200 protein-coding genes, 1 tRNA gene and 1 pseudogene (2 of these 202 only partly in view) are annotated in these 227,517 nt (G+C 71.5%); 102 read left to right on the top strand and 100 right to left on the bottom strand.

All coding sequences use genetic code 11. The annotated features are described in order from the left end of the window. The 4 genes from ACIPY5_RS05165 to ACIPY5_RS05180 form a co-directional block, all read right to left on the bottom strand. On the bottom strand, positions 1-661 hold the 5' portion of the coding sequence (locus ACIPY5_RS05165) for an SGNH/GDSL hydrolase family protein (RefSeq protein WP_400967477.1). 194 nt of this gene lie to the left of the window's left edge; 661 of the gene's 855 nt are visible here — the first part of the coding sequence; its start codon is at positions 659-661; its stop codon lies off the left edge, out of view. A 78-nt stretch (positions 662-739) separates the two neighbouring features. After that, a complete protein-coding gene (locus ACIPY5_RS05170) occupies positions 740-2,008 on the bottom strand; it encodes a histidine--tRNA ligase (protein WP_400968476.1) in 1,269 nt (422 codons plus the stop codon). Between the two features lie 66 nt (positions 2,009-2,074). Further along, entirely contained in the window at positions 2,075-2,806 is a 732-nt protein-coding gene (locus ACIPY5_RS05175; protein ID WP_400967479.1) for a MazG family protein, read from the bottom strand. After that, the gene (locus ACIPY5_RS05180) at positions 2,796-4,004 is read right to left on the bottom strand and encodes a Na+/H+ antiporter NhaA (protein WP_400967482.1); all 1,209 of its coding nucleotides are present in this window, start codon (positions 4,002-4,004) and stop codon (positions 2,796-2,798) included. Before ACIPY5_RS05180 ends, ACIPY5_RS05175 begins: the two co-directional genes overlap by 11 nt. 288 nt (positions 4,005-4,292) lie before the next feature. Here ACIPY5_RS05180 and ACIPY5_RS05185 point away from each other — a divergent pair, with 288 nt between their 5' ends. Continuing rightward, positions 4,293-6,887 carry a phosphoenolpyruvate carboxylase gene (locus ACIPY5_RS05185; RefSeq protein ID WP_400968478.1) on the top strand — a complete coding sequence of 865 codons (2,595 nt, stop codon included), beginning with the start codon at positions 4,293-4,295 and terminating at the stop codon, positions 6,885-6,887. A 177-nt stretch (positions 6,888-7,064) separates the two neighbouring features. Further along, positions 7,065-8,402, top strand: coding sequence for an NADP-specific glutamate dehydrogenase (gdhA, locus tag ACIPY5_RS05190; protein WP_400968481.1), 1,338 nt, complete (start codon positions 7,065-7,067; stop codon positions 8,400-8,402). A gap of 63 nt (positions 8,403-8,465) precedes the next feature. On the opposite strand, the gene ACIPY5_RS05195 is transcribed toward gdhA, so the two are convergent. From ACIPY5_RS05195 to ACIPY5_RS05220, 6 genes are all read right to left on the bottom strand, one after another. Beyond that, positions 8,466-9,938: an APC family permease gene (locus ACIPY5_RS05195; RefSeq protein ID WP_400967485.1), complete on the bottom strand. Its 1,473-nt coding sequence runs from the start codon at positions 9,936-9,938 to the stop codon at positions 8,466-8,468. 206 nt (positions 9,939-10,144) lie between these two features. Next, positions 10,145-13,144 (bottom strand): aminotransferase, encoded by a 3,000-nt coding sequence (locus ACIPY5_RS05200; protein ID WP_400967488.1) that lies wholly within the window; start codon positions 13,142-13,144, stop codon positions 10,145-10,147. A 34-nt stretch (positions 13,145-13,178) separates the two neighbouring features. Then, entirely contained in the window at positions 13,179-13,775 is a 597-nt protein-coding gene (locus tag ACIPY5_RS05205; protein ID WP_400967491.1) for a gamma carbonic anhydrase family protein, read from the bottom strand. A 59-nt stretch (positions 13,776-13,834) separates the two neighbouring features. Then, entirely contained in the window at positions 13,835-14,395 is a 561-nt protein-coding gene (locus ACIPY5_RS05210; protein WP_309357088.1) for an NUDIX hydrolase, read from the bottom strand. Next, a complete protein-coding gene (mfd, locus tag ACIPY5_RS05215) occupies positions 14,392-17,979 on the bottom strand; it encodes a transcription-repair coupling factor (protein ID WP_400967495.1) in 3,588 nt (1,195 codons plus the stop codon). Before mfd ends, ACIPY5_RS05210 begins: the two co-directional genes overlap by 4 nt. Before the next feature lie 83 nt (positions 17,980-18,062). Continuing rightward, entirely contained in the window at positions 18,063-19,577 is a 1,515-nt protein-coding gene (locus ACIPY5_RS05220; protein WP_400967497.1) for a DUF222 domain-containing protein, read from the bottom strand. Positions 19,578-19,785: 208 nt separating this feature from the next. Here ACIPY5_RS05220 and ACIPY5_RS05225 point away from each other — a divergent pair, with 208 nt between their 5' ends. Next, positions 19,786-20,391: a hypothetical protein gene (locus tag ACIPY5_RS05225; RefSeq protein ID WP_400967500.1), complete on the top strand. Its 606-nt coding sequence runs from the start codon at positions 19,786-19,788 to the stop codon at positions 20,389-20,391. A gap of 60 nt (positions 20,392-20,451) precedes the next feature. On the opposite strand, the gene pth is transcribed toward ACIPY5_RS05225, so the two are convergent. Together pth and ACIPY5_RS05235 are read right to left on the bottom strand one after the other, a co-directional pair. Continuing rightward, positions 20,452-21,033: an aminoacyl-tRNA hydrolase gene (gene pth, locus ACIPY5_RS05230; protein WP_400967503.1), complete on the bottom strand. Its 582-nt coding sequence runs from the start codon at positions 21,031-21,033 to the stop codon at positions 20,452-20,454. A 104-nt stretch (positions 21,034-21,137) separates the two neighbouring features. Then, on the bottom strand, positions 21,138-21,758 hold the full coding sequence (locus ACIPY5_RS05235; RefSeq protein WP_400967506.1) for a 50S ribosomal protein L25/general stress protein Ctc: 621 nt from the start codon (positions 21,756-21,758) through the stop codon (positions 21,138-21,140). Positions 21,759-21,948: 190 nt separating this feature from the next. On the opposite strand from ACIPY5_RS05235, the gene ACIPY5_RS05240 reads away from it, so the two are divergent. Next, on the top strand, positions 21,949-22,074 hold the full coding sequence (locus ACIPY5_RS05240) for a hypothetical protein (RefSeq protein WP_258133241.1): 126 nt from the start codon (positions 21,949-21,951) through the stop codon (positions 22,072-22,074). Positions 22,075-22,174: 100 nt separating this feature from the next. Here the strand turns inward: ACIPY5_RS05240 and ACIPY5_RS05245 are convergent, their stop codons facing one another. The 5 genes from ACIPY5_RS05245 to ACIPY5_RS05265 form a co-directional block, all read right to left on the bottom strand. Then, the gene (locus ACIPY5_RS05245) at positions 22,175-22,882 is read right to left on the bottom strand and encodes an ABC transporter ATP-binding protein (protein WP_396652860.1); all 708 of its coding nucleotides are present in this window, start codon (positions 22,880-22,882) and stop codon (positions 22,175-22,177) included. After that, positions 22,875-23,720: an ABC transporter ATP-binding protein gene (locus ACIPY5_RS05250; RefSeq protein ID WP_396652861.1), complete on the bottom strand. Its 846-nt coding sequence runs from the start codon at positions 23,718-23,720 to the stop codon at positions 22,875-22,877. Before ACIPY5_RS05250 ends, ACIPY5_RS05245 begins: the two co-directional genes overlap by 8 nt. A 101-nt stretch (positions 23,721-23,821) precedes the next feature. Then, on the bottom strand, positions 23,822-25,027 hold the full coding sequence (locus ACIPY5_RS05255; RefSeq protein WP_309338024.1) for a branched-chain amino acid ABC transporter permease: 1,206 nt from the start codon (positions 25,025-25,027) through the stop codon (positions 23,822-23,824). Next, positions 25,024-26,040, bottom strand: coding sequence for a branched-chain amino acid ABC transporter permease (locus ACIPY5_RS05260; protein ID WP_309338026.1), 1,017 nt, complete (start codon positions 26,038-26,040; stop codon positions 25,024-25,026). Before ACIPY5_RS05260 ends, ACIPY5_RS05255 begins: the two co-directional genes overlap by 4 nt. A 101-nt stretch (positions 26,041-26,141) precedes the next feature. Further along, positions 26,142-27,362 (bottom strand): branched-chain amino acid ABC transporter substrate-binding protein, encoded by a 1,221-nt coding sequence (locus ACIPY5_RS05265; RefSeq protein WP_309338029.1) that lies wholly within the window; start codon positions 27,360-27,362, stop codon positions 26,142-26,144. Between the two features lie 393 nt (positions 27,363-27,755). On the opposite strand from ACIPY5_RS05265, the gene gndA reads away from it, so the two are divergent. Continuing rightward, on the top strand, positions 27,756-29,210 hold the full coding sequence (gene gndA, locus ACIPY5_RS05270) for an NADP-dependent phosphogluconate dehydrogenase (RefSeq protein WP_400967512.1): 1,455 nt from the start codon (positions 27,756-27,758) through the stop codon (positions 29,208-29,210). 77 nt (positions 29,211-29,287) lie between these two features. Here the strand turns inward: gndA and ACIPY5_RS05275 are convergent, their stop codons facing one another. The 3 genes from ACIPY5_RS05275 to ACIPY5_RS05285 all read right to left on the bottom strand — a co-directional run bounded on the left by ACIPY5_RS05275 (position 29,288) and on the right by ACIPY5_RS05285 (position 33,014). Continuing rightward, positions 29,288-29,983 (bottom strand): ABC transporter ATP-binding protein, encoded by a 696-nt coding sequence (locus tag ACIPY5_RS05275; protein ID WP_309337923.1) that lies wholly within the window; start codon positions 29,981-29,983, stop codon positions 29,288-29,290. 31 nt (positions 29,984-30,014) lie between these two features. Next, positions 30,015-31,565: an ABC transporter permease gene (locus ACIPY5_RS05280; protein ID WP_400967516.1), complete on the bottom strand. Its 1,551-nt coding sequence runs from the start codon at positions 31,563-31,565 to the stop codon at positions 30,015-30,017. A 174-nt stretch (positions 31,566-31,739) separates the two neighbouring features. Next, entirely contained in the window at positions 31,740-33,014 is a 1,275-nt protein-coding gene (locus tag ACIPY5_RS05285; protein WP_400967519.1) for an FAD-binding oxidoreductase, read from the bottom strand. Positions 33,015-33,091: 77 nt separating this feature from the next. Here ACIPY5_RS05285 and ACIPY5_RS05290 point away from each other — a divergent pair, with 77 nt between their 5' ends. Next, the gene (locus tag ACIPY5_RS05290; RefSeq protein WP_309341222.1) at positions 33,092-33,826 is read left to right on the top strand and encodes a response regulator transcription factor; all 735 of its coding nucleotides are present in this window, start codon (positions 33,092-33,094) and stop codon (positions 33,824-33,826) included. Positions 33,827-33,851: 25 nt separating this feature from the next. After that, a complete protein-coding gene (locus tag ACIPY5_RS05295; protein ID WP_400967522.1) occupies positions 33,852-35,513 on the top strand; it encodes a sensor histidine kinase in 1,662 nt (553 codons plus the stop codon). Between the two features lie 29 nt (positions 35,514-35,542). On the opposite strand, the gene ACIPY5_RS05300 is transcribed toward ACIPY5_RS05295, so the two are convergent. From ACIPY5_RS05300 to ACIPY5_RS05325, 6 genes are all read right to left on the bottom strand, one after another. Beyond that, a complete protein-coding gene (locus ACIPY5_RS05300; RefSeq protein ID WP_400967524.1) occupies positions 35,543-37,069 on the bottom strand; it encodes an FAD-dependent oxidoreductase in 1,527 nt (508 codons plus the stop codon). Further along, the gene (locus ACIPY5_RS05305) at positions 37,066-37,923 is read right to left on the bottom strand and encodes an FAD:protein FMN transferase (RefSeq protein WP_400967526.1); all 858 of its coding nucleotides are present in this window, start codon (positions 37,921-37,923) and stop codon (positions 37,066-37,068) included. Before ACIPY5_RS05305 ends, ACIPY5_RS05300 begins: the two co-directional genes overlap by 4 nt. A 25-nt stretch (positions 37,924-37,948) precedes the next feature. After that, positions 37,949-38,425: an FMN-binding protein gene (locus ACIPY5_RS05310; RefSeq protein ID WP_309341231.1), complete on the bottom strand. Its 477-nt coding sequence runs from the start codon at positions 38,423-38,425 to the stop codon at positions 37,949-37,951. Positions 38,426-38,578: 153 nt separating this feature from the next. Next, positions 38,579-39,616: a ribose-phosphate diphosphokinase gene (locus ACIPY5_RS05315; RefSeq protein ID WP_400967530.1), complete on the bottom strand. Its 1,038-nt coding sequence runs from the start codon at positions 39,614-39,616 to the stop codon at positions 38,579-38,581. A 9-nt stretch (positions 39,617-39,625) separates the two neighbouring features. Beyond that, the gene (gene glmU / locus ACIPY5_RS05320; protein WP_400967533.1) at positions 39,626-41,056 is read right to left on the bottom strand and encodes a bifunctional UDP-N-acetylglucosamine diphosphorylase/glucosamine-1-phosphate N-acetyltransferase GlmU; all 1,431 of its coding nucleotides are present in this window, start codon (positions 41,054-41,056) and stop codon (positions 39,626-39,628) included. A gap of 1 nt (position 41,057) precedes the next feature. Next, positions 41,058-41,129: transfer RNA gene (locus ACIPY5_RS05325), tRNA-Gln, on the bottom strand. A gap of 113 nt (positions 41,130-41,242) precedes the next feature. Here ACIPY5_RS05325 and ACIPY5_RS05330 point away from each other — a divergent pair. Together ACIPY5_RS05330 and ACIPY5_RS05335 are read left to right on the top strand one after the other, a co-directional pair. Then, positions 41,243-41,767 (top strand): GNAT family N-acetyltransferase, encoded by a 525-nt coding sequence (locus tag ACIPY5_RS05330; RefSeq protein WP_400967536.1) that lies wholly within the window; start codon positions 41,243-41,245, stop codon positions 41,765-41,767. After that, a complete protein-coding gene (locus ACIPY5_RS05335) occupies positions 41,764-42,273 on the top strand; it encodes a MarR family winged helix-turn-helix transcriptional regulator (RefSeq protein WP_400967539.1) in 510 nt (169 codons plus the stop codon). The genes ACIPY5_RS05330 and ACIPY5_RS05335 overlap by 4 nt, the downstream gene beginning before the upstream one ends. A 32-nt stretch (positions 42,274-42,305) precedes the next feature. Here ACIPY5_RS05335 and ACIPY5_RS05340 read toward each other — a convergent pair whose 3' ends face one another. Together ACIPY5_RS05340 and ACIPY5_RS05345 are read right to left on the bottom strand one after the other, a co-directional pair. Further along, entirely contained in the window at positions 42,306-43,250 is a 945-nt protein-coding gene (locus tag ACIPY5_RS05340; protein WP_400967542.1) for a zinc-binding dehydrogenase, read from the bottom strand. Between the two features lie 20 nt (positions 43,251-43,270). After that, complete coding sequence (locus ACIPY5_RS05345; RefSeq protein ID WP_400967545.1) at positions 43,271-44,224, bottom strand: aldo/keto reductase; 954 nt, start codon at positions 44,222-44,224, stop codon at positions 43,271-43,273. A gap of 138 nt (positions 44,225-44,362) precedes the next feature. Here ACIPY5_RS05345 and ACIPY5_RS05350 point away from each other — a divergent pair, with 138 nt between their 5' ends. Together ACIPY5_RS05350 and ACIPY5_RS05355 are read left to right on the top strand one after the other, a co-directional pair. After that, the gene (locus ACIPY5_RS05350; RefSeq protein WP_400967547.1) at positions 44,363-45,304 is read left to right on the top strand and encodes a pseudouridine synthase; all 942 of its coding nucleotides are present in this window, start codon (positions 44,363-44,365) and stop codon (positions 45,302-45,304) included. A 173-nt stretch (positions 45,305-45,477) separates the two neighbouring features. Further along, entirely contained in the window at positions 45,478-45,789 is a 312-nt protein-coding gene (locus ACIPY5_RS05355; RefSeq protein WP_309357559.1) for a thioredoxin family protein, read from the top strand. A gap of 168 nt (positions 45,790-45,957) precedes the next feature. Here ACIPY5_RS05355 and ACIPY5_RS05360 read toward each other — a convergent pair whose 3' ends face one another. The 5 genes from ACIPY5_RS05360 to ACIPY5_RS05380 all read right to left on the bottom strand — a co-directional run bounded on the left by ACIPY5_RS05360 (position 45,958) and on the right by ACIPY5_RS05380 (position 51,425). Continuing rightward, a complete protein-coding gene (locus ACIPY5_RS05360) occupies positions 45,958-46,617 on the bottom strand; it encodes a methionine ABC transporter permease (protein ID WP_309357003.1) in 660 nt (219 codons plus the stop codon). Next, positions 46,617-47,690 (bottom strand): methionine ABC transporter ATP-binding protein, encoded by a 1,074-nt coding sequence (locus ACIPY5_RS05365; protein ID WP_400967552.1) that lies wholly within the window; start codon positions 47,688-47,690, stop codon positions 46,617-46,619. The genes ACIPY5_RS05360 and ACIPY5_RS05365 overlap by 1 nt, the downstream gene beginning before the upstream one ends. A gap of 124 nt (positions 47,691-47,814) precedes the next feature. Then, positions 47,815-48,726, bottom strand: a complete 912-nt coding sequence (locus ACIPY5_RS05370; RefSeq protein ID WP_400967555.1) for a MetQ/NlpA family ABC transporter substrate-binding protein — start codon at positions 48,724-48,726, stop codon at positions 47,815-47,817. Positions 48,727-48,807: 81 nt separating this feature from the next. Further along, positions 48,808-49,482 carry a DedA family protein gene (locus tag ACIPY5_RS05375; RefSeq protein ID WP_400967558.1) on the bottom strand — a complete coding sequence of 225 codons (675 nt, stop codon included), beginning with the start codon at positions 49,480-49,482 and terminating at the stop codon, positions 48,808-48,810. A gap of 107 nt (positions 49,483-49,589) precedes the next feature. Next, entirely contained in the window at positions 49,590-51,425 is a 1,836-nt protein-coding gene (locus ACIPY5_RS05380) for a Na+/H+ antiporter (protein WP_400967561.1), read from the bottom strand. Positions 51,426-51,605: 180 nt separating this feature from the next. Here ACIPY5_RS05380 and ACIPY5_RS05385 point away from each other — a divergent pair, with 180 nt between their 5' ends. The 4 genes and pseudogenes from ACIPY5_RS05385 to ACIPY5_RS05400 all read left to right on the top strand — a co-directional run bounded on the left by ACIPY5_RS05385 (position 51,606) and on the right by ACIPY5_RS05400 (position 56,564). Further along, positions 51,606-53,843 carry an ATP-binding protein gene (locus ACIPY5_RS05385; protein WP_400967564.1) on the top strand — a complete coding sequence of 746 codons (2,238 nt, stop codon included), beginning with the start codon at positions 51,606-51,608 and terminating at the stop codon, positions 53,841-53,843. Positions 53,844-53,974: 131 nt separating this feature from the next. Beyond that, positions 53,975-54,661 (top strand): annotated as a pseudogene (locus ACIPY5_RS05390) (aldehyde dehydrogenase family protein); the annotation flags it as partial. 128 nt (positions 54,662-54,789) lie between these two features. Then, complete coding sequence (locus ACIPY5_RS05395; RefSeq protein ID WP_400968486.1) at positions 54,790-55,470, top strand: aldehyde dehydrogenase family protein; 681 nt, start codon at positions 54,790-54,792, stop codon at positions 55,468-55,470. Then, positions 55,467-56,564: an NAD(P)-dependent alcohol dehydrogenase gene (locus tag ACIPY5_RS05400; protein ID WP_400967567.1), complete on the top strand. Its 1,098-nt coding sequence runs from the start codon at positions 55,467-55,469 to the stop codon at positions 56,562-56,564. Before ACIPY5_RS05395 ends, ACIPY5_RS05400 begins: the two co-directional genes overlap by 4 nt. 30 nt (positions 56,565-56,594) lie before the next feature. On the opposite strand, the gene ACIPY5_RS05405 is transcribed toward ACIPY5_RS05400, so the two are convergent. The 3 genes from ACIPY5_RS05405 to ACIPY5_RS05415 form a co-directional block, all read right to left on the bottom strand. Continuing rightward, positions 56,595-57,530 (bottom strand): sugar kinase, encoded by a 936-nt coding sequence (locus ACIPY5_RS05405; RefSeq protein WP_400967570.1) that lies wholly within the window; start codon positions 57,528-57,530, stop codon positions 56,595-56,597. A gap of 116 nt (positions 57,531-57,646) precedes the next feature. Then, positions 57,647-59,464, bottom strand: coding sequence for an ABC-F family ATP-binding cassette domain-containing protein (locus ACIPY5_RS05410; protein WP_400967573.1), 1,818 nt, complete (start codon positions 59,462-59,464; stop codon positions 57,647-57,649). Positions 59,465-59,526: 62 nt separating this feature from the next. Beyond that, positions 59,527-60,294: a biotin--[acetyl-CoA-carboxylase] ligase gene (locus ACIPY5_RS05415; RefSeq protein WP_400967576.1), complete on the bottom strand. Its 768-nt coding sequence runs from the start codon at positions 60,292-60,294 to the stop codon at positions 59,527-59,529. 138 nt (positions 60,295-60,432) lie between these two features. On the opposite strand from ACIPY5_RS05415, the gene ACIPY5_RS05420 reads away from it, so the two are divergent. Together ACIPY5_RS05420 and ACIPY5_RS05425 are read left to right on the top strand one after the other, a co-directional pair. Beyond that, positions 60,433-62,022, top strand: coding sequence for an acyl-CoA carboxylase subunit beta (locus ACIPY5_RS05420; protein ID WP_396652918.1), 1,590 nt, complete (start codon positions 60,433-60,435; stop codon positions 62,020-62,022). After that, a complete protein-coding gene (locus ACIPY5_RS05425) occupies positions 62,019-62,240 on the top strand; it encodes an acyl-CoA carboxylase subunit epsilon (RefSeq protein WP_400967579.1) in 222 nt (73 codons plus the stop codon). Before ACIPY5_RS05420 ends, ACIPY5_RS05425 begins: the two co-directional genes overlap by 4 nt. A gap of 340 nt (positions 62,241-62,580) precedes the next feature. Here the strand turns inward: ACIPY5_RS05425 and ACIPY5_RS05430 are convergent, their stop codons facing one another. From ACIPY5_RS05430 to ACIPY5_RS05445, 4 genes are all read right to left on the bottom strand, one after another. After that, a complete protein-coding gene (locus ACIPY5_RS05430; protein ID WP_309357016.1) occupies positions 62,581-63,591 on the bottom strand; it encodes a hypothetical protein in 1,011 nt (336 codons plus the stop codon). Then, positions 63,588-64,814, bottom strand: coding sequence for a sensor histidine kinase (locus ACIPY5_RS05435; protein WP_400967583.1), 1,227 nt, complete (start codon positions 64,812-64,814; stop codon positions 63,588-63,590). The genes ACIPY5_RS05430 and ACIPY5_RS05435 overlap by 4 nt, the downstream gene beginning before the upstream one ends. A gap of 68 nt (positions 64,815-64,882) precedes the next feature. Continuing rightward, the gene (locus ACIPY5_RS05440) at positions 64,883-65,548 is read right to left on the bottom strand and encodes a response regulator transcription factor (protein ID WP_309338659.1); all 666 of its coding nucleotides are present in this window, start codon (positions 65,546-65,548) and stop codon (positions 64,883-64,885) included. 28 nt (positions 65,549-65,576) lie between these two features. Continuing rightward, entirely contained in the window at positions 65,577-66,851 is a 1,275-nt protein-coding gene (locus tag ACIPY5_RS05445; protein WP_400967587.1) for a class I SAM-dependent RNA methyltransferase, read from the bottom strand. Positions 66,852-66,929: 78 nt separating this feature from the next. Here ACIPY5_RS05445 and ACIPY5_RS05450 point away from each other — a divergent pair, with 78 nt between their 5' ends. Both ACIPY5_RS05450 and ACIPY5_RS05455 read left to right on the top strand, forming a co-directional pair. Continuing rightward, entirely contained in the window at positions 66,930-67,589 is a 660-nt protein-coding gene (locus ACIPY5_RS05450) for a Maf family protein (protein ID WP_400967590.1), read from the top strand. 105 nt (positions 67,590-67,694) lie between these two features. Then, positions 67,695-69,464, top strand: coding sequence for a biotin carboxylase N-terminal domain-containing protein (locus ACIPY5_RS05455; RefSeq protein ID WP_309338669.1), 1,770 nt, complete (start codon positions 67,695-67,697; stop codon positions 69,462-69,464). Between the two features lie 87 nt (positions 69,465-69,551). Here ACIPY5_RS05455 and ACIPY5_RS05460 read toward each other — a convergent pair whose 3' ends face one another. After that, positions 69,552-71,000: an NAD(P)H-quinone dehydrogenase gene (locus ACIPY5_RS05460; protein WP_309338672.1), complete on the bottom strand. Its 1,449-nt coding sequence runs from the start codon at positions 70,998-71,000 to the stop codon at positions 69,552-69,554. 175 nt (positions 71,001-71,175) lie between these two features. Here ACIPY5_RS05460 and ACIPY5_RS05465 point away from each other — a divergent pair, with 175 nt between their 5' ends. After that, positions 71,176-72,006: a purine-nucleoside phosphorylase gene (locus tag ACIPY5_RS05465; protein ID WP_309338675.1), complete on the top strand. Its 831-nt coding sequence runs from the start codon at positions 71,176-71,178 to the stop codon at positions 72,004-72,006. Then, on the top strand, positions 72,003-73,697 hold the full coding sequence (locus ACIPY5_RS05470) for a phospho-sugar mutase (RefSeq protein ID WP_400967595.1): 1,695 nt from the start codon (positions 72,003-72,005) through the stop codon (positions 73,695-73,697). The genes ACIPY5_RS05465 and ACIPY5_RS05470 overlap by 4 nt, the downstream gene beginning before the upstream one ends. A gap of 196 nt (positions 73,698-73,893) precedes the next feature. Here ACIPY5_RS05470 and ACIPY5_RS05475 read toward each other — a convergent pair whose 3' ends face one another. Continuing rightward, positions 73,894-74,850, bottom strand: a complete 957-nt coding sequence (locus tag ACIPY5_RS05475; protein ID WP_400967598.1) for a hypothetical protein — start codon at positions 74,848-74,850, stop codon at positions 73,894-73,896. Between the two features lie 248 nt (positions 74,851-75,098). Between ACIPY5_RS05475 and ACIPY5_RS05480 the strand changes: the two genes are divergently transcribed. The 4 genes from ACIPY5_RS05480 to ACIPY5_RS05495 all read left to right on the top strand — a co-directional run bounded on the left by ACIPY5_RS05480 (position 75,099) and on the right by ACIPY5_RS05495 (position 79,150). Further along, positions 75,099-75,686, top strand: a complete 588-nt coding sequence (locus ACIPY5_RS05480) for a GNAT family N-acetyltransferase (RefSeq protein WP_400967601.1) — start codon at positions 75,099-75,101, stop codon at positions 75,684-75,686. 175 nt (positions 75,687-75,861) lie between these two features. After that, complete coding sequence (locus ACIPY5_RS05485) at positions 75,862-77,250, top strand: flavin-containing monooxygenase (protein ID WP_400967604.1); 1,389 nt, start codon at positions 75,862-75,864, stop codon at positions 77,248-77,250. Beyond that, a complete protein-coding gene (locus ACIPY5_RS05490) occupies positions 77,247-78,200 on the top strand; it encodes a bile acid:sodium symporter family protein (RefSeq protein WP_400967608.1) in 954 nt (317 codons plus the stop codon). The genes ACIPY5_RS05485 and ACIPY5_RS05490 overlap by 4 nt, the downstream gene beginning before the upstream one ends. Further along, complete coding sequence (locus tag ACIPY5_RS05495; protein WP_400967611.1) at positions 78,197-79,150, top strand: SDR family oxidoreductase; 954 nt, start codon at positions 78,197-78,199, stop codon at positions 79,148-79,150. The genes ACIPY5_RS05490 and ACIPY5_RS05495 overlap by 4 nt, the downstream gene beginning before the upstream one ends. Positions 79,151-79,172: 22 nt before the next feature. On the opposite strand, the gene ACIPY5_RS05500 is transcribed toward ACIPY5_RS05495, so the two are convergent. From ACIPY5_RS05500 to ACIPY5_RS05555, 12 genes are all read right to left on the bottom strand, one after another. Continuing rightward, complete coding sequence (locus tag ACIPY5_RS05500; RefSeq protein WP_400967614.1) at positions 79,173-80,840, bottom strand: serine hydrolase; 1,668 nt, start codon at positions 80,838-80,840, stop codon at positions 79,173-79,175. A 103-nt stretch (positions 80,841-80,943) separates the two neighbouring features. After that, the gene (locus ACIPY5_RS05505) at positions 80,944-81,381 is read right to left on the bottom strand and encodes a VOC family protein (RefSeq protein WP_309341769.1); all 438 of its coding nucleotides are present in this window, start codon (positions 81,379-81,381) and stop codon (positions 80,944-80,946) included. Positions 81,382-81,421: 40 nt separating this feature from the next. Further along, on the bottom strand, positions 81,422-81,742 hold the full coding sequence (locus ACIPY5_RS05510; protein WP_309341771.1) for a multidrug efflux SMR transporter: 321 nt from the start codon (positions 81,740-81,742) through the stop codon (positions 81,422-81,424). Continuing rightward, positions 81,739-82,152, bottom strand: a complete 414-nt coding sequence (locus tag ACIPY5_RS05515) for an SMR family transporter (RefSeq protein ID WP_309341773.1) — start codon at positions 82,150-82,152, stop codon at positions 81,739-81,741. The genes ACIPY5_RS05510 and ACIPY5_RS05515 overlap by 4 nt, the downstream gene beginning before the upstream one ends. A 68-nt stretch (positions 82,153-82,220) precedes the next feature. Beyond that, the gene (locus tag ACIPY5_RS05520; RefSeq protein WP_309341775.1) at positions 82,221-83,336 is read right to left on the bottom strand and encodes an adenosine deaminase; all 1,116 of its coding nucleotides are present in this window, start codon (positions 83,334-83,336) and stop codon (positions 82,221-82,223) included. A gap of 98 nt (positions 83,337-83,434) precedes the next feature. Further along, positions 83,435-84,727 carry a thymidine phosphorylase gene (locus tag ACIPY5_RS05525; RefSeq protein WP_309341777.1) on the bottom strand — a complete coding sequence of 431 codons (1,293 nt, stop codon included), beginning with the start codon at positions 84,725-84,727 and terminating at the stop codon, positions 83,435-83,437. Beyond that, positions 84,724-85,119: a cytidine deaminase gene (locus tag ACIPY5_RS05530; protein ID WP_309341779.1), complete on the bottom strand. Its 396-nt coding sequence runs from the start codon at positions 85,117-85,119 to the stop codon at positions 84,724-84,726. The genes ACIPY5_RS05525 and ACIPY5_RS05530 overlap by 4 nt, the downstream gene beginning before the upstream one ends. 10 nt (positions 85,120-85,129) lie before the next feature. Further along, entirely contained in the window at positions 85,130-86,416 is a 1,287-nt protein-coding gene (locus ACIPY5_RS05535; RefSeq protein ID WP_309341781.1) for an ABC transporter permease, read from the bottom strand. Continuing rightward, positions 86,413-87,720 (bottom strand): ABC transporter permease, encoded by a 1,308-nt coding sequence (locus ACIPY5_RS05540; RefSeq protein ID WP_396652905.1) that lies wholly within the window; start codon positions 87,718-87,720, stop codon positions 86,413-86,415. Before ACIPY5_RS05540 ends, ACIPY5_RS05535 begins: the two co-directional genes overlap by 4 nt. Continuing rightward, positions 87,717-89,231 carry an ABC transporter ATP-binding protein gene (locus ACIPY5_RS05545; RefSeq protein ID WP_400967622.1) on the bottom strand — a complete coding sequence of 505 codons (1,515 nt, stop codon included), beginning with the start codon at positions 89,229-89,231 and terminating at the stop codon, positions 87,717-87,719. The genes ACIPY5_RS05540 and ACIPY5_RS05545 overlap by 4 nt, the downstream gene beginning before the upstream one ends. Positions 89,232-89,344: 113 nt before the next feature. Then, positions 89,345-90,460 carry a BMP family protein gene (locus tag ACIPY5_RS05550; protein WP_400967625.1) on the bottom strand — a complete coding sequence of 372 codons (1,116 nt, stop codon included), beginning with the start codon at positions 90,458-90,460 and terminating at the stop codon, positions 89,345-89,347. 212 nt (positions 90,461-90,672) lie between these two features. Then, positions 90,673-91,788 carry a mannose-1-phosphate guanylyltransferase gene (locus ACIPY5_RS05555; RefSeq protein WP_400967628.1) on the bottom strand — a complete coding sequence of 372 codons (1,116 nt, stop codon included), beginning with the start codon at positions 91,786-91,788 and terminating at the stop codon, positions 90,673-90,675. Positions 91,789-92,021: 233 nt separating this feature from the next. Between ACIPY5_RS05555 and sdhC the strand changes: the two genes are divergently transcribed. The 20 genes from sdhC to ACIPY5_RS05655 all read left to right on the top strand — a co-directional run bounded on the left by sdhC (position 92,022) and on the right by ACIPY5_RS05655 (position 111,088). Beyond that, complete coding sequence (gene sdhC / locus ACIPY5_RS05560; RefSeq protein ID WP_309341789.1) at positions 92,022-92,456, top strand: succinate dehydrogenase, cytochrome b556 subunit; 435 nt, start codon at positions 92,022-92,024, stop codon at positions 92,454-92,456. Beyond that, complete coding sequence (locus ACIPY5_RS05565; protein WP_309341791.1) at positions 92,456-92,911, top strand: succinate dehydrogenase hydrophobic membrane anchor subunit; 456 nt, start codon at positions 92,456-92,458, stop codon at positions 92,909-92,911. Before sdhC ends, ACIPY5_RS05565 begins: the two co-directional genes overlap by 1 nt. Positions 92,912-92,980: 69 nt before the next feature. Next, positions 92,981-94,807, top strand: coding sequence for a succinate dehydrogenase flavoprotein subunit (gene sdhA / locus ACIPY5_RS05570; protein ID WP_400967633.1), 1,827 nt, complete (start codon positions 92,981-92,983; stop codon positions 94,805-94,807). After that, positions 94,807-95,580 (top strand): succinate dehydrogenase iron-sulfur subunit, encoded by a 774-nt coding sequence (locus tag ACIPY5_RS05575; protein WP_309340723.1) that lies wholly within the window; start codon positions 94,807-94,809, stop codon positions 95,578-95,580. The genes sdhA and ACIPY5_RS05575 overlap by 1 nt, the downstream gene beginning before the upstream one ends. 108 nt (positions 95,581-95,688) lie before the next feature. Beyond that, the gene (locus ACIPY5_RS05580; protein WP_400967637.1) at positions 95,689-96,954 is read left to right on the top strand and encodes a YihY/virulence factor BrkB family protein; all 1,266 of its coding nucleotides are present in this window, start codon (positions 95,689-95,691) and stop codon (positions 96,952-96,954) included. 10 nt (positions 96,955-96,964) lie between these two features. After that, positions 96,965-97,858, top strand: coding sequence for an exodeoxyribonuclease III (locus ACIPY5_RS05585; RefSeq protein WP_400967640.1), 894 nt, complete (start codon positions 96,965-96,967; stop codon positions 97,856-97,858). Between the two features lie 58 nt (positions 97,859-97,916). Next, positions 97,917-98,927, top strand: a complete 1,011-nt coding sequence (gene trpS / locus ACIPY5_RS05590; protein WP_309340716.1) for a tryptophan--tRNA ligase — start codon at positions 97,917-97,919, stop codon at positions 98,925-98,927. 10 nt (positions 98,928-98,937) lie between these two features. After that, entirely contained in the window at positions 98,938-99,507 is a 570-nt protein-coding gene (locus ACIPY5_RS05595; RefSeq protein ID WP_400967644.1) for a GNAT family N-acetyltransferase, read from the top strand. A gap of 80 nt (positions 99,508-99,587) precedes the next feature. Then, complete coding sequence (locus tag ACIPY5_RS05600) at positions 99,588-100,463, top strand: Fpg/Nei family DNA glycosylase (RefSeq protein WP_400967647.1); 876 nt, start codon at positions 99,588-99,590, stop codon at positions 100,461-100,463. 285 nt (positions 100,464-100,748) lie between these two features. Continuing rightward, complete coding sequence (gene ribD, locus ACIPY5_RS05605) at positions 100,749-101,837, top strand: bifunctional diaminohydroxyphosphoribosylaminopyrimidine deaminase/5-amino-6-(5-phosphoribosylamino)uracil reductase RibD (protein WP_400967650.1); 1,089 nt, start codon at positions 100,749-100,751, stop codon at positions 101,835-101,837. Further along, positions 101,837-102,493, top strand: a complete 657-nt coding sequence (locus ACIPY5_RS05610) for a riboflavin synthase (protein ID WP_400967653.1) — start codon at positions 101,837-101,839, stop codon at positions 102,491-102,493. Before ribD ends, ACIPY5_RS05610 begins: the two co-directional genes overlap by 1 nt. Beyond that, complete coding sequence (gene ribA / locus ACIPY5_RS05615; RefSeq protein WP_400967656.1) at positions 102,490-103,779, top strand: GTP cyclohydrolase II; 1,290 nt, start codon at positions 102,490-102,492, stop codon at positions 103,777-103,779. The genes ACIPY5_RS05610 and ribA overlap by 4 nt, the downstream gene beginning before the upstream one ends. Beyond that, on the top strand, positions 103,776-104,249 hold the full coding sequence (gene ribH, locus ACIPY5_RS05620; protein WP_045251317.1) for a 6,7-dimethyl-8-ribityllumazine synthase: 474 nt from the start codon (positions 103,776-103,778) through the stop codon (positions 104,247-104,249). The genes ribA and ribH overlap by 4 nt, the downstream gene beginning before the upstream one ends. A 177-nt stretch (positions 104,250-104,426) precedes the next feature. Continuing rightward, positions 104,427-105,980: a DUF222 domain-containing protein gene (locus tag ACIPY5_RS05625; protein WP_400967661.1), complete on the top strand. Its 1,554-nt coding sequence runs from the start codon at positions 104,427-104,429 to the stop codon at positions 105,978-105,980. Positions 105,981-106,046: 66 nt separating this feature from the next. Then, positions 106,047-106,409: a Fe-S protein gene (locus ACIPY5_RS05630; RefSeq protein WP_400967664.1), complete on the top strand. Its 363-nt coding sequence runs from the start codon at positions 106,047-106,049 to the stop codon at positions 106,407-106,409. Between the two features lie 164 nt (positions 106,410-106,573). Beyond that, positions 106,574-107,593, top strand: a complete 1,020-nt coding sequence (locus ACIPY5_RS05635) for a hypothetical protein (RefSeq protein WP_400967667.1) — start codon at positions 106,574-106,576, stop codon at positions 107,591-107,593. Positions 107,594-107,605: 12 nt separating this feature from the next. After that, on the top strand, positions 107,606-108,172 hold the full coding sequence (locus ACIPY5_RS05640) for an RNA polymerase sigma factor (protein WP_400967670.1): 567 nt from the start codon (positions 107,606-107,608) through the stop codon (positions 108,170-108,172). After that, a complete protein-coding gene (locus ACIPY5_RS05645) occupies positions 108,159-109,211 on the top strand; it encodes a hypothetical protein (RefSeq protein WP_400967673.1) in 1,053 nt (350 codons plus the stop codon). Before ACIPY5_RS05640 ends, ACIPY5_RS05645 begins: the two co-directional genes overlap by 14 nt. A 144-nt stretch (positions 109,212-109,355) precedes the next feature. Continuing rightward, positions 109,356-110,816 (top strand): MFS transporter, encoded by a 1,461-nt coding sequence (locus ACIPY5_RS05650; protein ID WP_400967677.1) that lies wholly within the window; start codon positions 109,356-109,358, stop codon positions 110,814-110,816. A 68-nt stretch (positions 110,817-110,884) separates the two neighbouring features. Then, the gene (locus ACIPY5_RS05655) at positions 110,885-111,088 is read left to right on the top strand and encodes an AsnC family protein (RefSeq protein ID WP_309339635.1); all 204 of its coding nucleotides are present in this window, start codon (positions 110,885-110,887) and stop codon (positions 111,086-111,088) included. 75 nt (positions 111,089-111,163) lie between these two features. On the opposite strand, the gene ACIPY5_RS05660 is transcribed toward ACIPY5_RS05655, so the two are convergent. The 3 genes from ACIPY5_RS05660 to ACIPY5_RS05670 all read right to left on the bottom strand — a co-directional run bounded on the left by ACIPY5_RS05660 (position 111,164) and on the right by ACIPY5_RS05670 (position 115,233). Then, entirely contained in the window at positions 111,164-112,114 is a 951-nt protein-coding gene (locus ACIPY5_RS05660; protein ID WP_400967680.1) for a hypothetical protein, read from the bottom strand. Between the two features lie 45 nt (positions 112,115-112,159). Next, entirely contained in the window at positions 112,160-113,194 is a 1,035-nt protein-coding gene (locus ACIPY5_RS05665; protein ID WP_400967683.1) for a S66 peptidase family protein, read from the bottom strand. Positions 113,195-113,364: 170 nt separating this feature from the next. Then, positions 113,365-115,233: a phosphoenolpyruvate carboxykinase (GTP) gene (locus tag ACIPY5_RS05670; protein WP_400967686.1), complete on the bottom strand. Its 1,869-nt coding sequence runs from the start codon at positions 115,231-115,233 to the stop codon at positions 113,365-113,367. 109 nt (positions 115,234-115,342) lie between these two features. Here ACIPY5_RS05670 and ACIPY5_RS05675 point away from each other — a divergent pair, with 109 nt between their 5' ends. Together ACIPY5_RS05675 and ACIPY5_RS05680 are read left to right on the top strand one after the other, a co-directional pair. After that, on the top strand, positions 115,343-116,782 hold the full coding sequence (locus ACIPY5_RS05675) for a helix-turn-helix domain-containing protein (RefSeq protein ID WP_400967689.1): 1,440 nt from the start codon (positions 115,343-115,345) through the stop codon (positions 116,780-116,782). A gap of 46 nt (positions 116,783-116,828) precedes the next feature. After that, entirely contained in the window at positions 116,829-117,494 is a 666-nt protein-coding gene (locus tag ACIPY5_RS05680) for an SDR family oxidoreductase (protein WP_400967692.1), read from the top strand. A 28-nt stretch (positions 117,495-117,522) separates the two neighbouring features. Here the strand turns inward: ACIPY5_RS05680 and ACIPY5_RS05685 are convergent, their stop codons facing one another. Beyond that, positions 117,523-118,593, bottom strand: a complete 1,071-nt coding sequence (locus tag ACIPY5_RS05685; protein ID WP_400967695.1) for a winged helix DNA-binding domain-containing protein — start codon at positions 118,591-118,593, stop codon at positions 117,523-117,525. A gap of 152 nt (positions 118,594-118,745) precedes the next feature. Here ACIPY5_RS05685 and ACIPY5_RS05690 point away from each other — a divergent pair, with 152 nt between their 5' ends. The 3 genes from ACIPY5_RS05690 to ACIPY5_RS05700 are packed head-to-tail and all read left to right on the top strand — an operon-like array spanning position 118,746 to position 121,615. After that, on the top strand, positions 118,746-120,158 hold the full coding sequence (locus ACIPY5_RS05690; RefSeq protein ID WP_400967697.1) for a ferric reductase-like transmembrane domain-containing protein: 1,413 nt from the start codon (positions 118,746-118,748) through the stop codon (positions 120,156-120,158). Positions 120,159-120,191: 33 nt separating this feature from the next. Then, on the top strand, positions 120,192-120,776 hold the full coding sequence (locus ACIPY5_RS05695; protein WP_400967700.1) for an FMN-binding protein: 585 nt from the start codon (positions 120,192-120,194) through the stop codon (positions 120,774-120,776). Continuing rightward, positions 120,773-121,615 carry an FAD:protein FMN transferase gene (locus ACIPY5_RS05700; RefSeq protein ID WP_400967703.1) on the top strand — a complete coding sequence of 281 codons (843 nt, stop codon included), beginning with the start codon at positions 120,773-120,775 and terminating at the stop codon, positions 121,613-121,615. The genes ACIPY5_RS05695 and ACIPY5_RS05700 overlap by 4 nt, the downstream gene beginning before the upstream one ends. 66 nt (positions 121,616-121,681) lie before the next feature. Here the strand turns inward: ACIPY5_RS05700 and ACIPY5_RS05705 are convergent, their stop codons facing one another. From ACIPY5_RS05705 to ACIPY5_RS05715, 3 genes are all read right to left on the bottom strand, one after another. Beyond that, positions 121,682-122,692, bottom strand: coding sequence for a sensor histidine kinase (locus ACIPY5_RS05705; RefSeq protein ID WP_400967706.1), 1,011 nt, complete (start codon positions 122,690-122,692; stop codon positions 121,682-121,684). Then, positions 122,689-123,357: a response regulator transcription factor gene (locus ACIPY5_RS05710; protein WP_309342395.1), complete on the bottom strand. Its 669-nt coding sequence runs from the start codon at positions 123,355-123,357 to the stop codon at positions 122,689-122,691. Before ACIPY5_RS05710 ends, ACIPY5_RS05705 begins: the two co-directional genes overlap by 4 nt. 180 nt (positions 123,358-123,537) lie before the next feature. Further along, positions 123,538-124,989, bottom strand: a complete 1,452-nt coding sequence (locus ACIPY5_RS05715; protein ID WP_400967711.1) for a glyceraldehyde-3-phosphate dehydrogenase — start codon at positions 124,987-124,989, stop codon at positions 123,538-123,540. A 238-nt stretch (positions 124,990-125,227) separates the two neighbouring features. Between ACIPY5_RS05715 and ACIPY5_RS05720 the strand changes: the two genes are divergently transcribed. Then, positions 125,228-126,556: an amidohydrolase gene (locus tag ACIPY5_RS05720; protein WP_400967714.1), complete on the top strand. Its 1,329-nt coding sequence runs from the start codon at positions 125,228-125,230 to the stop codon at positions 126,554-126,556. 159 nt (positions 126,557-126,715) lie between these two features. Here the strand turns inward: ACIPY5_RS05720 and ACIPY5_RS05725 are convergent, their stop codons facing one another. The 7 genes from ACIPY5_RS05725 to ACIPY5_RS05755 form a co-directional block, all read right to left on the bottom strand. Beyond that, positions 126,716-127,699 carry a methyltransferase dimerization domain-containing protein gene (locus ACIPY5_RS05725; protein ID WP_400967717.1) on the bottom strand — a complete coding sequence of 328 codons (984 nt, stop codon included), beginning with the start codon at positions 127,697-127,699 and terminating at the stop codon, positions 126,716-126,718. 81 nt (positions 127,700-127,780) lie between these two features. Next, a complete protein-coding gene (locus ACIPY5_RS05730; RefSeq protein WP_400967720.1) occupies positions 127,781-128,506 on the bottom strand; it encodes an alpha/beta fold hydrolase in 726 nt (241 codons plus the stop codon). A gap of 46 nt (positions 128,507-128,552) precedes the next feature. Then, positions 128,553-129,140, bottom strand: coding sequence for a TetR/AcrR family transcriptional regulator (locus tag ACIPY5_RS05735; protein WP_309338569.1), 588 nt, complete (start codon positions 129,138-129,140; stop codon positions 128,553-128,555). A gap of 68 nt (positions 129,141-129,208) precedes the next feature. Beyond that, a complete protein-coding gene (locus ACIPY5_RS05740; protein WP_400967724.1) occupies positions 129,209-130,042 on the bottom strand; it encodes an ATP-binding cassette domain-containing protein in 834 nt (277 codons plus the stop codon). Beyond that, a complete protein-coding gene (locus tag ACIPY5_RS05745) occupies positions 130,039-131,853 on the bottom strand; it encodes a dipeptide/oligopeptide/nickel ABC transporter permease/ATP-binding protein (protein WP_400967727.1) in 1,815 nt (604 codons plus the stop codon). The genes ACIPY5_RS05740 and ACIPY5_RS05745 overlap by 4 nt, the downstream gene beginning before the upstream one ends. Next, positions 131,850-132,791 carry an ABC transporter permease gene (locus ACIPY5_RS05750; RefSeq protein ID WP_400967730.1) on the bottom strand — a complete coding sequence of 314 codons (942 nt, stop codon included), beginning with the start codon at positions 132,789-132,791 and terminating at the stop codon, positions 131,850-131,852. Before ACIPY5_RS05750 ends, ACIPY5_RS05745 begins: the two co-directional genes overlap by 4 nt. Positions 132,792-132,872: 81 nt before the next feature. Further along, positions 132,873-134,405, bottom strand: coding sequence for an ABC transporter substrate-binding protein (locus ACIPY5_RS05755; protein WP_309338583.1), 1,533 nt, complete (start codon positions 134,403-134,405; stop codon positions 132,873-132,875). A 331-nt stretch (positions 134,406-134,736) separates the two neighbouring features. Between ACIPY5_RS05755 and ACIPY5_RS05760 the strand changes: the two genes are divergently transcribed. After that, positions 134,737-136,188: a DUF222 domain-containing protein gene (locus ACIPY5_RS05760; protein WP_400967734.1), complete on the top strand. Its 1,452-nt coding sequence runs from the start codon at positions 134,737-134,739 to the stop codon at positions 136,186-136,188. Positions 136,189-136,202: 14 nt separating this feature from the next. On the opposite strand, the gene ACIPY5_RS05765 is transcribed toward ACIPY5_RS05760, so the two are convergent. Further along, positions 136,203-137,159: an aldo/keto reductase gene (locus ACIPY5_RS05765; RefSeq protein ID WP_400967737.1), complete on the bottom strand. Its 957-nt coding sequence runs from the start codon at positions 137,157-137,159 to the stop codon at positions 136,203-136,205. A gap of 88 nt (positions 137,160-137,247) precedes the next feature. On the opposite strand from ACIPY5_RS05765, the gene ACIPY5_RS05770 reads away from it, so the two are divergent. The 6 genes from ACIPY5_RS05770 to ACIPY5_RS05795 are packed head-to-tail and all read left to right on the top strand — an operon-like array spanning position 137,248 to position 143,341. Continuing rightward, positions 137,248-137,967, top strand: coding sequence for an SDR family NAD(P)-dependent oxidoreductase (locus ACIPY5_RS05770; RefSeq protein WP_400967740.1), 720 nt, complete (start codon positions 137,248-137,250; stop codon positions 137,965-137,967). A gap of 52 nt (positions 137,968-138,019) precedes the next feature. After that, positions 138,020-139,120, top strand: coding sequence for a zinc-binding dehydrogenase (locus tag ACIPY5_RS05775; RefSeq protein ID WP_400967743.1), 1,101 nt, complete (start codon positions 138,020-138,022; stop codon positions 139,118-139,120). Between the two features lie 8 nt (positions 139,121-139,128). Next, positions 139,129-140,103 carry an aldo/keto reductase gene (locus ACIPY5_RS05780; RefSeq protein ID WP_400967746.1) on the top strand — a complete coding sequence of 325 codons (975 nt, stop codon included), beginning with the start codon at positions 139,129-139,131 and terminating at the stop codon, positions 140,101-140,103. Between the two features lie 30 nt (positions 140,104-140,133). Further along, positions 140,134-141,138: an alpha/beta hydrolase gene (locus ACIPY5_RS05785; RefSeq protein WP_400967749.1), complete on the top strand. Its 1,005-nt coding sequence runs from the start codon at positions 140,134-140,136 to the stop codon at positions 141,136-141,138. Further along, a complete protein-coding gene (locus ACIPY5_RS05790) occupies positions 141,138-142,142 on the top strand; it encodes an alpha/beta hydrolase (protein WP_400967752.1) in 1,005 nt (334 codons plus the stop codon). Before ACIPY5_RS05785 ends, ACIPY5_RS05790 begins: the two co-directional genes overlap by 1 nt. Then, positions 142,139-143,341: a multidrug effflux MFS transporter gene (locus tag ACIPY5_RS05795; protein WP_400967755.1), complete on the top strand. Its 1,203-nt coding sequence runs from the start codon at positions 142,139-142,141 to the stop codon at positions 143,339-143,341. The genes ACIPY5_RS05790 and ACIPY5_RS05795 overlap by 4 nt, the downstream gene beginning before the upstream one ends. An 18-nt stretch (positions 143,342-143,359) precedes the next feature. Here ACIPY5_RS05795 and murQ read toward each other — a convergent pair whose 3' ends face one another. The 3 genes from murQ to ACIPY5_RS05810 all read right to left on the bottom strand — a co-directional run bounded on the left by murQ (position 143,360) and on the right by ACIPY5_RS05810 (position 145,912). Further along, on the bottom strand, positions 143,360-144,307 hold the full coding sequence (murQ, locus tag ACIPY5_RS05800; protein WP_400967758.1) for an N-acetylmuramic acid 6-phosphate etherase: 948 nt from the start codon (positions 144,305-144,307) through the stop codon (positions 143,360-143,362). A gap of 49 nt (positions 144,308-144,356) precedes the next feature. Further along, on the bottom strand, positions 144,357-145,250 hold the full coding sequence (locus ACIPY5_RS05805; protein WP_400967761.1) for an N-acetylglucosamine kinase: 894 nt from the start codon (positions 145,248-145,250) through the stop codon (positions 144,357-144,359). A 62-nt stretch (positions 145,251-145,312) separates the two neighbouring features. Next, positions 145,313-145,912, bottom strand: coding sequence for a hypothetical protein (locus ACIPY5_RS05810; RefSeq protein ID WP_400967764.1), 600 nt, complete (start codon positions 145,910-145,912; stop codon positions 145,313-145,315). 94 nt (positions 145,913-146,006) lie between these two features. Here ACIPY5_RS05810 and ACIPY5_RS05815 point away from each other — a divergent pair, with 94 nt between their 5' ends. Together ACIPY5_RS05815 and ACIPY5_RS05820 are read left to right on the top strand one after the other, a co-directional pair. Beyond that, positions 146,007-146,591, top strand: coding sequence for a TetR/AcrR family transcriptional regulator (locus ACIPY5_RS05815; protein WP_309340778.1), 585 nt, complete (start codon positions 146,007-146,009; stop codon positions 146,589-146,591). Positions 146,592-146,708: 117 nt separating this feature from the next. Further along, the gene (locus tag ACIPY5_RS05820) at positions 146,709-148,709 is read left to right on the top strand and encodes a primary-amine oxidase (RefSeq protein WP_309340781.1); all 2,001 of its coding nucleotides are present in this window, start codon (positions 146,709-146,711) and stop codon (positions 148,707-148,709) included. 71 nt (positions 148,710-148,780) lie between these two features. Here ACIPY5_RS05820 and ACIPY5_RS05825 read toward each other — a convergent pair whose 3' ends face one another. Next, positions 148,781-149,398: an FMN-binding negative transcriptional regulator gene (locus tag ACIPY5_RS05825; protein ID WP_400967769.1), complete on the bottom strand. Its 618-nt coding sequence runs from the start codon at positions 149,396-149,398 to the stop codon at positions 148,781-148,783. Beyond that, positions 149,398-150,318, bottom strand: a complete 921-nt coding sequence (locus ACIPY5_RS05830; RefSeq protein ID WP_400967772.1) for a DMT family transporter — start codon at positions 150,316-150,318, stop codon at positions 149,398-149,400. The genes ACIPY5_RS05825 and ACIPY5_RS05830 overlap by 1 nt, the downstream gene beginning before the upstream one ends. Here ACIPY5_RS05830 and ACIPY5_RS05835 point away from each other — a divergent pair. After that, a complete protein-coding gene (locus ACIPY5_RS05835; RefSeq protein WP_400967775.1) occupies positions 150,317-151,723 on the top strand; it encodes a PLP-dependent aminotransferase family protein in 1,407 nt (468 codons plus the stop codon). The genes ACIPY5_RS05830 and ACIPY5_RS05835 overlap by 2 nt on opposite strands. Positions 151,724-151,814: 91 nt before the next feature. On the opposite strand, the gene ACIPY5_RS05840 is transcribed toward ACIPY5_RS05835, so the two are convergent. After that, positions 151,815-152,744 carry a LysR family transcriptional regulator gene (locus ACIPY5_RS05840; RefSeq protein WP_400967778.1) on the bottom strand — a complete coding sequence of 310 codons (930 nt, stop codon included), beginning with the start codon at positions 152,742-152,744 and terminating at the stop codon, positions 151,815-151,817. A 77-nt stretch (positions 152,745-152,821) separates the two neighbouring features. Here ACIPY5_RS05840 and ACIPY5_RS05845 point away from each other — a divergent pair, with 77 nt between their 5' ends. Further along, on the top strand, positions 152,822-154,588 hold the full coding sequence (locus tag ACIPY5_RS05845; protein WP_400967781.1) for an L-aspartate oxidase: 1,767 nt from the start codon (positions 152,822-152,824) through the stop codon (positions 154,586-154,588). A 134-nt stretch (positions 154,589-154,722) separates the two neighbouring features. Continuing rightward, positions 154,723-155,679 carry a helix-turn-helix domain-containing protein gene (locus ACIPY5_RS05850; protein WP_309337155.1) on the top strand — a complete coding sequence of 319 codons (957 nt, stop codon included), beginning with the start codon at positions 154,723-154,725 and terminating at the stop codon, positions 155,677-155,679. Positions 155,680-155,783: 104 nt separating this feature from the next. Here ACIPY5_RS05850 and ACIPY5_RS05855 read toward each other — a convergent pair whose 3' ends face one another. Then, positions 155,784-156,347, bottom strand: a complete 564-nt coding sequence (locus ACIPY5_RS05855; protein WP_400967785.1) for a dihydrofolate reductase family protein — start codon at positions 156,345-156,347, stop codon at positions 155,784-155,786. A gap of 189 nt (positions 156,348-156,536) precedes the next feature. Between ACIPY5_RS05855 and ACIPY5_RS05860 the strand changes: the two genes are divergently transcribed. From ACIPY5_RS05860 to ACIPY5_RS05885, 6 genes are all read left to right on the top strand, one after another. Further along, positions 156,537-157,367, top strand: coding sequence for a MoaF C-terminal domain-containing protein (locus ACIPY5_RS05860; RefSeq protein ID WP_400967788.1), 831 nt, complete (start codon positions 156,537-156,539; stop codon positions 157,365-157,367). Between the two features lie 83 nt (positions 157,368-157,450). Next, a complete protein-coding gene (locus ACIPY5_RS05865; protein ID WP_309337161.1) occupies positions 157,451-157,840 on the top strand; it encodes a nuclear transport factor 2 family protein in 390 nt (129 codons plus the stop codon). Between the two features lie 122 nt (positions 157,841-157,962). Next, on the top strand, positions 157,963-159,135 hold the full coding sequence (locus ACIPY5_RS05870; RefSeq protein ID WP_309337163.1) for an ABC transporter substrate-binding protein: 1,173 nt from the start codon (positions 157,963-157,965) through the stop codon (positions 159,133-159,135). A gap of 84 nt (positions 159,136-159,219) precedes the next feature. Beyond that, the gene (locus ACIPY5_RS05875) at positions 159,220-160,080 is read left to right on the top strand and encodes a branched-chain amino acid ABC transporter permease (protein WP_309337165.1); all 861 of its coding nucleotides are present in this window, start codon (positions 159,220-159,222) and stop codon (positions 160,078-160,080) included. Continuing rightward, complete coding sequence (locus tag ACIPY5_RS05880; RefSeq protein WP_400967794.1) at positions 160,067-161,878, top strand: ATP-binding cassette domain-containing protein; 1,812 nt, start codon at positions 160,067-160,069, stop codon at positions 161,876-161,878. The genes ACIPY5_RS05875 and ACIPY5_RS05880 overlap by 14 nt, the downstream gene beginning before the upstream one ends. Continuing rightward, positions 161,875-162,567 (top strand): ABC transporter ATP-binding protein, encoded by a 693-nt coding sequence (locus ACIPY5_RS05885; protein WP_400967797.1) that lies wholly within the window; start codon positions 161,875-161,877, stop codon positions 162,565-162,567. The genes ACIPY5_RS05880 and ACIPY5_RS05885 overlap by 4 nt, the downstream gene beginning before the upstream one ends. 417 nt (positions 162,568-162,984) lie before the next feature. On the opposite strand, the gene ACIPY5_RS05890 is transcribed toward ACIPY5_RS05885, so the two are convergent. Beyond that, positions 162,985-163,497 (bottom strand): DUF3465 domain-containing protein, encoded by a 513-nt coding sequence (locus tag ACIPY5_RS05890; RefSeq protein WP_400967800.1) that lies wholly within the window; start codon positions 163,495-163,497, stop codon positions 162,985-162,987. A 68-nt stretch (positions 163,498-163,565) separates the two neighbouring features. On the opposite strand from ACIPY5_RS05890, the gene ACIPY5_RS05895 reads away from it, so the two are divergent. Beyond that, on the top strand, positions 163,566-164,348 hold the full coding sequence (locus ACIPY5_RS05895; RefSeq protein ID WP_400967803.1) for a potassium channel family protein: 783 nt from the start codon (positions 163,566-163,568) through the stop codon (positions 164,346-164,348). 24 nt (positions 164,349-164,372) lie between these two features. On the opposite strand, the gene ACIPY5_RS05900 is transcribed toward ACIPY5_RS05895, so the two are convergent. Then, positions 164,373-165,179: an SDR family oxidoreductase gene (locus tag ACIPY5_RS05900; protein WP_309339839.1), complete on the bottom strand. Its 807-nt coding sequence runs from the start codon at positions 165,177-165,179 to the stop codon at positions 164,373-164,375. A gap of 74 nt (positions 165,180-165,253) precedes the next feature. Beyond that, positions 165,254-166,000: an SDR family NAD(P)-dependent oxidoreductase gene (locus tag ACIPY5_RS05905; RefSeq protein ID WP_400967807.1), complete on the bottom strand. Its 747-nt coding sequence runs from the start codon at positions 165,998-166,000 to the stop codon at positions 165,254-165,256. A gap of 264 nt (positions 166,001-166,264) precedes the next feature. Here ACIPY5_RS05905 and ACIPY5_RS05910 point away from each other — a divergent pair, with 264 nt between their 5' ends. Genes ACIPY5_RS05910 through ACIPY5_RS05920 form a run of 3 tightly spaced genes read left to right on the top strand, consistent with a single transcriptional unit; the run spans position 166,265 to position 170,244 of the window. Continuing rightward, entirely contained in the window at positions 166,265-167,710 is a 1,446-nt protein-coding gene (locus ACIPY5_RS05910) for an APC family permease (RefSeq protein ID WP_400967810.1), read from the top strand. A gap of 40 nt (positions 167,711-167,750) precedes the next feature. Further along, complete coding sequence (locus ACIPY5_RS05915; protein ID WP_400967813.1) at positions 167,751-168,593, top strand: MoaF C-terminal domain-containing protein; 843 nt, start codon at positions 167,751-167,753, stop codon at positions 168,591-168,593. Between the two features lies 1 nt (position 168,594). Beyond that, positions 168,595-170,244 (top strand): amidohydrolase, encoded by a 1,650-nt coding sequence (locus ACIPY5_RS05920; RefSeq protein ID WP_400967817.1) that lies wholly within the window; start codon positions 168,595-168,597, stop codon positions 170,242-170,244. Between the two features lie 25 nt (positions 170,245-170,269). Here the strand turns inward: ACIPY5_RS05920 and ACIPY5_RS05925 are convergent, their stop codons facing one another. From ACIPY5_RS05925 to ACIPY5_RS05935, 3 genes are read right to left on the bottom strand one after another with little or no spacing between them, the layout of a single operon-like run. Beyond that, positions 170,270-170,911 (bottom strand): HAAS signaling domain-containing protein, encoded by a 642-nt coding sequence (locus ACIPY5_RS05925; RefSeq protein ID WP_400967820.1) that lies wholly within the window; start codon positions 170,909-170,911, stop codon positions 170,270-170,272. Next, the gene (locus tag ACIPY5_RS05930) at positions 170,908-171,270 is read right to left on the bottom strand and encodes a PadR family transcriptional regulator (RefSeq protein ID WP_400967823.1); all 363 of its coding nucleotides are present in this window, start codon (positions 171,268-171,270) and stop codon (positions 170,908-170,910) included. Before ACIPY5_RS05930 ends, ACIPY5_RS05925 begins: the two co-directional genes overlap by 4 nt. A 51-nt stretch (positions 171,271-171,321) precedes the next feature. Beyond that, positions 171,322-172,563 carry an FAD-dependent monooxygenase gene (locus tag ACIPY5_RS05935; protein ID WP_400967826.1) on the bottom strand — a complete coding sequence of 414 codons (1,242 nt, stop codon included), beginning with the start codon at positions 172,561-172,563 and terminating at the stop codon, positions 171,322-171,324. Between the two features lie 109 nt (positions 172,564-172,672). On the opposite strand from ACIPY5_RS05935, the gene ACIPY5_RS05940 reads away from it, so the two are divergent. From ACIPY5_RS05940 to ACIPY5_RS05955, 4 genes are all read left to right on the top strand, one after another. Continuing rightward, positions 172,673-173,254 (top strand): TetR/AcrR family transcriptional regulator, encoded by a 582-nt coding sequence (locus ACIPY5_RS05940; protein WP_400967829.1) that lies wholly within the window; start codon positions 172,673-172,675, stop codon positions 173,252-173,254. Positions 173,255-173,430: 176 nt separating this feature from the next. Next, the gene (locus ACIPY5_RS05945; protein WP_400967835.1) at positions 173,431-174,948 is read left to right on the top strand and encodes a fatty acid--CoA ligase family protein; all 1,518 of its coding nucleotides are present in this window, start codon (positions 173,431-173,433) and stop codon (positions 174,946-174,948) included. Further along, positions 174,945-176,225, top strand: coding sequence for a beta-ketoacyl-[acyl-carrier-protein] synthase family protein (locus ACIPY5_RS05950; protein WP_400967838.1), 1,281 nt, complete (start codon positions 174,945-174,947; stop codon positions 176,223-176,225). The genes ACIPY5_RS05945 and ACIPY5_RS05950 overlap by 4 nt, the downstream gene beginning before the upstream one ends. 166 nt (positions 176,226-176,391) lie before the next feature. Beyond that, complete coding sequence (locus ACIPY5_RS05955; RefSeq protein WP_400967841.1) at positions 176,392-177,564, top strand: acyl-CoA dehydrogenase family protein; 1,173 nt, start codon at positions 176,392-176,394, stop codon at positions 177,562-177,564. A 168-nt stretch (positions 177,565-177,732) separates the two neighbouring features. Here ACIPY5_RS05955 and ACIPY5_RS05960 read toward each other — a convergent pair whose 3' ends face one another. The 5 genes from ACIPY5_RS05960 to ACIPY5_RS05980 are packed head-to-tail and all read right to left on the bottom strand — an operon-like array spanning position 177,733 to position 183,447. Next, complete coding sequence (locus ACIPY5_RS05960) at positions 177,733-180,042, bottom strand: arylsulfatase (protein ID WP_400967843.1); 2,310 nt, start codon at positions 180,040-180,042, stop codon at positions 177,733-177,735. Further along, positions 180,043-180,825, bottom strand: coding sequence for an ABC transporter ATP-binding protein (locus ACIPY5_RS05965; protein ID WP_400967846.1), 783 nt, complete (start codon positions 180,823-180,825; stop codon positions 180,043-180,045). Then, the gene (locus ACIPY5_RS05970) at positions 180,822-181,658 is read right to left on the bottom strand and encodes an ABC transporter permease (RefSeq protein ID WP_400967849.1); all 837 of its coding nucleotides are present in this window, start codon (positions 181,656-181,658) and stop codon (positions 180,822-180,824) included. The genes ACIPY5_RS05965 and ACIPY5_RS05970 overlap by 4 nt, the downstream gene beginning before the upstream one ends. Then, entirely contained in the window at positions 181,655-182,446 is a 792-nt protein-coding gene (locus ACIPY5_RS05975) for an ABC transporter permease (RefSeq protein WP_400967852.1), read from the bottom strand. Before ACIPY5_RS05975 ends, ACIPY5_RS05970 begins: the two co-directional genes overlap by 4 nt. Next, positions 182,443-183,447 (bottom strand): ABC transporter substrate-binding protein, encoded by a 1,005-nt coding sequence (locus ACIPY5_RS05980; RefSeq protein WP_400967855.1) that lies wholly within the window; start codon positions 183,445-183,447, stop codon positions 182,443-182,445. The genes ACIPY5_RS05975 and ACIPY5_RS05980 overlap by 4 nt, the downstream gene beginning before the upstream one ends. A gap of 219 nt (positions 183,448-183,666) precedes the next feature. On the opposite strand from ACIPY5_RS05980, the gene ACIPY5_RS05985 reads away from it, so the two are divergent. Further along, positions 183,667-184,290 (top strand): TetR/AcrR family transcriptional regulator, encoded by a 624-nt coding sequence (locus ACIPY5_RS05985; protein WP_400967858.1) that lies wholly within the window; start codon positions 183,667-183,669, stop codon positions 184,288-184,290. Here ACIPY5_RS05985 and ACIPY5_RS05990 read toward each other — a convergent pair. The 3 genes from ACIPY5_RS05990 to ACIPY5_RS06000 all read right to left on the bottom strand — a co-directional run bounded on the left by ACIPY5_RS05990 (position 184,287) and on the right by ACIPY5_RS06000 (position 188,509). Next, entirely contained in the window at positions 184,287-185,789 is a 1,503-nt protein-coding gene (locus tag ACIPY5_RS05990; protein ID WP_400967861.1) for a GMC family oxidoreductase, read from the bottom strand. The genes ACIPY5_RS05985 and ACIPY5_RS05990 overlap by 4 nt on opposite strands. 3 nt (positions 185,790-185,792) lie before the next feature. After that, entirely contained in the window at positions 185,793-187,226 is a 1,434-nt protein-coding gene (locus ACIPY5_RS05995) for an aldehyde dehydrogenase family protein (protein ID WP_309339877.1), read from the bottom strand. A 137-nt stretch (positions 187,227-187,363) separates the two neighbouring features. Beyond that, on the bottom strand, positions 187,364-188,509 hold the full coding sequence (locus ACIPY5_RS06000) for a DUF998 domain-containing protein (protein ID WP_400968489.1): 1,146 nt from the start codon (positions 188,507-188,509) through the stop codon (positions 187,364-187,366). Positions 188,510-188,598: 89 nt separating this feature from the next. Here ACIPY5_RS06000 and ACIPY5_RS06005 point away from each other — a divergent pair, with 89 nt between their 5' ends. Then, positions 188,599-189,249 (top strand): HAD-IA family hydrolase, encoded by a 651-nt coding sequence (locus ACIPY5_RS06005; RefSeq protein WP_400967864.1) that lies wholly within the window; start codon positions 188,599-188,601, stop codon positions 189,247-189,249. A 42-nt stretch (positions 189,250-189,291) separates the two neighbouring features. Here ACIPY5_RS06005 and ptsP read toward each other — a convergent pair whose 3' ends face one another. From ptsP to dhaK, 3 genes are all read right to left on the bottom strand, one after another. Beyond that, entirely contained in the window at positions 189,292-191,769 is a 2,478-nt protein-coding gene (gene ptsP, locus ACIPY5_RS06010) for a phosphoenolpyruvate--protein phosphotransferase (protein WP_400967868.1), read from the bottom strand. A 7-nt stretch (positions 191,770-191,776) separates the two neighbouring features. Beyond that, positions 191,777-192,415: a dihydroxyacetone kinase subunit DhaL gene (gene dhaL / locus ACIPY5_RS06015; protein WP_400967871.1), complete on the bottom strand. Its 639-nt coding sequence runs from the start codon at positions 192,413-192,415 to the stop codon at positions 191,777-191,779. Positions 192,416-192,520: 105 nt separating this feature from the next. After that, a complete protein-coding gene (dhaK, locus tag ACIPY5_RS06020) occupies positions 192,521-193,516 on the bottom strand; it encodes a dihydroxyacetone kinase subunit DhaK (protein WP_400967874.1) in 996 nt (331 codons plus the stop codon). Positions 193,517-193,776: 260 nt separating this feature from the next. Between dhaK and ACIPY5_RS06025 the strand changes: the two genes are divergently transcribed. Continuing rightward, a complete protein-coding gene (locus tag ACIPY5_RS06025) occupies positions 193,777-194,544 on the top strand; it encodes an IclR family transcriptional regulator (RefSeq protein WP_400967878.1) in 768 nt (255 codons plus the stop codon). Between the two features lie 231 nt (positions 194,545-194,775). On the opposite strand, the gene ACIPY5_RS06030 is transcribed toward ACIPY5_RS06025, so the two are convergent. Then, positions 194,776-195,285 carry a phosphoribosyltransferase gene (locus ACIPY5_RS06030; RefSeq protein ID WP_105687665.1) on the bottom strand — a complete coding sequence of 170 codons (510 nt, stop codon included), beginning with the start codon at positions 195,283-195,285 and terminating at the stop codon, positions 194,776-194,778. Between the two features lie 210 nt (positions 195,286-195,495). On the opposite strand from ACIPY5_RS06030, the gene ACIPY5_RS06035 reads away from it, so the two are divergent. Beyond that, a complete protein-coding gene (locus ACIPY5_RS06035; protein WP_400967881.1) occupies positions 195,496-196,443 on the top strand; it encodes a hypothetical protein in 948 nt (315 codons plus the stop codon). A 44-nt stretch (positions 196,444-196,487) separates the two neighbouring features. Here ACIPY5_RS06035 and ACIPY5_RS06040 read toward each other — a convergent pair whose 3' ends face one another. Then, complete coding sequence (locus tag ACIPY5_RS06040; RefSeq protein WP_309342274.1) at positions 196,488-196,925, bottom strand: Lrp/AsnC family transcriptional regulator; 438 nt, start codon at positions 196,923-196,925, stop codon at positions 196,488-196,490. 151 nt (positions 196,926-197,076) lie between these two features. Between ACIPY5_RS06040 and pdhA the strand changes: the two genes are divergently transcribed. Genes pdhA through ACIPY5_RS06055 form a run of 3 tightly spaced genes read left to right on the top strand, consistent with a single transcriptional unit; the run spans position 197,077 to position 200,776 of the window. Beyond that, positions 197,077-198,219, top strand: a complete 1,143-nt coding sequence (gene pdhA, locus ACIPY5_RS06045; protein ID WP_400967886.1) for a pyruvate dehydrogenase (acetyl-transferring) E1 component subunit alpha — start codon at positions 197,077-197,079, stop codon at positions 198,217-198,219. After that, positions 198,216-199,274, top strand: coding sequence for an alpha-ketoacid dehydrogenase subunit beta (locus ACIPY5_RS06050; protein ID WP_400967889.1), 1,059 nt, complete (start codon positions 198,216-198,218; stop codon positions 199,272-199,274). The genes pdhA and ACIPY5_RS06050 overlap by 4 nt, the downstream gene beginning before the upstream one ends. Continuing rightward, positions 199,271-200,776 carry a dihydrolipoamide acetyltransferase family protein gene (locus ACIPY5_RS06055; protein WP_400967892.1) on the top strand — a complete coding sequence of 502 codons (1,506 nt, stop codon included), beginning with the start codon at positions 199,271-199,273 and terminating at the stop codon, positions 200,774-200,776. Before ACIPY5_RS06050 ends, ACIPY5_RS06055 begins: the two co-directional genes overlap by 4 nt. A gap of 376 nt (positions 200,777-201,152) precedes the next feature. Here ACIPY5_RS06055 and ACIPY5_RS06060 read toward each other — a convergent pair whose 3' ends face one another. Continuing rightward, positions 201,153-203,327 (bottom strand): DEAD/DEAH box helicase, encoded by a 2,175-nt coding sequence (locus ACIPY5_RS06060; RefSeq protein ID WP_400967895.1) that lies wholly within the window; start codon positions 203,325-203,327, stop codon positions 201,153-201,155. An 82-nt stretch (positions 203,328-203,409) separates the two neighbouring features. On the opposite strand from ACIPY5_RS06060, the gene ACIPY5_RS06065 reads away from it, so the two are divergent. From ACIPY5_RS06065 to ACIPY5_RS06080, 4 genes are all read left to right on the top strand, one after another. Continuing rightward, positions 203,410-203,829, top strand: a complete 420-nt coding sequence (locus ACIPY5_RS06065) for a pilus assembly protein CpaE (RefSeq protein WP_400967898.1) — start codon at positions 203,410-203,412, stop codon at positions 203,827-203,829. Positions 203,830-203,887: 58 nt separating this feature from the next. Continuing rightward, positions 203,888-205,411 carry an ATP-dependent DNA ligase gene (locus ACIPY5_RS06070; protein ID WP_400967901.1) on the top strand — a complete coding sequence of 508 codons (1,524 nt, stop codon included), beginning with the start codon at positions 203,888-203,890 and terminating at the stop codon, positions 205,409-205,411. A 201-nt stretch (positions 205,412-205,612) separates the two neighbouring features. Further along, entirely contained in the window at positions 205,613-207,259 is a 1,647-nt protein-coding gene (locus ACIPY5_RS06075; protein ID WP_400967904.1) for a thiamine pyrophosphate-binding protein, read from the top strand. Between the two features lie 53 nt (positions 207,260-207,312). Then, on the top strand, positions 207,313-208,173 hold the full coding sequence (locus ACIPY5_RS06080) for a PhzF family phenazine biosynthesis protein (RefSeq protein WP_400967906.1): 861 nt from the start codon (positions 207,313-207,315) through the stop codon (positions 208,171-208,173). Between the two features lie 155 nt (positions 208,174-208,328). On the opposite strand, the gene ACIPY5_RS06085 is transcribed toward ACIPY5_RS06080, so the two are convergent. Next, entirely contained in the window at positions 208,329-210,197 is a 1,869-nt protein-coding gene (locus ACIPY5_RS06085; protein ID WP_400967909.1) for an FAD-dependent monooxygenase, read from the bottom strand. A 179-nt stretch (positions 210,198-210,376) separates the two neighbouring features. Here ACIPY5_RS06085 and ACIPY5_RS06090 point away from each other — a divergent pair, with 179 nt between their 5' ends. Then, the gene (locus ACIPY5_RS06090; RefSeq protein WP_400967912.1) at positions 210,377-211,075 is read left to right on the top strand and encodes an IclR family transcriptional regulator; all 699 of its coding nucleotides are present in this window, start codon (positions 210,377-210,379) and stop codon (positions 211,073-211,075) included. Between the two features lie 10 nt (positions 211,076-211,085). Here ACIPY5_RS06090 and ACIPY5_RS06095 read toward each other — a convergent pair whose 3' ends face one another. After that, the gene (locus ACIPY5_RS06095; protein ID WP_400967915.1) at positions 211,086-212,267 is read right to left on the bottom strand and encodes an FAD-dependent monooxygenase; all 1,182 of its coding nucleotides are present in this window, start codon (positions 212,265-212,267) and stop codon (positions 211,086-211,088) included. 90 nt (positions 212,268-212,357) lie between these two features. Here ACIPY5_RS06095 and ACIPY5_RS06100 point away from each other — a divergent pair, with 90 nt between their 5' ends. Beyond that, complete coding sequence (locus tag ACIPY5_RS06100) at positions 212,358-213,068, top strand: TetR/AcrR family transcriptional regulator C-terminal domain-containing protein (RefSeq protein WP_400967918.1); 711 nt, start codon at positions 212,358-212,360, stop codon at positions 213,066-213,068. Between the two features lie 40 nt (positions 213,069-213,108). On the opposite strand, the gene ACIPY5_RS06105 is transcribed toward ACIPY5_RS06100, so the two are convergent. Continuing rightward, positions 213,109-214,488, bottom strand: a complete 1,380-nt coding sequence (locus ACIPY5_RS06105) for an MFS transporter (RefSeq protein WP_400967921.1) — start codon at positions 214,486-214,488, stop codon at positions 213,109-213,111. Positions 214,489-214,670: 182 nt separating this feature from the next. Between ACIPY5_RS06105 and ACIPY5_RS06110 the strand changes: the two genes are divergently transcribed. The 10 genes from ACIPY5_RS06110 (at position 214,671) to ACIPY5_RS06155 (ending at position 225,838) form a co-directional block, all read left to right on the top strand. Further along, the gene (locus ACIPY5_RS06110) at positions 214,671-216,179 is read left to right on the top strand and encodes a fumarylacetoacetate hydrolase family protein (protein ID WP_400967925.1); all 1,509 of its coding nucleotides are present in this window, start codon (positions 214,671-214,673) and stop codon (positions 216,177-216,179) included. Next, a complete protein-coding gene (locus ACIPY5_RS06115) occupies positions 216,179-216,844 on the top strand; it encodes a GntR family transcriptional regulator (RefSeq protein WP_309339226.1) in 666 nt (221 codons plus the stop codon). Before ACIPY5_RS06110 ends, ACIPY5_RS06115 begins: the two co-directional genes overlap by 1 nt. Positions 216,845-216,887: 43 nt before the next feature. Continuing rightward, complete coding sequence (hpaE, locus tag ACIPY5_RS06120; RefSeq protein WP_400967929.1) at positions 216,888-218,426, top strand: 5-carboxymethyl-2-hydroxymuconate semialdehyde dehydrogenase; 1,539 nt, start codon at positions 216,888-216,890, stop codon at positions 218,424-218,426. Between the two features lie 34 nt (positions 218,427-218,460). Next, on the top strand, positions 218,461-219,624 hold the full coding sequence (hpaD, locus tag ACIPY5_RS06125; RefSeq protein WP_309340547.1) for a 3,4-dihydroxyphenylacetate 2,3-dioxygenase: 1,164 nt from the start codon (positions 218,461-218,463) through the stop codon (positions 219,622-219,624). A gap of 173 nt (positions 219,625-219,797) precedes the next feature. Continuing rightward, complete coding sequence (locus ACIPY5_RS06130; protein WP_400967933.1) at positions 219,798-220,583, top strand: 2-keto-4-pentenoate hydratase; 786 nt, start codon at positions 219,798-219,800, stop codon at positions 220,581-220,583. Then, positions 220,568-221,371 carry an HpcH/HpaI aldolase/citrate lyase family protein gene (locus ACIPY5_RS06135; RefSeq protein WP_400967936.1) on the top strand — a complete coding sequence of 268 codons (804 nt, stop codon included), beginning with the start codon at positions 220,568-220,570 and terminating at the stop codon, positions 221,369-221,371. Before ACIPY5_RS06130 ends, ACIPY5_RS06135 begins: the two co-directional genes overlap by 16 nt. A gap of 123 nt (positions 221,372-221,494) precedes the next feature. Further along, positions 221,495-222,469 carry a hypothetical protein gene (locus ACIPY5_RS06140; RefSeq protein ID WP_400967939.1) on the top strand — a complete coding sequence of 325 codons (975 nt, stop codon included), beginning with the start codon at positions 221,495-221,497 and terminating at the stop codon, positions 222,467-222,469. A 121-nt stretch (positions 222,470-222,590) separates the two neighbouring features. After that, positions 222,591-223,841 carry an MFS transporter gene (locus tag ACIPY5_RS06145; protein ID WP_400967942.1) on the top strand — a complete coding sequence of 417 codons (1,251 nt, stop codon included), beginning with the start codon at positions 222,591-222,593 and terminating at the stop codon, positions 223,839-223,841. Between the two features lie 37 nt (positions 223,842-223,878). Beyond that, positions 223,879-224,610 (top strand): DUF6882 domain-containing protein, encoded by a 732-nt coding sequence (locus ACIPY5_RS06150; protein ID WP_400967945.1) that lies wholly within the window; start codon positions 223,879-223,881, stop codon positions 224,608-224,610. Positions 224,611-224,635: 25 nt separating this feature from the next. Beyond that, positions 224,636-225,838: a HupE/UreJ family protein gene (locus tag ACIPY5_RS06155; protein WP_400967948.1), complete on the top strand. Its 1,203-nt coding sequence runs from the start codon at positions 224,636-224,638 to the stop codon at positions 225,836-225,838. Positions 225,839-225,872: 34 nt separating this feature from the next. Here ACIPY5_RS06155 and ACIPY5_RS06160 read toward each other — a convergent pair whose 3' ends face one another. Next, positions 225,873-226,349: a DUF4188 domain-containing protein gene (locus tag ACIPY5_RS06160; RefSeq protein ID WP_400967951.1), complete on the bottom strand. Its 477-nt coding sequence runs from the start codon at positions 226,347-226,349 to the stop codon at positions 225,873-225,875. A gap of 66 nt (positions 226,350-226,415) precedes the next feature. Here ACIPY5_RS06160 and ACIPY5_RS06165 point away from each other — a divergent pair, with 66 nt between their 5' ends. Together ACIPY5_RS06165 and ACIPY5_RS06170 are read left to right on the top strand one after the other, a co-directional pair. Next, positions 226,416-227,003 (top strand): TetR/AcrR family transcriptional regulator, encoded by a 588-nt coding sequence (locus tag ACIPY5_RS06165; RefSeq protein ID WP_400967954.1) that lies wholly within the window; start codon positions 226,416-226,418, stop codon positions 227,001-227,003. Positions 227,004-227,065: 62 nt separating this feature from the next. Further along, positions 227,066-227,517: the beginning of an N-formylglutamate amidohydrolase gene (locus tag ACIPY5_RS06170; RefSeq protein ID WP_400967957.1), read on the top strand. Its footprint extends 637 nt past the window's final position; the window shows 452 of its 1,089 coding nt (coding positions 1-452); its start codon is at positions 227,066-227,068; its stop codon lies off the right edge, out of view.

The following is a 227,517-nucleotide window of genomic DNA, read 5'->3' on the forward strand; positions in this document are numbered from 1 at the left end:
CGGTGGCTCCGTGCTCGATCGCGGCCTGGGCCTGCGCCGCCGCCAGCCGCCGCGACATCCGCGAGGCGATCGAGCGCAGCGGCTGCGGTACCGCCCGCAGCGCTCCGAGGTCGGGACAGGTGCCGACCACGACACCGGCGCCGAGCGCGTGCAGCCAGCCGATCGCATCCTCCAGGTGCTGCACCGACAGGGAGACGGGGATCCGGTGGGTCACGTCGTTGCCGCCCACGACGATCACCGCGACGTGCGGCAGGTAGTCCGTCTCGAGCGATGCAAGCTGGGCGTCCAGATCCGGCGACTCGGATCCGACGATCGCGACGGTCCGCAGCCGCACCGGTCGTCGGGTCCGCCGGGCGACGCCCTTCGCGAGCCGTCCGCCCAGCGTGTCCTTGCGCCGCTCGGCACCGAGGCCGGCCGCGAGCGAGTCGCCGAGCAGGAGCAGTTCGATCGGCTCCCCGGCCAGGCGCCGCCGCCACACGCGGTCGGCGTCGATCGCGTCCTCCCCCAGCGGCTTGCCGATGCGGCGCCGGGCGATGCGCGCCTGACGCCGCAGCGCCAAAGGCACCGCGACGGCGGATCCGGCGATCGCGAGCCCGGCGGCTCCGAGAAGCCCGACCGGGACGCCTCGGGATCCGGCCCGACGGCGATCAGCAGCGTCCATACGCCGATCAGACCGCATCGACATGAACGGCGTATGACCGGCCGTGGACGTTTCGGCGCCGCGGTCGGGATCCGGAGCTCAGGAGAGAGGCTTGACCTCGAGCGCGTCGGAGGCGTCGCCCGCGCGCACGCCCGCGAACGCCGTGTAGCCGTCGGCCGCGGCGCGCTCGAGCAGCGCCTTGAGGTTCTTCGTGCGGCGCTCGAGGCGCACTCTGGCGCCGCCCGCGATGAGCGCGGCCTTGTGCGCGACGAGCTCGGAGACGGGCACGTCGCCGTCGTGCACGAGCACCACCGCCTGCCCCGCGGCGTCATCGGCGGACTCCAGCAGGTCCACGATCCGCTCGAAGCCGATCGAGAAGCCGACGGCCGGCACCTGCTGTCCGAGGAAGCGCCCGATCATGCCGTCGTAGCGTCCGCCGCCGCCGAGCGAGTACGCCACCGAAGGGTGCGCGAGCTCCATGATCGTGCCCGTGTAGTAGCCCATGCCGCGCACCAGGAACGGGTCGAACTGCAGCGGGATGGGGTCGATGCCCTCGGCGGCGGGGCGGGCCGCCGCGACGGCTTCGCCGAGACCGACGAGGTGCGCGACGAGGTCCTCGGGGGCGTTCTCGGGAAGCGCCTTGCGGATCTGCCGCTCGCCGTAGGGGTTGTACTCGAGGGTCTGCGGACGGCGCAGGAAGGCCGCGAAGGCGTCGACCGCGGCGGCCGTGGCCCCGCGCTCGCGCAGCTCGGCGACGATGCCGTCCGCGCCGATCTTGTCGAGCTTGTCGATCGTGATGAGCACCCCGGGCCGCTCGTCCTCGGCGAAGCCGAACGAGTCGAGCATCCAGTCCAGCGCGCGGCGGTCGTTCACGCGCACCGTGCCGCCGGTGAGACCGAGCGCGTCGATCGTGTCGAGCGAGGCGACGATGAGCTCGGCCTCGGCGCGCGCCGAGTCGTCGCCGATGATGTCGATGTCGCACTGCACGAACTGGCGGTAGCGGCCCTTCTGCGGGCGCTCGGCACGCCAGACCGGTCCGATCTGGATCGAGCGGAACACCCCGGGCAGCTGTCCGCGGTTGGTCGCGTAGAAGCGCGCGAGCGGGACGGTGAGGTCGTAGCGCAGGCCCAGGTCGCTGAGCGCGGCGGGATCCTCCGCAGCCTCGCGGATGCCGTCCGCGTCGAGCCCGCGGCGCAGGATGTTGAAGGACAGCTTCTCGTTGTCCCCGCCGATCCCCGCGTGCAGCCGGTCGTACTCCTCGACGACGGGCGTCTCGATCTCGTCGAAGCCGTGCGCGCGGTAGCGCTCGCGGATGACGGAGAGCACGCGCTCGCGACGCGCCTTGTCGGCGGGGAGGAAGTCGCGCATCCCGCGCGGAGGATTGACCGTTGCCACGGATCCATTCTTCCAGGTCCGTCGGGTGCTTCCCTCCCGTCAGGCCGGCTCTGATCCCTCCGCGGCCCGGACCTCGTCCTCGAGGATCCGGATGCGCTCGCGCAGCGCGCGCTCGGCGTCCCAGCCGTGGGTGCGCGCCGCGACGACGAGGGCGAGCAGCTGATCGCCGAGCTCCGCCTCGGTGAGCGGGACGGGCTCGGTGGCGGGCGCGGGGGTAGGACCGACGATCGCCGGCGGCGCCTCCTCGCCGGCCTCGACGGCCGGATCCTCCGAGACCTCGACGCCCGCCTTCGCGGCGCGGCCCAGGATCTTCTGCGCTCGGGCGAGCGCCGGCATGCCGGGCGGGATGCCGTCCAGCACGCTGCGCCGCTCGCGCTTCTCCGCCGCCTTCGCGGCGTTCCAGTGCACGAGCACCTCCTCGGGCGTGCGCGCGATCGCATCGCCGAACACGTGCGGGTGGCGCCGGGTCATCTTCTCGGTGAGCGTGCGCGCGACGTCGTCGATGTCGAACGGATCCTCCGGATCCTGCGCCGCGATCGCCGCGTGGAACAGCACCTGCCAGAGCAGATCGCCGAGCTCCTCACGCAGCTCTGCGCGGTCGTCCCGCTCGACGGCATCGATGAGCTCGGCCGATTCCTCGACGAGATAGGGCACGAGCTCGCGGTGCGTCATCGCCTGCGACCACACGCAGCGCTCCCGCACCTGGCGCATGACCTCCGCCGCGGCGCGGAGCGGATCCAACCCGGGATCCGGCTCCTGATCAGCGCTCATCCCCGTACGCCTCCTCCTCAGCCGACTCGTCGGCGGGCTCGTCGTCCTCCGCGTCACCGAGGGCGCGGTGCACCTTCGCCCGCCAGGAGACCAGCGCGGCCGCCACGATCAGGGCGATCACCGAACCGAGCAGGACCGCGAGGATCGCCTGATCCTTCACGGCCGCGTCCCCGGCGAACGCCAGGTTGGCCAGCAGCAGCGAGACCGTGAACCCGATGCCGCCCAGAGCGCCGGCCGCGAGTACGTCGGGGAACCGGATCGCCGGAGGCGCGCCCCGCGGACGGATCAGCTGCGCGAGGGCGCCGAACGCCCCGATGCCGATCAGCTTGCCGACCGGCAGCGCCACGAGGATCGCGAAGAACGCCGGCGACAGCTCGTCCAGCGGCACCTGCGGGATGACGACGAACGCCGCCACGAAGGCGAACAGCGGCAGCACCAGGCCGTTGACCCAGGGCTCCAGCGCATGACGGGTCGGATCCGCCGCCCTGGGTGCCATCACCAGGCCCAGCATCACGCCCGCGATCGTGGCGTGCACGCCGGAGGCGGCGAAAAGCCCCCAGGCGACGACGCCGACGATCACCATCAGCACGGCGACGACCGGGGTGGCGGGCCCGCGCAGACGTCGGCTGAGCACGGCGAAGACGATGACCGCGAGCACGCCGAGTCCGAGCAGCAGCAGGTTCAGCCCGTGCGCGAACAGCACGGCGATGAACACGATCCCGACGATGTCGTCGAGGATCGCGAGCGCCAGCAGGAAGGCGCGCACCGCCGAGGGCAGACCGCGCCCGAAGACGGCGAGCACGCCGAGCGCGAAGGCGATGTCGGTCGCGGTCGGGATCGGCCAGCCGGTGGCGCTCGGGTCGGATCCGGCGATCCAGAGGTAGAGGGCGATCGGCACGAGGATGCCGCCCGCAGCGGCGATCGCGGGCTGGATCGCGACGCGCACGCTGTTCAGCTCGCCGCGCGTGAGCTCGTACTGGAGTTCGAGCGCCACGACGAAGAAGAAGATCGCGAGCACGCCGTCCGACACCCAGTGCGAGACCGAGAGGTCGAGCGCCGTACCGGGGATCCCGAGGTGAGCGCCGAGGAGGCCTGCGATCGCATCGTGCGTGGGCAGGTTCGCGAGGAGCAGCCCCAGCCCCGCGGTCGCCAGCAGCAGGATCGCGGGGAATTGCGGTGATCTCAGTAGGCGACTCATCCGACTCATCCCCTCCACCGTATCGCGCCCCCTACTTCCGCGAGACTCCAACTGGGCGACGAGACTGCGGCTCAGGAGCGCAGTCTCGTCGCCCAGTTGGAGTCTCGCGGTCATGGGACGCGCGGGGGCCGGGGCCGGCCGGTCACGGGGCGGGCGGGAGCGGAGCGTCACGCGGTCGGCGGGCGCGCCGGGTCGGTTTACGCTCGAACCGTGACCCCCGACACAACCCATACCGAAGCCATCCGCATCGTCGGCCGGTTCGAGGCAGGGCGCGAGCTGCCCGAGGCGATGCGCGCGGACGTGCGCATGCTCGGCGCGCTGCTCGGCCAGGTCCTGCGCGAATCCGGCGGCGACGACCTGTTCGACGACGTCGAGCGCCTCCGCCAGGCCACGATCGAGGCCTACACCGACGAGTCGGCCGAGGCCTTCGACCGCGCGACCCGCATCGCCGAGGAGTTCTCGGTGCAGCGCGCCGACGAGGTGGCCAGGGCCTTCACCGCCTACTTCCACCTCGTGAACCTCGCCGAGGAGCACCAGCGCGTGCGCGTCCTCCGCGAGCGCGGCGACGACCCGACGTCCACCGACACGGTCGCCGGCGCCTTCGCGCAGCTGAGCGCCGAGGTCGGCGAGGACGAGGCCCGCCGGCGGCTGGGCGCGCTGCGGTTCCACCCCGTGTTCACGGCGCATCCGACCGAGGCCCGCCGCCGGGCGGTGTCCTCCAGCATCCGCCGCCTCGCCGAGCTGCTGAGCGCGCACGACGCCGCGGCCGAGGGCGGACCGGAGGCGCACCGCGCCCGCCGGCGCATGCTGGAGGAGGTCGACACCCTCTGGCGCACCGCACCGCTGCGCGCGCAGAAGCCCGCGCCGACCGACGAGGTGCGCACCGTCATGAGCGTCTTCGACGAGACGCTGTTCACGACCGTGCCGCACGTCTACCGCCGCATCGACGACGTCCTGCGCGGCGAGGAGTCCGGATCCTCCGCGCCGATCGTTCCCGCCTTCGTGCGCGTCGGCACCTGGGTCGGCGGAGACCGCGACGGCAACCCGTTCGTGACCGCCGCCGTCACCCGCGAGGCCGCGGCGATCGCCGCCGACCACGTGCTGCGCGGACTCGAGCGCGCCCTGGAGCGGATCGGACGCACGCTGACCCTCGACGCCGAGGGCACGCCGCCCTCCGCGGAGGCGACCGCGCTGTGGGACGCACTGCAGGCCGCCCACCCCGGCGTCGCCCACGAGGTCGCCACCCGCTCCCCCTCGGAGCCGCACCGGCGGATCCTGCTGCTGCTCGCGCACCGCGTCGGGGTCACCCGCCGTGGCGACGACGGCGGATACGCGGATCCGGAGCAGCTGCTCGAAGACCTCCGCACCGTGCAGTCGTCGCTCGAGGCCGCCGGCGCGCACCGGCACGCGTTCGGCGGGGTGCAGCACCTCATCTGGCAGGTGCAGACCTACGGCTTCCATCTCGCCGAGCTCGAAGTGCGCCAGCACTCGCAGGTGCACGCCCGCGCGCTCGCGGAGCTGGATGCGGCGGCGAGCGGATCCGGATCCCTCAGCGCCGAGACCGAGGAGGTGCTCGCGGTCTTCCGCACCGTCCGGGAGATCCAGCGCACCTACGGCCCGCGCGCGGCGGGACGCTACGTCGTCTCGTTCACGCAGTCCGCCCAGGACCTCGCCAACGTGCACCGCCTCGCGCAGCACGCGTGCGGCGAGGACGGCCCCGTGCTCGACGTCGTGCCGCTGTTCGAGACCTTCGCCGACCTGCAGGCCGCCCCGGGGATCCTCGCCGAGATCGTCACCCACCCGGCCTTCGCGGCGCGACTCGCCGCGACCGGTCGCCGCCTCGAGGTCATGCTCGGCTACTCGGACTCCTCGAAGGACGTCGGCCCCGTCGCCGCGAACCTCGCGCTCTATGAGGCGCAGGCCGAGATCGCGGCCTGGGCGCAGCGCGAGGACATCGAGCTCACCCTCTTCCACGGCCGCGGCGGCGCCCTCGGGCGCGGCGGCGGGCCGGCGAACTCGGCCATCCTCGCCCAGCCGCCGCACTCCGTCGACGGCCGGTTCAAACTCACCGAGCAGGGCGAGGTCATCTTCGCGCGCTACGGCGAACCCGCGATCGCGATGCGGCACATCGACCAGGTGACGGCGGCGACCCTGCTCGCCTCCTCCCCCGGGGTCGAGCAGCGCAACAGCGCCGCGGCCGAACGGTTCGCCGAGGTCGCCGCGACCATGGACCGCGCCTCCCGCGATCGTTTCTTCTCGCTCGTGAAGGCGGACGGCTTCGCCCCCTGGTTCGCGACCGTCACGCCGATGGAGGAGGTCGGGCTTCTCGCCCTCGGCTCCCGCCCCGCACGTCGCGGGCTCTCGGTCGAGTCCCTCGAGGACCTGCGGGCGATCCCGTGGGTGTTCGCGTGGACCCAGGCCAGGATCAACCTCGCCGGCTGGTTCGGCCTCGGCACCGCGCTCGAGGCGGTCGGCGATGAGGAGCTGCTGCGCACGGCGTACCGGGAGTGGCCGCTGCTGCGCACGATGGTCGACAACGTGGCGATGAGCCTCGCGAAGACGGATCCGCGCATCGCCCGCCGCTACCTCGGCCTCGGCGATCGCGACGACCTCGCCGGGCTCGTGCTCGAGGAGATGGAGCTCACCCGCTCCTGGGTGATCCGCCTCACCGGAGGCGAGCGCCTGCTGGAGAACAAGCCGATCCTGCAGCGCGCGGTCGCGATGCGGAGCCCCTACGTGGACGCGCTCTCGCTGCTCCAGCTGCGGGCGCTGCGCGGCCTCCGCGACGCCGACGAGTCCGCGCCGGCGCCGGATCCCGAGCTGCAGCGCCTGCTGCTGCTCTCCGTCAGCGGAGTGGCCGCCGGCCTGCAGAACACGGGCTGATCTGCCCTTCTCACCGACGCCGTCGCACGGCGCGGGGCGCGGCCGAGGTGCGGTTAGAGTGAGAACTCCGCCGCATCCGGCTCGTCGCGCCCGACACGATCGACAGCGCTCGCCCTTGTCACTTCGTCAGAAAGCATCCCCCGCGTGACTGAAACCACCCTTGTCGACTTCCATCCGCTGTCCGCGCTCGCCCAGCCCGTCTTCGACGGCGTCCGCGCCCTGAACCCGAACGAGCCCGAGTTCCACCAGGCCGTGCACGAGGTCCTGCACTCGATCGGCCCCGTGCTGGAGCGTCACCCCGAGTTCGTCGACGCGGGGGTGCTGGAGCGCCTCGTCGAGCCGGAGCGCCAGGTGATCTTCCGGGTGCCGTGGGTCGACGACAACGGCAAGCTGCAGGTCAACCGCGGCTACCGGGTGCAGTACTCCTCCGTGCTCGGCCCGTACAAGGGCGGCCTGCGCTTCCACCCCTCGGTGAACATCTCGATCATCAAGTTCCTCGGCTTCGAGCAGATCTTCAAGAACGCGCTCACCGGCCAGGGCATCGGCGGCGGCAAGGGCGGCTCGAACTTCGACCCGCACGGCCGCAGCGACGCCGAGATCATGCGCTTCTGCCAGTCGTTCATGAACGAGCTCTACCGCCACCTCGGCGAGCACACCGACGTCCCCGCGGGAGACATCGGCGTAGGCGGCCGCGAGATCGGCTACCTGTTCGGCCAGTACCGCAAGATCACCAACCGGCACGAGTCCGGCATGTTCACGGGCAAGGGCATCGGCTGGGGCGGTGCGCAGGTGCGCACGGAGGCCACCGGCTACGGCGCGGTGTTCTTCGCGGAGGAGATGCTCGCGGTGCACGGCGAGTCCCTCGACGGGAAGCGGGTGGGGGTCTCCGGATCCGGCAACGTCGCGATCTACGCGATCCAGAAGGCCGCGCAGCTGGGCGCGAAGGCCGTCACGGCCTCCGACTCGTCCGGCTACGTCGTCGACGACGCCGGCATCGACGTGGAGCTGCTGCGCCAGATCAAGGAGGTCGAGCGCGGCCGCATCGTCGAGTACGCGAAGCGCCGCCCCGGTGCCCGCTTCGTGGAGGGCGGATCCGTCTGGGAGGTGCCCGTGGACATCGCGGTGCCCTCCGCCACGCAGAACGAACTGGACGGCGCGAGCGCCGCCGCCCTGATCGCGAACGGCGTGCGTGCCGTCTCCGAGGGCGCCAACATGCCGAGCACCCCCGAGGCCGTCGTCGCCTTCCAGGACGCCGACGTGCTGTTCGCGCCGGGCAAGGCCGCGAACGCCGGCGGCGTGGCGACCTCCGCACTGGAGATGAGCCAGAACGCGGCGCGGCAGCGCTGGGGCTTCGATGACAGCGAGCAGAAGCTGCGCGACATCATGGCCGACATCCACCACGCCGCGTTCGACGCCGCGGAGCGCTACGGCGTTCCGGGCGACTACGTCGCGGGTGCGAACATCGCGGGCTTCGAGCGCGTCGCGCACGCGATGCTCGCGCAGGGCGTGATCTGAGCCGCACCGTCCGAACGACGAAGCGCCGGTCCCCTGCGGAACCGGCGCTTCGTCGTTCCGGGGCTACCGCGCCCCGGTCGGATCCAGCTCGTCGTCGAGGTCGTCGTCGAGCGGCTGCTGCGGTGACGGCACGGGGAGCTTGTTGAAGCCGGTGACCGTCTCGTTCTCGTCGAAGGAGGCGACCTTGCGACGGAAGCCGCGCGTCAGCACGAGCAGGTAGATCACACCGAGGACCGCCCAGACCGTTCCGCCGATGAGCGCGTCCTGATGCAGGTTGGCCCAGAGCAGGCCCGTGAGCAGCATGCCGATCGCCGGCATCACGATGTAGCGGAAGACGTCCCGCGGCGTGCGGCGCAGCCCCTTGCGCACCGCGAACCAGGCGATCACCGACACGTTCACGAAGGTGAACGCGATCAAGGCGCCGAAGTTGATCCAGGCCGCGATGAGCTCGAGGGAGAACGGGATCGCGAGCAGGCAGATCGCGCCGACGAGGACGATGTTGAAGGTCGGCGTGTGCGTGCGCGGGTTGATGTAGCCGAAGACCCGGCGGGGCAGCACGTTGTTGCGACCCATCACCAGCAGCATGCGCGAGACGGAGGCGTGCGAGGCGAGGCCCGAGGCGAGAGTGGCGCAGAAGCCGGCGGCGGTGAGGACCGCGCGCAGCACATCCCCGCCGACGAGATGGCCGATGATCGGCAGCGTCGAGTCCTCGACGTACTGCATGTCGCCGCCGGGGGCGAACTCGTTCCAGTCCGGGAACCGCAGCTGCGTGAAGTAGGCCGCGACGAGGAAGATCGCACCTCCCAGGATCACCGTGAGCAGGATCGCCCGGGGCATGATCTTCGGGCCCTTGGCCTCCTCGGCGTACATCGTGACCGCGTCGAAGCCGATGAACGAGAAGCACACGATCGTGGCCCCCATGAGCACCGCGCCCATGGTCACGCCGTCATGCAGGAAGGGGGCGATCGAGGCGACCGTGCCGGCGCCATGGCCCTGGGCGAGCTGCGCGATGACCATCACCACGAACACCGCCATCACGATGATCGAGAACACGAGCAGCACCATGTTCGCGTTCGAGGTGCCCCGCATGGTCAGGTAGATGATCGCCGTCACCAGCACGCAGTAGAGGACCACCCAGATCCAGCCGGGGATGTCGGGGAACAGCGCCTCGAGGTAACTGCGGATGATGAGGCAGTTCACCATCGGGAGCAGCACGTAGTCGATGAGCGACGTCCAGCCGACCATGAAGCCGAGGTTCGGGTGGATCGACTCGCGGACGTAGGTGTAGGCGGATCCCGCGCTCGGGATCGCGCTCGCGATCTTGCCGTAGCTGATCGCGGTGAACACCATCACGACGAGGGCGACCAGGTAGGCCGCAGGAACGACGTTCGCGGTGTCGCGTCCGACCATGCCGAAGGTGTCGAACACCACGGTCGGGGTCATGTATCCGAGCCCGAGGCCGACGATGGCCCACAGTCCGAGGTTCCGCTTGAGCGTGCCGCCACCCTGGGCGAGCGGCTTCGTCTTCATCGACATGCATCCTCCTTTGGATCTGCGGACGCCCGCCGGAGGCGTTCGGGTACCGGGCGGGCGTGCGCTGCGCAGCACTGCGCAATCGATTGGAGAACATTATGCCGGTGCAGAGGATCCATCGCGACCGCGGATTCTCACGAGGGAATCCGTACCGGATCCGGAATTCCGCGCTGGTTTTCGCAGCCGCGGCCACGACACGCGGCCGCGGCTCACCAGCCCTCGGTGAGCACCCGGTCCACCGCCGCGACGACCACGTCCGCGCTCCGGGCCGTGAGGCACAGCGGGGGCTTGATCTTCAGGACGTTGGAGCGCTCCGAAGTGGTCTGCACGATCACGCCCAGCTCGCGGAGGCGTTCGCAGATCGCGGCCGCCTCCGCCGCGGCGGGCTCCATGCTCTCCCGGTCGCGGACGAGCTCGACGCCCAGATACAGACCCTCGCCGTGCACGGGTCCGATCAGCGCATGGCGCGCGGCGAGCGCGCGGAAGCCCCCGGCGAGACGCGCCCCCACGATGCGGGCGTTCTCCTGCAGACCCTCCTCGGCCATCGCGTCGAGCACGGCGAGGCCCACCCGGCAGCTGAGCGGGTTGCCGCCCGCGGACGAGAAGAACTGCCCCTGCGCGGCGAGCGCGTCGGCCACGCGCTTCGAGGTGATCACCCCGCCGATCGGGTATCCGTTGCCCATCGGCTTGGCGATCGTGATGATGTCCGGCAGGACTCCAGACTGCTCGAAGCCCCAGAACGAGGATCCCATCCGCCCGAAGCCGACCTGCACCTCGTCGGCGATGCAGAGTCCGCCGGCGGCGCGCACCCGCGCATAGGCCTCGGCGAGGTATCCGTCCGGCAGCATCACGCCGCCGGCGTTGCCGAGCACCGATTCGCAGATGAACGCGGCGACCGGACGGTCCTCGGCGGAGAGACGGTCGAGGTCGGCGCCCAGGTCGGCCGCGTAGCGCGTTCCCGTCCCCTCGCCGCGGTAGGTGCCGCGGAAGCGGTTGGGCACGTCGGCCACGTGCACCCACTCCGGCCGGGTGGCCAGGGCGTCGGGGTTGTCGTAGGCGCTCGTGGTGACCGCATCGCTCGCCATGGTCCAGCCGTGATAGGCCTCGCGGAGCGAGACGACGGTCTTCCGCCCCGTCGCGGCCTGCGCGAGCCGGAGCGCGAGATCGACCGCCTCGGATCCGCTGTTCACGAGCAGCACCGTGTCCAGGGGCTCGCCGCGCCCGCCGGAGGGATCTTCGGGGAGCAGCGCGAGGAGACGTTCGCTGTACTCCGCGAGTTCCCGGTACAGGAACCGGGAGTTCGTGTTCAGGATCCGGATCTGCCTGTCGACCGCGTCGGCGACGCCCGGATGCCCGTGCCCGAGCCCCGTCACGTTGTTGACCATGTCGACGTACGCACGACCCGTGATGTCCACGAGGTGGTGCCGCCAGCCGCGTTCGATCTGCGGAGGGCGCTCGTAGTAGCGCTCCTGCGCGCTCGCGAAGATGCGCGATCGCCGCGTGAGCTCGTCGGCCGCCTCGTCGGACTGGCTCCTCGAGGGAAGGCCGAGGATCGCCGCGGGATCCGACGAGAGCCGTCGCCACGCCGGGACACGGTCGGGCTCCACGAGGGGTGCATCGTCCGCCGCGCCCGCGGGCGCCTCCGCACCCCCCGCGAGGACGGTGACGACGAGGGTGCGCCGTCCCGTGCTCTCCGGCACCTGCCCGATGAGTTCGCCCTGCGCCACCTCGCCGCCGTCCGGCCGCGACGGACGCACGCCGCGGATCTCGCACCGCCGGCCGTCCGCCGACACGATGCGGAGCGTGCCGTCCGCCCACGCGAGGATCGTGCCGGAGACCGGGGACGCGACCGCCGCGGCCGGCCCGGCGGGCAGGTGGATCGCCGTGCCGATCGGCCAGGTCGCGGCCGCGTGCGCCGTGTCGATCGTGGTGCGCGTGAGCCGGTACACGCCGTAGGGCATGACGGCGGCCATGGCACCCGTGACGAGGGCGGCGCGGATCAGCGCGTCCTCGGCATCGGCGGCGAGCCACGCGCCCGAGGCGAGCGCCTCGGACTCCGTGCCGGGATCCAGGACGACGACCTCGCCCGCGAGCTCGGGCAGGAGCGGCGCGAGCGGAGCGATGCCCTGCCCGTCGGAGGCCTGCGCGACGGAGGCCTGCGGCGCGGGGGCCTGCGCGGCGGAGGACGGGAAGCCGAGTGCCGCGAGCACCTGTTCGACCGCCTCGGCGAGCGGCACGGCGGTCGCGGCGTCGAAGATCGCCTGCTCCCCCGCGATCCGCTCTCTCGCGTACTCGTTGTCGCCGTCGATCTCCAGCTGCCGCCAGCCGCTGGCGACGAGCAGCGCCGCACGCAGCGCGATGAGCGGCCAGACCGCCCTGGCCTCGGCCTCGCTCAAGGGAGCCTCGGCGTGGAAGGCGGCGATCGTCTCGAGAACGCGCAGCGGGCGCTCCGGCTCATGGTGCAGCATCGACGACGCGCACACGGCGAGCTCGGCCACGCGCCAGCCCAGCGCGAGATCGCCGAGGTCGAGCACGGTGCGCGGGTGCAGCCGGGAGTCCGCGCCGCGCACGCCCATGACGTTGTCGTCGGTGAGGTCGCCGTGGATCGGCTGCACCGGGAGTTCGGCGGCGACACCCCCCAGGAGCCGCTCCGCCTCCGCGATCACGGGAGCCACCCGGTCGCGCAGCACCGGGTCCGCGATCGAGGGCAGCAGGTTCCTCGCCTCGTCGGCAGCCACGCGCATGTCCCACATCTGCGGACGGTCGAGTCCCGGGTGCTCCAGCGCGGCGAGCGCGTTCACGGAGGCGGCGGCGAGGGATCCGAACTCCCGCAGCACGACCGGCGCGAAATAGCCGGCGTCGACCATCGCCTCTCCTTCGGCGAACGCGCTGCGCCGCACCGCGAAGCCGCGCCAGCGCTGGGTGAGCGCGCCGTCGCCGCCGGGAAGCGCTGCCGGCACCGGCACGCCGGCGCTGCGGTAGGCGTCGAGCGCGGCGTGCTGGGCGTCCCTCGCGCTGTCCGGGAAGGCGGGGTTGTCGATCCGGAGCACGCTGCGGGCTCCGCCGGGCTCGGTCAGCAGGAAGTTGCGGTCCTGGTTGCTGCCCAGTTCGGAGGCGGTGACGGCGATGCCCCAGAGCTCCTGGGCGATGAGGACGGCGTCGGAGGCGGTGACATCGGGGCGCACGAGTCCCCCGGTCTGTTCTTGCACGGCGATTCCTTCGTTTCGAGAGGAGGGGATCGGGTCAGAGCGCGTGGTCGTCGACGTGGCGCGCGAGGGAGCGCGCGTAGCGCTCGGTGAGCTGGACCATGAGGTCGGGCGTCGAGCGGTCCACGCCGAAGACGTAGCCGGGGAAGTCCAGCTCGTGCTGCGCGGCCCAGATCTCCTCGTGCCGCTCGGGCGAGAGGATGCGCACGGGGTCGCCGACCGCGACCCAGCCGATCGGCACGACGGTCTCGGGCGGCAGGGTCGTGCGCAGATGCACGACGGCGTTGATGCGCACCTCGCTGCGCTCCCCGATCACGGCGCCGTTGAAGATCCGCGTGCCCGTGGCGAGGAAGACCTCCTCCGCGATCGTCGCGCCCGAGATGCTCGCCATCGGCCCCACCAGCACGTGGTCGCCGATGTGCACGGGGTTCGCCGCGGTGGCGCGGATGAGCGCGTTCTCCATCACGATGACGTGCTCGCCGAGCGTGATCGGTCCGCCCTCGGCCGTGATCACGGCGCCGTGCAGCACCTGGCAGTTCTCCCCGATGGTGACGTCGCCGGAGATCACGGCGGACGGCGCCACGACCGCGGTGTCGTGGATTCGGGGCCGAGCCCCGAGGTGCTCGTAGATCATGTGATGAGCGTAGCCGTCGCCGCCACCCGGGCGTCTCCGAATCGGCGACGCCGCAGCGCTCAGATCCCGACGGGCGGCAGCAGACCCTTCGCCGCGGCCATCGTGCGCGCCACGATCAGGGCCGGATCCAGGATCTCGCCCTCCGCGATGAGGCTGTCGAGTTCGGCGAGCGGCATGCGCACGCTCCGCACCTGCTCCGCCGGGTCGCCGGTCGCGGCATGCCCGCGCCGCACCGCCGTGGCGAGGAACAGGTGGGTCTTCCCGACGCTGCGTCCTGGGTTCATCGCGAAGACGTGCAGGGGCGTCAGCTCGTCGGCGACGAGCCCCAGCTCCTCCTCCAGCTCGCGCCGGGCGGCATCCGCCGGAGCCTCGCCTGACTCGCCGGCGCCACCGGGCAGGTCGAGGATCCAGCGATCGATCGGGTAGCGGTACTGCCGCGCCAGGACGACCTCGGCGCCGAGCACCACGAGCACGGCGACCGCGTAGGGCGCGCTGCGATCGACCTCGTAGACCGCGCGTGCGCCGCCGGGGAGCTCGACCTCGTCGGCGTCGATCCGCACGCGTCCGCGGTGCACCTCGCGCGTGGACACCCAGCGCCAGCGCGGCTCGTCGAGGCTCATCCTGCAGCACCCGTGGATGCGGAGGCGCCGACCGGCTCCGCCGGGGCGGGCTCGGGGAACAGCGCGGTCAGCAACTGCCCGGTCCACTCGACCGGGTCGACCCGGTCTGCACCGGGCATCGGCACGACGAGCGCCTCTCCTCCGCCGACGAGCTTGGCCTGGGGGTACAGGCGCTGCACGCGCACCTTCATCGAGTCCTCGAGACGAGCGGGAGCGACTCGGAGGTTCGACCCCATCGCCACCACGTCGGTGAGGCCCGCACGCGCGGCGCGGCGCCGCAGCCGGGCGATCGCGACGAGCCCCTCGACCTCGGCCGGCGGCGCGCCGTACCGGTCCGCAAGCTCCTCGACCACATGGTCGATCGCATCGTCCGCCGCGGTCGCCGTGGCCGCGCTGGACAGCTTCTGATAGGCCTCCAGTCGCAGCCGCTCGCTGTCGATGTACGAATCGGGGATCCGCGCGTCCACCGGCAGCTCCAGGCGCAGCTCGGCGCCGGTCTCGGTCTCCTCGCCGCGGAAGGTCGCGACGGCCTCACCGATCATGCGCAGGTACAGGTCGAAGCCGACGCCCGCGATGTGGCCGGCCTGCTCCGCGCCCAGCAGGTTGCCGGCGCCGCGGAGCTCGAGGTCCTTGAGCGCGACCTGCATGCCGGATCCGAGGTCGTTGTTCACCGCGATCGTCTGCAGTCGGTCGGCCGCGGTCTCGCTCAGCGGCTTCATGTCGTCGTACAGGAAGTACGCGTACGCGCGCTCCCGGCCGCGGCCCACGCGTCCGCGCAGCTGATGCAGCTGGCTCAGGCCGTAGCGGTCGGCGCGGTCGATGATGATCGTGTTGGCGTTCGAGATGTCCAGGCCTGTCTCGATGATGGTCGTCGAGACCAGCACGTCGAACTTGCGCTCCCAGAAGTCGTCGACGACCTGCTCCAGCTGGTGCTCGCCCATCTGGCCGTGCGCGACGGCGATCCGCGCCTCCGGCACGAGCTCGGCGAGCTCGCTCGCGATGCGCTGGATCGACTGCACGCGGTTGTGCACGTAGAAGACCTGGCCTTCGCGGAGGATCTCGCGCCGGATCGCCGCCGCGACCTGCTTGTCGCTCTTCGGTCCCACGAACGAGAGGATCGGATGCCTGTCTTCGGGCGGGGTCTGCAGCGTCGACATCTCGCGGATGCCGGTGACCGCCATCTCCAGCGTGCGCGGGATCGGGGTCGCGCTCATGGCGAGGATGTCGACGTTGGTCTTCATCTTCTTGAGCGCGTCCTTGTGCTCGACGCCGAAGCGCTGCTCCTCGTCGATGATCATGAGACCCAGATCCTTGAACATCACCTGGTCGGTGAGGATCCGGTGCGTTCCGATCACCATGTCGACGGATCCCTCCAGCAGGCCGTCGAGCGTGAGGCGCGCCTCCTTGTCGGTCTGGAAGCGCGAGAGCGGGCGCACCTTGACCGGGAAGCCCGCGAAGCGCTCGGTGAACGTCTCGAGGTGCTGCTTGACGAGCAGCGTCGTCGGCACGAGCATGGCGACCTGCTTGCCGTCCTGGATCGCCTTGAACGCGGCGCGCACCGCGACCTCGGTCTTGCCGAAGCCGACGTCGCCCGACAGCAGCCGGTCCATCGGGATGGGCCGCTCCATGTCGGCCTTGATCTCGTCGATGGTCTGCAGCTGGTCGGGGGTCTCCGCGAACGGGAACGCCTCCTCCAGCTCACGCTGCCAGGGCGTGTCCTTGCCGAACGAGTAGCCCTTGGCCGCCATCCGCGCCGAGTACAGCTTCACGAGCTCGACCGCGATGTCGCGCACGGCTTTGCGGGCCTTGCCCTTCGCGGCGGCCCAGTCGCTGCCGCCCATCTTGGACAACGTCGGCGCCTCGCCGCCGACGTACTTCGAGAGCAGGTCGAGCTGGTCGGTGGGCACGTAGAGCTTGTCGCCCGGGTAGCCGCGCTTGGACGGCGCGTACTCGAGCACGAGGTAGTCGCGGGTCGTCTTCACGGCGTTCCGCCCGCCCGAGGACACCTCGCGCTGGGTCATCTCGACGAAGCGCGCGATGCCGTGCGTCTGATGCACGACGAAGTCGCCTGCCTTGAGCTGCATCGGGTCGACGACGTTCTTGCGCCGCGAGGCGAGCTTCTTCACGACGCGGGTGTCGCCGCCGATCGTGCGTCCGTAGAACTCGTTCTCGGTCAGGACCGCGATCTTCGCGCTCGAGACCTGGAAGCCCGATTCGATCGCGCCCGTGACGAGCGTCGCGACGCCGGCGTCGGGGATGCCGGGCAGCCCGTCGACCACGCGGGCCGCGACCCCACGGTCGGCGAGCACGTCGCGGGCCCGATCGACGAGGCCGGGTCCCGAGGCGACCAGCACGACCCGCCACCCGTCGGCGACGCGGCCGGCGGTGAACTCGATCGCTCCGTCGACGTTGCCGTGGAAGGACGGGATGGGTGCGGCGCTCACGCCGTCGGCGCCCTGGTCGAACGCGGCATCGTCGGAGCCGGCGTCGAAGGCGCTGAGCCGCCACCACACACCGCCGCGGTCGTGCACGGCCGCGCACAGTTCTGCGACAGACAGGAAGTCGCCGGTCTGCAGGTCGATCGGCGCCGAGGCGCCGGCGGTCGCGGCGCTCCAGGCGGCGTCGAGGAACTCGCGGTTCGTCTCGCCGAGGCTCGCCGCGCGTGCTCCGGAGCGCTCCGGATCCACGAGTGCGACGGCGGCGTTCTCGGGGAGGTAGTCCGTCAGCGGCACCACGGGACCCGCGACGACGGGAAGGAGCGACTCCATGCCCTCGACGGGGATCCCCTCCGCCATCTTCTCGAGCATCCCTGCGATCCCGGGGAAGGCATCGATGAGCTGGGCGGCGCGCTCGCGGACCTCGGCCGTCAGCAGCAGCTCTCGGCTGGCCGGGAGCGAGACGCCGGTGGGAGCGACCGGCAGAGAGCGCTGATCCGCGACGGAGAAGAGGCGGATCTGATCGACCTCGTCGCCGAAGAACTCGACCCGGGAGGGGTGCTCCGCGGTGGGCGGGAACACGTCGAGGATGCCGCCGCGCACGGCGAACTCGCCGCGGCGGGAGACCATGTCGACCCGCGAGTAGGCGCGTTCGACGAGGGACGCCGCCACCGTGTCGAGGTCGTACCCGCGACCTCCGACCGTGAGCTCGAGCGGTTCGACGTCGCCGAGCCCCGCGGCGACGGGCTGCAGGGCTGCCCGCACCGAGGCGACGACGACGAGCGGCCGCTCCCCCGACCAGATCCGCATCCGGCGCAGCACCTCGAGGCGCCGCCCGACGGTGTCAGGGCTCGGGCTGAGCCGCTCGTGCGGGAGCGTCTCCCACGCGGGGAAGGACAGGATCTCGGCGTCGGGGCGGTAGGAGCCGAGCGCGGCGGCGAGCGACTCGGCCCGCCGTCCGGTCGGTGCGACCACGAGCAGCGCCGCGGGCTTCCCCGCCGCGGACCGACGCTCGAGGAGCCCCGCGAGCATGGGCGCGTCCATCCCGGCGCTCGCCAGCAGGTCGGCGTCGGTCTGCGCCCAGCTCAGGGCGTCCCTGAATCCGGACGCCTCCTCTTCCAGAGCGCGGATGATCCCCTGCACAGTCACCGGAAGAGTCTATGCGCCGCCGCCGACACGACGCCTGGGCGGAGTCGGAACGCGATGGCCCGCCCAGCCTTCCGCGCGGGTTGTCATCCGGGTGGTGCGAGGGCGTGGGCGGGGGTGCGGGCGGGTGGGGGTGTGCCGTGGTGGGTGCGGGGCCGGTGCCAGCCGCGGTGGGGGTCCCACCAGTGGGGGCCTCGGATCTCGGGCACCCCGTGACGCATGCGGACCTGCCAGCCGGACACATCGAGGGTGCGGTGGTGGTGCCAGCACAGCGCCACACCGTTACTCGTATGCGTACGCCCACCGCGGGCGTGCTCGTGGACGTGGTGGATCTCGCACCAGGTCGCGGGCACATGGCAGCCGGGGATCACGCACTCCCGGTCGCGGAGGACGATCGCACGACGCTGCACCGCCGTGAAGACGCGAGCGGTCGTCCCGATCGACACGATCTGGCCCCGCTCATCGAACAGCACCCGCTGGACCCCACCCGCACACGCCGTATGCCGGGCAACAGAGACCGGCACGTCCCACCCGGTGCCCTCCAGGCGTGCCCGCCCCGTCCCGGAGACATAGTCCTCCGCGGTCACCGAGACCACCAGGGTCGGGGCCGCACCGCCGAGGTCGGGGAACCCGCCGGATGCGGCGGCGACGGTCACGATCATCGCGAGCGCGTCGTGACGTTTCTGCGCCGGGGTGCGCTCGTCCACCGGATCCCCAAGACCATCGCAAACATCCTCACCGGCATCAGCGCCGTCGGTGTCGGCGGGGTCGGTGTCGGCGGGGTCGGTGTCGGTGGGGTCGGTGTCGGTGGGGTCGGCGGGGGTGAACCTGACCCCGTCGGTGGCGACCGGGGGCGCATCACGCGCGGCAGGGTTGCCGACCGCGTCGAACAAGCGCTGCAACTGCGCCGCCGTCTCCGGGAGCAACCCGCCACGGATCGGGACGACACCCTCACGAAGCGACCCGAACGTGACACCCCTGTTCCGTTCCCCCGCCCGATCCTCCGGCTCCGCCCCGTCCGGATCCAACCGCAACATCAACACCCTAGAGAAATCCGCCAACTCCCCCGTCGACGGGGCGGGCCCCGGACGGCCCTGCTCATCCGGCAGATCCTCCCCCCGCGCCGTACGCGCGAGCAACCCGTCCACCACCTCCCGCTCCTCCGCGGTGATCCGGTTCCCCGCCCGCTGCACCGGCCCGACCGCGGCCAGCAACCCCGCCACCGAGACCACCCCGTCCCGCAACACCTCCGCCATCGCCGGGAACGCCGCCGGACCCAACTCACCACTGGACAACATCACCTCCCGGTGCGTGACCCTAGCCGCACGCACAAACCCCCGCGCCGTGCCCACATCCGTCCGCAACGCCCGCCGCAACAACTCCGTCACATCCCGACACCCCGCTCCCGGCGACACCCGCTCCACCGCCAGCCGCCGATCCCGATCCGCGACCTCCCCGACCAACCCCGTCAGCACCGCATCCACCCGCCGCCGCACCGACCCCGCCGTGATCACCGCCGACACCAGCCCCGTCGCGTCCACCCCGTCGAACCCCGCACCCGCCTCCGCCGACGCGCACAACCCCGCCAGCAGGTCATCCACCTGCCGCAGAACCTCCGCCGGACTCGATCGCACACCCCCATCCAACCCGGCACCACCGACATCCGAACCCCCAGATCAGCCCCCGATTCCGAACCGTGCAGAACTCCCCAGAAACGCGGCCTGTGGAGGACGAAACAACCACCACCGCTGCGCGCGGCACACCGGCCAGCGCTGTCCGCGCGTCGGCCACCGACCCTAGGATGAACGCGTGACCGATCCGCAGCAGTCCAACCCCGTTCCGCCGCCCACCGCGCCGGGATATCCGGCGCCGCCGGTCGCTCCGCCCGCCTACCCGCAGCAGCCGGTCCCACCCGGGTACGCGCAGCAGCCGGTTACTCCCGCATACCAGGCACCACCCGGAGCCTTCTCCGGCCCCGCCGGCGGTTATGCCGCGCCGGTCGCCCCCACGGCCGCGCCTGCCGGCCGTCCGGGTCTCGGCCGCATGGCACTGCTGCTCGCCCTCCTCGCCACCGTGGTGCTCACGATCGTGGGCGCCGTGCTCGCCTGGCAGGTGGGCCACGGCATCGGCTCCTCGGCCGACCTCACGTCCCTCGAGAACAGGATCTCCTCCGAAGACCTGTCCATCCTCACCCCCGTGCGCGATCTCATCCTGTGGGTCGAGATCACGACCTGGACGGCGACCGCGCTGGGGATCTGGGCGCTCGTGCAGGGCATCGTCGCGATCGCCAAACGGCGCGGACGCGGACCCGGCATCGCCGCGGTCATCATCGCCGCGCTCGGACCGTTCGTGTACGGCCTCGTGGGTTACATCGTCTTCATCGTCGGTCTGGGCGTCGCGGCGACGCAGCGCTGACGCGCAGGGCATCGGTACCGGGCGTCCCCGAACGGTCCCTCGCCGCCGCTCGCACGCGGATCAGCGCGGAGCGTGATGCTTCTGCTGCGCCGCGAGCAGCCCGTCCTGCACCAGCAGCTCCACCGCGTCCGCCGCGTCGGAGATGAGGATCGGGAGGTTCGGACGCTCTGCCGCGCCGAAAGGAGCGAGCACCCAGTCCGCCGGATCCTGTCGTCCCGGAGGGCGGCCGATCCCCACTCGCACGCGCGGGAAGTCGGGCGTGGTCAGCACGCGCGCGACGTCGCGGATGCCGTTGTGCCCGCCGTGCCCGCCACCGACCTTGAGCTTGATCGTGTCGAAGGGGATGTCGAGCTCATCGTGCACGAGCACGATCCGCTCCGGATCCACCGAGTAGAACCGGGCGAGCGCGCCGACCGGGGCGCCCGAGACGTTCATGAAGCTGTTCGGCTTGGCGAGCACGAGCTTGTCGCCACCCGGGCGCACCCAGGTCTCCACGACCCTGGCCCCGCCCTTGTGCTCACGGAACGTCTCGCCGCGGCGGGCCGCGAGCTCGTCGACGACCATCTGCCCGACATTGTGCCGGGTCGCCGCGTACTTCGGCCCCGGGTTGCCGAGCCCCACCACCAGCCAGGTCTGCGCCATGGATCCATCCTCCAGGAATTCGCGCCCACCGGGTGAAGCTCCCTGGGACGACGAAGGGGGCGCGATCGGATCGCGCCCCCTTGATCAGAAGTTCGAACCGCGGATCACTCCGCGGCGGCCTCCTCGGACTGCGCGTCGGCGACGGCCTCATCGGCAGCGGCGATCTCGTCCTCGGCCGCGAGCGCGGCGGCGGGAACGGACACGGCGACGATGAGGGTCTCCGGGTCGGCGACCAGGGTGACGCCCTTGGGCAGCACGACGTCGGCGGCGGTGATGCGCGCGCCGTCCTCGAGGCCCTCGACCGAGACCTCGACGTGCTCGGGGATGTGGGTGGCCTCGGCCTCGACCGAGAGGTGCGTGGCGTCGAGGTTCGCGATGGTGCCCGCGAAGGACTCGCCGGTCAGCACGACGGGGAGCTCGATCGAGACCTTCTCACCCTTCTTCACGACGAGCAGGTCGATGTGCTCGATGATCTGGTGCACCGGGTCCTTCTGGACGTCCTTGACCAGGGTCAGCTCGGCGCGGCCGTCGATGTCGAGCTCGAGCAGCGCGTTGGCGCGGCGGATGAGCAGGCCGACCTGGTGGCCCGGCAGGGCGACGTGCACCGGGTCGGTGCCGTGGCCGTAGATGACGGCGGGGATCTGGCCGGCGGCGCGCAGACGGCGGGCGAAGCCCTTGCCGAAGCTGGTGCGGAGCTCCGCGACGACCTTGTTGTTCTCAGTCATGATGTTCTCCTTGTTCACACGCGGCACAGGGGCTGCGCGGTGGTCTGGGTGCGTCGTCTCGACATGACGGAAGGAGAGCCAGAGCTCGCCGCGTCGATCACGGATGTGCGCGCACGCGCGCCATCCCTCGCCGAGGACCCCACCATGCTACCCGAGATCGGCGCGCGGCACTGACGATAGGCTGTACGGCATGACCGATGGTGTATTCCTCTCCGAAGCGCTGGCCTGGCTGATCGGCCTGATGGCCGTGGGAGCGACGGTGCTCTGCTTCGGCGCGCTGTTCTCGCTCGGCCGCTCCGGCTACCGCAAGGACTGACGAACCTCACACGAAGAACCGCGCCGCCCCGAGGGACGACGCGGTTCTTCTCGTGTGAGCGCACCCTGCGGCACGCTCGGGCCGGCGGCGCCGGGGGCGTTCACCCCACGCCGAGGTAGGCCTCCTTCACCGCAGGATCGGCGAGCAGCTCCTTGCCCGTTCCGGTGCGCGTGATCGCCCCGGTCTCCAGCACGAACGCGCGGTGCGCCCTGGCGAGGGCCTGGTTCGCGTTCTGCTCCACGAGCAGCACGGTCGTTCCCTGCGCGTTGATCTCCGTGATGATCTTGAAGATCTGCCGGATGAACTGCGGAGCGAGCCCCATCGAGGGCTCGTCCAGCAGCAGCACGCGGGGTTGCGACATCAGCGCCCGGCCGATCGCGAGCATCTGCTGCTCGCCGCCGGACATCGTGCCGCCGAGCTGCTTCTTGCGCTCGTCGAGCCGCGGGAACAGCGAGAACACGCGCTCATAGGACTCCGCGACACCCGACTTGTTCTTCAGGCCGAAGGTGCCCATGTCGAGGTTCTCCAGCACCGTCATGCCGGGGAAGATGCCCCGACCCTCCGGCGACTGCGAGATGCCCTTGACCACACGCAGGTGCGCCTTCATCTTGGTGATGTCCTGGCCGTCGAAAGTGATGGATCCGCTCGACGGCTGGAGCAGCCCCGAGATCGTGCGCATCGTCGTCGTCTTGCCCGCACCGTTCGCGCCGATCAGCGTGACGATCTCGCCCTCGTCGACCGAGAAGGAGATGTCGTGGATCGCCTTGATCCTGCCGTAGTGGACCGCGACGTCCTTGAGTTCAAGCAGCGTCATCTTCGGGCACTCCCAGGTAGGCGGCGATCACGCGCGGATCGTCGCGGATGGCGGCGGGCAGGTCGTCGGCGATCTTGCGTCCGAACTCCAGCACCACGATGCGGTCGGTGACACCCATCACGAGCTTCATGTCGTGTTCGATGAGCAGCACCGTGTAGCCCTCGTCCCGGATGGACCGGATGAGGGCCATCAGGTCCTCCTTCTCGGCCGGGTTGAAGCCGGCGGCGGGCTCGTCCAGGCAGAGCAGTTTCGGATCCGTCGCGAGAGCACGCGCGATCTCGAGGCGCCGCTGGGATCCGTAGGACAGATCCCGCGAGCGCTTCTGCGCGTGCTGGGCGATGCCGACGAAGTCGAGCAGGGCCATCGCCCTGTCGACCGAGCTCCTCTCCTCGCGGATGTGCCGCGGCGAGCGGATCAGCGCGCCGGGCACCGAGGTGCGGTGCCGGGCATCGAGGCCCACCACCACGTTCTCGAGCGCCGTCATCTCGCCGAACAGCCGGATGTTCTGGAACGTGCGCGCCAGTCCCATCCGCGTGATCTGGTGCTGCTTGCGCCCCTTGACCGACGTCCCTTCCAGCAGCACGTCGCCGCTGGTCGGACGGTAGACGCCGGTCATCGCGTTGAAGCACGTCGTCTTGCCTGCGCCGTTCGGGCCGATGAGACCGAGGATCTCGCCGCGCCTGATGTCGAACGAGACGTCGTCGAGGGCCGTGAGGCCGCCGAACTTGATCGTGAGGTTCTTCACCTCGACGAGCTTCTCGCCGACGGCGACGTCGATCTCGCGCTCGGACTCCGCGCCCTCGACGAGCGGAGGGGCCTCGCCCGGCACGATGTCGGGTTCCGCGCCGTCCTCGGGCAGTGGCTCCGCGGCGGACGCCGCGTCGATCACGGGCTCCTCCGGGGTCGCGTCGGCCCTGTTGTCGTTCTCGTCGGTCACGACGCGCTCCCTTCCGTGCGGGGCGTGGGCGCTCCCGGCGGTTCCGCGCCTCTCGGCGTCTTCGGCGGCGCCACCCATTCGATCGCCTTGCGCGAATACGCCATGAGCCGCATCTTCGCCGGGATGAGGCCCTGCGAGCGGTAGATCATCAGGATCACCAGGGCGACGCCGAAGATCAGGTACTTGTAGTCGGCCACGGCGGTGAACCGCAGCGGGATGTACGCGACGATCGCGCCACCCAGGATCGCGCCGACCTTGTTGCCCGTGCCGCCGAGGACGACCGCCGCGAGGAACAGGATCGAGGTCTGCACATCGAACTTCTGGTTGTTGACGAAGCCGACCTGACCGGCGAACAGCGCTCCGGAGAGACCGCCCACGCTCGCGCCGATCGCGAACGCCCACACCTTGTACTTGAACGTCGGGACGCCCATGGTCTCCGCCGCATCCTCGTCCTCGCGGATCGCGATCCAGGCCCGACCGACGCGCGAGCGCTCCAGGTTGCCCGCGAGCAGCAGGATGATGATGAGGATCGTCACGGTCAGCCAGTACCACGGGGTGCCGTTCGAGTTCGCGAAGATCGGGATCCCGTTCGGTCCCTCCCCCGGCGGGCGACCGACGTTCTGGAAGCCGACCTGACCCTTCATGGCGGGGATGATGGTCGCCAGGATCCGGACGATCTCACCGAATCCGAGCGTCACGATCGCCAGGTAGTCGCCGCGCAGGCGCAACGTGGGCACGCCCAGCACGACGCCGAAGATCATCGCGATCACCATGGCCAGCGGAAGCGTCCACAGGTACGGGATCTTCAGGTACGGCGAGTCCGGACTCGTGAACATCGCGGCCGTGTAGGAGCCGACCGCGAAGAAGGCCACGTACCCGAGGTCGAGCAGGCCGGCATAGCCGACCACGACGTTCAGGCCGACCGCGACGAGCGCGTACACGGCCATCGCGAACAGCGCGAGGGGCCAGTCGTTGCCTGGTGCGGTGCTGAGCGGGAAGAAGTTCAGATAGGGCATCGCGTAGGCGATCGCGACGACGATCAGCATCCACGCCCACTGCGCGGGCCGGGACAGCTCGTTCCACCGCTCGCGCAGCCCTCGGAACGGTCCCCGGCGCACGGTCGCGATGGACTCGGTCTCGATCGCCTCGCGGGCCGTCTCTGCCGTGGGCAGCGGGCGGGGCCCGTCGGATGAGGTGCTCATGCCTTGCTCCTTCCGAGAGTGGTGCCCAGGATGCCGGTCGGGCGGACCAGCAGGACGAGGACGAGGATCACGAAGGCGACGACGTCGGCCCACTGCGCATCTCCGAGCAGGATCTGCCCGTAATTGCCGACGATGCCGAGCAGGATGCCGCCGAGCAGCGCGCCGCGGACGTTGCCGATGCCGCCGAGCACGGCCGCCGCGAACGCCTTGACGCCCAGGATGAAGCCGCCGTTGTAGATGACGCCGGAGGGCACCAGCATCACGTAGAACAGCGCGGCGGCTCCGGCCAGCAGACCGCCGATGATGAACGTGATGACGATGGTGCGCTCCTTCGAGACGCCCATCAGGGTCGCGGTGTCGGGATCCTGCGCCACGGCGCGGATCCCGCGTCCGGTCCGGCTGCGCCGGATGAACATGTCGGTGCCGATCATGAGCAGCAGGGCCGCGACGACGATGATGATCTGCTGGTTCGTGATGATCGTGCCGAACACGTCGAACACCGGCGTCGGGATGAACATCGTCACCGCCGGCTGGGCGTTCGCCCCGCCGATGAACGGCAGGAAGATCAGGTACTGGATCGCGAACGAGACGCCGATCGCGGTGATCAGGAACGCCAGTCGCGGCGCGTTCCGTTTGCGCAGGGGTCTGTAGGCGACCCGTTCGACGACGAACGCGGTGCCCGCGGAGAACACCATGCCGACCACGAGCGCGAGCAGCAGATCCATGATGATCGCCAGCGGCCCGATCGTCGGGGCGCTGGGGCCGAAGCCGAGCATCGTCAGGGTGATCACGACGCCGTAGGCGCCGACGATGAAGACTTCCGAGTGGGCGAAGTTGATCAGGCTCAGGACGCCGTAGACGAGGGTGTATCCGACGGCGATCAGGCCGTAGACGGCGCCGAAGGTGAGGCCGTCGAAGGTGGCGCTCCAGAAGTTCTGGAGCAGGGAGTTGATATCGAAATTGATCCAGGACGAGTCCATGTGCACCACGGACTGGGCGACGAGATCGAGCATTCAGTTTTCACTTCCACAGAGGGCGCGACATTGCGCCGGGAAAGAGCAGGGGCAGGGGATCCCGCGGCACGGAGAGCCTCCGTGCCGCGGGACCCTTTCGGTCACTGACCGATCGGACCGATGTAGGCGATCTTGCCGCTGTCGACCTTGTAGCCGTACACGGCGGGCGCCTGCAGCTCTCCCGTGGAGTCCCACTTGTAGTGCTTGCTGAGACCGTCCTTGTCGTAGTTCTTGACCCAGTCCTTGAGGTCGGCGCGGCTGACCTTGCCCGCGTCGATGCCGCTCAGCAGCACGGTGGCCGCGTCGTAGCCCTCGATGGAGTACGTGCCGGGCTCGGCGTTCGATGCCGCCTTGTACTGGCTCTCGAAGTCCTTCAGCAGCTCGCCCGGGATGCAGGGGCAGGTGAAGAAGGCGTTCTTCGACGCGTCGCCGGCCAGCTTGATGAACTGGTCGTCCTTCACGCCGTCGGGGCCGACGAAGGCGCCGGTGTAGCCCTTGGCGACCAGCTGCTGGTCGAAGGGGGCCGCCTCGGCGTAGTAGCCGGCGTAGTAGACGGCGTCGGGCTTCGCGTTCATGATCTTGGAGATCACGGCCGAGAAGTCCTTCTGGCCGGTGGTGACCTTGTCGCTGCCGGTCTTGGCGGAGCCGAGGGCCTCGCCCGTGGCGGTCGCCAGGCCGATGCCGTAGTCGGAGTCGTCCTGCACCAGGTAGACCTTCTTGGCCTTCAGGGTGTCGGTGACGAACTTCGCGGCGGCCGGGCCTTGCTGCGAGTCGTTGCCGAGGCCGCGGAAGAACGTGGTCCAGCCGTTCTTGGTCAGACCGGGGTTCGTGGCGGACGGGGTGATGTGCACCAGCCCCTGCTGCTCGAAGATGTTGCCCGTGGCCTTCGACTCGCCGGAGAATGGCAGGCCGACCACGCCGACGATGTCCGCCTCGCTGACGGCCTGGGTGACCGGGCCGGTCGCCTTGTTCGGGTCGCCCTCGGTGTCGAACTCCTTGAGCCCCACCTGGCAACCCGGGTTCGCCTTGTTGTGCTGGTCGATCGCGAGCTTCACGCCGTTGACGATGTTGATGCCGAGCTGGGCGTTCGGACCGGTCTCGGCGCCGATGTAGCCGAGGTTGAGGTTCGAGCACGTGGCCTTGCCGTCACCGGCGGGCAGGACCGCGTCCTTGGGCGTGTCGACCGACGTCACGGTCGGGACATCGATCTTGCTGCTGCTGCCGGTCGTCGACGACGAGCTCCCGGCCTGATTCGCGCAACCCGCGAGAAGCAGCAGTGCGGCTGCAGCTGCGACCCCCGCGGCGACTTTCTTTCGGATCATTTGTGATTGCCTTCCGATTCGGGTCATCGACCGCCCCTTGCGAACGTCGATGTCTTCAAGGTGTGGCGAGCGTACCTCCATGTACGCGTCCCGCGCACGACATTAGTCCGACGGCGTCCAGTTTTCGCCTGCTAACGCGGAACGGTTGCCCGGATCGTTACACGCTCCCGCCTGCGTCCGCCCCGAGGCGGGCCCTGGGCGGGGCCCGCCGCTTCATCCCCGGACGCGGGACGCCGCTGACGACACGCCGCAGACGACACGCCGCGGCGTCGATCCGGCCCCGCCCGATCCGTCGGCGCCCACGGTCGCGGAGGCGCCGACGCACCGCCCTGACCCCCGCCCCAACAGCGATACCCTGATTCCATCCCCCATCGGACACACGAGGAGATCACCGTGCCCACTGCCGCTGCCAACATCGGAGTCGTCGGACTCGCCGTCATGGGTTCGAATCTGGCCCGCAACCTCGCCAGCCGCGAGGGCAACACCGTGGCGATCTTCAACCGCAGTTACGAGAAGACGCAGGGCGTGCTGGACGCGCACCCCGAGGCCGGCTTCATCCCCGCCGCGACCTACCAGGAGTTCGCCGACGCGCTGCAGAAGCCGCGCACCGCGATCATCATGGTCAAGGCCGGCGCGGGCACCGACGCCGTGATCGACGAGCTCGTGAAGGTGTTCGAGCCCGGCGACATCATCGTCGACGGCGGCAACGCGTACTTCCCCGACACGATCCGCCGCGAGAAGGCTGTGCGCGAGACCGGCATCAACTTCGTCGGCGCGGGCATCTCCGGCGGTGAGGAGGGCGCGCTCACCGGACCCTCGATCATGCCGGGCGGATCCGACGAGTCCTGGGTGACGCTCGGCCCGATCCTGCGCTCCATCGCCGCGATCGCCGAGGGCGAGCCGTGCGTGACGCACGTCGGCCACGACGGCGCCGGCCACTTCGTGAAGATGGTGCACAACGGCATCGAGTACGCCGACATGCAGCTCATCGCCGAGGCCTACGACCTGATCCGCCGCGGCACGGGCAAGACCCCGGCCGAGATCGCCGAGATCTTCGCCGAGTGGAACAAGGGCGAGCTGGAGTCGTACCTCATCGAGATCACGGCCGAGGTGCTCCGTCAGGTCGACGCCGCCACCGGCGCGCCGCTCGTGGACGTCATCCTCGACCAGGCCGGCGCCAAGGGCACCGGCGCGTGGACCGTGCAGACCGCGCTGTCCCTCGGCGTCCCGGTCTCCGGCATCGCCGAGGCCACCTTCGCCCGCTCGCTGAGCTCGCACCCCGAGCAGCGCGCCGTCGCCGGCGCCCTCCCGGGGCCCGACGAGGCCTTCACCGTCCCCGCCGACCAGGTCGACGCCTTCATCGAGGACGTGCGCCTCGCGCTCTACGCCTCGAAGATCGTCGCCTACTCGCAGGGCTTCGACGAGATCCGCGCGGGTGCCGCCGAGTACGGCTGGAACATCGACCTCGGCGCGATCTCGAAGATCTGGCGCGGCGGCTGCATCATCCGCGCGCAGTTCCTGAACCGCATCGCCGACGCCTACGCCGAGACCCCGGATCTGCCGGTCCTGATGACCGCGCCGTACTTCGCCGAGGCGATCACCCGCGCCCAGTCCGCCTGGCGCCGCGTGGTCGTGGCCGCCGCGCAGGCCGGGATCCCCGCTCCTGCGTTCTCCTCGTCGCTGTCGTACTACGACGGGATCCGCGCCGACCGTCTCCCCGCCGCCCTCGTGCAGGGCCAGCGCGACTTCTTCGGCGCGCACACCTACAAGCGCATCGACAAGCCCGGCACTTTCCACACCCAGTGGTCCGGCGACCGCACCGAGATCGAGGCCGTCGACACCCACTGACGCCGCCCCACTTGCGAGTCGTCCCCGTCAGCGCACCCCCTGGTGTCCGCTGACGGGGACGACTCGCAGGTAGAGGGTCACACCTCGGCCAGGCGGCCGTTCTTGAGGCGCAGACGGCGGTGCGCGCGCTTCGCGACCGCCGAGTCGTGCGTGACGACGATGAGCGTCAGCCCCTCGGCGCAGAGCGACTCGAGCAGCACGAGGATCTCGTCGCGCATCTCCTCATCGAGGTTGCCGGTGGGCTCGTCGGCGAGCAGCACGCGCGGCTTCTTCACGATCGCCCGGGCGATCGCGACCCGCTGCTGCTGACCGCCGCTCAGCTCACCCGGCAGATGATCGCCGCGATCGGCGAGGCCCACGTGCGCGAGCGACTCGTCCACGCGGGTGCGGCGCTCCTCCGCCGGGATCTTCAGCGGCACGAGCGCCATCGCCACGTTCTCCCTCGCCGTGAGCGTGGGGATCAGGTTGAAGCCCTGGAACACGAACCCGATCTCCTCGGCGCGCAACCGCCCGAGCTCCCGGTTCGACGCCGTGGACAGCTCTGTGCCGCCCAGTGCGAGGGATCCGCCGGACGGGCGGTCCAGCGCGCCGAGCAGCTGCAGAAGCGTGGACTTCCCGCCGCCCGTGGGCCCCTGGATGGTCACGAACTCGCCCGCTCTGATCTCCGCGGTCGCGCCGGTCAGCGCCGTGACCGTGCGTCCTTTCGTCCGGTAGGTGCGCGTGACATCGGTCAGCCGGTACAGCGCCTGCGGCTCGGTCTCGATGATGCTCATGATCTGTCGTCTCTCCTGTTCGGGTTGCGGGTCAGGCGGCGGACCGCAGTGCTTCGGCGGGGCTCAGCCGGGCCGCCCGCCATCCGCCGATCGCGCCGGCGACGAGGCCGCCGAGGATCGCGAGGCCCACGGCCGCGATGAGGATCGTCACGCTCAGCGGGCCGTGCAGCACGACCGCCTGCGCGGATTCGCCGAGGCCGCGGAACGCGCCCCCGCCTCCCCCGCCCTGGAACGCTCCGCCCGCGCCTCCGGCACCGGCGCTTCCCGCGCCCCCGGCGCCTCCGCCGCGTGCGAAGCCGGAGGCCGACGCGCCGGAGATCGTGGGCTGGACGAGGTTCACGACGAGGATCCCGACGAGGCCGAGCGCGAGTCCTGCCGCTCCCCCGATGAGGCCCTGCACGAGCGACTCTCCGGCCACCTGCCGGACGATCCGTCCGTTCGACCAGCCGATCGCCTTGAGCGTGCCGAACTCCCTGGTGCGCCGGGCGACGCCGGAGAGCGTGAACAGCACGGCGAGGAGCACGGCGACCGCGAGCACGATGATGGACAGCCAGGTGCCGAGGCCCTCGATCATGCCAGCGGCGCTGGCGAGGGATCCGGAGACGGTGGAGGCGAGATCCGCCTGCGAGCTCACGGTCGCGGTCGGAAGGGCTTTGGCGAGCGCCGCCTGCACGGTGGCGATGTCGGACGCGGAGGCCGCCTTCACGTAGACCGTGGACACGACGTCGCCTGTTCCCGCGATCTTCTGCGCGGTGTCGAGAGGCAGGTACACGTTCGCCGCGGTGTCGGCGGAGTCGGACGACGAGGTCACGATCCCGACGATCTTGACCGTGGATCCGCCGACGTCGATCGTGCTGCCGACGCTCAGGCTCTTCGACGTGGCGTACGTGCTGTCCGCGAGGGCGACGAGCTGTCCGGCATCGTCGGCGGCGAGTGCGCGTCCCGAGGAGACCTTCACCGAGGACAGCGGTCCCACGGTCGTCCCCGCGGAGGGGTCGACGCCCAGCACCGAGAACGAGTTGAGGCCGAAGTTGCCGCCGCCGAATCGGGGGCGCTCACCCGTGCCCTGTCCTTCGCCCGTGCCGGACTGGCCCGTGCCGGACTGCCCCGTGCCGGACTGGCCCGTGCCGGACTGCCCCGTGCCGCCCTGCGTGCCCTGCTGCGCGATCTGCCCGTCGAACGTCAGGTTGGTCAGGCTCAGTGCGCCGGTGGCCGCGGCGACGTTCCCCGTGCCCGAGATCGTCTTGACCCCTGCCGCGTCGATCGTGCCGCGCGCCGGAGAGGCGCGCAGCACCGAGGTCTTCAGGGTCGTGCTGCCGTCGCTCGCCGCGGCGCCGCCGCCGGCTCCGAAGGCGAAGCGCTGCCCGGTGTCGCTGCCGCGCTGGGCCGGCGCGCCGGTCACGGTGAGGTCGGTGCCCACGCCGTAGACGCGTGCGAGCGCCTGCGTCTGCGCGTCGCGCACGCCCGCCGCCAGCGCGTTGACGACGATCACCAGGGCGATCGCTATCGCGAGGCCCACGGCGACGATCACCGTCTGCTTCTTCCGCCCGGCCAGTTCCCGGCGCAGATACGTCCCGTACATGCTTCTCCTTCGGTCACGCTCGTGATGGTGACGCTAGGAGCCGGTTCTGGGGCGCGATGATGGCGTTGCTATGCGCGCGCTAAGCACACCGTGACCCCATGGCCGTGCGGCGCGGGCCGGTCCAGCGCGGTGGGAGCGGGAGCGGGCCCGGTCCACTCCGCGCGAAGCCGGGGCTCAGCCCGCCGGCGGGATGTTGTGGTTTCCCGCGAACAGGTTCTGCGGATCCCACTGCGCCTTGAGAGCGCGCAGTCTCGCCCACGCTTCGGGCTCGGAGAACACTGCGGCATCGGGGTTCGACGCGGGATCGGCGAAGTTCGCATAGGCGGCGAGGCGCCCCTGCGCGATCGCGGCCAGTTCGGACCGCGCCTTCTCGCGCTCCGCGTCGTCGAGCAGGCCGGGGATGTCGAAGGCCACCGCCATCACGAACCACGAAGCAGCCCGCGCGGGGAACGCGCTCGCGTCTTGTGCGACATCGCCGTAGGCCCCGCCGAGCGAGCGCAGGAAAACCACCGCCGCCGCATGCGCGCGGCGGAAGGCCACCAGCCGGTCGATGAGCGCGTCGTCGAGCTCTGCGAACAGGCCGTTCACCGACAGCATCGGCGGGTTGGGCTCGTCGACGTCGTGCGGCATCGTGATCAGGGCATCCCCGTACGCCATGCGGACGGCCTCGCCCTGCACGCCGTCCACGGACATGATCGGCTGCAGCGCCGCGGCGAGCGCCGCCGGATCCGTCCCCGCCCAGGTCACCGCCAGCCGCGCGCCGGCCGGGGCGCTCGGATCCATCGGCGGCACGTCCATGTACGTCACGGTGAGCGCACGCGGCGCCGTCTCGAGCGTGTCCCGCACGGCGCGAAGGAGCTCCGCCTGGTCGCCGTCCACGGACAGCTCGCCCGCGAGGACGCCCTCGAGCGGCGCCGCCGCGAAGTCGAGCCGGGTGACGATGCCGAAGTTGCCTCCTCCGCCGCGGACCGCCCAGAACAGCTCCGCGTTCTCCGTGTCGGAGACCTCGAGCACACCGCCGTCCGCGGTCACGAGCTGCGCGCCGCGGAGCTGGTCGATCGCGAGGCCGCGGTCGCGCACCAGCAGGCCGATCCCTCCGCCGACGGTCAGTCCGCCCACGCCCACGCTCGCCGTGTCCCCCGCGCTGATGGCGATCCCGTGCGGTGCGAGCGCCACCGCGACCTCGCCCCACTGCGCGCCGGCGCCGACGCGCACGATCCGGCCATCGCCCGAGGGCTCCCCGACCTCGATCGAGGCCAGGTTCCGCAGATCGATCGTGAGGCCACCCGCCTCGGGCTTCCAGAAGCCGTGGCCCCCGCTGCGGACCGTCAGCACCCTGCGTTCGGCCGCGGCGCGCCGCACGGCGGCCGCGACCTCCCCGCTGTCCCGAGGGCGCAGGATCTCGGGCCCGAAGTCGGAGGGGACGGACGAAACGCCAGGAGTGCTCATGGCCGTGACGCTACCCGGCGGCACCGACATTCCAAACCTCATAGACCGTTCATAGGAAACTGAGGAGAATAGATCCCATGAACGATCACGCCACTGAGCTGCGTCGCCCCGATGGCACTCCCCTGCGGATCCTCGCGGTCGACGACGAGCCGATGCTCACCGACCTCCTCGCCATGGCACTGCGGATGGAGGGATGGGAGGTGCGCACCGCCGGATCAGGACTCGAAGCGCTGCAGGTCGCCCGCGACTTCGGCCCCGACGCCCTGGTCCTCGACGTCATGATGCCCGACCTGGACGGGCTCGGCGTCCTCAAGCGCCTGCGCGAGCAGGGCAACATGGTGCCCGTCGTGTTCCTCACCGCCAAGGACGCGGTGAGCGACCGGATCGCGGGCCTCACCGCCGGTGGCGACGACTACGTCACCAAGCCGTTCAGCCTGGAGGAGGTCGTCGCACGGCTGCGCGCCGTGATCCGCCGCTCCGGAGGCGCGACCACGGACGCCAGCGACTCGATCCTGCAGGTCGGCGACCTCACGCTCAACGAGGACAGCCACGAGGTGGTCCGCGCGGGCGACGAGGTCGAGCTGACCGCGACGGAGTTCGAGCTGCTCCGCTTCCTCATGCGCAACGAGCGCCGCGTGCTCTCCAAGGCGCAGATCCTGGACCGCGTGTGGAGCTACGACTTCGGCGGCCGATCGAGCGTCGTCGAGCTGTACATCTCGTACCTCCGCAAGAAGCTCGACGCCGGGCGCGAGGTGGCGTTGATCCACACCGTGCGCGGGGTCGGCTACATGATCAAGGCGCCCCAGCAGTAAGACGCCGCACGAGCACGAAGAAGGCATGACCTCGATGAATCCGTTCCGCACGCGCCCCCGGGGCCCGCTGTCCCTGCAGACACGGCTGATGGCGGCGGTGACCGGGTTCGTCTCGCTCATCCTCGTCGTGATCGCGATCGCGACCAGCGTCGTGCTCGGCAACGTGCTCAACGGGCGTCTGCAGGACGAGCTGACCGCCGCCGCGAAGGGCATCGTGCCCGTCGCCAACCAGCACGCGCTGTTCGGGCACGTCCCCGCCGCGACCGACCTCGTCGTCGGGCAGACCGGCGTGCAGAACGGCGTTCTGGTCATGGTGGTCCAGCCGTCCGGGAACGCGACGGGCACCTTCGTCAGCGGAGGCGTCGCGCAGCCGCTCTCCCCGCTGCAGATGCAGCAGGTCGTGGCCGCCCTGAGCGACAAGAAGGCGGAGGCGGAGCTCGCCGGCCTCGGCCCGTACCAGCTCGTGCACCAGAGCATCCAGCGCGCGGACTCGCCCCAGTTCCAGCTGATCACCGGGCTCCCCCGCGCCTCCACCGAGGCGCAGATCACGACGCTGTTCTCCATGATCGCGCTCACGACGATCGGCGGGCTCATCCTGCTGGCGCTGTCCACGGCGATCACCATCCGGGTCGCCCTGCGCCCGCTCCGCGAGGTCGCCGCGACCGCGAACAGGGTCGCCAACCAGCCGCTGGACCGCGGCGACGTCTCGATCACGGAGCGCGTGCCCGCCGCAGAGGCGGATCCGCGCACCGAGACCGGACTCGTCGGATCCGCGCTGAACACCCTGCTCGATCACGTCGACGCCTCGCTCGCGGTGCGTCAGCGCAACGAGGAGCGGATGCGGCAGTTCGTCGCCGACGCGAGCCACGAGCTGCGCACGCCGCTGTCCTCGATCCGCGGGTACTCCGAGCTGTCGCTGCGCGCTCTGTCTCGTTCCGATGCGCCAGAGGATCCCGCCACGGCCTCCGCGCACACCGCCCTGGAGCGCATCCAGGCGCAGTCGCTGCGGATGACCAGCCTGGTCGAGGATCTCCTGCTGCTCGCACGCCTCGAGGAGGGCAGGGAGCTCACGCTCTCCACCGTCGACCTGTCCCGCCTGGCGATCGAGGGCGTGGAGGACGCCCGCCCCACGGCGCCGGATCACGAGTGGGCGATCGACGTGCCGGAGGAGCCGGTCGAGCTCATCGGCGACACGGGACGGCTGCAGCAGGTCGTCACGAACCTGCTCGCGAACGCCCGCACGCACACACCGGCCGGCACCCGCATCGCGATCGAGGTGGCGGAAGAGGGATCCGAGGTCGTGCTCCGGGTCCGGGACGACGGACCCGGCATCGACCCCGCCGTGCGCGACGAGCTCTTCAGCCGTTTCGCGCGGGGCGACCGCTCACGCAACAGGGCGACCGGCGGCTCGGGCCTCGGTCTGTCGATCACGAAGGCGATCGTGGACGGTCACGGCGGCACGATCTCCGTGCAGAGCAGGCCAGGAGCGACCGCGTTCACGGTGCGCCTGCCGAAGGTGCCGCAGACGACGTCGTCCGCGGCGACCGACCACGGCGATGACGCCCCCCGACAGCATCACGCCGAGCACTCCGCGCCGCGGCGCAGGGACGAGGATGCGGCGCCCCGGGCCGAGAGCCGCGCGGACGCCGGCAGCCACCAGCTCGGCCGCACGCTCGGCGGGCGCTGAACCGTCCGCATTCTCGGACGGGTGCCGGTTCAGTAGCCCGCGAAAGCGTCCGTCGTCACGCGGCGCGCGCCGCGCAGTGCGGGGGCGAGCTCCGCGATGAGTCGCGGCGGGCCGGAGATCCAGGCGTGCCGCCGATCCAGATCCGGCACCAGCGCCTGCAGCAGCGCCGCGTCCAGCCGCGCACCGCCCGCCCATTCCGCACCGGAGGGCAGCTCCGCAGGGCGATCGGGGGCGACGACCACGATGCGGGCACCGGATCCGCCGAGCTCGCTCAGGTACGCGCACTCCTCCGCCGAGGAGGCCACGAGCACGAGCACCGCATCCGCCGCGTCGCGTGCGCCGAGCTGCGCCACGAAGGGCGTCACACCGATCCCCGCGGCGATGAGGAGCGCGGGCTGCTCACGGGCGGGCCGCACGAAGTCGCCCCACACCCCCGTCGCGGTGAGCACGTCGTCGGGCTGCACCGCGCCGAGGGCGCGCTTGTAGCTCGACCCGCGCTCGGCCTCGCGATAGGCGATGCGCACGAACGGCAGCTCTGCCGGCGAGGACAGGATGCTGAACTCGCGGCGGGTGCCCCGGCCGTCGGGGCGACGGTGCGGCACCTGCAGCTCGAGGTACTGCCCCGGTGCGAACCGGAACGGGCGCCGCGCCCGGAACGTCAGCTCGTGGACCGTCGGGGTCACCGCGCGACGGCGCACGAGCGAGAGCCGGATGCCCGCACGGGCGACCAGAGCGGCCGCGAGCAGGTTGCCGACGAGCAGCGCCCGCTCCTGGCCGAGCGTGATGATCCCGAGGCTGATCGGCCAGCCGGCGAGCGCCCCCACGACCACGGCGATGAGCAGCTGCTGCCATCGCCGCGACGGCATGGTCAGCGGCTCCGACAGCATGAAGGCGCCGAGGAAGAGCACCGGCGACTGCAGCAGCACCGCGGTGAGCAGGTCCCCCGGCTGCACGGCGAGGCCCGCCGCGGCAGACTGCACCGAGAACCGCACGATCGAGACGATCGCGTAGACGACCACGAACAGCAGGACCACGCGGATCCGCTCGGTGCGCCAGAGCACGACGAGGCCCAGCACGATCACGGGGATCGCCATCGCCGGAGTGCCGACCCACCAGGCCGAGAACCCGAGGCCGGTGATGGTGAGCACGGTCGCACCGACCGCGGCGGGATTGAGCAGGTGCCGTCCGCGCCACACCAGCGCGTACTTGGAGGCCGCCGCGACCACTCCCGCGAGCGCGATGCCGCCGATCTGGTCGGGGTTCGCGCCGGGCTGCACCACGAACAGCAGGATCAGCGCCGTGATGAGCGACGACTCGATGCGGCGCGGGACGCGCAGCAGGGCCTGGGCGACCGCGTCCGCGCCGAGCGTCGCAAGCACGAGGATCGCCAGGGTGGCGAGGATGTCGAGCGGCAGCACAGGGACGGCGCCGAAGGCGGACAGGATCATCGCGATCGCGGCGAGCGCGAGCAGGGCGTACAGCGTGAGCCGGTACATCGAGAGCCGTCCCAGCTCCGCGACCACGCGCTGACGCGCGCCGATCAGCGTCGCGATCATGCGAACACCTCCATCCGGTTCCCCGTCGACCACTCGACCACGCCGGCCGTGGTCATCCGCACCCATTCCACACCGAACCGCGCCGCGAACGCGGGACCGCCGTCGAAGAAGAGCGCCGTGGCGGCCGCATCCGCGACCATCGCCTCGGCGGCGATCGCCCAGGTCGCCGCGATCGTGCGCACCGGTTCCCCCGTCCGCGCATCGAGCACGTGGTGCAGTCCGCCGCGCTCCCCCGCCCATGCGCGGCGGTTCACCGCCGACCCGCAGAGCGCCGCGTCGGCGACCGTGGCGACGCCGATCGCCCGCGTGGCGTCGAAGGGGTGCTCGAGCCCGACCCTGATCGGGTCACCGCCCAGGCGCAGGTCGCCGCCGGCATCGACGAGGCGCTCGGCATGCCCCAGCGATCCCAGCAGGTCGTGCACCACGTCGACGAGACGGCCCTTCCCGATCGCGCCCACGTCGATGAGCGCGGGGGCGTGCAGGGCGAGCGCGCCGTCGTCCCAGGCCAGCTGCTCCGTCCAGTCGGCGGGTGCCGGGCGGGCGCCGCGATCGCGGAACGAGTACTCCGCGTCGTAGCCGCGCGCCGCGAGGCTGTCCCCGATGAGCGGCTGCACGGCGCCGGAGGTCGCGAGCGAGAGCTCGCGGTACAGGTCGAGCATCGCGACCGCATCCGGCGGCGCCGGCACCTCCTGCGGCTCCTCGGCGAGGGCGGCGACGAGCGAGTCGGCGCGGAACCGGGACCAGGTGTGGTCGAAGTCGTCGATCACGTCCCGCACCGCATCGCGTTCGCCCGCGGACAACGGGCCGTCCGTGCCGATTTCCCAGACGGTGCCGATCGCCTCGAACCGCCACACGTCCCTCGGCGGGCGGGGATCCACCCTAGCCCGCGGCTTCGGTGCGGATCGTGGCCAGCGCCTGGTTGAATCCCTTGCTGGTCAGCGAGGATCCCGAGACGCGGCTGACGGAGATCTCGTCGAGCTTCTTGCCGACCACCTGCGCGGAGATCCCGCCGATGAACTGCGACTGGTAGTGCTTGGTCTCCGCCGCCTGCGGATCGCCCGTGACCTCGACCTTCGTGACGGTGTCGTCGGAGAGCGTGATCGAGACGGAGATCTTCTCGACGGTCTCCGGCGTCTGGTACGAGCCGTCGGCGGAGTAGGTGCCGTCCTTGTAGGTCGACCCGGTCGCGGAGCCGGCGCCGGTCGCGGACGGCGAGGCGTCGGCGCTCGCCTGCGGCGCGGGGGTCGCGGTCGTGGTCTCGGCCGACGACGACTCGGCTGCGCATCCCGCGAGCAGGAGCGTTCCGGCGATGCCGACGAGGGCGGATCCTTGACGAACCGAGGGCGAGAGCTTCATGGTTCCAGCTTCCGCAACCCTCCTGTGCGTCACCTTTGAGATGACGCGGCGCGTCGTGAAGTCGGGATCCCGTGCCGGAGGAAAGATCGCGGAGACGCCGAGAGGCCAGCCGGCGGGACCGGTCGACCTCTCGGAACGTCAGGTGGACGGGCCTCAGGCGGCGCCGTCGAACATGCTCGTGACGGATCCGTCCTCGAACACCTGGCGGATCGCGGTCGCCAGCAGCGGCGCGATCGGCAGGATCCGAAGACCGGGGAACCGGCGCGCGGCCGACAGCGGGATGGTGTCGGTGACGACGACCTCGTCGATCGCGGAGTCCTGCAGGCGCTCGCTGGCCGGATCCGAGAAGATCGCGTGGGTCGCCGCGACGATCACCTTGCGGGCGCCGTTGGCCTTGAGCGCCTGGGCGGCCTTGACGATCGTGCCGCCGGTGTCGATCATGTCGTCGACGAGGAGGCAGGTGCGCCCGTCCACGGTGCCGACGATCTCGTGCACCGAGACCTGGTTGGCGACCTTCGGGTCGCGGCGCTTGTGGATGATCGCGAGCGGGGCGTCGAGGCTGTCCGACCAGGTGTCCGCGACGCGCACGCGGCCCATGTCGGGCGAGACGATCGTGAGCGTGGCGCGGTCCTCGGCCGTGAGCGTCTCCTCGAAGTGCTGCAGGAGGACCGGCTTGGCGAAGAGGTGGTCGACGGGGCCGTCGAAGAAGCCCTGGATCTGCGCGGCGTGCAGGTCGACGCTCATGACGCGGTCCGCGCCGGCGACCTTGAGCATGTCGGCGACGAGGCGCGCCGAGATCGGCTCGCGGCCGCGTCCCTTCTTGTCCTGGCGCGCGTAGGGGTAGTACGGGGCGACGACGGTGATGCGCTTGGCCGAGGCGCGCTTGGCCGCGTCGAGCATGATGAGCGTCTCCATGAGCCACTCGTTGATCGGCTCGCCGAACGACTGCACGATGAACAGGTCGCAGCCGCGGATCGAGACCTCGAAGCGCGCGTAGAGCTCGCCCGAGGCGAAGGTGCGGTGCTCGACCGGCGCGATCTCGGTGCCGAGCGCCGCGGCGACCGCCGCGGTCAGCTCCGGGTGCGACCGACCGCCCGCGACGACGAGCCGCTTCTTCGTCTTGGCGACGAGACCCGGTGCGATGTCGTTGTCGCGATCCAGCTCGACCGTCGTGTTCTTCTTGCGCCCCATCGGACCCGCCTATTCCGCCGATTCGGCACGCGCCGCAGCATCCGCCGCGGCCGTGCCTGCTCTGTTCTTCTCGACCCACCCCTCGACATTGCGCTGGGGTGCGACGCTCATCGCGAGGGCACCGGCGGGGACGTCCTTGCGGACGACGGCTCCGGCGCCGGTCTTCGCGCCGGCACCAAGCCTAACGGGCGCGACGAGCACCGTGTGCGAGCCGGTGTGCACCTCGTCCCCGATCTCGGTGCGGTGCTTGTTCACATCGTCGTAGTTCGCGGTGATCGTGCTTGCGCCGAGGTTCACACCGCGGCCCACGGTCGCGTCGCCCACGTAGGACAGGTGCGGAACCTTCGACCCCTCGCCGATCTGGGCGTTCTTGGTCTCGACGTAGGCGCCGATCTTGCCGTCGGCACCGAGCGTCGTGCCCGCGCGCAGGAACGAGAACGGGCCGACGGTCGCGCGCGCGCCGATCACGGCGAGCGTCGCCTCGGAGCGGCGCACCGTCGCATCCTCGCCGACCTCGGTGCTGACGAGCGTCGTGTCCGGGCCGATGATCGCGCCGCTCGCGACCGTACTCGCCCGCAGGACGTGCGTGTTCGGCAGGATCGTGACGTCGGGCGCGAGCGTCACGTCGTCGTCGATCCAGGTGGTCGCGGGATCCTGGATCGTCACGCCCTCGCGCTGCCAGCGGCGCACGATGCGGTCGTTGAGGGTGCGCGCGGCCTCGGCGAGCTGGACGCGGTCGTTGATGCCGAAGGTCGCGGCGGTGTCGGCCGCGATCGAGACGGCGACCTTCTCGTCCGCGGCGCGGAGCAGGCCGATGACCGTGGTCAGGTACATCTCGCCCTGCGCGTTGTCGGTCGTGACCTTCGCGAGCTCGGTGCGGAGCAGATCCGCGCGGAACACGTACACGCCGGCGTTGATCTCGCGCGTGGCCTTCTCGGCGTCGTCCGCGTCCTTCTGCTCGACGATGCGGGCGACGTCACCCGAGGCGTCGCGGATGATGCGGCCGTATCCGTTCGGGTCGTCGACGATCGCGCTCAGCACCGTCGCGGCGGCCGCGGCCGCGCGATGCCCGTCGATCAGGGACTGCAGCGTCTCGGCCTCGAGCAGCGGCACGTCTCCGGAGAGCACCAGCACGTCGCCGTGGAAGCCCTCGGGCAGCGCGTCCAGCGCCACCTGCACGGCGCGGCCGGTGCCGGGGACCTCGTCCTGATCGACGATGACCGCCTCGGGGTGCTCGGCGGCGAGCGCCGCGACCACCTGGTCGCGCTCGTGCCGCACCACGACCTCGACGGTCTCGGCGCCCAGCTGCGCGGCGGTCGCGAGCACGTGACCGACCAGGGTGCGTCCGCCGATCGGGTGCAGCACCTTCGGCAGGCGGGACTTCATGCGCGTGCCCTGACCTGCGGCCAGGACGACGATGGCGAGTGTGTTCTCCGTCATGCTCCGCCGCCAGGATTCGAACCTGGACCCCGCAGCTCCAAAGGCTGGGGTGCTGCCGTTACACCACGGCGGACCGCGCCCGCCCTGTGCGGCGGTCGCGCCTCAAGTCTGCCATGCGCAGCCCGTGTGATCGGGCCGGAACAGACGCGCAACCTCCCGGCAACACCGGCAGGGCAGGGTGGCGGCATGACGATCCTGATCGACCGCGTGTCCGCCTCGAGCCCCGAGCTGGAGGCCTTCCTCGCCGCGCATCTCCGGGACATGGAGCCGACCGCGCCACCGGAGAGCAGGCACGCCCTCGACCTGTCGCGGCTGCTCGCGCCGGACGTGCGGCTCTTCGCGGCGACCGCGGACGGCGAGCTCGCGGGGACGGGGGCGCTCGCCGCCCTGCAGCCCGGGCACGAGGAGCTGAAGTCGATGCGGACCGCGCCCGCGATGCGCGGCAGGGGCGTGGCATCCGCGCTCCTCGCCGCGCTCGTCGACGACGCCCGCCGCCGCGGCGTGCAGCGGATCTCCCTGGAGACCGGCGCCTCGGACTACTTCTGGCCCGCGCACCGGCTGTACGCCAAGGCCGGATTCGACGAGTGCGAGCCCTTCGGATCGTACGCCGAGGATCCGCACAGCCTGTTCCTCACCCTGCGGCTGGCGGACGGAGCCGCCGCGTCGCAGGGACGTCCGCACTCCGACCCGCCCGCGATAATGAACGGATGAGCATCGGAGCGGATCACGCGGGCGACGAGGTCGACCGGATCGTCGCGGCGTGGAACACGCAGCGACCGGACCTCGATTTCTCGCCCCTCGAGGTGCTCTCCCGCGTGGACCGGCTCTCCCGGCTGCTCGACCGTGCGCGCCGCGACGTGTTCCGCCGCAGCGACCTCGAGCCCTGGGAGTGGGACGTGCTGTCCGCCCTGCGCCGTGCGGGCGCTCCGTTCCAGCTCAGCCCGAAGCAGCTGCTGCAGCAGACCCTCGTCTCCAGCGGCACCATGACGAATCGCATCGACCGGCTCGTGGGGCGTCGGCTCGTGCGTCGGGAGGCGGATCCGGGCGACGGCAGGAGCGTGCTGGTGACCCTCACCGACGACGGCAGGGTGCGCGTCGACGCCGCGATCACGCGGCTCGTCGACGCCGAGGCGACGTTGCTCTCCGCGCTCTCGCGCAGCGATCGCGAGCGCCTCGCCGCGCTGCTGCGCAAGCTCAGCCTGAGCTTCGACGCCTGAGCGTCGAGGCCTGAGCCCGGTGGACCGCGTCGTCACGCGGGATCGACGAGGACGACGACCTTCCCGGTGACGCGACCCGTCTCGACGCGCTCCTGCGCGGCGGCGAGGTCGTCGAAGCCGTACTCGGAATCGAGGTGCACCGTGAGCCGCCCCGCCTCGGCGAGGGCGGCGACGCCGGCGAGCTGCGCGCCGTCGGCCGCCACGAGGATCCGCTGCACGGGATCAGTGCCCCAGCCGCGCAGCTCCTCCTCCTGGGCCGCGGAGAACCCGGTGATCGTGACCACCGCGGTCCCCTCCCCGACAGCACCGCGGGGCGGGAGCGTGTCGGAGACGGTGACGATGACGGCGTCCACGAGACCGATCGCGGCGAGCGCGTCGGCATCGCGGTAGTCGATCACCTCGTCCGCGCCCCAGCCCGCGACGAGAGCCTGCTTCGCCGGGCTTGCTGTCGCGATCACCTGCGCACCGCGTGCCGCGGCGAGCTGCACGGCGAGGTGCCCTACGCCGCCTGCGCCCCCGAGGACGAGGACGCGGGCGGAACCGTCCGCGCGGATGCCGGCGGCGTCCAACGCCTGCCATGCGGTCAGCGCGGCGAGCGGCGCCGCCCCGGCCTGCGCGGCGCTCCATGACTGCGGGGCCGCCGCGAGATCGGCGGCGGGGACGGCGACGAGCTCCGCGAGCGTGTGCGCCGCCGCGGGAAAGCGGGCGAGGGCGAACACGCGATCGCCCTGCGCCCACCCCGTGACCCCGTCGCCGACGTCGACGACGGTCCCCGCGACATCCCAGCCCGGACGATCCGAGTACCGGATCGCGCCGAAATCGTGGCCGGCGGCGCGGATCTTGACGTCCACGGGGTTGAGGCCGACCGCGGCGACCCGGATCAGGACCTCGCCCGGCGCCGCGGCAGGGGCGTCGACGTCGTCGAAGGAGACGACCGTCCCGGCTGCTCCGGCCGCGGTGTAGCGTGCTGCGCGCATGCTCGTCGTCGCGTCCGTCGTCAGACCTGCGCCGGAGTCCACGCCGAGACGCCGCTCAGGTGCGCGATCTCCTCGGCCGACAGCTCCAGGCGCCCGCCGGAGAGCAGATCGGGCACCTGGTCCGCGGTGCGGGCGCTCGCGATCGGGGCGACGACGGCCGGCTGCGCCCGCAGCCAGGCGAGCGCGGTCGCGGTGATCGAGGCGCCGTGCGCGTCGCCGACCTCCTCGAGGGCGTCGATGATGCGCAGCCCGTGCTCGGTCGCGTACTTCGCGGCCCCCGCGGCGCGCGGCGACGTCTGCCCCGTCGCGTCGGTCGAGCGGTACTTGCCGGTGAGGAACCCGCTCGCGAGGGCGTAGTACGGCACGAGTCCGAGCCCGAACTCGGTCGCGACGGGGACGATCGTCTCCTCGACCTCGTTGCGGTGCACCAGGTTGTAGTGCGGCTGGACGGCTACCGGCTGGGCGACGCCGGTGGACCGGGCGATCTCGATCCATTCCCGGATCCGCTCCGCGGAGTAGTTGGACACGGCGATGTTCCGCACCAGCCCGTCCGCGACGAGCTGCCCGAACGCCGCGACGGTCTCCTCGAGCGGGACCTCCGCGTCGTCGAAGTGCGCGTAGTAGAGGTCGATCGCGTCCACCCCGAGCCGGTCGAGCGACGCCTCCGCCGCGCGTCGCACGTTCGACGCAGACAGACCGCGGAACTGCGGGTGCTGGCTCACCTTCGTCGCGACCACGAGCCCCTGCGGGCGCCGCGAGGCGAGCCACTCGCCGATGATCGTCTCGCTCTCCCCGCCGCTGTTCCCCGGCACCCAGGCGCTGTACCCGTCCGCCGTGTCGATGAAGTCCCCGCCTCCCGCGACGAATGCGTCCAGCACCGCGAAGGAGGCGTCGCGATCGGCGGTCCAGCCGAACACGTTGCCGCCGAGCGCGAGCGGGAAGACGGACAGGTCACTGGATCCGATGCGAGTCATACCGGTGGCAACCCGCGGACCCCCGGCACTGTTCCCGTGCGACGACGAAGGCGGCGACGGACGACGCCGGCGTATCGTTGCGGCCGACCGCGCCGATCGTGGCGTCCCGCCGCCGGAACTAGGCTGGTTCGAATGGGCATGCCCTCTCCTCTTCCCGTGCGCGACGGCGTCGGTGCGACCCGTCTCCGCGTGCCCTCCGAGGGGCCGTGGCCGACGGTCGGGGCGTTCATGGCCGAGCGCTTCTTCCACCTCGATCCTGAGCGCCTGCTCGACCGCTTCGACCGCGGCGAGATCGTGGCGATCGACGGCGCCCCGCTCACCCGCGAGACGCCGCTCGGCGTGCACGACTTCGTCTGGTACTACCGGGAGCCGCCGGTCGAGAAGCAGATCCCGTTCGAGGTCGAGATCCTGCACCAGGACGCGGATCTCGTCGTCGTCGACAAGCCGCACTTCCTCCCGACGACCCCCGGCGGCAAGTACCTGCAGAACTCGGCCCTGGTGCGCCTGCGCAACGCGCTCGGCATCCCGGAGCTCACGCCCATCCACCGCCTCGACCGCGCGACGGCGGGACTGCTGATGTTCTCGGCGCGGCCGGTCACGCGGGGCGCGTACCAGCTGCTTTTCGAGAACCGCCGGGTCGAGAAGGTCTACGAGGCCGTCTCCCTGCGGCCCGAGGACTGGGATCCGCAGGCTCCGGCGCTCGGCGGATCCCCTCTCCCCCTCGTTCATCGCAACCACATCGAGAAGCTCCGCGGCCACGTCTGCGTGCGCGTGGATCCGGATCGCGAGCCGAACGCGGAGACGCTCGTCGAGCTCCTGGGCTTCGACGAGAGGGTGCTGCACACGCTGCTGCGGCCGCACTCCGGGCGCATGCACCAGCTGCGCGTGCATCTCGCGGAGCTCGGCGCCGGGATCCTGAACGACGCGTTCTACCCTGACCTCCTCCCGGAGCAGCCGGACGACTTCGCCCACCCGCTGCAGCTGCTCGCCCGCGAGCTGCGCTTCACGGATCCCCTCACCGGCGCCCCCCGCGAGTTCCGCACCCGCCGCACGCTGCAGGAGGCCCCGTCCGGGCAGTGACGGCCGCCCGACGGCCCGGCCCGGCCTCCCCCCTTCCGTTTTGGGGCGCACCCACTCCGTTTGGGGCGCACCGCGCCGGGAAATCCTTGTAGGCCGCGCCCCAAAACGACGGAACCCGCCCCGAAACCCGGCCGGCGCGCCCTCCCCCGCGCCCGCCGAGGGATGATCGTCCTATGCGGATCGAGATCCTGACCATCGACGGCTGCCCGAACGGGCCTGCCGCGGAGCGCGCCGTGCGCCGCGCGCTCTCCGAACTGGGACTCGACACGGAGCCAGCGGTCCGTGTGATCCGCACCTCCGCCGAGGCCGCCGAGACCGCTTTCGCGGGCTCGCCGACCGTCCTCGTCGACGGGGTCGATGCGGTGCCAGGATCCGTGCCGATCCAGGATCTCGCGTGCCGGGTGTACCGCACGCCGGACGGCCCGGCGGGTCACCCCACCGCGGAGATGCTCGTCCCGGTGCTGCGCGCCGCGCTCCGCCCCTGACCCCGCGCCCGCCCCACCTCGACCTCCCCCTCCGGTTCGGGGCGCGATCACGCATCTCGGGGCGCCTCACGCCGGCGATGCCGGGGATTGTGCGCCCCAAAACGACCGGATCCGCCCCAAACGCAGCCGGCTGGAACCGAACCTGCCGCCCGAACCTGCCGCGAGGCGTCAGCGCCGCATGATGCGGCGGGCGAGCCAGGTGCCGAAGGTCTGCACGAGGTGCACGAACACCACGATGAGGATGATCGCGGCCCACATCACGACGGGCTCGAACTGGCGGAAGCCGTAGACCTGGGCGAACGCACCGAGGCCGCCGCCGCCGACGAGTCCCGCCATCGCGGTCATGTCGATGAGCGCCACGACCACGAACGTGTACCCGAGGATCAGCGGCCCGAGCGCCTCGGGCATCGCGACCGTGAGGAGGATCCGCCAGGGGCCGGCGCCCATCGACCGCGCGGCCTCGATCACCCCGGGCGACACCGAGATGAGGTGCTGCTCGACGATGCGGCCGATCGCGAACGACGCGGCGACGCCGATCGCGAAGGCGCCCGCGTTGATGCCGATGCCCGTGCCGATCACGATCCGGGTGAACGGCTGCAGCACGGCGATGAAGATCACGAACGGGATCGGCCGGAAGAAGTTCACCAGGAACGAGATGAGGATGCTCACCGGACGGTTCGGCAGCAGACCACCGGGACGCGTGACGTACAGGCCGATGCCGATGATCGTGCCGATCACGCCCGCCATCGCGAGTGCGAACGTGGTCATGTACAGCGTCTCGAGCGCCGCCTGCCAGAAATCGGGGAGCAGTTCGATCAGGCGATCCATCAGCGCACCCCGCCTTCCGCGCCGGTCGTCCCCGCGGGGGCGTCGGATCCGATCTCGGTCACGGTCGCGTGCTCCCGGATCTTCCCGAGGGCGGCGGCGATCGCCGCGTCCGCACCGCGGATCGCGAGCGTGAGATGGCCGAACGCGCGACCGCGGATGTCGTTGATCCCGCCGTAGACGAGCTCGAACGCGAGACCGGCCTCGGCGAGATCCAGGAAAACCTGGGCCTGCGAGGAATCGCCGTCGCGGAACGAGAACGTGACGAGCCTGCCGTCGTGGCGCGCCCCCAGCGACGCCTGCTCCGCGGGAGTGGGGATCCCCTTGATGACGGTGCCGACGAAGCGCTGCGACGCCGGGTTCCGGGGGTTCGAGAAGACCTCGAACACCTCGCCCTGTTCGACGACGCGCCCGTTCTCCATCACCGCGACCCTGGTGGCGAGGGTCTGGATCACATCCATCTCGTGCGTGATCACGACGATCGTCACGCCCTGCTCCCGGTTCACCCGGGCGAGCAGCTCGAGGACCTCGTGCGTGGTCTGCGGGTCGAGGGCGCTCGTCGCCTCGTCCGCGAGCAGGATGGCGGGCCGGGTGGCCAGGGCGCGCGCGATGCCGACGCGCTGCTTCTGACCGCCGGACAACTGCTCGGGGTACGCCTTGGCCTTGTCGGAGAGCCCGACGAACGCGAGCAGCTCCGTCACCCGCGCCTCGATGTCGGCCTTCGCCCAGCCCGCGAGCGCGAGCGGGTAGGCGATGTTCGCCCTGACCGTCTTCGCGGAGAACAGGTTGAACTGCTGGAAGATCATCCCGATGCCGCTGCGCACCCGTCGCAGCTCGCGCTCGGTCAGCGTCGTGAGGTCGACCCCGTCCACGATCAGGCGCCCGCTCGTGGTCGGCTCCAGCGCGTTGATCAGCCGTACCAGGGTCGATTTCCCGGCGCCGGAGTATCCGATGATCCCGAAGACGTCGCCCTGGGCGATGTCGAGGGACACGTCGTCGACCGCGATCACGGGCGCGCCGTCCCGCACGGTCGGCGGATAGGTCTTGGTCACGCCCTGCAGGCTCACGATCGGCATGGGTTCTCCGGTTCGGTTCTGCGTCGCGGGGTTGTCGCGACGCGGAGCCGGGCGACGCTGTTCCGCATCGCCCGGCTCTGTCATGCGCGGCGGGGGTCGATCCCCCGTCGCAGGCCCGAGGGCCTCAGTTCTTGTGCGCCTTGACGTCGGACTCGACGGTGGCCTGCACCTTCTGCAGGTCGGCGGCGGAGAGGACCGTCGGGATCCCGATGTCGCCCGAGGCCTTCTTGAGGCCCGCCTGCACGGCCGGGTCCTTCTGGAAGATCTCGACGAGCTTCAGGTACGTGGGGTTGTCCTTGTCCTTCGCCCGCGCGGCGAAGATGTTCACGTAGGGCTGCGCGCTCGCGTCCTTCGCGTCGTCCTGCGTGAGGGCGTCGGCGAAGGTGAGTCCCGCGTCCTTGACGAAGTCGTTGTTGATGATCGCCGCGTCGACGTCCGGGAGCGAGGTCGGGATCAGCGCGGCCTCGAGCGGGGTGACCTTGACTTTGGAGGCCGCGGTGTCGACGTCGGCGACGTCGGAGAGGGCGGTGCCGCCCGACTTCAGCTTCACGAGGCCCGCCGACTGCAGCACCAGCAGGGCGCGCGCCTGGTTCGAGGCGTCGTCCGGGACCGCGACCGTGCCGCCGGACGGGATCTCCTTCACGCTCTTGTGCTTCTTCGAGTACAGGCCGAGGGGGTAGATCGCGGTGGATCCGATCGCCTGCAGGTCCTTGCCGGACTTCACGTTGTACTGCGCGAGGTAGACGATGTGCTGGAACTCGTTGAGGTCCAGCTCACCCTCGGCGAGCGCGGGGTTCGGCTGCTCGTAGGAGCCGAAGTCCACCAGCTCGACCGTGATGCCCTCCTTCTTGGCGGCCGCGACGAAGGCGGGCCACTGCGGGTCGCTCTTGCCGACGACGCCGACCTTGACGGTCTTGCCGGACTCGGAGGTCGGGTCGGATCCGGTGCCCGAGGCGGACGAGCAGCCGACGAGGGAGACGATGAGCGCGGCGGCCGCGGTGGCGGCGGCGAGCGCGGTGGTGAGCTTGCGGGACATGGCTGTGAGTTCCTCTCTTGGGGGACTCGACCACGCTACGAGGGGCTCGGAGCGCCCTCCGAATCGACCCGTCACACGGCGTCACAGCTCCGCGCTGACCCCCGTCGTCACGAGCTCCTGCTCGATCCCGGAGCCGGGAGCGGACAGCGCGGCGCGCCTCGCGCGACCGCGGCGGATCAGCCGGGATCCGAGATCGATCAGCACCCCGATCACGATCGACAGCACGACGCCGACCAGGGCGGCGAGCAGGGGCGAGTGCCCGAGCCAGGCCGAGGCGACCGACGCGATCACGGCGCTCAGCGCGACCCAGCCGACGGCCGCGACGAGCGAGAGCGGCAGGAAGCGGCGGTACGGCAGCCGGGTCGCGCCCGCGGTCATGTTGACCGCGACCCGCCCGACCGGGATGTACCGCGCGACGAGCAGGTACACGGCAGGGCGGGCGGCGAGGCGCTCCCCCGCCCAGGCGAATGCGGAGCTCACGCGAGGGCGGCGCATCCAGGCCCACCGCTCCGTGCCCACGCGACGGCCGATCGCGTACGCCGCGCTGTCGCCGGCCGCCGCGCCCACGCCGGCGGCGAGGAGGACCAGGATCGCGGTCGGTGTCGCCGCGGGCCCCGTCGCGAAGGCCAGTGCGAGGGCGCCGACGACCACCGTCTCGCTCGGCACCGGCGGGAAGAATCCGTCCAGGAAGCAGAACAGCAGGATCAGCAGCGGCGCCCACGGGGTGAGGAGGAAGGAGCTCAGGAGGTCGGCCATGTCCTCACGGTAGGTGGCGGCCGGATCCGGTCGCGTCCCTCCGCAGAGTGATCCTCGCCGCCCGTCGTACTACGGGAGTAGGACAGGCGGCGAGCAGCGCGGCGCCGTCAGTCGAACTCCTCGAGCCCCTGCAGGCGGAGCTGCTCGAGGTCGAGCCGCGCGGAGATCCGCCGCACGACGAGGTCGTCGACCGTCCCCGAGCGACGCAGCCCGAGCAGCACCTCCCGCTTGCGGTCCAGCAGCCCGAGCTTGAGGCGCGTGAACTCCTCGTGGCGCACGAGCGGAGAGCGCTGCAGGAGGTCGACGTCCTCCGAGGTCGCGATCATCTGCAGGGTCGCTCCCTCGATGAGCGTGCGGCGCGGGGCGGATCCGGCCGCCGCATCCTGTCCGCCGACGTCGATCGGCTCGCCGCCGATGCCGTCGGATCCGATGCCCGCGGAGGAGATGCCCTCGGATCCGGACACGTCCTCCTCCGGCTGGGTGCCCGCCGCGAGCGGGTCGGGCTGGCCGAGCATCTCGTCGAGCGCCTTGACCTCGGCGTCCACGAGGGCCTGCTCGCGGGCGAGGGTGCGCGCGTTGGTGTACTCGAGCATCTGGTAGCCCTCGAACCGCACACGGTCGCGCACGTCGTCGCTGACCTCGAACCGCACCGCGAGATCGTCGAGCGCGGAGAGCGCTGCCCCCGAGATCGTGCGCTCGGCGAGTTCGTACTCCTCGACCTCGCCCTGGTCGGCGGGGATCCGCGCCCAGCGCACGATCGCCGGGAGGAGCGTGCCCTGCACGAGCAGGCTCAGCAGGATGACGCCGGCCGTCACGAACACGATCTCGTCGCGGCCGTCCAGCGCTCCCCCGGCGACGGCGCCCGCGGGCACCGACAGCGCGATCGCGAGCGAGACGGCTCCGCGCATGCCCGCGAACGTGCTCAGCACCCGCGAGCGCGCTCGGACGCCGCGGGGCGGGCGAGGGCCGGTGCGCTGGTAGAACGGAACGCTGAGCAGCTGGAACAGGTAGCGCACCACCAGGAGCGCGACCCAGACGGCGAGCGTGACGAGCACGAGACGCCCGATCGCACTGGCCGAGATCTGGTGCACGACGTACTGCACCTCGAGTCCGATCAGCACGAACAGCGCGCCGTTGAGCAGGAACACCCCGAACGGCCAGGCGGACTCGGCCTGCCGTCGGGACTGCGCCGTGGTCACGGTGGGCGACACGTACGCGATGATCACGCCGGCGACCACGACCGCGAGGACGCCCGAGGCGGTGATGAGCTCGGCGAGCAGGAATGCCACGAACGGGACGAGGAGCAGGGTCGTGTTGATCACGATGGTCGAGGAGACCGCGCGCAGCAGCAGGAACGCGAGGGCCGCGACGGCGACACCCGCCGCGATCCCGCCCAGGTACGAGACGATCACCATCGAGGTGACGCTCAGCGGGTTGATGTGCCCGCCGATCGCGAGCGAGATCCCGATCGCGTAGAGCACGAGCGCCGTGCCGTCGTTGGTGAGGCTCTCGGCCTTGAGCTTCATGAACATGCGCCGCGGGAGCAGTCGCCCGAGGGCGGCGACCGCGGTCGCATCGGGCGGCGCGACGGCGGCGCCGAGGATCAGGGCGGTCTCCCACGGCAGCCCGAAGAGCAGCCCGATGCCGGCGACGGCGAAGGCGGAGACCACGACGAGCAGCGTGCTCATCGGCAGGATGTAGCGGAAGTCGCGGCGGATCGCCCGCAGCGAGGTGGTCAGGCTCTCCCAGAACAGCATGACCGGCAGGAACAGCAGCAGCACCGTCTCCGGCGGCAGCTGGATCTCGCGCAGTGCCGGCACGAATCCCAGCGCGAGGCCGATGATCACGAGCACGAGCGGGAGCGCGAGTCGGACCCGCGGTGCGAGCAGGGCGCCCGTGAGGATCGTGAGCCCCAGCAGGACGGTGACTTCGAGACCTTCCATGCGCGGTCTCCTCTCGTCTCGCATACGGACCGCGAGCGCCGTCCGCCCAGAGCACAGCATCGCGTAGGACCACGGTATTCCCGTGTGACGGTCCGCCGCCATCGATGTCCCCGGATCCACGGCGACGCGGGAGCGTCTTCCGGGACCCCGTGCAATAATCCCAGCCACGATGGGGACGGCATGATCAGGGAACCGCGCAGCGCGTTCGTGGGGCGAGGACGAGAGCTCAACGCTCTGTCCGCGCTGCTGCGCGACGCGCGCCTCGTCACGCTCACCGGCGTCGGCGGCGCCGGCAAGACGCGCCTGGCGATCCGGGCGGCGAACGCCTACGCGGACGCGACGGGAGACGCCGTCTGGTTCGTCCCGCTCGACGGCCTCCAGGATCCGCGGCGGCTTCCGGAGGCGGTGGCCCGTGCGCTCCCGCTGGGCGAGCAGTCCGCGCGCGATCCCCGCGACTTCGTCGTCGACGTGCTCGGCGAGACCCCTGGCCTGCTCGTGCTGGACAACTGCGAGCACCTCGTCGACGCCGTGGCCGCGATGGTCGACGAGCTGCTCGACGCGGTGCCAGGGCTGAGGATCGCGGCCACGAGCAGGCGGCGCCTGGAGCTGGACGGGGAGCAGGTCTTCGCGGTGCCGCCGCTTCAGGTCCAGGGCCCGCCGGGCGATGTCTCGGAGGCCGTCGCGCTGCTGACCGCGCGCGCCCGCGCGGCGGACTCCTCGTTCGCGCTGCGGCCCGAGGACGCCCCGATCGCCGAGGAGATCTGCCGCGCCCTCGACGGCCTCCCTCTCGCGATCGAGCTCGCGGCGAGCCGGCTGCGCACGCTCTCCCCCGCAGAGCTCGCCGCCCGCCTGTCGGCGCGCTTCACGCTGCTTCGCGGATCCTCGCGGTCCTCGGTCGCCCGTCAGCGCACGCTCCGCGCCGTCGTCGACTGGAGCCATGACCTCTGCTCGCCGCCGCAGCGCGCGCTGTGGGCCGCGGTGAGCACGTTCTCCGGCCCCTTCGACCTCGCCGCCGCCGCGGCGGTGGCGGGCGAACCGGAGGAGGCGACGCTCGATCTGCTCGACGAGCTCGTGGCGCAGTCCCTCGTGGAGGCGGATCGCGACGCCGGCAGGTTCCGCCTGCTGGAGACGATCCGCGGCTACGGACGCGAGCGCGCCGAGGAGTCCGGCGCGAGGCCGGTGCTCGTGCGGCGCCATCTCGCGCATTACGCCCGCGTGGCTGCGGAAGCGGAACGGCACTGGTACGGACCACGGCAGGCCGAGATCGTCGCAGGGCTGCGCGCGGATCGTGCAGAGCTGCAGGCCTCGCTGCGTGCGGCGGCGGCGCTCGACACCGCCGCCGCGCTCCGGCTGTTCGCCGACCTGCGCTACCACTGGGGCGTCGGGGGCTACCTGCGGGAAGGACGCGCCTGGGCGGCCCGGCTGCTCTCGGCGCCCGAAGCACCGCCCACGCTGCGGGTGCCGGCTCTGCTCACGGCGACCTGGCTGTGCCTGCTCCAGGGCGATCTCGCGGAGGCCCGGATCCGACTCGATGAGGCGGCCGCCCTGTCCGAGGCCCTGCCCGCCGTGGTCCTGTCGCGGACCGAGATCGAGCGCCATCGCTGGAACGGCACGCTCGCCCTGTTCTCCGGGGATCCGGTGCACGCGCGCGACGAGTTCACGCGCTCGATCCGTCTCGCGGTCGAGGCCGGACGTCCCGAGGAGTCGATGTTCGCCCGGTTCCAGCTGACGACCGCGATGAGCCACCTCGGCCTGCCGGACGCCGCGCTTCCCGCCGCGTCCGCGGAGCGCCAGGCGGCCGAGATCGGAGAGCGCTGGATGCGCTCGCTCGCCCTCTGGGCGCGAGCGCTGGCCTCGTTCACCGACGGAGCGCTCGACGACGCCGAGCGCATCGCGAAGGAGGCGCTGGCCGTCGACACCGGGATCGACGATCCGGCCGGCGACTGCCTGGTGCTGGAGCTGCTCGCCTGGATCGACGCCGCGCGCTCGCGCCCCGAGCGCGCGGCCCTGCTGCTGGGCGCCGCGCGGAGCCGGTGGCGGCGGATCGGATCCGGCATCGAGGTGCACGGCCCGCAGATGACGGCCCATCACGACCGCTGCGTCGAGATCCTGCGCGCACGACTCGGGCGTCGCGCCGCCGAGCGCCTCACCGCCCGCGGGGAGCATCTCTCGCCCGTGGAGGCGGCCTCCTTCGACGAGCACGACACGGCGCGGACGCCGGCCCTGAGCCACCGCGAGCGCGAGGTGGCCGCGGGCATCCACGCCGGGCTGAGCAACCGCGGGATCGCGGCGCATCTGGTGCTCTCGGTGCGCACCATCGACACTCACGTGCAGCGCATCTTCGCGAAACTCGGGGTCTCCTCCCGCGCGCAGATCGCGGCGTGGTACGAGGCGGACTCCGCCGGTTCGAATCGGTAATCCTACGGATACCGCTGTGCAGGACGCTCCCGCAGACTGACCCGGACGACGCCGCGGCCCTGCGCGCCGCCGCTCCGCGGCCGAGCAGGCGTCCCGTCGTCGAACCGGATCTCGACGAGGAGAGGACTGACATGACGATCGCAGAAGAGGCGCCCGCCGCCGCGCACACGGCCATCGCACCAGGACGGCTGTTCATCGGAGGGTCGTGGCGCGAGGCATCCGACGGCGGCCGGACGGACATCCTCGCCCCCGCGACCGGACGGAAGCTCACGGATGTCGCACGGGCCACGACGCAGGACGTGGACGACGCGGTCGCGGCCGCCCGCGCCGCGTTCGACTCCGGGGTGTGGTCGGGCCTCTCCAGCCGCGAGCGCGCCCGCATCCTGCAGCGCGCGCACGACCTGCTGCGGGAACGCACGGAGGAGCTCGCGCAGGCGGAGAGCGCGAACGCCGGCAAGCCGATCACGTTCGCGCGGATCGTCGACGTCAACAACGCCGCGGAGCTGTACGAGTACTACGCGGCGCTGGGGCATCACCTCGACGGCGAGGTCAGGGAGATCCCCGCCCGCGCACACGCCTACGTGAAGAAGGAGCCCTTCGGCGTCGTCGCGGCGATCACGCCCTTCAACTTCCCGCTGATCCTGTCCAGCTCCAAGATCGCGCCCGCCCTGCTCGCGGGCAACACGATCGTGCACAAGCCCGCGAGCGACACCCCGCTGAGCGCGCTGATCGTGGCCGAGGTGCTGCAGCAGGCGGGCGTGCCGGACGGGGTGTTCAACGTCGTCACCGGTCCCGGCTCGACGCTCGGCGACCACCTGGTCGGGCACCCCGGGGTCGACAAGGTCGCCTTCACCGGCTCGACCGAGGTCGGCGCCCGCGCGCCGCGCTCGCCGGGAGGTCCCTCACGCCGTTCACCGCCGAACTGGGCGGGAACGCCGCGAACATCCTGTTCGCGGATGCCGATCTGGACGCCGCGATCGGGACGGTCATCTCGGCCTTCGTCTTCAACAGCGGCCAGTTCTGCATGGCGGGACCACGCCTCCTGGTGGAGCGGCCGATCTACGAGGTCGTGCTCGGGATCCTGGCCGAGGCGGTGCCGCAGGTCCCGTTCGGGGACATCTCCGATCCGGCCACGGTGATCGGCCCCCTCGCGAGCCGCGGCCAGCTGGAGAAGGTCTCCGGCATCGTCGACCGCGCACGGGCCGCGGGCGCCCGCGTGGTCACCGGCGGCGAGCCCGTCGATCTCGGTGGCGGCTTCTACTACGCGCCCACCGTGCTCGCCGACCTCGACCCGTCGGCGGAGGCCGTCGTCGAGGAGATCTTCGGCCCGGTGCTCACGGTGCAGCCCTTCGACACCGAGGACGAGGCCATCGCGCTCGCCAACGGCACGAGGTACGGGCTGGCCAGCGGCATCCAGACCTCGGATCTCGCACGAGCGCACCGCGTGGCCGCCCGCCTGCAGGCGGGCATCACCTGGGTCAACGGCTGGGCCGTCCTCGACCCCGCGATCCCCTTCGGCGGCGTCAAGGCCTCGGGGTGGGGCCGCGAAGGCGGTCCGGAGGCGATGGCCTCGTATCAGCGAGCGCACTCGATCGTGATCGGCCTCGGCACGGAGGACGCGCGGTGACCGCCGGGCGCGCCGCCGTCCTGGACACGGGGGCGTTCACGGTGTCCGACGTCGACTACGGCGACCCCGGCCGGGACGAGGTGCTCGTGCGGCTCGTCGCGAGCGGGCTGTGCCACACGGATCTCGCGGTCGTGGCCGGAGGGATCCCGTTCCCGGCCCCCGGCGTCATCGGGCACGAGGGCGCCGGCGTCGTCGAACGCGTCGGGCACGGGGTGACCGAGGTCGCACCGGGCGACAAGGTCCTCCTCAGCTTCACCTCCTGCGGCGGCTGCGCCGCCTGCGCCGCGGATCACCCGGCGTACTGCGAGACCTGGCTCCCGCGGAACCTGCTCGGAGCGCTGCGCCAGGACGACGCCGGCACGATCACCCGCGACGGACGCCGGATCGCGGGGCACTTCTTCGGCCAGTCCTCCTTCGGCACCTTTGCCATCGCCGACCGGCGCTCGCTCGTGAAGGTCGCACCCGAGGCGGATCTCACCGCGCTCGCCCCGCTGGGCTGCGGGGTGCTCACCGGCTTCGGCTCGATGTGGAACGTGCTCGACCCCGGCCCGGCCGACGTGGTGGCCGTGTACGGGGCCGGCGCGGTGGGGCTATCCGGGGTGATCGCCGCGTCTCTGCGCGCACCCGCCCGGCTGATCGCGATCGACCTCGTCGCGGCGCGGCTGGAGCTCGCCCGGGAGCTCGGTGCGACCGACGTGATCGACGCGGGGACCGAGGACGTCGCCGCGCGCCTCGCGGAGATCACGGCGGGGCACGGCGTCGACCTGAGCTTCGACACGACGGGGAACCCCGGTGTGGCCAGGGGCGCGCTCGATGCCGCCGCGATCCGCGGCACGGTGCTCGTGTGCGGCGCGCCGCCGCCGGGCACCGAGATCGCGGTGGACATCCAGGGGATCCTCACCGGCAAGGTGCTGCGCGGCGTCACGATGGGCGATGCCCGGCCTCAGCAGCTGATCCCGCAGCTCGTCGCGCTGCACGCCGAGGGCCGGCTTCCGCTGGAGCGGCTGGAGCGGGCCTACGAGCTCGAGGAGATCGCGCAGGCCGCCGAGGACATGCATCTCGGCCGCACGGTCAAGCCCGTGATCGTGTTCTGAGGCGAGAGCCGCCGGGCGGCGGCCCCGGGATCAGCGCGCCACGTCGGCGAGGACAGGACCCGCGCCGCCCGGCGCCATGTCGGGGGCGCTGTCGCTCGTCGACTGGAGGACCAGGTGCGCGCGCTCATGCCCGCTCCGCAGGCACTCCTGCACGCTCCATCCGCGCAGGAGGCCGGCGAGGTAGCCGCCCGCGAAGGCATCGCCCGCGCCCACGGGCTCGACCACCTCGGTCGGGATCGCGGGCACGAAGCTCCGGCCGAGCGCGGAGAACTCGGTGGCGCCGACGTCGCCGTCCTTGACGATCAGCCGGGCAGGTTCCGGGAGGTGCGCGCGCACGTCCTCCGCGGTCTCGCACCCCCAGAGCGTCTCCGCCTCGTCGCGTCCCACGAACACGATGTCCGCCCGGTTCGCCAGCTCGCGCAGGACAGGCGCGGCCTCGGCGATCGGCCAGAGCGCCCGACGGTGGTTGACGTCGAAGCTGAGGAGCGTGCTGCTCGCGGCGACGCGCTCGAACACCGCGGCGATCATCGCGGCGCAGTCGTCCGAGAGCGCGGGGGTGATGCCCGAGACGTGCACGATGGCCGCCTCCTCGAGCGGGATCGACTCGATCGAGGTGGGTGTCATCCTCGAGGCGGCGGATCCGGCGCGGTAGTAGCTGATGCCGCGACCCGGATCCTTGAAGAAGACTCCGGTCGGCGCGGTCTCGTCGAACGAGACCCAGCGGGTGTCGATGCCCTGCGCCGCGATCTCGCGGTGCACCCGACGCCCGAGCACATCGTCGCCGAGCGCGCTCACCCAGGCGGCCGCGCCGCCGAGCGCCGCCACGTGGCCCGCGACGTTGGATTCGGCGCCGCCGACGCGGAGCCGGATGCTCTCCGCGTCGAGAAGGGACTCCGCCCTGCTCGGCGTCACCATCGCCATGGTCTCGCCGATCGCGATGAGCGCGGGAACGTCTGCAGATGCCATTCCGGCATTCTCCCTCATGGATCCCCACTGGCGCAACAAGCGTTGCACTACACGCAACGAAGTCGGTCGCGCGACGAGACAGCCCCTGTCGGGGTCGCGCGGCGGGTCCCCCGGGCTCAGCCCAGCTGATCGGTGAGCTCGAACCAGCGCAGTTCGAGCTCCTCCACCTCGGCCTCCCTGGCGGAGATCTCCTTCATCTTCTCGCCGAGGCCCGCGTAGTCGGATTGATCGTGGTCGGCGAGGGCGTGCTTGGCGCGATCGATCTGCTCGGCGAGCTTCTGCATGCGGCGCTCGAGGGCGGTCAGCTCCTTCTCCGCGGTGCGACGATCCGCGCCGCTCAGGGCCGGCTCGGCCGCCGGTGCCGGAGCGGATCCGGTCGCCGTCCCCTTCTGGTTGCTCTGCTCCAGCGCCCGCAGGCGCAGGTACTCGTCCACCCCGCCCGGCAGGTGGCGAAGACGCCGGTCCAGGATCGCGTACTGCTGATCGGTCACCCGCTCCAGGAAGTAGCGGTCGTGGCTCACGACCAGCAGCGTGCCGGGCCAGGAGTCGAGGAGATCCTCGATCGCGGCGAGCATGTCGGTGTCCATGTCGTTCGTGGGCTCGTCGAGGATCATCACGTTGGGCTGATCCAGCAGCACGAGCAGCAGCTGCAGCCGGCGCTGCTGGCCGCCCGAGAGGTCCTTCACGGGCGTGGAGAGCTGTGCCGAGGAGAACCCGAGCCGCTCCAGCAGCTGCCCCGGCGTCAGCTCGGCGGCCTTGGATCCGGTCCCGAACGTGTAGGTCGTGCGCAGCCGGCCGATCACGATGCGGACGGGCTCGTCCCACACGTCCTGCAGTTCGTCCAGGCGCTGGGTGAGCGTGCGAACCTGCACGGTCTTGCCGTGCTTGACCCGGCCGCTCGTGGGCTCCAGGGTGCCGGCGACGAGTCCGAGCAGGGTCGACTTCCCGGCGCCGTTGACGCCGAGGATGCCGGTGCGCTCCCCCGGCGCGATCCGCCACTCCACGTCGCGCAGCACCTCGCGTTCGGGCGCGGATCCGGTCGCGGGGAAGGTCACGCCCGCGTCGATGAGGTCGACCACGTCCTTGCCGAGCCGGGAGACAGCAAGCGACTGCAGGGCGATGCGGTCGCGGATCTCCGGCACATCGGAGATGAGCTCGTTCGCCGCTTCGATGCGGAACTTCGGCTTCGATGTGCGGGCGGGCGCGCCGCGGCGCAGCCAGGCGAGCTCCTTGCGTGCGAGATTCTGCCGCTTCGCCTCGCTCGCCGCGGCCATCCGGTCGCGTTCGACGCGCTGCAGGATGTAGGCCGCGTAGCCGCCCTCGAAGGGTTCCACGATCCGGTCGTGCACCTCCCAGGTCTCGGTGCACACCTCGTCCAGGAACCAGCGGTCGTGCGTCACCACCATGAGCGCGCCCTGGCTCGCCGGCCAGCGCCTCTTCAGGTGCTCCGCGAGCCAGCCGATCGCCTCCACGTCCAGGTGGTTGGTGGGCTCGTCGAGCGCCACGATGTCCCAGTCCCCCACGAGCAGCTTCGCGAGCGAGACGCGGCGGCGCTGACCGCCGGAGAGGTCGCTGACGGAGGCGTTCCAGTCCAGATCGCTCACGAGGCCGTCGATCACGTCGCGGACCTTCGGATCCCCCGCCCACTCGTGCTCCGGGGTGTCGCCGACGATCGCCCCGCCGACCGTGAGCGCGTCGTCGAGCACGTCGGCCTGGTCGAGCACCCCGATCGTGGTGCCGCCGCGCACGGTCACGCGCCCGGCATCGGGTTCGAGCCGGCCGGCGAGCATCGCGAGCAGGCTGGACTTGCCGTCGCCGTTGCGGCCGACGATCCCGATCCGGTCCCCCTCTTCGATGCCGAGGGTGACGGAGTCGAAGACGATCCGGGTGGGGAACTCGAGATGGAGGCCTTCGGCCCCGAGGAGATGTGCCATGTCGGATCCAGGGTAGTCCGGCGCGCCCCGGGAACCTGCCGCCTCGAAGGACGCCGGCCCGGTCAGGCCAGGCGCAGGTGCACGATGTCGCCGGCGGCGATGCGGTGCTCGGATCCCTCCGCGGACACGATCAGGCAGCCGTCCGCGCCGAGGCCCGTCGCCTCGCCGATCAGATCCGCGCCGCCGGGGAGCATCACCCGCACCGTACGGCCGAGCGTGACGCAGCGCGCCGCGACGGCGTCGCGCAGACCGCTCGCGACGGCGGAGCCGTGCTCCGAGAGCCCCTCGATCCACGCGTCCAGCCGCGCCAGGTAGCCGGCGACGAGCAGATCGAGATCCGCCTCCACGCCCTCGACCGCGAACGAGGTCGCGGTCTCGACCGGGAGCTGCCCTGCCGTCATCGCGGTGTTCACACCGGAGCCGACGATCACGACGTCGGATCCGGTGGCCTCCGCGAGGATGCCGCAGATCTTGCGGTCGCCCACCAGCACGTCATTCGGCCACTTCACGCCCACGGCGCGCTCGGGCAGCTGAGCGGCGATCGCATCGGCCATCGCGAGGCCCGCCGCGAGCGGGATCCAGCCGCGCTCGGCGACGGGGACCCGCGGAACGCGCAGCAGCACCGACAGGGCCAGCGCGGATCCGGCCGGCGTCGTCCACACGCGGTCGAGACGGCCCCGGCCTGCGACCTGGTCCTCGGTGAGGATCGCGGACAGGTGCGGCCAGCCGTCCTCGTCCCCGGCATGGGCGCGCAGATCCGCGTTCGTGGATCCGGTGGAGGCGACGATCTCGAGGCGCGCGGCGGCCGCCGTGCTGTGCGGGAAGCTCATCCGGTCACCCTATCCGCGGAGCCGGCCCGCGACCGCGCCGACGGCGACCACGATCGGAGGGTCCGCACAGAGGATCCCGCTCCGGTGTTGTGCCTCTCATCCAACGGACCCTCGGGCCCCGGCGCTAATGTGGAAACTGTGACGGACACGCCTGACCTCTACACGACCGCCGGCAAGATCGCCGACCTCCGCGCCCGCTACGACGAGGCCGTCGTCGCGGCCGAGGCGAAGGCCAAGGAGAAGCAGCACGCCAAGGGCAAGATGACCGCCCGCGAGCGCATCGAGCTGCTGGTGGATCCCGGCAGCTTCGTCGAGTTCGACGAGTACGTGCGGCACCGCACGACCGCGTTCGGCATGGACAAGAACCGGCCCTACGGCGACTCCGTCGTCACCGGCGTCGGCACGATCAACGGTCGCACCATCGCGGTCTACTCGCAGGACTTCACGACCTTCGGCGGCTCGCTCGGAGAGGTCTCCGGCGACAAGATCATCAAGATCATGGAGTTCGCGCTGCGCAGCGGCGTCCCCATCATCGGCATCCTCGACTCGGGCGGCGCCCGCATCCAGGAGGGCGTGCTCGCGCTCAGCAAGTACGGCGAGATCTTCCGCGCCAACACCCGCTCCTCCGGCGTGATCCCGCAGATCTCGATCATCATGGGCCCGGCCGCGGGCGGCGCCGTGTACGGCCCCGCACTGACCGACTTCGTGATCATGGTCGACAAGACCAGCCAGATGTTCGTCACCGGCCCCGATGTCATCAAGACCGTCACCGGCGAGGACGTCGGCATGGAGGAGCTCGGCGGCGCGTACACCCACAACACGCGCTCGGGCGTCGCGCACTACCTCGCCGAGGATGAGGACGACGCGATCGACTACGCGCGGACGCTCCTGGGCTTCCTGCCGGACAACAACATGGCGGAGCTGCCGTCGTACTCCAACGACTTCGAGTTCGAGACGACCGACGCGGATCGCACCCTCAACACGCTGATCCCGGACTCCGCGAACCAGCCTTACGACATCCACACCGTGATCGAGCGCGTCGTCGACGACGGCGAGTTCCTCGAGGTGCAGCCGCTGTTCGCCCCGAACATCGTGATCGGCTTCGGACGCGTCGAGGGCCGCTCGGTCGGCATCATCGCCAACCAGCCCTCGCAGATGGCGGGCACGCTCAACATCGAGGCGGGCGAGAAGGCCAGCCGCTTCGTGCGCTTCTGCGACGCCTTCTCCATCCCGATCGTCACCCTTGTCGACGTGCCCGGCTACCTGCCCGGCACCGACCAGGAGTGGACCGGCGTGATCCGCCGCGGCGCGAAGCTCATCTACGCCTACGCCGAGGCCACGGTGCCGCTGGTCACCGTGATCCTGCGCAAGGCCTACGGCGGCGCCTACATCGTCATGGGTTCCAAGCAGCTGGGCGCCGACGTGAACCTCGCCTGGCCGACCGCCGAGATCGCCGTCATGGGCGGCCAGGGCGCGGTCAACATCCTCTACCGCGGCGAGATCAAGCGTGCGGAGGAGGCCGGCGAGGACGTCGCCGCCGTCCGCACCCGCCTCGCCAACGAGTACACCTACAACGTGACCAGCCCGTTCCTGGCCGCAGAGCGCGGCGAGATCGACGGCGTCATCGAGCCGGCCAACACGCGCGTCTCGATCGCGAAGGCGCTGCGGGCGCTGCGCGGCAAGCGCGCAGAGCTGCCCCCGAAGAAGCACGGGAACATCCCGCTGTGAGCGCGGAAGACGAAGGGGCGGTCGAGATCCAGGTGCTGCGCGGCTCGGCCACCGAAGAGGAGCTCGCGGCGCTCATCGCCGTGCTCTCCGAGGCCTTCGTGGCCGAGGAGGCCGGTGCCGTGGCGGCCGAGAAGCCGGTCTCGGCCTGGGGCCGCACCCAGCGCGCCCTCCGGGCTCCGCTGCGACGGGACATCCCCTGGGGCCGCTTCTCCGGCTGACCGCGCTGCTGCGCAGGGCGCGGGGCTTCTGGGCCCTGCGACGGGATTTTCACCTCCGTCTGAATTTGTCCCCCAAAATACCTACAGACATCCCCCTTGCAACCCGGAAGACTCTTTCTTGCAACGCTTCGCGTTCGACCGGATCTCTGCCACAGGGTAGGTAGACGATCTCCGGTCTCTGCGGGCAGTTTTCGGGTAACTGTTCCGCACCTGGCGAGGGGCGGGCGGCTTCGCCGCCCCTCGCCCTTTCTTTTGCCCGCACGACGATCCGGACAGCCTCGGGCAGGCCGATCATCGGTGGCGAAGACGCGCGCTGGCCATTCCGGGGGCGTGCGAGAGATCACTCCTCGCGCGAGCGCGGGATCTCGTGCCACAGCTCGACGGAGTCCTCGTCGGAGGACTCCCCCGCCGCGGAGCGTCCGACGACCGTGACCGCGATCCTGGCGTCCCGGGGCGAGCGGATGATCAGCCGCGCCGAGGACGAGTCCGCGAGCACGTCCGCCAGCTCCTCGCGGATCCTGCCCTTGGTCTTCTCGTCGAGACCTTCCAGCCCGCCGTCGTCGAACACCGTCACGGCGGCGCCCCTCGCACGCGCCGTCTCGATCGCCGCACGGGCGCGCTCGTTGAGCAGCTCTCCGCCGCGGATCTCGTCGCGGAGCCGCCCCTCGGACAGATGCGCCTCCTGCCGCTCCTCCGCGGACAGGTCGCCCCGGGTCGCGATCACCCTGGCGAGGATCGGACCCGCGACCGCGAGCGCGTACTGGACGCGTTCGCGGCGCTCGCGCTGACGGACGATCTGGGTCGCCTGCCAGGCCGACGCCGCCTGCTGGATGCCGGCCAGGCGATCGGTGTCCCGCACCGCGCGTCGCCAGAAGGCGACCAGGAGCTGGGCGATCACCATCCACACCGTGGATCCGACGAGCCCGAGACCGAGCGCGTCGAGGAATCCGATCCACAGGGTCGACGCGATCGTGAGCAGGAGCAGAACCAGCCATCCGGCGAGAGGTCGGCGGCGCACGATGCAGACCACCCCGATCAGGCCCACGGAGCCGATGTACCAGGTGGCGTAGGGAGCGCGCAGTGCGCTCGGATCCAGGCCCAGATTGCTCAGCTGCGGGATCGCGACCGTGGACGCGAGCGCGACGCCGGCGGCCCAGCGGGGCATCTTCACCACGCGGGCGGCGCCGACGATGGCGATCACGGCGAACGACACGAGGTAGATCACGACCGCGAGGAGCACCAGCAGGGGGCGCGGCGGCGGCGAGGCCCACCACCACAGCGCCCGCGCGGAGAAGTAGCAGGCGAAGACGAGCGCGAGCCCGGTCGCGACGATGCGGACGGTGAGCCTCATGTCCGGGACCACCCGAGCGTGACGACCGTGCCGCGACGGTCGGAGTCGATCGTCGCGGTGCCGCCGACCGCCGCCATCCTGGCGAGGATGGAGGCGCGGATCCCGAGCCGGTCCGCACCCACCTGCGACGGGTCGAACCCGCCGCCGGTGTCGCTGACCTTGACGGTGAGTCCTGTGTCGCCGTGTCCTTCCACGACCACGGCGAGACCGCGCGCGGAGGCGTGCGCGACCGCGTTGCCGATCGCCTGCCGCGCGGCGAGGGCCATCGCGCGTGCGACGCGGTCGGGGACGGCGCCGTGGCCGAACTGCTCGACCTCCATCGTGAGCCCCATCTGCGTCACGGCGCGACGCAGATCCTCGGCGAGCAGCTCGACCTCGACCGGTTCGTCGCTGCCCTCCTGAGCCGGGGCCTCGGCGTTCGCCAGGCGGGTCAGGGCCTCCCGTGCCATGTCCATCGCAAGGGCGCGCTCCCGGTCGGTCCTCGCACGCTCGGCCGCGATCAGCGCGGCGAGCACGCTGTCGTGCATGAGGGCCGCCACGGCGACGCGCTCGTGCTCGACCGCCTCGGCGGAGGCGGCCTCGGTGTAGAGCGCGACCGCGCGTCCGCGAGCGTCGTCGACGCCGTTCGCGACCGAGCGGAACATCCAGCCGAGGGCGACCAGCACGAGCCCGAGGATCAGCGTGAAGGACACGTCGAAGGCCGTGACGATCCAGAAGTCCGGTCCGAAGTCGCCCTGGACGAGCCGGACGATGCCGTAGATGAAGGGACCGACGAGCGCCCAGGCGACCTGCACGCCGAGCGGGAAGGCGACGACCGCCGCGACGCCCGCCACGTTGACGAGGAAGAAGATCCACGGCTGCTCCGTCGGCACGACATCCTTGTGGGTCGCCACGAACGGCCACAGCAGGAGGTCCACGAGGTAGGCGACGAAGAAGATCCCCGCCGTGAGGCGCACTCCTCGGCCGAGCGTGCAGCACACGAGCATCGCGAGCCATGGCACGAACACGAGCGCCATCATCACGATGTGCGGGGTGTCGACGACGCGCATGGTGACGAGCGCGTTCACCAGCGCCTGGGTGCCGAGCGCGAGCGCGCCGACCCCGACGACGATCGCGATGATGCGCTCCATCCGCCGTCCGGCGAAGCGCTCCAGCTCCTGGCCGACCTCGCCGGGCGTGGGGATCTTCTCCCACGCCTCCCTGAGGCCCTGATCCGCCGACATCCGCTCAGCCCCTCGGCTGCGGCGGCGTCACGCGCGCCGCGACCCGTGCGCTGCCGCGTCCGCTCGGTTCAGGAGACACCCTGCGGATCCTCCTGCGCCGTCTCCACGATGCCGTCCTCCATCGCGCGCCGCAGCAGGTCGACCTTGGTGGGGGCGGGGCGCCCGACCTCGACGTACTTGACCCTGATCCGGGTGATGTTCTCCTTGGCCGTCGAGTAGGCGACGCCGAGCCGCTCCGCCACGACCTTGAGCGGCAGTCCGGTCGCGTAGAGGCGGAGCACCTCGCGCTCACGGGTGGACAGCTGGGCGTCCGCGAACGCCGTGTCGCCGTCGACCGCGTTCGCCCACTCCACATTGTTCAGTGCCTCGCCCCGCGCGACCGTGCGCACCGCGGCGATCACGTCGTCCAGCGGCGAGGACTTGCTGATGACGCCCGCGGCCCCTGCCGCGAGCGCCTCGCGCACGGACACCGGGCGGTCGGCCACGCTGTGGATGACCACGCTCGACCCGTCGACGACGAGCCGGGTGACGTTCTCCGTCACGGTGGTGCCGTCGCCCAGCGTGAGATCGAGCACCACGACGTCGGCCGGGGCGCTGCCCGCGCGGCTTCGGGCGTCGAGGTACTCGGCGACGCCGGCGCCCGCGAAGACGACGTCGAAGGACGCCCGCTCGAGCGCGGCGGCGAGTCCCAGACGAACGGACTCGTGGTCGTCGATCAGGGCTACGCTGCTCACTGTCTCACCCTATCCCGCCCGGCGCGGCTCACCGCGTGAGCAGAGCCACGGTCTCCAGGTGATGGGAGTGCGGGAACAGGTCGAACGCGCGCAGCGCCCGCGGCTCGAACCCCAGGCCGCGGAACGTGGCGAGATCCCGGGCGAGCGCGACCGGGTCGCAGGCCACGTAGGCGATCGCCGCCGGATCCAGCGCGGCGACGTCCTCGACGACCGCGCGTCCGGCGCCGGAGCGGGGCGGATCCAGGATCACGGCGCCGCCGGCGGCGCCCCAGGTCGCCGCATCGTCCGTGCGCAGGAACCGATCCACCCGCGCCGTGACCGCCTGCACGCCGAGATCGCGGAGGTTCGCGGCCGCGTGCCGGGTGGCGCGAGGCGAGGATTCGACCGTGGTGATCCGTCGCGCGCCGAGCCGCGCCAGAGTCGCCGAGAACAGGCCGACCCCGCCGTACAGGTCGAGGTGCGCGGCGTCCGGATCGACCCGCCCGTCGAGCAGCTCGGCGACGGCGCCGTCGAGGAGTCCCGCGGCAGCCGGGTGGATCTGCCAGAAGCCGTCGGCGTCCAGCGTGAAGGAGCGCTCGCCGACGCGTTCGACGATGGTCTCGGGAGCGGGCCGCCGCGGGCCGCGACGTCGCCTGGCTCCGCGCGCGACGCGCGCGGCCTCGGTGCGCAGCACGCGGCGCACCTCGCCGTCGGCGGGTTCGACGAGCTCGATCCGCCCCTCGGGGAGCCCGCGCAGCTCGCGCGCCGCCGCGTCGATCGCGGGACGGGCGAGCACGTGCTCGGCGACCGGCACCACGCGATGGCTCCGCGCCGCGAAGGGGCCGATCCCTCCCTGGCCGTCCACATGCAGGGTGACCCTCGTGCGCCAGTTCTCGTCGGTTCCGGTCCCCTCGACCTCGGGGGCGTCGATCCCTCCCCCGGCGAAGCGATCCAGGGCCTCCTGCAGCACCCGACGCTTGAGCACGCGCTGGTGATCGATGTCGATGTGCCCGAGGTCCGCACCTCCCGGCCGCTGCTCCGGCGCACGCGACACGTCGGCCTCCGGCCACACATGCGGGCGCCGATGCGGGGAGGCGTCGAGCACCTCGACGGTCTCGGCCCGCCAGAACGAGCGCGCGTCGGCACCGTCGGCCCCTGCGCCTGCCGGAGGGTCGGTCAGCCTCGCGCGCACGCGCTCACCGGGGATCGCATCCGAGACGAACACCACGCGCCCCTCATGCCGGGCGATGAAGACGCCGCCGTGCGCGATGGCGGTCACGTCGAGGTCGAGAAGAGCGCCCTCGGACGCGTGGGAATCGGTCACCCCTCGATCATCCCAGACCTCGGCGCCCGCCCGCCGCCGGTTCAGGATCCGCGGCCGCCGCACCGCTAGCGTTGACGCATGCGCGTGTGCCTCGCCTCGACCTCGCCCGCCCGGCTCGCCCTGCTCCGGCAGAGCGGCATCGAACCGCTGTGCCTGAGCCCCGATGTGGACGAGGACGCGGTCGCCGCGGCCGAGGCGGAGCGCCTCGGCCGACCTCTCGCTCCGGAGGAGGTCGTGCTGCTGCTCGGCCGCGCGAAGGCCGCCGACGTCGCCGCGCGGATGGCCGACACGCATCCGGAGTTCGACGGCATCGTGATCGGCGGCGACTCGATGTTCGAACTCGACGGCGAGGTGCACGGCAAGCCGCACACGCCGGAGCGCGCGCTCGCACGCTGGCATGCGATGCGCGGCCGCACCGGCGTGCTGCACTCCGGGCACAGCGTCATCCTGGTGCGCCCCGGCGCACCCGCCGAAGAGGCGCACGCGGTCGCCGAGGCCGCGGTGACGTTCGCCGCCGACATCGACGACGCCGAGCTCGAGCGCTACGTCGCCACCGGCGAACCGCTGCTCGTCGCGGGAGCCTTCACCGTGGACAGCCTGGGCGGCGCCTTCATCGAGCGCGTCGACGGCGATCCCTCCACGGTCGTCGGCATGTCGCTGTCCACCCTCCGGCACCTCGCCGGACGGCTGGGGATCCGCTGGACCGACCTGTGGAACGCGGTGCCGCACTCGTCCTGAGTCGACTCCCGAGGGACCGCTTCGTAGGATCCGGGACGTGATCCGCGCCGATTCTTGTGGAGAGTCGTCAAAAATATCGGCGGCGCTGTCGATAGGCTGACATTCATGCCTGACATCGCCAAGGTGCTCGTCGCCAACCGCGGCGAGATCGCCGTCCGCATCATCCGCGCCGCGCGCGACTCCGGTCTCTCCTCCGTCGCCGTCTACGCGGACCAGGACCGTGACGCCATGCACACGCGCCTGGCCGACGAGGCCTACGCCCTCGACGGATCCACGAGCGCCGACACCTACCTGCAGATCGACAAGATCCTGTCGGTGGCCCGCCGCGCCGGAGCCGACGCCGTGCACCCCGGCTACGGCTTCCTCGCCGAGAACGCCGCCTTCGCCCGTGCCGTGATCGGCGCCGGCATGGTCTGGATCGGCCCCTCCCCCGAGGCGATCGAGGCGCTGGGCGACAAGGTCACTGCGCGCCACGTGGCCGAGAAGGTGGGCGCGCCGCTCGCCCCCGGCACCCCCGGCCCGGTCGAGTCGGCCGCCGAGGTGGTCGCCTTCGCCGAGAAGGTCGGCCTGCCCATCGCGATCAAGGCCGCCTACGGCGGCGGCGGGCGCGGCCTCAAGGTCGCGCGCGAACTCGACGAGGTCGCCGAGCTGTTCGAGTCCGCGACCCGCGAGGCCGTCGCCGCCTTCGGCCGCGGCGAGTGCTTCGTGGAGAAGTACCTCGACAAGCCGCGCCACGTCGAGACCCAGTGCCTCGCGGACGCCGAGGGCAACGTCGTCGTCATCTCGACGCGCGACTGCTCGCTGCAGCGCCGCCACCAGAAGCTCGTCGAGGAGGCGCCTGCGCCGTTCCTCACGGATGAGCAGAACGCGCTGCTGTACTCGGCGTCCAAGGCCATCCTCAAGGAGGTCGGCTACGTCGGAGCCGGAACCTGCGAGTTCCTCATCGGCGCCGACGGCACGGTCTCCTTCCTCGAGGTGAACACCCGTCTCCAGGTCGAGCACCCGGTCTCCGAAGAGGTCACCGGGATCGACCTCGTCCGCGAGCAGTTCCGCATCGCGGCCGGCGGCACCATCGACTACGACGACCCCGCGCCGCAGGGCCACTCGATCGAGTTCCGCATCAACGGCGAGGACCCGGGCCGTGGCTTCCTGCCGCAGCCGGGCCCGATCCACGTCTTCAAGACCTTCGGCGGTCCCGGCCTGCGCCTGGACTCCGGCGTGACCGCCGGTGATGTCGTCTCCGGCGCCTTCGACTCCCTTCTCGCGAAGATCATCGTGACCGGCAAGGACCGTGCAGAGGCCCTGGAGCGCTCGCGTCGCGCCCTCGACGAGTTCGAGGTCTCCGGCCTGCCGACCGTGCTGCCGTTCCACCGCAAGGTCGTGAACGACCCCGCCTTCACCGCCGAGGACGGCCGTTTCGGCGTCTACACGCGCTGGATCGAGACCGAGTTCGTCAACGACATCCCCGCCTGGGACGGCGAGCTCGAGGCCGCGGCCGAGCCCAAGGGCCGGCACACGGTCGTCGTCGAGGTCGCCGGCAAGCGCCTCGAGGTCAGCCTGCCCGACCGCGTGGCCGCCTCCGTCGTCGGGACCGGCGGGCGTCCCGCCGCGGTGCCGCCGTCCCGGCGCAGCCACGCCAAGACCGTGAACGCGGGCGCGTCCGGCGATGCGGTGAAGTCGCCGATGCAGGCCACGGTGGTCAAGGTCGCCGTCGAGGAGGGCCAGCAGGTCGTCAAGGGCGATCTCGTGGTCGTCCTCGAGGCGATGAAGATGGAGCAGCCGCTGCAGGCGCACAAGGACGGCGTGATCGGCAACATCAACGCCGACGCCGGTGCGACCGTGTCGGCCGGCCACCAGCTCCTCACGATCAGCTGAACGGACCAGGAGGCCTCGCAGGCCGCTGGACCGCGATACGAAGAAGCGGCGCTCCCCGGAAGGGGGCGCCGCTTCTTCGCATCCGCGTCAGTTCGCGATGTAGACCTGGTGCATCGCCCGCGTGGCGTCGGTGATGCTGCTCGTGATCGACGGGTACGCGGCGAACACGCGCGACACCTGGTCGACGTTGAGGCGGCGCTCCACGGCGATCGCGAGCGGGTAGATCAGCTCCGACGCGCGCGGGGCGACGATCACGGCGCCGATCACCGTTCCGGATCCCTTGCGGGCGATGATCTTGACGAAGCCGTCGCGGATCCCCTGCATCTTGGCGCGCGGGTTCGCGGCGAGCGGCAGCTTGTAGGCGATGCCGTCGGCCACGCCGTCCTCGATGTCCTTCTCGGAGAAGCCGATCGTCGCGATCTCCGGGGCGGTGAAGATGTTGGCGGTGATCTTGAGCTTCTCCAGCGGGATCACGATGTCGCCGAGGGCGTGGAACACGGCGGTGCGGCCCTGCATCGAGGCCACCGAGGCCAGCGGGAAGAAGTTGGTGCAGTCGCCGACCGCGTAGATGTTGGAGACCGAGGTGCGCGCGACCCTGTTGACGCGGACGTGGCCCGACGCGGTCAGCTCGACGCCGACGTCCTCGAGGCCGATCCCGGCCGTGTTCGGGATGGATCCGACCGCCATCAGACAGTGGCTGCCCTCGACCGTGCGGCCGTCCGAGAGCGTCACGGTGACGCCGTCGGCCGTGCGCTCGACCTTGTCGGCCCGGGACTTGGACAGCACCTGCATGCCGCCGCGCTTGAAGACCTTCTCGAGCACGTGCGCGGCGTCCTGGTCCTCGCCGGGGAGCACCTGGTCGCGGCTGGAGATCAGGGTGACCTTCGCACCGAGGTTCATGTACGCCGAGGCGAATTCGGCACCGGTGACCCCGGATCCGACCACGATGAGGTGCTCGGGCAGCGTCTTCATGTCGTACAGCTGCGTCCAGGTGAGGATCCGCTCGCCGTCGGGCTTGGCGGAGTCCAGCTCGCGCGGGGAGGCGCCCACGGCGACGATGAGGGTGTCGGCCTCGACGCGGTCGAACTCGGTGCCGTCCACGGAGGTGGCGACGACGATCGCGTTCGGGCCGTCCAGGCGGCCGTGGCCGGAGAGGATCGTCACGCCCGCGTCGAGCAGCGTCGTCCGCATGTCCTCGGACTGCTGGCCCGCGAGCGCCATCAGGCGCTTGTTCACGGCGGCGAGGTTGATCGCGACCTGCGGCTTGAGCGGCTTGCCCTCGGCGCCCTTCGCGTAGAACTGCACGCCGAGGTCGCTGGCCTCGCTGATCGCGACCGCCGCGTCGGCCGTGGCGATCAGGCTCTTGGAGGGCACCACGTCGGTCAGCACCGCGGATCCGCCCACGCCGACCCTTTCGACGAGCGTCACCTCCGCCCCGAGCTGGGCTGCGGCGAGCGCCGCCTCGTAACCGCCGGGACCGCCACCGAGCACGGCGACACGCTGAGAGCGCTCGAACATCAAGGTCATGGGATCCATTCTTCCGTATCCGCCGCGCGGCCGGGATCAGCCGGCCCGCGGGCGGGAAAGCGTTCCCTCCCCGTTCGCCGCGCGTTCCGTCCCCACGGCACCATCGTGAGCGCGGGCGGATGCGCGTCCCGCTCTTCCGCGCCCTCCTCGCCCGCTCAGGGCGCGGGGCCGTATCCTCGATCTCATGGCTGACTGGAACCACCCCCTCGACGACCCGAGTGCCGACCCCTTCGCGATCGCCGCTGAGGCCGCCTCCGACATCCACCGGCTCACCGGTGTCGAGCGTCACGACATCGCCGTCACCCTCGGCTCCGGCTGGGGCAAGGCCGCGGAGCTCATCGGCGAGACCGTCGCGACCATCCCCGCCACCGAGGTGACCGGCTTCTCCAAGCCCGCGCTGGAGGGCCACGTCGGCACGCTCCGCAGCATCGTCACCCCCGGCGGGAAGAACGTGCTCGTGATCGGCGCGCGCACCCACTACTACGAGGGCCACGGCGTCCGCCGCGTCGTGCACAGCGTGCGCACCGCCGCTGCCACCGGAGCCAAGACCATGGTGCTCACCAACGGCGCCGGCGGGATCCGCGAGACCTGGAAGCCCGGGCAGCCGGTGCTGATCAGCGACCACCTCAACCTCACCGCGGACTCGCCGCTCGAGGGCGCGACCTTCATCGACCTCACCGACCTGTACAGCGCGCGCCTGCGCGACCTCGCCCGCACGATCGACCCGAGCCTCGACGAGGGCGTCTACACGCAGTTCCGCGGCCCGCACTACGAGACCCCGGCCGAGGTGCAGATGGCGAAGGCCATCGGCGGCCACATCGTCGGCATGTCGACCGCGCTCGAGGCGATCGCCGCCCGGCAGGCCGGCATGGAGATCCTCGGCTTCTCGCTCATCACGAACCTCGCCGCGGGGATCCAGAAGACCCCGCTCAGCCACGCCGAGGTGATCGAGGCGGGACGAGAGGCGGAGCCCGTCATCTCGGACCTGCTGGCCCGCGTGATCGGGGCGCTGTGAGCGCGCAGGAGGCGACGCTGCTCACGCAGGCGCGCGCCTGGCTGCGTCAGGATCCCGACCCCGAGACCCGCGACGAGCTCGCCGGTCTCATCACGAGCGCCGGATCCGGTGACGAGGCGGCCCTCGCCGACCTCGCCGACCGCTTCTCCACGCGTCTCGCCTTCGGCACCGCAGGCCTTCGCGGCGAGCTCGCCGCCGGGTCGAATCGGATGAACCGGGTGCTGGTGGCGCAGGCCGCCGCCGGCTTCGCCGCATACCTGTCGGAGAAGGCGCCGGAGGGCACGGCGCCGACCGTCGTCATCGGCTATGACGGTCGCAAGAACTCCCGCGTGTTCGCGAAGGACTCCGCCGAGATCTTCGCCGGTGCAGGGCTGCGGGCGATCCTGCTGCCTCGGCTGCTGCCGACCCCGGTGCTCGCGTTCGCCGTGCGCCACCTCGGCGCGGACGCCGGCGTGATGGTCACCGCGAGCCACAACCCGCCGAACGACAACGGCTACAAGGTCTATCTCGGCGGTGCGGATCAGGGCTCCCAGATCGTCTCGCCCGCCGACGCCGAGATCGCGGCGCACATCCAGCAGGTGGCCGACCGCGGCGACGCGCTGGGCATCCCGCGCTCCGAGGCCTACGAGACCGCCGGCGAGGACATCGTCGAGGCGTACGTCGCCGCGACCGCCGCCGTGGCACCGGCCCCGGTCGGCACCGCGGGGCTCCGCTGGGTCTACACCGCCATGCACGGGGTGGGCTGGGAGACCTTCTCCCGCATCATCGGCGAGGCGGGGTACCCGGCGCCGTGGACCGTGAGCGAGCAGCGCGACCCCGATCCCGCTTTCCGCACCGTCTCCTTCCCCAACCCCGAGGAGCCCGGCGCGATGGACCTCGCGTTCGCGAAGGCGCGCACGCTGGGCGCGGAGCTCGTGATCGCGAACGACCCCGACGCGGACCGGCTCGCCGTCGGCATCCCCGACGAGAGCGCCGAGGGCGGCTGGCGCCGGCTCACCGGCAACGAGGTGGGCCTGCTGCTCGGCTGGCGCGCCGCGCGTGCGGTGACCGCGGACGGCCCCGCAGCTCCCGGGACCTCCCTCGCGTGCTCTCTCGTGTCCTCCCCCGCGCTCGGCGCGGTCGCCGCGCGCTACGGGCTGGACTTCCACGAGACGCTCACCGGCTTCAAGTGGATCTCCCGTGCTCCGGGCATCGCGTTCGGCTTCGAGGAGGCCCTGGGCTACCTGGTGAACCCGGAGACGGTGCGCGACAAGGACGGCATCTCGGCCGCGGTCGCCCTGCTCGGCCTCGCCGCGGAGGCACGCGGTCGTGACGCGACGCTCGCCGACCTGCTCGACGAGGTCGCCGCCGAAGTGGGCCACTTCGCGAGCGGTCAGGTGTCGATCCGCGTCGATGACGTCGCCGTGATCGGCCGGATCATGGCCGCGCTGCGGCAGGATCCCCCCGCCGCCTTCGGCGAGACCGCGATCGCGTCGGTCGAGGATCTCCTCACGGCCGCCGAGGGAGCTCCCGCCGGCGACGTGCTGCGCTATCGTCTCGCCGACGGCTCCCGGGTGATCGTGCGCCCGAGCGGCACCGAGCCCAAGCTCAAGGTGTACCTCGACGCACGCGCCGACTCCGGCGAGGCGGCCCGCGCCGCCGTCGCCGCGCTCGACTCCTCGATCCGCGAACTGCTGGCCCGCCTCGGCTGACCCGGGTCCGCGGTTTCCCCCGGGCCCTGGGCTCTGGGCCCTGGTTTGGGGCGCGCTTCGACGTTTTGGGGCGCGTCCCACCGGGATCTCCGGTCAAGACGCGCCCCAAAACGGGTGATCGCGCCCCGAATCGGGCGATCACGTCCCCCGAAACCGGCCGACCGCGCCCCGGATCGGGCCGGCCACGTCCCCCGGATCAGGCCGGCCGGATGCCGAACGCGGCGAGACGCCGCCCGAGAAGGGGCGCCGTCTCGATGTGGCCCCAGCCCCACCGTGCGAAGCGGCGCTGCGTGGCGCCTCGGATCCAGTCCTCGCGTTGCTTCTCCTCGTCGAACACCTCTGCGCTGCTCCGGCCGGCGAGCATGTCCGCATCGGCATACTTGACCGCGCCGTCGAACTCGCCGAAGGCCATGACCGCGGGATCGTCGAGCGCGAAGTCCACGAAGTACGACCCGTGGGGCCCTGGTACTTCCGCCTGAAGCCGGATGCTCCGGAAGCCGAGCTCGACGAGCCGGATCCGGCTGATGCTCTCGCCCGGAAGCTGAGCGCGGCCATCGGCGAACGCCAGAACCCGGTCCGCACGCCGTCGCCCATGCGCGAAGCGCTGCGCGATACCGTGAGCGGCGTCTCGGACGCCCGCCGCCGCATCCTCGTCGTAGGTCGCCGGTCCCGCGACGCAGCGTGCCCGCAGCGCCGAGTCCGCCACCACCACGGCGCTCTCGAAGCCCGCCGTGCGCGCGACGTCCGCGACGGTGCGCTCGAGCGTCGTGCAACGCAGTCCGCGGATCTCGACGATCTCCTCCTCCGGCACGGATCCGCGATGCCGGATCGTCCCGACCGCGGATCCGGGACGCGCGTGCGACACGGTGAGATGCACGCGCGTCCGATCGGGGCGGAACAGCGGGAGCCCGTGCAGCGCGGCGGCGGTCTCGTGCGAGAACACGGCGTCATCCGAGATCAGCCCGAGCGCGTGCGCCCGGGCGATCACCCGTCCCTCGGGCGTCGCGGCGGCCCAGTCCTGCCGATGCGCGTAGACGCCGGGCCGGATCCGTTCGAGGTCCCGGCCGTCGTCCGCCACCCGGATGCCCGTCGCCGTGCGGCGTATGCGGCCGAGCTCTGCGGCGTGATGCACCGCGGGGATGAGGAGCGCCATCGCCCCATCCTGAGCCGCCGGTCCATCCCGCAGGCCATCGTGCCCGGAATACGTGGCGAACTCGTCGACGATGCGGCCTGTGGAGGGCGGCATTCGGGGCGTGCATCCCCCGTTTCGGGGCGCGTTCTCACGTTGTGGGGCGTGTCCCGCACGGAATTCGTGGCGTGGGACGCCCCAAAACGGCAAAGCCCGCCACCCAAAACCCGCCCCGTGCGGGAGGGGCACCGCGGCCCCGATACGCTCGGTGCATGGACTTCGCGGCACCCGTCACCCTCGAGAACGACTTCGTGCGGCTGGAGCCGCTGAGCCCCGATCACGCCGAAGACCTCGCCCTCGCCACGGCCGGGCTCGAGGACCGCTGGTACACCTCGGTGCCGTCGGCCGAGGGCGTCGCCGCAGAGATCGCGCGGCGCCGTGCGCTGCACGCCGAGGGCGCCATGAACCCGTTCGCGATCGTCGACCTCGCCACGGGGCGCGCGGTCGGGATGACGACGTTCTGCGACATCGCGCAGGCCTATCGCACGGTCGAGATCGGCTACACCTGGCTCTCGCCCGAGGTGCACGGCACGGCCGTGAACCCGTCGGCCAAGCGCCTGCTGCTGGGCCACGCCTTCGAGCAGTGCGATGCGATCAGGGTGCAGTTCTGCACCCACTTCCACAACCGGCAGTCGCGCGCCGCGATCGAGCGGCTCGGAGCGAAGCTGGACGGGATCCTGCGCAACCACCGCATCGGCGCCGACGGCGCCTTCCGCGACACCGTGGTGTACTCGATCCTCCCCCACGAGTGGCCCGCCGTCCGCAACGGCCTCGACGCGCGACTCGACAGGCGCCGCTGAGCCCCGCTCGCCCCGCTGAACCCGGCCTCGCCCCGGAAGCCGGCCTCGCCCCGGAAGCCGCTCCGCTCCGCCCCGGACCACGACGCCGAAACCGCACTCGCCTGCGCTCTCAGCGGAAGGATAGGATCGGGGCACTGCGCGCGGAGACCCCGAGCCGCGCACGGATGAGGAGAGCATGACGACGAAGTCATATGCCGTGATCGGCGCCGGCCCCTCCGGACTCGCGGTCATGCGCGCACTGCAGAAGGCGGGGATCGACGCCACCGGCTACGAGGCCTCGCACGACGTCGGCGGACTGTGGGACATCACCAACCCGCGCAGCACGATGTACTCCTCCGCGCACCTGATCTCCTCGCGCACGACGACCGAGTTCACCGAGTTCCCGATGGACAGCGACGTCGACTATCCGGGGCACCGCGTGCTCAAGCGCTACTTCGACGACTACGCGGACGAGTTCGGGCTGCGCGACCGCTTCCGCTTCGGCACGCGGGTGGATCGCCTGGAGCGGGACAACGGCGACGGCACCGGCACCGGCACCGGCACCGGCACCGGCACCGGCACCGGGTGGATCCTGCATGCCAGGGTCCAGGACGAGGACGGCGCGCACACAGCCCTCGTCGAACGCTACGACGGCGTGATCCTGGCCAACGGCACGCTCGCCGAACCGAACGTCCCGGCCTTCCCCGGAGAGTTCGCGGGCGAGATCATGCACACGAGCGCCTACAAGGATCCCGCACAGCTCGCGGGCCGTCGCGTGCTCATCATCGGCGCGGGCAACTCCGGCTGCGACATCGCGGTGGACGCCGTGCACCATGCCGAGAGCGTGGACCTGAGCGTGCGCCGCGGCTACTACTTCGTGCCGCGCTACCTGTTCGGCCGCCCGAGCGACACCCTCAACCAGGGCAGGCCGCTGCCCGCGCGGATCAAGCAGGCGATCGACTCCCGGGTGCTGCGCGCCTTCACCGGCGACCCGGTGCGCTTCGGCTTCCCCCGCCCCGACTACCGCATCTACGAGTCGCACCCGATCGTGAACACCCTCGTGCTGAATCACCTCGGCCAGGGCGATCTGCGGATCCGCGCCGACGTCGAGCGCTTCGACCACGACACGGTGCACTTCCGCGACGGCACGGCCGGCGACTACGACCTCGTCCTGCTCGCGACCGGCTACGCCCTGGACTACCCCTTCGTCGACCGCGAGCATCTGAACTGGACGGGCGCCTCGCCGCGGCTGTTCCTGAACGTGTTCCCGCCGTCGTTCAACGGCCTCTACATGATGGGCATGATCGAGGCCAGCGGGATCGGCTGGCAGGGCCGCTACGAGCAGGCCGAGCTGATCGCCGCCTACCTCGCCGCCGAGGACGCGGATCCGGCCCGTGCCGCGCGCTTCCGCGACAGGGTGACGACGCAGTCGTGGCCCGACCTCACCGGCGGGTACCGCTACCTCGGCCTCGCGCGCATGTCGTACTACGTCAACAAGGACGCCTACCGGCGCGCGGTGCGCACGGAGAAGGCGGCCCTGGCCGAGACCACGACTCCGGCCGGCTCGGGGCGACGGGGCGCATGAACGTCGACGACGTCGTGGTGCAGTTCGCACCGGGCACGCTGACGATCCTCAACGTCGTCCTCGGACTCATCATGCTCGGGATCGCGCTGGACACCGCGCCCAAGGACTTCCGGGTCGTGCTCACGCACCCCAAGCCCTTCGTCGTGGCGATCCTCGCGCAGCTGCTGGTGCTTCCGGCCGTCACCTTCGGCCTCACCATGATCCTGCCGGTGACGCCCTCGATGGCCCTCGGCATGATCCTCGTCGCGTGCTGCCCGCCCGGCAACATCTCCCAGGTGCTCACGCATCGCTCGGGCGGCAACACCGCCCTGTCCGTCTCCATGACGGCGGTCGGCAACCTCCTCTACATCGTCGCGATGCCGCTGAGCATCGCGTTCTGGGGATCCCTGCACCCCACCGCCCGGCATCTGCTGCACCGGGTCGCGGTGAACCCGTGGCAGATGCTGCTGGAGATCCTGCTGATCATCGGCGTGCCGTTCGCGCTCGGCCTGCTGCTGCGCGCCCGTCTGCCGCGCCTCGCGTCGCGCGTGCAGCCGTTCGTGCGGTGGTTCGGCCTGCTGGCCCTGGTCGGCTTCATCGTCGGAGCGCTCGCGGGCAACGGGGCGGTCTTCCTCGGCGTGATCGGATCCGTGCTGCTCGTGGTCGCGATCCACGATGCGGTCTCGCTCGCGATCGGCTACGGCACCGCCGTCCTGGGCGGGCTCGGCACCCGGGAGCGCAAGGCGATGACGTTCGAGGTCGGCATCCGCAACGCCGGCCTCGGCCTCGGCCTGGTGTTCACGTTCTTCGGCGGGCTCGGCGGCATGGCCGTCGTCGCCGGCTGGTGGGGCGTGTGGGACATCATCGCGGGGCTGTGTGTCGCTACGCTCTGGGGCATGCACACCACGCGCCGCACCGGTTCGCGCACCGGCGATGCCTCCCGCCGAGCCGTCAGGGCAGGAGATCGATGAGACGCGTCCTGGTCACCGGCGGCGCCGGCTTCCTCGGCAGCAGGGTCACCGGGCTGCTGTCCGATCATCCGGGCGTCGACGTCGTCCTCTCCGGCGATCTCCGCGAGTCCGAGGTGCCGGGGGTCGTCTCGGTGGAGGTGGACGTCACGGATCCGCGCGGACTGCCCGAGCTGCTGCGCCGGCATCGCGTCGACACGGTGGTGCATCTGGCCGCGATCGTGAATCCGGGCCGCGACGTGCAGGGCGAGTTCCGCGTCGACGTGCAGGGCTCGTCCAACGTGCTGGCGGCCTGCGTGGAAGCCGGCGTGCGCCGTCTCGTGGTCTCCAGCTCCGGCGCCGCCTACGGCTATCACGCCGACAATCCGGACTGGATCGACGAGACGGATCCGCTGCGCGGCAACGACGAGTTCCCGTACTCCCGGCACAAGCGCATGGTCGAGGAGATGCTCGCCGCCGCGCGCACCACGCATCCGGCGCTGGAGCAGGTGGTCTTCCGGATCGGCACGATCCTCGGTCCCACCGTGCGCAATCAGATCACGGCGCTGTGGGATGCGAAGCGGATCCTGCACATCGCCGGCTCCGACTCCCCCTTCGTGTTCGTGTGGGTGGACGACGTCGCCGCGGCGATGGTGCGCGCCGCGCTCGGCGAGGGCCCCGCAGGAATCTACAACGTGGCGGGCGACGGGGCGCTGACCGTGCCGCAGATCGCACGGCGGCTGCGCAAGCCGCTGCGGACGATCCCCGCGCCGCTGCTCGCGATCGCCCTCGCGATCGGCAGCGCGCTGCGCCTGTCCGAGCACGGCCCCGAGAAGATCCGCTTCCTGCGCTACCGGCCGGTCCTGCGCAACGACCGACTGAAGGAGGAGTTCGGCTATACGCCGCGGCTCACCTCCGCGGAGGCTTTCGAGGAGTACCTGCGCACGCACCCGGACGTCGCGGCGGCCGGCTGACCGTCACGACGCCGGGCACCCCTCAGCCGGTCTTCGTGAACACCCCGAGACCCGACGGCTGCGGAACCTGCGCGAACTTGTCGAAATACGCCAGCGTCACGCCGCGCACGGCGCCGCCCGCGCGATCGAAGGCGGCCGAGGAAAGGGACCCCGGAGGCGCCCCCTCCCCTGTCGGCGCGAACGACAGCGTGTCTCCGTCCCACGGATCGACCTCGAACGTGTAGGCGCCCGCGGGACCCATCGCCCCGTGCAGTTTGCCGCCGGAGGACGTGATCGTGAGAGTGCCGAGGTACGGGCTCGTGTAGGTGCCGACGTAGTCCGCGTCCGGCCCCTGGGGCTTGGCACCGGCCGGCGGCTTCTCGCCGGCCAGGTCGCCGACAGGAGCGTTGTAGTGCGCGAAGACGCCGCCGTAGGCCTTCACCCAGTCGCGGGTCTGCGCGCCGTAGAGCACATCGTCGAGGAACTCCTGGTTCACTGCCTCCGGCACGCCGATGGGCGCCCCGTTCGTGAGCACGACGATGCCCAGGTCGAGGTCCGGGACCATCGCCTCTGCCGTGGCCGTGCCGAGCTCGAACCCGCCGGAGTGGCTCAACACCACGCGTCCCCCGGCGCCCGATCCGACGTTGCTGCCGAAGCCGTAGTGCCCGGGCCGCTGGTCGAGCGCGCTGTTGCGGGAGCTCACGACCTGCGCGGAGAACGCCTGGGTGAGCGGCGCAGGGTCGATGAAGTCCTTGCCGGCGAGCTTGCCGTCGGCGAGCACCACCGCCATCCACTTGGCCACGTCCCCGGCCGTCGACGCCACGCCGCCGGCCGGCGCCTCCGCATCGGGGTCGCGATCGAACAGCGGCTGGAAGTCGTCCGCCCCGATCCGCGTGTGCTGCACCGCCCGGTCGCGCGTGGCGAGGAACTCGGCATGGGACGACGTGGTGGAGGTCATCCCGAGCGGGTCGAACAGCAGCTCCTTCGCCGTCTGCTCCCAGGTCTCGTGCCGCGAGGCGGCGACGGCCACGGCGCCGGTGGTGAGCCCGAAGTTCGAGTACTGGTACGTCGTGCGGAAGGGCGCAAGCGGGATCTGGTTCAGGTGCGCCAGGATGTAGTCGCGGTCGAAGCCGAGATCCTCGAGCTCGTCGCCGCCGCCGGTCGGGATGCCGGTGCGGTGCGCGAAGGCGTCGCCGATCGTCGCATTCGCCGTGACGTACGGATCGTTGAACGTCATCGACGGCATCAGGTCCTTGATCGGGGTGTCCCAGGTGATGCTCGGATCCTCGGTCATCGCCCGCGCGACGATCGTGGCCGAGATCGGCTTCGACATCGACGCGATCATGAACAGGGTGTTGACGTCGACCGGGGCTCCGGTGCGCTTGTCGCGCACCCCGAACGCCCCCTCGTACACGGTCTTCCCCTTCGAGACCACGGCGACCGTGGCACCGGGGACGCCGGTGCGCTTGAGCGCATCGGCGACGTGCGCCGGGAGCTTCTTCAGCGCGGCGGCGACGGCGGTCTCGCGATCGGTGTACAGCGGCATCACGTCCTGGCTCGGCGCCGCCCCGGACTGCACGTGCACCGGCTGTCCGCCCTGCGTCGGCGCCGAGCATCCGGCCACGGCGCCGACCATCAGCAGCGTCACCGAGGCGGCGATCAGCGGCGACCCCCGGCGCGCCCCACCGCCCCTCTTCCTTGCGGATCCCATCTCGCCCCTCTTCTCGCGGCTCCCCTCGGTGAGGCTAGCGAGCGCGGAACCCACGGGGCAAGATGTCATCGCGTGCCGAGACCGATTCGTTCCCCTCGGCCGGTCAGGTCCGCGGCAGTTCCTGGGCGAGCATCACCAGGATCCCGCTGGGACCGCGGAGGTAGGTGAGCCGGTAGACGTCCTGATAGTTCGCGACGCCCCGCAGCGGGAAGCAGCCGTGGCGGGCGGCGATCGCGAGGGACTCGTCGATGTCGTCGACCGCGAACGCGATCCGGTGCATGCCGATCTCGTTCGGGAGCGTCGGCGCCGTCTCGATCGCCTCGGGATGGATGTACTCGAACAGCTCGACGCGCCCGTGCCCGTCCGGCGTCTGCAGCACGGCGATCCTCGCGTGATTGCCGTCGAGTCCGACGGCGGTGTCCGTCCACTCCCCCGAGACCGTGTCACGCCCCAACACCGTGAGCCCGAGATCGGTGAAGAAGGCGATGGTCGCCTCGAGGTCCCGGACGGCGATGCCGACGTTGTCCATGCGGATGGCCATGCCCCGCACTCTACGCCTCGCGTCGTCGCAGGCTCCGGCGTCAGTGCGTGCCGGCCTCGACCAGGATCACGCCGCCGACGATCACGGCGAGCCCGATCGCCGTCATGACCGAGATGTGATCGCGGAACAGCACGCGTCCGAGCACGGCGGTCGCGGCGACGCCGAGCGCCGCCCAGACCGCGTACGCGATGCCGACCGGCATGCCCAGCGCCAGCACGGCCCCGAGCAGCACGTACGAGGCGAGGTAGCCGAGCACGATCGCCGGGATGTGGCGCCGGCGCCGGAACCCCTCGGACGCGCGCAGGCTCAACGTCGCCGTCACCTCGGACGCGATCGCGCCCAGCAGCAGCAACCAGGTCATGAGGCGCTCCCTGATCCGCCGCGGGCGTGCCGGGTGCCGAGCTCCGCGAGGAGGACGCCGGCGATGATCACGCCGAGGCCCACGAGGGAGAGCGGGCTCAGCGCCTCGGCGAACAGCGCGGCGGCCGCGAGCGCCGTGAGCGCCACGCCGATCGCCGACCAGATGCCGTAGGCGACGCCCACGGGCATCCCACGGGTGAGCACGATCCCGAGCAGCCAGAACGACCCGCCGTAGCCGAGCACGACCACGCAGAGCCACCACCAGGATCCGCCCGTCGACACCGCCCGCAGGCTCAGCGTCGCACTGACCTCCAGGACGATCGCGAGCAGCAGAGGCGGCCAGGCGCTCGCCGGTCGCGGGGCTGCGGCCTCCGCGTCCGGCACGCCGCCGACGGGGTCAGCCGAGGACATCGCCCGGCTGCGCGGCCGTTCTTCCCGGCACCGCGCCGAGGGCCGCGGCGCGCCCCGCAGCGGGGGTCTCACTCATCGAAGCCCTCGGCGATCAGCTCGACGAGCTCCTCACGCTCCTCGACCGGGAGGAAGGCACCGGCAGCCGCGTTGAACTGGAAGGACTCCAGGTCCTCCAGGTCGTATCCGAAGGCGTCCACGAGCAGCGCCATCTCGCGGGTGAGCGAGGTCGCGCTCATCGTGCGGTTGTCGACGTTCACGGTCACCGCGAAGCCGAGCTGGTAGAGCAGGTCGAACGGGTGGTCGCCGAGCTCGGTCCCCCAGGCGGCGATCGCGCCGGTCTGCAGGTTCGACGACGGCGAGAGCTCGAGCGGGATCTCCCGGTCGCGCACCCAGCGCGCCAGATCCCCGAAGCGGACCTGCACCTCCTCGCCGTCGCGGTTGACGATCTCCAGATCCTCGGCGATGCGCACGCCGTGACCGAGGCGCAGCGCGCGGCCGTCGACCAGCGCGGAGCGGATCGAGTCCGGTCCCGCGGCCTCGCCCGCGTGCACGGTCGTGGGGAACATCTGCCCTGCCAGGTACTCGAACGTCTCCCGGTAGCGCGAGGACGGGTAGCCCGCCTCAGGGCCCGCGGTGTCGAAGCCGACCACGCCCCGGTCCCGGTTGGCGACCGCGAGCTCGGCGATCTCGCGCACCCGGTCGGTCTGCCGCATCGCGGAGAGCAGCTGTCCCACCCGGATGCTCTTGCCGCGGCTCTCGGCGGCGTCCTCGGCCTCGTCGATGCCGTCCTGCACGGCGTCGACCGCCTGCTGCAGGCTGAGCCCGGTCGTGAGGTGCAGCTCGGGCGCCCAGCGCACCTCGCCGTAGACGACGCCGTCGCGCACCAGGTCTTCGACGAACTCCCGCGAGATGCGGCGCAGGTTCTCGGCGCTCTGCATGACCGAGAGCGACACGTCGAACGTCTTCAGGTAGTCGACCAGGGATCCGGCCGCCGCCTGGGTGCGGAACCACATCGCCAGTGCCGTGGGGTCGGTGTGCGGCAGCTCGATCCCCGCCGCGTCGGCGAGCTCGATGATCGTGGCGGGACGGACCCCGCCGTCGAGGTGATCGTGCAGCGAGACCTTGGGGAGGCTCCGGAGGGACAGGCCCTCGACCTCCAGGTCGCCGTTCGCGTCGATGGGCATGACAGATCCTTCCTCAGCGGTCGATCGATGGGAATCGTCAGGGATGTTCCGAGAGGAACCGGACAGGGCGCCGCGCGGACGCCGCGCCCGGAATCAGCCTAGGCCGTGATGCGCTCGCGCACGAGGGGCGCGCGCTCGATGTGCTCCGCGCCGATCTCCCACGCGCCCTCGACCGCGTCCAGGGCGCGGTCGAACCGCGCCGCATCGTCGGCGGACAGCGTGAACACCGGATCCCCCGCGCGCACGGCGTCGCCGGGCTTCACGTGCAGGTCGATGCCCGCCGCGAACACCACGGCGTCCTCGGCGCGGGCACGGCCCGCCCCCAGGCGCCAGGCGCCGATGCCGAACGGCAGCGCGTCCATGCGGGTCACGAATCCGTCCGAGGGGGCGGTCACGGTGTGCGTCTCGCGCGCGGTCGGCAGCGCCGCGTCGGGGTCGCCGTCCTGCGCGCGGATCATGGCCTTCCAGGAGTCCATCGCGCGCCCGTCGTCGAGCGCGCGCTCCACATCCGCATCGGGCTGGCCGCTGAGCGCCAGCATCTCGCGGGCGAGGGCCAGGGTGAGCTCGCGGACGTCGGCGGGGCCGCCGCCGGCGAGCACCTCGACCGATTCGCGCACCTCGTTGGCGTTGCCGATCGCGAGGCCCAGAGGGACGTTCATGTCGGTGAGCAGCGCGGTCGTGTGCACGCCCGAATCGGTGCCGAGCGCCACCATGGTGCGGGCGAGCTCGCGGGCGCGGTCGATGTCCTGCATGAAGGCGCCGGATCCGAACTTGACGTCCAGGACGAGCGCATCGGTGCCCTCGGCGATCTTCTTCGACATGATGCTCGAGGCGATCAGCGGGATCGCCTCGACCGTGCCGGTGACGTCGCGCAGTGCGTAGAGCTTCTTGTCGGCGGGGGCGAGGCCGGATCCTGCCGCGCAGATCACCGCGCCGACGTCTCCCTGCAGCTGCGCGAACATCTCCTCGTTGCTGAGCGCGGCCCGCCAGCCGGGGATCGCCTCGAGCTTGTCCAGGGTGCCGCCGGTGTGGCCGAGGCCGCGCCCGCTCAGCTGCGGGACCGCCACGCCGAAGCAGGCGACGAGCGGTGCGAGCGGCAGCGTGATCTTGTCCCCGACGCCGCCGGTGGAGTGCTTGTCGACGGTCTTCTTGCCGAGCGCGGCGAAGCTCATCCGCTCCCCCGATGCGATCATCGCGTCGGTGAGCACGCGGATCTCGTCGCGCTCCATGCCGCGCTGGAACACGGCCATCGCGAACGACGCCATCTGCGGGTCCGTGACGTAGCCGCGCGTGTAGGCGTCGACCATCCAGCGCAGCGCGGGCTCGGGCACGGTCCCGCCGTCGCGCTTGGCGCGGATCACGTCGACGGCATCAAAAGGCTCAACACTCAACGGACGTTCTCCAGATCTCTCGGCCCGAACGCGTCGGGCAGCACTTCGTCGATGGTCCTGATGCCGGACACGGTCTCGAGCAGCATCCCCGGTGCGGAGTGCTCGTACAGCAACTGCCGGCAGCGGCCGCAGGGCATGATCGTCTCGCCCTCGCCGTTCACGCAGAGGAACGCGACGAGACGCCCGCCTCCCGACATGAACAGGTCTCCGACCATCGCGCACTCGGCGCACAGCGTCACGCCGTAGGACGCGTTCTCAACGTTGCAGCCGGACACGATCCGGCCGTCGTCCACGAGCGCCGCCGCTCCCACGCGGTAGTGCGAGTACGGCGCGTAGGCCTTCTGCTGAGCCTCGTCGGCGACCCGGCGCAGCTCGTCCCAGTCGATGTCCATGAACGTCCCCCTAGGACTTGATGTACGGCTTGCCGTCGGCCGCCGGCGCCTTGATCTGGCCGACGAAGCCGACCACGGCGAGGATCGTCACGACGTACGGCAGCATCAGCATGAACTCGCCGGGGATCGGCGTGCGCAGCACCGTGAGCAGGTTCTGCAGGTTGGTCGCGAAGCCGAACAGCAGGGCCGCGAGGGCTGCGCGCACCGGATCCCACCGGCCGAAGATCACCGCGGCCAGCGCGATGAAGCCGAGGCCCGCGGTCATGTCCTTGGTGAACTGCGGCACCGAGACGAGCGTGAAGTACGCGCCGCCGATGCCGGCGATCGCGCCCGCGAGCTGGAGGTTCCAGAACCGCGTCGGGTTGACCTTGATGCCGACCGTGTCGGCGGCGTGGGGGTGCTCGCCGACCGCGCGCACACGCAGGCCCCAGCGGGTGCGGTACATCGCCCAGGCGACGAGCGCCACGACGACGTACATCAGGTAGACGAGGAAGGTCTGGTTGAACAGCGCGGGGCCGATCACCGGGATGTCGCCGAGGATCGGGATCTTGATGAGCGAGAACCGGGTGGGGCTGTTGAGCGCCTGCGCGTTCGGGGCGAGCACGCCCTGGTACAGGAAGCCGGTCAGGCCCGAGGCGAAGACGTTCAGCACGACGCCGACGATCACCTGGTCGACCAGGTACTTGATCGCGAACGCGCCCAGGACGAGCGAGATCAGGATGCCGCCGAACATCGCGCCGATGAGGCCCACGAACGGGTTGTGCGTGAGGGATCCGAGGATCGCGGCGGTGAAGGCGCCGAGCAGGAACTGGCCCTCGATCGCGACGTTCACGACGCCCGCGCGCTCGCCGATCACGCCGGCGAGGGCGCCGAACACGAGCGGCACCGCGAGCGAGATGGATCCGCCGAGCAGGCCGGTCAGCGTGATCGCGCCTCCCGCGCCGGCACCGGCCCAGGTGAGGAACGCCGTCATCGCCAGCAGGGCGTACACGATCGGCAGCCATAGCGCGATCTTGCGGTACTGCAGCGCCGCGACGAGCGTGAGCACGCCGAGCACGAGCGCGAGCGCCCACGCGATCCACAGCAGCGGGCCCGCGGGCACCGGGATGTCGCCCAGGTGGATCGCCGCGCTCGCCTCGGAGAGGCGGAACGTCGTGGTCCCGTAGCGGGGCGCGAAGAGGAACAGCAGGCCCAGGAGCGCGGCGATCGCGAGCAGCGTGATCGGCGTCTTCAGGGAGCGGACCTTGACGACGGTCGGCGCGTCGAGGACGGGCGCCGAGGTGAGGGAGGTGCTCATGCGGCCGCCGCCTTCGTGTCGGAGGAATCGGAGTTCTTCAGGGCGCGGCGCGCGATCCGGGCCTTGGAGCGCTGCGAGCGCTCGGAGTCGTCCTTGGGCAGGAAGAAGATCGTGCGGATCAGCGGAGGCGCCGCGATGAACAGCACGATGAGCGACTGCACGACGAGCACGATGTCGACCGGGATCGACTGCAGCGCCTGCATCGGGAACGACCCGGCCTTGAGCGCGCCGAACAGCAGCCCCGCCCAGAAGGTGCCCCAGGCGCGGCTGCGACCGAGCAGCGCGACCGTGATGGCGGTGAAGCCGATGCCGGCGTCGATGCCGCCGTCGAAGCCGCCCGTGATCGTGCTCTGGATCTGGAACATGCCCGCCAGGCCCGCGAGACCGCCGGAGAAGAGCATCGCGTAGATGTAGACCCGAGGCACGCTGATTCCCGCGGCCCGCGCGGCGCTGGGGTTCTCCCCCACGGCACGCATCCGGAAGCCGAGGCTCGAGCGCTCGACGAGCCACCACACGAACAGGGTCGCGACGATGACGATCGGGAAGCCCCAGTCGATCAGGTCGAGTCCGGGGAGCTTGGGCAGCACCGCGCTCGCCGGCGTCGGCCGCGAGATCGGCTGGATCTGACCCGGCCGCTGCAGCAGCTGCGGCACCTGCACCATCCACGTCACGAGATAGAACGCGATGTAGTTGAGCATGATCGTGAGGATGACCTCGTGGGCGCCCGTGCGCGCCTTGAGCAGTCCCACGAGCCCGCCCCAGAGCGCACCCGCGACGATGCCGACGATGAGGGTCAGCGGGATCTGGATGAGCGCCGGCAGGTTCAGCTGGAAGGTGACCAGGGCCGCCGCCGCGCAGGCGATGAGCATCTGGCCGCGCGCGCCGATGTTGAACAGGCCCACCCGGAACGCGACCGCGATGCCGAGCCCGGCCGCGATGAGCGGCGCCGCGAAGGCGATCGTGCTGCCCAGCGGCTTGACCGCGGACCAGAAGTCGGTGGCGCCGAAGTCGATCACGGATCCGTTGAACAGCGCCGCGTAGGCGCCGGCGACGACCGTCCACGCCGCGCCCAGGGTGTCTCCCGGCCGCGCGAAGAAGTAGCCGGACGCGGCCTGCACGTCGGGGCTGGTGACGGCGATCAGTACGCCGCCGACGACGAGGGCGAGCACGATGGCGAGCACGGTGGTGACCGCGCTGCCGCGCAGGATCTCGCGCAGCAGGCGGTTCGAGACCGGGATCTCCTGGATGTTGCGGGTCATCGGCGGCTCCGGCGCCGGAGCCTGAGGTTCGGTCGCGGTGCTCATGCGGCTGCCTCCGTCGGGTTCTCGCCGGCCATCATCAGGCCGAGCACATCGCGCGGGGTGTCTCCGGGGACGATCCCGACCACGCGTCCGCGATACATGACCGCGATGCGGTCGGCGAGGGCGGTGACCTCGTCCAGTTCGGTCGACACCACGATCACCGGGATGCCGGCGTCGCGCGTGGCGACGATGCGCTTGTGGATGAACTCGATGGATCCGACGTCCACGCCGCGGGTCGGCTGCGAGGCCAGCAGCAGCTTGAGGTCGCGGTTGAGCTCGCGCGCGATCACGACCTTCTGCTGGTTCCCGCCGGAGAGGGAGCCGGCCGCCTGGCCGGGACCCTGGGTGCGGATGTCGAACTCTGAGATCCGCGCCTTCGCGAAGTCGTCGAGCACGCCGCGCAGGATCGTCCCGAAGCGGCTGAACGCCGGGTCGTCGGAGCGGTCGAGGATGAGGTTCTCGGCGACCGAGAAGCCGCCGACCAGACCGTCCTCGTTGCGGTCCTCCGGCACGAATCCGACTCCGGCGTCGAGCACCTGGTGCACGTTGCGGCCGACCAGCTCGACGCCGTTCAGCGAGATGGAGCCCGTCATGCGCGAGCCGAGTCCGATGATCGCCTCGGCGAGCTCCGTCTGCCCGTTGCCCTGCACGCCCGCGATCGCGAGCACCTCGCCCGGGCGCACGTCGAAGGTCACGTCGTCGACGACCACGACGCCGTCGGGCGCGATCACGCGCAGGTCCTTCACGCGCAGGCCGCCCTCGCCGATCTTCGGCGGGTCCTTGTGCACCGTGAGCTCGACCGCGCGTCCCACCATCATGGACGCCAGCTCGGTGTTGGAGGACTTGGGGTCGGCCTCGCCGACCACCTTGCCCAGCCGGATCACCGTGATCTTGTCGGCGATGGCGCGCACCTCGCGCAGCTTGTGCGTGATGAACACGATCGCCGTGCCCTCATCGCGCAGCTGCTTCATGATCTCCATGAGCTCGTCGGTCTCCTGCGGCGTGAGCACGGCGGTCGGCTCGTCGAAGACCAGCACCTTCGCGTCGCGGCTCAGCGCCTTGATGATCTCCACGCGCTGCTGCACGCCGACGGGGAGGTCGCCGACGATCGCGTCGGGGTCGACCTCGAAGCCGAAGCGGGCGGCGACCTGGCGCACGTGCTCACGGGCGGCGGCGATGTCCAGCACGCCGAGCGCCTTGGACTGCTCGTGACCGAGCATCACGTTCTCGGCGACGGTGAACACCGGGATGAGCATGAAGTGCTGGTGCACCATGCCGATGCCCGCCGCCATGGCGTCGCCGGGGCCGCGGAAGTGCTGCGGCACGCCGTCCAGCAGGATCTCGCCCTCGTCGGCCTGGTACAGGCCGTAGAGGACGTTCATCAGGGTCGACTTGCCGGCCCCGTTCTCGCCCAGCAGGGCGTGGATCTCGCCGCCTTCGACGACCACGTCGATGTGATCGTTGGCGACCAGGGATCCGAAGCGTTTGGTGATGCCGCGGAGCTCGAGCTTCATAGTGGTGACCCTATCCGGGAAGACGTGTCTCAAGAAGAGCGCGGGACGTCCGGCCCGCCGATCGAGCCGTCAGGCTGCGATGGCGGACCGGAACGTCCCGCGTCGAAGGTGGATTACTTCGGGGAGCTGGGCGAGGTGACCTTGATGTCGCCCTTGATGATCTTGTCCTGCAGCGCCTTCAGCTCGTCCGTCAGGCCCTTCGGGAGCTTGCTCTCGAAGGAGTGGAAGGACGACAGGCCCACGCCGTTGTTCGCCAGGGTGCCGACGTACGCCGTCGGGTCGAAGGAGCCCTTCGCCGTCTCGGTGACCGTGCTGTACACCGCGTCGTCGATCCGCTTCATGATCGAGACCAGGATCTGGTCGGCGACCGACGGGTCGGCCACGGCGAGGTCGGAGTCGACGCCGAGCATGACCGTCTTCTTGCCGCTGTCCTTGATCGCCGCGCTGGCGGAGAGGTAGATCGGGCCGCCGACCGGGAGGATCGGGTCGACGCCCTGGTCCAGCACCGAGTTCGCGGTCTGCTTGGCGACGTCGTTCGCCTGGAAGGCGCCGGTGAAGGAGCCGTCCTGCTTGTCCTTGTCCCAGCCGACGACGGCGACGTTGGCGCCCTTGTCCTCGTTGTACTTCTTGACGCCGTCGACGTAGCCGTCCATGAAGATCGTCACCGGCGGGATCTTCATGCCGCCGAAGGTGCCGACCTTGTTCGCGCCGGACTGCGCCGACCAGGCCGCCGCGGCGTAGCCGCCGAGGTAGGCCGCCTGAGCGGTGTCGAACAGCAGCGGCTTGATGTTCGGCGCCGCCGGCTTTCCGGTGTTCTTGGGGTCGGCCATCGAGTCGATGATGCCGAAGTTCAGCTTCGGGTTGGCGATGGCCGCGTCGGCGATCGCCTGGTCCAGCTTGAAGCCGACGCCGATGATCAGGGTGCACTTGCCCGCGATGAGGGAGTCGATGTTCGGCTTGTAGTCGCCGTCCGCCTTGGACTCGACCGTGATCGGCTTGACGCCGAGGTCCTTGCCGGCCTTCTCGATGCCGTTCTTCGCCGACTCGTTGAAGGACTTGTCGTTGAACCCGCCGCTGTCGGAGACGAGGCAGGGCTTGAAGTTGGCGTCGGCGGGCTTCGCCGCGCTCGAGCTCGCCGGGGCAGGAGCGGAGCCGCAACCTGCGAGGGCGACGATGACACCGGCCGCGACGGTCGCGCCGATCAGCTTCTTGGTGAGGGAGATGGTCACTCGGGCCTCCAGAACACGAGCCCGCGGCCATCGCGGGACACTTGAAAGTTACCGACTATGACGGGGATCGGGCATCCTCGTCCGTGTCGCTGGAGTCAATGGTTACAAACATGAGATCACATGCGCTCGTCCATGCTCATATGAGCAGGACACCCGAACCATCCCTGCTTTCGTGCAGAGTCATGCGCATCTGCTGATGAACCGCCGACGCGTCAGAGCACGTCGCCGCGGCCCGTGAGTTTGAGCGACTCGACCACACCCTTCACCCGCTGCGCGTGCTCGATGGTCGTCACGAGCAACGCGTCCGGCGTATCCACCACCACGATGTCCTGCACGCCGACGAGGCTGATCACCCGTGACGTCTGGCTGACCAGGATCCCGCTCGCCGCATCCGAGAGCACACGCGCAGACGGGCCGAGAACCGCGAGATCGTTCTTGCGCCCGTTCAGGATGAGCTTCGTGAGCGAGGCGAAGTCCCCCACGTCGTCCCAGTCGAAATGGCCGGGGACGACAGCCAGCCGTCCGCGTTCGGCCGCAGGTTCGGCGACCGCGTAGTCGATCGCGATCTTCGGCAGCGCCGGCCAGATCCTGTCCACCGCGGGCCCACGGCGCTCACGGTCATCCCACGCCTCTGCGAGCTCGGTCAGCCCCGCGTACAGGGCCGGTTGATGCAGTTCGATCTCCGCCAGCAGTGCATCAGCTCTCGCGATGAACATTCCGGCGTTCCAGAGGTAGCTGCGGTCGGCGACGTACGTCCGCGCGGTCGCGAGGTCCGGCTTCTCCACGAACCGCTCGACGAGCGCCGCCTCTCTCGCCCCTTCGACCACGAGCTCCGCACCCTGCTTGATGTACCCGAAGCCCACGGCGGGCTCGGTCGGAGTGATTCCGATCGTGACGATGTACCCCTTCCGGGCGACCTCGACCGCATCGCGCACGGCGAACTCGAACACCCGGGTGCCACGGATGACGTGGTCGGCGCTGAACGAGCCGATGATCACATCGGGGTCGCGACGATGCAGGATCGCCGCGGCGAGCCCGATCGCGGCAGCCGATTCCCGCGGCTCGGACTCCAGGAACACGTTGCTGTCGAGAATGCCGGGCAGCTGCGCCTCGACCGCTGCGCGATGGGCGCGTCCCGTGACGACCGCGATCCGGTCGGGGCCGGTCAGCGGCTCGAGACGGTCCCAGGTGTCACGAAGCAGCGACTGGCCCGATCCTGTCAGGTCATGCAGGAACTTCGGCGCATCCGCGCGCGACAGTGGCCACAGACGGCTCCCGATGCCTCCTGCGGGGATGACGGCGTAGAAGTCAGAGATCGGCTCGCGCATGAGCAACAGCGTATCGAGCGACGCTGCCAGGCCCTTCCGACACCACCGGAAGCGCGACCGAGACGATCGAGCGATCACGACCCGCACGATCGCAATCGTGCATGGTTCCGATCGCAGAACCGCATCGTGCTAAGGGTCGCCTTCGTCGCTCCCAGCCAGCTGACAGGAATAGGATGAGGGGGATCGGACGCCTGCGCGCCGCGATCCTTCGCTATCGATCAGGGAGGACGACTGTGTCCGCAAGCACTCGCTTGACACCTTCGATTGCGGAAACCACGTCCAAGACGCCGCGCGGCACCCTCTACCGGGGTCGCGAAGGCATGTGGTCGTGGGTTCTGCATCGCATCACCGGAATCGCCATCTTCTTCTTCCTCCTGGTGCACGTGCTCGACACGTCGCTCATCCGGGTCTCGCCGGAGGCATACGACGCCGTCCTCGGCACCTACAAGAACCCGGTCATGGGACTGGGCGAGACGGTGCTCGTCGCCGCGATCGTGTTCCACGCGCTGAACGGCCTGCGGATCATCCTGGTCGACGTGTGGTCCAAGGGCGCCCAGTACCAGCGGCAGATGTTCTGGATCGTCATCGGCCTCTGGCTGGTGCTGATGGCCGGCTTCGCGCCGCGCCACCTGATCAACGTGTTCTCGCACGTGGGAGGCGGAAGCTGATGGCCGCGGACGTCTTCACCACGCAGCACATGGCGGCTCCGCGCCGCAACAAGGGCTTCAACATCGAGAAGTGGGGCTGGATCTACATGCGCGTGTCGGGCGTCGTGCTCGTCGTGCTGATCTTCGGCCACCTGTTCGTCAACCTCATGCTCGGCGAGGGCATCCACGCCCTGGACTTCGCGTTCGTCGCCGGCAAGTACGCCACGCCGTTCTGGCAGTGGTGGGACGTGCTGATGCTGTGGCTGGCGCTCATCCACGGCGCCAACGGCATGCGCACGGTCGTCAACGACTACGTCGGCCACGCGGGCGTCCGCAAGACGCTCCTGGTGGTGCTCGGCCTGGCCGCCGCGCTGCTCATCGTGCTCGGCACCCTCGTCGTGTTCACCTTCGACCCCTGCAACGGCGTGTTCGAGAGCGGCGCCATGTGGGACACCTGCAAGGCGCTGGGCAAGTAGCCCGGCGATCAGCGACGAGACAGGCTCCCCCGCGGCAGCGGCGACAAGCTCAGAGAATAGGCAGAACCAGTGACCACTGAGACCCAGGATTCCGTCGTCAAGAACGGCGTGCACCACCATCAGTTCGACATCGTGATCGTCGGAGCCGGCGGCGCCGGCATGCGCGCGGCGATCGAGGCCGGCCCCGGCGCGAAGACCGCGGTGATCTCGAAGCTCTACCCCACGCGCTCCCACACGGGCGCGGCGCAGGGCGGCATGGCCGCGGCGCTCGCGAACGTCGAGGAGGACAGCTGGGAGTGGCACACCTTCGACACCGTCAAGGGCGGCGACTACCTCGTCGACCAGGACGCGGCGGAGATCCTCGCCAAGGAGGCCATCGACGCGGTCATCGACCTCGAGAACATGGGCCTTCCGTTCAACCGCACGCCCGAGGGCAAGATCGACCAGCGCCGCTTCGGCGGGCACACGGCCGAGCACGGCAAGACGCCCGTCCGCCGTGCGTGCTACGCGGCGGACCGCACCGGCCACATGATCCTGCAGACGCTGTTCCAGAACTGCGTCAAGCTCGGCATCAACTTCTTCAACGAGTTCTACGTGCTCGACCTCATCACGGTGAAGGACGAGGCCGGCAAGACCGGCATCGCCGGCGTCGTCGCCTACGACCTCTCCACCGGCGAGCTGCACGTCTTCCACGCCAAGGCCGTGATCTTCGCGACCGGCGGCTTCGGCAAGATCTTCAAGACCACCTCGAACGCGCACACCCTCACCGGAGACGGCGTCGGCATCGTGTGGCGCAAGGGCCTCCCGCTCGAGGACCTGGAGTTCTTCCAGTTCCACCCGACCGGCCTGGCCGGACTCGGGATCCTGCTCACGGAGGGCGCCCGCGGTGAGGGCGCGATCCTGCGCAACGCCTCGGGCGAGCGCTTCATGGAGCGCTACGCCCCCACGATCAAGGACCTCGCACCGCGTGACATCGTCGCCCGCTGCATGGTGCAGGAGGTCGCGGAGGGTCGCGGAGCCGGTCCGCACAAGGACTACGTGCTGCTGGACTGCACGCACCTCGGCGCCGAGGTCCTGGAGACCAAGCTCCCGGACATCACGGAGTTCGCGCGCACCTACCTCGGCGTCGACCCCGTCGTCGAGCCGGTCCCCGTGATGCCGACCGCGCACTACGCGATGGGCGGCATCCCGACCAACAACAGCGGAGAGGTGCTCGCCGACAACGACACGATCGTCCCCGGCCTGTACGCCGCGGGCGAGTGCGCCTGCGTCTCGGTGCACGGCGCCAACCGCCTCGGCACGAACTCGCTCCTGGACATCAACGTGTTCGGCAAGCGCAGCGGTCGCAACGCCGTCGAGTACGTCAAGACCGCCGAGTTCCTGCCCCTCCCCGAGGCGCCGGAGGCCGCGGTCAAGGAGATGCTCGAGGGGCTGCGCAACAACGCGGGCACCGAGCGCATCGCCGTGCTGCGCAAGAAGCTGCAGGAGGAGATGGACAAGGGCGCGCAGGTGTTCCGCACGCACGAGTCCCTCCAGCACGTGCTGGGCGTGATCGCCGAGCTCCGCGAGCGCTACAAGAACGTGCACGTCGACGACAAGGGCCACCGGTTCAACACCGACCTGCTCGAGGCCGTCGAGCTGGGCTTCCTCCTCGACATCGCCGAAGTCGTCGTCTACGCGGCGCAGAACCGCGAGGAGAGCCGCGGCGGCCACATGCGCGACGACTTCCCGAAGCGCGACGACGAGAACTACATGCAGCACACGATGGCGTACCTGACCGGCGACCCGCACTCGTCGACGCCGAGCGATCACATCCGGCTCGACTGGAAGCCGGTCGTGTTCACGAAGAACGAGCAGGGCGAGTTGAACTACCCGCCGATGGAGAGGAAGTACTGATGTCCGCCGCCGTCGTTGAGGAAGTCGTCTCCGAGGCCGTCGTCGAGGACTCGGGCGTGCAGTCCTTCCTCGTCACGTTCAACATCCGCCGCTTCGACCCCGAGGTCGACAGCGAGCCGCACTGGGTCGACTACGACGTGGAGCTGTACTCGACCGACCGCGTGCTCGACGCGTTGCACAAGATCAAGTGGGAGGTCGACGGGTCCCTCACCTTCCGCCGCTCCTGCGCGCACGGCATCTGCGGCTCCGACGCGATGCGGATCAACGGCCGCAACCGCCTCGCCTGCAAGACGCTGATCAAGGACCTGGACATCTCCAAGCCGATCTACGTCGAGGCGATCAAGGGTCTGCCGCTCGAGAAGGATCTCGTCGTCGACATGGATCCGTTCTTCGCCGCATACCGCGAGGTGAAGCCGTTCCTGCTCGCCACCAGTGAGCCGGAGAAGGGCAAGGAGCGCGTGCAGTCGATCGCCGACCGCGCGATCTTCGACGACACCACCAAGTGCATCCTGTGCGCCGCGTGCACCTCGTCCTGCCCTGTGTTCTGGACCGACGGGCAGTACTTCGGCCCCGCCGCGATCGTGAACGCGCACCGCTTCATCTTCGACTCGCGCGACGACGCGGCCGACGTGCGCCTCGACATCCTCAACGACAAGGAGGGCGTCTGGCGCTGCCGCACGACCTTCAACTGCACCGAGGCGTGCCCCCGCGGCATCGAGGTCACCAAGGCGATCGCCGAGGTCAAGCAGGCGGTCCTGCGCGGCCGTCCGTAACAGGATCCCTTCCGCGTCTCCGAGAGGCGCCACCCCATGCGGGTGGCGCCTCTCGGAGTCTCCCCCGCCGTCGACGGGGAGCCCCGGAGCACTCGCTAGGGTGAGAGCGTGGTGGATTCGGAGCCGGAGCTGCGTGCGCGCTTCGAGGCGCCCATCGAGCGGGCCGCGGCGATCACCCGCCGCACCATGCGGGCCTTCCCGATCCGGGTGTGGCGGCGCTTCCTGCAGCGCAACGGTTTCCTGCTCTCCGCCGGGATGAGCTACCAGGGCCTGTTCGCGGTGTTCGGCATGCTCTATCTCGCCTTCGCCTCCGTCGGGCTCTGGCTCGGGGGCAGCGATCAGGCCATCCGCATCATCACGAGGATCGCGAACAGCTACATCCCGGGGATCGTGAGCGAGACCGGCCTCGTCCATCCCGACGACGTCCAGGGGATCGCGGCCGACTCCTCGACGCTGTTCAGCATCACGGGCGTGATCGCGGCGGCCGTGGTCGCCTGGACGGGCATCACGGCGGTCACCTTCACCCGGCGGGCGGTGCGCGACATCTTCGGGCTCCCCTACGACAACCGCAGCTTCGTGCTGCTGAAGGTCCGCGACGGGCTCGCCGGCGCGGCCTTCGGCCTGGCGCTGCTGGTCGGATCCGTCCTCGGCTTCGTCGGAGTCTGGGCCCTGCGGCAGGTGCTCGACCTCTTCGGCTGGCACCTCGGCACGACGGCGTTCGACGCGGTGACGCGGCTGGGCTCCGTCGTCGTCATGTTCGCGATCGACTCGGCCGCGATCGCGCTGCTCGTGCGGTTCCTCACCGGCACGAGGCTGGCCTGGGGCACGATCCTGCCGGGATCGATGCTGGGCGGCGGCGCCGTCGTGGTCCTGCAGCTCGGTGCGAGCCTCCTGCTCGCCCACACCCCCAGCAACCCCCTGCTCGCCACGTTCGCCGTGATCGTGGCGATGCTGCTGTGGTGCCGGTGGGTGGCGGTCGTGATCCTGGTCGCCGCGGCCTGGATCGCACTGAGCGCAGAAGACAGGGATCAGCCGCTGCAGGAGGTCGACGAGGACGCCGCGCACCGCGCGGAGCTCGCCGCGCTCGTGCTGGCCGCCGAGGTCCGGCTGCGCCGTGCGGAGAAGGAGCACGAGAGCGCGCCGTGGTGGCGCCGGCGCGCGACGGCCCGCGCGGTGCGCGAGGCCCGTGAGGAGTGGGGCGACGCGCTCGCGGACGAGGCGGCCGCCGCCCCCGCAGAGGACGAGGAGGGCCTGCTCGGCCTGCTGCTCGAGGGTCCGCGGCGGGAGTCGTCGCGCACCGCAGGGGCGCGCGCGGAGCGTGGCCGCCGGGACGGGGATCCGCGCCGGAACGACGATGTCGGAGGCCCTCGTTAGGCTGGGAGCCATGCCCCACCTGCGTATCGCCACGGTCAACGTCAACGGGATCCGCGCCGCGGTCCGCAACGGAATGCACGGCTGGCTCGACGACGCCGGCGTCGACGTGCTCACGCTCCAGGAGGTGCGCGCGCAGGACGAGCACCTCGAGGCCGCCTTCCCCGGCTGGTCGATCCTGCACGACGAGGCGACGGCCAAGGGTCGCGCCGGCGTCGCGGTGCTGAGCCGCGAGCCCGCCCTCGCCTCCCGCACGACGCTCGGGCCCGACGATTTCGACTCTAAGGGCCGCTGGCTCGAAGCCGACTTCTCCCTCGGCGGAGCCCCGCTCACGGTCGTCAGCGCCTACGTGCACAGCGGCGAGGCCGACACACCGAAGCAGGACGAGAAGTGGAAGTTCCTCGACGCGATGACCACGCGCATGGGCGAGCTCGGCGACGACGGCGCCCTCGCCCTCGTCACGGGCGACCTCAACGTGGGGCACCGGCCCCTCGACATCCTGAACTGGAAGGGCAACGTCAAGAAGTCCGGCTATCTGGCCCGTGAGCGGGCCTACTTCGACCGCTTCCTCGGCGCCGCCGGCGAGCCCGTCGTGGGCCAGGAGGGCATCGGCCGGGGCATGGTCGGACAGCTCAGCGACACCCGCCCCTATGCGGCGGAGGGCGACGGCAAGGGGCTGGGCTGGGTCGACGTGGGACGCGCCGCGGCCGGCGAGGTCGCGGGTCCGTACACCTGGTGGACCATGCGCGGCCAGGCCTTCGACAACGACTCCGGCTGGCGCATCGACTACCACCTCGCCACGGCACCGCTCGCCGCCCGCGCGACGAACTACCGCGTCGCCCGCGCGGCGACCTACGCGGAGCGCTGGAGCGATCACACCCCGGTGATCGTCGACTACACGATCTGACCATCGCGTCCCGCCTGAGGCGGTCGGGCGGCGGATCCGCTCCCCATAGGATTGATCCGTGACGAAACCCCGCCTCTATTCAGGAATGCAGCCCTCCGCCGACTCCCTCCAGGCCGGCAACTACATCGGGGCGCTGCTGCAGTGGCGGGACCTGCAGACCTCCTACGACGCGTTCTTCTCCGTCGTCGACCTGCACGCGATCACCGTGCCGCAGGATCCCGCCGAGCTGCGCGAGAAGACCCGCCGCACCGCCGCGCAGTACATCGCGGCGGGCATCGAGCCCTCCCAGTCGACGCTGTACGTGCAGTCGCACGTGCGCGCGCACGCGGAGCTCGCCTGGATCCTCAGCACCATCACGGGCTTCGGCGAGGCCGGCCGGATGACGCAGTTCAAGGACAAGTCGTCGCGCTTCGGCGCGGACGCGACCTCGGTGGGCCTCTTCACCTACCCCGTGCTGATGGCCGCCGACATCCTGCTCTACCAGACCGACGTGGTGCCGGTGGGCGATGACCAGAAGCAGCACGTCGAGCTCACGCGCGATCTCGCGGAGCGGTTCAACTCCCGCTTCGGCGAGACGTTCGTCGTGCCGATCCCGGTGATCCAGAAGGACACCGCGCGGATCTACGATCTGCAGAACCCCACGTCGAAGATGTCCAAGTCGGCCGAGACCGACGCGGGCGTGCTGTGGCTGCTGGACGACCCGGCGAAGTCGGCGAAGAAGATCATGCGCGCCGTGACGGACAACGAGGGATCCGTCCGCTACGACCGCGAGAACAAGCCCGGCGTCTCGAACCTGCTCACGATCTACGCGGCGCTCACGGGCCGCCAGATCCCCTCCATCGAGGACGAGTACGCGGGTCGCGGCTACGGCGACTTCAAGAAGGGTCTCGCCGAGGTGGTCGTGAACGAGTTCGGCCCCGTGCGCGACCGCGCGAACGAGCTGCTCGCCGACCCCGCGGAGCTGGACCGCATCCTCGCGGCCAACGCCGCCCGTGCCGACGAGGTCGCCGACAGGACCCTCGCCGCGGTGTACGACAAGGTGGGCCTGCTCCGCCGCATCGCGCTCTGAGGCGCCCCGCATGCAGCCCGCGTCTCTCCGCACGGAGCGGCTGGTCCTCCGTCCGCCGACGCCGACGGACGCGGACGCGATCACCGCGGCGTGCCAGGATCCGGAGATCCCCCGCTGGACCACGGTTCCCAGCCCCTACGCGCGCGAGGACGCCGAGGACTTCATCCGGCTCACCGGCGAGTGGTGGGAGGACGGATCCGAGACCGTCTGGGCCGTGTTGGCGGACGACGTCCTCGTGGGCTCGATCGGGCTGCATCACATCGCCGACCACCGGACCGGCGGCGACGCCGAGCTCGGGTACTGGATCGCGGCGCCGGCCCGCGGTCACGGCTACCTCACCGAGGCGGCGCGCGCCGTGATCGACTGGGGCTTCGCGGAGCTCGGCCTCGCCCGCATCACCTGGCGCGCCGTGGTCGGCAACATCCCGTCCGCACGCAGTGCGCGGGCCCTCGGCTTCCGATACGAGGGCATGCACCGGCAGTTCCTGACCAGTCCTCGAGGCCGTGACGACGGCTGGATCGCGGGGCTCCTCCGCACGGACGACCGCGGGCCGGTCGCCTGGCCGATCGACCTCGGCTGAGGCGTCCTCCCCGACCTCATCACCGGCGGGCGGCCGGAGGGATCCGCCCCGATGTCGCATGCGGGTGGCAGGATGAACCCATGCCGGAGATGCCTGAGGTGCAGGGGCTGGTCGACTTCCTCGCGGACCGCGCGGTCGGACTCACCATCACGCGTGCCTCCGTGTCGGCGATCGCCGCGCTCAAGACCTTCGATCCTCCGGTGACGGCGCTCGGGGGCGCGCGCATCGAGGGCGCCGCACGGCACGGCAAGTTCCTGGACCTGACGCTGAACAGCGATGCCGAACCGCATCTGCACCTCGTGTTCCACCTGGCCAAGGCCGGGTGGCTGCGCTGGTACGACGCGCTGCCCACCACGCTGATCCGCCCCGGGAAGTCGCCGATCGCGCTGCGGATCGCGTTCGACGACGGCAGCGGCTTCGACCTCACCGAGGCGGGTACGAAGAAGTCCCTCGCCGTCTACGTCGTCCGGGATCCGGCCGACGTGCCCGGCATCGCGCGGCTGGGCCCGGATCCCCTGGATCCGTCGTTCTCGCGCGACGTGTTCGCGGCGCTGCTCGACGGGAGGCGCACCCAGATCAAGGGACTGCTGCGCGATCAGGCCGTGATCGGCGGCATCGGCAACGCGTACTCGGACGAGATCCTGCACGCCGCCCGGATGTCCCCCTACGCTCCCGCCGGGGGCCTCGGCGACGCCGACGTGACGCGGCTCTACGACGCGATGCAGTCGACGCTGCGCGACGCCGTGGCCGAGGCGAGCGGCAAGCCGCCGGCCGACCTCAAGGACGCGAAGCGCCGCGGCATGCAGGTGCACGCCCGCCGCGGCGAGGCATGCCCGGTGTGCGGCGACACAGTGCGCAGCGTGTTCTTCGCCGACCGGTCGCTGGAGTACTGCCCGACCTGCCAGACCGGCGGCAAGGTGCTCGCCGACCGCCGGCTGTCCCGGCTGCTGAAGTGACTCCGCGCGCGACATGAGGCGTCACAGAACCATCCACCGGAATGAAACCGGCACCGGCGCGTTGACTAAGCTGAGAGCAACACAACGTGCTCCGGGGTCGGTGAGAATCCGAACCGGCGGTGACAGTCCGCGAACCGAGGATCCGACAGGGATCCGAGGCCGATCCGGTGGAATTCCGGGACCGACGGTGATGCGAGCGAAGGCTTGCGAGTCCGGATGAGAGGAAGCACGCACGATCGACGTGCGCCCGACCCCGGTGGATCCGACCAGGATGAGGAAGGCGACATGACGGCGACAGCGGTGGAGCGGGCGGCGATGACGCATGCGCTCGAGATCGCGCGCCGGGGCCCCCGCGGGCTCAACCCGCAGGTCGGCGCCGTGATCCTCTCCCCCTCGGGCGATCTGCTCGCCGAGGGCTGGCACCGCGGTGCGGGCACCTCGCACGCGGAGGTCGACGCGCTCTCGAAGCTCGCGCCGGAGCATCTCCAGGGCGCGACCGCCGTCGTGACGCTCGAGCCGTGCAACCACACCGGGCGCACGGGCCCTTGCGCGCAGGCGCTCATCGACGCCGGCGTCCGCCGCGTGATCTATGCGCTGGACGATCCGGGAGCCGTCTCCGGCGGAGGCGCCGAGCGGATGCGCGCCGCAGGCCTCGACGTGGTCGCGGGCGAGCAGGCCGAGGCCGCGCGCGCCCTGATCGGCGACTGGCTGACGGTGCAGCGGCTCGGCCGCCCGCACGTGACCGTGAAATGGGCGCAGAGCCTGGACGGGCGTGCCGCCGCGGCCGACGGATCCAGTCAGTGGATCACCGGGCCCGCCGCCCGCACGGACGTGCACCTCCGGCGCGCCGAGGGCGACGCGATCGTGGTCGGCACGGGAACCGTGCTGGCCGACGACCCCGCCCTCACGGCCCGGGACGGCGACGCGCTGCTCCCCCGCCAGCCGGTCCCCGTGGTGATCGGCGCCAGGGAGACCCCCGCCGACGCCGCGGTGCGCCGGCACCCGCACGAGCCGCTGTTCTACACGGGCCACGACCTCGCCGCCGTCCTCGCGGACCTCCGGGATCGCGGGATCCAGCGCGTGTTCGTGGAAGGCGGCCCGACCCTTGCCAGCGCATTCCTCGCGGCGGGGCTCGCCGACGAGGTGCTCGCGTATCTCGCGCCCGTGCTGCTCGGGGGGCCGAAGCTCGCCCTCACCGACATCGGCGTGCCCTCGATCGGCGAGGCACGGCGCCTCGTCGTCGACGAGTGGCTGCCGCTCGGCGCGGACCTGCTCGTGGTCGCGCGCCCGCTGGACGCCGACGGCACGACCTTGGCCGGCGCCGCGCCGGCGCCCGCAGACCTGAACACCTCCCGGAACGAAGGAGCAGCCTGATGTTCACCGGAATCATCGAGGAGATCGGCGAGATCACCGCGATCGCGCACGCCGGCGACGGCTGGCGCCTGACCGTGCGCGCCCCGAAAGCGGCGTCCGACGCCGTGCACGGCGAGTCCATCGCCGTGAGCGGGGTATGCCTCACCGTCGTCGGATCCACCTCCGACACCTTCGACACCGACGTCATGAAGCAGACTCTCGACGTGGCGGCGATCGGCGGCGCGACCGTCGGCACGCGAGTGAACATCGAGAAGGCGATGCCGGTCGGCGCGCGCCTCGGCGGCCACATCGTCCAGGGCCACGTCGACGGGGTCGGCGAGGTGCTCGAGGTGCGCCCCGGAGCGCAGTGGAGCGTGCTGCGCATCTCCCTGCCGCACGATCTCGCCCCGCTCGTCGTGGACAAGGGATCCATCTCCGTCGACGGCACCTCGCTCACGGTCAGCGCCGTCAGCGAGCCGTCCGCGCCGACCGCCTGGTTCGAGGTGTCCCTGATCCCGGAGACCCTCTCTGCCACCACGCTCGGATCCCGGTCGGTCGGCGACCGCGTGAACCTCGAGACCGACATCCTCGCCCGGCACGTCGAGCGGCTGCTCGCGTTCCGCGCCGCAGACGCAGGCGCCGACAGCGCCGCCACACCGGAAGGAGGCTCGCGATGAGCCTTTCCACCATCGAAGAGGCGCTGGAGTCGCTCCGCGCCGGCCGCCCCGTGCTCGTCGCGGACGACGAGAACCGCGAGAACGAGGGCGACGTCATCCTGTCGGCCGAGCTCGCGACGCCCGAGTGGATCGCGTGGACCGTGCGCTGGACCTCCGGGTACCTGTGCGCGCCCATGCCCGCCGACATCGCCGACGCCCTGAACCTGCCGCCGATGGTCGAGGCCAATGAGGACGCCCGCAGCACCGCGTACACGATCAGTGTCGACGCCGCCTCGGGAGTCACCACGGGCATCAGCGCGGCCGACCGCGCCCGCACGCTGAACGTGCTCGCGGACGCCTCGTCCACCCCGACCGACCTCATCCGCCCCGGGCACGTGCTGCCCCTGCGCGCGGTCGACGGCGGCGTGCGCCAGCGCGGCGGTCACACCGAGGCGGCCGTCGAGCTCATGCGCCTGGCGGGCCTGCGCCCGGTGGGCGCGATCGCCGAGGTCGTCGCCGAGGACGGCAGCATGATGCGCCTGCCCGGCCTCATGGAGCTCGGCGAACGCGACGGGATCCCTGTGATCACGATCGAGCAGCTCATCGCCCACCTCAACGAGACGGACCCGCGGGACGAGGCCGACTGCGTCGCGAACAACACCCGACGCCGGGTGAGCCTGCGCGCGGACGCCACGGTGCCCACCACGCACGGCGGGTTCCGCTTCCTCGCCTACAAGGACCGCATCACCGGCACCGACCACATCGCGGTCGTGTCCGGCGAGCCGACCGAGACCGCGCTGGTGCGGGTGCACTCCGAGTGCCTGACCGGCGAGGCGTTCGGATCCCTCAAGTGCGAGTGCGGTCCGCAGCTCGAAGCGGCCCTCGACGCGATCGAGCAGGACGGCGGCATCGTCATCTACATGCGCGGCCACGAGGGTCGCGGCATCGGCCTCATCAACAAGCTGCGCGCCTACGCGCTGCAGGAGGAGGGGCTCGACACCGTCGACGCCAACCTCGCGCTCGGCCTGCCCGCCGACGCCCGCGACTACGCCGCCGCCGCGGGGATCCTCACCGATCTCGGCGTGAAGAAGGTGCGCCTGCTCACGAACAACACCGACAAGGTGGCGCAGCTGCGCGACCTCGGCCTGGACGTGATCGAGCAGGTCCCGCTGATCGTGGGCGTCGGCCCCAACAACCACCAGTACCTCGAGACCAAGCGCGACCGCATGGGCCACATCATCGGCGAGTCCGAACTCGCCGCGGCCCTGGCGGCGAACGGCGCGGAGAACGGAAGAGACGACGCATGAGCGGCGCAGGAGCACCCACCACCGGCGGATTCGACGCGAGCGGCCTGAACGTCGTGATCGTCGCCGGCACCTGGCACGAGACGATCACGAACGGCCTCATCGCGGGCGCGCAGCGCGTGCTCGAGGAGACCGGCGCGAACCACCGCCTGGTGCGGGTCCCGGGCTCGTTCGAGCTCGCCGTGGCCGCCCAGGCCGCCTTCGCCGGCGGTGCGGATGCGGTGGTCGCGCTCGGCGTGATCATCCGCGGCGGCACCCCGCACTTCGAGTACGTCTCGGCCGCCACCACGGACGGCCTCACCCGGGTCTCGCTCGACGCGGGCAAGCCCGTCGGCTTCGGCGTGCTGACGCTGGACGACGAGCAGCAGGGTCTCGACCGTGCGGGCCTCGAGGGCTCCAAGGAGGACAAGGGCGCCGAGGCGGCCGACGCCGCCCTGCGCACCGCCCAGGTCATCCGCTCCCTGCGAGGCTGAGTCCTGCCCCGGCCCCGGGCACGGGCTGCCCCAGGCGCGGACCTTCTATCTCCGAGTCGTCCCCGTCAGCGCACGCTATGGCGTCCGCTGACGGGGACGACTCTGTTTGGATGAGTTTGCCTCGCTGATCTGGGGAAACTCGGGTCCAATGTCGGTGGTCCAGGGTTTACTGGAGGCATGGCAGACCTGAGCGGCGCGGTGAGGGATCCGGGGGCAGAACCCACGGATCCGAGTGTCGTGCTGACCGCTCTCGTCACCGGGTTGGAAGCGACCGAGGCCGCGATCATCCGGCTGCACGCGTTGCGGGAGGCGCAGCTCGCTGTGGCACAAGACGTCGCCGCAGCGATCGCGGCGTCCGAACGGTCCGGATCGACGCCGGGCGCTGCGGCCGAGCTCGCCGCCCGCTCCGTCGCCGCCCAGATCGCCGGGGTGCTGCACATGTCGGATCGGGTGGTGCAGGCCCGGATGGCGCGGGCGGCGGATCTGATGGCTCGGTTCCCCGCGACGATGCAGGCGTTCACAGATGCGCGGATCAATGCCGCGCATGTGCGGGTGATCCAGGACGCCGGTGCGCGTCTCGATGAGACGGTGCGGGCCGAGTTCGAGCAGATCGCGGTGGAGGCGTGTGCCGGGGAGACTCCGCATCGTGCGAAGCGGATCGTGGAGCGGGTCGCGGAGCGGTTGGCTCCGCGGAGTCTGACGGACCGGCACCGGGACGCGCAGGAGGACCGGAGGGTGTGGCGGGAGGACCTCGGTGACGGGCAGAAGGCCCTCGGCCTGATCCACTCCGCCGCGATCGTGGACGGGATCTACGACCGGCTCACCCAGCAGGCGCGCGCGGTCACGGTCGCGAACACGCAGGCCGCGAAGGATGCGGCCGGTGGGGTCGACCCGGATCCGGGTGGGCTCGGCGACCCCGACGATGACCGGACCATGGATCAGCTGCGCGCGGACCTCTGCGCCGACACCCTGCTCACCGGGGCGGCGTCCGGGCACGACACCACGGCCGGGCTGCTGTCCGCGATCCAGGCGCGGGTGGAGGTCACCGTTCCCGTGCTCACCCTCCTCGCACCTGATGCCACCGATGCGGCCGACGCCGGCACCTCGGACACCAGCGACACCAGCGACGCAGCGGACGCAGCCGACACCGCGGGCGCTGCCGGCACTGACGGCGACGCAGCCGATGGTGCCGGTGGACGCGCGGCGCGGGTCGGATCCGCTTCCCCGGGATCCGCTTCCCGGTTCGGTATCCGCACCGAGCAGCCCGGAGAACTCGCCGGCGGACAGCCCATCGACACCGACACCGCCCGCACCCTCGCCGGGAACGCGACCGCCTGGGAACGGGTCCTCACCCACCCCATCACCGGGGCGATCCTCGCCGTCGACCACTACCGACCCAACACCGACCTCCGCCGCCTCCTCCACGCCCGAGACTCCCGATGCCGGTTCCCGACCTGCGGACTCCCACCCCACACCCAAGACCTCGACCACACCATCGACGCCGCCCACGGCGGGTCCACGGAGGAGGGCAATCTCGGCGGGCTCTGCCGACGCCACCACGTCCTGAAGCATCAAACGGCGTGGACGGTGAAACAGCACGGCGCCGGGGTCCTGGAATGGACCAGTCCTGTCGGGCGCTCCTACATCGACCGGCCACCCCCGCCCGTGACGTTCACGATCGAGGATCCGGATTCACCGCCCAGAGCCGAAACCGCGCCGGCGCCGTTCTGACCGAGCGCCACGCAGCTGAGGTGCGCCTACCTGGCGCCGCCTTCGGTCCGGGCATAGCCTGAGGCCATGGAGACCCTCCGCGCCATCGTCGTGTTCATCCACCTGCTCGGCTTCGCCACTCTGTTCGGCGCCTGGCTCGCTCAGGCCTTCGGGGGCAAGCGCGAGTTCACGCAGCTGATGAACATCGGCCTCGCGATCGCCGGCCTTGCGGGCCTCGCCCTCGCCGCGCCGTGGGGTATCACCTGGACCCCCGGCATGAGCTTCTACATCAAGATCACCGTGAAGCTCGTGGTGCTGGTGATCATCGGCGCGCTGATCGGAATGGGCATGGCCCGCCAGAAGCGCGGCGAGAAGGTGCCCGCCGGCATGTTCTGGAGCGTCGGCGCCCTCACCCTGCTGAACGCGGGCCTCGGCTACTTCTGGCACTGAGCGCACGCCGCTCGACGAACTCTCATGGGACGCGGGATCCGATCTTTCGGATCCCGCGTCTTCGTGTCCGAAGAGTCATCCCGGAACTCCGATGTCAGGATCCGGCGCGACGCGCAACCTTTGAGGGTGAGAGCCGCGACAGGCTCCGGAAGAGAGGTCACCGCATGAAGCGCACCCGCACGGCCGCCGTCCTCGCCGTTACGATCCTGGCCGCGCCGCTCGCCGGCTGCTCGACGCCGTCCGCGGTCCCTTCCGGGACGATGAGCACCTCGGAAACGACGTCCGCGTCGGAGACGATGCCCGATCTGCCCGAGAAGGACATCGCGCATTGGGTGATGCCGATGGATCAGTTCACGGTGCCGGCCCTGGATCATCTCTCGAACTATGCGTCGAATCGGCAGATGGAGACGTGCATGACCGGGGAGGGCTTCACTTGGCCGATCCCGATCGAACCCACCGACGACGCGAGCTATCTCACCTACCCGAAGAACCCATCGTCATTCCCGGCGCTGACAGTGGAGATCGCGAAGCAGTTCGGATACCGAGCGAACTACATACCCGGCGTCTGGCTGCCGGATGGCCGCCAGACCTTCACGAAACTGAATCGCATCGCCGCGTCATCGCCCGGATTCGAGCCGGTGTTCCAGGCGTGCCTCGACGCAAGTCGAAAGATCTTCGATGACACGAAGGTCGTGGACATCTACAACACCCAGAACATGTGGCACAACGAGGCGACGAAGGATATGTTCGACGATCCTGCGGCGCAGAAGGCCGGTGCCGCCTGGAAGCAGTGCCTCGCCGACGCGGGCTATGACGTCGACATCTCCGCGCCGAGCACGGAGAACGGGGCGATGCCGACGCAGAAGCTCGGCGAGGAGATCGGCCTGTACATGCCCCGGCCGACGACACCGCCGAGGGCGGACGGCGGTACCTACGGCGATACCGAGGCAGACCCGGACGCGGAACGACCGGCACCGACATCCGCCGAGATCGGCCTCGCCGTCGCCGATGCCACGTGCCGCGACTCGAGTGGTTGGACGAAGGCGATCTACGACGCGCTCTGGAACGCCGATCTCCTGATCATCCGGAACCACGGCGATCAACTGAAGCGGATGAAGACCGAGCTCGACGCGATGTCTGTCCAAGCGCGGCGGATCATCGCCGAGAACCCGCCGCTGCACTGACGGGAATCCACGATGGATGAACGCCGTGTCGCCTTCGAGGCACTCTTCGCCGAACACCACACCGCCGTGCTGCGGTACATCGAGCGCCGCGTCGATGACCGCGAGCACGCGAGGGAGCTCACCATGGACTGCTTCGAGATCGCCTGGCGGCGCTTCGACCCCGCGCAGCCGTACCGCCGCCCCTGGCTGCTGCAGACAGCACGCAACCTCGTCGGCGACGCGTATCGCAAGCGCGATCGCGAGCGGGAGGGCCTGCGGGACCTCGCGTCGGCAACCCGGCCCGCCGACGACCTCGCGCACGTCGAGCTGCGCCACGCGCTCTCGCTGCTCCGCCCTGCCGACCGCGAGGTGCTCGAACTGCACTACTGGGACGGTCTGAGCGCCGAGGAGATCGCCGAAGTCGTGGGCTGCCGCACCGCGGCGGCCTGGAAGCGGCTGAGCCGCGCACGCGCAGAACTGCGGTCGATGCTGCAGGAGCCCGCCGGCTCACCGACCGACGGCGATGACGTGCCGAACGGCACGAGGAGACCATCCGCATCGACACCCGGGAAAGGGGTGATGACGTATGCCATTGACTGATGAGCTGTTCGAGACGCTGATCCGCGAGGCCGATCCTGCGCGGACGCCGATCGACATCGAGCCGACCGCCGCCGACTGGGCCCGCCTGCACCGCATGCTGGATGAAGCCGCCGATCCGTCCCGGGTACGGGCGAAGCGCACGCGGCTGATCGGTGACCGCGTTGCGTCGCTTCGGCGTCGCGTCCGCGCATCACGCCCGCTCCGGATCGCGTTGCGCTCCGCCTGGGCCGCCCCGGCGCTCGCCGCCGTCGTCGCGATCGGACTCGCGATCGGCCCGATCACCGCAGTGCCCGCCTATGCCGTCACTCCGCCGGCACTCGTCGCGCAACCGATCGCACAGAGCGCCGACGAGGTGCTCGCAGAATCGATCACCATGCTGCAGAAAGCTCCGGCCCGTGCCGCGACCCGCGACGCCCTGGTCGTGCGCTGGGCATTGCGCGACGACGGCAAAGCGGATCCGGTGATCGTGCCGGAGTGGCAGGAATGGGTGTGGGACGCGGACGGCACCGGCCACCTCGAGTCGCGCACAGGCGCACCCTACTCGGTGACGAAGGACGGCACCATCGTCCCGCCCGCCGGCGAGGCTCCGAAGGAGGGCACGGCGCTGCCCGGCACCGGGCACCACAGCTCGAACCTCTACTTCGCCGAGCCGCCGGCGGACGCGTCCGGACTGCGGTCGTACATCGAGGATCGGGTCGGATTGAGCGGGAACGTGGACGCGCTCGGGATCTGGGGTGTGGTGAGCTCGATTCGCGACAGTTGGGCACTCAGCCCCGCGCAGCAGGCCGCGGCACTGCAGCTGCTCCGCGATGCGGGCGGCGTGAGCGTGCTCGGCACGGTCACCGATCGTCTCGGCCGCTCCGGCATAGCGCTGAAAGTCACCTCGTCGAAGCGACCGCAGTTCACCGCGACCGTGGTGCTGGACGCGGGGACCCGCGAGATCATCGCCGCCGACACGATCTATCAGGGCGGATCCACGATGAAGCTGAACGTCGCCCCCGGCTCGGTCATCGAGTACAAGGCCTGGCTGTCGCGCTGAGGCGCGCGCGGTCGCGGCGTCGCACTCCGCCACGGCCGCGTGTCCGCCTGTGGATCGGCTGAACGTCGGGCGTAGACTCCCCCGTGCTCGTCGCACGGCTGGGGACCCGGCGAGCGCAGATCGACGCACCGACCGGAGGACCGCATGAGCACCGACACCGTGACCGCACCCGCAAATCCCAGATCCCGGGTGATCCTCGCCAGCCTCATCGGCACCACGATCGAGTTCTACGACTTCTATGTCTACGCGACCGCCGCGGTGCTGGTCTTCCCGATCCTGTTCTTCCCCACCGGCAACGACACCACCGCGCTGCTCGCCTCGTTCGGCGTCTTCGGCGCGGCGATGATCGCTCGCCCGATCGGCGCCATGGTCTTCGGGCACTTCGGAGACCGCTACGGACGCAAGGCCACGCTCGTCGCCTCCCTGCTCACGATGGGCATCGCGACCTTCCTGATCGGCCTGCTGCCCACCTTCCAGCAGATCAACTGGTGGGCGGCGCTGCTGCTGCTGATCCTGCGACTGGCCCAGGGCTTCGCCCTCGGCGGGGAATGGTCGGGCGCGGCCCTCGTCGCGACCGAGAACGCCCCGGAGGGCAAGCGCGCCTGGTATGGATCCTTCCCGCAGCTGGGCGCCCCGCTGGGCTTCATCATCGCGAACGGCCTGTTCCTCATCATCAACGCGCTGCTGCCGCACGCGTCCGATCCGTCGCTCAAATCGGAGGCGTTCCTCAGCTGGGGCTGGCGCGTGCCGTTCCTGTTCTCCGCGGTGATGGTGATCATCGGCCTCTGGGTGCGCCTCAAGCTCGTCGAGTCGGAGACCTTCAAGCGCGCAGAGGACAAGGGCACGATCCGCAAGCTGCCCCTCGCGACCGTGTTCCGTCACCATTGGAAGCACCTGATCCTCGGCACCTTCGTGATGCTCGCGACCTACGTGCTGTTCTACCTGATGACGAACTTCACGCTCTCGTTCGGCACCAAGCCGGCATCGGTCGAGGTCGCGGCCGCCGCCGCGCAGAAGGCCGCAGAGGCCAAGGGCGCCGCCTTCGATCAGGCCGCGTTCGCCGCGCAGTTCTACCCGGGCCAAGGCTTCGGCTACACCGACTTCGTGGTCATGCAGATCATCGGCGTGGTGTTCTTCGGCGTCTTCACGCTCGTATCCGGACCGTGGGCGGATCGGATCGGGCGCCGCAAGCTCCTCATCTGGACCACGGTCGCGATCATCCTGTTCGGCTTCACCTTCCCGCTGTTCCTCGGGCAGCACGCCGGCGAGCCGTTCGCGGTCGTGCTGACCCAGTCGTTCCTGATCCTCGGCTTCCTCCTCATGGGCATCACGTTCGGACCGATGGGCGCGCTGCTCCCCGAGCTGTTCCCGACCAACGTCCGATACACGGGATCCGCCGTCGCGTACAACGTGTCGTCGATCCTCGGCGCCGCCGTTGCCCCGCTCATCGCGGTGTGGCTGTGGCAGACGGCGGGCGGATCCTCCTGGCTCGTCGGCCTCTACCTGTCGGCGATGGCCGTGCTCACCCTCATCGCGCTGATCCTCATCCCGGAGACCAAGGACCATGCCTACGAGGACGACCTCGGCGTGTCCGCCGGGAGCTGAATCGGATCCGTCAACATCGATTGACAAGCCTCCTCGTGTCAACAAGCATTGACACGAGGAGGTTCTTCATGATCAAGACGGCACAGGCGACGGATCCCCACGGCGAGCCGCTCGCCGAACTGCACCGGCTGGTCGCGGCGCGACGCGACATCGCCCGCGCAGAGGAGGTGCAGGTGCGCCGCGCCCGCGCGAACGGCTACTCCTGGCAGGCGATCGCGAGCGCGCTCGGCACCACCCGACAGGCGGCGCATCGGCGGTTCGGACGGCACTGAACGCCGCGAGGCGTCAGCCGAACGGGCCGGGCATCAGCCGCCGGCCGCATCGGCTCAGCCGCCGCCCGCATCGGCTCAGCCGCCGGCCGCATCCGCCCAGCGCAGCACCCGCAGGGCGCGCAACGTGACCCAGCGGCTGGGGAAGCCCTCGCGCTCGCCGTCCATCTCGAACGGCGTCGGCCCCTCGTGCGTGTTCTCCAGACGCCACGCCCCGTCGGGACCCTGCTTCGCCCGCAGAAGTTCGATCGCCTCGGCGCAGCGCGGATCGCCCGCGGGCCGTGCTCGACGCAGATAGTCCAGGCCGCGCAGGACGTCGTAGAACCAGCGCACCGGGTAGGACGTCATCGTGAAGCGCGGGTCGATGACCTCCCCCGTGCGGCGTCGTCGGAACAGCCGGCGATCGAGAAGGTACTCCTCCGCGGCGAGCCGCACCGCCCGCGCCTCCTCTGTGCCGCCGGTCGCCTGCTCCCAATCGAGCAGGCCTTCGAGAACGCAGATCGTGGAGTGCAGGGACGAGGTCGTGGCCCCGTACTCGGCCCAGCAGTTCCATCCGCCGTCGTCGAGCCGGGTGTCGAGCAGGGTCTTGACGACCGCGTCCCCCGGCTCGCCGACATAGGCGGCGATCGACAGCGCCACGCCGTTGATGCAGGGTTCGATCTCGCCGTCGAAGTAGGGCGGGGAACCAGGCTGATCCCACCGCACGCCGTCGCGCACGCGCGCGATCGCCTGCCGCATGCGCTCGTCCGCCGGATCGACCCCGAAGTCGACGAGCTGCTGCAGGCTGAAGTGCGTGGCGGTCCAGGCGTCGTACATCGGGCGGCTCTCATCGACCCATCCCGGCCGGTACACCCCGCCGTCCCACATGCCGTCCTCCGCCTGCAGCGCGAGCAACCGGGCACCCCACCCCTCGGAGGCGACACGGGCGCGCTCCGCGGCGACGTCCTCCGCAGAGGCGTCCGTCAGATCCCTCAGAACCTGCCAGCGGATCGCAGGATCCCCGTCCATCAGGTACTCGATGACGTCCATGCCGCGACGCTACCCCTCGACCCCGACACGCGCACAGGGTGCGCGCTACGAGAAGTCCGCGTGCACGCGCCGGGCGGCGCCGTCGAGCGTCAGCGTGCCGCCGTAGGGCAGGATCCACTGCGGTCTCGTGTGCCCGAACGGCACCCCGACGCAGACCACGGCTCCGGGGTTGTACCGCGCGAAGGCCGCGAGCACGGCGTCCCGCTGCGCCGCACGAGCCGCAGCGCGCTCCGGCACGGCGGGGACGAACTCGCGCGTGCTCACCGGAGGGCGAGCCACGACGACCCCCGCCACCCTGCCGAGCAACCCCCGCTCCCCGTAGGCGTGCAGCTGCTCGGCGACCGCCGCGGCCGGAGTCAGCCGTTCGCTGGTCTCCAGCAGCAGGATCGCGCCGTCGAGCTGCTCCGGACGCGGGAACCGGTCGGCGAGGGCGAGCTGCGCGAGCACCTCCACGCAGCCGCCCCAGCTCGGCCCCGACACCGTCCCGGCGGGACCGCCCCAGACCCACGGCTCGGTGGGCTCGCGGTCGCCGTGCTCGTCCAGCGCCGCCGGATCCTGCCATCGCCGCCCGAAGTCCTCGGACTCCCCCGGCTCCGTGACCTCGATGACACCGCCGTCGAGCAGCGCAGCCCGCAGCGATCGCGCATGGACGTCATCGACGGCCGGCCCTGCGCCGAGGTGCACCTGCGTGGACCCGCCGTAGAAGCCCGCGATGCCGTGCCGCTGCAGCCAGTTCAGGATGTTCGTGTTGTCGCTGTAACCGAGGAACGGCTTCGGATCGGCCTGTGCGAGCGCAGGATCGAGGTGCGGGGTGACCAGGATCTGGTCGTCGCCGCCGATGGTCGCGAGGATCGCCCGGATCGAAGGATCGGCGAAGGCGTCGTTCACGTCAGCCGCGCGTGCTTCGGCGCTCGCGCCGAGCTGCCGCGTCGTCGGGTACTCGACGGGCACGAGTCCGGTGAGCCCGGTCAGCCGGCGCATCGCCTGCTCATGGATCGCCGCCGAGACCGCGGGCGCGGCGAAGGCCGGCGAGAGCACGGCGACGCGGTCGCCGGGGCGGGCCTTGGGCGGATGCAGCATGCGTCCCACCCTAGGTCGCCCGCGGGGGGGGTCGCCGGCGCAGGAGGCCGCCCGCGCAGAAAGCCGCGGCGACAGGATGCCGGGGGCCACTCAGCCTTTTCGCCCCTGACATCCCGCCGCCGCGGGTCCTGGTGGATCCGGGCGCTCTCGCGAGCGGCCCGGATCACGTCTTATGCGCTCGCCAGGCGGTAGCGCAGCGAGGCGAGCTCGGTGGTGAGAGCCGCGGGGAGGCGGTCGCCGAAGGTCGCGAAGAACTCCTCGGTCGAGTCCGCCTCGCGGGACCACGACGCGGCGTCGACGCGGAACAGCTCGGCGAGATCCTCGTCGGTCACGTCCGCGCCCTCGAGGTTGAGGTCCTCGATCTTCGGCAGGCGCCCGATCGGGCTGTCGACCGCTCCGACCTCGCCCTCGATGCGACGGATGATCCAGTCGATCACGCGGGCGTTGTCGCCGAAGCCCGGCCACAGGAACCGGCCGTCGGAACCGCGGCGGAACCAGTTCACCTGGAAGATACGCGGCGCCTTGTCGAAGCGGACCGCGCGGCCCATCTTGAGCCAGTGCGCGAAGTAGTCGCCCATGTTGTAGCCGCAGAACGGCAGCATCGCGAAGGGGTCGCGGCGCAGCTCGCCGAGCGTGCCCTCGGCCGCGGCCGTGCGCTCGGACGAGATGGTCGCGCCGAGGAAGACGCCGTGGCTCCAGTCCGTCGCCTCGACGACGAGCGGCACGTTGGTGGCGCGACGGCCGCCGAAGAGGATCACGTCGAGGGGCACGCCCTCCGGGTCCTCCCAGTCCTCCGCGATCTGCGGGCACTGCGCCGCCGACACGGTGAAGCGCGAGTTCGGGTGCGCGGCGGGACGACCGGACTCCGGGGTCCACGCGTTGCCCTCCCAGTCGATGAGGTTCGCGGGGGCCTCGTCGGTCAGCCCCTCCCACCACACGTCGCCGTCGGGGCGCAGCGCCACGTTCGTGAAGATCGTGTTGCCCCAGAGGGTCTCGACCGCGGTGACGTTGGTCGACTCGCCGGTGCCCGGAGCGACGCCGAAGAAGCCGGCCTCCGGATTGATCGCCCGCATGCGGCCATCGGCCCCAGGGCGGATCCACGTGATGTCGTCGCCGAGCGTCTCGACCTTCCAGCCGGGGATCGTCGGGCGGAGCATCGCGAGGTTGGTCTTGCCGCAGGCCGACGGGAACGCCGCGGCCACGTGGTAGGCCTTGCCCTGCGGCGAGACGACGCGGATGAGCAGCATGTGCTCGGCCATCCAGCCCTCGTCGCGGGCGAGCACCGAGGCGATGCGCAGCGCGAAGCACTTCTTCGCGAGGATCGCGTTGCCGCCGTAGCCGGAGCCGAACGAGTAGACCTCGAGCGTGTCGGGGAAGTGCACGATCCACTTCTCGTCGTTGCACGGCCAGGTGGTGTCCGCCTCGCCCTCGGCGAGCGGAGCGCCGACGGAGTGCACGGTGCGCACCCACGGGGTGCCCTCCGCGATCTGGCGGACGACGGCGGTGCCGACGCGGGTCATGATGCCGATCGATGCGACCGCGTAGGCGCTGTCGGTGATCTGCACGCCGATCTGCGAGATCGGTCCGCCGACCGGACCCATCGAGAACGGCACGACGTACATGGTGCGCCCGCGCATCGAGCCCTCGAAGATCTCGTTCATCTTCGCGTGCATCTCGGCGGGGTCCGCCCAGTTGTTGGTGGGGCCGGCATCGATCTCCTTCTCGGAGGCGATGAAGGTGCGACCCTCCGTGCGAGCGACGTCGCTCGGGTGCGAGCGGGCCAGGTAGGAGCCGGGACGCCACTCGGGGTTGAGCTTGATGAGCTTGCCCTCGTCGACGAGCTCGTGCAGCAGTGCGTCGTTCTCGGCGGCGGATCCGTCGATCCAGTGCACGCGGTCGGGCTGGGTCAGGGCGCGGATCTCCTCGACCCAGGCGCTGAGCGCGGCGAAGGCCGGCGTGTCGTACTCGGGAGCCGCACCGTACTCGCGCACGGGTGCGAGGTGGTTGGTCCGCGGGGTGGACGTCTCGGCGATGGCCATGTCTGCTCCTTAAATCCTGGGGCGTTGTGACCATTCTGCGCGAGTAATCGGCACTCTTCGGGCCGATCACGGCTTCAAGAACCTGAAATCTTTCGCTAGGATCAAAAGCATGGCTTCAGGACTCGAGCTCACCACCCTCGGACATCGCATCCGTCACCACCGCACGCGCAGCGGCATGACGCTGGACGTGCTGGGTGCCGCCGTCGGCGTCGCCGGATCGCAGCTCAGCCTCATCGAGAACGGCAAGCGCGAACCGAAGCTCTCCCTGCTGCAGGCGATCGCGAACGCGACGGGCACCGAGGTGAGCGACCTCATCTCCGGCGAGCCGCCGAACCGGCGCGCCGCGCTGGAGATCGAGCTCGACCGCGCGCAGTCCAGCTCCGTGTTCCGCCAGCTCGGCATCGCACCGGTGCGGGTCAACAAGGGCATGCCCGACGAGACGATCGAGTCGATCCTCGGCCTGCACCGGGAGCTGCACCGCCGCGAGCGCGAGGCGATCGCCACCCCGGAGGAGGCACGGCGCGCCAACACCGAGCTGCGACTCAAGATGCGCGCCCTCGACAACCACCTGCCCGAGATCGAGGCGCTCGCCGAGAAGCAGCTCAAGGCGGCGGGCCACTCCTCGGGCGCCCTCACCCACCGCACCGTGAGCATCATGGCGGAGCAGCTCGGGTTCGAGCTGCTCTACGTCGATGACCTGCCGCACTCCACGCGCTCCGTCACGGATCTCGAGCACGGGCGGATCTACCTGCCTCCGGCGTCGATCCCCGGCGGGCACGGCCTGCGCTCGATGGCGCTGCAGGCGATGGCGCACCGGCTGCTCGGCCACACGCCGCCCACCGACTACGCCGACTTCCTGCAGCAGCGGCTCGAGATCAACTACTTCGCGGCCTGCTGCCTGATCCCCGAGACGGCCGGCGTCGCCTTCCTGCAGCAGGCGAAGAAGGACCGCAACCTCGCGGTGGAGGACTTCCGCGATGCGTTCGGCGTGACCCACGAGGCCGCCGGCATGCGGATGACCAACCTCATGACGACGCATCTGGACATGCGGCTGCACTTCCTGCGCGTGGACGAGTCGGGCGCGCTCACCCGCGTGTACGAGAACGACGACCTGCCGCTGCCGACCGATGTCACCGGTTCCGTCGAGGGCCTGACGGTCTGCCGCAAGTTCTCGGCGCGGGCGGCCTTCAGCCAGCGCAACCGCACCACGGAGCACTACCAGTACACGGACACCCCGTCCGGCACGTTCTGGTGCTCGACGCAGACGGGATCCACCGACGGCGGCGGCTTCTCGATCACGGTCGGCGTGCCGTTCGACGACGCCCGCTGGTGGCGCGGCCGGGAGACCACGGACCGCGCGCAGTCGACCTGCCCGGACGAGGCGTGCTGCCGGCGCCCCCCGGCCGGCATCGCGGAGCGCTGGAGCAGCAAGGCGTGGCCGAGCGCCCGCGTGCACACGCACATGTTCTCGCCGCTCCCCCGCGGCGCGTTCCCCGGTGTCGACGACAACGAGGTGTACTCCTTCCTCGACCGGCACGCGGCCCAGTAGCGGTGCGCCGGGAGCGGCGGCGCGGATCCTCCGCTAGCGTCGGAGCATGCCCCTCGCTCTCGTCACCGGCGCCGCGCGCGCCGACAGCATCGCGGCGGGGATCGTGCCGCGCCTCCGCTCGAGCGGCTGGACCGTCGTCACGAGCGACCTGCACGATGCGGACGTTCCCGCGGATCTGTCGACCGCGGACGGCCCCGGGGCCCTGATCGCCGAAGTCGTGCGAGAGCATGGGACGATCTCCGCACTGGTGCTGAGCCACGCCTACGACGTCGAATCGGGGATCCTGGACACGACCGCGGAGAGCTTCGATCGGCACGTCGCGGTCAACGCGCGCGCCACGCTCCTGCTGATCGCGGCGTTCGCGCGCCAGGCCGCCCCCGAGGGCGAGGCGATCGTCGCCCTCACGAGCGACCACGTGACCAGGAATCTGCCCTACGGGGCGTCCAAGGGCGCACTCGACCGCATCGTGATCTCCGCGGCCCGCGAGCTCGGCCCCCGCGGGATCTCCGCGAACGTGCTGAACCCGGGCCCGATCGACACCGGCTGGATGGACGAGGGCGTCCGCGAGCACCTCGCGGGCCTGACGCCGCAGGGACGCCTCGGCCGCCCTGCCGACGTCGCGGCGCTGGTCGACTTCCTGGTGTCCGCCGAGGGGCGCTGGGTGTCCGGGCAGCTGCTCAAGTCCGACGGCGCCTTCTCCGCCGAGTTCTGAGGCCGCGGCCCGGGGGTCGGGGCGACCCTCAGTGCGTCGACACGAAGTCGGCGTAGCGGCGCAGCGCCGACGTCACGGCGGCGTGATCCGGGGACGGCTCCCCGCCGAAGAGCTCGGGGATCGGCTCGTCGCGATGCCGGCCGACCGCCGCCGAGTGCGTCCAGGCGCCGGCGATCCGGCCCGCCGCGAGCAGACTCGCGCGCACCATGCCGTTCTTGCCGGGACCGATCAGCGCCGCGCTCTCCGCACTGGCCACCGCCGAGCGATCGGCGTAGGAGATGTAGTACTCGTCGAACATGGGCAGCGCGAGCGTCGCGGCGTCGTCCGCCCCGGCGGCGCGGCGCGGACGCACCGTGCCGACGAACACGCCCTCGCCCTTCTCCGTCACCCTCGCCCGCCCCCGTTCGACGGCCTCGCGCGCCACGGTGATCGGCAGACCGGACCACCACGCGAAGTCGTCCACCGTGACGGGCCCGTGCCCGTCGACGTAGCGGACGAACAGCTCGGCCAGCGGATCCGCGGGCGGCACCCCGTCGGGGAGCCACTCCTCGCCGAGCATGAACAGCTGCTCGCGCGACACCGCGTCGTCCCGGTGCACGACCGGCCCCTGTACGAGGATGCCGCGCACGTTGAGCGCGTAGATGAGGTGCACCCCGCGCTGACCCGCCGGATCGATGCCGAGCTCGATGAGGTCGTCGAAGAGCTGCGCCCTGGTGCGCCCGCCATCGGCCAGCCGCTCGCGGAACGCGGACTCGACCCGGCGGACGAGGGCGTCGTCGATGCCGAGCTGGCGCTGGCGGCTCGCGTCCTGACGGAGCTGCCGATCGCCGGTCACGGAGAGCACCCACCGCACGTCTTCGGCCGGGATCACATGCAGGGTTCCTCGCATCGTGTGCGTGCGCACGAGCTCGCCGCGATCGAAAGCCGCGTCCACCGCGGCGAGCGTCGGAGCTCCGGACGAGCGGATGCCGAGCGCCCAGCGCCCGGCGAGGAACTCCTGCCCCTGCACGGCGAGCATGTGCCGGGCGGCGGCGACAGGGGTGCGAGCGGGGGCGGTGAGCCGGTGCGAGCGGAGCCGGTCGCTCAGGAGTGCCGTCATGGGTCCATCATGCCGCGCGGCCCGGACATCGCCCCGGGTTCCCGGCGCGTGAGCGGGGGCGGATCCGATCGGATCCGATGAGTTCCCTATGACGATGCTCAAGACGCCCGATTCTTGGGCTTCTCTGTCAAGCCGCCGCGGACGATGGTGCCATGGCAACGCTCACCCCTCTCGCACCCACCGGGCCCCTCGTGGCGACCCGTGGGCGACGGCTGCGCCCGATGCTCTGGCGTCTGGCGGCGGTGACGCTGATCTGGGCGACGAGCCTGTTCGTGCTCGCGCTCTGGGTGAGCGGCGCCGGCGTGCAATCGCTGCTCGCCTTCGACGGCGACACGCTCACGACGCTCGGCCGGCTGACCGGCCTCGTCTCGGCGAATCTGCTCCTGTATCAAGTGCTGCTCATGGCCAGGGTGCCGGTGTTCGAGCGCGGCTTCGGGCGGGACGGCATCACGCGGCTGCACCGGCTCGTGGGCTTCTGGTCGTTCTGGCTGCTCCTCGCGCACCTCGTGCTCATCACGATCGGCTACGCGATCACCGCGCACGCGAACGTGCTCGTGCAGGCGTGGGACTTCGTCTGGGACTACCCCGGCATGCTCCTCGCGACCGCAGGGACCGCTCTGCTGATCCTCGTCGTCGTGACGTCGATCCGCCGCACGCGCCGCCGGCTGCGGTACGAGTCCTGGCACCTCCTGCACCTGTACGGCTACCTCGGCGTGGGCCTCGCGATCCCGCACATGCTGTGGACCGGCGCGGACTTCACCGCCTCGGCCGGCGCGACCTTCTACTGGTGGGCGCTGTGGGCCGTGACGGCCGCGTGCGTGCTGTGGTTCCGCGTCGCCCTGCCGCTCCTGCGCAGCGCGCGCCACGGCCTGCGCGTGGTCGCGGTCGACCCGGACGGCCGGGACGGCATCTCCGTCCGCGTCGCGGGCCGCGACGTGCATCGCCTCGGCGCCAGGGCGGGACAGTTCTTCATCTGGCGGTTCCTGGACGGGCCAGGGTGGACGCGAGGGCACCCGTTCTCGCTCGCCGCGGATCCGTCCGGGGACGAGCTCGTGATCTCGGCCCGCCGCATCGGCGACGGCACCGACCGTCTCGCCGAGCTGCGCCCCGGCACGAGGGTCATGGTCGAGGGCCCGTACGGACACATGACCGGCGAGCGCCGCAGCGGATCCCGCCTGCTCATGCTCGGCGCCGGCGCGGGCGTCGCGCCCCTCGTGGCGCTGCTCGAGTCCGAGCCCTACGCGCCCGGCGAGGCGATCCTCGTGACGCGCGACCACTCCGCCGCGCACGGACTGCGCCGCGCGGAGATCGACCGGCTCGCCCTGTCCCGCGGGCTCGTGCACTACACGCTGCACGGCCGCCGCGCCGACGCCGGCACGACCTGGGTGCCCGCGACCCACGCCGGGTGGGACGGCGCGCAGCTGCTGCAGCGCATCGCCGGGGACCTGTCCCGGTACGACGTGTACCTGTGCGGGCCGATCCCCTGGATGCAGAGCATCCGCCGGGATCTGCGCACCGCCGGCGTCCCCGCAGAACGCATCCACAGCGAGGCCTTCGCCGTCTGAGCGGCGGGCGTCGGAACCGAGAGCGAGAGAATCATGAAGAAGATCGTCTACGCCGTCCTCGCCACCGTGACCGGGCTGGTCCTGCTGTTCAGCTACCGCACCTCGCTCGAGGTCGTCGCGCCGGCCGCGAGTGGTACGACGGGAACCACGGGGACCGCCGGCACGACCAAGAGCGCGTCCGGATCCTCGTCCGGGTCGAGTTCGGGCAGCACGTCCTCCGGGACGACGGCGGGCTCGTCGGGATCCGGCACGTCCTCGTCCTCCTCGGCATCCGGCACCTCGTCGGGATCCGGAGCCTCCTCGGGATCCAGCGGCGCGACCACGACCTCCTCCGGCCTCAAGGACGGCTCCTTCACGGGCCAGGCCGTCGACACCCAGTACGGCGCGGTGCAGGTCGCGATCACCGTGTCGGGCGGGCGGATCACCGACGTCTCGGTGCCGCAGTACCCGAACACCGAGCGCCGCGACGAGCAGATCAACGCGCAGGCCATCCCGATCCTGGTCTCGGAGACCACGAACGCCCAGTCCGCGCAGATCGACATGGTCTCGGGCGCCACCTTCACCTCGGACGGGTACACCCGGTCGCTGCAGAGCGCGATCGACCAGGCGAAGGCATGAGCGCCGCCCTCCCCGCCCGGGGCGCGCCGCACCGGCACGTCCGCACCGCGGCGCTCATGGGCACGGTCGCGAGCGCGCACGTGCTCACGACGACCGCCTCCCCCGACCCGGCCGTCATCGCGCGGATCGCCGACGCACAGGCCGCGGCACTCGGCGAGCTGCACGAGCTGGACGCGCTGTTCTCCCCGTTCCGCACGGATTCGCAGATCTCCCGGCTGCGCGACGGCGCGCTGCACCCCGAGGATGCGGATCCGCGGATCCTGGAGGTCTGCGAGGCGTGCGTGCGGCTCGCGGCGGAGAGCGACAGGCGGTTCGACGCGAACCGGAACGGATGGTTCGATCCGACCGGCTATGTCAAGGGCTGGGCGGTCGAGCGCGCGACCTCCCACCACCTCGCGCCCCTGCTCGCCGAGGACGAGGTGATCGCCGTCGGCCTCTCCGCGGGCGGTGACATGCAGCTGCGCACCGCGCCGGGAGCCGACTGGACCTGGAACATCGGGATCGCGGATCCGCTCCGCCCCGGCGCGCTGCGCGCGAGGGTGCCGCTGCGCGACGGGGCCGTCGCGACCTCGGGTCCCGCCGAGCGCGGCGCGCACATCGTGGACCCGCGCACCGGGAGCGCCGTGCGCGAAGCGCCGACCGCGACCGTGATCGCCGAGCGGCTGAGCGACGCGGACGCCTGGGCGACGATCGCCGTCGTCGCCGGTTTCGACGACCTCACCTGGCTGCGCGCGGCGCCCGACTGCTCCGGCATGCTGATCGCGTCCGACGGCCGGGTCCGGCGATGGGTGCACGGCGTCGAGGTCGCCGGCGCCGACGAGCTCGCGCTCCTCGGCTGAGCGCCCCGCGCCGGAGGGGCTTTCCGCCGAGTGCCCTCCGCCGAGCGCCCCTCCGCCGAGCGCCCCTCAACCGAGTGCGGAGGGAAGGCGCAGCAGGAACGTGGTGCCCGCCTCCGACGTGCTCTCGATGCCGACCGATCCGCCGTAGCGGGTGGCCACATCGCGCACCAGCGCGAGGCCCAGCCCGAAGCCGCGCCGCCGCCCGGTCTCGGGGCCACGGGCGAAGCGCGTGAAGATCCGCTCCCGGTCCTCGACGCGGACGCCGGGACCCCGGTCGACGACGCGGAACTCCGCGAGACCGCGGACCGCGACGCCGCCCCCGCCGACCACGATCGCGACGGGCGTGCCCCGGGGCGCGTGCTGCACGGCGTTGTCGAGCAGCGCCGTGCACAGCCGGGTCAGCGTCACCTCGGGCACCGCGACCCGGATGCCGGGGACCGCGTCCGCGCGCAGCTCGACCCCCGCGCTCTCCGCGATCGGCCGGATCAGCTCGACCGCGGACCGCACCGCGGCCGCGGCGTCCGTCGCCGCCGCAGGGACCGGGCCCTGATCCGCCTGCGCCGCGAGGAGCAGCTCGGTGAGGATGTCGTCCATGGCCGCCGTGTCGCCCCGCAGTCGATCGAGGGCGTCGTCGATGCCCTCCCCGCGGGCGACGCGGCGCTGCAGGATCTGCACCCGGCTCGACAGTGCGGTGAGCGGCGTGCGCAGCTCATGGCTCGCGTCGGCCACGAAGTCCCGCTGCGCCTGCAGCGCCACCTCGAGCGGTGCGACCGCCCGCCGGGCCATGAGCCACGCGATGACGCCGAGCAGCGCGACGCCGATCACGCCCAGCACGATGACCCAGGGCACCACCCGGTCCACGTCGACGACGATGTGGTCGGGGTTGTCCACCGGGAGGCCGCCCGGTCCGGGTCCGGCCGTGCCCCTGTCGTCGCCCTGCGGGCGGGAGGTCGCGAGGATCACGGCGATGAGGATGCCGACCCCCGCGGCGATCACGACCGCGGAGGCGACGCCCGTCCACAGGCCGATCTGCCGGGCCGTGCGCCGCACCCGATCGCGGTCCGCGGATCCGCTCATGTCGGATCCCCCGCGCGGTAGCCGCGACCGCGCACGGTGTCGATCATCTCGGGCGTGGTCTTGCGCCGGATGTAGTGCACGTAGGTGTCGACGGTGCCGACCCCGTCCGCCGAGGAGAACACCCCGCGCAGGATCTCCTCGCGGCTGAACACGCGGTCCGGGCTCGCGGACAGGAACTCGAGGAACGCCGCCTCCGTCGCGGTCAGCGACACGCGCCCGCCGCTCGGCGCATGCAGCACCCAGGAGTCCGGGATGAAGGTCCACTCCCCGATCGCCCTGCGCCGGCCCTCGGCCTGGAAGCCGCGGCGCAGCGCCCGCAGTCGCGCGAGCAGCTCGTCGAAGTCGAAGGGCTTCGTGAGGTAGTCGTTCGCGCCCGCGTCCAGTCCCTCGACCCGGTCCGGCACCGCGCCGAGCGCGGTCAGCATGAGCACCGGCGTCGTGATCCGGGCCGTGCGCACCGCCTCGACCAGGCTCGCCCCGTCCAGCCCGGGCAGCCGCCGGTCCACGAGCATCACGTCGTAGCGCTCGTCGAGCGCACGGCGCAGCGCGACCGCGCCGTCCGTCTCATGGTCGACGGCGTAGGTCTCGCCGAGCACCTCGAGGGTCATCTCGGCGATGTCGGCGTCGTCCTCCACGTAGAGCAGCCGCGGCCTGGCGTCGGTCATGCGGGCCTCCTGTCCTCAGGATTGCACCACACCCGCTCCAAGACGAGGCCCAGGAAAGCCCCGTTTTGGGGCGCCCTCTACGCGTTTGGGGCGCGCCCCGCCGGGAGAAGCCGGCGGGACGCGCCCCAAAACGTGAAGATGGGCCCCGAAACGAACCGGGGCGGGTCCGAGGCGGAGCGCTCAGGCGTGCAGCGTGACCTCGCGGCGCACCGGCAGCACGACGGGGTGCGAGCCGGCCATGACCTCGAGCACGCGGATGACCTGGCTCGAGTAGCCGAACTCGTTGTCGTACCAGACGTAGAGGATGACGTCGGTGCCGTTCGCGATCGTCGCGAGGCCGTCGACGATCCCGGCCCGGTGCGAGCCCACGAAGTCGGTCGAGACCACCTCGGGCGACTCGACGTAATCGATCTGCTGGCGCAGCTTGGAGTGCAGCGAGACCCGGCGCAGGTAGTCGTTGATCTCGGCCTTCTCGGCCGGACGCTCCAGGGTCAGGTGCAGCACGGCGAGCGACACGTCGGGGGTGGGGACGCGGATCGCGGATCCGGTCAGCTTGCCGGCGAGCTCGGGCAGCGCCCGGGCGACGGCCTTCGCGGCGCCGGTCTCGGTGATGACCATGTTCAGCACCGCCGAGCGCCCGCGGCGGTCGCCCTTGTGGAAGTTGTCGATCAGGTTCTGGTCGTTCGTGAAGGAGTGCACCGTCTCGACGTGGCCGCGGACGATGCCGTAGGCCTCGTCGACGGCCTTGAGCACCGGGGTGATCGCGTTCGTCGTGCAGGATGCGGCGGACAGGATCCGGTCGCCGTCCTCGATCGTGCCGTGGTTGATGCCGTGCACGATGTTCTTGAGGTCGCCCTTGCCCGGCGCGGTGAGCAGCACGCGCGCGACCCCGGTGGACTCGAGATGGCGGCTGAGGCCGGCCTCGTCGCGCCAGCGGCCGGTGTTGTCGACGACGATCGCGTCGCGGATGCCGTAGGCGGTGTAGTCGATCGTGCCGGGATCGTCCGAGTAGATGACCTGGATCCTGGTGCCGTTCGCGATGAGCTGCGAGTTCTCCTCGTCGACGTCGACGGAGCCCTCGAAACGGCCGTGCACCGAGTCGCGCAGCAGCAGGGAGGCGCGCTTGACGAGGTCGTTCTCGGCGCCCTTGCGCACCACGATGGCGCGCAGCCGCAGGCCGCTGCCGCCGCCCGTGTGCGCGATGAGGATACGGGCCAGCAGGCGCCCGATGCGGCCGAAGCCGTACAGCACGACGTCGGTGGGCTCGGCGGGAGCCGACGCGCTCAGCGCCGGGGCGAGTTCGGTGCGCAGGCGCTCCACGATCTCGGCGGCGTCGCCGTGCGCGTGCTCGACGAGGCGCCCGATGTCGAGCGACGCGGCGGAGGGGGCGAGTTCGCGCAGCGCCTCGAGGACGGCGAGGGTGTCCTCCAGCGGGAGCTCGTCGTGGCCGAGGCCGGCGACGCGCTCGTGCACCTCGAGGATCTCGGTGGTCGACAGGCCGAGCAGGCGGTGCCCGTGCAGCGACGTGACCACGTCACGATCGCGGTTCAGCCCGCCGATCAGCGGGATCATCCGCTCGGCGAGTTCTTCTCTGGCCTTCCAGTCGTCGCGGCGCGCGGCGAAGTCGTTCATCAGCGTCCTTGCATGCACATGCGCCACGGGATCGATGGCGCGGGATCGGGTGGGGGCGGATCCGCCCTCATCCAGGGTAGGCGCGCGGCTCGGGCTCGCCCGACCGATCCGGGCGGCAAGAATCGGGCTTCTTTGCGCCTCGCACAAGGCAGGCACGCACCTCTCGGCGCAGCGCCTGCACACCGCCGCGGATTCGCTTCCTCGAAGGGGCGATCTATTCGTCTACACTGGTGGAATAATGAACCAGACACCGCTCGGCGACGACGCCGATCTCCTCCTGCACGGCGGACGGATCCACACCCTCGACGCGCAGGGGACGACGACCGGCGCTCTCGCCGTCCGATCCGGCCGCATCCTCGCCCTCGGGGCCGATGCGCTCCGGATGCACGCGACCGAGACGGTCGACCTCGACGGGCGCACCGCGATCCCCGGCGTCAACGACGCGCACCTGCACGCGGCCTGGCTGGGGGCGCGCTGGCCGCACCTGTTCTTCTCGGCCACGCCCCCGTCCGAGCAGCCGACGGGCGCGCTCGTCCGCACCGCCGACGAGCGTCGCGCCGCGCTGCGGAACGCCTGGACCCTGCTCGCCGAACTCGGCATCACGAGCTACACCGAGCCGGGCATCGGTCCGGGCGAGGATGCCGGCGAGACCGGCTGCTTCGGCACCGCGATGATGGACGCCTACCTCGCCCTGCACCGCGAGAAGGCGCAGACGGCACGCGTGACGCTCCTGCGCCTGTTCGGCACGCTGGACGGATCCGCGGAGCTCGATGACTTCGAACGCGGCATCCGCACCCCGGTCCCTGCCACGGATCCGCACTGGCTGGCGGTGACCGGGGTGAAGATCTTCGCGGACGGGATCCCCCCGATGACGACCTCCTGGGTGAGCGAGCCCTACCCCGACGGCTCCTCGGGAGAGCTGCTGCCACAGAGCGCGGACGGGGCGCTGCACGCCTACCGGCGCATGATCGCGATCGCACTCGAGCGCGGCGAGCAGATCGCGGTGCACGCGACCGGCGACCGGTCGATCGAGGAGTTCCTGCGCGTCCTCGAGGAGCACCCCGGATCCCTCGGCACGGCGCCGCACTACGTCGTGCACGCCGACCTCGCGAGCCCCGCGCAGATCGAGCGGATGCGCGCGATCGGTGCCGGCTTCGCGGTGCAGCCGCTCATCGCCGAGCACACCAGGGACTGGGCCGGTCTGCAGCTCGGACCCGAGCGCACCGCCGCCGCCTGGCCGCTCGGCGAGATGCTCGCCTCCGGAGTGCTCACCACGATCACGAGCGACGCCCCGATCGCCACGCCGGACTGGCGCATCGGACTGGACGCGTCGCTCGCCCTCCTCGGCCGCGACGACGCCGGCACCCGCGAGCAGCTGCTTCGCCGGGTGACGATCGATCCGGCCCGCCAGGACGGCGCCGCCGCGTGGAAGGGCTCGCTCGAGATCGGCAAGGTCGCGGACATCACCGTGCTGGACGAGGATCCCGCCGAACCCGGCCGTCCGTTCGCCGGCATCGGTATCGCCCGCACGATCGTCGACGGCCGGACGGTGTTCGCGCGGGGGTGAGCGCGGGGGTGAGCTGGCCCTGGGCCGGATCCCCGCACGCGCGAAAGGGGCGGGCGACGTGTCCGCTCGTCGCCCGCCCCTGGATCCGGTCACGTCCGCGAGAACCGGATCCGATGCGTCACGGTCGACCTCGGAGAGGGGCCGACCGCGACGCCGTCCTCACACCGCCGTGGCGATGAGCACCCGGGGGCTCGCCGGGAGCGCGACCTTCTCGCGCACCTCCCACCCCGCGTCGGCCAGCCAGCCGCGCACCTGCGCCTCGGGATAGACGACCGTGCCGTCGATCACGAGGTACTCCCCCGCGTGCAGCGCGTCGATCCCGCGCTGCGAGGCGTCGTCGTCGAGGAAGAAGTCGAGCACCGTGAGCGTCGCGCCGGGTACCGCCGCGGCCCGGAGGTTGCGGAAGATCTGCGCGTTCTCCTCCGCCGAGAAGCGGTGGATCACATGGTTCGCGAGCACTGCGTCGTAGGCGCCCTGCGGCTGAGCGGTCGCGGTGTCGCCGGTCTCGACCGTCGCGCGGTCGGCGACGCCCGCCGCCTCGACCGCTTCCGCCACGCCGCCCTCGAACCCGGGCGCGTACAGGAACGTGGTGCGCAGACCGGTGTTGCGCTTCATCGCCTCCAGGGCGAATCCGGCGGACAGCCCGCCGAAGTCGAGAACGTCGGTGGCCGCGGAGAGGTCGACGAGGCGGCCGAACTCCTGCGCGTGCAGGGCGTTGTAGGTCATGACGCCCGCCATGAACGTGCCCCAGCGCGCGTCGTCCATCTGCAGATCGCCCGGCTCGGTCGTGTCGACCGTGCGCCCGAACTGCAGCCAGTGCGGGTAGCTGATCTCGCCGAGGAACGTGAGGAACGGCGCCAGGTCGAGCGCCGATCCCTCCCCCGCCAGATAGGCGGCGGCGTCGGGCTCGAGCGCATAGCGGCCGTCCGCGCGCGCAAGGAGGCCCTTGCCCGCCATGGCATCGGCGAGGATCTGCGCGATGCGCTCGCTCACGCCCGTGCGCTCCGCGATCGCGGGGACGGTGTCGGCGCCCGCGGCGATCGCGGAGAACAGGCCGATCCTGCTCGCCTCGAACAGCTGCTTCGAGGCCATGTAGCCGGTCGCGATGTCCAGGATGCGCGCGGCGTCGGGGGTCGTCGTCATGAGTGTGCCTTTCGTGGGTGGTAAGTCTACGTTTGTAGGAAGAAAAAGACAGGAGTGGACCGTCGGACTCGGGACCCGGGCTCAGTCCTCGGTGAGGAAGTCCGCGACGGCGGCGCGGAACTCCGGCGCGTGCAGCGCGGCCAGGTGGTCGCCGGGCACCCGCACGACGCGGGAGTCCGGCACGGCGGCGGCGAGCGCATCGATGCCCTGCGCCATCGGATCCTCCACCCCGCCGAGCAGCAGCACGGGCTGCGACGGCGCACCGGCGGCCGGATCGAACGGTCCCGACGCGAGGCCCTCGATGAGATCGAGCAGCGCCTCCGGACGGTTGCCGGGCAGCGTCGTCATGCCCAGGATCATGCCCGTGATCGGATCCTCCGGCGAAGGTCCTCCGGCGAGCGCGGCACGCGCCGCAGGCAGGTCGACCAGCGCGAACGGCTCCATCGGGCTGAGCCCGCCGAGCGCCACGCGGCGCACGGCCACTCCGGGATGGCCGGCGAGCGCCCAGGCCAGACGCGCGCCCAGGGAGTAGCCGACGACGTCGATCTCCTCCCCCGGGAGGACGTCGGCGACGGCCCGTGCGAGCAGGTCGACGATCCCCGCCGTCGCGAGCACTCCCGGTGCGGCGCTGTCGCCGTGCGCGGGCAGATCCACGCGCAGGACGGGGCGGTCCGTGAGTACGGGATCCCACTCGGCGGCCGGCCAGTCGAGCCGGGCGCGCGAGGCGAGGCCGTGCAGGAGCAGGACCGGACGGCCGGTCCCCTCCCTGTGGCTGACGGACAGGGCGATCTCGGGTGCGCCGGTCATCGGGCGCCCTCCTCTCGATGAAGCGTGGAGGCTGCCCGGGGTCCGGTCAGCGCAGCCGCGCGAGGAACTGGTCGATGTAGGCCTGGTAGTCGGGGATGCGGTCGCCCTCCGGATACATGAGGTTGATCACGGTGGCGCCCACGGCCGAGGAGATGTACTCGTTCGCGAGCGGGGCGAAGTCCTGATCGCGGATCGCGCCCTCGTCGCGGGCCGCCTCCATCCGCTCCACGAGCGACGCGCGCCAGGAGCGCAGATGGCTGCGGTACAGCTCCGCCAGCTGCTCGTTCGACATCGCGTACTCCCAGAGGGCGAGGAGCACCCGGCCCGCCGCGATCTGCTCCGGGTCGCGCGGGACCGTCGCCTCGAGGAATCCGCGCAGCGCGGCCTCGGCGGTCTCCGGGGCCGATCCGGCCTCCTGCACGCCCTCCGACATCTGCGCGAGGATCGTCTCGAACGTCGCCGCGACGATGCTCTCCTTGCCCGGGAAGTAGTGCTTCAGGGCGCCGTTCGCGAAGCCCGCCTCCGCAGCGATGCTGCGCATGGTCGCCGCTTCGAACCCGCCCTTGAGGATGATCCCCTTGGCGACCTCGACGATCTCCCGACGACGCTGATCGTGATCGATGATCTTCGGCATGGGTTCCTTCCGACGTGGCGTCCGGCGACGGCGCGCACCGGGGCGCGGCCGTGCGGAATCGCTGCCTGCTACCGTACCGGGGCATCCGCGGCCTCGCGCAGCGCCAGCCATTCGGCACGGCGCGTCCTCTGCTTCACGGGGTCGGCGACCGGAGAGGCCAGGCGCAGGCGCTCGGCGTAGGGGTGCCGCGGCGACCGCGTGATCTGCTCGCCCGCTCCGGTCTCGACGATCTCGCCGCGGTACATCACGGCGACCCGGTGGCACACCCGGCGGACGACGCCCAGGTCGTGCGAGACGAACAGGTAGGACACGCCCGTGTCGCGCTGCAGCTCGATGAAGAGGTCGAGGATCGTCGCCTGCGTGGTGAGGTCGAGCGCGCTGACGGGCTCGTCGCACACGATCAGGCGCGGCCGCCGCACGAGCGCCCTCGCGATCGCGACGCGCTGGCGCTGCCCGCCGGAGAACTCGCTCGGGTAGCGGTCCATCGCGGTCTCCGGAAGACGCACCCGGTCGAGCATCTCCCGCACGCGCTCCTGGGCCTCGGCGCCGCCCAGTCCGCTCGTCAGGAGCGGCTCGGACAGGATCTCGCCGATCGTCATCGCGGGGTTCAGGGATCCGTACGGATCCTGGAACACGACCTGCACGTCGTCGGCCAGCGCACGGCGTCCGGCCCGGCCGAGCGCGGTGATGTCCTTCCCGTCGAAGCGGATGCTGCCGCCGGTCACGGGCGCGAGGCCGAGGATGGCCTTGCCGAGCGTGGACTTGCCGGATCCGGACTCACCCACCAGGCCCATGCACTCCCCCGGCGCGACGTCGATCGAGACGCCGTGCAGGGCGCGGAACGCCTTGCGGCCGTGGCCGTACTCGACGACCAGATCCTGCACCTCGAGCAGCGCGGTCATGCGCGCACCTCCGTCGTGTCCGTCGTGCTCGTCGTGCTCGCGGCATCGGCGTCGAGCTCCGCCCGCCCCGCGGCATCGTCGAGCGATGCGGCGATGAGCTCGCGGGTATAGGGCTGCTGCGGGTGCGCGAACAGCGGATCCACGTCGCCCTGCTCGACGATCTCCCCGCCGCGCATCACGATCACGCGATCGCAGATGTCGGCGACGACGCCGAAGTTGTGCGTGACGATGAGCAGCGCCATGCCGTACTCCTGCTGCAGCTCGCGCAGCAGTTCGAGCACCTCGGCTTGCACCGTCACGTCGAGCGCGGTCGTGGGCTCGTCCGCCACGAGGATCGAGGGACGGCCGGAGATCGCGCCGGCGATGAGCACGCGCTGCGCCATGCCGCCGGAGACCTGGTGCGGATAGCTGCGCAGGACCCGGTCCGGATCCGCGAGTCCCACGCGCAGGAGCACCTCGCGTGCGCGGGCCTTCGCATCGGCGGCGCTCATCCCGTGCACGCGGCGCAGCGGCTCCACGAGCTGGTGGCCGATCGTGTACGACGGGTCGAGGTTGCTCATCGGCTCCTGCGGCACATAGCCCAGCTCGCGCCCGAGCAGCGCCTGGCGCTGCTTCGGCGTCGCGGTCGTGACGTCCTGTCCGGCGATGCGGATCGCGTCTGCGGTGCTCGCGCCGCTGGCGGGCAGCAGATCGAGCACCGAGAACACGGTCTGCGACTTGCCGGATCCGGACTCGCCCACGATGCCGACGACCTCGCCGGGGGCGACGTCGAGCGTCACGCCGTGCACGACCTCGACGACGCCGTTCGGGGTGGCGTGACTGACCCGCAGATTCTCCACACGCAGCGCCGAGCCCTCCGCGGTGTGCCGGACGGTTCCGGTCGCGGGCGCCGTCTCGTCGGCCGCGGCCGCTGAGGCACCGCGCCGGCGGCGCAGCCGCGGAGTGCGCACCTGGGCGAGCTCGGCGAGCGTCGAGCCCATGATCGCGAGGACGGCGATCGTGAGGCCGAGCGCGACCGAGGGCCAGAGCAGCATGAGCGGGTACGTGAGCATGAGGCGGAAGCCCTCGAGCATCATCGCGCCCCAGCTGGGCACGTTCGAGTCGCCGATCCCGAGGAACTGCAGGCCCGCCTGCATGCCCATCGCCATGCCCGCCGTGAGCGCGGTCTGGATGATGACGGGCGGGTAGACGGCCTTGACCACGTGCCGGGAGATGATCCGCGCGTCGGAGAGGCCCGAGACCCGCGCCGCGTCGATGTACGGCTCCTCGCGCACGGTGAGCGTCTGCGACCGGGCGATGCGGAAGTAGCCGGGGACCATGAAGACGCCGACCGTGACCATGAGCAGCTCGAAGTTGTTGCGGCTGCCGGCGGCGACGACCAGCAGGATGATCATGCCGGGGATCGACTGCAGCGCATCGCTCACCCACATCGCGACCCGGTCGAACGCACCGCGGAAGTAGCCCGCGGCGACGCCCGTGGGGACGCCGATCACGACGGCGGTGACGATCGTGATGAGCGCGCCCCAGATCGTGATGCGGGTGCCGTAGATGAGACGGCTGAGGATGTCGCGGCCGGTCGAGTCGGCGCCGAGCAGGTGCGCGGCGGAGGGCGGCGCCTTGGCGGCGGCCAGGTCGACGAAGTTCGGATCCATCGGCGCGAGCAGCGGCGCGAACACGCCCACGAGCACGATGAGGACGAAGATCGCGAGCGGGATGAAGCCGCCCGGGTGTCGGAGGAACCGGCGGAACAGGCCGGAGCGGCGGCGCTGCCTGGCGCGATCGAACGCGACGCGGATGTCGGTGGTGGTCATGCGACGCGCACCTTCGGGTTGATCCAGCCGAGCACGAGGTCGAGCAGGAGGTTGATGATCACGACGAAGACGATCGACACCACCGTGATGCCGAGGAGCATCGGGATGTCGCCGTTCTGCGAGGACTGGTTGGTCAGCTGCCCGATGCCGGGGAGGCTGAAGATCTGCTCCACCACGATCGCGCCGCTGAGCAGTCCGACGAACATGAGGGCGATCACGGTGAGCGCCGCGGGCGAGGCGTTGCGCAGGATGTGCAGGTTGACCCGGGTCGCGGACAGCCCGCGGCTGCGGAGCGTGCGCACCCAGTCCTGCCGGCTCTGCGCGATCACGGCGTTGCGCAGCTGCTCCGACACCGCGACCACGCCGCCGAGCGCGAGCGAGATCGCGGGAAGCGTGAGCGAGCGGATCCACCCGTCGAAGGACTGCGACGGCTGCACGTAGCCGACCGCGGGGAACCACTTCAGCTGCACCGCGAACCACATCACGAGCACGAGGCTGACCCAGAAGCCGGGGAGGGCGAAGAGGACGACCGAGAGGCCCTTGAGGATCCGGTCGAACCACGTGCCCGGCCGCAGGCCCGTGATCATGCCGAAGGCGATGCCGAGCACGGCGGTGATGAGCGTCGCGAAGGTGACGACGGAGAGGGTGACCGGGACCTTGATCGCGAGCTGGGCGCCCACGGGCTGGAAGTTCCGCCACGAGGTGCCGAAGTCCCCCGTGAGGAGGTGCGAGAACCAGTCCCAGAACTGGACCAGCAGCGGACGGTCGATGCCGATCTTCGTCGCGAGCGCCGCCTGCTGGGCGGGGCTCGCCGTGGTGCCGAGGAGGGCGGCGGTCGGATCCTTGATCGCGAGGTGGGCGAGGAAGAACGTCGCGATCGAGACGACCACGAGCAGCACGATGCCGGACAGCAGCCGCTTCGCGGTGAACAGGAGCATGGGAGCCTCTCGGGAGGGCGGGCGGTGGAGGACCGGTCGTCGAGCGCGTGGCGGTCGCTCGACGACCGGTCCGGAGGGGCGTCAGCCCTTGGTGATGTAGCGCAGGGTCGGGAACATCATGCCGACGATCGGCTGCACCTTGATGCCCTGGACGCTGTAGAAGGTGTTCTTCGCCTGGTACCAGACGGACCACCAGGCCTGATCGACGAGGGCCTTGTTGAGCTCCTTGATCGCGGCGGTCTGGTCGGCGCCCTTGGACTCCTGGACCTTCTTCACGAGCGGCGCGAGGACCGTGTTGCTCGCGTAGTCGGGGTTCGGGTTGAACCACTGCTTGCTCGTGACCTGGCGCTGCACGGTCGCGACGTCGTTGCCGTCCATCGCGAGGAACGAGATGAACATCGGGTAGTTCGGCGCGTTCGTCTGGTAGTCGGGCATCTGCATGTTGTCCCAGGTGACCTTGACGCCGATCGCCGTCAGCGCCTGCTCGGCGGAGGGCTTCCACATCTCGAACACGGGCGACATCGGCATCGAGATGCTGAAGCCGTCGGCGTAGCCGGCCTTGGCCAGCAGGTCCTTCGCCTTGGCGACGTCGTACGCGTAGGTCTTGTTGAGCGACGGGTCGTTGACGTCGCCGCCGTCGGGGAAGACCTGGTTGGTCGCGACGCCTGCGCCGTTGCCGACGGCCTTGAGGACCGCGGCGCCGTCGAAGGCGTAGTTCAGCGCCTGGCGCACCTCGACGCTGCCGAGCGGCTTGCTCTTCGCCCCGGTGTGGTCGGTGATCACGAGGCCGGCCCAGCCGGACACCCGATCGGCGGTGTTCCAGCCCTGCTGGTCGGCCTGGGACTGGTTGGCGACGTCGCCGTACTCGAGGTTGATCTGGCCGCTGAGCATCGCGTTGTGCCGTGCCGTGGCGTCCTGGATCGGGAAGATCGCGAGGTTCGAGAAGGCGTAGGTCTTGGCGTCCCAGTGGTCCTTCACCTTGGTGAAGTGGTACTCGCTGCCCGCGACGCTCTTGGTGCTGTCCAGCACGTACGGGCCGGATCCGATCGGATCCTTGCCGAGCGTGCCGGCCGCGATCGCCTTGGGCGACATGATGTAGCTGCGGCCGAGGCCCATCAGGTACAGGATCGTGTCGTCGCGCTGGGTCAGCGTGACCTCGACCGTGTGGTCGTCCTTCGCGGTGATCGCGGAGACGTTCGTGTACGCCTCACCCGAGCGCGCACCCGCCTTGAGGTACTCGAGGCTCTTCACGACGGCGTCCGCGTCGACCTTCGACCCGTCCGAGAACTTCCCGTCGGTGCGGAGGTCGAAGTCGATGGTCTTGTCATCGCCGGACACGGTCCACTTGGTGGCGAACGACGGGACCGGCTTGCCGTCCTTGTCGAGGGCGACCAGGGTGTCGTAGACGGCGGAGAGGTACGGCCCGTCGAAGCCGATGTCGGCCAGGGACGGATCCCAGGACGTGACGTCCAGGAAGTTGCCGATGTTGAGGTCGTCCGGCGCGTTCGCGGCGGCGCCGTCGCTCGCCTGCGTGGCGCCTGCGCCGCCGGAGCAGCTGGTGAGGGCGAGGACCGCGGCCACAGCCGCGGCGATCGCGAGGGGCACTCGTTTCATGGTTCCTTCTCTCGGTGCGGGTTTGGGGAAGAAGGTTCGAAGAGCCTTCGGCCGCGCTCTCGAGGGAGCCTCACCGACGTCACTTCGATGTGTCGTGCGTTTAGTCTACATGCGTGGAAAAAGAGCGCAAGCCCTGTTTCTCGACGAGGCCGGCCACAGGACCCTCCGGACTTGCCATGGAGCGCGCAGGGCCTGTCTCGTCGCGCACAGCTGCTGCTTCGCGGCCGTCGTTCGTCCTCCACAGTCTGGTGTTGCGTGGGGTTGTCCCCGGTTTGGGAATTCTGGGTTGATCTGGGGTTCGAATGTCGGTGGTGGCGAGGAGGATGGGGGTATGAGGACGTTGGATGCGATCGCGGCGCTGATCCCGACCCTGGCCGGGCGGATCGGTTCGGGTGCGGGCGCGTCCGACGTGCAAGTGGTGATCGAGGGGCTGGACGATGCCGGGGCGGTGGCGGTGCTCCGTGAGGCGGGTGAGGTCGGCCGGCTGGTGGAGCAGGTGCAGGTGCTCTGCGCCGGGGTGATCGCCCGCCGCTCCACCCGGGACGCAGGGCATTCCGGGTTGGCGCAGGCGCGCGGACACCGGTCCGCGACCTCCCTGGTGCAGGAACTCGGCGGGATGACGAAGGGCGAAGCGGCGCGGCAAGTGCGGGTCGGGGAAGCACTCCTCGAAGACGAGGGAGACTCAGACGGTGCGAGCGCGAGTGCGCCGGAGGCGGGCACGCAGGGTGAGCCCGCGACCACGGAGTGGCGGGAGGTGTTGAGGGACGGGTTGCGGTCCGGGGTGGTGACGTCGGCGCAGTTCGACGCGATCCGCCGCGGACTGGGCGACCCACCCGACGACGCCGGCGATGCGTGGGCGCACGCCGCCGCACAACTCATCGACGAAGCAGGGCGGCGGACCGTGGAAGAACTCGCCGCCGCCGCACGCACGATCCGGGATCTCCTCGACCCCGACGGGGCGGAGGCGAGGTTCCTGGCCCGGTTTGAGAAGCGGGCGTTCCGGACCTGGTTCGACCAGGACGGACAGCGTCGGGCATCGATCGCGTTCGATGACGAAGGCGGCGCGTTCCTGGACACGATCTTCAACGCCGCGTTGCGGCCCCGTCGGGGCGGGCCCCGGTTCGTCGGCCCCGAGGAGAAGGCGTCCGCGGCGGAGTTGTCGGCGGATCCGCGCACCAACGACCAGCTGTCCTACGACCTGCTCCTCGATCTCGTTCGTGCCGGGGCGCTCGCCGACCCGACCGCCGTGTTCGGCACCCGGCAGGCCGGCATCCGGCTCGTGCAGCAGGTCGCGGTGGACGGTTCGCTGGCACCGGTCGCGGTCACCGAAGACGGACTCACCGCCCTCCCCGCCACGATCGCGGAACGGCACATCTGCGAAACCGGAACCATCCCCGTCACGGTCGACGCCTGCGGGAACCCCCTCGATGTGGGCCGCGAATCACGGCTCTTCACGCCGACGCAGCGCATCGCCCTCGCGATCCGGGACGGCGGATGCCGGTGGACGGGGTGCGACCGACCCGCGTCCTACTGCGAAGCCCACCACATCGACCATTGGACCCGAGACCACGGACACACGAACATCGACCGTGGCATCCTGCTCTGCCGGTTCCACCACATGCAACTCCACCACGCAGGCTGGCACATCACCCGCGACCGGAAACACGACTTCGTCCTCCACCATCCCGACGGACAACAATCCGTGCTGCACCCGCGACTCCCGCTCCGCTACGCCTGGGGCGACATCGACCCACCACCCAAACGATTCCGACCCGCCGTCTGAGGGCGCGCCACAGCTCACCACGACCCGTCGTCGTTGACGGCGGCGTCGGCCTGCAGCCCGGCAAGAGCCTCGCGCACCTCCGCGCCGTGCTCCGCGACCAGCGCGAGCGCCGCGTGGTTCTGTTCCAACTGCTCGATCCGCGACGCCCCGAACAGCACGTTCGCCGCGGCGGGATGCGTGAGGCAGAAGGCGATCCCGAGCGCGGCCGGCGTCACGCCGAAGCCTTCGGCGATGCGGGCGACCTCGGGATAGAGCGCGAGGATCCGCTCGCGGATGCCGCCGACATCGGCGCCGATCTTCCGCTGCGGCGCGAGGCCGGTCGCGAGGATGCCGCCCTCGAACACGTCGGACGCCTGCAGGGTGAGCGTGCCGTCGGCGAAGAGCGGCCCGTACGACCTCCCCTCGGCCATCGCCCGACGCGCGATGCCGTACTTGAGCTGCGCGAAGGACGGCCCGACGAGACCGCCCGCCGCCGCGGCATCCTGCGCAGCCCTCGTGTGGCCGATCCGCCAGTTGTTGATCCCCCACCCGTCGACGAGGCCTTCGGCGATGAGCTCGTTCACGTCGGCGACGAGGCGGACGACGTCGGGCTCGGCCAGGTAGTCGCCCACCACGAGGGTGTCGAAGCGCTCCAGGCCGGCACGCTCGAGGCTCTCCGTCAGCTGCGCGCGGAAGGACTGGTTCGGCCAGTCCCACAGCCAGAGCTTGCCGCACAGCACGATCTCGTCCCGCGCGACCCCGCTCGCCCGCAGCGCCTCACCGAACAGGATGTCGGTCCGGGAGTTCTCCGCGTGCGGACCCATGTTGTAGTACGCGACGTCGAAGAACCCGGCATCGAGCTCGACGGCACGGCGGATCATCGTCACGGCGTCGTCGGGATCCATCCGGTCCCAGGTGTTCCACGACCCCAGGGCGAGCGGCGGGACGGCGATCGGGCCGAGGGATCTGCGAGGGTTCGTCGGCGCTGACATGGGTGCTCCTTGGGGTGAGATCGAATCGGGTTGCTTTTTTCTATGCTTGTAGAATATAACGGAGATGCCCCGTCAGAGAGGACGTGAGATGACCATCTCCCCCCGCCGCATTCTCGTCACCGGAGGAGCCTCCGGGCTCGGCCGCGGCATCGCCGCCGCCTTCCGCACCGCCGGGGACGAGGTGATCATCGGCGACGTCAACGCCGAGGCCGCAACCGCCGTGGCGGCCGAACTCGGAGCCACGGCCATCGCACTCGACATCTCCGATCCCGACTCCGTCTCGGCCGCCGGCTCCGCACTCGGCCGCATCGACGTGCTGGTGAACAACGCCGGCGTCGTGCTCGGCGGCGGCACCCAGCAGCAGGTGCCGCTCGAGGTCTTCGACACGGCCGTGGCCGTGAACATCCGCGGCACGTTCCTCATGCTCCGCGAGTTCGCACCCCGCCTGCCCGACGGAGGCGCGATCGTGAACACGTCCTCGATCGGCGGACGCCAGCCCACGCCCGGCATGGGTCACTACGAGATGACCAAGGCCGCCGTCGACGCGATGACCCGCACCGCGGCGATCGAGCTCGCGGGTCGCCGCATCCGCGTGAACGCGGTCGCCCCCGGCCCGATCCTCACCCCGCTCACGGCGGGCTTCGCCACCGACCCGCAGGCGCGCGCCGCATGGGAGGCCCGGATCCCGCTCGGCACGATCGCCGAGGTCGAGCAGGTCGCCCCTCTCGTCGTGTTCCTCGCGAGCGACGCCGCGAGCCACATCACCGGCGTCTCCGTGCCCGTCGACGGCGGCCAGCTGCTCGTCTGACCCATCGACACGCTCAGGGACCGATCACCCATCCGATCCGGAAAGGATCCGCATGACCCTCCCCACCGCCACCCGCGCGGCCGTGCTGACCGAGCACGGCGCACCGCTCACCCTGCAGGACCTGCCCCTCCCCGCAGAGGTCGCCCCCGGCGCCGCCCTCGTGCGGATCGCGTGCTCGACGCTGTGCGGCACCGACATCGAGATCTGGGAAGGACGGATGACCTTCCCCGGCATGCTGCCGATGGTGCTCGGCCACGAGATGGTCGGCGAGATCGTCGCCCTCGGCGAGGGCACCGTGGACGCGCTCGGCCGCCCGCTCGCGGTCGGCGACCGGATCGGCTGGTCCGAGTCGACGTGCGGCGAATGCTACGGCTGCGTCGTGCTGCGCGAGCCCGTGCACTGCTCCCGCCGCGGCTACGGCTTCCTGCAGCGCTCCGACGTGCCGCCCTACGCGACCGCAGGTCTGTCCGAGTACGCCTACGTCACCCCCGGCGCGGCCAAGCTGCTGCTGCCTGACGCGGTCAAGGACACCTGGGCCTCGATGGCCGGCTGCGCCGCGAAGACCGTGCTGCGGGCGTTCGAGCGCGGCGGGCGGATCCGGCCCGGCTCCACGGTCGTCGTGCAGGGCGCGGGCGCGCTCGGCATCTTCGCGACCGCCGTGGCGAAGATCTCGGGCGCAGGGCGCGTGATCACGGTCGGCGCCCCCGCGGCCCGGCTCGAGCTCGCGGCGCGCTTCGGCGCCGACGCCGTGGTGGACTTCCGCGAAGGTCCCGTCGTCGCGCAGATCATGGAGCTCACGGACGGTCGCGGCGCGGACCACGTGTTCGACTTCGCCGGCGCCCCGAGCGTCGGGCCGGACGCCGTCGGGATGGCCGCGCAGCGCGGCACCGTCGTGATCGTCGGATCCACCGGACCGGTCGGCGACGCCTTCCCGGTGAGCGCCCTCATGGGCAAGGAGCTGACCATGGTCGGCTCGCTCAACGGCGACATCGCCGACTACGCCCGCTCGATCGACTTCTTCCAGGCCTTCGCCGGCCGCTTCCCGTGGGACGACCTGTTCAGCGCCCCGGTCGGGCTCGCCCAGGCCTCGGCGAAGATCGCGAACATGCACCAGCTCGATGAGGTCAAGGCCGTCATCGACCCCCGACTGTGAGGACCGCCATGACGAGGACCAGCACGACCACCGCACTTCCCCAGCGCGAGATCGGCACGAGCGGCATCCCCGCGTCGCTGTTCTCGCTCGGGTCCTGGCACACCTACGACCGCATGGACTTCGGCGACGCCACGGCCATGCTCCGCGAGGCCGTGGACCGGGGCGTGAACCTCTTCGACGTCGGCGTCTACACCGGTCCCGGCATGCCCCCGGCCTTCACCGACGTCATCTTCAGCGCCATGGTGCGCGCCGCGGGACTGCGGCGCGACGAGTGGCTGCTGTCCTCGAAGCTGTGGCTCGAGGCGTTCGGCGCCGACGGCTTCCGCCCGCAGCTGGGGAACGCGCTGTTCCGGGTCGGCGTCGAGCACGCGGATCTCGTGATCCTCGGAGATCTGCGCCGGGACGACCTGGAGCTGCGCGACCTCGTGCTCGATCTCGCCGACCTCGCGGACCGCGGGCTCATCCGCGCCTGGGGCGTGAACAACTGGTCGGCGACCTCGATCCAGACGCTCATCGACCTCGCCGCGGCCGAGGGCGTCCCCGGCCCGCAGATCGCGCAGCTGAAGTACAGCGTCTCGCGCCGGTCCATCCCCGACGGCGCACCTTTCGCGCGCCTGTGGGAGCAGGGCCTGACGCTGCAGGCCTCGGATTGCCTGGAGGGCGGCGTGCTCGCCGGAAAAGTGAACGGCGACCGGCAGATCGGCCGGGATCCGGGCGACATCCGGCAGCGCATCATCGACGACGTGCCGGCGTTCACGGCTCTCGCCGAGTCGCTCCGGGTCGCCCCGGCACAGCTCGGGATCGCGTTCACGCTCACCCACCCCGCCCTGACCACGACGCTGTTCGGCGCGTCGAGCATCGCCCAGCTGCGCGCGAACCTCGACGCGGCGGCGCTCGTCGACCGGATCGGCGCCGCGGAGCTCCGCCGGCTCGTCGAGCCGTTCTGGGCCGATCGCGACGCGGTCGATCCCGAAGGCCCCTGACCCGTCCCCCGAAGAGAAGGAATTCATCGCATGACCGTCACCGCCGCCGGCCGCCCGACCGTCGCCCCCGTCCCCTTCGATCCCGAGGTGCAGCTCGTCCTCGACGCGATCGCACAGAACCCGCAGCCCGCCCTCACCCGGGAGACGCTCCCCCGCGAGGGCACCGACACGATGTTCCCCGACAACGACACCGTGATCGCCGGAAGGGCGATCGAGTGGGAGGACCGGATCATCCCCGGCCCCGCCGGCGCGCCGGACATCGAGGTCACGATCTTCCGGCCGCGCGCGTCCGCCGACGGGACCACGGGTCAGCGCCGTGCCGCATACCTGAACATCCACGGCGGCGGGCAGATCGTCGGCCATCGCAGCTGGGAGACCGGACGCGTGGTCGACATCGTGGCGGAGCACGGCGTGGTCGCCGTCAACGTCGAGTACCGGCTCGCACCGGAGCATCCCTCCCCCGCGGGGCTCGAGGACTGCTACGCGGCACTGCTCTGGCTACACGCGCACGCCGCGGATCTCGGCGTGGATCCCGACCGGATCATCGTCGGCGGAGGCAGCGCGGGCGGCTGCCTCGCCGCCGGCGTGGCCCTCCTCGCCCGGGACCGGCGCGGACCCGACCTCGCGGGCCAGCTGCTGCTCTGCCCCATGCTCGACAACACCAACACGACCGTGTCGAGCCTGCAGTACGACGGGATCGGCACCTGGCAGCGCGAGGCGAACCTGCTCGCCTGGTCGTGCCTGCTCGGCGACGAGCTCGCGTACAGCGCCGAGGCCTCCGGCTACGCCGCGCCCGCGCACGCCGCCGACGTCTCCGGCCTCGCCCCGGCGTTCATCGAGGTCGGGGAGGCGGAGATGTTCCGCGACGAGGACACCCAGTACGCGCTGCGGATCTGGGCCACCGGCGGTCAGGCCGAGCTGCACGTCTGGGGCGGCGGAGCGCACGGCTTCGACATGTACATGCCCGAAGCCGAGATCTCGCGGGCGGCGCTCGCCGCGCGGGCGAGCTGGCTGCGCCGCATCTGGGGCGCCTGATGACCGGTGTCCCCGCGACCGGATCCGTCGTCGTCCCCGTCCCCTACGACCCGGAGCTCGTCGACGGCCTCGCGGCGTTCCTCGACCTGGTCGAGATCATCCCGCTGCGCGCCGACACGATCCTGCAGAACCGCGCCCACTTCGCGACGATCATCCCGCCCATGGCGGTGCAGGCGGAGGGCAGGGCCGTGACCTGGGAGGACCGCACGATCCCCGGCCCCGCCGGCGCCCCGGACGTCGAGGTCACGATCGTGCGCCCCGCCGTCCTGACCGCGGATCCCGCTCCCGCCGTGCTCTCGATCCACGGCGGCGGCATGGTGCTCGGCACGCGCTTCTTCGGCACGCCGGAGCTCATCGACCTCGCCGAGCGGCACGGCGTCGTGGGGGTCGCCATGGAGTACCGCCTCGCACCGGAGCACCCCGGTCCCGCGCAGGCGGAGGACTGCTATGCGGCGCTCCTGTGGATGGCCGCGCACGCCGACGAGCTCGGCATCGACCCGGAGCGGATCCTCGCATCGGGGCAGAGCGCCGGTGGCGGGCTCTCCGCGGCGGTGGCGCTGCTGGCGCGCGACCGGAACGGCCCGCGCCTGGCCGGACAGCTGCTCGGCTGCCCCATGCTCGACGACCGCAACGAGACCGTGTCGGCCCGCCAGTACGACGGCATCGGCGCCTGGGACCGCAACAACAACGACACCGCGTGGACCGCGATCGCGGGCGCCGACCGGTTCACCGACCGGGTCTCGCCCTACACCGCTCCGGCCAGGGCGACCGATCTCTCCGGACTCCCCCCGGCGTACATCGAGGTGGGGGCGGCCGAGACGTTCCGCGACGAGGCCGTCGAGTTCGCCTCCCGCATCTGGGCGACAGGCGGCCAGGCAGAGCTGCATGTCTGGGGCGGCGGCTATCACGGCTTCCACGGGTTCTCCCCCGACGCCGTGGTCTCCGTGGCCGCGAACGCGGCACGGGAGAGCTGGCTACGCCGCGTGCTGCGTCTCGGCGGATGAGCGGCGTGATCGCCCGCCCGCGCATGGGCACGCTGCGCGCGATGCTCGTGCTCGGGCTGCTGGAGGCGTTCGGCCCGCTCTCGATGGACCTCTACCTGCCGCAGCTGCCGCAGCTCGCGACGGCGCTCGGCACGAGCGACGCGCTCGCACAGACCACGATGTCGGCGTGCATGGTGGGCCTCGGACTCGGCCAGCTCGCCGCAGGGCCGCTGAGCGACCGCTTCGGCCGGCGCCGGCCGCTGATCGTCGGCGTCTCCGCGTTCGCCGTGCTGTCGCTCGTGTGCGCGCTCGCCCCGGGGATCGAGGTGCTGCTGATCGCCCGTTTCCTGCAGGGCCTGGCCGGATCCGCCGGCATCGTGATCTGCCTCGCCGTCGCGCGGGATCAGTTCGCGGGCGCGGACCTCAGCCGCATGCTGTCGCTGCTGTTCCTCGTCTCCGGCGCCGCCCCCGTCGTCGCGCCCGTCGTGGGCGGCCAGCTCGCACGGATCATGGACTGGCGCGGCATCTTCGGCGTGCTCGCCGGCATCGGCGTCGCGCTGGTGCTGGTCGTGATCTTCGCGCTGCCCGAGACGCTGGAGCCCGCGGACCGGCACGCGGGCGGCATCCGCGCGCTGGGCGCGCACGCGGGCGCCGTCCTGCGGGATCGCCTCTTCGTCGCGGTGCTCTGCGCGGGAGCCGGCGGCGGCGTGGCGTTCTTCACCTACCTGTCGCTCACGTCCTTCGTGCTGCAGGACGAGTTCGGGCTGGATCCGCAGGGGTTCAGCCTCGCCTTCGCGCTCGGCGCGCTCGCCAACATCGCCGGCAGCCAGGCGAGCCGGCTGGTGGTGCGCCGCGTCGGCCCGCTGCGCGTCTACCTGCTGGGGATCACGGCGACGGCGATCGCGACCGCCGTGCTCGCAGCGCTCGTGCTCCTCGGGGCGGGTGTGTGGGGCGTCGCCGGCGCGCTCGTCGGATTCATGCTGTGCGCCGGGCTGGGCGGGCCGAACTCGTCGACGCTCGCGCTCGCCCACCACGGCGCCCGCGCCGGCACGGCGTCGGCGCTGCTGGGCATGTCGACGTTCCTGGTGGGCCCGCTGCTGTCTCCGATCGCCGTCGGCATCGGTGGTGCGAACGCGGTGACGATGGGCGTCACGATGGCCGCCGCAGCCCTGGTCGCCGCCCTGGTCGCCTGGTTCGCCGTGCGCCCCGCAGCCCGCTAGCCGACGGGCCGGCGGGCGTCAGCCCAGGGCGGCGATCGCGTCGCGGAGGACGCCGCCGGACGCCGCGAGAGCCGGGGCCGCGACCTCGGCGGAGGCGCCGGAGAAGAGCATCAGCAAGGCGAGCTTGACGGATCCGCCGGCCTCGGCGAGCGCGCGCACCGCGTCGTCCTGCGCCGCACCGCTGAGCTGGATGAGGGTGCGCACCGAACGGGCCCGCAGCTTCTCGTTCGTGGCCTGCAGGTCGACCATGACGCCGCGGTAGGTCTTGCCGAGGCGGATCATCGAGAGCGTGGAGAGCATGTTCACGACGAGCTTCTGGGCTGTGCCCGCCTTGAGCCGGGTGGATCCGGTCACGAACTCGGGACCCACGACGACCTCGATCGGCACCTCGGCGGCGGCGCCGATCGCGGACCCCGCATTGGCGGCGATCGCGACGGTGAGCGCGCCGACCTCCCGCGCGTACGCGAGCCCGCCCAGCACATAGGGCGTGCGCCCCGAGGCGGAGATCCCGACCACGGTGTCGTTCGCGCCCAGCCCGAGGCCGCGCAGGGACTCGGCGGCCGCGCGATCGTCGTCCTCCGCGTTCTCCACGGCGTCGCGGATCGCGACCTCGCCGCCGGCGATGAGTCCGACGACCATGCCGGGATCCGTGCCGAACGTCGGCGGGCACTCGGAGGCGTCCAGCACTCCGACCCGTCCCGCGGTCCCCGCGCCGATGTAGATGAGCCGCCCGCCGCGGCGGAACCGCTCGGTGATGCCGTCCACGGCCTCGGCGATCCGCTCGGCCTGCGCCGCGATCGCCTCGGGGACGCGACGGTCCTCGGCGTTCATCGCCCGCACCAGATCGAGCGTCGGCAGCAGGTCGAGATCGCCCCGCGAGGTGTCCGCCTGCTCGGTCGAGAGGTGCGAGAGCTCGCCGATCAGCGCCGCCAGGCGGGCGTCGTCCGCGGGAGTCTCGTTCGGCACGGTCTCATTCGGCGCAGTCTCATTCGGCGCGGTCTCATTCGGCGCAGTCTCATTCGGCACGGTGCACGAACCTTTCGTGGAGAGGGGCGCGGCCCTCGGCGATCATGGCGGCGCCGTCCAGCGCATCGCCGCGGGCGGGGACCGCTTCCAGTCCCCTGGTCTCGAGCGCGGACGAGACCGCGGCGCGGAACCCGTCGTGCGCGGTGAGCCCGCCGTGCAGCGCGACCACGGAGGAGCCTCCGGATGCGGCGAGCGCGGTCTCCGCGAGCAGGCGGGCCGCCTCGTCGCGGATCGCGACGGCGGCCCCGTCGCCCTGGTCGGCGCCGTCGAGGACGGCGGGGGCGAAGGTCGCGAGCAGGCGGGCGGGCGCGGCCGCGCCGCCGACCCAGGTGATCGGGGATTCGTCGTCGCCGATGAGGAGCGCGAGCACGTCGGTCAGCACGGTCGCGGGACCGAGGCCGTCCCTGGCGCGGAGCACCGCGCGCACGCCCTCCCGGCCGATCCAGGATCCGCTGCCGAGGTCGCCGAGATCCGGCCCCCAGCCGTCCACGCTGCGGTGCTCGTCCGCCCCGACGCCGAGCGCCACGGCGCCGGTGCCCGCGATGAGGAGGACTCCGGCCTCGCCGCGGAGGGCGCCCGCATGCGCGGTGACCACGTCGGAGGTGACCGCGGCGGGCGAGCGGGTCGCGTCGGCGAGCGCGCGGGCGAGCGCCGCAGCCTCGGCGGTGGCGTACATCGCGCCGGCCGCGCCGACTCCGATCCGCTCCGGACGGGCATCGGCGAGCAGCGGCACGATCGAGTCCAGGGCGAGGGCCACGCCCTCCCGGGCCGCGAGCCCGGGCGCTCCCCCGCCCTCGCGGCGCACGGGTGCGCCGTCGATCACGAGACGGACGCGGCACAGCGACTTGCCGAGGTCGATCGCGGCCGTGCCGGAGAAGGTCATGCACCAAAATGTACGGGATCCGAACGATAGGGAAAAGCTCGCCCGGCGCGCCCCCGGCGCCCTCAGGGGATCAGCACCATGGCGGCCATGACGATCAGCGAGATCGCCATCGAGACCCCCTCCGCCTCGAGAAGGATCCGCGCGCGGAGAGCCCCGCGTCGGAGCACGGCCGCACCGGCGCCGCCCGCGGGGGCGGCCTCGACGCGATGCCGCACGCGCGCGACGAGCATGAGGCCCAGCAGCACCACGACGCCGGACGCCGCCGCGACCGACATCGGCACGAGTGCGCCGTGCCCCGAGTGCCCGAATCCGGAGGTCACCGGCGCGGGCGCGCCGGAACGAGCTCCGAGCATCGCAAGGGCGCACACCGCCATGACCACGCAGCCGAGCGCGCGGTGGAAGCAGGCGTCCGCGTGCGCGCGGCCGCGCGTGCCGACGACCCCGAGCATCGCCGAGGCGATCCCGGCGACCGCGACCAGCAGCAGGATCCGGGCGTCGCCGTCGCCGGCGCACAGCGCGACCATCCCGAGCGCCATCACGACCGCGCTCTGCCGCGCCTGCCAGGGCACCGCACGCGGCACCACTCCCCCGGCCACCAGGCAGCAGACAGCGGCTGTGATCGCGGATCCGATCATCAGCAGCAACGCCGCCGCATGAAGCATGCGAACAGTGTTCTTGATCGCTCGCTCAAAAACAATACCCCCGGGAGGCATCGGATCCGCGGCGCGCGGGCCGGGTCTGCGCCAGGATGGAGGCATGCCCAGAGTCGTCGATCACGACGCGCGTCGGCGCGACATCGCCGCGGCGCTCCTCGCCGTCGCCGCGCGCGACGGCCACGACGGCATCAGCTCCCGCGCCGTGGCGCGCGAGCTGGGCGTCGCCGTCGGATCCCTCTGGCACTACTTCGACGGTTTCGACGACGTGATCCGCGCCGCGGCGGCCGAGGTCACGCGCCGCACCGAGGACCGGATCCGCGCCGCGACCGAGGGGCTGCGCGGACTCGCCCGCCTCGAGGCGATCATGCGCGAGGTGCTTCCGGTGGACGCGACGACCCGCACCGAGGCGCACGTCGTGGTGGGCTTCTGGGGCAGGCTCGCCTCGATCACCCCGACGGCGGACGCGTCGGCGCCGACCATCCCGCTGTGGCGCACGGAGACCTCCGAGGCGCTGGAGGAGGCGGTCGCCGCGGGCGAGCTGCGGCCGGAGACCCCGCTCGACGACGTGCTCGCACTCCTCCGCGCGATCACCTACGGACAGCAGATCGTCGAGGTCGCCGAGCCGGCCGATCCCGCGGCTCACCTACGCGTGTTCGCCGCAATCGTGGATCCCTGGCGGGCCTGAGCGCACCCCGCGGTCATCGCGCTGCCACGACACCCATTGCGCCCGCGCCCCGCGCGGCATATCATCGACGCAACCCGTTTCTTGAGCGATTGCTCAACTAAACCGCAGAGGTCGACGATGCCCCACCACGCTCCGCAGCCGATCACGCTCGACGCCATCCCGACGCCGCATCCGCTGGATCCGCTCACCGGGCCGGAGATCGCGGCCGCCCGCGCGATCCTCGCCGCGGCGGGACTTCTCGGCGACACCGTGCGCGTGCCGATGCTGCTGCCGGACGAGCCGACGCGGGCCGAGCTCGCCGCCTGGGCTCCCGGCGCGCCGATCGACCGCCGCATCGACGCCACCCTGCTCGACACCGCGACCGGCGTCGCGACCGAGGTCGTGGTCTCGATCACCCGCGGCGAGGTGCTGCGCGCCGAGCGCGTGCCGAACGACGCCCCGCCGTACGGCCAGCCCCAGTACCTCTTCGAGGAGTACGAGCGCGCCGAGTCGATCGCCAAGGCCTCGCCCGAGTGGCGTGCCGCGATGGAGCGCCGCGGGCTCGCCGAGCACATCGACCTCGCCTTCTGCGGGCCGCTCGCCCCCGGCTACACCGGCCGCGCCGACGAGGTCGGGCGACGCGTGATCCGCTCGCTCACGTTCCTCCGCTACGACGAGCTCGACTCGCCCTGGGCGCACCCGGTCGAGGGCCTCATCGTGCACATCGACCTCACGGCGAACAGCGTGATCCGCGTCGAGGACGTCGGCGACGTCCCCGTGCCCGCCGGCCACGGCAACTACTACCCCGAGGTGCAGGGAGAGGCGCGCACGTCCCTCAAGCCGATCGAGATCGTGCAGCCCGAGGGGCCGAGCTTCGCGGTGACCGGATCCCTCGTCGAGTGGGAGAACTGGTCGATGCGGGTGAGCTTCAACGCCCGCGAGGGCCTGGTGCTGCACGACGTGACCTTCGACGGGCGGCCGGTGCTGAACCGCGCGAGCGTGCCGGAGATGGTGGTCCCCTACGGCGACACCGCGCCGGGCCGCTTCTGGATCAGCTACTTCGACGCCGGCGAGTACCTGCTCGGCAAGAACGCGAACCACCTCGAGCTCGGCTGCGACTGCCTGGGCGTCATCCGCTACCTGGACGGCTTCGTCGCCGACGACCAGGGCCACCCGGTGCGGATCCCGAACGTGATCTGCATGCACGAGGAGGACACGGGGATCCTCTGGAAGCACACGAACCTCGAGGGCCGCTCCGACGTGCGCCGCGCCCGCCGCTTCGTCGTCTCGTACTTCTCCACGATCGGCAACTACGACTACGGCTTCTACTGGAACTTCGGCCTGGACGGGACGATCGAGGTGATCGCGAAGGCCACGGGCATCGTGTTCGTCGGCGCCGGAGAGCCGGGCGTCCCGCAGCGTCACGCGACCGAGCTCGCCCCCGGCGTGTTCGCGCCCGTGCACCAGCACCTGTTCTGCGCGCGGCTCGACGTCGCGGTCGACGGATCCGACAACCGTCTCGTCGAGGTCGACGCGGCGCGCGTGCCGATGGGACCGGAGAACCCGTTCGGCAACGCGTTCAGCTGGACGGAGACCGCGCTCGGCTCCGAGTCCGCCGCCCAGCGCGAGGCCGACACCTCGGTCGCGCGGGTCTGGGAGGTGCAGAGCGCCTCGCACACGAACGCCGTGGGACGGGCGACCGCGTATCAGCTCGTGCCGCAGCCGACCGCGCTGCTCATGGCGGATCCGGCCTCCTCCGTCGCCGCGCGCGCCGCCTTCGCGACCAAGCACCTGTGGGCCACCGCGCACCGCGAGGGGGAGCTCTGGCCCGCCGGCCGCTACCCGAACGCGCACCAGGGCGGATCGGGGCTGCCCGAGTACTCCGCGGGCGACGCGCCCCTGGACGGCCCGGACGGGGCCGACCTCGTGCTCTGGCACACGTTCGGGCTCACGCACTTCCCGCGCCCCGAGGACTGGCCGATCATGCCGGTCGACACCGCGGGCTTCGCGTTCCGCCCCTACGGCTTCCTCGACCAGAACCCCGGCATGGACGTGCCGGAGTCGTCGCAGGCGCACGCCGTGGCCGGATCCGGATCCGCCTGCTGCGGCGGCGGCGACGCCTGCACCTGCGGTCACTGACCGCCCCACCTTCGAGTCGTCCCCGCCAGCGGACCCCCTGGGCTCCGCCGGCGGGGACGACTCGGTGGTTTTCACCCCTTCCCGGGGCGAGGCCGTCGCATCTCGGCCGCGAGGGCGGGGTTGCGCTGCTCCAGGTGCGCGGCGATCGACGCGCGCACCTCGGGGGACTTGTTCTGGCTGAGCTTGGCGCGCGCCTCGAACCGCTCGACGCGCAGACGCAGGCCGACCGTGCCCCGGGCGATCCGGCGCGTGCCCTCCTCGTCCTCCGACAGGCTGCGGCCGTGCGGATGGTGCTGCTCGAAGTGGTCGGTGAGCCGCGCGAGCATCGCGTAGTTCTCCTCCTCCGAGAGGATCTCCGGCGTGCCGTAGAGGTGCGCGGTGACGTGGTTCCAGGTCGGCACCAGATCGCCCGGCGCGTACCAGCTCGGGGAGACGTAGTCGTGGGGGCCCTGCACGATCACGAGCACCTCGTGCGCGCCGAGCTCGTGCAGCTGCTCATCCGGTCGACCGAAGTGGCTGACGATGACGATGCCGTCCTCCGGGTCCGTGGTCTCGTCCAGGATCACCGGGTAGTGCGAGGCGACGAGCCCGGTCGCGACGGGCGACACGAACGTCGCCCACGGGTGCGCGCGGATCAGCCGCACGACCTCGACGGGATCGGTCATCAGGTAGCGGGGCGTGTGCCGCATCAGGCGTCCTTCCGAAGCCGGGTGCGCACGGCGAGCGCGGCGCACAGGATGACGGCGAGGCCGCCGAGGATCGTCGCCGCGCCGAGCTGCTCGTGCAGCAGGATCCCGGCCCAGAGGATGCTCAGCACGGGCTGCACGAGCTGGATCTGGCTCACCTGCGCCATCGGCCCGATCGCGAGGCCCCGGTACCAGGCGAAGAAGCCGAGGAACATGCTGACCACGGCGAGATACGCGAAGGCGAGCCACTGCACCGGCGTGGCCTGCGGCGGCTCCCCCGCGAGGGCGACCGAGGCGAGCACGATCATGACCGGCGCCGACAGCACGAGCGCCCAGGACACGGTCTGCCACGCGCCGAGCTCCCGCGCGAGCAGCCCGCCCTCGGCGTAGCCGACCGCCGCCGCGAGCACGGCCCCGAACAGCAGCAGATCGGACGGATGGAGCCCGCCGAGCCCGCCGTTCTGCAGTGCCGCGAAGCCGATCGCGACGACGGCCCCCAGCGCCGCGAAGAACCAGAAGGACCGCGAGGGACGCTCCCTCGTGCGCAGCACCGCGGCCACCGCGGTCGCGGCGGGGAGCAGTCCGATCACGACGGCGCCGTGGCTCGCCGGCGCCGTGGTGAGCGCGAAGGACGTGAGCAGCGGGAATCCCGCCACGACGCCGCCGGCGACGACCGCCAGCCGGAGCCACTGCCGCATCGTCGGCGGCTTCTGGCGCGTGAGCGCGAGCGCGAGCCCTGCGAGAACCGCGGCCACGACGGCCCGGCCGGACCCGATGAACAGCGGCGAGAGCCCGCCGACGGCGACGCGCGTGAACGGGACCGTGAAGGAGAACGCCACGACGCCGAGAAGGCCCCAGCCGAGTCCGGAGCGGACGGATAGCACTGGCCGCGAAGTTCGAGTAACGCTACTCTGTTCTGTCATGAGTCAGGATAGCAGTGAGCGGATCGTCACGGCGCTGCGTGACTGGATCGCGCACGCCGCCCCGGGGGCGCGCCTGCCCTCGAACCGCGCGCTCATGGCGCAGCACGGGGCGAGTCCGGTGACCGTGCAGAAGGCGATGCGCCGACTCTCCGCGCTCGGCCTGATCGAGTCCCGCCCCGGTGCCGGCACCTTCACGCGTGCCGTGCGCACGGCACGGCCGGCGGACTACGCGTGGCAGACCGCGGCCCTCGGCACCCCGCCGTCGCGGATGCCGGCGCTGTCCGCCACGCAGCGGTCCGCGGCGCTCGACGCGATCGCGCTGCACTCCGGCTACCCGGCACCGGAGCTGCTCCCCGAGCGGCTGGTGCGGCAGGCGCTCACCCGCGCCGCGCGGCTGGATGCGGCCGTGCTGCGCTCACCGGCGGCGGGATCCCCCGAGCTGCAGGCCTGGTTCGCGGGCGAGCTGGCCTCCGCCGCCCCGGTCGGCGTCACTCCGGCGTCGGCCCGCGACGCGCTCATCATCTCGGGCAGCCAGAGCGGGCTCAGTTCGATCTTCCGCGCCGTGGTAGGCGTCGGTCAGCCGCTCCTGATCGAATCGCCCACCTACTGGGGTGCGATCCTCGCCGCCGCGCAGGCGGGTGTCGAGCTCGTCCCCGTCCCCGCCGATGCGGACGGCCCGGATCCGGAGGCGGTCGAACGCGCCTTCGCCGAGACCGGCGCCCGCGGCTTCTACGCGCAGCCGTCGTTCGCGAATCCGACCGGCGCCGTGTGGCCGGAGGCGACGCGGACCGCCGTGCTCGAGATCGTGCGGCGACGGGGCGCGTTCCTCATCGAGGACGATTGGGCGCACGATCTCGCGATCGACGCGGATCCTCGGCCGATCGCCGCCCAGGACGACGACGGACATGTCATCTACCTCCGTTCGCTGACCAAGAGCGTGTCCCCCGCCCTGCGGGTCGCGGCCGTCATCGCCCGCGGTCCCGCACGCGACCGGATCCTGGCCGACCGCGCGGCGGAATCGATGTACGTCAGCGGACTTCTGCAGGCCGCGGCGCTCGACGTCGTCACGCAGCCCGCCTGGCGCACCCACCTGCGGGGCGTGCGGGACCAGTTGCGTGCGCGCCGGGATCTGCTGCTCGACGCGCTCCGGGAGCACGCACCGGCCGCGATCGTCGAGACGGTGCCGCGCGGGGGCCTCAATCTGTGGGTGCGCCTGCCCGAGGGAAGCGACGCGGAGCTCGTCGTGCGCGAGTGCGCCGCGCGCGGGGTGATCCTCGCGCCCGGTTCCGAATGGTTCCCTGCGGAGCCCTCGGGTGCCTTCGTCCGCCTCAACTACTCGGGCGAGAACCCGGAGCGCTTCCCGGAGGCCGTGCGCATCCTCGGCGCCACCCTCTCCGGCCCCTGATCCCCCTCCTACCTTCGCGTCGTCCCCACCAGCGCACCCGATGGCCTCCGCCGGCGGGGACGACCCGGAAGTGGAGAGCGCGGGGCGCGGGTCACACCGCCTTGGCGACGAAGTCCCCGGAGTCGACGAGGGCGTCGGCGGTGGCGATGATCGTGTCGCGGAGCGCCGCGGCCGCCCTGGTCGGCGCCATGTCGGCCCGATGCGCCAGGCTCACGGTGCGCGTGAGCTTGGGCGATGCCAGGGGCACGGCGCGCAGTCCAGGACGGTCGAGCGCGACCATCGCGGGAACCACGGCGACGCCCACCCCGCGCTCCACGAACCGCAGCACGGTGTCCATCTCCGGTCCCTCCACGACGACCTCCGCGTCGAGCCCCGCCCCGGCGAACGCCGCATCCGTCGCCGCACGCAGCTCGTAGCTGCGCGGGAACGCGATGAGCGGCAGGTCCGCGACCGCCGCGAGCGCGATGGCCCGACCGTGGCTCACGGGAGACTGGGCGGCCGAGGAGATCACCACGAGGTCCTCCTCGAGCAGCGGGGTGCGGCTGAGGCTCACGGGCGACGCCGCCGCCGCATCCGAGGATGCGAGCAGTGCGAGATCCAGCACCCCCTCGGCGAGCGCGGCGACGAGGCCCCGCGAGCCGCGCTCGGTGATCTCCAGCTCGATCCCGGGATGCGCGGCCCGGAATGCGCCGACGACCTCGGGAACGATGCTCGCGCACAGCGACGGCGGGGCGCCGAGACGCACCCGCCCGCGGCGCAGGCCTGCGATCTCGGCCATCTCCCGCCGCACGGACGCGGCATCCGCGAGCATGCGGCGCGCGTACGGCAGCAGCACCTCGCCCGCCGCGGTGAGCGAGATGTGCCCGCGTGCGCGATGGAAGAGCTCGGATCCGAGCTCCCGCTCGAGCGTCGAGATCTGCCGGCTCAGCGAGGGCTGCGCGAGATGCAGTTCCTCGGCGGCCCGGGTGAAGTTGCCCAGGCGGGCGATCTCGACGAATCCGCGGAGCTGCTCGAGGTTCATGACCATAGCCTAGACGCATTCACTCTAGCCGGATTATGCATTGGAGTAATCACCGGCGGATTCCTAGCGTGGAACCCATGACTGAGAACACCACCCGCGAGCGCCTCATCTCCACGACCGTGCTCGTGATCGGCACCGGCGGATCCGGCCTGCGCGCGGCCATCGAGGTCGCAGAGCAGGGCGTCGACGTGCTGGCCGTCGGCAAACGCCCGCGCCACGACGCGCACACCTCCCTCGCGGCCGGCGGCATCAACGCCGCCCTCGGCACGATGGACCCGCAGGACAGCTGGCAGCAGCACGCGGCCGACACGATCAAGGAGAGCTACTTCCTCGCCGACCCGCGCACGGTCGAGATCGTCACCCGCGGCGCGGAGGAGGGCATCCGCGACCTCGAGCGCTACGGCATGGGCTTCGCCCGCGAGGACGACGGCCGCATCTCGCAGCGCTTCTTCGGCGCGCACACCTTCCGCCGCACCGCCTTCGCCGGCGACTACACGGGCCTGGAGATCCAGCGCGCGCTCGTCGACCGCGCGGAGCAGCTCGAGATCCCGATCCTCGACACCGTCTACATCACCCGCCTGCTGGTCGACGACGTCCCGGCCCCCGACGGCGGCACGGTCCCCCGGATCTTCGGCGCCTACGGCTTCGACCTCGTGGACGGCACCCGGTACCTCATCCACGCCGACGCCGTGATCCTCGCCGCGGGCGGCCACAACCGCATCTGGCGGCGCACCTCGTCCCGCCGCGACGAGAACACCGGCGACTCCTTCCGCCTCGCCGTCGAGGCGGGCGGGCGGATCCGCGACCCCGAACTCGTGCAGTTCCACCCCTCCGGCATCATCGAGCCGGAGAGCGAAGCGGGCACGCTGGTGTCCGAGGCCGCTCGCGGGGAGGGCGGGATCCTGCGCAACGCGCTCGGCGAGCGGTTCATGCAGAAGTACGACCCGGAGCGGATGGAGCTGTCCACCCGCGACCGCGTGGCGCTGGCGGCGTACACCGAGATCGCCGAGGGCCGCGGCACCCCGAACGGCGGCGTCTGGCTGGACGTCTCGCACCTGCCCCGCGAGACGATCATGACCCGCCTCCCCCGCGTCTATCAGACCCTGCTCGAGCTGCAGATGCTCGACATCACGAAGGATCCGATCGAGATCGCGCCGACCGCGCACTACTCGATGGGCGGCGTCTGGGTGCGCCCGGAGGACCACCGCACCGACGTGGACGGCCTGTACGCGATCGGCGAGGCCTCCTCTGGTCTGCACGGCGCGAACCGGCTGGGCGGCAACTCGCTCATCGAACTGCTCGTCTTCGGGCGGATCACGGGTCGCGCCGCGGTCGCGCACGCCTACGGGCTCGACGCGCAGCACCGCTCGACCGAGGCCGTCCGCCGGGCCAGGGCCGAGATCGACGACCTGCTGGCCGCCGACGGCCCGGAGAACGTGCGTGCGCTGCAGCGCGCGATCCGCGACACCATGACCGCGCACGCGGGCGTGGTCCGCGACGAGGACGGCCTGCGCGCAGGGCTCGCCGAGCTCGACGCGATCGAGGAACGGATGACGCGGATCGGGATCCATCCCGACATCGCGGGCTTCCAGGACCTCGCGCACGCCTTCGACCTGCGCTCCTCCGCCCTCGCCGCGCGCGCGACGGTCGAGGCGGCGCTCGAGCGCCGGGAGACCCGAGGCTGCCACAACCGCAGCGACTACCCCGAGATGGATCCGGCATTGCAGGTCAACCTCGTCTGGTCGCCGTCCACGGGCGTCGTGCGCGAGGAGATCCCGTCGATCCCGGCCGAGATCGACGCGCTGATCCGCGAGGTCGACACCGCGGGCAAGCTCGTCGAATAGCACGCGACGGCGCACCGTCCGCGGGCCGGGCGGCGGGGATCTCCCCCGCCGCCCGGCCCGCGGTGGTAGAGTGCCTCAACGGATCGTATACAAAGTCGTCGATCCACCCCTGCATCTTCCCGAGGTGATCAGCCGTGGCAGCCATTCCCGTCGCTCCCGCAGAGTCCGTCTCGACGCTCGTCGCGCGCAACATCAGCGAGTTCCGCTCCGCCGTGTCCGACTCCTTCGTGCCTCTGCAGGTCAGCGGCGAGGGCGCCGAGCCGTTCCGAGGCCTGATCCGCGGCGCCTCCGTCGACGAGGTGCACGTGACCGACCTGCGCGCGTCGCGCCACGTGGTCGAGCGCACGCCGGAGCTCATCGCGCGCGGCGACCGGTCGTACTTCAAGGTGAGCCTGATGCTCGCCGGCACGGGACTGCTCATCCAGGACGACCGGGAGGCCGTGCTCACCCCCGGCGATCTCGCCGTCTACGACACCGACCGCCCGTACTCGCTCGTGTTCGACGAGGACTTCCGCACCATGGTCGTCATGTTCCCGAAACACCTGCTGAGCCTGCCTCCGGAGATGGTCGGCCAGCTCACCGCCGTGCGGATCTCGGGTCAGGAGGGACTGGGCGGCATGGTCGTGCCGTACCTGCGCCAGCTCGCCACGAACCTCGATCAGCTCGCCGGTGCCACCGGCGCGCGTCTCGCGCACAGCGCGCTCGACCTCGTCTCGACGGTGTTCACGCGCGAGCTCGGCCTCGATGAGGCGGCGGCCGATCCGCACCGCGCGCTCATGCAGCGGATCCGCGGCCACATCGACCGCAACCTGGCCTCGACCGATCTCGGCCCCACGTCGATCGCGGCCGCGCACTTCATCTCCACGCGGCACCTGCACGGCCTGTTCCAGGAGCAGGGCACGACAGTGTCGACCTGGATCCGCACCCGCCGGCTCGAGCAGTGCCGTCGCGATCTGCTGGATCCGATCCTCGCCGACCGCCCGGTCGCCGCGATCGCCGCGCGCTGGGGCTTCGTCGACGCCGCGCACTTCAGCCGCGCGTTCAAGACCGCCTACGGCGTCTCCCCGAGCGAGTACCGCGCCACGCACTGAGTGCACCCGCGCTGCCCACTGCTCTACCCGCGAGACTCCATCTCCGCGACGAGACTGCGCTCCTGAACCGCAGTCTCGTCGCCCAGTTGGAGTCTCGCGGATCGTCAGGCCGGCACGTAGCGCAGTTCGAGGACGCCGCTGGGGTAGGGCGTGCTCTGCACGAGCCGCAGCCGCACCGGCGCATCCTGCTCCGGGAACAGGGCCGTGCCCGTCCCGGCCGCCGCGGGCAGCACCCAGAGGCGGTACTCGTCGACGACGCCGGCGGCGATCAGGGCGCGCTGGAACGAGTCCCCCGCGATCGCGAAGAGGTCCTTGCCCGGCTCGGCCTTGAGCCGCGCGATCTCCTCCGCGAGGTCGCCCGCGGCGATGCTCGCCTCGCCCCACTCGTCGACCGCATCGAGGGTGCGCGAGAAGACCACCTTCGGGATCGCGTTCATCGGAGCGGCGGAGGGATGCTCTGCCGCCGGCCAGAACCCCTTCATCGCGTCATAGGACGCCCGGCCCATGAGGAAGGCGCCCGCCTCCCACAGTTGCCGGACGTACTCCTCCTCCTGCGCCACGTCGTCGATCGACTCCATCACCCCGCGCATGCCGTTCGCCGCATCGACGCTCCTGCCGTCGATCGACACGTAGTAGCTCAGGATCAGCTTCCGCCTGCTCTCGGTCATGAGAGCAGTCTGATCCGATTACTTGTTTTTTACAAGTAGAACTTCGAAGGTTCCGGCCTTGCCCCTGGGGGCACGCCGGTTGACTCTCGGCGCGGGATCGGATCCGGATCGTTGAGGCCGTTCCGGCGCCGGAACAGCATGGTTCCACGCCCCGCAGTCCGGCGGGGTCAGGGTCGAAGGAGTCCCAGAGTGTCCGATGATGTGACGATTGCCGATCCGCCCTCCGCGCCCGAGGACGGGTTCGACGAATGGCGCACCTATGACGAGTTCGCCGCCGGGATCGACACCTACCGCCTGCCGAACATCGACCTCGGCGGCACCACGCTGAACCTCTCGCTGGACGGCGGAGAGACGCTCTCCCTCGAGTTCAGCGCCTCGACCGGCCCCGAGGCCGCACAGGTGACCTGGTCGGGTCTCGGCGCCTCCGGCACGGATCCCTACGACGCGGTCGCGGTGCGCGACGACGTCGTCTTCGTGAACCTGCCGCTCGCCTCGCGTGAGCGCGAAGCGCTCACCGTCGTCTACTCCACGACCACGCACCGCGCCACCGTGGTCCGCTCGCGCATCGCCGCGGAGGCCGTCGAAGGCACCCCGCAGGTCGGCCAGGAGTTCTGGTCCGCCACGACCGGCGCCGGCGCACCCACGGGCGAGGTTCCAGGGCCCAGCCGCGACCTCATCGGCAAGCGCAACATCTACCGGTACAGCCCGCATCACCTGTACGAGCACGTCTACGTCTCCAGCCAGCGCTACGCCTGGCAGTGCCTCGAGGGCGTGCAGCGCGGGCACGGCGACATGGACCTCTCGACGGTGTGGAAATTCGCCGACGGCCTCTACCTGTTCTGCTTCCGCGAGTTCCGGATCGCGGTCGCGAGCGTCTGGCTGCACGACCTCGGCTACCAGTTGATGACGACCGGGATCTTCCTCGGCCTGAACGGCGAGGGCGCCTCGGAGCACTCCCGCGGCGGCGGCCACATCTACCCGCTCGGCGCGGTCGCCTACCCCGACGCCCAGCCCGTCTGACCTCTGCCGACCACCATGAGCCGCGTCCCGCACGGCGGCCTCGCGGTATCCGTCGACCCTGCGACCCCCGAGGAGCACCCGTCATGACCAATGCCGACATCATCCGAGCCCACTACGACGCGAGCGACCGCGGCGACGTCGACGGCATGCTCGCGCCGCTCCGCCACGACGTGCGCTGGACCGAGGCGGCGGGCTTCCCGTACGCCGGCACCTACGTGGGTCCCGACGCCGTGGTGGAGAACGTGTTCTCCCGCCTCCAGGACGACTGGGACGACTACACCCTCGCCGTGGACGAGGTCGTCGACGGCGGCGACACCGTGATCGGGATCGGCACCTATTCCGGGACCTACAAGCGCACGGGGCGGTTCTTCGCCGCCCGCGTCGCGCACGTCTGGCGGCTCGAGGGCGGAGAAGTCGTGGCGTTCGAGCAGTTCACCGACACGGAGATGGTCTCCCGCGCGACCCGCGACTGACCGCCGCACCGCGACCGCCCGCCGCCACCGACACCACAGACCTGCACGACACCAGACCTGCACCGCACCAGACCTGCACCACACCGCGGGGTCCGCCCCGCACCCGAGAAGACAGGAATCACATGAACAAGCGCATCACCGCCGCAGCAGCGCTGCTCGCCGCGGGCATGCTGGCCCTGGCCGGCTGCTCCGGCGACGGCGGCTCCGGATCCGGCTCCTCCGATCCGATCGTCGTCGGATCCGTCAACACCATCTCCGGGCCCGCCACGTTCCCCGAGGCGTCCCAGGCGGCCAAGGCCGTGTTCGACAAGTTCAACGCCGACGGCGGCCTGAACGGACGCAAGATCGACTACAAGGCGCTCGACGACAAGGGCGACCCCGCCACCGCGACCGCGAACGCTCGCGAGATCGTCGGATCCGACAACGCCGTCGCGATGATCGGCTCCGCGAGCCTCATCGAATGCGACCTGAACAAGAAGTACTACGAGCAGGAGGGCATCCTCTCGATCCCGGGCATCGGCGTCGACACGGGCTGCTTCGACAGCAAGGCCATCTCTCCGGCCAACGTCGGCCCGTACAACGACATGACGCTGACGCTGCTGTACGGATCCGAGCAGCTCAAGCTCGACAACATCTGCGTGCTGCTGGAGATCGCCGGATCCACCCGCCCGACCTACCAGGCCGCGATCGACAAGTGGACCCAGATCACCGGCAAGAAGCCGCTCTACGTCGACGACACGGTGCCCTACGGCGCGAGCGACTACACGCCCTACATCGTCAAGGCCAAGCAGGCGGGCTGCAAGGCCCTCGCGATCAACCCGGTCGAGCCCGACGCGATCGGCCAGGTCAAGGCCGCCAACGCGCAGGGCTGGAACGACGTGACCTGGCTGTACCTGACGAGCGTCTACAGCGAGAACTTCGCGAAGGCGATCGACAACGCCGGAGCCGGCATCTACGTCCCCGCCGAGTTCTACCCGTTCACCGAGGAGAACGACGTCAACAAGGACTGGCGCGACCTGATGACGAAGAACAACATCCCGCTGACCTCGTTCAGCCAGGGCGGATACCTCGCCGCGACGTACTTCATCGAGGCGCTGAAGTCCGTCAAGGGCGACATCACCCGGGAATCCGTGTCCGCGGCGATCAAGAGCATGCCCGCCGTGCAGAACAAGATGATCGGCGACCCGTACAAGTTCGGGACCATCCCCACCGCGGGCTGGCCCATCGAGCTCAAGAGCGGCACGCACGCCTGGCAGAAGATCGCGGACGACTGGTACCGGATCCCCAAGAAGTAGGACCGGCCCCTCCGGGGGCGTCGAGCGAGGGTGCCGCGGCGTCCTCGCTCGACGGCCCCGGGCCGAGACGAAGGAAGAAGCACCATGCTCGAAGGAGCCCTGGCGGGGCTCGCGGCCGGCGGCCTGTACGCCGTGCTCGGGGTCTGCCTCACCCTCATGGCCCGGCTGGTCCGGGTCGTCAACTTCGCCCAGGCGGCGACCGGCATGTTCGGCGGGTTCTGCGCCGTGTGGCTCGTCACCAAGGCGGGCATGCCGGTGTGGATCGGATCCGTCCTCGGCGTCCTGATCGGCGGGGTACTGGCCGCCGCGATCGGCTGGATCGCCGCGACCTGGCTCTCCGAGGCGTCCACGACGACGCGCTCGGCGATGACGGTCGGCCCCCTGCTCCTGCTGATCTCGCTCTCGTTCATCCTGTTCGGCAACAAGCCGCAGCCGTTCACCCCGATCATCGCGGGCCCCGCGTTCGCGATCGGCGGCGTGGTGATCAGCCAGGTCACGGTGTGGACGGTGGGCATGGCGATCGTCGTCGCCGTCGGGGTGCACTTCCTGCTCACCCGCACCCGGATCGGCACCCAGCTGCGCGCGCTCTCCGAGCGCCCGACCACGGCCGAGCTGCTCGGGATCCGCTCCCGCCCGCTCTCGATCGCCGTGTGGTTCGCGACCGGCGTGATCAGCGCGATCGCGATCGTGATCGTCGCCCCCTCGCAGTCGAACGACGCGACGAGCCTGTCGCTGCTCATCATCCCCGCCGCGGCCGCGGCGCTGCTCGGCGGCTTCAAGCGCCTCGACCTCACGGTCGTCGGCGGCCTCGTGCTGGGCGTGCTCGGCGGTCTCGTCGCGCAGATCAACGAGATCTCACTCGTGCGCAACTTCCTCCCGTTCCTGTTCATCGTGGTCCTGCTGCTGTGGACCCAGCGCAAGGAGGTGTGGGATGCCGCACGCTGAGCCGCTCTCGCCCGCCCGTCCGTCCGTCCCGCTCCTGCAGAGGCCGGTGGTCCGCACCGTCTGGCCGTTCGTCGTCGGAGCGCTCGCGATCCTCGTCGGCCTCCTGCTCTCCAACGCCCTTCCGGGCTACTTCGTCTACCTCGCGATCAGCGCGGTCATCGCGGCGATCGCGATCATGGGCCTGGGCGTCGTGACCGGATCCGCCGGCATGATCGCCCTGTGCCAGCTCACGTTCGCGGCGATCGGCGCCTGGATCGTGGCCCTCATGAACATCTGGCACGCACCGGGCGGCTTCATCGTCTGGCTCGTCCTCGGTGCGCTCGTCGCCGGCGTCGCCGGAGTGCTGGTCGGCCTGCCCGCCCTGCGCCTGCGCGGTGTGAACCTCGCCGTGGTCACCCTGGGCTTCGCCGCCGCGGCCGACGTCACGCTCGTGCAGATCCAGTTCCCCGGATCCGCGGAGGCCATCTCGATCGACCGGCCCGCGATGTTCTCGAACGACAAGATGTTCTTCTTCCTGTCGATCATCGTGCTCGTCGTGTGCGCGCTGATCGTGTTCTTCCTGCAGCGCAGCCGCTGGGGGGCGAGCTGGAAGGCCGTCGCGTTCTCCGAGCGCGGCACCGCCGCCGCGGGGCAGAGCGTGCAGGCCGCCAAACTCACCGCATTCGCCGTGTCGGCCGCGCTCGGCGGCGTGGCGGGAGGCCTGCTCGCCGGCCAGGTGCAGCTGCCGTTCGCGGCGAGCTTCACGCCCCTGCAATCGCTCGCGCTCTACGTGCTGGCGATCATGAGCGGCGCGCACCTCATCGACATGGCGGTGTTCGGCGGCATCCTCTGGGTGCTCGTGCCGGAACTGCTCAAGCGCTGGCACATCCCGCAGGACTGGGGCTTCGTGATCTTCGGCGTCCTGGGCGTGCAGGCGCTCACGAGCGGGACGAGCCTCGGCCAGGGGATCCGCAACCTGCTCTGGAAGCGTCAGGATCGGCGGACCGCGAACGCCGCCCTCTCCGCCCTGCCGCCGGATGCGGCCGAGGACGTCGAGGAGATCCGCACGACCACCACGGCCACGATGGATCCGGCGCTGCTGAGCGGCGAGCCGGTGCTGACCGTCGAACATCTGACGGTCGAGTTCGGCGCACTGAAGGCGCTCGACGACGTGTCCTTCTCCGTGCCGGAGGCGTCGATCATGGGCCTCATCGGACCGAACGGCGCCGGCAAGTCGACCTTCGTCGACGCGATCAGCGGCTTCCTGCCCAAGCCCGGCGGACGCGTGCTGCTGGGCGGCCGCGACCTCGCCGGCCTCTCCCCCACGCGCCGCGCCCGGCGGGGTCTGCGCCGCACGTTCCAGCAGGACCGGGTGCCGCCGCTGCTCACCGTGGGCGGGTACGTGCGCTTCGTCGCGCGACGCCGGCTGTCCGCGGCGGACATCGAGGAGACGCTCGCGTTCTTCGGCTGCCCGCCCGCGCGGGCGCGGCTGTCGAGCGTCGACGTCGGCACCCGCCGCCTGGTCGAGGTGGCCGCCGCCGTGCTCGCCGGGCCGCGCCTGCTGATCCTCGACGAGCCCGCGGCCGGGCTCTCGCACGACGAGCACCTCGCGCTCGCCGCCCGGCTGCGCGAGCTGCCGCAGCGCTACGGCGTCGCGCTCATCATCATCGAGCACGACCTGGATCTGGTGCGCTCGGTGTGCCCGATGCTCACCGTGCTGAACTTCGGGCAGGTGCTCGCGACGGGTCCGCAGGACGAGGTGCTCGCGAACCCCGACGTCGTCAAGGCCTACATGGGAGAGACGGAGCTGCTGTCATGAGCGAACTGGTGCTGGACGGCGTCACCGTCAGCCGCGGCGCGGGGCCGGTGATCTCCGACGTCTCGCTCACCGTGCGCGGCGGCGAGGTGCTCGCCCTGGTCGGCCCCAACGGCGCGGGCAAGACCAGCCTCATCGAGTCGATCTCGGGCGTCGTCGGTCACTCGGCCGGCACGCTCTCGCTCGACGGGGAGCGCATCGACCGGCTCTCCCGGGTGACGCGTGCGCGCAGGGGCATCGTGCACATCGAGCAGGGCAGGGCGGTGTTCCCGTCGCTCACGGTGCGCGAGAACCTGTCGCTCACGGCGCGCACGCCCGCCGAGCTCGAGGCGGCGCTCGCGCCGTTCCCCGAGCTGGAGAAGCGGATCGACTCCGCGACCGCGCTGCTCTCGGGCGGCGAGCAGCAGATGGTGGTGCTCGCGCGCGCCTTCGCGGCGAAGCCGAAGATCCTGCTCATCGACGAGATGTCGCTCGGCCTCGCGCCCGTCGTGTTCATGAGGCTCGTGCCGATCGTGCAGTCGATCGCGGAGTCCGGCGTCGGCGTGCTGCTCGTGGAGCAGTTCACGCAGCTCGCGCTCGGCATCGCCCGTGAGGCCGTGGTCGTCGCCGGCGGTCGCGTGTCGTTCCAGGGCACCGCGGAGGACCTGCACGCGGATCCCCAGCTCCTCCACCGCGCCTACCTCGGCGGCTAGCCCTCGCAGCTCATCCGCCTCCCCCACCTTCGGGTCGTCCCCGTCAGCGCACGCTATGGAGTCCGCTGACGGGGACGACTCGAGTTCGAGGGGATGCTCTCCGGGGGCGGGGGCACCGGCGGCGCGGGGACCCCGGGGGGGGGCGCGGGGACCCGGGGGTAGTGCCGAGCGCACCGGACGCTGCCGAGCGCACGGCGGGTTGGCGCGGCGAAACCGTGTCCCCGACAGGATGCGGTGCGTTCGGTGAGCAACGCCGGCGGACGACCGCGTCCGCGTTCGAGACCGTCCCCCACTTCCGGGTCGTCCCCGTCAGCGCACGCCAGAGGGTCCGCTGACGGGGACGACTCGAAGGTGGAGCGGCGCCGGGGCGAGGGCGCGCGCGAGCGAGGGCGCGCGCGAGCGGGCGGGCGAGCGCGGTCAGGAGAAGGTGCGGCCGTTCCAGGCGAGCCAGCCGGCCTCGTGGCGGCCGGAGGGGTCGTGGTGCGTCCAGTGCACCGTCCCGCCCTTCTCGCTCCACTCGTAGTCGCCGCGGAAGTCGACCCGGTCTCCCGTCGAAAGCCCGTCCAGGCGCGGAGCGATGTCGATGTTGTGCGCCACGAGGATCGAGATCCCCGCGGGAGTCGTGAGGATGAACTTCTGGTGCCGCGAACCCTCGTCGTCGTCCGGCAGGATCCGGGACACGACACCCGTGCCCTGCACCTCCACCCCACTGCGCCGCTCCTCGAAGAGGGCGCGCACAGGGTCGCCGGCGGATCCCGACCCGGCTCCGCCCCCAGATCCGGCCGCCCCCGATCCGGCGGTCGCGGACGGCGACGTGACCACCGCCGCGGGGAGGCCGCCGGGGATCCCTCCCCGGCCGATCACGAGCACCGCGAGCGCCACGAGGGCGACCACGACGACGACCGTCGTCCACCGCACCCTCCGAGTCACGGCGCCCAGCCTAGACCGAGGGGCCGCCGCGGGTCCCGCCTGCGCCCGCCCGGGCGTACGATGCGCGCATGACGTTGGAGCGCTGGCGGCGGATCGCCGAGTGGCCGCTCATCGTCGCGTCCGTGCTGTTCCTCATCACCTACTCGATCCAGGTGATCCTGGATCCGAGAGGAAGCATCGGCGCCCTGCTCGAAGACCTGCTCTGGGTGTCCTGGGGAACCTTCCTCATCGACTACATCGTGAGCCTCGTGATCGCGCCAAGGCGCTGGCACTGGTTCCTCACGCACCTGTTCAACCTCGCGACCGTCGTGCTGCCGATGCTCCGCCCGCTGCGGGTGCTGCGCGTGGTCACCCTGCTCGCGGTGCTGCAGCGCACCGCCGGCCGGGCCGTGCGCGGCCAGATCGTCATCTACGTGACAGGCGCCACCCTGCTCGTCGTCTACGTCGCCTCCCTGGCCGTGCTCGACGCCGAGCGCGCCGGCGGCGGCAGCATCGTCACGTTCCCCGACGCGATCTGGTGGGCGTTCACGACCATCACGACGGTCGGCTACGGCGACCTCGTGCCCATCACGCTCGAGGGCCGGGTGATCGCCGTGGGGCTCATGCTCAGCGGCATCGGCCTGCTCGGCGTCGTTTCGGCGACCTTCGCCTCGTGGATCGTCGAGCAGGTCTCGGCAGAGAACACCAGCCGCCAGGCGGCCACCGTCGCGCACGTCGACGCCCTCCGCGCCGAGATCGCCGAGCTGCGCACGGTGCTCGCCCGGATGGATCCGGCTCTGCGGGCCGCCGATGCGCAGACGCCTCCCGCCGCAGAGCCGGACGGCCCCGACCCGCTCAGCACGAAGGGCTGACGACGGAACGGGGCCGGTGCGCCCCTACATCCCGGCGTGCTCGAAGGCGGTCGTGGGCAGGTCGACGATGTGCGCGCCGCCGTCGACGACGAGCACGGATCCGGTCATGTACGACGACTCGGCGGACCCCAGGAAGCGCACCACGGCCGCGATCTCGGCGGGCTGGGCCGGACGGTGCAGCGGCACGTCCGCGGTGACCGTCGCGTACGCCTCCTCGCGCGAGGCGAGCCCGGCGTGCTCCGCGAACTCGTCCATCTCCTCATCCGCCATCGGCGTCTGCACCCAGCCGGGGCACACCGCGTTCACGCGCACGCCGTGCTTGCCGTAGTCGCGCGCGAGCGTGCGGGTGAGGCCGATCAGCGCGTGCTTGCCGACCGTGTAGCCCGCGACCGAGGGACCGGCGAAGAGCCCGGCGAGCGAGGAGATCACGACGATCTGCCCCTTCGCCTCGATGAGCGCCGGCAGCGCCTCGCGCGCCATCACGAACGCCGTGGTGAGGTTCGCGCGGATCGCGCCCTCCCATCCGGCGTCGTCCGTCTCCCCCACCGGGGCGAAGCCGTGCCCGCCCGCGTTGGCGACGAGCACGTCGATGCGGCCGAACGTCGCGAGCACCTCGGCGACCGCCCGCTTCGCGTCCTCGGTCGAGGCGGCATCGGCGATCACGGGGTGCGCGCCGACCGCGCGCTCGACCTCGCGCAGCGGCGCCTCGCGGCGGCCGACGACGACGACGTGCGCGCCCTCTGCCGCGTAGCGGGCGGCGATCGCGGCGCCGATGCCGGTGCCGCCGCCGGTGATGACGACGACGCGTCCGGTGGATCCGTTGGTGGTCATGGGGTCTCCTGTCGTGGAAGGCGGGGGAGGTCGAAAAGCAGGGGGTCGGGGAAGAACAGGGGGTCGAAGAAGGGCTAGGCGGGGAAGCCCGAGCGGGCGCTGTAGCCGAAGTCGCTGAGGATCCCGGATCCGTTCACCGCACGGGCGAGCGGGGAGGCCAGGTAGACGACGTGCGCGGCGATCTCCTCCGCGGTCTGCACGGGGAAGGCCGGGGCGGCGAACGCCTCGTCGCCGAGGTCGCCCCGGCTCATCGGGGTGTCCACGATCGAGGGAGACACGGTCGTGACGCGCACGTCGTCGCCCGCGAGGTCGACGCTGAGGGCGCGTCCGAACTGGACGAGAGCGGCCTTCGACGCGCAGTACGGGGCCATCCCGGCCGACGCGACGAACGCGGAGTCGCTCGCGACCAGCACGACCGAGGCCCCCGGCGCCGCGCGCAGTGCGGGCAGCGCCGCGCGCAGCACGAGGAACGCCCCCGTCACGTTCACGGCGAAGACCGCCTGCCATTCGGCGAGCGAGGTCTCCTCGATCCCGGATCCGACCGGACCCGAGATCCCCGCGCAGCACACGACCGTGTGCAGCCCTCCGAGCGCGGCCACGGCATCGGCGACGGCCGCAGCGACCGCGGACTCGTCCGTGACATCGGCGACGACCGGGACGGATCCGGGGCAGGACGCGGCGGTCTCCGCGAGCCCCGCCGCGGAGCGATCCAGCAGCGCGACCCGCACGCCCTCGGCCGCGAACGCCTGCGCGACGGCCCGGCCGATCCCTCCGGCGGCACCGGTGACCAGGGCGGTCCTGCCCTGCAGCTGCAGCTCCATCGCCGCTCCCTCCGAGTGAAGAGCCGGCCTGAGCGACCGGCTCCGTCCCGCCATCCTGCTCCGCCGAGGAAGCGGGATCGAAGGGACGCGCGACGGCTGTGCACGCTGACACCATCGTCCTTCACTCATGGGCAAGCCGCCCGCACCGCGGACGGGCAGACTCGGCAGAGTCCGACAACGCCCGTCTTCCACGCAGCACAACGTCCGCGCTGCGAGGCCCGCCCTGGCCGGAAGAACGCGCCGTCACCGAGCGAAGGAGCCGACGTGACCGCTGAACCCACCCAACAGACCCACACCGCACTGCGTCAGGGAGCCCTCGGCGTCGCCGGGATCGTCTTCCTCGTGCTGGCCGCCGTCGCTCCGCTCACCGGAATCGTCGTCGTCGCCTCGCTCGTCATCGCGTTCGGCAACGGCGGCGGCGCCCCGGTGTCGTTCTTCCTGGTGGCGGTGATCCTGCTGCTCTTCGCCGTCGGCTACGCGCAGATGTCGAAGCAGCTCGTGAACGCGGGAGGCTTCTACGCCTTCGTCGTGAAGGGCCTCGGCCGCACCGGCGGGCTCATCGCCGGCCTCATCGCGACCCTCGGCTACAACTTCTTCGTCGTCGGCACGATCGGCACGAGCGGCTTCTTCATGCAGACGATCATCGCCCAGCTCACCGGCCTCGACATCCACTGGCTGGTGTGGGGGCTGCTCTCGATCGCCGTGTGCTTCGTGCTCGCGCGCATCGGCGTGGACTTCTCCTCCAAGGTGCTCGGCGTCTGCCTCGTGCTCGAGGTGAGCATGCTCGTCGTCTTCGACATCTCGGTGCTCATCCGCACCGGCTACAGCTTCGAGGCGTTCAGCCCCGAGGCCGTGTTCTCCGGATCCCTTCCGATCGGCCTGCTGCTCGCGGCGACCGGCTTCCTCGGCTTCGAGGCGACCGCGCTGTTCAGCGAGGAGGCCAAGCAGCCGCTGCGCACCATCCCGCGCGCCACGTACACGGCCATCACCGCGATCGGCGTCATCCTCGGCGTCACCACCTGGGCCGTCGTGAGCGCGATCGGCGTCGCGAAGGCGCAGAAGACCGCGGTCGACCACCTCGCGAACGGCGACCTCATCTTCTCCATCGCGCAGACCTACCTCGGCGGCCCGCTCACCACGGTCATGGAGATCCTGCTGCTCGTGAGCCTCTTCGCAGCGATGCTCGCCTTCCACAACTCCGCGACGCGCTACCTGTACGCGCTCGGCCGCGCCCGGATCCTCCCGCACGCCTTCGCCCGCACCCGCGCCGGTGGCGCCCCGCAGATCGCCGGCATCGTGCAGGCCGGATTCGCCGCGGTCGTCGCGGTGATCTTCTTCCTCGCCGGCGCCAACCCGATCACCCAGATCGTGCCCGCGATGCTCGGCTTCGGCACCCTCAGCGTGCTCATCCTGCAGGGCCTCGCCGCGCTGTCGATCGTCGTCTACTTCCGCCGCCGCAACGACGGCCGCTGGTGGAGCACCTTCATCGCGCCCGGCATCGGCTTCCTCGGCATCGCCGCGATCGCGATCCTCGCGATGTTCAACTTCAACATCGTGGCCGGATCCGAGGAGCTCTGGATCAACCTGCTGCCGCTGCTGCTCGTGCTCGCGGTGATCGGCGGGATCTTCTATGCGCAGTACCTCAAGCGCTCGAAGCCCGCCGTGTACGACGGCCTCGCCGCCGACCTCGAGCAGTTCAGCACGCGCTGATCGCCGCCTCCCTGCCCCGAACCACCCACCAAGGAGCATCATGACCACCATGAACCCCGCCGACACGTCGACCTGGCTTCCGCTGGACGGCCTCGCCCCCGGATTCGACGCGAACAAGGCGCCGCACACCACGGCCCTGTCCGGGCGTGAGATCGACCTCACCGCGCCCAACGGCACCCGCATCGCGCACCGCTTCGCCGACGACCAGGTCACCTGGACGTACTCCCCCGGCGAGGGCGACCCCACCGCACCGGCCAGCGACACCGACGCCTACGAGGCGTTCGAGGTCGACGAGGATCTGTTCTTCGTGCAGTTCCACCACGACTACCTGCCGAACGAGGCCGTCTCGCTCGTCGTCGACCTGCGCGCGGGCCGCGTGCTGTCGATCATCAGCGAGATCCTGCCCGCCGACGAGAAGGGCCGCACCCGGGTGCAGCACCACTTCGGCACGGCGACGATCGACGGCGCCACCGTCTCCGGCGCAGAGCCGCACCCGACGACGGCGCTGATCGGCCGCCGTGTGGAGTGGGTCTACAGCACGGAGCACGCCTACGAGCACGTGTACCTCTCCGAGCGCTGGTACAGCTGGCAGTGCCTGGCCGGACCCGAGCGCGGCCTCGCGGACACCGACGAGAACAGCGTGTGGGAGATCCGTCCCGGCATCTACGTGTTCGCCTGGCGCGAGAAGGTCATCCCGTGCGCCTCGGTCACGATCGCGGATCACCGCGACGTCACCAAGATCCGCTCGCACGGCGTGCTGTTCGGGCTGGACGAGAGCGGCGAGGTGCCCACGCACTTCACGTTCGGCGCCTGGGGCCGCCTCATCTCGGTGACGCAGCACGCCCCCGAGCTCGAGCCGGCGCACTTCGGAACCGGAGCCTGACATGACGACCGCCCCCGCCGAGCTCATCGTCCTCGCCGACGTCATCCGCACCGTGGATCCCGCGCGCCCCGCCGCTGAGGCGTTCGCGGTACGCGACGGCCGCATCGCCGCGATCGGCACGCGCGCCGAGGTCGAGGCGCTGCACGGACCCGGCACCCGGGTCCTCGAGCTCGGCGGGGCCGCGGTCTACCCCGGCTTCGCCGATGTGCACAACCATCACGCGATGGCAGGACGCACGGACCTGTTCGAGCTGGCGCTGCCGTCCGCGCTCGCCCTCGAGGAGATCCTCGACCGCGTGCGCGACAAGGCCGCCACGCTGCCGGAGGACGCCTGGATCATCGGCGGCCCCGTGGCGAGCACGATGCTGCCGACCCTCGCGAACACGGCCTCCCGCCGCCTCCTGGACGAGGCCTCCGGAGGGCGTCCCGTGATGCTCGTCGAGGACTCCCGCCACAACCGCTGGGCGAACTCGCGTGCGCTGGAGCTCGCCGGGATCCGTTCGGACTCGATCCCCGAGGGCGGCGTCACGATCCTGGACGACGAGGACGGCACCCCCACCGGCGTCCTGCTCGAAGCCGCAGGCATCCCGGTGCAGGAGGCCTACGACCGCTCGGGCGGCCTGACCTCGGCGCAGCACAGGGCCGCCTCGGCGCACGGCGTGCGCCTCGCGAACAGCTACGGCATCACCTCCTTCCAGGACGCGGGCGTCTCCACCGACATCCTCGGCGCCCTCCGGGACCTCGACGCGGACGGCGAGCTCGACGCCTGGGTGGTGTCGTCCCTCCTCATCAACGACGAGATCTTCGGATTCGACCCGATCGGATCCCCGCTCATCGCGCGCGGCGAGGAGTTCCGCACCGCGCACCACCGGCCCGACTTCGTGAAGATCTTCCTCGACGGAGTGCCGCCCGCACGCACCGCCTCGTTCCTGGAGCCGTACGTCGCCGACGCCGCGCACGGCGCGCACTTCCACGGCGAGACCATCATGACCTTCGACGAGCTTTACGGCTGGCTGCGTCAGGTCGCCGAGCGCGGCCTCGGCGCCAAGGTGCACTGCACGGGCGACGGATCCGCGCGCCTCGTGCTCGATGTCGCGGAGCGGCTGCGCGCCGAGGGCTTCACGACGCCTGTTCAGATCGCGCACGGGCAGTTCCTCGCCGAGGAGGACATCCCGCGCCTCGCCGCGCTCGACGTCGTCGCCGACATCTCGCCCTTCATCTGGTTCCCCGGGATCATCCCGCAGATGCTCGCCGAGGTGCTCGGAGAGCGGGCCGAGCACTCCCAGCCGAACCGCTCCCTCATCGACGCCGGAGCGCTCGTCGCAGGCGGATCCGACTGGCCGGTGAGCGAGTCGCCGAACCCGCTCGAGGGCATCCAGGGTCTGGTCACGAGGGCGGATCCGCTGCGCCGGGCGCCCGGGACCCTCTGGCCCGAGCAGGCGATCACGGCCGAGGAGGCGCTGCAGGTGTTCACCCGCAATGCCGCGGTCGCGATGGGGCTCGCGGCGGAGACCGGATCCCTCGAGGTCGGCAAGTCAGCCGACTTCGTCGTCCTGGACCGCGACGCGATCGGCGGTCCCGCCGAGGCGATCATCGACGCCCGTGTGCTGTCGACCTGGTTCGCGGGGCGCGAGGTCTACACGGCGGGCTGAGACCCGATGCGCCGCGGGGTCGGGCTCAGCGCAGCGGCGCGTCCCTGCCGCGCAGGCGCCAGAGCAGCCAGAACGTGCTAGCTGGAATGAGGATCATCAGGACGAACGCCACGTTCGCCAGGTCGTAGGCGGCAGGCAGCAGTGGATTGCGGGAATCAGAGGGCGACCAGACCGAGAGCCCGCGCAGCAGTGCGCTGAGGAAGAACATCAGCACCCACGCGACGAACGGCAACAGGACCGCCACCGCCTTCTCCCACCGCCGCCAGAAGCGGCTCGACGTGACGAGCGCCACGCCGATGACCCACCCGCCGATCGGGAACACGAAGCTCCCGAAGCCGAGCACGAGCGCGCCGACGATCGCGAACCACTTCGTGTCGACGATCGCGGGCTTCGCCCCGAACGTCGGCAGCGACGCCGGCGCGGGAGCCACCACGACGACCGGGGCGGGCGGCGCTGATGCGGACTCCTCTCTGGCGGCCTCCGCGATCCGCACCGGATCCCCGAGCTGCGCGATCCGCTCGCGCACCTCCGCCGCGCCGAGGCCGTCGAGCTCCTCCGCGATGCCGCTGCGCAGCTCGTTCGCGACGCGCCAGGGCAGCTCCGCGATGGCTGCGTCGAGCCGGCTCAGGTAGTCCTCGCGCAGGTTCTGCGCCTCGGTCCCGGTCATGCTTCCCCCTCTGCGGTCGTCCTCGCCATCGGCGGGACGTCGGCGATCAGACCCGCCACGCTGCGCGCGAACGGCGTCCACGACGCCCGGAACTGCGCGAGCTGCTGCACCCCGCGATCCGTGAGCTCGTAGTAGCGACGCACCGGACCCGCCGCCGACGGGCGCTCGAACGTCCGCACCCAGCCGCTCTGCCGCAGCCGTGACAGCAGCGGATAGAGCGTGCCGATGCTCGCGATGAGGCCCTCCGCGATCAGTCGTTCGGACAGCTCCCAGCCGTACATCGGGCCGCGCGCGAGCAGCCCGAGCACGCAGTACTCGACCACGCCCTTGCGCATCTGCGCGCCGACGTCCGGTGTCATGTCTCACAAGCTAGCTTGCACGACAAGAGAGGTCAAACTCCCCGCATCGGCTCACCGCGCGACGCGCGGGGCCGTGGGATCCGGAAGCGGCAGCTCGTCCGTCGCGTTCGCCGCGAAGCCGCGCGCGATCAGCGGCAGGAACGGCTTCGACAGCATCACGCGGGTCGTGAGCCGGCCCAGCGCCGCGCCCGCACGCGTCGTGGGGACCGCGCGCTCGAGGCTGCCGAACGGGATCTTCTTCCCGTCGGCGATGAACGGCTCGATCCGCCGTGCGTACCGGGCCAGCGCCGCGGCCATGTCCTCAGCGCGCGCCTCCACGAGCTCTCCGGCGAGCACGGAGGCGCCCACGAGCGCCATCGCCGTGCCCATGCCGCTGAGCGGCGTCCCGCAGTACCCGGCGTCGCCCACGAGCGCCACGCGACCGTTCGCGACGTCCGGCACGTCGATGCGCGCGAGCTCGTCGAAGTAGAAGTCCTCCGCCCCGCCCATCGCGGCGAGCACCGCGGGCGCCTGCCAGCCGGCGCCGGAGAGGATCCGTCGGATCAGCGCCTCCTGCGCAGCCCGATCCCCGCGCAGCGAGGCGTCGTGATCCGTGCGCAGCGTGAGCATCGCCTTGGACGTCGCCGGATCCCGGTCCGGACGGATCCCGAGCATCGCGCCCGGCACGATCCGCATCGAGAACCAGCCGTCCTCGATGCCGGCGGGCGTGGGCATCGTGAAGAACGCCGCATAGCCGCCGAGCCGCGTGGCGAACCGCTCCTCCGGGCCGAAGGCCAGGCGCCGGGTGGCGGAGTGCACTCCGTCCGCGCCGAGGGCCGCGTCGAAACGCCCCGAGGCGCCGGAGGCGAAGCGCGCCTCGACGCCGGTCTCGTCCTGCGCGAGCGCCTCGAGCCGGTCGCCGTAGCGCAGCGAGAGCAGCCCCGGAGCTGCCACGGAAGCCTCCTCGAGAGCGTCGAGGAGCACCTGATTCAGATCCCCGCGGGCGATCTCCACATCCGCGACCGCGCCGCGGCCGTCGAAGAGCTCGACCGGCATGCGCCCGTAGGAGCGCCCTCGGCCGTCGACGTAGACCATCCCCCTCTCGTGCAGCTGGTGGGCGCTGATCCCGGGCATGAGGCCCATGCGCTCTGCCGCCTCGCGGCTCGCTCCGCGCAGGTCGACCGCCTGGCCGCCGGGACGCGGCCCGGGCGCGCGCTCGACGACCGTGGTGCGGATTCCGCCGCGGACGAGCTGCAGGGCCGTGGCGATCCCGGCGATGCCGCCGCCGGAGATGAGGACATGGGGTGCGGACATGGCGTTCTCCTCGATGCGAGTGATTCAGACGTTTGTCTAAGACGTATGTCTACACGAACCTGAGACGGCTGTCTAGTACAAGCGTCTAAGACGGACCTAGGATGGCCGCATGGGAAATCGTGAGGACCTTCTCGCCGGAGCCCGCCGCGTCATCGTCGAACGAGGGGTCGCGAACGCCACGGCCCGAGACATCGCCCAGGCGGCCGGCGTCAGCCTCGCCGCGATCGGCTATCACTTCGGCTCGAAGGAGCAGCTCGTCACGGAGGCGCTCCTCGAAACCCTCGGCACCGGGATCGGCGACGGCATGGAGGCCGCGATCCTGGAGGCGAAGGATCTCCCCCGCCTCGCCGGTTTCGCCGCGCTGTGGAATCGCATGCCCGACGTGTTCGCCGCCAACCGCGAGACGCTGCTCGCCAGCATGGAGAACGCGGTGCGCATGATGCGGGATCCGGCCGCGCTGACCCGCATGCAGGCGGCCGTCGAGGAGGGCTACCGGGGCGTCGCCGAGGGGCTCGTCGCGGCCTACCCCGACCTGTCCCCCGACCAGGCCCTCGCGCTGGCGCAGCTGGAGTTCGTGCTCTCGCAGGGCCTCGGGATCCTCTGGCTGCTGAGCCCCGAAGGACGGATCCCGGACGGCGACACGCTCGCGTCCGCGGTCGCCCTGCTGCAGGACGAGACGCCCGCGGACTGACCCGCGGCAGTTCCGCGGCCCCCGCCCGGCCCTGCGCGCTCGGCCGCTCCGGCCCTGCACGCTCGGCCGCTCCGGCCCTGCACGCACGCCCGGTCCTGCGCCCTCCGGCCGGTCATAGACTGGATCGGCGACGCCGGCCGGCCCCGGGGACGCACGCGTCACGGGAAGGGCGGGGAATGCCGATCACCAGCACCGTGCTCTCCACCGCCGCACGGCGTCCCGTCCAGCCCGCGATCGTGGGCGCCGACGGCGCTCTGGACTACGCCGGCCTCGTCGAGGACTCGCGCCGCGTGTTCGCGGTCGTGGACGCGGCGCATCGCGCTCAGGCCGCTCCCCCGTCACCCGCTCCCGAGACCGGCGGCATCCCGATCACCGCGGTCAGCGTGGCGAGCGCCTTCCACGCGGCGCGGATCGTCGCGGGCCTCGCCGGATACCGCGCGGTGTCCGCCACGATCGACCCGCAGTGGCCCTTCCCGCACCGGGTGCACGTCATCTCCGCCGCGGGCATCGGGCTCGTGATCAGCGAGGATGCCGGACTCGCTCCGGCTCTCCGCGACATCGGGTGGACCGGCACCGTGCTCCCGCTCGCGGAGTTCCTCGACCGAGAACGCACCGCGATCCCCGCGGATCCGCCGACCGTGCGCGACGGCGATGAGGCGTTCCTGCTGCTCTTCTCCTCCGGCACCACGAGCGACCCGAAGGCGTTCCTCAAGACCCGGCGGCAGTACCGCGCGAACGTCGCCGTCTCGAGCGCGCACCTCGAACCGCTGCCGGGCGTCGAGACCCTGGCACCGGGACCGCTGTCGTACAGCCTCACGCTGTACGCGCTCATCGAATGCCTCGCGACCGGCGGTGGGGCGCATCTCGCGGACGCGTTCGACGCCGCGCACCTCGCCCGCCGCGTCGCCGCGGAGCGGATCACCCGCATCGTCGCGGTGCCGGCCGTGGTGCAGGTGCTCATCGACGCCGCGCGCCGGGATCCGGCCGCGTTCGCCGGGCTCGAGCTCGTGATCACCGGCGGTGCGAACCTGCCCGCCGTCCTGCGCGAGGGGCTCGCCGCGGCGCTCCCGCACGTGCGGCTGATCAGCTACTACGGCGCCGCCGAGATCGGCTTCATCGGCGACAGCCGCGGCGGCGACGGCACGCTGCTCGACCTGTACGACGAGGTGGCGGCCGAGATCCGCGACGATGCCGGGCGCAGCGTTCCCGATGGCGAGCTCGGCACGCTGTGGATCCGCGCCGCCGCGTGCTCGGACGGCTACCTCGCCGCGACGACCGACGCCGTGCTGCGGGGCCCCGACGGCTGGGCGACCGTGCACGACGTGGGCCGGATGGTGGACGGCCGACTGCAGCTGGCCGGGCGCGCGGGCGACATCGTCGCGACCGGCGGGCACAAGGTCTCGCTGCCCGAGGTGGAGCGCGCCTTCGCCGCGATGCCCGGACTCGGCGCCGTGTGCGCCGTGGCCCTGCCCGACGCACGGCTCGGCGTGGTGGTCGCGCTCGTGGTCGAGGACGGCTCGGAAGCCCCGCCGCCCAAGGCCGATCTGCAGGCCTGGGCCCGCGACCGGCTCGCCCCGCAGTTCGTGCCGCGCCGCTGGTATCGCGTGCCCCGCCTGCCGCGCACGGCGGGCGGGAAGATCCGCAGGCCTGCCGCCACCGCGCTGGTCGAGTCCGGCGAGGCGGTGCGACTGTGACCGGCGCGGATCGGCGCGTCGTCGTCACGGGGCTCGGCGCGATCACGCCGAGCGGTCTCGACGTCCCCGCCCTGTGGGACGCGGTCGTGAACGGCCGCAGCGCGATCACGGCCCTGGACGAGCCGGAGTTCCAGGGCCTCGCCGTGCGGATCGGCGGCCGGATCCGCGGATTCGACACGACCGGGATCGTGGATCCGCCGCTGAGCCGCCGGCTCAGCCCCCTGCAGCTCTGGGCGATCGCCGCCGCGGATCAGGCCCTCGCCGAGGCCGGCGCCGATCCCGCCGCGCTGCGCGGCGGGGCACCGCTCCCCTGGGATCCGACCCGCACGGTCGTCCTCGCCGCGACCGGATCCGGCCCGGTCGATGCGATGCAGGCCGCCACCCGCGCCCTCGACGCCCGGGGTCCGCGCGGCGTGCCGCTGAGCGTGGTCGTGCACGGCGCGCCCGATGCGGCAGCCGCGCTGCTGAGCGAGCGGTACGGCGCCCGCGGCACCGCGCACGGCGTGACCGCGACGTGCGCATCGAGTGCGATCGGGCTCGGCGAGGGCCTCCGCCGCATCCGGCACGGCTATGCCGACGCCGTGCTCGTGGTCGGCATGGAGGACTGCCTCAACGCGGTGAACCTCGCGGCGAACGCGAACCTGCGGGCGCTCGCGAGCGGATACGAGGCGGATCCGGCCGCGGCGAGCCGTCCTTTCGACCGCGGACGACGCGGCTTCGTGATGTCCCAGGGCGCCGCAGCCCTGCTGCTCGAGGCCGAGGACGTCGCCCGCGGCCGCGGCGCGGAGCCGCTCGCCGTGCTCGCGGGATTCGGCGAATCGAGCGATGCGCACCACCCCACGGCGCCGCATCCGCAGGGTCGCGGTGCAGCGCAGGCCGTCTCCGCCGCCCTCGCCGACGCGGGCCTCGAGGCGCATGCCGCCGACGGCATAGACCACGTCAACGCGCACGGCACCGGCACCCCGGCCGGGGACGCGGCCGAGCTCGCGGCCCTCGAAGCCGTGTTCGGCGACCGCGCCAGATCGATCCCGGTCACCGCCACGAAGTCGAGCACCGGGCACCTCCTCGGCGCCTCCGGGGCGGTCGAGGCGATCCTCGCGATCCGCACCCTGCAGACGGGCCTGATCCCGCCCACCCTCAACCTCGACGACCCCGAGTACGCGGACTGGGACATCGTCCACGGCACCGCACACGACGCCGGACGGATCCGCCGCGTCCTGTCCCCGTCCTTCGGCTTCGGCGGGCACAGCGGCGCCCTCGTGCTGGAGCGGCCGTGAGCGCGCGCAGCATGCGCGGCCGCGCCGCCCGTTTTGGGGCGCACCCCCGCGGTGCGGGGCGCCGCACGCCGTCCCCACCCGGAGCCAGGCGCCCCGAAACACGGGATGGCGCCCCGAAACGACCGGGATCACAACCGGGATCCGGATACTCACCCCAGGAGGCACGATGACCGATCGTCTCACCCGCCACGCCGAGCTCGCCGAACGCTATCTGCCGGATGAGCTGCTCGAGCGATTCCGCGAGCGCGCCGCCGTGTACGACCGGGAGAACCGGTTCTTCGACGAGGATCTCGCCGAGCTGACGGAGCGCGGATACCTGCTGCTGTTCGTGCCGGAGGCGCACGGCGGACCGGGGCTGAACCTCGACGAGGTCTCGCACCTGCAGCAGCGCCTCGCGACCGCGGCCCCGGCGACGGCGCTCGCGGTCAACATGCACCTCATGTGCACGGGCGTCGCGAAGGCCCTCGCCGACCGCGGCGACCACTCCCTCGACCAGGTGTTCTCCGAGGCGATGGCCGGGGAGATCTTCGCGTTCGGGATCAGCGAGCCCTCCAACGACTGGGTCATGCAGGACTCGAAGACCAGCGCCGTCCCGCAGGCCGACGGCGGCTACCTCCTCAACGGGGTCAAGATCTTCACCTCGCTCTCCCCCGTCTGGACCCGGCTCATCACGCACGGCCGCGACGACACGGATCCGGAGAACCCGATGCTCGTCTACGGCTTCCTCGAGCGCGCCGCCGAGGGCATCGCCGTCTCCGACCAGTGGGACGTGATGGGCATGCGGGCCTCGCAGAGCCGCGCCACGATCCTGAAGGACGTGCGCATGGCCCCGGAGCGGGTGAACCGCCGCATCGCCGTGGGCCGGGTGCCAGACCTGCTCACCTTCGCGATCACGAGCAACTTCCAGCTGCTGATCGGATCCGTCTACGCCGGCGTCGCCCGCCGCGCGCTCGACCTGGGTGCCGCCGGACTCAAGAAGCGCCGCTCCGCCAAGGCCGGGGCGACCTACGCCGAGGTGCCCGAGTCGCGGACGAGGCTCGCCGACGCGCACCTCGACTACCTGGCGGTGCCGGCGCAGCTCGAGGCCTACTGCCGAGACTTCGACGAGCTGCTCGACCATGGCGCGCGCTGGCCGCTGCTCCTCGTGAGCGCCCGCCTGAACGCCTCGACCGCCGCCCGTCGCGCCGCGGAGGCCGCGCTCATGTGCACGAGCGGAGGAGGCTTCGACAACGGCCACGAGCTGAGCCGGCTGTACCGCGACGCGACCGCCGGCCTCTTCCATCCGCCGAGCGCCGACGCCGCCCGCCCGATGTTCGCCGCCGCCCTCCTGGACGACTGACCCCGCGCGTTCGCGTCGCCCCGCTTCCACTCACGTCGGCGCCCCCTCGCAGCGTCCACGCCCCCTCGCACGCACGTCGCTGCGAGGGGGCGCGGATACCCAGAGGGGGCGTCGACGAAGGTAGGCCCGGCGCAGGCCTGGCCCGGCCGGACCAGGTCCGGCCCGCCCTCAGTCCACGAGGTCGCGCATCTCCTGCTCGATCGCGCGGAGCACGGTCGCGTCCTCGGGCGACGGCTCGCCCGGGACGTAGCGCAGGGACAGGATCCGTCCGCGGGAGAAGCGGTAGGAGCGGTGGCGCTCGTAGATGTCCCAGTCCACGGGGCCGCCGTAGTCGTAGCCCACGCTGATGCCGGTGAAGGGCGCCATGCCGACGAGCATGGGCACGTCGTCGAGGCGGAGCCGCTCCACGCCGTCCACGGCGACCGTGAGGCTCCAGCGCAGGCCGAGATCGGCCCGCACCCGCAGGTCGATGCGGTGGCGACCGGATCCCGGCGCGCTCGCGCGCACCCGGCGCATCGCGCCGTACGCGTTGTACGAGAGCAGCAGCTCGCCGCCGTCCAGGGCGAGGAGGTACCCCCCGCCCTGATCGCCGTGGGCGAGGAGCACGCCCTCCGCACCCGGCTCCAGATCCAGCTCGGCGTGCACCTCGAAGGACCGCAGCACCGTGAGCCGCGCGGAGCGGAACCGCTCGAGCGGCGGACGGAACGGCACGAGTTCGACCGGCTCCGAGAGCGGCGCCTCCGTTCCGGGGCGCACCGAGTGCAGCGTGCCGTCGTCGTCGAGCGGGAACACGGTGTTCCGCCAGGCCTCGGTGCGCCAGCGCTCCGCGAGCGCCCGCACCCGCGAGGGCTCGGTCGCCGCGCGATCGCGCGTCTCGGTCGGGTCGCTCGGCAGGTGGTAGAGCTCCCACACGCCCCCGGCGGCGCCCTGCGCGCGTGTCGGGGGGATCGGCGAGACCGCCTTCCACTCCCCCTCGACGAACGCGCGCCGGCCGACGCACTCGAAGTACTGCTGCTCACGTCCCGGAGCGGCCGGATCCGCGAGGATCTCGGCGATGCTGTCGCCGTCCACCTCGGGCGCCGCCGTTCCGTTCCACTGCTCCGGGCGGGCGACGCCGGCGAGCTCGAGCAGCGTCGGGGCGAGGTCCGACACGAAGACGAACTGGTCTCTGAGTCCCGGCGACGCGGCCCCGGCGGGCCAGGAGATCACGAGCGGCGCGTGCACGCCGCCCTCATAGGTGCTCGACTTGAACGACCGGAACGGGGTGTTCGACACCCGCGCCCAGCCGGTCGGGTACTGCCCGTAGAGTCGCGGGCCGCCGATCTCCGAGAGATCACGGGGCACGTCGTTCACCCACCCGTCCGGAACCGCCCCGTGCAGCCCGAACTGCGAGAAGTAGCTGCGCGTTCCGGTCGGGCCGCCCTCGGCGGTGCCGCCGTTGTCGCTCGCGATCACGATGATCGTGTTCTCGCGCTCGCCGAGCTCGTCCAGCCGCGCGAGCAGGCGCCCCACGCTCTGATCGATCTCGTCGACGGCGGCCGCGTAGACCTCCATGTGGCGGGCGTAGAGCGCCCGCTCCTCGGCCCCGAGGTCGTCCCAGTGCGGGATCCGGTCGCCGTCCGCGAGCGGATCCCCCGGCAGCTCCGCGTGCGCGGGGACGATGCCCTGGGCGCGCTGGCGTGCGAACCGCTCTTCGCGCAGCGCGTTCCAGCCGCGCTCGTAGTGGCCGCGATAGCGCTCGATGTCCTCCTCCTTGGCCTGGATCGGCCCGTGCACCGAGGTGTGCGCGTAGTAGAGGAAGAAGGGCTTGCGGCGTTCGTTCACGCGGAGCTCGTCGATCATCCCGATCGCACGATCCGTCAGCTCGTCCGTCAGGAAGAACCCGTCCGGGAACTCGGCGACGTCGAGCACGGAGTTGTCCTGGACGAGGCGGTGCGGATGGTGCAGCGAGGTGAAGCCGTCCATCGATCCGAAGTAGCGGTCGAAGCCGCGCTGCAGCGGCCACGAGGACCGGTCGGCGCCGTCGTGCAGCCGGGACTCCACGGTCAGGTGCCACTTGCCGACCATGAACGTCGCGTAGCCTCCGGCCCGCAGCGATTCCGCGAGCGTGGGCGCCGCCGCGGGCAGCTCGCAGGCGAACCCCGGATAGCCCGGATCGATGTGGGCGACGAAGCCGAAGCCGGCCCTGTGCGGGTTCAGCCCGGTCAGCAGCGCAGCGCGGGCCGGGGAGCACATGGGAGCCGTGCGGTAGTTCGTGAACAGCCAGCCGTCGGCCGCGAGCCCGTCGATGAACGGCGTCCGGATCTCGCCGCCGAACGGCCCGAGGTCGCTGAAGCCGAGGTCGTCGACGAGCATGACGACGATGTTCGGCGCCCCTTCGGGCGCTGCCGGCCGGACGCGCCACGCGGGATCCGACTCGGAGGTGAACTCGCCGATGCGTCCCGGGAACCCCTCATAGCCGCGTGCCGCGTCGTCCATTCAGCCCGCCTTCCGGATGAGCCCGAAGATGCGGGTGCGGAGCTCGGCGAACTCCGCGGTCGCCCGGGTCTCCAGCTGATCGCGGGGGCCGCCGAAGTCGATCTCGATGATCTCGGTCACGCGGGCGGGGCGCTCGCCGAGCACGATGACCCGGTCCGAGAGGTACACGGCCTCGTCGATGTCGTGCGTCACGAGCAGGATCGTCATACCGAACTGCTCGCGGATCCGCAGGCACAGGTCCTCGAGCTCGAACCGGGTCTGCGCGTCGACCGAGGCGAACGGCTCGTCCATCACGAGCACCTCGGGGCGGTACGCGATCGCGCGGGCGATGGCGACGCGCTGCTGCATGCCGCCGGACAGCTGCCACGGGTACTTCGCTCCCGCGCCGGCGAGCCCGACCGCCGCGAGCGCCGACGTGATGCGCTCCTCCCGCTCCCCCGCGCTCAGTCGCAGGTGCCGCAGCGGCAGCCGCACGTTCTTCTCGACCGTGAGCCACGGCATGAGCGAGCGCGTGTACTCCTGGAAGACGAGGGCCATCTCCTCGGGCGGTCCGTCGATCTCGACGCCGTCGATGCGGGCGGATCCGGACGTGATCGGCTGCAGGCCGGTGAGGCACTTGAGCAGCGTGGTCTTGCCGATGCCGGAAGGCCCGACGATGCAGGCCACCTCGCCCGCCTGCACGTCGAAGGTGAGATCGGCGATGACCGGCACGTCGCCGCTCTTGGTGCGGTAGGTCTTGGCGAGGCCCTGGACGCTGAGCCGGGGGCTGGTGGTGATGCTCATTCGCTCTTCTCCAGTTGTTGTGAGGCGATGTACCAGCGCAGGACCGCGCGGCGGAACAGGACGAACAGGGCGGTGGACAGGTAGCCGAGCACGCCGAGGACGATGATGCCCGCCCACATGTCGGCGATCGCGAAGGACTGCTGCGCGAGCAGCGTCGCCGCGCCCAGGCCGGAGGAGGATCCGAGCATCTCGCTCGCGATCATCACGACGAACGCCGTGATGAGGCTCACCTGCATGCCGGAGAGTATTCGCGGGCTCGCGGCCGGCAGGGTCACCTGGAACAGCCGCTCCGCGCGGGCGAGGCGGTACACCCGCCCGACCATCTGCAGCGTGGGCTCGCCGGCGCGCACCCCGTCGATCGTGGAGATGAGGATCGGGAACAGCGCGGCGAGCGAGATCGAGAGGATGCGCGTGCCGTTGCCGAAGCCGATGAGCGACACGAAGATCGGCACGAGCGCGACCGGAGGGATCGCCCGGAAGAAGTGGATCGTCGGCTCGACGAACCAGCTGAGCGGCGCGATGAGCCCGAGCGCGCAGCCCAGCAGCACGCCGACGACCGTGGCGATGAGGAAGGCCACGACGAGGTTCAGCACCGAGACGCCGATGTCGCCGAGGAACGCGGGCGTTCCGATCAGCTCGCCCAGGCGTCCCAGGATCGCGGACAGCGGCGGGAAGAACGTGTTGGTGGATCCCGCCGAGGCGATCCACCAGAGCGCGATGAGGACGATCGGGACCGCGATCTCGACGAGGATCAGCAGCCAGCGCGGAGAGGCGCTCAGACGGCGCCCGCGCCGCAGCCGGGCGCCGGTCTGCACGGACGTGGTGAGGGTCATGCGTGTTCCGCCTTCCGGTACTGCGGGTGCCAGTGCAGCAGCCGCCGCTCGCCCCATTGGCTGAGCCCCTGGATGAGCAGGCCGAGCACGCCGAGGATCAGCACGTAGCCGAAGAGCTCGGGCTGGTTGCCGGAGATCTGCGACATGAGCAGGCTCTGGCCGAGTCCCGGCCCTCCCCCGAGCAGGCCCGCGACGACGGCGATGACGAGCGAGGTGGGGGCCGCGACCCGCAGCGCGGTGCCGATGTAGGGCAGCGCGCTCGGGATCACGATCCGGGTGAGGATCTCCGCGCGGGTCATCCCGTAGGAGGCGCCCGTGGCGCGGGCCACGGGATCGGTGTCGAAGACCCCCGCGGAGGACTGCACGGCGATCGCGATGAAGGAGCCGAAGAAGACCAGGAAGGTCCCCATGCCCGAGGTGGGGCCGAGCACGAGCACCACGACCGGGAGGATCACGATGGGCGGGATCGGCTTGAGGAACTCCAGCGGCACCCTGGTCGCGTGCATCGCGAGCGGAGAGGATCCGATCGCGATACCCAGCAGCACGCCGACGATCGCCGCGGCGAGGAGGCCGGTGAGCGCCATGACCAGGGTGTCCGCCATCGCCTGCCAGAGCTGCGGCGTGCCCAGCAGGCGGCCCGCCGCGCCCAGCGCCTCGAGGGCGGAGGGCAGCGGTGCGCCGGAGAGCGGGCCGACCGTCGCCGCGAGCTGCCACACCACGAGCGCGGTCAGTGCGCCGGCGGCGCCGAGCAGCGCGGGGAGGATGCGGGAGCGGGTCACGGTCGTCACTTCGCGAGGATGACGCCCGAGAGGTCGACCGGCTTCTTCAGGAACCCGAGATCCACCATCTTGTCGTCGGGACGCTGCAGATCCTGGGTCGTGACCGTCGCGGGCCAGACCGGCACCTTGACCTGATCGACCACGAGCGTCGACTTCGTGTAGGCGAGGCCGGCCTTGATGGCCTCCTCGGGGTGCGCGGTGGCGTACTCGTTGGACTTCGCGATCGCGCGCTGGAACGCGCTGATGACGTCCTTCTTCGCCGTCGCGGTCGCGTCGCCCGTCGTCCACAGACCGGTCGCCCCGGTCTCGAAGAAGCCGATCGACGGCGCGGCGAGCTGCGGGTTGCCGGCCGTGAGCGCCTGCGCGGTGAAGGGGCTGACGAGCCCCGCCGCGTCGACGTTGCCGCTCTTCAGGGCGGCGACGGCCGAGGTGAAGTCGAGCACGACCCATTTCACGCCGGTCGCGGGGTCGATGCCGTTCTTCTTGAGCTGCTCGGCGATGACGACCTCCAGCTGGGCCTTGCGGGCGGGGATCGCGATCGTCTTGCCGGCCAGCTCCTTCACCGAGGTGATGCCGCTGGACGCGCTCGCGAACAGGCCGGTATCGTCGAAAGCCGCGGGGTCGGAGGCGCTGGTCGCCGCGTCCGGGTAGCCGTCGGCGGGCGCGACGACCTTCATCTTCACGCCCTGGCTGAGGGCGTTGAGCAGCGGGATGCTGGGCGAGTAGGCGATGTCGACCTGCCCGCTCTGCGCGGCGGCGAGACCGGCGGGCGGGTTCGCGACGATCGACGTCTCGATCCTGAGTCCTTCATCGGCGAAGAACCCCTTCGCCATCCCGGTCAGCAGGCTGCCGTCGGAGGTGAGTCCGATCGTGGCGACCTTGACCGTGGTCGGATCGCCCTTCTTCCCCGGTTCGGCGCTGCCGGACGAGGACGAGCAGCCGGCGAGGGCGGCGGCCGCGCCGACGGCGACGACCGCGGCGGCGACACGGAGTGCGCGCGTGATGTGCATGTGTGCTTCCTGTCAGAGCGAGGGATGGGATCTCGGAGCGGAGGCGTCGCTGCGGTGCGACTTCATCGTCTTTAATCACCACTTGGTCACTTAAATATCCAGCAAGGCGTTAGTGTTGTCAAGATGTTTCAGAATCTTACGTATCCAATTGGACACGAAAGATGGCGCGGCTTCCCGTTGCGGCGCCCCTAGGATCATCAGGATCGGAGGAGGACTGACGTGCCCAAGATCGTTGACCACGACGAACGGCGGGACCACATCGCGGACGCGGCCACGAAGGTGATCGCCCGGGAGGGCTTCGAGCGCCTCACGATGCGCCAGATCGCCGCGGAGGCCGGCTACACCCACGGGGCGATCGCCCGCTACTTCCCCACCAAGGAGAGCCTGCTCACGGCGTCCTTCGTGCGGCTCCACGTGCAGGCCAACGGACGGATCCTCACCGAGGTCGCGGGCAAGCGCGGCCTCGACGCCCTGGAGCAGATGTGCCGCGAGATCCTCCCGTTCGGAGAACTCGGCCCCAAGTATGCCCGCGTCGTGATCGCGTTCTGGGACCACGCCTCGCAGGACACCAGGGTCACCCAGATCCACCGCGAGAACAACTCTCGCTGGCGGGACCAGTTCCGCCGCTTCCTCGTCGAGGCGAGGGAGGACGGGGAGCTCGCCGATCACATCGACATCGACACGGCGGTCGGCGAAGTCGCCTCGCGCAACGCCGGCTGGCAGATGGTCTCGGTGCTGCTGCCCGAGGTCGCCGGAGACGAGCGCATCGAGGCGGGACTGCAGGCACTGCTCGCGGAGCTGCGCGGCCGGACCCCTGAGGAGCCCGGCCGCGCGAGGTCCTAGCCCGCGTCCTCGAGCACGAACAGCGCGCCGCGCTCGCCGATCACGGCGGCGGGGGCGTTCGTGTTGCCCGTGGTGATCGTCGGCATGACCGAGGCGTCGATCACCCGGAGTCCCGCGATGCCGTTCACGCGCAGGCGCGGATCCACGACGGCGTCCGGATCCGATCCCATCCGGCAGGTGCCGACCTGGTGGTGGTAGGTGATCGCGGTGCGGCGCACCCAGTCCTCGACGTCGGCGTCCGACACCTCAGGACCCGGGTAGGCCTCGATCGCGCCCCACTCCCCCGCGAGCGCGGGCCGGGCGCCGATCCGGCGCGCCTGGCGGACGGATGCCGCGAGCGCGGCGACATCGCGCTCGTCCTCGAGGGCCGCGAGGTCGATGAGGAGCGGATCCTCCGCGCCGGGTCCGGACAGGCGCAGCGCGCCCCGGCTGTGCGGCGTGACGAGCCCCGCCATGAGGGAGAAGCCGTCGCCCGGTCCGTGCGCGCCGGGACGCGGGTCGAGCTCGCCCCACATCGGCACGGAGAAGTGGATCGGCTGGGTGTCGGGCTCGGCCAGATCCTCGCGCGAACGCCAGAACAGATGCGTCTGCGTGACGGAGACGCCGGGCTCCGGCGCCCCCACGGGCTCGGCGGTCGTGAAGATCACAGGGGACAGCAGATGGTCGTGCAGGTTCGCGCCGACCGCGGGGGCGTCGCGGACCACGTCGATCCCGAGCGCCTCGAGGTCCTCGCGCGGACCGATGCCGCTGCGCAGCAGGATCGCGGGGCTGCCGAGGGCGCCGGCGGCGAGGATCACCTCGTCGGCGCGGAGCTCGGACGCTCCGGCCGGCTCGGCGCCGCCGCTCAGGCGCACTCCCACGGCCACGCCGTCCTCGACGATCACGGAGTGCACCTCGGCGTCCGTGACGACCCGCAGGTTGGGCGCGCCCTCGACCGGGCGCACGTACGCCATCCAGGTGTTGACGCGGCGGCCGTCGCGCATCGTGACCTGCTCCTGCGAGACGCCGTCGAGAGTGCCGCCGTTGTAGTCGGGGTTCTGCGAGAGCCCCTCCTGGACCGCGGCGTCGATGATCGACCGCTGGATCGGCACGAGCGGGTAGTCGTCGGTGACGGGCAGCAGCTCGTTCTCGATCGCCTCGTACACGGGAAGCACCTCGGACCAGCCCCAGCCGGTCGCACCGGCGCTCTCCCAGCCGTCGAAGTCGGAGGCGGCGCAGCGCACCCAGATCATGGCGTTCAGCGCATGGGATCCGCCCGTCACCTTCCCGCGCGGCAGGTGCAGCCGGCGCCCGGCCGCGTGCTCCTGCGGCACCGTGAAGTAGTCCCAGTCCTCGGCGGCGTGCCAGAGCTCGCCCGCACGGGAGGGGTCGTGGATCGCGGGGTTGGTGTCGTATCCACCGGCCTCGATGAGCGTCACGTCGTACCCGGCGTCCACGAGACGCCGGGTGACGATGCTCCCCGAGGTGCCGGCTCCGACGACGATCGCGGAGCGGGCCATGGCTCAGGCCTTCCGGCCGGGGCCGGAGACGACCTGGGGCACGGCGACGGACTTGAGGCCGGCGACGCCGAACTCGAGGCCATAGCCGGAGCTCTTCACGCCGCCGAACGGCACCATCGGGTGCAGCCCTCCGTGCGAGTTGATCCACACCGTGCCGGACTGCATGCGGGTCGCGGCCTCGCGCGCCGCCTCGGGGTCGCTCGACCACACCGAGGCGCCGAGGCCCACGTCGACCGCGTTGGCGAGCGCGAACGCCTCGTCCACGTCGGAGTAGCGGATGATCGGCAGCGCCGGCCCGAACTGCTCCTCCTGCACGAGCGCGGCGTCGTTGTCGATGTCGGCCACGATCGTGGGCCGGTAGAACAGCTCGCCGAGCTCGGGGGCCGCCTCGCCTCCCGTCACGACGCGGGCGCCGCGGGCCTTCGCGTCCTCGACGAGGCGCGAGACGATGTCGAACTGCTGCTTGTTCTGCAGCGGGCCCAGGACGTTGTTCTCGTCCAGGCCGTTGCCGATCGGCACGGATGCGGCGATGCCGGCGAGCGCGTCCACGACCTGGTCGTAGAGCGAGTCGTGCACGTAGAGGCGCTTCATGGCCGCGCAGGTCTGACCGGTGTTGATGAACGCGCCCCAGAACAGGTCCTCGGCGATCGCGGCCGGATCCGTCCCGGGCAGCACGATCCCGGCGTCGTTGCCGCCGAGCTCGAGCGTGAGCCGGGCGAGGTTGCCGGCCGAGCTCTCGATGATCTTGCGGCCGGTGGCCGTGGATCCGGTGAACATGATCTTGTCGATGTCGGGGTGCGACGCGATGCGCGCGCCCACCTCGCGGTCGCCGGAGATCCCGATCAGCACATCGGCCGGCAGCACCTCGTTCATGACCGACAGCATCGCGAGCACGCTCAGCGGCGTGTACTCGCTGGGCTTGGCGACGACCGTGTTCCCCATCCGCAGCGACGGGCCGATCTGCCAGATGGTGATCATGAGCGGCCAGTTCCACGGGCCGATCGCGCCGACGACGCCCGCGGGCTTGTAGACGAGCTCCGCATGCAGGTTCTCATCGTCGACGAGCACCTCGGGCTCCAGCACGGTCGTCGCGTTGGTGCGCAGCCAGGCCGAGCACGCGCCCAGTTCGAACCGGGCGTTCGGACCGTTGAGCGGCTTGCCCTGCTCGCGGGAGAGCAGCTGCGCGAGCGCCTCCGCGTTCGCGTCGAGGGCGTCGGCCGCCGCGAGCAGCAGCTCGCTCCGCTTCGCGTGGCCGAGCGCCTCCCAGGCGGGCTGCGCGGCCTTGGCCCGGGCGATCGCGTCATCCAGGTCGGCGACGGTCTGCACCGGGGCGCGGCCGATGATCTCGCGCGTGGCGGCGTCGGGGATGTCGCGGCCGGAGCCCTCGGGCGCCTGGATGCGGTCGAGCAGCGCGGACGCGGCGGACGTGTCGGTCATCGGTCTCTCCTTCGAGTGTGCGGACGACGGTCGATGCTCCCATTCTCATCCGGCGCCGATGCGGCGGGTTGTCCCCGAGCGCGCCGGACATGTCGTGCCGCGAAGGGATCCGGATCCGCTCTCCGGGGGAGGCTCGCTCAGCGCCGCGCGACGGACTCCGCGCGCTCGGGCCGCGCGGCGTCCCAGGGCCCGTGATCGGCGCCGGCGGTGCGCAGGAACACGATGATCCAGCTGAAGATCAGCACGGCGGCGATCAGCTCGACCGCGGTGAGGTTGTAGTAGCCGGTCGCGAAGAACACTCCGAGCAGCGCGATCACGAGCACGTACACCCAGCCCAGCACCACGAACACGCGCGAGATCCGGCGGAGGAACCAGGGCAGGCCGATCACGACCGCGGCGAAGCACACGGCCATGCCGGTCGCGACCGTGTTGTGCAGCAGGAAGAAGCGGTCCACGGGGAAGACGCCGACGCAGGCCAGGAGCAGGCCGATCAGGATGAGCGCCACGCGCACGATCGTGCGCCCGCGCTCGTCCCTCAGCTCCGGCACGGGCAGCGCCGCCGTGGCGTAGCGGGCGATCGTGGTGACCATCACTCCGGAGACGATCAGCGTGAGGTTGAACGCGGGCGAGGAGGCGTTGCTCGACATGCCGAGGGCGGAGAGGTTGTCGCGCCACCAGTGCGGATCCGTCGCCTCGAGCATCGCGGTGAGCGCGCCGATCACGAGGAACACCGCGAGGATGAGCGAGATCGAGGTGGGGCTCAGCGCGATCGCGCTGAGGTAGCAGACGTAAGCCGTGAGGGCGAGGGAGACGCCGACGAGGACGGCACCGGGGAACGGGAAGACCGGGGCGTCGCGGAAGCCGGCCTCGAGGAGCGCGGCGAGGCCGAACAGGGCGAGCAGCGCGACCGCGCCGTGCGCGAGGGCGATCGCGGTCAGCTCGTACCAGCGCAGACGCTGCCCCGGCGTCGCGAAGCCGTCGTTCGCCGTCGTCGGATCCTGTTTCTCGGGTGCCTCGGCCGCCTCCATGCGCAGCCCGATGCGCCCGGCGGAGAAGCTCAGCACGGCGACGGCGGCGCCGCCGATCGCCGCGACCGTGCCGACGGACCACGGCCCGGTGATCGACAGCGTGCGATGCCAGAAGATCACGAGCGCTACCAGGAAGCCCAGGACGAAGGCGGCGGCCCCGGTGAGCAGCGCATCGGTCTCGCGCATCTGGCGGAGCGTCGCGGAGGCGCGCGCGTCCCGCAGCCGTCGCATCAGTCGCTCCCACTCGGCTCTCATCACGCCGCCCTCCCTCATCCCGTCCAGCCTAGGGCTGCGCGAGCGGGCGCCCGGGGAACGCGGAGCGGAGCCGCCACTACCCTGAGAACATGACCCAGACCTTCCACGCCCGCGCCGCCCTGCTCGACATGGACGGCACGCTCGTCGACTCGACCGCCGTCGTGGAGAGGCTGTGGCTGGCCTGGGCGGAGCCGCACGGACTCGACCCGGAGTTCGTGCTGAGCGTCGTGCACGGCCGCCAGGGCCATCAGAGCATGGCGATCATGCTGCCGGACCGCCCGCACGAGGAGAATCTCGCCGAGAACCGCGTCATGCTCGAGCGCGAGAGCGGCGATGTGGACGGCGTCGTCGAGGTGCCGGGAGCGGCCGCGTTCCTGCAGGCCCTCGCCCCGTTCCCGCACGCGATCGTCACCTCGGCCGACGACCGGCTGATGCGCGTGCGCATGGGCGCCGCAGAGCTCGGCGTGCCGACGGGCCCCGTCACCGCGGAGCACGTGAGCGCCTCCAAGCCGGATCCGGAGGGCTTCCTGCTCGGCGCCTCCCGACTCGGTGCGGATCCGGCGGACTGCATCGTCTTCGAGGACTCCGGAGCGGGGATCCAGGCCGCCCGCGCCGCGGGGATGCGCGTGATCGGCGTCGGCGCGGGATCCGCCGCGCACTCCCCGGACGCCGTCGTCGCCGACCTCACCCACGTGACGATCGCCCCCGCCCCCGACGGCTTCGTCCTGACGGTCGACTGACGGGCGCCCCGGGGACGCCCCGGGGACGGGTCCTCGGCGCCGTCAGCCCAGAGCGGCCGCCGCCGCGGCGCGCGCCTCGGTGGCCGTCGGGGCGCCGAGGGCCGCAGCCGCGGCGCGGCGGCAGTCGTCGGCCGTCAGCGCGCGCAGGCGCGCAGACACCCGGGCGAGCGAGCGCGCCGTCATCGACAGGCTCGTGACGCCCAGGCCGACCAGGACGGGCGCGAGGGCCGGATCCCCGCCCGCTTCGCCGCACACGCCCACGGGCTTGTCCGCGGCCCGGCCCGCCTCGCCCACGGCCGCGATCAGGCGCAGCACCGCGGGCTGCCACGGGTCGTTGAGCGCGCCCAGCGGCGCCGACAGCCGGTCGGCGGCCATCGTGTACTGCGTGAGGTCGTTGGTGCCGAGGCTCACGAAGTCCACCACCGCGAGCAGCTCGGAAGCCAGGAGCGCCGCGGCGGGCGTCTCGATCATGATGCCGGCCCGGGCGATCCCCGCCGCCCGGCAGGCCGCGGCGAAGTCGCGGGCCTCGTCGACCGTCGCGACCATCGGGGCCATCACCTCGAGCTGCGCGCCCTCCGCCGCACCCGCCGCGGCGATCGCCGCGAGCTGGTGGGCGAGCAGCGCGGGATGTTCACGCGCGACGCGCAGGCCGCGCACGCCGAGCGCCGGATTCTCCTCGTCCGTCGCGGTCGCGAACGGCAGCGGCTTGTCGCTGCCGGCATCGAGCGTGCGCACGACGACCTTGCGCCCCGCGAACGGCGCGAGCACCCCGCGGTAGGCCGCGACCTGCTCGGCGACGGTCGGCTCCTCGGCGCGATCGAGGAAGCAGAACTCGGTGCGGAACAGGCCGACGCCCTGCGCGCCCGCCGCGGCCGCGGCGACCGCGTCGGCCGCGCCGCCGACGTTGGCGAGCAGCGGAATCGCGGTGCCGTCCGCCAGCAGACCGGTGCCGTCGAAGGCGGGGACCTGATCGGCGGAGACGACGGCCTCCCCGGCGGGCGGGTCGAGGCGCACGGTCCCGGCCTCGCCGTCGACGAGCACGGTGGTCCCGGCCGCGATCCCGACCGCACCGGCGACGCCGACGACCGCCGGGATGCCCAGCGCGCGAGCGAGGATCGCCGTGTGCGAGGTCGGTCCGCCCTCCTCTGTCACGAGACCCGCGCACCGGCTGCGGCCCAGCGTCGCGGTCTCGGCGGGGGCGAGATCCCGCGCGACGAGCACGAACGGATCCGCACGCTCGGGGATCCCCGGGACCTCCTGCCCGGTCAGCCGTGCGACGATGCGGTCGCGCACGCTCCGCACGTCGACCGCGCGCTCTGCCAGGCGCCCGCCCAGACCGCGTAGCACCTGCTCCTGATCCGCGGCCTCGTCCCACACCGCGCGGGCGGCGGACACGCCCTCGGCACGCACGCGCGCGGCGGCGCCCGCGGCGAACTCCGGGTCCGCGGCAAGCAGCGCGGTGGCCTCGAGGATCTGCACGGCCTCGCCGTCGGATCCTGCCGCCGCCGCACGCAGAGCCGCGACGACCTCGGCCGCGGCGGCCGGGATCCGCTCCGCCTCCGCCTCTCGCCCCGCGGCCGGCAGCCGCCCCGCGGGCGGCTCGGGGATCGCCGCGCCGAGTTGCGCGACGGGGGCGATCGCACGGCCCGGGCTCACGCCGAGACCACGGAGCGTCGATCCGGGAGACAGGGACGCCGCCGGGGCGGTTCCCCCCGAAGGGACGGTTCCCCCCGAAGGGACGGTTCCGGGCGCCAACGGAGGTCCGTCCATCTCGCCGAAGCCGTCCTCGAACAGCGCCGCGACCCGCTCGACCGCGGCGGGATCCCCGGCCAGCTGCACCTCGTCGCCCGGGCGGGCTCCGAACGCGAGCAGTCGCATCATGCTCGGCGCGGGGACCGGATCCCCGTCCGGAAGCCGCCGCAGCCGCAGCTCCGCCCCGGCTGCCGCCTGCGCGATCAGCGCGGCCGGGCGCGCATGCACGCCCGCGGGGTTGCGCACGAGGACCGTGCGCACCCCTTCTCCCGGCCGCGAGACCGCAGACGCCGGCGCGCTCTCCTCGAGCTCAGGGCCCCCCGACCCGGCCGGTGCCTGCGGCTCGTCTCCCAGCTGCGCCGACTTCGCGATCAGCGCGCCGTTCGCCTCCGCGGCGACCTCGTCGAGCGACGCCCCCTGCGCCGCCGTCACGGACGCCGCGAGCAGTCCCTCCACGAAGGGCGCGGAGGCGAGTCGCACCGGAACCTCGCTCGCGCGCAGTTCGAGCGCGAACTCGGCGCTCATCACCGCGGATCCGAGGTCCATCAGCACGAGCACCCCGTCGCAGACCGCGGCGAGCTCGTCGATCGCCGCGGCCACCCGCGTCGCGTCGGTGCCGAGGATGGGCGCGCCGCCCGCGTCCTCCCCCGCCCCCGCGGCGAGCACGATCGGCACGGTCCCGCCCGGCACCATCTGCGCGGCGAGCTCCTGCGCGGCCTCGGCCAGGCGCAGGCTGTGCGAGACGGCGACGATCCCGACGGCGCTCATCGGCGGGTCAGCCGGCGACGGCCGCGGCGAGCGTCTCGAACAGCAGCGTCGCCGACGCGGATCCGGGATCCATGTGGCCGGCGCTGCGCTCCCCGAGGTAGCTGGCCCTGCCCTTGCGCGCGACGAGGTCGATCGTGGCGTCGCGGCCCGCGGCAGCGGCCGCCGCGGCGGCGGCGGTCGCCTCCTCCGCCGCCTTCCCCTCGGCCAGCGCGGCATCGAGCGCGTCGATCGCGGGCGCGATCGCGTCGAACAGGGTCTTGTCGCCCGCCTCGGCCTTGCCGCGGGCGACCACGCCCTCGAGTCCCGCACGCAGGCCCGCGGCGAGCGCCGCCGGTTCCACCTCCGGCTCCGCCCCGAGAGTCGCCCCGATCCGCAGGAAGAACGTGCCGTAGAGCGGACCGCTCGCCCCGCCCACGGTCGACACGAGAGTCATGCCGACGGTCTTGAACAGGTCGCCCGCGGTCTGCGGCGAGGTCTGCTCCACCTTCTCGACGGCCGCGGTCATGCCGCGGGCCATGTTGGCGCCGTGGTCGGCGTCGCCGATCGCGGAGTCGAGCTCGGTGAGCCAGTCGCGCTGGGTCACGACGGCGTCGCGGAAGCGGTGCAGCCAGTCGACGAGGACGGCGAGCGGGATGGTGTTCGACATGCAGATGTTCTCCTTCGGACGGTTCCTGAGGCCCGCGTCGCGAAAGGTGCCGTGCTCGGATCCGGAATCCGGCGGCTTCCGCGATGGGGGCGGTGTCGGCGAGGGTCAGGCGCCCCAGCGCAGGCCGGGCGTGACGACGGGCGCGTCCCACAGCCGGATGAGCTCGTCGTCGGCCTTGAGCACCGTGACCGAGCAGCCCGCCATGTCCAGCGAGGTGATGTAGTTGCCGACGAGGTTGCGGGCGATCGTCACGCCCGCCTTCTCCAGCAGCGCCGCGACCTCGCCGTACATGAGGTACAGCTCGATGAGCGGCGACGCCCCCATCCCGTTGAGCATCACGATCGCCGGGGATCCGGTGAAGTCGAGGTCCGCGAGGATCGGCTCGACGAGCTGCGCCGCGATGTCGCTCGCGGGTGCGAGCGGCACGCGGTGCCGGCCGGGCTCCCCGTGGATGCCGATGCCGATCTCCATCTGGTCGTCGGGCAGGTCGAAGGTGGGCTTGCCCGCGGCCGGCACGGTGCAGCTGGTCAGGGCCATGCCCATGGACCGTCCCTGGCCGTTCACGCGCGCGGCGAGGTCGGCGACGGCGGCGAGGTCCCTGCCCTCCTCCGCGGCGGCGCCCACGATCTTCTCGAGCAGCACGGTGAGGCCGACGCCGCGGCGGCCGGCCGTGTAGAGCGAGTCCTGCACGGCGACGTCGTCGTCCACCACCACCGAGCGCACCTCGATGCCGTCCATGGCGGCGAGTTCGGCGCCCATCTCGAAGTTCATGACGTCGCCGGTGTAGTTCTTGACGATGTGCAGCACGCCCGCACCGCGGTCGATCGCGGTCGTCGCGGCCTGCATCTGGTCCGGTGTCGGCGAGGTGAAGACCTCTCCGGCGCACGCGGCGTCGAGCATCCCCGCCCCGACGAACCCGCCGTGCAGCGGCTCGTGACCGGACCCGCCGCCGCTCAGCAGCGCCACCTTGCCCTCGGCCTTGCGATCCCGGCGCAGGATCACACGGTTCGCCATGTCGACGTCGAGCTCCGGATGCGCGAGCGCGAGCCCGCGCAGCGATTCTGCGAGCACGTCCTCCGGGGCGTTGATGAGCTTCTTCATCCTGCGACCTCCTTGTTGCAGTTCCACCAGCACCGTTGTCTTCCGAGGAGCATTCCGCGGCCCTGGATCCCGAGGATCCGCCTTCCGGGGCGTGCCGCGACACGGAGGACGGAGCCTCTTGCGCCGGGGGCGACAGCACTCCAGAATCGGAATACTTTTCGTTAATGTCGAATATGCGTTGAGGCCGTCGGATTGTCAAGAGATCCGGCAGCCGGATCCGCACCGCCGTCGCCGCCGCCGTCGAGGAGGGAGCAGCACCGATGATCCAGGCGATCGATCGCGCCGCCAAGGTGCTCGAACTGCTGCAGGGATCCCGCCATCTCGGCATCACCGATCTGGCGACCGCACTGCAGCTGCCGCCGTCGACCGTGCACGGGATCGTGTCCTCCCTGCGCGAGCACGGCCTCGTCGCCAAGGAGCGCGGGGGGCAGCGGTACATGCTCGGCCCCACGCTGCTGAAGCTCAGCAGCGTCTACCTCGACTCCCTCGATGTGCGTGCGCGCTCGATGCGCTGGACGCAGGAGCTCGCGCGGCGCACCGGCATGGCCGTGCGGCTCGGTGCCCCGCACTTCACGGAGGTGCTGGTGATCCACCACACGCTGCGGCCGGACGACAGCCCGCAGATGCTGGAGACCGGGGCGGCGCTGCCGGCGCACGCCTCGGCCATGGGCAAGGTGCTGCTCGCGCACGATCTGGGCTTCCAGCGCGCGGTGTTCGCGGATCCGCTGACGAGCCTCACGGGCGACACCGTCACGGATCCCGCGGCGCTCGCGGCCGCGCTGCCCGCGATCGCCGAGCACGGCTACGCGACCGAGGTCGACGAGGCGGTGCTCGGGGAGTCGTCGCTCGCCTCCCCCGTCGCCGACGCCAGGGGCGACATCGTCGCGGCGGTCGCCGTGGTCTACCCCACGGCGGACGGCCCCGCCGCCGACGCCGTGCTGCACGCCCTGCGCGACACCGCGCGCAACATCTCCCGCGAGCTCGGCGCCTCGACCTGGCCCCCGCGCATCGCTCCCCCCGACGACTGACCCCTCGCGCACGGTCGCCCTCGCGGCACGGTCGCCCTCACAGCACCCATCCGCGAGACTCCATCTGGGCGACGAGACAGCGGGTGCGAAGCGCATTCTCGTCGCGGAGTTGCAGTCTCGCGGTCAATGGCCCCGCGGGCACCCCTTCCCACAACGGAGTCGTCCCCGGGAGCGCACGCTATGGCGTGCGCTCCCGGGGACGACTCGGAAGATGGAGAAGAGGAGAGGGGGTCAGGCGGTGGGGGGAAGACCCAGGTCCTCCTCGCGGACCGTGCCCTTGGCCGACCACGGGAAGTCGATCCACCGATCGGTGTCCTTCCAGGCGTAGTCGGGCTGGATGATCGTGGTCGGCTTGGTGTAGATCGTCACCGAGCGCACGTCGGCGCCCTTCTCGCGCAGCAGCTCCACAGCGAGCGCGAGGGTGCGACCCGAGTCGGCCACGTCGTCGACGAGCAGCACGCGGCGGCCGTTCAGGTAGTCCATGTCGAGCGCGGGCGGGATCACCTCGGGGGCGTCCAGCACCGTGCCGATGCCCGTGTAGAACTCGACGTTGATCGCGCCGCAGTTCTTCGCGCCGAGGCCGTACGCGATGGCGCCGGCCGGCAGCAGCCCGCCGCGGGCGATCGCGACGACCACCTCGGTCTCGAAGCCCGATTCGAGGATGTCGCGGGCCAGATCCCGCATCGCCTCGCCGAAACCATCCCAGGTGAGCACTTCCCGCTCGATCACCGCATCCGTCATGGATCCATTCTGCCGTGCGGATCCCCTTCCCCGGTACGCGGATCTTCCCCGGTACGCGGATCCCCACCGGATCCCGAGGATCCCCTGGACTCCCGCCGCAGAGGCCCCGGCAGGTGTGCCGCGCCGTCCAACCACGTCGCGCGGACGAGCAACCGGGGGCGGATCGGCGTTCCTAGGCTGGGGGCGAGTCGACGCCGAGAGGATCCGCGCATGGACATCACCACCGGACACAACGCCCGGCAGCGCGGCTTCGATCCGCTGCTCGCCGAAGCGCCGCCGCTCGACGCCGCCGACCGCGGCTATCGCGAGGAGAGGGACGCGAGCGGTGCGGCCGCCGCCGTCGCGCGGTTCTCGGCGCGCGCGGAGTCGGATCCGGATGCGGTGTGGGGCGCGCTGCGCCGGCACGAGCTCGACGTGCGCGTCGCGGGCGAGGATCCCGGTCCGGCCTTCGGCCGGATCCTCGACGACTGGCTGCGCGCGATCGCGGCCGATGAGCGCCCCGGCGACGCCGAAAGCTCGGCGAGGGTGAACGTGCCCTCGCGCGACATCGCCCTTGTGAACGCGCTGTCCGCACGCGGCTTCGCCCCCACCGGCATCCGCGCGGTGCGACCGCTGCCGCGGGGCGCGCTCGCGCCGGCCCCCGCGCTTCCCGCCGAGCTCGACGGCGCGGTGGTGCGGACGGCGACGCTCGACGACGCCCCGGCCCTCGGCGCGCTCGACGCCCGCTTGCTCGCGCTCGACGCGCACTTCGCCGGCGTCACCGAGCGTCCCGGCGCCGCCGCCATGTTCGCCGAGGCCTACCGCGCACGGCTGCGGACCGCCCCCGACACCACCTGGGTGCTCGAGCGGCCTACGGGGATCACCGGCTGCATCCACGTCATGCCGGATGCGGACTCCCCCGAACCGGACACGCTCGCCCTCGCGGCGTCCGGCGGGCAGTACCTCGTGGTCATGTACCTCGACGAGTCCGAGCGCGGCGCGGGGACCGGCGCGGCGTTCTGCGACATGGCGCACCGCCTGCTGGATGCGGCCGGCAGCCCCTACACCGTGCTCAGCTACGCGGTCGCGAACCCGAGGTCCGGTCCGTTCTGGTCGCGCATGGGCTACCGGCCCGTGGTGACGGAGTGGCAGCGCCGCCCGGCGGTGCTCGCGGTCTGACATCCGCGGCGGCATGTCGCGAGGAGAGAGCGCGCGTCCGCGCGTCAGTTCCGGCCGAAATCCTCGAAGATCAGGGTGGTGCGGGTCGAGCGGACCGCGGAGATGGCCTGGATGTCCTCGAGCACGATCCGGCGGAGGTCGCGCGCATCGCTGGCTCGGACGAGCAGGATCACGTCGAAGTCGCCGCCCACGAGCGCCATGTGCTCGACCTCGGGGATGCGCTGCAGCTGCTCCTGCACCTCCTGCCAGGCGGGCTGCTCGAGCGCGAGCATGACGTAGGCGGAGGCGTGGTGGCCGAGCAGCACCGGATCCGTGCGCACCGTGTATCCGGTGATGACCCCGGCGTCGGTCAGCCTCTTGATGCGGGCGTGCGCCCCCGCGCGCGAGATGTGCACGGCCTCGGCGATCGCCGTCATGGACGAGCGCGCGTCGCGGCGCAGCTCGTCGAGGATCGCCAGGTCGATGTCGTCCAGCTCCGCCATGCGTGCGCCTTCCCGTTCGTGATTCAGTGACACTCTGCATCATTCTGGCGTTCTCGTGCTGCAATCGTCCACATCTCGCTGGACTCTGTTGGACGAGTGCGTATCCCGCCGCACACTGGAGGCATCACGTTCGGCAAGGAAGGCGGACCCGATGCAGCACACGATGCCTGCCACGAGCCACACGCACGCCGCGGACCCCCGCGACCTGCTCCCCCGCGACGAGCCGGTACGGCTCATCGACGAGACCGGATCCGCGCACCTCGACGACGGCTATCCGATGCCCGCCGACGAGCTCCTCGGACGCGCCTACCGCGGCCTCGTCGAAGGGCGCCGGATCAACGACCAGGCGAACGCCCTGGTCCGGCAGGGACGCCTCGCGGTCTACCCCTCCTCGCACGGTCAGGAGGCCTGCCAGATCGCGGCCTCGCTCGTGCTCGGCGCGCAGGACTGGCTGTTCCCGACCTACCGCGACTCGGTCTCCGTGATCGCCCGGGGCGTCTCCCCCGCCGACGCCATGGTGCTGCTGAAGGGCGACTGGCACTCCGGCTACGACCCTCACGAGCACCACGTGGCCCCGCAGACCACGCCGCTCGCGACGCAGCTGCTGCATGCGGCCGGTTTCGCGCAGGCCGCGAAGCACCGCGGCGAGGACACGGTGGTGCTCGCGATGTGCGGCGACGGATCCACGAGCGAGGGCGACTTCCACGAGGCGCTGAACTTCGCCGCCGTGTTCCATCTGCCGGTCGTCTTCTTCGTGCAGAACAACGAGTTCGCGATCTCGGTGCCGCTCTCGCGGCAGACCGCCGCCCCCTCCCTCGCGCACAAGGCGATCGGCTACGGCATGCCCGGCCGGCGCGTGGACGGGAACGACGTCGCCGCCCTCCTCGCCGTGCTCGGCGAGGCCGTGGACCGGGCACGCGCCGGAGGAGGCCCGACCCTCGTCGAGGCCCACACCTACCGGATGCAGGCGCACACGAACGCCGACGACGACACCCGCTACCGCGAGCGCGCCGAGGTGCAGGCCTGGGCGGCGAAGGATCCGCTGACCCGCCTCCGCACGCATCTCACGGCGCGCGGGCTGCTCGACGAGGCCCGCGAGCAGGAGCTCGCGCAGGGCGCCGAGACGATCGCCGCCGCACTCCGCGACGCCCTGAACGCCGACACCGACCTCGATCCCGAAGACCTGTTCCGGTTCGTGCGCAGCACCAGGTCGCCGCAACTGCAGGAGCAGTGGCACCAGCTCCGCGACGAGCTGGAGCGCTCCGCATCCGCCGCCGAAGGAGGCACCCGATGACCATCGCGCACGAGGACGTCCGCGTGGACGCCGCACACCCCGACGGCCGGCCCGCATCGACCGTGCAGACCATGACGATGGCGGCGGCGCTCAACCGCGCCCTCGCCGACGCGATCGAGGCCGACCCCGAGGTCATCGTCTTCGGCGAGGACGTGGGTGCCCTCGGCGGGGTGTTCCGCATCACCGACGGACTCACCGAGCGCTACGGCGAGGACCGCTGCTTCGACACCCCGCTCGCCGAATCCGGCATCGTCGGCACCGCGGTCGGCATGGCCATGAACGGCATGCGCCCCGTGATCGAGATGCAGTTCGACGCCTTCGCGCTGCCTGCGTTCGAGCAGGTCGTCAGCCACGTCGCCAAGCTCGGCAACCGCACTCGCGGCGCTCTGCCGATGCCGATGGTGATCCGCATCCCCACGGGCGGCGGCATCGGCGGCGTCGAGCACCACTGCGACTCCTCCGAGGCCTATTACGCGCACACGCCAGGCCTGACGGTGGTCTGCCCGTCGACGCCGCAGGACGCCTACTCGCTGCTCCGCGCGGCGATCGCGTCCCCGGATCCGGTGATCTTCCTCGAGCCGAAGAAGCTGTACTGGACGAAGGGCGAGGTCGACACCTCCGTCGTCGGAGAGATCGGATCCGCCCGCATCGCCCGAGACGGCAGCGACGTCACGCTGATCTCCTACGGCTCCTCGGTCGCGACCTGCGTCGAGGCCGCCGAGATCGCGGCTGCCGAAGGACGCAGCATCCAGGTCATCGACGTGCGCACGCTCACCCCGATCGACGATGCCACGATCACCGCCGCCGTCCGCGCGACCGGCCGCGCCGTGGTCGTCGCGGAGGCGCCCGGCTATGCGAGCGTGGCGAGCGAGATCCAGTCCAGGGTGTTCGAGCGCTGCTTCGAGTTCCTCGAGGCGCCCGTGCGGAAGGTCACCGGGTTCGACACCCCGTTCGCGCCGCCGAAGTTCGAGCACTGGTACCTGCCCGACGCCGACCGCGTGCTCGACGCGATCGACACGCTGCACTGGCTGGACGAGCACGGAGAAGAAGCATGACCCTTCGAGAGGCCTCAGGGGCCCCCACCGCGACGACGAAGGTCTTCCGCCTGCCCGACCTCGGCGAGGGCCTCACCGAGGCCGGACTCGTGCAGTGGCTCGTGCAGGTCGGCGACACCATCCGCACGGACCAGCCCATCGCCGAGGTCGAGACCGCAAAGAGCGTGGTCGAGCTTCCGTCGCCCTATGCCGGCGTGGTCCTCGCGCTGCACGGCGAGCCCGGCGAGACGATCGATGTGGGCGCCCCGGTGCTCGAGGTCGCCGATCCGAGCTCGGACCGGTTCCTGAGCGAGCGCAGCGAGACGAAGGACGCCGGCGGCGATGTCGAGAAGGACGCCTATCGCGCCGAGGAGCGCGCCGGATCCGGATCCGGCAACGTGCTGATCGGCTACGGCACGACCGAACGCGCGGGATCGGGCCGCCGCCGCGCCCGCCGCACGGCCGGTCGTTCCCTGGGGCCGTCGAGCGAGGACGCGGCGCCGCCGCGACCGAGACGAGACACCGCGCCCGAGGAGCCCCCCGCACCGACGTCCGCGTCCCCGGACCGGTTCCTGAGCGAGCGCAGCGAGACGAAGGGCGGCCCGGTCGCGGTGCGCTCCCCCCTCGTCCGCCGGCTCGCGCGGGACCTCGGAGTCGACGTGCTGCGGATCAGCCCGACCGGATCCGACGGCGCCGTCACCAGGGCCGATGTGCTGCGCGCGGCCGTGGACCAGGCGGTGGACGGGATATCGCTGCACACGCTCTCCTCCCGGTCCGGCATTCCCGCCGCGACCCCGGAGGCGCCCGGAGGCACCGTCGACGGCCTCGCCGTCGCCTCTCGCGAGCGCATGTCGCCGTTGCGCAGGGCGGTGAGCGCCAAGCTCACCCGCAGCCGGTCGGAGATCCCGGAGGCCACGGTCTGGGTAGACGTCGACGTCACGGAGCTGTGGGCGCTGCGCGCCGCGATGGCCCCCGAGGGCGGCCGCGCGCCGTCGCTCACCGCGCTCGTCGCGCGGTTCGTGCTCATCGCTCTCGCCGAGCATCCGCTGCTGGCCTCGCGGCTGAGCGACGATGCGAGCGAGATCCTCTCCTTCGACGGCGTGAACCTCGGCGTCGCGGCAGACACCGAGCGCGGCCTCATGGTCCCGGTGATCCCGCGGGCGCACGAGCTCAGCGTCGACGAGCTCGACGTCGCGCTGCGCGAGCTCGCGGCGACCGCACGTTCCGGATCCATGCCTCCGGAACGGCTGCGCGGATCGACGTTCACGCTCAACAACTACGGCGGTCTGGGCGTCGACGGATCCGCCGCGATCATCAACCACCCCGACGTCGCGATCCTCGGCATCGGCCGGATGATCGAGCGCCCGTGGGTAGTCGACGGCGCGATCGTGGCGCGGCGCATCGCGCAGCTCTCGCTCGTCTTCGACCACCGCGTGTGCGACGGCGGCTACGCCGCCTCGTTCCTGCGCCGCGTCATGGAACTCCTGGAGCACCCGGCCCGCGCCTTCGGCCGGGTGCGCTGAATCCGGCCCGGGTCCCGCTCCCCCCCCCCGTTTGGGGCGCGTGCCCTCCGTTTGGGGCGCATCTCGACGCCGAATCTTGCGGTGACGCGCCCCAAAACGCACGAACGCGCCCCAAACCGGGTGGTGAAGGCGCGGGAGCACCGTCCGGAGCAGCAACCGGATCCGGGCCATCATCCGGGTTCGGATCCGGATCCGGCGGATACGACCCTTCGATCTCGGCCTCGATTCCTCCGGCCGGTCCGGCCCCGAGGACCCGAAACTCACGTTTGGGGCGCACTCCTCCCGTTTGGGGCGCGTCTCCTCACGAAATCCCGGTGTGACGCGCCCCAAAACGCACGAACGCGCCCCGAACCGGGACACGACCGCGCCCCGCGAGTCACCCCCGCACCGCGAGCACGAAGGGCAGGACGCCGGTCGCACCCGCGCGGCGGAGGAGGCGTGCGGCGACGGTGAGCGTCCACCGGCTGTCGGCCATGTCGTCCACGAGGAGCACCGGCCCCGCGGGGACCTCGATGCCGTCCGTGCTGAGACGGTCCCAGACTCCGGCGAGACGGAAGACGCTGTTGCCACCGGGACCGCCGGTCGGCCCGCCGTCGGCGAGGCCGAGTTCGCCGAGATACGGCAGCCGGCCGATGCCCGCGAGACCTTGAGCCAGCGACGCGACGAGCCGGGGTCTCGATCGCGACGGCATCGCGACGACCGCGGCCGGGCGCTCCGCCCAGTCCCACTCGGCCAGCACGCGCACACAGGCGGCGAGCACCGAGGGAGCAACCGGCCCGTCGGCGGCGGCGGCCGCGAACAGCTCCCGCATCGTGCCACCCCAGCCCAGGTCGGTGAGCCGCGCGAGCGCGCGCCCCTCGCCTGACTGCTCCGCCGCGTCGATGCGGCCCCTGACCGGCACTCCGAGGCGGTCCGCTCCGGTCGGCCAGGCCCGCCGGGGTTCGATCGGCACGCCGACCCGGTCGAGGGAGGTCGTGGCGGCGGTCGCCGCGGCGGATCCGATCTCCGTCGGGAACCAGACGCCCGCGCAGTTGTCGCACCGCCCGCAGGCCACGGCGGTCGCGTCGTCCAGCGTGCGCTGCAGGAACTCCATGCGGCACCCGCCGGTCTGCTCGTACTCGATCATGTGCTGCTGCTCGGCGAGGCGCTCCGCGGCGATCCGGCCGTAGCGCTCGGCGTCGTAGACCCAGGGCTCGCCCGTGGCGATCCATCCGCCCTGCACCCGCCGCACCGCGCCGTCGACGTCGAGCACCTTGAGCAGCAGCTCGAGCTGGGTGCGCCGGATGTCGACCATCGCCTCGAGCGCGGGGGTCGACACCGGGACGTCCCCGAGCGCCGCGATCACGCGCTCGGCGCGCTCGCGATCCGGCATGGACGCGGTCGCGAAGTAGTGCCAGATGTCGCGGTCCTCCGCGCCCGGCAGCAGCAGCACGTCGGCGCTCTCGCTGGCGCGGCCCGCGCGGCCCACCTGCTGGTAGTAGGCGACCGGCGAGGACGGAGCACCCAGATGGAGCACGAATCCGAGATCGGGTTTGTCGAACCCCATCCCGAGCGCACTCGTCGCGACCAGTGCCTTCACCTCGTTGCGCTTGAGCATCGACTCCGACTCGGCGCGCTCCTCCGGATCCGTCTGCCCCGTGTAGGCGCGGACCTCATGTCCGCGTTCGCGCAGCAGGCGCGCCGTGTCGACCGCCGCGGCCACCGTCAGCGTGTAGATGATGCCGGATCCGGGCAGCTCGTCCAGATGGCTGAGCAGCCAGGCGAGCCGGCTGGGCGCGTCGGGCAGGCGCAGCACGCCGAGCCGCAGGGAGGACCGGGCGAGCGGCCCCCGGATCGTGAGCACTCCGGATCCGCCCCCGTCCCGCTCAGCCCCGGCCCGCTCGGATCCGGATCCGGACGGTTCGCCGTCCGCGTGCACGCCGCTCGTTCCGAGCTGTTCCGCGACGTCGGCCACGACCCGGCTGTTCGCGGTCGCGGTCGTGGCGAGCACCGGGACGTCGGCGGGCATCTGCGCGATGAGCTCGCGCAGCCGCCGGTAGTCCGGGCGGAAGTCATGCCCCCAATCGCTGATGCAGTGCGCCTCGTCGACCACGAGCATTCCGATCCGGCGCACCAGCGCGGGCAGCTGCTGCTCGCGGAAGGACGGGTTGTTGAGCCGTTCGGGCGAGACCAGGAGCACGTCCACCTCGTCGCGGTCGAGCTGCTCCAGCACGTCGGCCCATTCATGCGCGTTGGTCGAGTTGATCGCGACCGCCCGTACACCCGCGCGCTCGGCCGCCGCGATCTGGTCGCGCATGAGGGCCAGCAGCGGCGACACCAGCACGGTCGGCCCTGCCCCGGCCCGACGCAGGAGCAGGGTCGCGACGAAGTACACGGCGGACTTGCCCCAGCCTGTCCGCTGCACGACGAGCGCCCGGCGGCGATCGGCCACCAGCGCCTCGATCGCCTCGTACTGGCCGTCGTGGAACTCGGCGTCGGGGCGGCCGACGAGCGCGTGCAGTGCCTCAAGGGCCTCGTCCCTGATCCCGGCGGGGGCTGCGTGCGACGTCATCCCTCCACCTTGCCCTCTCCCGCGGACATCGCTCCACCGATGCGGTCCCGGCATAGTCTCGAAGGATGAGCAGGAGAGCGGCATGATCACCCGCGAGCTCGCGCTCGCCCTGCGTGACGCGGGTCTCGTCTGGCACCCGGCCGAGGGCGACCGCTTCCAGCTCGACCTCCCGGATGAGGCGGAGCCGGAGGCCGAGGCCGAGATCTACACCGTCAGCACGATGACGATCGAGGCCCGGCGGACGCCGACCGGCACGATCCTCGCGTTCAACGGCACCACCGAGTGGGCGCTCGATGCGGTGACGCTGGGCGATGCGGTCTGGCTCCCCCGCGAGGATCAGCTCCGCGACCTGCTGCGCGGCACGTTCCGCCGCCTCGTGCGGCTCGACGACGCCTTCCGCGTGGAGATCGAGATCGCGGGCGCGCGCTGGGGCTTCGAGCACCCTGATCCGTCCGAGGCCTATGGGCGCGCGCTGCTCGCGCTCGTCCGCCGCGCGTACTGAGGCGGCGCCCGCGCCGCCCGGGTCCCGCGATGTCGGAGCCCGGTGCGACAATGCCGTCATGAGGCTCAGCGAGCTCGTCACCGCGACCGGAGAGGCCGCCGCGACCTCGTCGCGCCTGGCGAAGATCGAGGCGCTGGCGCGGCTGCTGCGGGGCGCGGAGCCGGAAGAGCTCGCGCCGCTCGTCGGCCTGCTCCTGGCCTCGCCTCGACAGGGCAGGCTCGGCGTCGGGTGGCGCGGCATCGCCGCGATCGAGGCGGCGCACGCCGGGGCGGCGTCCCTGACCGTCGCCGACGTCGACCGCGCCCTCGACGAGCTGGCCGCGGTGGCCGGATCCGGATCCGCCGCCGCGCGCTCCGAGATCCTCACCGCGCTGGCCGTCCGCGCCACGGCGGCGGAATGGGACCTCCTCGCACGGGCGATGCTCGGAGAGCTGCGCACGGGCGCGCTCGCGGGCGTGCTGCTCGACGCGATCGCCCGCGCGTCGGAACGGTCCCCCGCCGCGGTCCGGCGGGCCGCGATGCTCTCCGGCGACCTCGGCGCGACCGCGGTCCTCGCCCTCACCGGCACGGCGGAGGATCTGGACGCCGTGGGGCTCGCCGTCGGCCGGCCCGTGCTCCCGATGCTCGCGGCGAGCGCCGCGACTCCGAGCGCAGCGCTCGAGATCACCGGCGAGGCCTCGGTCGAGTACAAGCTCGACGGCGCCCGCATCCAGGTGCATCGCCACGGCGACGACGTCCGGATCTTCACCCGCAGCCTCGCCGACGTGACGCACCGGCTCCCCGAGATCGTCGAGATCGTGCGCGCGCTGCCTGCCCGCGACCTCATCCTCGACGGCGAGACCCTCGCGCTCGACGAGGACGGCGGCCCTCGCCCGTTCCAGCAGACCATGTCGCGGTTCGGCGCCGACGCCGCGCGCGAGCTCGTGCTCCGACCGTGGTTCTTCGATCTGCTGCACGTCGACGGCCGCGACCTCCTGGACGAACCGCTCTCGCAGCGCCTCGCCGAACTCGAGCGCGTGGCCGGCCCCTGGCGCATGCCCGGCGTCGTCACCGCGGATCCCGAGGCCGCCGAGAGCCTGTCCCGGGAGGCGCTCGGCGCGGGGCACGAGGGGGTGGTGGTCAAGGCGATCGGATCCGCCTACGCCGCCGGCCGCCGCGGCAAGTCCTGGGTGAAGGTCAAGCCCGTGCTGACGTACGACCTCGTCGTGCTCGCCGCGGAATGGGGATCCGGCCGCCGCCGCGGCTGGCTCTCGAACCTGCACCTCGGAGCCAGGGATCCGGAGGGCGAGTTCGGCGAGCCCGGCGGGTTCGTCATGGTGGGGAAGACCTTCAAGGGGCTCACCGACGAGCTCCTGCGCTGGCAGACCGAGACCTTCCCCGAGTACGAGACGCGGCGCACGGGCGCTGCCGTGTTCCTCCGCCCCGAGATCGTGGTCGAGATCGCGATCGACGGGGTGCAGCACTCCCCGCGCTACCCCGGCGGGATCGCGCTGCGCTTCGCCCGCGTCAAGCACTACCGTCCCGACAAGACCGCGGCCGACGCGGACACGATCCAGGCCCTCCGCGCACTGCTGCGGGAGTGACCCGGCGCGACCGCACCGCTCGCCGGAAGCGCGATCCGCGCGCTCCTCCGGCGCTCGCTAGAATGAACGGGTCCGACGCTTGCGCGAACCGCTGCGGCGCCGGTGCTCGAAAAAGGGGCACGAAGCCCGCAGTGCGACGACGCGCTCCGGCGAGACACATACGGATCCTCTTTCCGTTGTCGTCTCGAAAGGCCGTTCAGCATGCCCACCGTCTCCGCGCACGTCGCCCTCACCCTCGCCCAGCACATCGACGCCGTCTTCGGCGTGATGGGCAACGGCAACGCCTATTTCCTCGACGCGATCGAGAAGCAGACCGGCGCCGCCTTCACCGCCGTCCGGCACGAGCAGGGCGCCGTCGTCGCCGCCGACGCGCACTTCCGCGCCTCGGGGCGGATCGCTGCCGCCACGAGCACCTACGGCGCCGGATTCACCAACACCCTCACGGCGCTCGCCGAATCGGTGCAGGCGCGCATCCCCCTCGTCCTGGTCGTCGGCGATGAGCCCACGAGCGGCCCGCGCCCCTGGGACGTCGATCAGATCGCCCTCGCCTCGGGCGTCGGCGCCCGCACGTACACCGTGGGCCGCGCCGACGCGGCGGCCACCACGGTCATCGCGATCGAGCACGCCCTCACCTACCGGGTGCCGGTCGTCCTGGCGATCCCCTACGACGTCGCCGCCCTCGAGGCGGGCGAGGTGCCCGCGGCCCCCGCCCCGCGCGTGCCCGCGCCGCTCGCTCCGAAGGGAGAGTTCGCGGAGGGGATGCTCGACCGCCTCGCGGCGGCCCTGCGCTCGGCGAAGCGCCCCTTCCTGCTCGCCGGCCGCGGCGCCTGGCTCGCCGGAGCCGGCGAGGCCCTGGGCGCGCTGGCGGATGCGACGGGCGCCCTCACCGCGTCCTCCGCCCTCGGCCGCGGAGTGTTCCCCGACCAGCGCTTCGACCTCGGCGTGACCGGCGGCTTCGGTGCCGAGGGCGCGATGGAGCTCATCCGCGAGGCCGATGTCGCGGTGGTGTTCGGCGCCTCGCTCAACCAGTTCACGATGCGGTTCGGGGCGCTGTTCGCCCCGGGCACACAGGTCTTCCAGATCGACGTGACCCCCGCGGCCACGCACGCGCACGTCGGCGGCTTCGTACGCGCCGATGCGCGGCTCGCGGCGGAGGCGCTCGTGTCGCGGCTGCAGGACGCGGAGGGATCCGGCTGGCGCGAGAGCGTCGACGTCCCCGCAGCGCGCGTCTACGAGGCCGGCGACGAGACCGCGCCGGATGGCAGGCTCGACCCGCGCTCCGCGGCGCGCCGCATCGCCGAGTTGCTCCCCGAGGACCGCGTCGTGGTCTCGGACGGCGGGCACTTCATCGGCTGGGCGAACATGTACTGGCCGGTCGCGTCGCCCGACCGGATGATGATGATCGGCACCGCGTTCCAGGCGATCGGCCAGGGCTGGCCGAGCGTCGTCGGCGCCACGCGCGCCCGCCCGGAGGCGACCGTGGTGCTCACCTCCGGCGACGGCGGAGGCCTGATGGCGATCGCCGACCTCGAGTCGGCCGTCCGCGCCGCAGGGGGCCGGGGCATGGCCGTGATCTGGAACGACGCCGCCTACGGCGCTGAGGTGAACCTGTACGGTCTCAAGGGCCTGGCCCGCGAGCCCATGCTCATCCCCCAGGTCGACTTCTCCGCCTTCGCCGCCGCGGTGGGCGCGGAGGGGGTCGCCGTGCGCACGCTCGACGACCTCGACCGCCTCGCCGCCTGGACCGCCGAGGATCCGGCGACCCGCCCGTTCCTCGTGCTCGACCTGCGGATCTCGGGCGAGGTGATCGCGCCGTACCAGGAGGAGATCATCCGGGTGAACTCCTGACGCGTCGGGCGATCCGGGCCACCCGGATCGCCCCGCGCCCTAGGCTCGATCCCATGAGCGACAGCCCCGAGGTCCTCCGCTACGCCGCCTTCGCCGATGCGCCCGAGGGCGGCAACCCGGCGGGTATCGTCCTCGGCGCCGCCGCGCTGACCGACGCCGAGATGCTGCGGATCGCCGCCGAGGTCGGGTATCCGGAGACCGCGTTCCTGCTCTCCTCCGCGACCGCCGACGGCATCCGCCGGCACCGGGTCCGGTACTGGTCGCCCGCCGCGGAGGTGCCGTTCTGCGGGCACGCGACCGTCGCGACCGCCGTCGTGCTCGCCGAGCGCGAAGGCCCCGGCGCAATGGTCTTCGACACGCCCGTCGGCGAGGTCGCGATCACCGCGGCGTCAGCGCCGGGCGGGATCGAGGTCTCGTTCACGAGCGTCGAGCCGACCGTGCGCGCGCTGGATCGGGAGATCCTCGACCGAACCCTCGACCTGCTCTCGCTGCGCACCGAGGACCTGGATCCGGCCCGCCCGCCGCGGGAGGCGTTCGCGGGCAACTGGCACCCCGTGCTGGTGCTGCAGGATCCGGAGATCTTCCACCAGTTCCGGTTCGCGCCGGAACCCGTGGCGGAACTCATGCTCGCGCAGGGCTGGACCGGCACGATCACCGTGCTGCATGCGCTGTCGGACGGGGAGTTCCTCGCGCGCAACATCTTCCCCGTCGCGCGCATCACGGAGGATCCGGCGACCGGCTCCGCCGCCGCCGCGACCGGCGCCTACCTGCGCGCGATCGACCGCGTCCCGGAGGGCCGCATCGCGCGGATCCACCAGGGCGCGCACGTCGGCCGCCCGAGCCTGCTGACGGTCACGATCCCGGAGTCCGGCGGCATCGTCGTGACCGGTGGCGCGACCAGGATCCCGGGCTGAGTCCGCCCCCGCCGGCCCGGTTCCGTACCGTGTCCCACTTTCGGCTCTGATTCGGCCTGTTTCACAGCCGGAAGTGGGACATCACCCGGCCGGAAGTGGGACACGGTGGGACACCAGCCCCGGCACCAGCGCGGCGGGCACAGCCGGGCCGGGACTCAGGCCTCCAGGAAGGCGCCCTCCAGGAACGAGGCGAGCTCGTCCACGCCGTCGAGCGGCAGGATCGCGGCGACGTACTGGTCCGGGCGGACCACCACCACCACGCCGTCGCGGGACAGCTCTCGCTCGGCGAAGATGTCCGTCGTCGACCAGTGCGAGGGCGCCGCGGCGTACAGCTTCTCCCAGTCGGTGAGGCCGAGCGGGCCGGTCTTCGGCTGGAACAGCGCCGGCGCGGTGGTGACATCGAGGTCCTCGTAGGACTGCTGCGAGATCGCCTTCACGTCGAACACCGCGTCCACGTCGCCGTCCGCGGGGGTGAAGCGCGCGAACACGGGTGTCGCGGCCTCGGCCCAGGCGTCGAGCCCGACACCGGCGGCGTCGCCGAACGCGTACACGCGCCAGCGGCCGTCGGCCTTGGCGTGGTGGCCCAGGTGGATGACGTTGCCGTCCGAGACGCGCACGACCTCGGCGCTCTTGAAGCGCTTGCCGAGCGGGAAGCCCGCGGCGAGCGCCTGATGCGCGTCGGATCCGGTGATCATCGACGAGGTGTACTGGGTCATGAACCCGGAGGGGAACTCGGCCGTGGCCAGGTAGTACTTCGCCAGCTCCTGCGGATCCGAGATCTCCTCCGGCTTGCGCGCCATGAGCGAGGACCACTCGCGATCGAAGTCGATGAGCTGCTGGGCGACGGGATGCCGCTCGGCGCCGTAGGTCGACAGCAGCGCGGCGGGGGCGCGACCGGTGAGCACCGAACCGAGCTTCCAGCCGAGGTTGAAGCCGTCCTGCATCGACACGTTCATCCCCTGTCCGGCCTTGGCGCTGTGCGTGTGGCACGCGTCGCCGGTGAGGAAGACCCGCGGCGCGGCGGCGGATCCGGGATCCACGTCGTCGAAGCCGTCCGTGATCCGGTGCCCGACCTCGTAGACGCTGTGCCAGGCGACCTGCTTCACGTCGATCGCGTAGGGGTGCAGGATCTCGTTCGCCTTCGCGATGATCGCCTCGATCGGCGTCGCGCGCACGGCGTGGTTGTCGTCGGCCGCGACCTCGCCGAGGTCGATGTACATCCGGCTGAGGTATCCGCCCTCGCGCGGGATGTGCAGGATGTTGCCGGCCTCGGCGTTGATCGCGCACTTGGTGCGCCAGTCCGGGAAGTCGGTGTTCACGAGCACGTCCATGACGCCCCAGGCGTGCGCGGAGATCCCGCCGACGTGCTTGCGTCCGATGGCCTCGCGCACGCCGCTGCGAGCGCCGTCGCAGCCGGCGACGTACTTGGCGCGGACGGTGCGCTCCTCGCCTTCGCGCTCGCCGGCGACGTGGCGCACCCGCACCTCGACGGGGTACTCGCCCTCGTCGTGCACGGTGAGGCCCAGGAACTCCACGCCGTAGTCCGGCACGATCCGGCCCGGGCCGTCGGCCGCCGCCTCGGCGAAGTAGTCCAGCACGCGCGCCTGGTTGACGATCAGGTGCGGGAACTCGCAGATGTCGAAGGCGTAATCGGCGGTGCGTGCGGTGCGGACGATGTTCTGCGGGTTCTCCGGATCCGGGCCCCAGAAGTTCATCCAGCCGATGTTGTAGGCCTCGGCGACGATCCGCTCGGCGAAGCCGAACGCCTGGAACGTCTCGACGCTGCGCGGCTGGATGCCATCGGCCTGCCCCAGCACGAGGCGGCCGTCGCGGCGCTCGATGATGCGCGTCGTGATGCCGGGGTACTGCGACATCTGCGCGGCGAGGAGCATGCCCGCGGGGCCGGATCCGACGATGAGCACGTCGACCTCGTCGGGAAGGTCCGCGGGCCTGTCGACGCCGGTGCCCGCGGCGGGGAGCACGCGGGGGTCATGGGAGACGTATCCGTGGTGGTGGAACTGCATCGTCGTCGATTCCTTCCTGACGGCGCCGTCGGGCTCGGTTCGGGCTGGTGCGCGGTTCTTGCGCCTCACGAGAGCGTCTTGCGCCTCGTGATGTCGTGTTCTATATTCGAACATGACGTTCTACTATTGAACACAGGCTATCCGAGGTCGCCCCGGCGATCAAGACGCGAGGAGTATTCGTGGCCGACGCCCCCGCTTCGCAGACCCTGAGCCGAGGCATCCGGATCCTGGAGGTCCTCGCCGACGCACGCGCACCGCTCTCGATCGACGAGATCGCCGCGGAGCTGGGCGTGCACCGCTCGATCGCGTACCGCCTGCTGCGCACGCTCGAGGATCACGGGCTCGTCTCGCGCGACGCCTCAGGACTCGTGGCACTGGGCGCGCGCATGGCCGCCCTCGCGGCCGGCGTCGCAAACGATCTGCAGGCCGAGGCGCTCCCCGAGCTCACCGCCGTCGCGAACGAGCTCGGCATGACCTGCTTCCTCGCGGTGCTCGACGGCGAGGAGTGCATCACGCTCGTCAGCGTGGAGCCTCGCCACGCGGTCGCCAGTGTCGCCCAGCGCCCCGGCGCGCGGCATTCGGTCACGGTGGGCGCGCCGGGCAAGGCGATCCTCGCCCAGCTCACCGATCAGGACTGGCCGTCGAGTGCCGGGGCGGCGCTGCATGCGGCCGCCGCCGGAGTGCGCACCGCGGGATACGCCACGAGCCACGACGAGGTGATCCCCACCGTGCAGTCCGTCGCGGTGCCGCTCGCGCTGCGCGGACAGCGCCCGGCGGCGATCGCCGTGGTGCATGTCGCCACGGATCGCACCGACGCCGAGATCGCCGCGCGCCTGCAGCGCTCCGCCACGACGATCCGCGACGCGCTCGGGGCCTGAACGCCTCGCGTCACGCCAGCCCGTAGTCCGGGATGCTGTCGTCGGTCGCGAACGCCTCGGTCATCCACATCATCGCCCGGCGCATCAGTCCGTTCGAGAAGGTCCAGTCCCGCATCCGGATGCGCGCGGCGGACGGCGGCGCGAGGAACGGGCCGGCGTTGCCCGTGCGCGCGATCTTCGTGGGCTTGCGCATGCGCCGGTCGTAGGCCGCGAACGCGGCCTCGTGGTCGCCGCGCGCCGCGACCAGCTCGCCCGCGAGCACCGAGGCGCCGAGCAGCGCGAGCCCGGTCCCGAATCCGCCCAGCGTGTTCGCATAGCCGGCGTCGCCGACGAGAGCCATGCGGCGCCGCGTGAACGCCCTCATGCGCGTGCGCGTGAGCGCGTCCAGATAGAAGTCGGGCGCCGTGCGCGCCGCTTCGACCGCGGCCGGGATCCGCCACCCGCCATCCGCGAAGGCGGCGGCGAGGAACGCCCGCTGCGAATCCGTGTCATGGCGGTCGTAGTCGGCGCGGTCGCTGCGGAACACGAACAGCGCGGGGGCCTTCTGCCCGCCGAGCAGCACGAGCCGGTTCGGACGGTTGTGCCCGTAGGCGACGGCCCGCCCGCTCGGCAGCACCGTCGGCAGTCCGTCGAGGGGAACATGCCCGCTCGCGACCGCGTAGAAGTAGCCACGCGACTCGACGAAGTCCCGTTCCGGACCGAATCCGAGCCGGCGCACCGCCGAATGCACGCCGTCGGCGCCGATCACCAGGTCGAAACGTTCGGCACCACGTCCCGCGAACGCCACGTCGACGCCGAACGGCGTCTCCGAGACCGAGGTGATCTCATCACCGAAGACGTACTCCGCATCGCTCGCCGAGTGCGCGTGCAGGATCGCGGCCAGATCACCCCGCAGGATCTCGATGTCGCCGCCGATGAACTCGCCCGGTACGACGGCGTTCACGCGATCGGCGTCGTCGACCATCCGCCAGTCGGTCTTCGCGGTCTGCCGTGCGCGGACCTCCTCGAGGATGCCCATGCGGGCGAGGAGATCGAGATGGGTGCGGCCCTTGAAATCGACCGCCTGCCCGCCGGGACGCACCCCGGGAGACTTCTCGACCACGGTCACGTCGAACCCGTTGCGGCCCAGCCAGCGAGCCAGGGCGGGCCCGGCGATGCTCGCGCCGGAGATGAGGATCTTCTTCGTCGTCATGATGCGTCCCTCGTTCGAGAATTAATTGCGTCCTTCAGACACAATAACTATCCGCGTACGATGGACGCAATAACTTCGAGGAGATCGACGATGACATCCGCCGACGACACCGTCCCCGCGGGCCCCGGCGTGCTGTGGACCGCGACCCCGACGGGGCGACGCGGCCCGAAGCCCCGGCACTCCCTGGAGGGCATCGCGGAGGCGGCGATCGCGATCGCCGACGCCGAGGGGCTCGAGGTCGTCACGATGCAGCGGGTCGCGGAGAGCCTCGGCACGACGAAGATGGCCCTGTACCGCTACCTGCCCGGCCGCGCGGACCTCGACGCCGTGATGCTCGACAGCGCGCTCGGCGCCCCGCCGCCGCCGCGCGGCGAACGCTGGGACGATGCGCTCGTCGCCTGGACCGGCGCGTTGTTCGCGCGAGCCCTCGAGCGCCCTTGGTCGGTCGAGCTCGCCCAGCGACCGCACACCCCCGGCCCGCAGGAGCTCGCCTGGTACGAGACCGGACTCGCGGCCACCGATGGACTGCCGCTGACCGCCGGAGAGCGCCTCGATCTGCTGGCCCTGCTCTCCGGGCATGCCCTCTCGCTCGTGCGTCAGGAAGCGGGCGCCCGGGCGGCAGAGGAGGAGCTCGCCTCGGGCCTCGCCGCCGTGCTCGAGGCGCATTCGGACCGCTTCCCGCGCACCTCCGCCGCCTTCGCGGACGCAGGACGCGCGGAGCAGAGGGATGACGCGTTCCGGTTCGGCGTGCGACGAGTGCTCGCCGGCATCGCCGCCCTGGTCGCCGAACGCGAGGCCTGAGCGACGCGGGCGCGGAGGGCTCTCCGCGCCCGCCGGCGCCTCAGGCCCTGGACATCCCGTAGATCGGGCTGACGGTCTGCTCGGCCTCGGCCTCCGGCCCGAGCGGGATGCCGCTGCGGTCGCGCAGCAGGAGCGTCGCGATGAGGCCGATCACGGTCATCCCGGCGAGGTACCACGTGACCGCCATGGTGGATCCCGTCGCCTGCACGATCGCAGTCGCGATGGTCGGCGCGAAGGCACCTCCGACGATGGCCCCGATCGCGTACGAGATCGAGACTCCGGAGAAGCGGATCGAGGCAGGGAACAGCTCGGTGTACAGCGCCGCCTGCGGGCCGTAAGTGAATCCGAGACCGATCGTGAGGATCGCAAGGGCCGCGAACAGCAGTCCGACCTGCCCCGTGTTCACCAGCGGGAACAGCGTGAACACACCCACGAGCTGCAGGATCCAGCCGACGATGTAGGTGGACCGACGCCCGATCCGGTCCGAGATCCAGCCTGCGACCAGGGTCGACAGCAGCCAGGTGACGGCGGAACCCGCCACAGCCCAGAGCACGGGACCGCGGTCGAGCTTGAGCGCGCCCTCGGGGTTGGTCGCGTATCCCTGGATGTACCCGCCGGTGGTCATGTAGCCGACCGCGTTGTTCCCGGCGAAGACCAGGGCGGCGATGATCACCAGCAGCAGATGCTTGCGGAAGAGCTGGACGATCGGCATGCTCGCGGCTTCCTTGCGCTCGGCGAGCTCGGTGAACACCGGACTCTCCTCGACCCGGCGCCGCACGTAGTAGCCGACCACGATCAGCACCACGCTGAGCAGGAACGGGATCCGCCAGCCCCAGGACAGGAACTGGTCACCGGGTGCGACCAGCGCCATGATCGCCATCACGCCGGAGGCGATCAGCAGACCCAGCGGCACGCCGATCTGCGGAGCCGCGCCGAAGATTCCGCGCTTGGCCTTGGGAGCGTGCTCGACGGCCATAAGCACCGCCCCGCCCCACTCTCCACCGGCCGAGATCCCCTGGAGGATGCGCAGCAGCACCAGCAGGATCGGGGCCGCGACACCGATCGCGTTCGCATCGGGCAGCACGCCGATCAGCGCCGTCGCGGCGCCCATCAGGATCAGCGTCCACATCAGGACGGCCTTGCGACCGAACTTGTCACCGAAGTGGCCGGCCAGGAAGGCGCCGAGGGGGCGGAACAGGAAGCTGACGCCCACCGTCGCGAACCCGACCAGCGCGCTGTTGGCGCCGAGCTCCTTGAAGAAGAGCTGGCCGAACACCAGTCCCACGGCGGTCGCGTAGATGAAGAAGTCGTACCACTCGACCGTGGTGCCGATCACGGTGGCGAAGACCACCCGCCGCCGATCGGCGGCTGAGGCGATGGTGCCGGTGGGCGTGAAGCCCGGGGAGGATTCTGCGGACATGCTGTCTCCTTTGCATGGGACGTCGTCGTCTTGGCCGACATCGTCGTCGTGCCCGTCACGGGGATCCAGGATCCTGCGGACGGATCCGAATCCCGTGCTTGCCGGGCTCGACACGATGATATACGATTTCGAATACGAAGCCAAGGATCCCTCCTTGGCCCCCACCGCGCGAGGAGGCGCCCATGTCCGCACCGATCGACCGGCCCGGCAAGATCATCGCGATCCACCTCAACTACCGCTCCCGTGCCGACCAGCGCGGACGCACGCCCGCCTCCCCCTCCTACTTCTTCAAGCCGTCCTCCTCCGTGGCCGGCACCGACGGCGTCGTGGAGCGCCCCGCCGGCACCGAACTGCTCGCCTTCGAGGGCGAGATCGCGCTGATCATCGGCACCGCCGCGCACCGCGTGAGCGTCGAGGACGCCTGGTCGCACGTCGCCTCGGTGACCGCCTCGAACGACCTCGGCCTGTACGACCTGCGCGCGAACGACAAGGGCTCGAACGTCCGCTCCAAGGGCGGTGACGGCTACACCCCGATCGGCCCCGACCTCATCCCGGCGGCCGAGGTCGACCCCGCCGCGCTGCGCGTGCGCGCCTGGGTGAACGGCGACCTGCGCCAGGACGACGAGACCAGCGGACTGCTGTTCCCTCTCCCGCAGCTGATCGCCGACCTCTCCCAGCACTTCACGCTCGAGCCCGGGGACATCATCCTCACCGGAACCCCGGCCGGATCCAGCGTGATCGTCCCCGGCGACGTGGTCGTCGTCGAGGTCGACGCCCCGCACTCCCCCAAGACGCTCACCTCCGGCGGACTGCGCACGACGGTCACGCAGGGCACGGTCGCCTTCGACGGCGCCCTCGGATCCCTGCCCGCCGTGGACGACCTGCAGCGCGCAGAGGCCTGGGGTTCGCGCGAGGAGGCCGGACTGCCCGCCGAGGACGCGCCGGAGGCGCCCGCCGCGCCCGCGACGGCGCCGGGCCTCGACCCCGGGCTCCGCGCCAAGCTCGTCGCCGCACCGACCGCCGGCCTCAGCGCTCAGCTGCGCAAGCGCGGCCTGCACGCGTGCTTCATCGACGGCGTCTCGGCCAACCTGCCCGGCGCCAAGATCGTCGGCACCGCGAAGACGCTGCGCTTCGTCCCCGCCCGTGAGGACCTCTTCGCCCGTCACGGTGGCGGCTACAACGCGCAGAAGCGCTGCTTCGACGCCGTCGACGAGGGCGAGATCATCGTGATCGAGGCCCGTGGCGACGCCACCACGGGAACGCTCGGCGACATCCTCGCGCTGCGCGCCAAGGCCCGCCGCGCCGCCGGCGTGGTCACCGACGGCGGCGTGCGCGACTTCGCGGCGGTCGCGGAGATCGGCCTGCCCGTGTTCTCGCAGGGCGCGCACCCCTCCGTCCTGGGCCGCAAGCACGTGCCGTGGGACGTCGACGTGACGATCGCCTGCGGCGGCGCGACGGTGCAGCCGGGCGACGTCATCGTCGGCGACGGCGACGGCGTGATCGTGATCCCGCCCGCCCTCGTCGAGGAGGTCGTCGATGCGACCCTCGCCCAGGAGGACGAGGACGCCTGGATCGCCGAGCAGGTCGAGGCCGGACACCCGGTGGACGGGCTCTTCCCGATGAACGCCGCGTGGCGCGCGAAGTACGACGCCGCCCGCGGGGCCGACGCCGGGACCGGAACGGGCGCCTGATGGCCGAGGTCCTCGTGGGCAGCAAGTCGGAGCAGGCGTACGCCTGGATCCGCGCACGCATCGCCTCCCACGCCTACGGACCGGGCTTCCGCCTCGTGCTCGGCACGATCGCGGATGAGCTGGGCATGAGCGTGGTCCCGGTGCGCGAGGCGATCCGCCGGCTCGAGGCCGAGGGGCTCGTCACGTTCGAGCGCAACGTCGGCGCGCGGGTCACGCTCGTGGACGAGAGCGAGTACGCGCACACCATGCAGACCCTGGGCCTGGTGGAGGGCGCGGCGACGTCGCTGTCCGCCCCGCTCCTGGACGCGGCGGCGCTGGATCAGGCGCTCGAGGTCAACGACCGGATGACGCGCCTGCTCGAGAACTTCGACGCGCACCGGTTCACCGAGCTGAACCGCCAGTTCCACTCCGTGCTCTACGAGCCCTGCCCCAACCCGCACATCCTCGACCTCGTGCACCGCGGCTGGGCGCGTCTCAGCGGCATCCGCGAGTCGACGTTCGCCTTCGTCCCCGGACGCGCGGAGCACTCCGTCGAGGAGCACATCCAGATCGTGGAACTGATCCGCACCGGCGCGGATCCGCTCGAGATCGAGCTCGCCGCCCGCAATCACCGCTGGCGCACGCGCGACGCGTTCCTCGCGGCGCTGCACCCCGAGATCCTCTGACCGCACCACCGAAGCCACCCAGAACCACCCCGGAAGGACGATGATGACCGACGCCTACGCCCCGGCAGATCTGCCGGAGAAGATCCAGCACTACATCGACGGCGAGTTCGTCGACTCCCTCGACGGCGACACCTTCGAGGTGCTCAACCCCGTCACGAACGAGACCTACGTGCACGCCGCCGCCGGCAAGAAGGCCGACATCGAGCGCGCCGTCGCCGCCGCCAAGCGCGCCTTCGACGAGGGCCCCTGGCCGCGCATGCTCCCCCGCGAGCGCTCGCGCGTGCTGCACCGGATCGCCGACATCGTCGAGTCCCGCGACGCGCGCCTCGCCGAGCTGGAGTCCTTCGACTCCGGCCTGCCGATCACGCAGGCGCTGGGCCAGGCCCGCCGTGCCGCCGAGAACTTCCGCTTCTTCGCCGACCTGATCGTCGCCCAGGCCGACGACGCCTTCAAGGTCCCCGGCAAGCAGATGAACTACGTCAACCGCAAGCCGATCGGCGTCGCGGGTCTCATCACTCCGTGGAACACCCCGTTCATGCTCGAGTCGTGGAAGCTCGGCCCCGCGCTCGCGACCGGCAACACGGTCGTGCTGAAGCCCGCCGAGTTCACCCCGCTCTCCGCCTCGCTGTGGGCGGGCATCTTCGAGGAGGCGGGGCTGCCGAAGGGCGTCTTCAACCTCGTCAACGGCCTCGGCGAGGACGCGGGAGACGCGCTCGTCAAGCACCCCGACGTGCCGCTCATCTCGTTCACCGGCGAGAGCCGCACCGGCCAGATCATCTTCGGCAACGCCGCGCCGTTCCTGAAGGGCCTGTCCATGGAGCTCGGCGGCAAGAGCCCCGCCGTCGTGTTCGCCGACGCCGACCTCGACACCGCGATCGACGCCTGCATCTTCGGCGTGTTCTCGCTGAACGGCGAGCGGTGCACGGCCGGATCCCGCATCCTGGTGCAGCGCGACGTGTACGACGAGTTCGTCGAGCGCTACGCGGAGCAGGCCAAGCGCGTCAAGGTCGGCCTGCCGCACGACCCCACGACCGAGGTCGGCGCGCTCGTGCACCCGGAGCACTACGAGAAGGTCATGAGCTACGTCGAGATCGGCAAGGGCGAGGGCCGCCTCGTCGCCGGCGGCGGACGCCCCGAGGGCTTCCCGACGGGCAACTACGTCGCCCCGACCGTGTTCGCCGACGTCGCCCCGGACGCCCGGATCTTCCAGGAGGAGATCTTCGGCCCCGTCGTCGCGATCACCCCCTTCGACACCGACGAGGAGGCGCTCGCCCTCGCGAACAACACGCGCTACGGCCTCGCCGCGTACATCTGGACGAACGACCTCAAGCGCGCGCACAACTTCGCGGGCGCGGTCGAGGCCGGCATGGTGTGGCTGAACTCGAACAACGTGCGCGACCTCCGCACCCCGTTCGGCGGCGTGAAGGCCTCCGGACTCGGTCACGAGGGCGGCTACCGCTCGATCGACTTCTACACCGACCAGCAGAGCGTGCACATCACGCTCGGCGCCCCGCACAACCCCGTGTTCGGCAAGCAGGCGCCGCCGGCCGAGCAGGACCTCGACGACCCGGATCCCCGCTGACCGGATCCCGAAATCATCACGCAAGGACGCTGACATGACCAATCGTGCAGACATGACGCTCACCTCCTCCGGCTTCTTCACCAGCCAGGAGGCGCCCATCACGACCGACAACCCGGTCGCCACCCCCTCCTCCCCGCCGCCGGACGTGCTCCGCTGCGCGTACATGGAGCTCGTCGTCACCGACCTCGCCGCCTCGCGGGTGTTCTACGTCGACGTGCTCGGCCTGTACGTGACCGAGGAGGACGACGAGGCGATCTACCTCCGCTCCACGGAGGAGTTCATCCACCACAACCTCGTGCTGCGCAAGGGCCCGGTCGCGGCGGTCGCCGCGTTCTCGTACCGCGTGCGCACGCCAGAGGACCTCGACCTCGCCGTCGCGTTCTACACCGAGCTCGGCTGCGATGTGCGCCGCAACCCGAACGGGTTCGTGAAGGGCATCGGCGACTCGGTGCGCGTCGTGGATCCGCTCGGCTTCCCGTACGAGTTCTTCTACCAGACCGACCACGTCGAGCGGATGAGCTGGCGCTACGACCTGCACATCCCCGGCGAGCTCGTGCGCCTCGACCACTTCAACCAGGTCACGCCCGACGTGCCGCGCGCCGTGAAGTACATGCAGGACCTCGGCTTCCGCGTCACGGAGGACATCCAGGACGACGAGGGCACGGTCTACGCCGCGTGGATGCGCCGCAAGCCCACCGTGCACGACACCGCCATGACCGGCGGCGACGGCCCGCGCATGCACCACGTGTGCTTCGCGACGCACGAGAAGCACAACATCCTCGCGATCTGCGACAAGCTCGGCGCCCTCCGCCGCTCCGACGCGATCGAGCGCGGCCCCGGCCGCCACGGCGTAAGCAACGCGTTCTACCTGTACCTGCGCGACCCCGACGGCCACCGCGTCGAGGTCTACACGCAGGACTACTACACGGGCGACCCGGACAACCCGGTGATCACCTGGGACGTGCACGACAACCAGCGCCGCGACTGGTGGGGCAACCCCGTCGTGCCGTCCTGGTACACCGACGCGTCGCTCGTGCTCGACCTGGACGGCAACCCGCAGCCGGTCGTCGCCCGCACCGACTCGAGCGAGATGGCCGTGACGATCGGCGCCGACGGGTTCAGCTACACCCGGCCCGCCGACGAGGAGGCCATGCCGGAGTGGAAGCAGGGCGAGTACAAGCTCGGCCACCAGCTCTGACGTTTTCCTGGAGCCGGCTCGGGGCGCAGGGGCTTCTTGTCAGGACGCTTGACGGGGACCCCTGCACCCCGATGCGTTCTGACAAGAAGCCCCTGCGCCCTCCGCCTCACCGCACCTGCAGAGGGATGGCCGAGCGTGTACAACGAAGAAGATCAAGAGGGAAAGAGGATCTGATGCTCCCCGAATCCACCATCACCGCGCTCGCCGCCGAGCTGGCCGAGGCCGACCGCACGCACGGCGTGATCCCGCGCATCACGGCGCGCCACCCCGAGGCGACCGTCGAGGACTCCTACGCGATCCAGGGCGTCTGGCGCGACGCGCAGGTGGCCGCGGGGCGGAGGCTCGTGGGGCGCAAGATCGGACTGACCTCGAAGGCCATGCAGCAGGCGACCGGCATCACGGAGCCCGACTACGGCGTGATGTTCGACGACACCGTGTACCCCTCCGGATCCGAGATCCCGGTCGATCACTTCTCGAACGTGCGCATCGAGGTCGAGCTCGCCTTCGTGCTGAAGGAGCCGCTCTCCGGACCCGACTGCACGCTCGAGGACGCGCTCGCCGCGATCGACTACGCCGTGCCCGCGCTCGAGGTGCTGAACTCGCACATCGAGCTCGAGGGCCGCACGATCGTCGACACGATCAGCGACAACGCCGCCTACGGCGCCATGGTGCTCGGCACCGTGCACAAGCGCCCCGACGAGATCGACCTGCGGTGGGTGCCCGGTGTGCTGTCGCGCAACGGCGAGATCGAGGAGACCGGGGTCGCCGCCGGGGTGCTCGGTCACCCGGCCACGGGCGTCGCGTGGCTCGCGAACAAGTTCCATCAGCACGGCGCGCGTCTCGAGGCGGGCGAGATCATCCTGGCAGGATCGTTCACGCGCCCGATGTGGGTGGCGCGCGGCGACGAGGTGCTGTGCGACTACGGACCGATGGGAACGATCGAATGCCGCTTCGTCTGAATCCGACCTTCCGCGAGCACCTGGCCGGTGCCGAGCGCGCCCTCATCGGCATGTGGTCGTGCACGGGCAGCCCGCTCGTGACCGAGATCGCGGCCGGGAGCGGCCTGGACTGGCTGCTCATCGACGGCGAGCACTCCGCCAACACGCTGGATTCGCTCCAGGTGCAGCTGCAGGCCGTCGCCGCCTACCCGATCACGCCGCTCGTGCGCGTGCCCTGGAACGATCCCGTGACCATCAAGCAGGTGCTCGACCTCGGCGCGCAGAACCTCATCGTGCCGATGATCTCGTCGGCGGACGAAGCGCGCGCCGCGGTGGCCGCGACCCGGTATCCCCCCGCGGGCGTCCGCGGGGTCGGATCCGCCCTGGCCCGCAGCGCCCGCTGGAACCGCGTGGAGCGCTACCTCGTCGAGGCCGCGCAGCATGTGTCCCTGACCGTGCAGATCGAGACCTCGGCGGGCGTGGAGGCGGCCGCGGAGATCGCCGCCGTCGACGGCGTGGACGCCGTGTTCGTCGGCCCTTCCGATCTGTCGGCGTCGATGGGGCTGCTCGGACAGCAGACGCACCCCGACGTCGTCTCCGCGGTCGAGCACGTGTTCGCCGCGGTGGCCGCCGCGGGGAAGCCGGTCGGCGTGAACGCGTTCGACCCGGCCGCCGCCGACGCGTACATCGCCGCGGGAGCCTCGTTCGTCGCGGTCGGGGCCGACGTGGCCCTCCTCGCCCGCGCGTCCGAAGCGCTCGCGACCCGCTTCCTCCCCGCCCCGGCCTCCGGACCCGACGCCAGCTACTGATTTCCCCGTTCAAAGCGCGCAATTGGCTCTATCCCGGCCTGGGATGGAGCCATTTGCGCGCTTTGAACGAGACGGGTTGTGGATAACCGGATCCTGGGAGGAGCGGGTCGGCAGAGTGGCGGGATGGGACGCAGAACGGAACTTCCCGATGAGCTCGGTGGCGAGTTCTCTGCCGCGCTCGCTCGCAGACACGGCGTGACCCGATCCCGCCTGCGCGGTGGCGACCTCCGCGCGCCGTTCTTCGGAGTCCGGATCGCTGCCGACATCTCCTTCGAGGTCGATGCGGAGGATCCGTACCAGCGCCAGCGTCTGCGGCGGATCGCACGGGCGCGCGAATACGCACCGCGGTTGCACAAGGGGCACTTCTTCAGCCACCAGACCGCCGCCTCGATCTGGGGTGGCCCTCTTCCTCTCGAGTTCACGGAGGATGGGCGGATCGCCGACGACTTCCCTCCGCACGTGTGCGCGCTCGGACCGCTCGCCGAACCGCGCACCTCCGGGATCATCGGCCACCGCACTCGATCGTCCTTCACCGCGATGACGGAACACGACGGGCTGCGGGTCTCGTCACCGGCAGCGACCTGGGCGTCGCTCGGATCCCTGCGCCTGCACGACCTGATCGCCCTCGGCGACTACTTCTGCCGCGAATGGCGGCAGGGGCGCGGCCGCCCCGATCCCGGCAAGAGCCCTCTCGCGACGACGGACGACCTGCGGCGGGCGCTCGAGGTCGGGCGCCGCATCGGAGCCGACCGGCTGCGGGCCGCGCTGCCGCGGATACGGCAGGACTCATGGTCGCCCCGGGAGAGCCTGGTGCGCTGCGTGCTCGTGGACGCGGGACTTCCCGAACCGCAGCTCAACGTGGACGTGTTCGACGATGCCGGCCGGTTCCTCGGCTGCGTGGATATGTCCTACGGCGAGGAGAAGGTCGCCGTCGAGTACCTCGGGATGCTCCACGGCGCGACCTGGGCCGCCGACGTCGAGCGGATCGCCGCGCTGCGCGCCGCGGGCTGGATCGTGATCGAGGTGACCGCCCCGCTGCTGAGGCGTCCGGAGGAGCTCGCCCGCAGAGTCACCTCCGCCCTCCGCCGCAGCCGGTGAGCGGATCCGCGGAAACAAAGTGCGCAAATGGCCGTATCCGCGGCGAATATGGAGCCATCTGGGCGCTTCGAAACCGGAGCAGGACCCGACCGGACCGGGCTGACCTGCCAGGATGGGGCGGGTGAAGAAGGCCCTCGCCGCGCTGCAGGACCGCGGGTTCCGCTGGTTCTTCCTGGCGCGCACCCTCACGCTCGTCACGGGCTCGATGTCGTCGATCGCTCTGGCGTTCGCGGTGCTGAGCATCGACAACGACGCGGGCGCGCTCTCGATCGTGCTCACCGCGTTCACCGTGGCGAACATCGTCTTCCTGCTGCTCGGCGGCGTCGTCGCGGACCGGCTGCCGCGCGCGCTCGTGATCCAGACCAGCTATGTCGTGGACATCCTCTCGATCGGCACCACGGCCGCCCTGCTCTTCACGCACACCGCCACGGTGCCGCTGCTGGCCGGCCTCGCCGCGCTGAACGGGGCATCCGCCGCGTTCGTCATGCCTGCGATGCAGGGGCTCATCCCGCAGTTGACCACGCCCGGCCATCTGCAGCAGGCGAATGCGCTGCTGTCCTTCGCGCGCTCCGCCACCACGATCGCGGGCCCGGTCGTCGCGGGAGGCATCGTCGCCCTCGCCGGTCCCGCCTGGGTCATGGTGATCCAGGCGGCGGGCTGGGCGCTCGCGATCGTCTTCCTGGCGCTCGTGCGCCTGCCGCCGCCGGTCCGCGGACAGCGCGCGGGGCTGTTCCACGACCTGCACGACGGATGGCGCGAGTTCTGGTCCCGCCCGTGGCTGTGGATCGTCGTGCTCGCGTTCATGGTCCTCAACGCGATCCACGTCGGCGCCTGGGGCGTCGCCGGTCCGTACATCGCCAAGAACGACCCGCTGCTCGGGATCGCCGGCTGGGGATGGGTCGTCAGCGCCGAGGGCGCCGGTGTGCTGGTGATGACGCTGGTGCTGCTCTGGCTGCCGCTGCGGCGTCCGCTGCGGCTGGGCATGCTCGGGATGAGCGCGCTCGCGATCCCGCTCACGCTCCTGGGCGTGCACCCCTCCGTGCTGCTCCTCGTCGCCGCGGCCTTCGTCGCGGGCGCGGGCGTGGAGGTGTTCAGCACCGGGTGGAACGTCACGATGATGGAGCAGATCCCCGAGGAGAAGCTGTCCCGCGTGTCCAGCTACGACATGCTGGGCAGCTACGTCGCGATGCCGATCGGCACGCTCGCCTTCGGCTGGCTGATCGCGCGCGCGGACGTGACGGCGCTCATGGTGGGCTCCGCGATCGTCTACGCCGTCATCGCGCTGGGCACGATGCTGATCCCGGGCATCTGGCGCATGGGGAGGGCGACGGCCGCGACCGCCGAACGCGAACCGGTCCCGGACGGCGTCTGACTGGCGCTTTCATAGGCGTCCGCGGCAGGATGAGGGCATGACCTTCCCCGCCCTCGCGCCCCTCGCCGACCGCGCCGCGCTTTTCGCCGCCCTCCGCCAGGACCAGCTGGTCGCCGCGACCGCCGCCCTGGGCGAGCACCGCTGGGACGCCGATCTCGCGGCGGGCACCCTCACCTTCACGTCCGAGACGGATCCGAGCCGCCAGCTCGTCGCGCGCGCATCGCTCGTCGCCACGATCGCGCCGGGGCCCCGCTCCCTGATGTGGGCCTGGGCGCACCCGCAGGGCGGATCCGACCCGTCGGTCGCGGGCCTGCGCGACTACGGCACGACGTACGCGATCGACGAGCTCTCGAACGCGGAGCTGCCGTTCCCCGCTGAGGCCGACGCCGACCTGGACGGCTGGATCGCCGGCACCGCGCATCAGGTCGGCGCGATCGCCGAGGAGATCACCGGCCGCTCGCCGTACTACTCCGCTCCGGTCGGCAGCGGCACGCGCGCCGTGTTCCTGCTCGACGCCGGCCTCCCCCCGCTCACGGTGGCCGACGCCGTGATCGCACTGCCGCGGATCCTCTCCGAGCTGACGCTCTCCGACGCGCGCTCCTCGGTGTGGGATCTGGCCCGGCTCGCGGGCTGGAGCATGCAGTGGGCCGACGAGGCCTACTCGGCGGCGGTCGTCAGAGACGCGAGCGGCAGCGCCACGTTCCGCTTCGACGAGTACGCCCGCATCGCCGGGATCGAGTCGCAGCTCGGGCAGGTCCCGCAGGCCTGATCCGCGCGACCTGAAGCGCCCGTCGATGCGCTCGGCTCCGCGCGTCGCGCTGGTCCTCGCGCTCGTCGCCGCGGCGCTCCTCCTCTCCGCCGGCCCGGCCGCCGCTCATGTGACCACGGTCGCGTACGCCGACCTGACCGCGGCGAGCCCGACCGACGTCCGCGTCGAGTTCGATCTGCAGTACGAACTGCTGAGCGCCTCCGCCGCCAAGGCGCAGAGCGATCCCGCGCTCTTCGCCGACGCGATCGGGCACCCCCGGCAGGGCGCCGAGGATCAGGTGCTCGCCGAGCACGCGGCGGCGATCCTCGCCTACACGACCGCGCGCTTCCACGTCGCGGTGGACGGCGGCTCGGAATGCATCCCGCGACCGGACGGGGCCGCCGCATTCCACACCAGGGACGCGACCGACTACGCCCGCTTCGCGGTGCGCTACGCGTGCGGCGCCGCGCACGGTGGCGCGTTCGTGGTGCGCAGCACGCTGTTCCCCGATTCCGAAGGCATGGTCCGGGACACCAAGACGATCGTGACCTACGCCCTCGACGGTCGCAGCGGCAGCGCCGCGCTCGACGCCGCGCATCCGCAGTTCTCGACCGCCCAGTCGTGGACCGAGCGCTTCGCCGAGTTCTTCCTCCTCGGCGCCGAGCATCTGCTCACCGGGATCGACCACATCCTGTTCCTCCTCGCGCTCATCATCAGCTCGCGGCGCCTGCGCGACGTGGTCTTCGCGGCGACCTGCTTCACGGTCGCGCACTCGATCACGTTCCTGCTCGCCGCGCTCGGCCTCGTGCACATCGGCGCGAACGTGGTCGAGCCCGCGATCGCGCTCTCGATCGCGGCGGTCGCCGGCTGGCATCTCTGGGAGGAACGACTCCGTCGCGTCGCGCGACACCGGGGAGAGCCGGCGCCTCCGCCGTCCCGGCGAGCGGCTCTCCTGCGCCTCGGGATCGTGTTCGGCTTCGGCCTCATCCACGGGCTCGGCTTCGCGACCGCGCTGAAGATCGAGGAGCCGTGGTCGTGGACCCTGCTGTGGTCGCTCCTCGTCTTCAACCTCGGGATCGAGGCGGTGCAGCTCTCGATCATCCTGGTGGTCTTCCCGCCCCTCCTGCTGCTCCGTCGCCGGATGCCCCGGACGGCGACCGTGCTGGGCGTCGTCGTCACCGCCGTGGTGCTCCTGTTCGGCCTGCTCTGGTTCGTGATGCGCGTGCTCGGCCTGCCCGGCACGCCCTGAGCCCGCCACCCCTCCGCAGTCGAAGGCAGGCCCGTCAGCGCCCGAGCCGCTGGCGCGCCGTGTTCCTGCCCGCCCCGACGGGTTCGTGCGCCGTGGCGGCGGCGAGTCCGAACAGCGGCATGTCGGCGTAGATCGCCTCCATCTCCCCCGCCGGCACCTGGTACGTCTCGTGCCAGACGCCGACGCTGCCGGATCCCAGCATCGTGCGCATGAAGTCGCGCCAGGGCTGCAGGTGCGGCGCGTCCCTGTCCGCCGCGAAGCGCTGCAGATGCTCCGGGCTCTCCCAGTACGAGAGCAGGATCGTCGTGCGCCCGAGCCAGCTCTCGCAACCGAGCATGCCCGCCTCCGGATGCTGTGCGAGATGCCGCAGCATCTTCGGCATCTGCCGCGCCACGCGCTGGACCCGCCCCAGCTGCCACCACTTGTTCGCCCGCATCCCGATGACGAACACCGTGATGTCGCCGCGGTCCACGGCTGCCGTGTACCGGCCGGGGAAGACCTTCCCGTCCATCGCCACTCCTTCCGAACGTTGTTATAGAACAGTGTTACAGAACGACGTTACGATAGGATCCCTTCCATGGCAAGACCCATCACGCACGACGCGACCCTGCGCTCCCGGTTGATCGACGTCGCCTCGGCGATGATCGACAGGGACGGTCCTGATCGCTTCTCCGTGCGAGAGGTGGCGGGAGGAGCCGGGACGTCGACATCCGCCGTCTACTCGCTGTTCGGCAGCAAGGCGGAGCTGATCACCGCCGTGGTCGCGGACTCGTTCGCCTCCTTCGCCCGCGCACAGCGCGAGGCGGAGCCCGGAGGGCTGCGCGCCCTCGGCGAGGCGTATCGCGCGTGGGCGCTGCAGCATCCCGACCGCTACCGGCTCATGTTCAGCGGCGCCATCGCCGGTGCCCCCCACGGTGCCACGAGCGCCGACGGCGATCCGGAGGCGGATCCGGAGCTGGATGCGCTCCTCCCCCTCGCCCGCACGCTCACCGGTGCGGACCGGGTCGACGAGGGCGTCGACCTGCGCAGCACGCTGGCCGTCTGGGCGCAGGTGCACGGCGCGGTCAGCCTCGAGCTCGCGCGCGTCGCCCCGCCCTGGATCGACCCCGACGCGGTGTACGCGGCGGTGCTCGACGCGATCGCCGCGGTGCACCCCGGGCGCTGAGGCCGGGAGGACGACGCGCGCCGGACCACTCGCTCGGCGGGCGGCTGGGTAGCATGAGCCGCATGAGTGCCCTCGACCTCATCCCCGCCGGCCGCATGTTCACTCGCGACGACATCGTCGTCTACGCGGATCCGCAGCGCCGCTCCCTGGATGAGGCCCTTCGCGACGCCGACCTGCTCATCAGCTGCCCGCACGCCGGGGCCGCGATCCCCGAGGAGCTCGCCGAATTCCTCTCCCCCGCGCTCACCCGACGACTGCAGTACGACTTCACCGACGTCGCGACGGCCGCGATCGTCCGGCGCTGGGCCGCGCAGGATCCTCGGGTCGTCGCCGTGATCAACCCGCATCCCCGGCTCGTGCGCGACCCCAACCGCGCGCGGCCCGCCGACGTCGCCGCCGATCTGACCGCCGCCATCGAGCGCGTGCGTGCCGCCGGCCCCTGGCAGAAGGTGGATCTCACCGGGGTGGACGCGATCCGCCCCGTCACGTTCTCGTTCTTCCCCATCATCGAGGT

This window comes from Microbacterium sp. NPDC089698 (assembly GCF_044749045.1).
Classification (GTDB): Bacteria; Actinomycetota; Actinomycetes; order Actinomycetales; family Microbacteriaceae; genus Microbacterium.

Coding starts and splice junctions, on each gene's coding strand:
- ACIPY5_RS06105 (WP_400967921.1), bottom strand. CDS start 214,488: ATGTCCGCAGAATCCTCCCCGGGCTTCACGCCCACCGGCACCATCGCC.
- ACIPY5_RS05830 (WP_400967772.1), bottom strand. CDS start 150,318: ATGACAGAACAGAGTAGCGTTACTCGAACTTCGCGGCCAGTGCTATCC.
- ACIPY5_RS05970 (WP_400967849.1), bottom strand. CDS start 181,658: ATGACCCTCACCACGTCCGTGCAGACCGGCGCCCGGCTGCGGCGCGGG.
- ACIPY5_RS05360 (WP_309357003.1), bottom strand. CDS start 46,617: ATGGATCGCCTGATCGAACTGCTCCCCGATTTCTGGCAGGCGGCGCTC.
- ACIPY5_RS06150 (WP_400967945.1), top strand. CDS start 223,879: ATGACCTTCCCCGCCCTCGCGCCCCTCGCCGACCGCGCCGCGCTTTTC.
- ACIPY5_RS06165 (WP_400967954.1), top strand. CDS start 226,416: ATGGCAAGACCCATCACGCACGACGCGACCCTGCGCTCCCGGTTGATC.
- ACIPY5_RS06025 (WP_400967878.1), top strand. CDS start 193,777: ATGATCCAGGCGATCGATCGCGCCGCCAAGGTGCTCGAACTGCTGCAG.
- ACIPY5_RS05540 (WP_396652905.1), bottom strand. CDS start 87,720: ATGAGCACCGCGACCGAACCTCAGGCTCCGGCGCCGGAGCCGCCGATG.
- ACIPY5_RS06030 (WP_105687665.1), bottom strand. CDS start 195,285: ATGACGGATGCGGTGATCGAGCGGGAAGTGCTCACCTGGGATGGTTTC.
- ribA (WP_400967656.1), top strand. CDS start 102,490: ATGAGCCTTTCCACCATCGAAGAGGCGCTGGAGTCGCTCCGCGCCGGC.
- ACIPY5_RS05935 (WP_400967826.1), bottom strand. CDS start 172,563: ATGTCCGCACCCCATGTCCTCATCTCCGGCGGCGGCATCGCCGGGATC.
- ACIPY5_RS05875 (WP_309337165.1), top strand. CDS start 159,220: ATGCTCGAAGGAGCCCTGGCGGGGCTCGCGGCCGGCGGCCTGTACGCC.
- ACIPY5_RS05210 (WP_309357088.1), bottom strand. CDS start 14,395: ATGAGCCTCGACGAGCCGCGCTGGCGCTGGGTGTCCACGCGCGAGGTG.
- ACIPY5_RS05585 (WP_400967640.1), top strand. CDS start 96,965: ATGCCCCACCTGCGTATCGCCACGGTCAACGTCAACGGGATCCGCGCC.
- ACIPY5_RS05330 (WP_400967536.1), top strand. CDS start 41,243: ATGACGATCCTGATCGACCGCGTGTCCGCCTCGAGCCCCGAGCTGGAG.
- ACIPY5_RS06060 (WP_400967895.1), bottom strand. CDS start 203,327: ATGACGTCGCACGCAGCCCCCGCCGGGATCAGGGACGAGGCCCTTGAG.
- ACIPY5_RS05410 (WP_400967573.1), bottom strand. CDS start 59,464: ATGGCACATCTCCTCGGGGCCGAAGGCCTCCATCTCGAGTTCCCCACC.
- ACIPY5_RS05725 (WP_400967717.1), bottom strand. CDS start 127,699: ATGACGACGACCCCCGACGCCGCGCGCATCCTGGACATCGCGACCGGC.
- ACIPY5_RS05565 (WP_309341791.1), top strand. CDS start 92,456: ATGGCCGCGGACGTCTTCACCACGCAGCACATGGCGGCTCCGCGCCGC.
- ACIPY5_RS05235 (WP_400967506.1), bottom strand. CDS start 21,758: ATGACTGAGAACAACAAGGTCGTCGCGGAGCTCCGCACCAGCTTCGGC.
- ACIPY5_RS05635 (WP_400967667.1), top strand. CDS start 106,574: ATGAAGCGCACCCGCACGGCCGCCGTCCTCGCCGTTACGATCCTGGCC.
- ACIPY5_RS05255 (WP_309338024.1), bottom strand. CDS start 25,027: ATGAGCACCTCATCCGACGGGCCCCGCCCGCTGCCCACGGCAGAGACG.
- ACIPY5_RS05415 (WP_400967576.1), bottom strand. CDS start 60,294: ATGAGCTTCCCGCACAGCACGGCGGCCGCCGCGCGCCTCGAGATCGTC.
- pdhA (WP_400967886.1), top strand. CDS start 197,077: ATGCAGCACACGATGCCTGCCACGAGCCACACGCACGCCGCGGACCCC.
- pth (WP_400967503.1), bottom strand. CDS start 21,033: ATGGCGCAGACCTGGCTGGTGGTGGGGCTCGGCAACCCGGGGCCGAAG.
- ACIPY5_RS05755 (WP_309338583.1), bottom strand. CDS start 134,405: ATGAAACGAGTGCCCCTCGCGATCGCCGCGGCTGTGGCCGCGGTCCTC.
- ACIPY5_RS05350 (WP_400967547.1), top strand. CDS start 44,363: ATGCCCTCTCCTCTTCCCGTGCGCGACGGCGTCGGTGCGACCCGTCTC.
- ACIPY5_RS05790 (WP_400967752.1), top strand. CDS start 141,138: ATGACCGGTGTCCCCGCGACCGGATCCGTCGTCGTCCCCGTCCCCTAC.
- ACIPY5_RS05885 (WP_400967797.1), top strand. CDS start 161,875: ATGAGCGAACTGGTGCTGGACGGCGTCACCGTCAGCCGCGGCGCGGGG.
- ACIPY5_RS05460 (WP_309338672.1), bottom strand. CDS start 71,000: ATGGATCCCATGACCTTGATGTTCGAGCGCTCTCAGCGTGTCGCCGTG.
- ACIPY5_RS06085 (WP_400967909.1), bottom strand. CDS start 210,197: ATGCAGTTCCACCACCACGGATACGTCTCCCATGACCCCCGCGTGCTC.
- ACIPY5_RS05505 (WP_309341769.1), bottom strand. CDS start 81,381: ATGGCCATCCGCATGGACAACGTCGGCATCGCCGTCCGGGACCTCGAG.
- ACIPY5_RS05335 (WP_400967539.1), top strand. CDS start 41,764: ATGAGCATCGGAGCGGATCACGCGGGCGACGAGGTCGACCGGATCGTC.
- ACIPY5_RS05185 (WP_400968478.1), top strand. CDS start 4,293: ATGCGCGCGGACGTGCGCATGCTCGGCGCGCTGCTCGGCCAGGTCCTG.
- ACIPY5_RS05515 (WP_309341773.1), bottom strand. CDS start 82,152: ATGTCCTCGGCTGACCCCGTCGGCGGCGTGCCGGACGCGGAGGCCGCA.
- ACIPY5_RS05925 (WP_400967820.1), bottom strand. CDS start 170,911: ATGACCGGGACCGAGGCGCAGAACCTGCGCGAGGACTACCTGAGCCGG.
- ACIPY5_RS05435 (WP_400967583.1), bottom strand. CDS start 64,814: ATGTCGGCGGATCAGGGCCTCAGGGAGGCGTGGGAGAAGATCCCCACG.
- ACIPY5_RS06065 (WP_400967898.1), top strand. CDS start 203,410: ATGATCACCCGCGAGCTCGCGCTCGCCCTGCGTGACGCGGGTCTCGTC.
- ACIPY5_RS05995 (WP_309339877.1), bottom strand. CDS start 187,226: ATGACCGACACGTCCGCCGCGTCCGCGCTGCTCGACCGCATCCAGGCG.
- ACIPY5_RS05385 (WP_400967564.1), top strand. CDS start 51,606: ATGATCAGGGAACCGCGCAGCGCGTTCGTGGGGCGAGGACGAGAGCTC.
- ACIPY5_RS05340 (WP_400967542.1), bottom strand. CDS start 43,250: ATGCGCGCAGCACGCTACACCGCGGCCGGAGCAGCCGGGACGGTCGTC.
- ACIPY5_RS06160 (WP_400967951.1), bottom strand. CDS start 226,349: ATGGACGGGAAGGTCTTCCCCGGCCGGTACACGGCAGCCGTGGACCGC.
- ACIPY5_RS05480 (WP_400967601.1), top strand. CDS start 75,099: ATGGACTTCGCGGCACCCGTCACCCTCGAGAACGACTTCGTGCGGCTG.
- ACIPY5_RS05555 (WP_400967628.1), bottom strand. CDS start 91,788: ATGCGCGAGCCGATCTCTGACTTCTACGCCGTCATCCCCGCAGGAGGC.
- ACIPY5_RS05785 (WP_400967749.1), top strand. CDS start 140,134: ATGACCGTCACCGCCGCCGGCCGCCCGACCGTCGCCCCCGTCCCCTTC.
- ACIPY5_RS05770 (WP_400967740.1), top strand. CDS start 137,248: ATGACCATCTCCCCCCGCCGCATTCTCGTCACCGGAGGAGCCTCCGGG.
- ACIPY5_RS05945 (WP_400967835.1), top strand. CDS start 173,431: ATGCCGATCACCAGCACCGTGCTCTCCACCGCCGCACGGCGTCCCGTC.
- ACIPY5_RS05940 (WP_400967829.1), top strand. CDS start 172,673: ATGGGAAATCGTGAGGACCTTCTCGCCGGAGCCCGCCGCGTCATCGTC.
- ACIPY5_RS06135 (WP_400967936.1), top strand. CDS start 220,568: ATGCCGCTTCGTCTGAATCCGACCTTCCGCGAGCACCTGGCCGGTGCC.
- ACIPY5_RS05895 (WP_400967803.1), top strand. CDS start 163,566: ATGACGTTGGAGCGCTGGCGGCGGATCGCCGAGTGGCCGCTCATCGTC.
- ACIPY5_RS06035 (WP_400967881.1), top strand. CDS start 195,496: ATGGACATCACCACCGGACACAACGCCCGGCAGCGCGGCTTCGATCCG.
- glmU (WP_400967533.1), bottom strand. CDS start 41,056: ATGACGGAGAACACACTCGCCATCGTCGTCCTGGCCGCAGGTCAGGGC.
- ACIPY5_RS05920 (WP_400967817.1), top strand. CDS start 168,595: ATGACGACCGCCCCCGCCGAGCTCATCGTCCTCGCCGACGTCATCCGC.
- ACIPY5_RS05300 (WP_400967524.1), bottom strand. CDS start 37,069: ATGATCGCGACGCTGATCGGCGCGCGTCAGCGCGTGGTCGCGGAGCTG.
- ACIPY5_RS05930 (WP_400967823.1), bottom strand. CDS start 171,270: ATGACACCGGACGTCGGCGCGCAGATGCGCAAGGGCGTGGTCGAGTAC.
- ACIPY5_RS05880 (WP_400967794.1), top strand. CDS start 160,067: ATGCCGCACGCTGAGCCGCTCTCGCCCGCCCGTCCGTCCGTCCCGCTC.
- ACIPY5_RS05750 (WP_400967730.1), bottom strand. CDS start 132,791: ATGCTCCTGTTCACCGCGAAGCGGCTGCTGTCCGGCATCGTGCTGCTC.
- ACIPY5_RS05645 (WP_400967673.1), top strand. CDS start 108,159: ATGCCATTGACTGATGAGCTGTTCGAGACGCTGATCCGCGAGGCCGAT.
- ACIPY5_RS06100 (WP_400967918.1), top strand. CDS start 212,358: ATGACATCCGCCGACGACACCGTCCCCGCGGGCCCCGGCGTGCTGTGG.
- ACIPY5_RS05600 (WP_400967647.1), top strand. CDS start 99,588: ATGCCGGAGATGCCTGAGGTGCAGGGGCTGGTCGACTTCCTCGCGGAC.
- ACIPY5_RS05285 (WP_400967519.1), bottom strand. CDS start 33,014: ATGAGCACTCCTGGCGTTTCGTCCGTCCCCTCCGACTTCGGGCCCGAG.
- ACIPY5_RS06055 (WP_400967892.1), top strand. CDS start 199,271: ATGACCCTTCGAGAGGCCTCAGGGGCCCCCACCGCGACGACGAAGGTC.
- ACIPY5_RS05915 (WP_400967813.1), top strand. CDS start 167,751: ATGACCACCATGAACCCCGCCGACACGTCGACCTGGCTTCCGCTGGAC.
- ACIPY5_RS05845 (WP_400967781.1), top strand. CDS start 152,822: ATGACTGAGAACACCACCCGCGAGCGCCTCATCTCCACGACCGTGCTC.
- ACIPY5_RS05990 (WP_400967861.1), bottom strand. CDS start 185,789: ATGGCCCGCTCCGCGATCGTCGTCGGAGCCGGCACCTCGGGGAGCATC.
- ACIPY5_RS05670 (WP_400967686.1), bottom strand. CDS start 115,233: ATGGCCATCGCCGAGACGTCCACCCCGCGGACCAACCACCTCGCACCC.
- ACIPY5_RS05640 (WP_400967670.1), top strand. CDS start 107,606: ATGGATGAACGCCGTGTCGCCTTCGAGGCACTCTTCGCCGAACACCAC.
- ACIPY5_RS06155 (WP_400967948.1), top strand. CDS start 224,636: ATGCGCTCGGCTCCGCGCGTCGCGCTGGTCCTCGCGCTCGTCGCCGCG.
- dhaK (WP_400967874.1), bottom strand. CDS start 193,516: ATGAAGAAGCTCATCAACGCCCCGGAGGACGTGCTCGCAGAATCGCTG.
- ACIPY5_RS05730 (WP_400967720.1), bottom strand. CDS start 128,506: ATGACCGGCGCACCCGAGATCGCCCTGTCCGTCAGCCACAGGGAGGGG.
- ACIPY5_RS05660 (WP_400967680.1), bottom strand. CDS start 112,114: ATGGACGTCATCGAGTACCTGATGGACGGGGATCCTGCGATCCGCTGG.
- ACIPY5_RS05295 (WP_400967522.1), top strand. CDS start 33,852: ATGACCTCGATGAATCCGTTCCGCACGCGCCCCCGGGGCCCGCTGTCC.
- ACIPY5_RS06095 (WP_400967915.1), bottom strand. CDS start 212,267: ATGACGACGAAGAAGATCCTCATCTCCGGCGCGAGCATCGCCGGGCCC.
- ACIPY5_RS05840 (WP_400967778.1), bottom strand. CDS start 152,744: ATGAACCTCGAGCAGCTCCGCGGATTCGTCGAGATCGCCCGCCTGGGC.
- ACIPY5_RS05575 (WP_309340723.1), top strand. CDS start 94,807: ATGTCCGCCGCCGTCGTTGAGGAAGTCGTCTCCGAGGCCGTCGTCGAG.
- ACIPY5_RS05630 (WP_400967664.1), top strand. CDS start 106,047: ATGGAGACCCTCCGCGCCATCGTCGTGTTCATCCACCTGCTCGGCTTC.
- ACIPY5_RS05310 (WP_309341231.1), bottom strand. CDS start 38,425: ATGAAGCTCTCGCCCTCGGTTCGTCAAGGATCCGCCCTCGTCGGCATC.
- ACIPY5_RS05820 (WP_309340781.1), top strand. CDS start 146,709: ATGCCCCACCACGCTCCGCAGCCGATCACGCTCGACGCCATCCCGACG.
- ACIPY5_RS05715 (WP_400967711.1), bottom strand. CDS start 124,989: ATGAACGACTTCGCCGCGCGCCGCGACGACTGGAAGGCCAGAGAAGAA.
- ACIPY5_RS06115 (WP_309339226.1), top strand. CDS start 216,179: ATGGCCGAGGTCCTCGTGGGCAGCAAGTCGGAGCAGGCGTACGCCTGG.
- ACIPY5_RS05475 (WP_400967598.1), bottom strand. CDS start 74,850: ATGGCGCTCCTCATCCCCGCGGTGCATCACGCCGCAGAGCTCGGCCGC.
- ACIPY5_RS05740 (WP_400967724.1), bottom strand. CDS start 130,042: ATGACCGCGCTGCTCGAGGTGCAGGATCTGGTCGTCGAGTACGGCCAC.
- ACIPY5_RS05675 (WP_400967689.1), top strand. CDS start 115,343: ATGGCTTCAGGACTCGAGCTCACCACCCTCGGACATCGCATCCGTCAC.
- ACIPY5_RS06050 (WP_400967889.1), top strand. CDS start 198,216: ATGACCATCGCGCACGAGGACGTCCGCGTGGACGCCGCACACCCCGAC.
- ACIPY5_RS05370 (WP_400967555.1), bottom strand. CDS start 48,726: ATGTCCCGCAAGCTCACCACCGCGCTCGCCGCCGCCACCGCGGCCGCC.
- ACIPY5_RS05315 (WP_400967530.1), bottom strand. CDS start 39,616: ATGGGGCGCAAGAAGAACACGACGGTCGAGCTGGATCGCGACAACGAC.
- ACIPY5_RS05720 (WP_400967714.1), top strand. CDS start 125,228: ATGAACCAGACACCGCTCGGCGACGACGCCGATCTCCTCCTGCACGGC.
- ACIPY5_RS05610 (WP_400967653.1), top strand. CDS start 101,837: ATGTTCACCGGAATCATCGAGGAGATCGGCGAGATCACCGCGATCGCG.
- ACIPY5_RS05685 (WP_400967695.1), bottom strand. CDS start 118,593: ATGACGGCACTCCTGAGCGACCGGCTCCGCTCGCACCGGCTCACCGCC.
- ACIPY5_RS05810 (WP_400967764.1), bottom strand. CDS start 145,912: ATGCTTCATGCGGCGGCGTTGCTGCTGATGATCGGATCCGCGATCACA.
- ptsP (WP_400967868.1), bottom strand. CDS start 191,769: ATGAGCGCCGTCGGGATCGTCGCCGTCTCGCACAGCCTGCGCCTGGCC.
- ACIPY5_RS05495 (WP_400967611.1), top strand. CDS start 78,197: ATGAGACGCGTCCTGGTCACCGGCGGCGCCGGCTTCCTCGGCAGCAGG.
- ACIPY5_RS05705 (WP_400967706.1), bottom strand. CDS start 122,692: ATGAGCGGATCCGCGGACCGCGATCGGGTGCGGCGCACGGCCCGGCAG.
- ACIPY5_RS05275 (WP_309337923.1), bottom strand. CDS start 29,983: ATGAGCATCATCGAGACCGAGCCGCAGGCGCTGTACCGGCTGACCGAT.
- ACIPY5_RS05535 (WP_309341781.1), bottom strand. CDS start 86,416: ATGAGCACCTCCCTCACCTCGGCGCCCGTCCTCGACGCGCCGACCGTC.
- ACIPY5_RS05855 (WP_400967785.1), bottom strand. CDS start 156,347: ATGACCGAGAGCAGGCGGAAGCTGATCCTGAGCTACTACGTGTCGATC.
- ACIPY5_RS05205 (WP_400967491.1), bottom strand. CDS start 13,775: ATGATCTACGAGCACCTCGGGGCTCGGCCCCGAATCCACGACACCGCG.
- ACIPY5_RS05695 (WP_400967700.1), top strand. CDS start 120,192: ATGAAGAAGATCGTCTACGCCGTCCTCGCCACCGTGACCGGGCTGGTC.
- ACIPY5_RS05265 (WP_309338029.1), bottom strand. CDS start 27,362: ATGATCCGAAAGAAAGTCGCCGCGGGGGTCGCAGCTGCAGCCGCACTG.
- ACIPY5_RS05700 (WP_400967703.1), top strand. CDS start 120,773: ATGAGCGCCGCCCTCCCCGCCCGGGGCGCGCCGCACCGGCACGTCCGC.
- ACIPY5_RS05650 (WP_400967677.1), top strand. CDS start 109,356: ATGAGCACCGACACCGTGACCGCACCCGCAAATCCCAGATCCCGGGTG.
- ACIPY5_RS05690 (WP_400967697.1), top strand. CDS start 118,746: ATGGCAACGCTCACCCCTCTCGCACCCACCGGGCCCCTCGTGGCGACC.
- hpaD (WP_309340547.1), top strand. CDS start 218,461: ATGACCAATCGTGCAGACATGACGCTCACCTCCTCCGGCTTCTTCACC.
- ACIPY5_RS06140 (WP_400967939.1), top strand. CDS start 221,495: ATGGGACGCAGAACGGAACTTCCCGATGAGCTCGGTGGCGAGTTCTCT.
- ACIPY5_RS05490 (WP_400967608.1), top strand. CDS start 77,247: ATGAACGTCGACGACGTCGTGGTGCAGTTCGCACCGGGCACGCTGACG.
- ACIPY5_RS05870 (WP_309337163.1), top strand. CDS start 157,963: ATGAACAAGCGCATCACCGCCGCAGCAGCGCTGCTCGCCGCGGGCATG.
- ACIPY5_RS05545 (WP_400967622.1), bottom strand. CDS start 89,231: ATGAAGCTCGAGCTCCGCGGCATCACCAAACGCTTCGGATCCCTGGTC.
- ACIPY5_RS06110 (WP_400967925.1), top strand. CDS start 214,671: ATGTCCGCACCGATCGACCGGCCCGGCAAGATCATCGCGATCCACCTC.
- hpaE (WP_400967929.1), top strand. CDS start 216,888: ATGACCGACGCCTACGCCCCGGCAGATCTGCCGGAGAAGATCCAGCAC.
- ACIPY5_RS06130 (WP_400967933.1), top strand. CDS start 219,798: ATGCTCCCCGAATCCACCATCACCGCGCTCGCCGCCGAGCTGGCCGAG.
- ACIPY5_RS05500 (WP_400967614.1), bottom strand. CDS start 80,840: ATGGGATCCGCAAGGAAGAGGGGCGGTGGGGCGCGCCGGGGGTCGCCG.
- ACIPY5_RS05180 (WP_400967482.1), bottom strand. CDS start 4,004: ATGAGTCGCCTACTGAGATCACCGCAATTCCCCGCGATCCTGCTGCTG.
- ACIPY5_RS06075 (WP_400967904.1), top strand. CDS start 205,613: ATGCCCACCGTCTCCGCGCACGTCGCCCTCACCCTCGCCCAGCACATC.
- ACIPY5_RS05450 (WP_400967590.1), top strand. CDS start 66,930: ATGCGCGTGTGCCTCGCCTCGACCTCGCCCGCCCGGCTCGCCCTGCTC.
- ACIPY5_RS06070 (WP_400967901.1), top strand. CDS start 203,888: ATGAGGCTCAGCGAGCTCGTCACCGCGACCGGAGAGGCCGCCGCGACC.
- ACIPY5_RS06040 (WP_309342274.1), bottom strand. CDS start 196,925: ATGGCGGAGCTGGACGACATCGACCTGGCGATCCTCGACGAGCTGCGC.
- ACIPY5_RS05290 (WP_309341222.1), top strand. CDS start 33,092: ATGAACGATCACGCCACTGAGCTGCGTCGCCCCGATGGCACTCCCCTG.
- ribD (WP_400967650.1), top strand. CDS start 100,749: ATGACGGCGACAGCGGTGGAGCGGGCGGCGATGACGCATGCGCTCGAG.
- ACIPY5_RS05595 (WP_400967644.1), top strand. CDS start 98,938: ATGCAGCCCGCGTCTCTCCGCACGGAGCGGCTGGTCCTCCGTCCGCCG.
- ACIPY5_RS05280 (WP_400967516.1), bottom strand. CDS start 31,565: ATGTACGGGACGTATCTGCGCCGGGAACTGGCCGGGCGGAAGAAGCAG.
- ACIPY5_RS05735 (WP_309338569.1), bottom strand. CDS start 129,140: ATGCCGAAGATCATCGATCACGATCAGCGTCGTCGGGAGATCGTCGAG.
- ACIPY5_RS05835 (WP_400967775.1), top strand. CDS start 150,317: ATGAGTCAGGATAGCAGTGAGCGGATCGTCACGGCGCTGCGTGACTGG.
- ACIPY5_RS05260 (WP_309338026.1), bottom strand. CDS start 26,040: ATGCTCGATCTCGTCGCCCAGTCCGTGGTGCACATGGACTCGTCCTGG.
- ACIPY5_RS05530 (WP_309341779.1), bottom strand. CDS start 85,119: ATGGACATCGACTGGGACGAGCTGCGCCGGGTCGCCGACGAGGCTCAG.
- ACIPY5_RS05465 (WP_309338675.1), top strand. CDS start 71,176: ATGGCTGACTGGAACCACCCCCTCGACGACCCGAGTGCCGACCCCTTC.
- ACIPY5_RS05775 (WP_400967743.1), top strand. CDS start 138,020: ATGACCCTCCCCACCGCCACCCGCGCGGCCGTGCTGACCGAGCACGGC.
- ACIPY5_RS05795 (WP_400967755.1), top strand. CDS start 142,139: ATGAGCGGCGTGATCGCCCGCCCGCGCATGGGCACGCTGCGCGCGATG.
- ACIPY5_RS05805 (WP_400967761.1), bottom strand. CDS start 145,250: ATGACCTTCTCCGGCACGGCCGCGATCGACCTCGGCAAGTCGCTGTGC.
- dhaL (WP_400967871.1), bottom strand. CDS start 192,415: ATGTCGAACACCATCCCGCTCGCCGTCCTCGTCGACTGGCTGCACCGC.
- ACIPY5_RS05455 (WP_309338669.1), top strand. CDS start 67,695: ATGCCTGACATCGCCAAGGTGCTCGTCGCCAACCGCGGCGAGATCGCC.
- ACIPY5_RS06000 (WP_400968489.1), bottom strand. CDS start 188,509: ATGAGAGCCGAGTGGGAGCGACTGATGCGACGGCTGCGGGACGCGCGC.
- ACIPY5_RS05345 (WP_400967545.1), bottom strand. CDS start 44,224: ATGACTCGCATCGGATCCAGTGACCTGTCCGTCTTCCCGCTCGCGCTC.
- ACIPY5_RS05365 (WP_400967552.1), bottom strand. CDS start 47,690: ATGCCGATCGTGAGCCTGCAGGGCGTGACCAAGACCTATCCGCCGACC.
- ACIPY5_RS05780 (WP_400967746.1), top strand. CDS start 139,129: ATGACGAGGACCAGCACGACCACCGCACTTCCCCAGCGCGAGATCGGC.
- ACIPY5_RS05170 (WP_400968476.1), bottom strand. CDS start 2,008: ATGCGCGACTTCCTCCCCGCCGACAAGGCGCGTCGCGAGCGCGTGCTC.
- ACIPY5_RS05520 (WP_309341775.1), bottom strand. CDS start 83,336: ATGCCCATCGACGCGAACGGCGACCTGGAGGTCGAGGGCCTGTCCCTC.
- ACIPY5_RS05380 (WP_400967561.1), bottom strand. CDS start 51,425: ATGGAAGGTCTCGAAGTCACCGTCCTGCTGGGGCTCACGATCCTCACG.
- ACIPY5_RS05815 (WP_309340778.1), top strand. CDS start 146,007: ATGCCCAGAGTCGTCGATCACGACGCGCGTCGGCGCGACATCGCCGCG.
- ACIPY5_RS05955 (WP_400967841.1), top strand. CDS start 176,392: ATGACCGATCGTCTCACCCGCCACGCCGAGCTCGCCGAACGCTATCTG.
- ACIPY5_RS05430 (WP_309357016.1), bottom strand. CDS start 63,591: ATGAGGCTCACCGTCCGCATCGTCGCGACCGGGCTCGCGCTCGTCTTC.
- ACIPY5_RS05865 (WP_309337161.1), top strand. CDS start 157,451: ATGACCAATGCCGACATCATCCGAGCCCACTACGACGCGAGCGACCGC.
- ACIPY5_RS05665 (WP_400967683.1), bottom strand. CDS start 113,194: ATGCTGCATCCGCCCAAGGCCCGCCCCGGCGACCGCGTCGCCGTGCTC.
- ribH (WP_045251317.1), top strand. CDS start 103,776: ATGAGCGGCGCAGGAGCACCCACCACCGGCGGATTCGACGCGAGCGGC.
- ACIPY5_RS06080 (WP_400967906.1), top strand. CDS start 207,313: ATGAGCGACAGCCCCGAGGTCCTCCGCTACGCCGCCTTCGCCGATGCG.
- ACIPY5_RS05510 (WP_309341771.1), bottom strand. CDS start 81,742: ATGACCTGGTTGCTGCTGCTGGGCGCGATCGCGTCCGAGGTGACGGCG.
- ACIPY5_RS05405 (WP_400967570.1), bottom strand. CDS start 57,530: ATGGCATCTGCAGACGTTCCCGCGCTCATCGCGATCGGCGAGACCATG.
- ACIPY5_RS05175 (WP_400967479.1), bottom strand. CDS start 2,806: ATGAGCGCTGATCAGGAGCCGGATCCCGGGTTGGATCCGCTCCGCGCC.
- ACIPY5_RS05375 (WP_400967558.1), bottom strand. CDS start 49,482: ATGGCCGACCTCCTGAGCTCCTTCCTCCTCACCCCGTGGGCGCCGCTG.
- ACIPY5_RS05655 (WP_309339635.1), top strand. CDS start 110,885: ATGATCAAGACGGCACAGGCGACGGATCCCCACGGCGAGCCGCTCGCC.
- ACIPY5_RS05710 (WP_309342395.1), bottom strand. CDS start 123,357: ATGACCGACGCCAGGCCGCGGCTGCTCTACGTGGAGGACGACGCCGAC.
- ACIPY5_RS05965 (WP_400967846.1), bottom strand. CDS start 180,825: ATGAGCATCACCACCAGCCCCCGGCTCAGCGTCCAGGGCCTCGCCAAG.
- ACIPY5_RS05745 (WP_400967727.1), bottom strand. CDS start 131,853: ATGACCACCACCGACATCCGCGTCGCGTTCGATCGCGCCAGGCAGCGC.
- ACIPY5_RS05195 (WP_400967485.1), bottom strand. CDS start 9,938: ATGTCGATGAAGACGAAGCCGCTCGCCCAGGGTGGCGGCACGCTCAAG.
- ACIPY5_RS05960 (WP_400967843.1), bottom strand. CDS start 180,042: ATGGACGACGCGGCACGCGGCTATGAGGGGTTCCCGGGACGCATCGGC.
- ACIPY5_RS05900 (WP_309339839.1), bottom strand. CDS start 165,179: ATGACCACCAACGGATCCACCGGACGCGTCGTCGTCATCACCGGCGGC.
- ACIPY5_RS05355 (WP_309357559.1), top strand. CDS start 45,478: ATGCGGATCGAGATCCTGACCATCGACGGCTGCCCGAACGGGCCTGCC.
- ACIPY5_RS05625 (WP_400967661.1), top strand. CDS start 104,427: ATGGCAGACCTGAGCGGCGCGGTGAGGGATCCGGGGGCAGAACCCACG.
- ACIPY5_RS05825 (WP_400967769.1), bottom strand. CDS start 149,398: ATGCGGCACACGCCCCGCTACCTGATGACCGATCCCGTCGAGGTCGTG.
- ACIPY5_RS05905 (WP_400967807.1), bottom strand. CDS start 166,000: ATGGAGCTGCAGCTGCAGGGCAGGACCGCCCTGGTCACCGGTGCCGCC.
- ACIPY5_RS05240 (WP_258133241.1), top strand. CDS start 21,949: ATGACCGATGGTGTATTCCTCTCCGAAGCGCTGGCCTGGCTGATCGGC.
- ACIPY5_RS05760 (WP_400967734.1), top strand. CDS start 134,737: ATGAGGACGTTGGATGCGATCGCGGCGCTGATCCCGACCCTGGCCGGG.
- ACIPY5_RS05680 (WP_400967692.1), top strand. CDS start 116,829: ATGCCCCTCGCTCTCGTCACCGGCGCCGCGCGCGCCGACAGCATCGCG.
- ACIPY5_RS05485 (WP_400967604.1), top strand. CDS start 75,862: ATGACGACGAAGTCATATGCCGTGATCGGCGCCGGCCCCTCCGGACTC.
- ACIPY5_RS06005 (WP_400967864.1), top strand. CDS start 188,599: ATGACCCAGACCTTCCACGCCCGCGCCGCCCTGCTCGACATGGACGGC.
- ACIPY5_RS05765 (WP_400967737.1), bottom strand. CDS start 137,159: ATGTCAGCGCCGACGAACCCTCGCAGATCCCTCGGCCCGATCGCCGTC.
- ACIPY5_RS05980 (WP_400967855.1), bottom strand. CDS start 183,447: ATGCACATCACGCGCGCACTCCGTGTCGCCGCCGCGGTCGTCGCCGTC.